The sequence below is a fragment of the Pseudomonas sp. 21LCFQ02 genome (assembly GCF_024129895.2).
Lineage (GTDB): Bacteria > Pseudomonadota > Gammaproteobacteria > Pseudomonadales > Pseudomonadaceae > Aquipseudomonas.
Window position 1 is genome coordinate 5,773,357 of sequence record NZ_CM178749.1, and the last position, 229,727, is coordinate 6,003,083.

At 61.6% G+C, this 229,727-nt stretch carries 208 protein-coding genes, 7 tRNA genes, 6 pseudogenes and 1 riboswitch (2 of these 222 only partly in view); of the genes and pseudogenes, 98 read left to right on the top strand and 123 right to left on the bottom strand.

Annotation, left to right across the window (positions count from 1 at the left end):
- A protein-coding gene (locus NJC40_RS26045) for an NEL-type E3 ubiquitin ligase domain-containing protein (protein ID WP_253142777.1) crosses the window boundary here: on the top strand, positions 1–4,092 show its 3' portion. 1,551 nt of this gene lie to the left of the window's left edge; only the last 4,092 of its 5,643 coding nucleotides appear in the window; its start codon lies off the left edge, out of view; it ends in the stop codon at positions 4,090–4,092.
- Here NJC40_RS26045 and NJC40_RS26050 read toward each other — a convergent pair.
- Entirely contained in the window at positions 4,055–4,759 is a 705-nt protein-coding gene (locus NJC40_RS26050; RefSeq protein WP_045481307.1) for a tellurite resistance TerB family protein, read from the bottom strand. The genes NJC40_RS26045 and NJC40_RS26050 overlap by 38 nt on opposite strands.
- Before the next feature lie 505 nt (positions 4,760–5,264).
- Between NJC40_RS26050 and NJC40_RS26055 the strand changes: the two genes are divergently transcribed.
- Positions 5,265–6,329 (top strand): beta-ketoacyl synthase N-terminal-like domain-containing protein, encoded by a 1,065-nt coding sequence (locus NJC40_RS26055; RefSeq protein ID WP_045481310.1) that lies wholly within the window; start codon positions 5,265–5,267, stop codon positions 6,327–6,329.
- 32 nt (positions 6,330–6,361) lie between these two features.
- Here NJC40_RS26055 and NJC40_RS26060 read toward each other — a convergent pair whose 3' ends face one another.
- From NJC40_RS26060 to NJC40_RS26075, 4 genes are all read right to left on the bottom strand, one after another.
- Positions 6,362–6,706: a MerR family transcriptional regulator gene (locus NJC40_RS26060; RefSeq protein ID WP_045481314.1), complete on the bottom strand. Its 345-nt coding sequence runs from the start codon at positions 6,704–6,706 to the stop codon at positions 6,362–6,364.
- 142 nt (positions 6,707–6,848) lie between these two features.
- Entirely contained in the window at positions 6,849–7,955 is a 1,107-nt protein-coding gene (locus NJC40_RS26065; protein ID WP_045481318.1) for an NADH:flavin oxidoreductase/NADH oxidase, read from the bottom strand.
- Between the two features lie 289 nt (positions 7,956–8,244).
- Positions 8,245–9,954, bottom strand: a complete 1,710-nt coding sequence (gene recJ / locus NJC40_RS26070; protein ID WP_253142778.1) for a single-stranded-DNA-specific exonuclease RecJ — start codon at positions 9,952–9,954, stop codon at positions 8,245–8,247.
- Between the two features lie 37 nt (positions 9,955–9,991).
- Positions 9,992–10,534: a YaeQ family protein gene (locus NJC40_RS26075; RefSeq protein WP_045481325.1), complete on the bottom strand. Its 543-nt coding sequence runs from the start codon at positions 10,532–10,534 to the stop codon at positions 9,992–9,994.
- Between the two features lie 218 nt (positions 10,535–10,752).
- Here NJC40_RS26075 and NJC40_RS26080 point away from each other — a divergent pair, with 218 nt between their 5' ends.
- Positions 10,753–11,589: a TIGR02285 family protein gene (locus tag NJC40_RS26080; RefSeq protein WP_373568517.1), complete on the top strand. Its 837-nt coding sequence runs from the start codon at positions 10,753–10,755 to the stop codon at positions 11,587–11,589.
- A 154-nt stretch (positions 11,590–11,743) separates the two neighbouring features.
- Here the strand turns inward: NJC40_RS26080 and NJC40_RS26085 are convergent, their stop codons facing one another.
- The 6 genes and pseudogenes from NJC40_RS26085 to xerD form a co-directional block, all read right to left on the bottom strand.
- Positions 11,744–12,040 carry a DUF3509 domain-containing protein gene (locus tag NJC40_RS26085; protein ID WP_253142780.1) on the bottom strand — a complete coding sequence of 99 codons (297 nt, stop codon included), beginning with the start codon at positions 12,038–12,040 and terminating at the stop codon, positions 11,744–11,746.
- 239 nt (positions 12,041–12,279) lie between these two features.
- A pseudogene (locus tag NJC40_RS26090) lies at positions 12,280–14,352 on the bottom strand (transporter substrate-binding domain-containing protein); the annotation flags it as partial.
- Between the two features lie 173 nt (positions 14,353–14,525).
- Entirely contained in the window at positions 14,526–15,935 is a 1,410-nt protein-coding gene (thrC, locus tag NJC40_RS26095; protein ID WP_045481328.1) for a threonine synthase, read from the bottom strand.
- Between the two features lie 105 nt (positions 15,936–16,040).
- Positions 16,041–17,345 (bottom strand): homoserine dehydrogenase, encoded by a 1,305-nt coding sequence (locus tag NJC40_RS26100; protein WP_045481331.1) that lies wholly within the window; start codon positions 17,343–17,345, stop codon positions 16,041–16,043.
- A gap of 80 nt (positions 17,346–17,425) precedes the next feature.
- Entirely contained in the window at positions 17,426–18,166 is a 741-nt protein-coding gene (gene dsbC / locus NJC40_RS26105; RefSeq protein ID WP_045481334.1) for a bifunctional protein-disulfide isomerase/oxidoreductase DsbC, read from the bottom strand.
- Between the two features lie 123 nt (positions 18,167–18,289).
- On the bottom strand, positions 18,290–19,186 hold the full coding sequence (gene xerD, locus NJC40_RS26110; protein ID WP_253115485.1) for a site-specific tyrosine recombinase XerD: 897 nt from the start codon (positions 19,184–19,186) through the stop codon (positions 18,290–18,292).
- A 357-nt stretch (positions 19,187–19,543) separates the two neighbouring features.
- On the opposite strand from xerD, the gene NJC40_RS26115 reads away from it, so the two are divergent.
- On the top strand, positions 19,544–20,767 hold the full coding sequence (locus NJC40_RS26115; protein WP_492180425.1) for an RNA-guided endonuclease InsQ/TnpB family protein: 1,224 nt from the start codon (positions 19,544–19,546) through the stop codon (positions 20,765–20,767).
- A gap of 159 nt (positions 20,768–20,926) precedes the next feature.
- Here NJC40_RS26115 and rplS read toward each other — a convergent pair whose 3' ends face one another.
- From rplS to ffh, 5 genes are all read right to left on the bottom strand, one after another.
- Positions 20,927–21,277 (bottom strand): 50S ribosomal protein L19, encoded by a 351-nt coding sequence (rplS, locus tag NJC40_RS26120; RefSeq protein ID WP_045481342.1) that lies wholly within the window; start codon positions 21,275–21,277, stop codon positions 20,927–20,929.
- Between the two features lie 30 nt (positions 21,278–21,307).
- A complete protein-coding gene (gene trmD / locus NJC40_RS26125) occupies positions 21,308–22,075 on the bottom strand; it encodes a tRNA (guanosine(37)-N1)-methyltransferase TrmD (protein WP_045481346.1) in 768 nt (255 codons plus the stop codon).
- 5 nt (positions 22,076–22,080) lie between these two features.
- Positions 22,081–22,620, bottom strand: coding sequence for a ribosome maturation factor RimM (gene rimM / locus NJC40_RS26130; RefSeq protein WP_045481349.1), 540 nt, complete (start codon positions 22,618–22,620; stop codon positions 22,081–22,083).
- Positions 22,621–22,625: 5 nt separating this feature from the next.
- The gene (rpsP, locus tag NJC40_RS26135) at positions 22,626–22,883 is read right to left on the bottom strand and encodes a 30S ribosomal protein S16 (protein WP_045481354.1); all 258 of its coding nucleotides are present in this window, start codon (positions 22,881–22,883) and stop codon (positions 22,626–22,628) included.
- A gap of 256 nt (positions 22,884–23,139) precedes the next feature.
- Positions 23,140–24,519: a signal recognition particle protein gene (gene ffh / locus NJC40_RS26140; RefSeq protein ID WP_045481357.1), complete on the bottom strand. Its 1,380-nt coding sequence runs from the start codon at positions 24,517–24,519 to the stop codon at positions 23,140–23,142.
- Between the two features lie 248 nt (positions 24,520–24,767).
- On the opposite strand from ffh, the gene NJC40_RS26145 reads away from it, so the two are divergent.
- From NJC40_RS26145 to NJC40_RS26155, 3 genes are all read left to right on the top strand, one after another.
- Positions 24,768–25,580 (top strand): cytochrome C assembly family protein, encoded by an 813-nt coding sequence (locus NJC40_RS26145; protein ID WP_045481361.1) that lies wholly within the window; start codon positions 24,768–24,770, stop codon positions 25,578–25,580.
- A gap of 26 nt (positions 25,581–25,606) precedes the next feature.
- A complete protein-coding gene (locus NJC40_RS26150; protein ID WP_253142748.1) occupies positions 25,607–26,809 on the top strand; it encodes a transporter associated domain-containing protein in 1,203 nt (400 codons plus the stop codon).
- A gap of 287 nt (positions 26,810–27,096) precedes the next feature.
- Positions 27,097–28,404: an MFS transporter gene (locus NJC40_RS26155; RefSeq protein WP_045481368.1), complete on the top strand. Its 1,308-nt coding sequence runs from the start codon at positions 27,097–27,099 to the stop codon at positions 28,402–28,404.
- 74 nt (positions 28,405–28,478) lie between these two features.
- On the opposite strand, the gene purT is transcribed toward NJC40_RS26155, so the two are convergent.
- The 8 genes from purT to ppc form a co-directional block, all read right to left on the bottom strand.
- Positions 28,479–29,660, bottom strand: coding sequence for a formate-dependent phosphoribosylglycinamide formyltransferase (gene purT, locus NJC40_RS26160; protein WP_045481372.1), 1,182 nt, complete (start codon positions 29,658–29,660; stop codon positions 28,479–28,481).
- A gap of 104 nt (positions 29,661–29,764) precedes the next feature.
- Positions 29,765–30,232, bottom strand: a complete 468-nt coding sequence (locus NJC40_RS26165) for a VUT family protein (protein WP_045481376.1) — start codon at positions 30,230–30,232, stop codon at positions 29,765–29,767.
- A 97-nt stretch (positions 30,233–30,329) separates the two neighbouring features.
- The gene (locus tag NJC40_RS26170; protein WP_045481379.1) at positions 30,330–31,019 is read right to left on the bottom strand and encodes an extensin-like domain-containing protein; all 690 of its coding nucleotides are present in this window, start codon (positions 31,017–31,019) and stop codon (positions 30,330–30,332) included.
- A 39-nt stretch (positions 31,020–31,058) separates the two neighbouring features.
- Entirely contained in the window at positions 31,059–31,922 is an 864-nt protein-coding gene (locus tag NJC40_RS26175; RefSeq protein ID WP_253142749.1) for a DUF72 domain-containing protein, read from the bottom strand.
- 2 nt (positions 31,923–31,924) lie between these two features.
- On the bottom strand, positions 31,925–32,236 hold the full coding sequence (locus NJC40_RS26180; protein WP_045481385.1) for a hypothetical protein: 312 nt from the start codon (positions 32,234–32,236) through the stop codon (positions 31,925–31,927).
- A 406-nt stretch (positions 32,237–32,642) separates the two neighbouring features.
- A complete protein-coding gene (gene tsaB, locus NJC40_RS26185; protein ID WP_253142750.1) occupies positions 32,643–33,317 on the bottom strand; it encodes a tRNA (adenosine(37)-N6)-threonylcarbamoyltransferase complex dimerization subunit type 1 TsaB in 675 nt (224 codons plus the stop codon).
- Between the two features lie 120 nt (positions 33,318–33,437).
- Complete coding sequence (gene adk, locus NJC40_RS26190) at positions 33,438–34,085, bottom strand: adenylate kinase (protein ID WP_045481392.1); 648 nt, start codon at positions 34,083–34,085, stop codon at positions 33,438–33,440.
- A gap of 241 nt (positions 34,086–34,326) precedes the next feature.
- Positions 34,327–36,963 (bottom strand): phosphoenolpyruvate carboxylase, encoded by a 2,637-nt coding sequence (gene ppc / locus NJC40_RS26195; RefSeq protein ID WP_253142751.1) that lies wholly within the window; start codon positions 36,961–36,963, stop codon positions 34,327–34,329.
- A gap of 130 nt (positions 36,964–37,093) precedes the next feature.
- On the opposite strand from ppc, the gene NJC40_RS26200 reads away from it, so the two are divergent.
- From NJC40_RS26200 to NJC40_RS26215, 4 genes are all read left to right on the top strand, one after another.
- Positions 37,094–37,402 (top strand): hypothetical protein, encoded by a 309-nt coding sequence (locus NJC40_RS26200; RefSeq protein WP_045481399.1) that lies wholly within the window; start codon positions 37,094–37,096, stop codon positions 37,400–37,402.
- A 249-nt stretch (positions 37,403–37,651) separates the two neighbouring features.
- A complete protein-coding gene (locus NJC40_RS26205) occupies positions 37,652–38,065 on the top strand; it encodes a DUF4398 domain-containing protein (protein ID WP_045481402.1) in 414 nt (137 codons plus the stop codon).
- A gap of 55 nt (positions 38,066–38,120) precedes the next feature.
- Positions 38,121–38,903, top strand: coding sequence for a lipotoxin F family OmpA-related lipoprotein LptF (gene lptF / locus NJC40_RS26210; protein WP_045481406.1), 783 nt, complete (start codon positions 38,121–38,123; stop codon positions 38,901–38,903).
- A gap of 186 nt (positions 38,904–39,089) precedes the next feature.
- Positions 39,090–41,060 carry a BCCT family transporter gene (locus NJC40_RS26215; RefSeq protein WP_253142752.1) on the top strand — a complete coding sequence of 657 codons (1,971 nt, stop codon included), beginning with the start codon at positions 39,090–39,092 and terminating at the stop codon, positions 41,058–41,060.
- 41 nt (positions 41,061–41,101) lie between these two features.
- Here the strand turns inward: NJC40_RS26215 and NJC40_RS26220 are convergent, their stop codons facing one another.
- On the bottom strand, positions 41,102–42,007 hold the full coding sequence (locus NJC40_RS26220) for a LysR family transcriptional regulator (RefSeq protein WP_045481413.1): 906 nt from the start codon (positions 42,005–42,007) through the stop codon (positions 41,102–41,104).
- Between the two features lie 136 nt (positions 42,008–42,143).
- On the opposite strand from NJC40_RS26220, the gene NJC40_RS26225 reads away from it, so the two are divergent.
- The 3 genes from NJC40_RS26225 to NJC40_RS26235 all read left to right on the top strand — a co-directional run bounded on the left by NJC40_RS26225 (position 42,144) and on the right by NJC40_RS26235 (position 45,356).
- The gene (locus NJC40_RS26225) at positions 42,144–42,818 is read left to right on the top strand and encodes an RraA family protein (protein WP_045481417.1); all 675 of its coding nucleotides are present in this window, start codon (positions 42,144–42,146) and stop codon (positions 42,816–42,818) included.
- On the top strand, positions 42,815–44,023 hold the full coding sequence (locus NJC40_RS26230; RefSeq protein WP_253142753.1) for an aminotransferase class I/II-fold pyridoxal phosphate-dependent enzyme: 1,209 nt from the start codon (positions 42,815–42,817) through the stop codon (positions 44,021–44,023). The genes NJC40_RS26225 and NJC40_RS26230 overlap by 4 nt, the downstream gene beginning before the upstream one ends.
- A 67-nt stretch (positions 44,024–44,090) precedes the next feature.
- On the top strand, positions 44,091–45,356 hold the full coding sequence (locus NJC40_RS26235; protein ID WP_253142754.1) for a cation:dicarboxylate symporter family transporter: 1,266 nt from the start codon (positions 44,091–44,093) through the stop codon (positions 45,354–45,356).
- Between the two features lie 62 nt (positions 45,357–45,418).
- On the opposite strand, the gene NJC40_RS26240 is transcribed toward NJC40_RS26235, so the two are convergent.
- From NJC40_RS26240 to NJC40_RS26250, 3 genes are all read right to left on the bottom strand, one after another.
- On the bottom strand, positions 45,419–47,872 hold the full coding sequence (locus NJC40_RS26240) for a PEP-utilizing enzyme (RefSeq protein WP_253142766.1): 2,454 nt from the start codon (positions 47,870–47,872) through the stop codon (positions 45,419–45,421).
- Positions 47,873–47,883: 11 nt separating this feature from the next.
- Positions 47,884–48,333: a cell division protein gene (locus NJC40_RS26245; RefSeq protein ID WP_253142755.1), complete on the bottom strand. Its 450-nt coding sequence runs from the start codon at positions 48,331–48,333 to the stop codon at positions 47,884–47,886.
- 119 nt (positions 48,334–48,452) lie between these two features.
- A complete protein-coding gene (locus NJC40_RS26250; protein ID WP_253142756.1) occupies positions 48,453–49,400 on the bottom strand; it encodes an aldo/keto reductase in 948 nt (315 codons plus the stop codon).
- Between the two features lie 177 nt (positions 49,401–49,577).
- On the opposite strand from NJC40_RS26250, the gene NJC40_RS26255 reads away from it, so the two are divergent.
- Positions 49,578–52,022 (top strand): TonB-dependent siderophore receptor, encoded by a 2,445-nt coding sequence (locus NJC40_RS26255; RefSeq protein ID WP_492180426.1) that lies wholly within the window; start codon positions 49,578–49,580, stop codon positions 52,020–52,022.
- A 117-nt stretch (positions 52,023–52,139) separates the two neighbouring features.
- On the opposite strand, the gene NJC40_RS26260 is transcribed toward NJC40_RS26255, so the two are convergent.
- Both NJC40_RS26260 and NJC40_RS26265 read right to left on the bottom strand, forming a co-directional pair.
- Positions 52,140–53,315, bottom strand: coding sequence for a patatin-like phospholipase family protein (locus NJC40_RS26260; protein ID WP_253142757.1), 1,176 nt, complete (start codon positions 53,313–53,315; stop codon positions 52,140–52,142).
- A 26-nt stretch (positions 53,316–53,341) separates the two neighbouring features.
- Positions 53,342–54,271, bottom strand: a complete 930-nt coding sequence (locus NJC40_RS26265; RefSeq protein ID WP_253116839.1) for a lipid A biosynthesis lauroyl acyltransferase — start codon at positions 54,269–54,271, stop codon at positions 53,342–53,344.
- A 121-nt stretch (positions 54,272–54,392) separates the two neighbouring features.
- Between NJC40_RS26265 and minC the strand changes: the two genes are divergently transcribed.
- From minC to NJC40_RS26290, 5 genes are all read left to right on the top strand, one after another.
- The gene (gene minC / locus NJC40_RS26270) at positions 54,393–55,136 is read left to right on the top strand and encodes a septum site-determining protein MinC (RefSeq protein WP_045493656.1); all 744 of its coding nucleotides are present in this window, start codon (positions 54,393–54,395) and stop codon (positions 55,134–55,136) included.
- 221 nt (positions 55,137–55,357) lie between these two features.
- On the top strand, positions 55,358–56,167 hold the full coding sequence (minD, locus tag NJC40_RS26275; protein WP_045481444.1) for a septum site-determining protein MinD: 810 nt from the start codon (positions 55,358–55,360) through the stop codon (positions 56,165–56,167).
- Between the two features lie 3 nt (positions 56,168–56,170).
- A complete protein-coding gene (minE, locus tag NJC40_RS26280; protein ID WP_045481448.1) occupies positions 56,171–56,431 on the top strand; it encodes a cell division topological specificity factor MinE in 261 nt (86 codons plus the stop codon).
- Between the two features lie 100 nt (positions 56,432–56,531).
- Entirely contained in the window at positions 56,532–57,167 is a 636-nt protein-coding gene (locus tag NJC40_RS26285) for an RluA family pseudouridine synthase (protein ID WP_045481451.1), read from the top strand.
- Between the two features lie 131 nt (positions 57,168–57,298).
- Positions 57,299–58,588, top strand: a complete 1,290-nt coding sequence (locus tag NJC40_RS26290) for a M18 family aminopeptidase (protein ID WP_045481454.1) — start codon at positions 57,299–57,301, stop codon at positions 58,586–58,588.
- A gap of 267 nt (positions 58,589–58,855) precedes the next feature.
- Here NJC40_RS26290 and NJC40_RS26295 read toward each other — a convergent pair whose 3' ends face one another.
- Complete coding sequence (locus NJC40_RS26295; protein ID WP_045481456.1) at positions 58,856–59,575, bottom strand: UTRA domain-containing protein; 720 nt, start codon at positions 59,573–59,575, stop codon at positions 58,856–58,858.
- 332 nt (positions 59,576–59,907) lie between these two features.
- Between NJC40_RS26295 and NJC40_RS26300 the strand changes: the two genes are divergently transcribed.
- From NJC40_RS26300 to NJC40_RS26320, 5 genes are all read left to right on the top strand, one after another.
- A complete protein-coding gene (locus tag NJC40_RS26300; RefSeq protein WP_253142758.1) occupies positions 59,908–60,972 on the top strand; it encodes an ABC transporter substrate-binding protein in 1,065 nt (354 codons plus the stop codon).
- Positions 60,973–61,115: 143 nt separating this feature from the next.
- Entirely contained in the window at positions 61,116–61,958 is an 843-nt protein-coding gene (locus NJC40_RS26305; protein ID WP_253142759.1) for an ABC transporter permease, read from the top strand.
- Positions 61,945–62,754, top strand: coding sequence for an ABC transporter permease (locus NJC40_RS26310; RefSeq protein WP_253142760.1), 810 nt, complete (start codon positions 61,945–61,947; stop codon positions 62,752–62,754). Before NJC40_RS26305 ends, NJC40_RS26310 begins: the two co-directional genes overlap by 14 nt.
- Before the next feature lies 1 nt (position 62,755).
- Entirely contained in the window at positions 62,756–63,745 is a 990-nt protein-coding gene (locus NJC40_RS26315; RefSeq protein ID WP_253142761.1) for an ABC transporter ATP-binding protein, read from the top strand.
- A gap of 129 nt (positions 63,746–63,874) precedes the next feature.
- Positions 63,875–64,528: an HAD family hydrolase gene (locus NJC40_RS26320; protein WP_253142762.1), complete on the top strand. Its 654-nt coding sequence runs from the start codon at positions 63,875–63,877 to the stop codon at positions 64,526–64,528.
- A 17-nt stretch (positions 64,529–64,545) separates the two neighbouring features.
- Here NJC40_RS26320 and NJC40_RS26325 read toward each other — a convergent pair whose 3' ends face one another.
- Positions 64,546–65,511, bottom strand: a complete 966-nt coding sequence (locus NJC40_RS26325; RefSeq protein ID WP_253142763.1) for an NAD(P)H-quinone oxidoreductase — start codon at positions 65,509–65,511, stop codon at positions 64,546–64,548.
- A gap of 136 nt (positions 65,512–65,647) precedes the next feature.
- Here NJC40_RS26325 and NJC40_RS26330 point away from each other — a divergent pair, with 136 nt between their 5' ends.
- Complete coding sequence (locus NJC40_RS26330; RefSeq protein WP_253142764.1) at positions 65,648–67,744, top strand: carboxy terminal-processing peptidase; 2,097 nt, start codon at positions 65,648–65,650, stop codon at positions 67,742–67,744.
- A 128-nt stretch (positions 67,745–67,872) separates the two neighbouring features.
- Positions 67,873–69,645, top strand: a complete 1,773-nt coding sequence (locus NJC40_RS26335; RefSeq protein WP_045481479.1) for a bifunctional diguanylate cyclase/phosphodiesterase — start codon at positions 67,873–67,875, stop codon at positions 69,643–69,645.
- 132 nt (positions 69,646–69,777) lie between these two features.
- On the opposite strand, the gene NJC40_RS26340 is transcribed toward NJC40_RS26335, so the two are convergent.
- On the bottom strand, positions 69,778–70,698 hold the full coding sequence (locus NJC40_RS26340; RefSeq protein ID WP_045481482.1) for a LysR substrate-binding domain-containing protein: 921 nt from the start codon (positions 70,696–70,698) through the stop codon (positions 69,778–69,780).
- A 122-nt stretch (positions 70,699–70,820) separates the two neighbouring features.
- On the opposite strand from NJC40_RS26340, the gene NJC40_RS26345 reads away from it, so the two are divergent.
- The gene (locus NJC40_RS26345; RefSeq protein WP_253142765.1) at positions 70,821–72,197 is read left to right on the top strand and encodes an L-serine ammonia-lyase; all 1,377 of its coding nucleotides are present in this window, start codon (positions 70,821–70,823) and stop codon (positions 72,195–72,197) included.
- A 144-nt stretch (positions 72,198–72,341) separates the two neighbouring features.
- Here NJC40_RS26345 and NJC40_RS26350 read toward each other — a convergent pair whose 3' ends face one another.
- The 7 genes from NJC40_RS26350 to NJC40_RS26380 form a co-directional block, all read right to left on the bottom strand.
- Complete coding sequence (locus NJC40_RS26350; RefSeq protein ID WP_045481488.1) at positions 72,342–72,602, bottom strand: DUF1652 domain-containing protein; 261 nt, start codon at positions 72,600–72,602, stop codon at positions 72,342–72,344.
- Positions 72,603–72,721: 119 nt separating this feature from the next.
- Positions 72,722–73,417: a tRNA (adenine(22)-N(1))-methyltransferase gene (locus NJC40_RS26355; protein WP_363321700.1), complete on the bottom strand. Its 696-nt coding sequence runs from the start codon at positions 73,415–73,417 to the stop codon at positions 72,722–72,724.
- A 114-nt stretch (positions 73,418–73,531) separates the two neighbouring features.
- On the bottom strand, positions 73,532–73,792 hold the full coding sequence (locus NJC40_RS26360; protein ID WP_045481494.1) for a DUF1652 domain-containing protein: 261 nt from the start codon (positions 73,790–73,792) through the stop codon (positions 73,532–73,534).
- Positions 73,793–73,947: 155 nt separating this feature from the next.
- Entirely contained in the window at positions 73,948–75,171 is a 1,224-nt protein-coding gene (locus NJC40_RS26365; RefSeq protein ID WP_492180427.1) for an RNA-guided endonuclease InsQ/TnpB family protein, read from the bottom strand.
- Positions 75,172–75,429: 258 nt separating this feature from the next.
- Positions 75,430–75,870 carry a hypothetical protein gene (locus NJC40_RS26370; RefSeq protein WP_253141213.1) on the bottom strand — a complete coding sequence of 147 codons (441 nt, stop codon included), beginning with the start codon at positions 75,868–75,870 and terminating at the stop codon, positions 75,430–75,432.
- A gap of 378 nt (positions 75,871–76,248) precedes the next feature.
- Positions 76,249–76,860, bottom strand: a complete 612-nt coding sequence (locus NJC40_RS26375) for a hypothetical protein (protein ID WP_253141212.1) — start codon at positions 76,858–76,860, stop codon at positions 76,249–76,251.
- Between the two features lie 224 nt (positions 76,861–77,084).
- Positions 77,085–77,156 (bottom strand) — tRNA-Arg (locus NJC40_RS26380).
- Between the two features lie 359 nt (positions 77,157–77,515).
- Between NJC40_RS26380 and NJC40_RS26385 the strand changes: the two genes are divergently transcribed.
- From NJC40_RS26385 to NJC40_RS26395, 3 genes are all read left to right on the top strand, one after another.
- Positions 77,516–77,752: a hypothetical protein gene (locus tag NJC40_RS26385; protein WP_045481503.1), complete on the top strand. Its 237-nt coding sequence runs from the start codon at positions 77,516–77,518 to the stop codon at positions 77,750–77,752.
- A gap of 52 nt (positions 77,753–77,804) precedes the next feature.
- A complete protein-coding gene (locus NJC40_RS26390; RefSeq protein ID WP_045481506.1) occupies positions 77,805–77,990 on the top strand; it encodes a PA3371 family protein in 186 nt (61 codons plus the stop codon).
- A 478-nt stretch (positions 77,991–78,468) separates the two neighbouring features.
- Positions 78,469–78,795 carry an Arc family DNA-binding protein gene (locus NJC40_RS26395; protein ID WP_045481509.1) on the top strand — a complete coding sequence of 109 codons (327 nt, stop codon included), beginning with the start codon at positions 78,469–78,471 and terminating at the stop codon, positions 78,793–78,795.
- Between the two features lie 134 nt (positions 78,796–78,929).
- Here NJC40_RS26395 and mgtE read toward each other — a convergent pair whose 3' ends face one another.
- The gene (gene mgtE, locus NJC40_RS26400; RefSeq protein WP_045481513.1) at positions 78,930–80,372 is read right to left on the bottom strand and encodes a magnesium transporter; all 1,443 of its coding nucleotides are present in this window, start codon (positions 80,370–80,372) and stop codon (positions 78,930–78,932) included.
- A 324-nt stretch (positions 80,373–80,696) separates the two neighbouring features.
- Between mgtE and NJC40_RS26405 the strand changes: the two genes are divergently transcribed.
- Positions 80,697–81,182 (top strand): outer membrane protein assembly factor BamE, encoded by a 486-nt coding sequence (locus NJC40_RS26405; protein ID WP_253141211.1) that lies wholly within the window; start codon positions 80,697–80,699, stop codon positions 81,180–81,182.
- A gap of 64 nt (positions 81,183–81,246) precedes the next feature.
- Here NJC40_RS26405 and NJC40_RS26410 read toward each other — a convergent pair.
- The 9 genes from NJC40_RS26410 to alaS form a co-directional block, all read right to left on the bottom strand.
- Positions 81,247–81,323: transfer RNA gene (locus tag NJC40_RS26410), tRNA-Arg, on the bottom strand.
- Between the two features lie 149 nt (positions 81,324–81,472).
- Positions 81,473–81,549 (bottom strand) — tRNA-Arg (locus NJC40_RS26415).
- Positions 81,550–81,555: 6 nt separating this feature from the next.
- Positions 81,556–81,646, bottom strand: a tRNA-Ser gene (locus NJC40_RS26420).
- 142 nt (positions 81,647–81,788) lie between these two features.
- Positions 81,789–81,865: transfer RNA gene (locus tag NJC40_RS26425), tRNA-Arg, on the bottom strand.
- A gap of 94 nt (positions 81,866–81,959) precedes the next feature.
- Positions 81,960–82,036 (bottom strand) — tRNA-Arg (locus tag NJC40_RS26430).
- A gap of 88 nt (positions 82,037–82,124) precedes the next feature.
- Positions 82,125–82,215: transfer RNA gene (locus NJC40_RS26435), tRNA-Ser, on the bottom strand.
- A 61-nt stretch (positions 82,216–82,276) separates the two neighbouring features.
- On the bottom strand, positions 82,277–82,465 hold the full coding sequence (gene csrA, locus NJC40_RS26440) for a carbon storage regulator CsrA (RefSeq protein WP_045481518.1): 189 nt from the start codon (positions 82,463–82,465) through the stop codon (positions 82,277–82,279).
- A gap of 177 nt (positions 82,466–82,642) precedes the next feature.
- Complete coding sequence (locus NJC40_RS26445) at positions 82,643–83,875, bottom strand: aspartate kinase (protein ID WP_045481521.1); 1,233 nt, start codon at positions 83,873–83,875, stop codon at positions 82,643–82,645.
- Between the two features lie 90 nt (positions 83,876–83,965).
- Positions 83,966–86,590 (bottom strand): alanine--tRNA ligase, encoded by a 2,625-nt coding sequence (alaS, locus tag NJC40_RS26450; protein ID WP_253116808.1) that lies wholly within the window; start codon positions 86,588–86,590, stop codon positions 83,966–83,968.
- 437 nt (positions 86,591–87,027) lie between these two features.
- A riboswitch (FMN riboswitch) is annotated at positions 87,028–87,176 on the top strand.
- A gap of 122 nt (positions 87,177–87,298) precedes the next feature.
- Between alaS and NJC40_RS26455 the strand changes: the two genes are divergently transcribed.
- Positions 87,299–87,805, top strand: coding sequence for a 6,7-dimethyl-8-ribityllumazine synthase (locus tag NJC40_RS26455; RefSeq protein ID WP_253141210.1), 507 nt, complete (start codon positions 87,299–87,301; stop codon positions 87,803–87,805).
- Positions 87,806–88,203: 398 nt separating this feature from the next.
- On the opposite strand, the gene astE is transcribed toward NJC40_RS26455, so the two are convergent.
- From astE to acs, 14 genes are all read right to left on the bottom strand, one after another.
- The gene (astE, locus tag NJC40_RS26460) at positions 88,204–89,214 is read right to left on the bottom strand and encodes a succinylglutamate desuccinylase (RefSeq protein ID WP_045481529.1); all 1,011 of its coding nucleotides are present in this window, start codon (positions 89,212–89,214) and stop codon (positions 88,204–88,206) included.
- Between the two features lie 15 nt (positions 89,215–89,229).
- On the bottom strand, positions 89,230–89,514 hold the full coding sequence (locus tag NJC40_RS26465; protein ID WP_045481533.1) for a topoisomerase II: 285 nt from the start codon (positions 89,512–89,514) through the stop codon (positions 89,230–89,232).
- Positions 89,515–89,548: 34 nt separating this feature from the next.
- Positions 89,549–90,895 (bottom strand): N-succinylarginine dihydrolase, encoded by a 1,347-nt coding sequence (gene astB / locus NJC40_RS26470; protein ID WP_253141209.1) that lies wholly within the window; start codon positions 90,893–90,895, stop codon positions 89,549–89,551.
- A gap of 46 nt (positions 90,896–90,941) precedes the next feature.
- Complete coding sequence (gene astD / locus NJC40_RS26475; RefSeq protein ID WP_253141216.1) at positions 90,942–92,411, bottom strand: succinylglutamate-semialdehyde dehydrogenase; 1,470 nt, start codon at positions 92,409–92,411, stop codon at positions 90,942–90,944.
- Entirely contained in the window at positions 92,408–93,424 is a 1,017-nt protein-coding gene (gene astA, locus NJC40_RS26480; protein WP_045481541.1) for an arginine N-succinyltransferase, read from the bottom strand. The genes astD and astA overlap by 4 nt, the downstream gene beginning before the upstream one ends.
- Positions 93,425–93,476: 52 nt before the next feature.
- On the bottom strand, positions 93,477–94,508 hold the full coding sequence (aruF, locus tag NJC40_RS26485) for an arginine/ornithine succinyltransferase subunit alpha (protein ID WP_045481544.1): 1,032 nt from the start codon (positions 94,506–94,508) through the stop codon (positions 93,477–93,479).
- Positions 94,509–94,611: 103 nt separating this feature from the next.
- Complete coding sequence (locus NJC40_RS26490; protein ID WP_253116799.1) at positions 94,612–95,829, bottom strand: aspartate aminotransferase family protein; 1,218 nt, start codon at positions 95,827–95,829, stop codon at positions 94,612–94,614.
- Between the two features lie 420 nt (positions 95,830–96,249).
- On the bottom strand, positions 96,250–97,257 hold the full coding sequence (locus NJC40_RS26495) for a GlxA family transcriptional regulator (RefSeq protein WP_045481550.1): 1,008 nt from the start codon (positions 97,255–97,257) through the stop codon (positions 96,250–96,252).
- 140 nt (positions 97,258–97,397) lie between these two features.
- A complete protein-coding gene (locus NJC40_RS26500) occupies positions 97,398–98,162 on the bottom strand; it encodes an ABC transporter ATP-binding protein (protein ID WP_045481554.1) in 765 nt (254 codons plus the stop codon).
- Positions 98,163–98,186: 24 nt separating this feature from the next.
- Positions 98,187–99,299 carry a M14 family metallopeptidase gene (locus tag NJC40_RS26505; RefSeq protein WP_045481557.1) on the bottom strand — a complete coding sequence of 371 codons (1,113 nt, stop codon included), beginning with the start codon at positions 99,297–99,299 and terminating at the stop codon, positions 98,187–98,189.
- A gap of 1 nt (position 99,300) precedes the next feature.
- The gene (locus NJC40_RS26510) at positions 99,301–99,999 is read right to left on the bottom strand and encodes an ABC transporter permease (protein ID WP_045481562.1); all 699 of its coding nucleotides are present in this window, start codon (positions 99,997–99,999) and stop codon (positions 99,301–99,303) included.
- Entirely contained in the window at positions 99,996–100,685 is a 690-nt protein-coding gene (locus NJC40_RS26515) for an ABC transporter permease (protein ID WP_045481566.1), read from the bottom strand. The genes NJC40_RS26510 and NJC40_RS26515 overlap by 4 nt, the downstream gene beginning before the upstream one ends.
- Before the next feature lie 75 nt (positions 100,686–100,760).
- A complete protein-coding gene (locus tag NJC40_RS26520; protein WP_045481569.1) occupies positions 100,761–101,537 on the bottom strand; it encodes an ABC transporter substrate-binding protein in 777 nt (258 codons plus the stop codon).
- Positions 101,538–101,966: 429 nt separating this feature from the next.
- On the bottom strand, positions 101,967–103,922 hold the full coding sequence (gene acs, locus NJC40_RS26525) for an acetate--CoA ligase (RefSeq protein WP_045481573.1): 1,956 nt from the start codon (positions 103,920–103,922) through the stop codon (positions 101,967–101,969).
- A gap of 323 nt (positions 103,923–104,245) precedes the next feature.
- Between acs and NJC40_RS26530 the strand changes: the two genes are divergently transcribed.
- The 5 genes from NJC40_RS26530 (at position 104,246) to NJC40_RS26550 (ending at position 106,960) form a co-directional block, all read left to right on the top strand.
- Positions 104,246–104,524: a DUF2790 domain-containing protein gene (locus NJC40_RS26530; RefSeq protein ID WP_253141208.1), complete on the top strand. Its 279-nt coding sequence runs from the start codon at positions 104,246–104,248 to the stop codon at positions 104,522–104,524.
- A gap of 165 nt (positions 104,525–104,689) precedes the next feature.
- On the top strand, positions 104,690–105,046 hold the full coding sequence (locus NJC40_RS26535) for a 4a-hydroxytetrahydrobiopterin dehydratase (protein ID WP_045481579.1): 357 nt from the start codon (positions 104,690–104,692) through the stop codon (positions 105,044–105,046).
- A 153-nt stretch (positions 105,047–105,199) separates the two neighbouring features.
- Entirely contained in the window at positions 105,200–105,337 is a 138-nt protein-coding gene (locus NJC40_RS26540; protein WP_158497578.1) for a hypothetical protein, read from the top strand.
- A gap of 88 nt (positions 105,338–105,425) precedes the next feature.
- Positions 105,426–105,605, top strand: a complete 180-nt coding sequence (locus tag NJC40_RS26545; RefSeq protein WP_253141207.1) for a hypothetical protein — start codon at positions 105,426–105,428, stop codon at positions 105,603–105,605.
- Positions 105,606–105,766: 161 nt separating this feature from the next.
- Positions 105,767–106,960 (top strand): MFS transporter, encoded by a 1,194-nt coding sequence (locus NJC40_RS26550; RefSeq protein ID WP_253141206.1) that lies wholly within the window; start codon positions 105,767–105,769, stop codon positions 106,958–106,960.
- Here the strand turns inward: NJC40_RS26550 and arfB are convergent.
- The 8 genes from arfB to NJC40_RS26590 form a co-directional block, all read right to left on the bottom strand.
- The gene (gene arfB / locus NJC40_RS26555; RefSeq protein ID WP_253141205.1) at positions 106,954–107,367 is read right to left on the bottom strand and encodes an alternative ribosome rescue aminoacyl-tRNA hydrolase ArfB; all 414 of its coding nucleotides are present in this window, start codon (positions 107,365–107,367) and stop codon (positions 106,954–106,956) included. The genes NJC40_RS26550 and arfB overlap by 7 nt on opposite strands.
- Before the next feature lie 43 nt (positions 107,368–107,410).
- On the bottom strand, positions 107,411–108,805 hold the full coding sequence (locus NJC40_RS26560) for an amino acid permease (RefSeq protein ID WP_045481589.1): 1,395 nt from the start codon (positions 108,803–108,805) through the stop codon (positions 107,411–107,413).
- A gap of 221 nt (positions 108,806–109,026) precedes the next feature.
- The gene (gene rluB / locus NJC40_RS26565) at positions 109,027–110,157 is read right to left on the bottom strand and encodes a 23S rRNA pseudouridine(2605) synthase RluB (protein WP_045481592.1); all 1,131 of its coding nucleotides are present in this window, start codon (positions 110,155–110,157) and stop codon (positions 109,027–109,029) included.
- Positions 110,158–110,354: 197 nt separating this feature from the next.
- The gene (locus tag NJC40_RS26570; RefSeq protein ID WP_045481595.1) at positions 110,355–110,546 is read right to left on the bottom strand and encodes a DUF1289 domain-containing protein; all 192 of its coding nucleotides are present in this window, start codon (positions 110,544–110,546) and stop codon (positions 110,355–110,357) included.
- 117 nt (positions 110,547–110,663) lie between these two features.
- Positions 110,664–111,461 (bottom strand): SMC-Scp complex subunit ScpB, encoded by a 798-nt coding sequence (gene scpB, locus NJC40_RS26575; protein ID WP_045481598.1) that lies wholly within the window; start codon positions 111,459–111,461, stop codon positions 110,664–110,666.
- Between the two features lie 12 nt (positions 111,462–111,473).
- A complete protein-coding gene (locus NJC40_RS26580; RefSeq protein WP_492180428.1) occupies positions 111,474–112,277 on the bottom strand; it encodes a segregation and condensation protein A in 804 nt (267 codons plus the stop codon).
- Positions 112,277–112,906, bottom strand: coding sequence for an L-threonylcarbamoyladenylate synthase (locus NJC40_RS26585; RefSeq protein WP_253116773.1), 630 nt, complete (start codon positions 112,904–112,906; stop codon positions 112,277–112,279). Before NJC40_RS26585 ends, NJC40_RS26580 begins: the two co-directional genes overlap by 1 nt.
- Positions 112,907–112,920: 14 nt before the next feature.
- Entirely contained in the window at positions 112,921–113,784 is an 864-nt protein-coding gene (locus NJC40_RS26590; RefSeq protein ID WP_253116771.1) for a PHP domain-containing protein, read from the bottom strand.
- Between the two features lie 65 nt (positions 113,785–113,849).
- Between NJC40_RS26590 and NJC40_RS26595 the strand changes: the two genes are divergently transcribed.
- From NJC40_RS26595 to NJC40_RS26615, 5 genes are all read left to right on the top strand, one after another.
- Positions 113,850–114,449, top strand: a complete 600-nt coding sequence (locus NJC40_RS26595) for a septation protein A (protein ID WP_045481607.1) — start codon at positions 113,850–113,852, stop codon at positions 114,447–114,449.
- 1 nt (position 114,450) lies between these two features.
- Positions 114,451–114,750 carry a YciI family protein gene (locus tag NJC40_RS26600; RefSeq protein ID WP_045481609.1) on the top strand — a complete coding sequence of 100 codons (300 nt, stop codon included), beginning with the start codon at positions 114,451–114,453 and terminating at the stop codon, positions 114,748–114,750.
- A 35-nt stretch (positions 114,751–114,785) separates the two neighbouring features.
- A complete protein-coding gene (locus NJC40_RS26605; protein WP_045481611.1) occupies positions 114,786–115,463 on the top strand; it encodes a response regulator transcription factor in 678 nt (225 codons plus the stop codon).
- A 206-nt stretch (positions 115,464–115,669) separates the two neighbouring features.
- The gene (locus NJC40_RS26610; RefSeq protein WP_045481613.1) at positions 115,670–116,116 is read left to right on the top strand and encodes a Spy/CpxP family protein refolding chaperone; all 447 of its coding nucleotides are present in this window, start codon (positions 115,670–115,672) and stop codon (positions 116,114–116,116) included.
- A 75-nt stretch (positions 116,117–116,191) separates the two neighbouring features.
- The gene (locus NJC40_RS26615) at positions 116,192–117,532 is read left to right on the top strand and encodes a sensor histidine kinase (RefSeq protein WP_253141204.1); all 1,341 of its coding nucleotides are present in this window, start codon (positions 116,192–116,194) and stop codon (positions 117,530–117,532) included.
- Between the two features lie 229 nt (positions 117,533–117,761).
- Here NJC40_RS26615 and NJC40_RS26620 read toward each other — a convergent pair whose 3' ends face one another.
- Positions 117,762–118,322: a nitroreductase family protein gene (locus NJC40_RS26620; RefSeq protein ID WP_253141203.1), complete on the bottom strand. Its 561-nt coding sequence runs from the start codon at positions 118,320–118,322 to the stop codon at positions 117,762–117,764.
- A 157-nt stretch (positions 118,323–118,479) separates the two neighbouring features.
- On the opposite strand from NJC40_RS26620, the gene NJC40_RS26625 reads away from it, so the two are divergent.
- Together NJC40_RS26625 and NJC40_RS26630 are read left to right on the top strand one after the other, a co-directional pair.
- Positions 118,480–119,934 (top strand): TrkH family potassium uptake protein, encoded by a 1,455-nt coding sequence (locus NJC40_RS26625; RefSeq protein WP_045481621.1) that lies wholly within the window; start codon positions 118,480–118,482, stop codon positions 119,932–119,934.
- 58 nt (positions 119,935–119,992) lie between these two features.
- Complete coding sequence (locus NJC40_RS26630; RefSeq protein ID WP_045481624.1) at positions 119,993–120,304, top strand: Mpo1-like protein; 312 nt, start codon at positions 119,993–119,995, stop codon at positions 120,302–120,304.
- Positions 120,305–120,427: 123 nt separating this feature from the next.
- Here the strand turns inward: NJC40_RS26630 and NJC40_RS26635 are convergent, their stop codons facing one another.
- The gene (locus NJC40_RS26635; protein ID WP_253116762.1) at positions 120,428–121,240 is read right to left on the bottom strand and encodes a UDP-2,3-diacylglucosamine diphosphatase; all 813 of its coding nucleotides are present in this window, start codon (positions 121,238–121,240) and stop codon (positions 120,428–120,430) included.
- A 105-nt stretch (positions 121,241–121,345) separates the two neighbouring features.
- Positions 121,346–121,636: an Rdx family protein gene (locus NJC40_RS26640; protein WP_045481630.1), complete on the bottom strand. Its 291-nt coding sequence runs from the start codon at positions 121,634–121,636 to the stop codon at positions 121,346–121,348.
- Between the two features lie 160 nt (positions 121,637–121,796).
- On the opposite strand from NJC40_RS26640, the gene NJC40_RS26645 reads away from it, so the two are divergent.
- Genes NJC40_RS26645 through NJC40_RS26655 form a run of 3 tightly spaced genes read left to right on the top strand, consistent with a single transcriptional unit; the run spans position 121,797 to position 124,878 of the window.
- A complete protein-coding gene (locus tag NJC40_RS26645) occupies positions 121,797–121,940 on the top strand; it encodes a hypothetical protein (RefSeq protein ID WP_253141202.1) in 144 nt (47 codons plus the stop codon).
- A gap of 53 nt (positions 121,941–121,993) precedes the next feature.
- Entirely contained in the window at positions 121,994–124,021 is a 2,028-nt protein-coding gene (locus NJC40_RS26650; RefSeq protein ID WP_253116760.1) for a type VI secretion system Vgr family protein, read from the top strand.
- On the top strand, positions 124,018–124,878 hold the full coding sequence (locus tag NJC40_RS26655) for a DUF4123 domain-containing protein (RefSeq protein ID WP_253141201.1): 861 nt from the start codon (positions 124,018–124,020) through the stop codon (positions 124,876–124,878). Before NJC40_RS26650 ends, NJC40_RS26655 begins: the two co-directional genes overlap by 4 nt.
- Here the strand turns inward: NJC40_RS26655 and NJC40_RS26660 are convergent.
- From NJC40_RS26660 to NJC40_RS26670, 3 genes are all read right to left on the bottom strand, one after another.
- Complete coding sequence (locus NJC40_RS26660) at positions 124,865–125,680, bottom strand: ABC transporter ATP-binding protein (protein WP_253116756.1); 816 nt, start codon at positions 125,678–125,680, stop codon at positions 124,865–124,867. The genes NJC40_RS26655 and NJC40_RS26660 overlap by 14 nt on opposite strands.
- Positions 125,681–125,682: 2 nt before the next feature.
- Complete coding sequence (locus NJC40_RS26665; RefSeq protein WP_045481641.1) at positions 125,683–126,543, bottom strand: ABC transporter permease; 861 nt, start codon at positions 126,541–126,543, stop codon at positions 125,683–125,685.
- A gap of 165 nt (positions 126,544–126,708) precedes the next feature.
- Positions 126,709–127,614: a LysR family transcriptional regulator gene (locus NJC40_RS26670; protein ID WP_253141200.1), complete on the bottom strand. Its 906-nt coding sequence runs from the start codon at positions 127,612–127,614 to the stop codon at positions 126,709–126,711.
- A 251-nt stretch (positions 127,615–127,865) separates the two neighbouring features.
- Here NJC40_RS26670 and NJC40_RS26675 point away from each other — a divergent pair, with 251 nt between their 5' ends.
- From NJC40_RS26675 to NJC40_RS26750, 16 genes are all read left to right on the top strand, one after another.
- Complete coding sequence (locus tag NJC40_RS26675) at positions 127,866–128,477, top strand: cysteine dioxygenase family protein (protein ID WP_045481648.1); 612 nt, start codon at positions 127,866–127,868, stop codon at positions 128,475–128,477.
- Positions 128,474–130,057 carry a rhodanese homology domain-containing protein gene (locus NJC40_RS26680; RefSeq protein WP_253141199.1) on the top strand — a complete coding sequence of 528 codons (1,584 nt, stop codon included), beginning with the start codon at positions 128,474–128,476 and terminating at the stop codon, positions 130,055–130,057. Before NJC40_RS26675 ends, NJC40_RS26680 begins: the two co-directional genes overlap by 4 nt.
- 79 nt (positions 130,058–130,136) lie before the next feature.
- Entirely contained in the window at positions 130,137–131,492 is a 1,356-nt protein-coding gene (locus NJC40_RS26685; RefSeq protein ID WP_253141198.1) for an LLM class flavin-dependent oxidoreductase, read from the top strand.
- Positions 131,489–132,160, top strand: a complete 672-nt coding sequence (locus tag NJC40_RS26690; protein ID WP_045481658.1) for a peroxiredoxin-like family protein — start codon at positions 131,489–131,491, stop codon at positions 132,158–132,160. Before NJC40_RS26685 ends, NJC40_RS26690 begins: the two co-directional genes overlap by 4 nt.
- Positions 132,161–132,202: 42 nt before the next feature.
- Positions 132,203–133,381, top strand: coding sequence for an acyl-CoA dehydrogenase family protein (locus NJC40_RS26695; protein WP_253141197.1), 1,179 nt, complete (start codon positions 132,203–132,205; stop codon positions 133,379–133,381).
- Positions 133,382–134,213: 832 nt separating this feature from the next.
- Positions 134,214–134,897: a methyl-accepting chemotaxis protein gene (locus NJC40_RS26700; RefSeq protein WP_373568456.1), complete on the top strand. Its 684-nt coding sequence runs from the start codon at positions 134,214–134,216 to the stop codon at positions 134,895–134,897.
- A 73-nt stretch (positions 134,898–134,970) separates the two neighbouring features.
- The gene (locus NJC40_RS26705; protein ID WP_045481668.1) at positions 134,971–135,336 is read left to right on the top strand and encodes a response regulator; all 366 of its coding nucleotides are present in this window, start codon (positions 134,971–134,973) and stop codon (positions 135,334–135,336) included.
- 4 nt (positions 135,337–135,340) lie between these two features.
- Positions 135,341–135,661, top strand: a complete 321-nt coding sequence (locus NJC40_RS26710) for an STAS domain-containing protein (protein WP_045481672.1) — start codon at positions 135,341–135,343, stop codon at positions 135,659–135,661.
- Between the two features lie 3 nt (positions 135,662–135,664).
- Positions 135,665–137,782 (top strand): chemotaxis protein CheA, encoded by a 2,118-nt coding sequence (locus NJC40_RS26715; protein ID WP_253141195.1) that lies wholly within the window; start codon positions 135,665–135,667, stop codon positions 137,780–137,782.
- A 27-nt stretch (positions 137,783–137,809) separates the two neighbouring features.
- A complete protein-coding gene (locus tag NJC40_RS26720; RefSeq protein WP_045481677.1) occupies positions 137,810–139,441 on the top strand; it encodes a methyl-accepting chemotaxis protein in 1,632 nt (543 codons plus the stop codon).
- A 27-nt stretch (positions 139,442–139,468) separates the two neighbouring features.
- On the top strand, positions 139,469–139,990 hold the full coding sequence (locus tag NJC40_RS26725) for a chemotaxis protein CheW (protein WP_045481679.1): 522 nt from the start codon (positions 139,469–139,471) through the stop codon (positions 139,988–139,990).
- A gap of 1 nt (position 139,991) precedes the next feature.
- Positions 139,992–140,804, top strand: coding sequence for a CheR family methyltransferase (locus NJC40_RS26730; protein ID WP_045481682.1), 813 nt, complete (start codon positions 139,992–139,994; stop codon positions 140,802–140,804).
- Entirely contained in the window at positions 140,795–141,304 is a 510-nt protein-coding gene (locus NJC40_RS26735) for a chemotaxis protein CheD (RefSeq protein ID WP_045481685.1), read from the top strand. The genes NJC40_RS26730 and NJC40_RS26735 overlap by 10 nt, the downstream gene beginning before the upstream one ends.
- Entirely contained in the window at positions 141,301–142,377 is a 1,077-nt protein-coding gene (locus NJC40_RS26740; protein ID WP_253141194.1) for a protein-glutamate methylesterase/protein-glutamine glutaminase, read from the top strand. The genes NJC40_RS26735 and NJC40_RS26740 overlap by 4 nt, the downstream gene beginning before the upstream one ends.
- Positions 142,378–142,553: 176 nt before the next feature.
- A complete protein-coding gene (locus NJC40_RS26745) occupies positions 142,554–143,210 on the top strand; it encodes a response regulator (RefSeq protein WP_045481691.1) in 657 nt (218 codons plus the stop codon).
- A gap of 100 nt (positions 143,211–143,310) precedes the next feature.
- On the top strand, positions 143,311–144,621 hold the full coding sequence (locus NJC40_RS26750; RefSeq protein WP_253141193.1) for an OprD family outer membrane porin: 1,311 nt from the start codon (positions 143,311–143,313) through the stop codon (positions 144,619–144,621).
- Positions 144,622–144,964: 343 nt separating this feature from the next.
- Here NJC40_RS26750 and NJC40_RS26755 read toward each other — a convergent pair whose 3' ends face one another.
- Complete coding sequence (locus NJC40_RS26755; protein ID WP_253116738.1) at positions 144,965–145,870, bottom strand: LysR family transcriptional regulator; 906 nt, start codon at positions 145,868–145,870, stop codon at positions 144,965–144,967.
- Between the two features lie 159 nt (positions 145,871–146,029).
- On the opposite strand from NJC40_RS26755, the gene NJC40_RS26760 reads away from it, so the two are divergent.
- From NJC40_RS26760 to NJC40_RS26775, 4 genes are all read left to right on the top strand, one after another.
- Positions 146,030–147,049 (top strand): alpha/beta hydrolase, encoded by a 1,020-nt coding sequence (locus tag NJC40_RS26760; protein WP_045481698.1) that lies wholly within the window; start codon positions 146,030–146,032, stop codon positions 147,047–147,049.
- A gap of 60 nt (positions 147,050–147,109) precedes the next feature.
- Positions 147,110–148,540 carry a mechanosensitive ion channel family protein gene (locus NJC40_RS26765; protein ID WP_045481701.1) on the top strand — a complete coding sequence of 477 codons (1,431 nt, stop codon included), beginning with the start codon at positions 147,110–147,112 and terminating at the stop codon, positions 148,538–148,540.
- Between the two features lie 205 nt (positions 148,541–148,745).
- Positions 148,746–149,201, top strand: coding sequence for a helix-turn-helix domain-containing protein (locus NJC40_RS26770; RefSeq protein WP_253141192.1), 456 nt, complete (start codon positions 148,746–148,748; stop codon positions 149,199–149,201).
- 30 nt (positions 149,202–149,231) lie between these two features.
- Entirely contained in the window at positions 149,232–151,997 is a 2,766-nt protein-coding gene (locus NJC40_RS26775) for an ATP-binding protein (RefSeq protein ID WP_253141191.1), read from the top strand.
- A gap of 65 nt (positions 151,998–152,062) precedes the next feature.
- Here NJC40_RS26775 and NJC40_RS26780 read toward each other — a convergent pair whose 3' ends face one another.
- Both NJC40_RS26780 and NJC40_RS26785 read right to left on the bottom strand, forming a co-directional pair.
- The gene (locus NJC40_RS26780) at positions 152,063–153,535 is read right to left on the bottom strand and encodes an ATP-binding protein (protein WP_253141190.1); all 1,473 of its coding nucleotides are present in this window, start codon (positions 153,533–153,535) and stop codon (positions 152,063–152,065) included.
- Between the two features lie 203 nt (positions 153,536–153,738).
- A complete protein-coding gene (locus NJC40_RS26785; protein WP_253141189.1) occupies positions 153,739–154,689 on the bottom strand; it encodes a GlxA family transcriptional regulator in 951 nt (316 codons plus the stop codon).
- Positions 154,690–154,936: 247 nt separating this feature from the next.
- On the opposite strand from NJC40_RS26785, the gene NJC40_RS26790 reads away from it, so the two are divergent.
- Both NJC40_RS26790 and NJC40_RS26795 read left to right on the top strand, forming a co-directional pair.
- Entirely contained in the window at positions 154,937–155,659 is a 723-nt protein-coding gene (locus tag NJC40_RS26790; RefSeq protein ID WP_045481716.1) for a pirin family protein, read from the top strand.
- A gap of 181 nt (positions 155,660–155,840) precedes the next feature.
- Positions 155,841–156,698, top strand: a complete 858-nt coding sequence (locus NJC40_RS26795; protein ID WP_253141188.1) for a sensor domain-containing diguanylate cyclase — start codon at positions 155,841–155,843, stop codon at positions 156,696–156,698.
- A gap of 19 nt (positions 156,699–156,717) precedes the next feature.
- Here the strand turns inward: NJC40_RS26795 and NJC40_RS26800 are convergent, their stop codons facing one another.
- Positions 156,718–157,482 carry a hypothetical protein gene (locus tag NJC40_RS26800; RefSeq protein ID WP_045481722.1) on the bottom strand — a complete coding sequence of 255 codons (765 nt, stop codon included), beginning with the start codon at positions 157,480–157,482 and terminating at the stop codon, positions 156,718–156,720.
- A gap of 236 nt (positions 157,483–157,718) precedes the next feature.
- Entirely contained in the window at positions 157,719–158,030 is a 312-nt protein-coding gene (locus NJC40_RS26805; protein ID WP_253141187.1) for a hypothetical protein, read from the bottom strand.
- A 237-nt stretch (positions 158,031–158,267) separates the two neighbouring features.
- Here NJC40_RS26805 and NJC40_RS26810 point away from each other — a divergent pair, with 237 nt between their 5' ends.
- From NJC40_RS26810 to NJC40_RS26820, 3 genes and pseudogenes are all read left to right on the top strand, one after another.
- Positions 158,268–160,442, top strand: a complete 2,175-nt coding sequence (locus NJC40_RS26810) for a TonB-dependent siderophore receptor (RefSeq protein WP_253141186.1) — start codon at positions 158,268–158,270, stop codon at positions 160,440–160,442.
- A gap of 96 nt (positions 160,443–160,538) precedes the next feature.
- Positions 160,539–162,299: a S8/S53 family peptidase gene (locus NJC40_RS26815; RefSeq protein WP_253141185.1), complete on the top strand. Its 1,761-nt coding sequence runs from the start codon at positions 160,539–160,541 to the stop codon at positions 162,297–162,299.
- Between the two features lie 267 nt (positions 162,300–162,566).
- Positions 162,567–163,079, top strand: a pseudogene (locus NJC40_RS26820) (RNA-guided endonuclease InsQ/TnpB family protein); the annotation flags it as partial.
- A 301-nt stretch (positions 163,080–163,380) separates the two neighbouring features.
- Here NJC40_RS26820 and NJC40_RS26825 read toward each other — a convergent pair.
- Entirely contained in the window at positions 163,381–165,129 is a 1,749-nt protein-coding gene (locus NJC40_RS26825; protein ID WP_045481731.1) for a BCCT family transporter, read from the bottom strand.
- Between the two features lie 416 nt (positions 165,130–165,545).
- On the opposite strand from NJC40_RS26825, the gene NJC40_RS26830 reads away from it, so the two are divergent.
- From NJC40_RS26830 to NJC40_RS26840, 3 genes are all read left to right on the top strand, one after another.
- Entirely contained in the window at positions 165,546–166,859 is a 1,314-nt protein-coding gene (locus NJC40_RS26830) for a hypothetical protein (RefSeq protein WP_253141183.1), read from the top strand.
- A 111-nt stretch (positions 166,860–166,970) separates the two neighbouring features.
- Entirely contained in the window at positions 166,971–168,221 is a 1,251-nt protein-coding gene (locus tag NJC40_RS26835; RefSeq protein WP_045481736.1) for an MFS transporter, read from the top strand.
- 9 nt (positions 168,222–168,230) lie between these two features.
- Positions 168,231–169,484, top strand: a complete 1,254-nt coding sequence (locus NJC40_RS26840) for an arsenic transporter (RefSeq protein ID WP_253141182.1) — start codon at positions 168,231–168,233, stop codon at positions 169,482–169,484.
- A gap of 98 nt (positions 169,485–169,582) precedes the next feature.
- Here NJC40_RS26840 and NJC40_RS26845 read toward each other — a convergent pair whose 3' ends face one another.
- Positions 169,583–169,870 carry a hypothetical protein gene (locus NJC40_RS26845; protein WP_253141181.1) on the bottom strand — a complete coding sequence of 96 codons (288 nt, stop codon included), beginning with the start codon at positions 169,868–169,870 and terminating at the stop codon, positions 169,583–169,585.
- A 37-nt stretch (positions 169,871–169,907) separates the two neighbouring features.
- Positions 169,908–170,204: a transposase gene (locus tag NJC40_RS26850; RefSeq protein ID WP_253141180.1), complete on the bottom strand. Its 297-nt coding sequence runs from the start codon at positions 170,202–170,204 to the stop codon at positions 169,908–169,910.
- 539 nt (positions 170,205–170,743) lie between these two features.
- Between NJC40_RS26850 and NJC40_RS26855 the strand changes: the two genes are divergently transcribed.
- The gene (locus NJC40_RS26855; protein WP_253141179.1) at positions 170,744–171,274 is read left to right on the top strand and encodes a BRO-N domain-containing protein; all 531 of its coding nucleotides are present in this window, start codon (positions 170,744–170,746) and stop codon (positions 171,272–171,274) included.
- 119 nt (positions 171,275–171,393) lie between these two features.
- Positions 171,394–171,522, top strand: a complete 129-nt coding sequence (locus NJC40_RS26860; RefSeq protein WP_257106168.1) for a hypothetical protein — start codon at positions 171,394–171,396, stop codon at positions 171,520–171,522.
- Between the two features lie 28 nt (positions 171,523–171,550).
- On the opposite strand, the gene NJC40_RS26865 is transcribed toward NJC40_RS26860, so the two are convergent.
- Positions 171,551–171,940, bottom strand: a complete 390-nt coding sequence (locus NJC40_RS26865) for a winged helix-turn-helix transcriptional regulator (RefSeq protein WP_084709812.1) — start codon at positions 171,938–171,940, stop codon at positions 171,551–171,553.
- An 81-nt stretch (positions 171,941–172,021) separates the two neighbouring features.
- Between NJC40_RS26865 and NJC40_RS26870 the strand changes: the two genes are divergently transcribed.
- From NJC40_RS26870 to NJC40_RS26885, 4 genes are all read left to right on the top strand, one after another.
- The gene (locus NJC40_RS26870; protein WP_045481749.1) at positions 172,022–172,429 is read left to right on the top strand and encodes a DoxX family protein; all 408 of its coding nucleotides are present in this window, start codon (positions 172,022–172,024) and stop codon (positions 172,427–172,429) included.
- A gap of 14 nt (positions 172,430–172,443) precedes the next feature.
- Complete coding sequence (locus NJC40_RS26875) at positions 172,444–173,184, top strand: SDR family NAD(P)-dependent oxidoreductase (RefSeq protein ID WP_253141178.1); 741 nt, start codon at positions 172,444–172,446, stop codon at positions 173,182–173,184.
- Between the two features lie 128 nt (positions 173,185–173,312).
- A complete protein-coding gene (locus NJC40_RS26880; RefSeq protein WP_253141177.1) occupies positions 173,313–173,993 on the top strand; it encodes a phytanoyl-CoA dioxygenase family protein in 681 nt (226 codons plus the stop codon).
- 34 nt (positions 173,994–174,027) lie between these two features.
- Positions 174,028–174,195 (top strand): DUF2986 domain-containing protein, encoded by a 168-nt coding sequence (locus NJC40_RS26885; protein ID WP_253141176.1) that lies wholly within the window; start codon positions 174,028–174,030, stop codon positions 174,193–174,195.
- Positions 174,196–174,209: 14 nt separating this feature from the next.
- On the opposite strand, the gene NJC40_RS26890 is transcribed toward NJC40_RS26885, so the two are convergent.
- Positions 174,210–175,109: a LysR family transcriptional regulator gene (locus NJC40_RS26890; RefSeq protein ID WP_045481759.1), complete on the bottom strand. Its 900-nt coding sequence runs from the start codon at positions 175,107–175,109 to the stop codon at positions 174,210–174,212.
- A 96-nt stretch (positions 175,110–175,205) separates the two neighbouring features.
- On the opposite strand from NJC40_RS26890, the gene NJC40_RS26895 reads away from it, so the two are divergent.
- Positions 175,206–176,387, top strand: a complete 1,182-nt coding sequence (locus tag NJC40_RS26895) for an MFS transporter (protein WP_253141175.1) — start codon at positions 175,206–175,208, stop codon at positions 176,385–176,387.
- A gap of 5 nt (positions 176,388–176,392) precedes the next feature.
- Here NJC40_RS26895 and NJC40_RS26900 read toward each other — a convergent pair whose 3' ends face one another.
- Together NJC40_RS26900 and NJC40_RS26905 are read right to left on the bottom strand one after the other, a co-directional pair.
- Positions 176,393–177,562: a DUF2252 family protein gene (locus NJC40_RS26900; protein WP_253141174.1), complete on the bottom strand. Its 1,170-nt coding sequence runs from the start codon at positions 177,560–177,562 to the stop codon at positions 176,393–176,395.
- A pseudogene (locus tag NJC40_RS26905) lies at positions 177,519–177,710 on the bottom strand (IS200/IS605 family transposase); the annotation flags it as partial. The gene NJC40_RS26900 and the pseudogene NJC40_RS26905, both read right to left, overlap by 44 nt.
- On the opposite strand from NJC40_RS26905, the gene NJC40_RS26910 reads away from it, so the two are divergent.
- Entirely contained in the window at positions 177,679–178,815 is a 1,137-nt protein-coding gene (locus tag NJC40_RS26910) for an RNA-guided endonuclease InsQ/TnpB family protein (RefSeq protein ID WP_290447682.1), read from the top strand. The pseudogene NJC40_RS26905 and the gene NJC40_RS26910 sit on opposite strands and share 32 nt — an antisense overlap.
- A 13-nt stretch (positions 178,816–178,828) precedes the next feature.
- On the opposite strand, the gene NJC40_RS26915 is transcribed toward NJC40_RS26910, so the two are convergent.
- From NJC40_RS26915 to NJC40_RS26935, 5 genes are all read right to left on the bottom strand, one after another.
- On the bottom strand, positions 178,829–180,043 hold the full coding sequence (locus NJC40_RS26915; protein ID WP_253141173.1) for a multidrug effflux MFS transporter: 1,215 nt from the start codon (positions 180,041–180,043) through the stop codon (positions 178,829–178,831).
- Complete coding sequence (gene fabF / locus NJC40_RS26920; protein ID WP_253141172.1) at positions 180,040–181,332, bottom strand: beta-ketoacyl-ACP synthase II; 1,293 nt, start codon at positions 181,330–181,332, stop codon at positions 180,040–180,042. Before fabF ends, NJC40_RS26915 begins: the two co-directional genes overlap by 4 nt.
- A 40-nt stretch (positions 181,333–181,372) precedes the next feature.
- Positions 181,373–184,453 (bottom strand): efflux RND transporter permease subunit, encoded by a 3,081-nt coding sequence (locus tag NJC40_RS26925; RefSeq protein WP_253141171.1) that lies wholly within the window; start codon positions 184,451–184,453, stop codon positions 181,373–181,375.
- Positions 184,450–185,556 (bottom strand): efflux RND transporter periplasmic adaptor subunit, encoded by a 1,107-nt coding sequence (locus NJC40_RS26930; protein ID WP_253141170.1) that lies wholly within the window; start codon positions 185,554–185,556, stop codon positions 184,450–184,452. The genes NJC40_RS26925 and NJC40_RS26930 overlap by 4 nt, the downstream gene beginning before the upstream one ends.
- 77 nt (positions 185,557–185,633) lie before the next feature.
- The gene (locus NJC40_RS26935) at positions 185,634–186,248 is read right to left on the bottom strand and encodes a TetR/AcrR family transcriptional regulator (RefSeq protein WP_045481779.1); all 615 of its coding nucleotides are present in this window, start codon (positions 186,246–186,248) and stop codon (positions 185,634–185,636) included.
- Positions 186,249–186,660: 412 nt separating this feature from the next.
- Between NJC40_RS26935 and NJC40_RS26940 the strand changes: the two genes are divergently transcribed.
- Together NJC40_RS26940 and NJC40_RS26945 are read left to right on the top strand one after the other, a co-directional pair.
- Positions 186,661–187,701 (top strand): GGDEF domain-containing protein, encoded by a 1,041-nt coding sequence (locus NJC40_RS26940; protein WP_253141169.1) that lies wholly within the window; start codon positions 186,661–186,663, stop codon positions 187,699–187,701.
- A gap of 148 nt (positions 187,702–187,849) precedes the next feature.
- Complete coding sequence (locus NJC40_RS26945) at positions 187,850–188,308, top strand: hypothetical protein (RefSeq protein WP_253141168.1); 459 nt, start codon at positions 187,850–187,852, stop codon at positions 188,306–188,308.
- Positions 188,309–188,494: 186 nt separating this feature from the next.
- On the opposite strand, the gene NJC40_RS26950 is transcribed toward NJC40_RS26945, so the two are convergent.
- The gene (locus tag NJC40_RS26950) at positions 188,495–189,952 is read right to left on the bottom strand and encodes a HAMP domain-containing sensor histidine kinase (protein WP_253141167.1); all 1,458 of its coding nucleotides are present in this window, start codon (positions 189,950–189,952) and stop codon (positions 188,495–188,497) included.
- Positions 189,952–190,665, bottom strand: a complete 714-nt coding sequence (locus NJC40_RS26955; RefSeq protein WP_045481788.1) for a response regulator transcription factor — start codon at positions 190,663–190,665, stop codon at positions 189,952–189,954. Before NJC40_RS26955 ends, NJC40_RS26950 begins: the two co-directional genes overlap by 1 nt.
- A gap of 157 nt (positions 190,666–190,822) precedes the next feature.
- Between NJC40_RS26955 and msrB the strand changes: the two genes are divergently transcribed.
- The 8 genes from msrB to NJC40_RS26995 all read left to right on the top strand — a co-directional run bounded on the left by msrB (position 190,823) and on the right by NJC40_RS26995 (position 201,263).
- Complete coding sequence (msrB, locus tag NJC40_RS26960; protein WP_253141166.1) at positions 190,823–191,335, top strand: peptide-methionine (R)-S-oxide reductase MsrB; 513 nt, start codon at positions 190,823–190,825, stop codon at positions 191,333–191,335.
- A 10-nt stretch (positions 191,336–191,345) separates the two neighbouring features.
- Complete coding sequence (locus tag NJC40_RS26965; RefSeq protein WP_253141165.1) at positions 191,346–193,085, top strand: cytochrome c biogenesis protein DipZ; 1,740 nt, start codon at positions 191,346–191,348, stop codon at positions 193,083–193,085.
- Between the two features lie 10 nt (positions 193,086–193,095).
- The gene (msrA, locus tag NJC40_RS26970; RefSeq protein WP_253141164.1) at positions 193,096–193,788 is read left to right on the top strand and encodes a peptide-methionine (S)-S-oxide reductase MsrA; all 693 of its coding nucleotides are present in this window, start codon (positions 193,096–193,098) and stop codon (positions 193,786–193,788) included.
- Between the two features lie 175 nt (positions 193,789–193,963).
- Positions 193,964–194,488 (top strand): sigma-70 family RNA polymerase sigma factor, encoded by a 525-nt coding sequence (locus NJC40_RS26975; RefSeq protein ID WP_253141163.1) that lies wholly within the window; start codon positions 193,964–193,966, stop codon positions 194,486–194,488.
- Positions 194,485–195,432 (top strand): FecR domain-containing protein, encoded by a 948-nt coding sequence (locus NJC40_RS26980; RefSeq protein ID WP_253141162.1) that lies wholly within the window; start codon positions 194,485–194,487, stop codon positions 195,430–195,432. The genes NJC40_RS26975 and NJC40_RS26980 overlap by 4 nt, the downstream gene beginning before the upstream one ends.
- Positions 195,433–195,592: 160 nt before the next feature.
- A complete protein-coding gene (locus NJC40_RS26985) occupies positions 195,593–197,932 on the top strand; it encodes a TonB-dependent siderophore receptor (RefSeq protein ID WP_253141161.1) in 2,340 nt (779 codons plus the stop codon).
- Positions 197,933–198,231: 299 nt separating this feature from the next.
- Positions 198,232–199,956 carry an ABC transporter permease gene (locus NJC40_RS26990; RefSeq protein WP_253141160.1) on the top strand — a complete coding sequence of 575 codons (1,725 nt, stop codon included), beginning with the start codon at positions 198,232–198,234 and terminating at the stop codon, positions 199,954–199,956.
- Between the two features lie 11 nt (positions 199,957–199,967).
- Complete coding sequence (locus NJC40_RS26995; protein ID WP_253141159.1) at positions 199,968–201,263, top strand: ABC transporter ATP-binding protein; 1,296 nt, start codon at positions 199,968–199,970, stop codon at positions 201,261–201,263.
- A gap of 8 nt (positions 201,264–201,271) precedes the next feature.
- Here NJC40_RS26995 and NJC40_RS27000 read toward each other — a convergent pair whose 3' ends face one another.
- On the bottom strand, positions 201,272–202,072 hold the full coding sequence (locus NJC40_RS27000) for a substrate-binding periplasmic protein (protein ID WP_253141158.1): 801 nt from the start codon (positions 202,070–202,072) through the stop codon (positions 201,272–201,274).
- 227 nt (positions 202,073–202,299) lie between these two features.
- Here NJC40_RS27000 and NJC40_RS27005 point away from each other — a divergent pair, with 227 nt between their 5' ends.
- Positions 202,300–202,560: a hypothetical protein gene (locus tag NJC40_RS27005; RefSeq protein WP_045481810.1), complete on the top strand. Its 261-nt coding sequence runs from the start codon at positions 202,300–202,302 to the stop codon at positions 202,558–202,560.
- A gap of 19 nt (positions 202,561–202,579) precedes the next feature.
- Here NJC40_RS27005 and NJC40_RS27010 read toward each other — a convergent pair whose 3' ends face one another.
- The 14 genes from NJC40_RS27010 to NJC40_RS27075 form a co-directional block, all read right to left on the bottom strand.
- Positions 202,580–203,572, bottom strand: a complete 993-nt coding sequence (locus NJC40_RS27010; RefSeq protein ID WP_253141157.1) for a Bug family tripartite tricarboxylate transporter substrate binding protein — start codon at positions 203,570–203,572, stop codon at positions 202,580–202,582.
- Positions 203,573–203,611: 39 nt separating this feature from the next.
- A complete protein-coding gene (locus NJC40_RS27015) occupies positions 203,612–205,114 on the bottom strand; it encodes a tripartite tricarboxylate transporter permease (RefSeq protein WP_045481814.1) in 1,503 nt (500 codons plus the stop codon).
- A 9-nt stretch (positions 205,115–205,123) separates the two neighbouring features.
- The gene (locus tag NJC40_RS27020; RefSeq protein ID WP_253141156.1) at positions 205,124–205,591 is read right to left on the bottom strand and encodes a tripartite tricarboxylate transporter TctB family protein; all 468 of its coding nucleotides are present in this window, start codon (positions 205,589–205,591) and stop codon (positions 205,124–205,126) included.
- On the bottom strand, positions 205,588–206,562 hold the full coding sequence (locus NJC40_RS27025) for an ABC transporter substrate-binding protein (RefSeq protein WP_253141155.1): 975 nt from the start codon (positions 206,560–206,562) through the stop codon (positions 205,588–205,590). The genes NJC40_RS27020 and NJC40_RS27025 overlap by 4 nt, the downstream gene beginning before the upstream one ends.
- Positions 206,563–206,667: 105 nt before the next feature.
- Positions 206,668–207,738 carry an LLM class flavin-dependent oxidoreductase gene (locus tag NJC40_RS27030; protein ID WP_253141154.1) on the bottom strand — a complete coding sequence of 357 codons (1,071 nt, stop codon included), beginning with the start codon at positions 207,736–207,738 and terminating at the stop codon, positions 206,668–206,670.
- 363 nt (positions 207,739–208,101) lie between these two features.
- Positions 208,102–210,798: a cystathionine beta-lyase gene (metC, locus tag NJC40_RS27035; RefSeq protein ID WP_253141153.1), complete on the bottom strand. Its 2,697-nt coding sequence runs from the start codon at positions 210,796–210,798 to the stop codon at positions 208,102–208,104.
- Positions 210,799–210,975: 177 nt separating this feature from the next.
- Positions 210,976–211,566, bottom strand: a complete 591-nt coding sequence (locus NJC40_RS27040) for a cysteine dioxygenase family protein (protein WP_253141152.1) — start codon at positions 211,564–211,566, stop codon at positions 210,976–210,978.
- Positions 211,567–211,598: 32 nt separating this feature from the next.
- Positions 211,599–212,417, bottom strand: coding sequence for an amino acid ABC transporter ATP-binding protein (locus NJC40_RS27045; protein ID WP_253141151.1), 819 nt, complete (start codon positions 212,415–212,417; stop codon positions 211,599–211,601).
- A complete protein-coding gene (locus NJC40_RS27050) occupies positions 212,407–213,105 on the bottom strand; it encodes an amino acid ABC transporter permease (protein WP_253141150.1) in 699 nt (232 codons plus the stop codon). The genes NJC40_RS27045 and NJC40_RS27050 overlap by 11 nt, the downstream gene beginning before the upstream one ends.
- A complete protein-coding gene (locus tag NJC40_RS27055; RefSeq protein ID WP_253141149.1) occupies positions 213,095–213,820 on the bottom strand; it encodes an amino acid ABC transporter permease in 726 nt (241 codons plus the stop codon). The genes NJC40_RS27050 and NJC40_RS27055 overlap by 11 nt, the downstream gene beginning before the upstream one ends.
- Complete coding sequence (locus tag NJC40_RS27060; RefSeq protein ID WP_253141148.1) at positions 213,817–215,031, bottom strand: aminotransferase class I/II-fold pyridoxal phosphate-dependent enzyme; 1,215 nt, start codon at positions 215,029–215,031, stop codon at positions 213,817–213,819. Before NJC40_RS27060 ends, NJC40_RS27055 begins: the two co-directional genes overlap by 4 nt.
- Positions 215,028–216,455: an FAD-binding oxidoreductase gene (locus tag NJC40_RS27065; RefSeq protein WP_253141147.1), complete on the bottom strand. Its 1,428-nt coding sequence runs from the start codon at positions 216,453–216,455 to the stop codon at positions 215,028–215,030. The genes NJC40_RS27060 and NJC40_RS27065 overlap by 4 nt, the downstream gene beginning before the upstream one ends.
- A complete protein-coding gene (locus NJC40_RS27070) occupies positions 216,452–217,300 on the bottom strand; it encodes a transporter substrate-binding domain-containing protein (protein ID WP_253141146.1) in 849 nt (282 codons plus the stop codon). The genes NJC40_RS27065 and NJC40_RS27070 overlap by 4 nt, the downstream gene beginning before the upstream one ends.
- Before the next feature lie 27 nt (positions 217,301–217,327).
- A complete protein-coding gene (locus NJC40_RS27075) occupies positions 217,328–218,167 on the bottom strand; it encodes a transporter substrate-binding domain-containing protein (protein ID WP_253141145.1) in 840 nt (279 codons plus the stop codon).
- A gap of 242 nt (positions 218,168–218,409) precedes the next feature.
- On the opposite strand from NJC40_RS27075, the gene NJC40_RS27080 reads away from it, so the two are divergent.
- Positions 218,410–219,267, top strand: a complete 858-nt coding sequence (locus NJC40_RS27080; protein WP_253141144.1) for a LysR substrate-binding domain-containing protein — start codon at positions 218,410–218,412, stop codon at positions 219,265–219,267.
- 16 nt (positions 219,268–219,283) lie between these two features.
- Here NJC40_RS27080 and NJC40_RS27085 read toward each other — a convergent pair whose 3' ends face one another.
- The 4 genes and pseudogenes from NJC40_RS27085 to NJC40_RS27100 all read right to left on the bottom strand — a co-directional run bounded on the left by NJC40_RS27085 (position 219,284) and on the right by NJC40_RS27100 (position 221,946).
- The gene (locus NJC40_RS27085) at positions 219,284–219,781 is read right to left on the bottom strand and encodes an RES family NAD+ phosphorylase (RefSeq protein ID WP_253115124.1); all 498 of its coding nucleotides are present in this window, start codon (positions 219,779–219,781) and stop codon (positions 219,284–219,286) included.
- Positions 219,781–220,254: an Xre family toxin-antitoxin system antitoxin gene (locus NJC40_RS27090; RefSeq protein WP_253141143.1), complete on the bottom strand. Its 474-nt coding sequence runs from the start codon at positions 220,252–220,254 to the stop codon at positions 219,781–219,783. The genes NJC40_RS27085 and NJC40_RS27090 overlap by 1 nt, the downstream gene beginning before the upstream one ends.
- A 205-nt stretch (positions 220,255–220,459) precedes the next feature.
- Positions 220,460–220,684: pseudogene (locus tag NJC40_RS27095) on the bottom strand (OprD family outer membrane porin); the annotation flags it as partial.
- Between the two features lie 38 nt (positions 220,685–220,722).
- Positions 220,723–221,946, bottom strand: a complete 1,224-nt coding sequence (locus tag NJC40_RS27100; RefSeq protein WP_492180429.1) for an RNA-guided endonuclease InsQ/TnpB family protein — start codon at positions 221,944–221,946, stop codon at positions 220,723–220,725.
- A gap of 14 nt (positions 221,947–221,960) precedes the next feature.
- Between NJC40_RS27100 and NJC40_RS27105 the strand changes: the two are divergent.
- Positions 221,961–222,047 (top strand): annotated as a pseudogene (locus NJC40_RS27105) (IS200/IS605 family transposase); the annotation flags it as partial.
- A 107-nt stretch (positions 222,048–222,154) separates the two neighbouring features.
- Here the strand turns inward: NJC40_RS27105 and NJC40_RS27110 are convergent.
- The 6 genes and pseudogenes from NJC40_RS27110 to kynB form a co-directional block, all read right to left on the bottom strand.
- On the bottom strand, positions 222,155–222,361 hold the full coding sequence (locus NJC40_RS27110) for a hypothetical protein (protein ID WP_253140722.1): 207 nt from the start codon (positions 222,359–222,361) through the stop codon (positions 222,155–222,157).
- A 112-nt stretch (positions 222,362–222,473) separates the two neighbouring features.
- Positions 222,474–222,926, bottom strand: a pseudogene (locus NJC40_RS27115) (OprD family outer membrane porin); the annotation flags it as partial.
- Between the two features lie 70 nt (positions 222,927–222,996).
- Complete coding sequence (locus NJC40_RS27120) at positions 222,997–224,412, bottom strand: amino acid permease (protein ID WP_253140721.1); 1,416 nt, start codon at positions 224,410–224,412, stop codon at positions 222,997–222,999.
- 245 nt (positions 224,413–224,657) lie between these two features.
- Complete coding sequence (gene kynA, locus NJC40_RS27125) at positions 224,658–225,512, bottom strand: tryptophan 2,3-dioxygenase (RefSeq protein WP_253140720.1); 855 nt, start codon at positions 225,510–225,512, stop codon at positions 224,658–224,660.
- 10 nt (positions 225,513–225,522) lie between these two features.
- Positions 225,523–226,773 carry a kynureninase gene (kynU, locus tag NJC40_RS27130; protein WP_253140719.1) on the bottom strand — a complete coding sequence of 417 codons (1,251 nt, stop codon included), beginning with the start codon at positions 226,771–226,773 and terminating at the stop codon, positions 225,523–225,525.
- A 4-nt stretch (positions 226,774–226,777) separates the two neighbouring features.
- Positions 226,778–227,419, bottom strand: a complete 642-nt coding sequence (kynB, locus tag NJC40_RS27135) for an arylformamidase (RefSeq protein ID WP_253115120.1) — start codon at positions 227,417–227,419, stop codon at positions 226,778–226,780.
- A 137-nt stretch (positions 227,420–227,556) separates the two neighbouring features.
- On the opposite strand from kynB, the gene NJC40_RS27140 reads away from it, so the two are divergent.
- The gene (locus NJC40_RS27140) at positions 227,557–228,036 is read left to right on the top strand and encodes an Lrp/AsnC family transcriptional regulator (protein WP_045481844.1); all 480 of its coding nucleotides are present in this window, start codon (positions 227,557–227,559) and stop codon (positions 228,034–228,036) included.
- Between the two features lie 171 nt (positions 228,037–228,207).
- Here NJC40_RS27140 and NJC40_RS27145 read toward each other — a convergent pair whose 3' ends face one another.
- On the bottom strand, positions 228,208–229,727 hold the 3' portion of the coding sequence (locus NJC40_RS27145; RefSeq protein ID WP_253140718.1) for a glycosyl hydrolase family 28 protein. Its footprint extends 298 nt past the window's final position; the window shows 1,520 of its 1,818 coding nt (coding positions 299–1,818); the start codon falls outside the window, past its right edge; the stop codon is at positions 228,208–228,210.

Genomic DNA, 229,727 nt, shown 5'->3' on the forward strand with positions numbered 1-229,727 from the left:
GCCATCGAAGCTCCGGGGTTTGTCGAGACATTGGCGCCGGTGCGGCTGCCCAGTGGCCAGCAACGTCTATGGAAGCCGGACCTTGCACCGTTTACCCACGACATTCTGCTGCCAGCTGACCTCAAGCCCAATGCGCTGGGCCTGTACGAGCATCAAGGCAAGCAATGGCTGGTACTCGATGAGGGCACCTACTCAGTCAAGGCCGACAGCCACGGCGACTTTGTCATCGAGCATCCCGATACCGGCCAGCACTTCGAGCCGCCGTTGCGTCACAATGGCGCGGGCGCCTGGCTGCACCCGCTGGATAACCCGCGCCAGATGCACGGCCTGAAACTCCTGCGCCGCTTGGGTTATGACACCGCCAGCCTGCCCGATGCCATGGCCCGGCAAGCCCTGCAAGCCAGCAATACCTCTGAAGCGGTGCTGCGCCACGCCCTGACCGAACTGGGGCGCCCCCCGGCGCTGTTGGTCGACACCATACAGCGCCTGCAACTGGATCGGGAGCTGAGCCAGGCCGGCCAGCCCGAGCTGTTCGACACTCGCTATCAGGCCCGCCAAGCGTCGCCGGTCGCAGGCGTAGAAGCCTTGCAGCAGGCCTTGCCGTCACGCCTGCCCGCCAGCGTCGCGCAGGAGCTGTGGAGTCATGCGTCCACTGCGCAACAACAGCAGTTGCTCAACGAGCACAAACTGCCGATCCAGTTGGCCGAAGAAGCCCGTCACTATCGTCAGCAGCTACGCCTGACACGTGCCTATGAAGGTCTGTACCGGCAATCGTCGCACAACCCTGATACCGACCAGTTGATCCTGCACAGCCTGGAGTCACTGGTCGGCTGGTCCAGCGAACTGCGCCTTGAAATTCGCGATGGGTCATTCAACGGTGCACTGCTCGACAGCGTCGGCCCCGTCGATGCGCCCAAGCGCAAGGTGCTGATCAAGGAGCAAGGCGGCTATAGCGCTCGCGATGCCCAGGACCGTCACCTCAATGACCGTGCTGACCTGTATGCCTCGATCCTGCATGCCTTGCCCGACGCCGAGCGCCAGGCATTGGGCATACCGCATACCGGCCAACGCGCGGTGCTGCAACGCCTGATTCAATACCAGCCACTGGCGCGTCATCAATTGCGCCGGGTGTTGGCAATGCCTGAGATCCGGCCTGGGTTTCGCTCGCCGATGCGCCTGGCCGACGGGCGAATCGGTTATCTGCTCAGCGGCCGGCCAGGCACACACTGGACAGTCAGCCGCCACTATCTGCTCGACCGGTTGAGCCTGCTGGAGTTCGACATGCTCTGGCCGGATGAAATGCTCCAGCGCCTGCAAGACTTTGGCATGAGCCTGGAAAGAATTGATGCACGGCTTGACGCGGTGCTCGAAGAGCAACGCCTGTTGCGCGAAAGCCTCGAAACCTGGCGCGGCCTTGAGCCGCTGCAGATGGAGGAGGCACAGTCAGTCAACGCTCGCCTGAGCACCGCCATCTGGAGGCACTGGACGCGGCACAGCCTGCCCGAGCTGGGCCTGGCACCCGAGCCACTGCACCTGGAAAATTTTGCCCTGCAAGACTTTGCGCCGCAGTTGCCGGCGTTCTTTGAGCAGCGTGTCACCGCTCTGCAACTCGATGACCTGCGCCCTTCTGCCGCGCATGGGCGGCCCGCTGACCTGCTGTCTGTCGACAACCAGACCCTGCACCAGTTTCTGTCGCGCTGGGGCAATGCCCGCTCGCTGGGCCTGCGCAACAATCCCGGGTCCGGCCTGCTTACCCGCTATTACCCCGGCGTACTGGGTACGGTGTCCAGCAGCCTGCCGAACCTGACCGACTTGCGCCTGATCAATCTGCAACTGTTGCTCAACCAGGCGGAAATGGACGGTTTGCTGCCGCTGCTGCAGTTGCGCAACCTGGAGTTGTCCGGCAACCGCTTCAGCCAGCACCAGCCACTGTCGCTGGAGTGGCTGCGGCCCCAACGGCTGGTGCTGGAGCACACCGAGCTGCGGCATTGGCCGACCTGGCTCGACAGCCGGGTGCCTGGCCCCATTGGCGAGTTGTCACTGGCCGGTAACCACCTCACCGAATTGCCTGGCTACATTCTCGATAACCCGCACAACCCGGACAACCATAGCGTGATCGACGTGCGGGGCAATCCGTTATCAATGGGCACCATCTTGCGTGCACGCCTGGACGACGCACTGGCCGATCGCTCATTCAGCTACCGGATCGATACCCCGGCCGCCATGGAAATCAATCTGGGGGTCCTGATCAGCGAGCGTAACGCACTCACGCAAGCCATCGAAGGCTGGAACGAAGCCAGCACCTCCAGTGTAACCCTGTCGCCGCAGACCATCGCCCAGCGCCGCCGGATCGGCGTGGCCCTGATGGATCACTGGCGCGCTTATGCCCGTGGTGAATCGCAGACGGCCCTGCATCTGGAAGATATGGATCTGGCGCAGTTTCCAAGACGCCTGCCGGGTTTCTTTTATTTACGAGTGCGCTCAATGCGCTTGCACCGGATCACAACCACAGATGAGCAATTGGGCAACCTGCTCAGGTTCATGATCAACCTCGGCAGCTTGCGCATAAGTGGCGAGATGACCCCGCTGCTTTCGCCACCTCAGGCGCTGCTGGGGCTTTCGAGTTTCAGCAACCTGAGCCTGATTGACACAAACTTGCGCATCGACCGGCGCTGGACCGATTTTTTCGCTCGTATGGTGCGATTGGAAAGCCTGGAGCTCGACGGCAACTTTCTCGGCGACGTGCAGGAAGTATCCAGCCTGGGGCACCTGAGTCTGCGCTGGCTGTCGCTGCGCAATACCGGACTTCAAAGCTGGCCTGCCTGGATGACCGACAGGTTGCCCCCTACTCTGGAGACACTGATTCTGGATAACAACCAGTTGCAGGACATTCCCGAACAACTGCTGGCCAACCCGCGCCGCCAGTGGGGGCACACTGAGATAAGCCTGCGCGGTAATCCGTTGTCCCACGAAGCGATGCTGCGCGCCCATACCTCACAACGTTACGGGCGCTCGTACAGCTTTGAAATGGACTTGCCGCCGCAAATCCGCGAAATCGCCTGGTACGAGTCCCACGACTCCGACTCGACCATGACCGAGTCAGACTACTCAATGCACACCCATAGCCCGGCCACCTCGTCGACCCTGGAGCTATCGGGCATCGAACCCTGGCTGGACAATAACACTGAGCGTCCTGAAATCTGGCGACAACTGGAACAGGATGGCGATGCCAGTCACTTGCTGGCGCTGATCGACTACCTGCAACAAAGCGCCGACTACCGCAATCAGTCCAGCCGTGCGCAACTGGTCGAGCGAGTCTGGCAGGTTCTGGAGGCTGCGGCGCGATCGCCAGAGTTGCGGGCCACCCTGGACGGCATCGCCGAGCAACCGCTGCAAATGATCAGAGAACAGGACACCTGCCCCGACGGGGTCATGGTGGAATTCAACCAGATGGAAGTCATGGTTTTCACTCAGCAGTCGTTGCAGGACCTGCCTGCCACCAGCAGGGGCGCGGCATTATTGAACCTGACCCGACGCCTGTATCGCCTGCATGAGCTTGATCGCATTGCCCGCGAGCAGGCCAATGGTCGGGATGAAGCGGAGGTGCGCCTGGCCTACCGGTTGCGTTGGGCACAAGAGCTGGACCTGCCGGTCCCGCCGCAGCGCATGCTTTATGAAGCCCACGCCCGCTTGCAGCCTGACGAGCTGAACGCGGCGCTGGCGCGGGTGCAGGCCGGTGAACGGGGTGATTCATTCCTGGCGTTTGCGATTACCCAGATGCCGTGGGTCACTTACCTGCGCGAAGAGTACGCGACAGGCTTCAACGGCTTGCAAAGAATCTATCGCGACAATCTCAATCGCCTGACCGATCGTTACGAGCAGCTTGGCCTGAGCCTGAGCAGTGCACAATTCGAGGCCGAGGCTCGCACGCTGGACCAGCAGTATCAGGACGACCAACTGACCTTGCTGAGGGCGCTGACCGTAGATGCGGTCGTTTCAGGACCCTCGCCGGATCAGCCAGCGGCGCTGGCTGAACCACCGGCGTCTGGAGCGCTTATGCCTGACGCACCTGAGCCTCCAGCTCAGCCTTGAGCGTCGGTGCCAGGTTGAGCTGACGGGCCAGTTCGTCAAGGTAGGCACGCTCCATGAAGTGCTCCTCATCGACGAGAATCAGGCTGGCAATGTACATTTCGGCGGCAATTTCCGGGGTGCGTGCGGCGCGCGCCACGTCTGCCGGGTCCAGCGGCTTGTCCAGTTCGGCATGCAGCCACTGGCGGAACTGCCGGTCGTCATGAAGCTTGACGAACTCGCCCTCGATCAACTCACGCTCGCGCTGGTCCACATGCCCATCGGCCTTGGCAGCGGCCACCAGCGCACGCAGGATCGCCTGGCTGTGTTCCTCGGCCTGATCGGCGGGCAGCCGGTCAATGGTCTGCGGTTCACGCAGACCGGCCTGGCCCTGGCTGGCCTGCCAGTTGTTGTAAGCCTTGTAGGCAATCACGCCCAGCGCCGCCAGGCCGCCGTAGGTCAGCACCTTGCCGCCCATGCCGCGGCCTTTCTTGCCTTTGAGCAGGCTCATGGCCCCGGCGGCCAGCGCACCACCGCCAGCACCTGACAACAAACCGCCCAGCCCGCCAGCCGCAGCGCCGGGCAACAGGCCGCCCGCCTTGGGACGCTTGCCCGATGTGCCGCTGACCTTGTCCTGCAGCATCTGCTGACCGGAGCGCAGCAGTTGATCGAGCAGACCTCGAGTATTCATGAATGTGTTCCTCGACCTTGATGGGATGTTCAATTGACCCACACAGTAAGGCGAAGTCACCCATGTACGGTTGTTACTAATAATTCCAGATATTTCATCGACCACTGATGCCCGACTCATCGGCAACTAAGGGGGCCGCCGTATCAGCAGGTACAAAAGTTGATATTCATTTGAATAAACTCCACTCATACGAATCGCCCTATTGATCCCGATGCAGGCGCTGCTGAGCCCCTTGTAAAATCGTTGATCGGCCGCCGCCTGGCGGATTTATTTCAACTACCACTGCCTAGGCTATGTGCCCTACAACCTCCCCATAAAAGTTGCGCACTTGCACGGGCAGAATCATTGACTCTCCCCTTTACGGGAGAGTTTAGACTGCGCGCCGTATCTGCCGGGGCCAGAGCCTTCAACAGGCCTTGCCCAACGCTTGCAGAACGCAGCATCTGCCTGGTCTCTGATCATCCCCGGATGCCCTCTGTTTATGGAAAAGCTCTGGAGTAACACCATGGAAAAAGCCGACGTACTGGTAACCGGCTACGGTCTGGTCGCACCGACGGTCATGGATGCCAGAGGTTTATTTGCCCTGCTGGGCCAACATGGCTCGTGCCTGCGCGAACATCCAGACCAGCCCAGCGGCCCGGCAGGCTTTATCGACGAGCAGCAGTGGCAACTGATCGACGAGGCGATTACCGATGAGTCTGCCAACCAGTCGCGCCACACCCTGCTTAGTCGCTATGTTGCCGAACAGGCACTCGGCCAGGCAGCCTTGCGCGCCGAAGACTTCAGTGCCGCCCGCAGCGGATTGTTTCTCGGGTGCCAACCGGGGCAGTATCGGCAGACCCGCTGCCTGGCTCAGTGGCTGGGGGTGCATGAGTATGTGTCGAGCCATTCGGACGCCTGTGCCGCCGGCACCGTTGCCATCGGTAACGCGTATCGCGCGGTTGCCAACGGCGAGCTGGAACTGGCGCTGTGCGGCGGTATTGAACTGCTGCCTGAGGGCAGCTTCGCCTCCAGTGCCCAGGCACCCAGCCCGTTCATCCCCAGCGAAGGGGCAGCGCTGATCGTGCTGGAATCGGCCAGCCACGCGCAACGCCGTGGCGCGCGGGCCTTGGGCCGGGTACTGGGCTACGCCGATCGGTATCAAGACACTGCCGAGCCCGGTGCACTTTATGTGCAGTGCATGCAGGCCGCGTTACATGACGCGGGGCTGGCGCCGCGCCAGGTTCAGCATGTCAATGTCCACAGCCCCTCGCCGCTGAGCATGGACAACCACGAAGCCCAGGCTGTCAAACAGGTATTCGGCACCGCCCTGCCCGACACGACATTCGCCGCCAACAAGTTCGCCGTCGGACACGCCCTGGCCGGTAGCGGCGCCATCGAAGCCGTCCTGTCATTGATGTCGCTGCAATTGGGCGTGCTGCTGCCGACGCCAGACGACGGCGCAGCCAGGTCGCCACATACCACCATGAACTTCCCTGATTCGCTACAGCAACAGACCATCGATGCGGTGCTGTCCAACTCGTTCAGCCGTAACGGCACCAGCAGTTCTCTGGTACTTGGTCGTGGCTGAGTGATCATGCCGGGATGGTCGTGCAATCAGACTCAGGCGCTGGTCAGTCGGCGCTCGAAAGCCAGCAAGCCATCGAGCATCTGCTGCAAGTGAGCCATCTGGTTAGTGAGTTCGAGCTTTTTCGCAATAATGGCATCAAGCATCAATTGCCGTGGCAGTTCTCCGACCTGCTGGCCCTGCAGGATGGCCTGCATTTCCTTGAGCTTGAAGCCCAACTGTTGAGCGCCTTTGATAAAACTCAGGCGCTCAACCGTTTCATGGGTATAAATCCGATACTTTCCTTCGCGCAGTGGCTCGGGTAGCAGGCCAATCGCCTCGTAATGGCGAATGCATTTGACCGTAGTGCCCGCCAGGCGGGCGACTTTGCCGATAAACATGAGCAACTGAACTCCATGGCCTTTTGACACACTCGCGCCAGCATAAGCGCCAATTGTGACATGCCGGAGTGCCTCGGAAACCGCTCAAGGTCAATGAAAGCACCGCAATAGAGCCTTGCGCGTATTGCGGTGCGGATGGCTGTCAATCGCGCAGGTCAGATTCGTGGATGGGCTGGTCGCGATGGGTTGCCCGTTGATACTGAGCGGGCCATACCGCCTGCCGGCTGCCCAGGTCGTCATCGGCATGCAGCGCCCAGTAGGGGTCGCGCAGCAGCTCACGGGCCAGCAGAATGATATCGGCCTGGCCGGTGCGCAGAATGTGTTCGGCCTGGGCCGGTTCGGTAATCATGCCGACAGTGCCGGTGGCAATGTCTGCCTCCTTGCGGATGCGCTCGGCAAAGCGGGTCTGGTAACCCGGCCCGACCGGTATTTCGGCATGCACTGAAGTCCCCCCGGACGATACATCGATCAGGTCAGCCCCCAGTGTCTTCAACCGCCGCGCCAGCTCGACGGTTTCATCAGGGTTCCAGCCATCCTCTACCCAATCGGTGGCCGACACTCGCACGAACAGCGGCAACTCGGCGGGCCAGACTTCGCGCACCGCTTCAGTGACCTGGCAGACCAGCCGGATGCGATTTTCAAACGAACCACCGTAGCGGTCATTGCGCCGGTTGCTCAGCGGCGACAGGAACTGATGCAACAGATAACCATGTGCTGCATGGACTTCGACAACCTTGAAGCCTGCGGCCAGCGCCCGTCGGGTCGAGGCCACAAAGGCATCAATGACCTCGTTGATCTGGTCCGGGCTCAAGGGCTGCGGGGCGACATGTTCAGGGTCAAAGGCAACCGCCGATGGCCCCCATGGCTGCCAGCCGCCCTCTTCGAGCGGTACGTTGCCATGCTTGCCCAACCAGGGCCGCCAGGTACTGGCCTTGCGGCCGGCGTGGGCCAGCTGGATGGCCGGGACGGCGCCCTGGGCTGTAATGAAACGGGTGATGCGCTGCAGCGGGGCAATTTGCTCGTCGTTCCAGAGACCCAGGTCCTGAGGGGTGATACGACCATCAGCGGTGACGGCGGTGGCCTCGGTAAAGATCAACCCGGCGCCGCCGACTGCGCGACTGCCGAGGTGGACCAGATGCCAGTCGTTGGCCAGCCCGTCGACACTTGAGTACTGACACATCGGCGACACCGCGATGCGGTTCGGCAGTTGCAGTTGGCGCAGGGTATAGGGTTCTAGCAGCAGACTCATGGCGACCTCTCTTGTGACAGTCAGGCGTGCAGCACTTCGCAGGAAGGAGCAGTGCCGGCCGCGCAGGTCGTGACCAATCCAGGCCGTTATCGACGATGCGTGGCGGCTTCTCCTTTTTCTATATAGGAGCCTAGTCGACAATTGCCATGGGCACAGGGTTCATCGCTTTGCACGTCGTAGGAGCGGCTTGAGCCGCGAAAGCCATTCGCGTGGTGTAAGAGTCTTTGCTGCGGTTGGCTATTCGTCAGGTTTCGCCCTGCTGGGCGAAACCTGTCTCAACCGACTCTTTTCAACACGGGGCGATATGGGTCACCAGCAGTTGGACGGTTTCATTACCACGAAACTCGTTGAGGTCCAGCCGGTAGGCCAGTTCTACCCAGCGGATGTTCGGGTTGGGCCAGATGTCGCGATCTACGCCGAAGGCGATGCCGTCCAGGCGCACACTGCCGCATTCGGTCTTGAGTACCATTTTCAGGTGCCGTTCACCGACCACCCGTTGCTCGGCCAACTGGAAGATGCCGTGAAACAGCGGCTCGGGGAAGTGTTGTCCCCATGGGCCGGCGTTACGCAGGGCGCGGGCCAGTTCCAGATGAAACTCTTCGACGGCCAGGGTGCCGTCGGATAACAACCGGCCAGTGAGGTCGTCTTCGTTCAGCTGGCGGCGTACTTCGTCGTCGAATGCGGCGCAGAATGCCGGGAAGTTTTGCTCTGGCAGCGACAGGCCTGCGGCCATGGCGTGGCCGCCAAATTTGCTGATCAGCTCGGGATATCGGGCCGCTACCGCATCGAGCGCGTCGCGGATATGAAAACCTGGCACCGAACGCGCCGAACCTTTTAGCACCCCGTCACCGGCGCTGGCAAAGGCGATGGTGGGCCGGTGGTAACGCTCCTTGAGCCGTGAAGCGAGGATGCCGATCACCCCTTGATGCCAGTCCGGCTCGAACAGACACAGCCCGAATGGCATGGACTCTTGCGGCAAGTCCTTGAGCTGCGCCAAGGCTTCGCGCTGCATGCCCTGCTCAATGCTCTTGCGGTCCTGGTTCAGCTCATCGAGCTGCACCGCCATTTCCCGGGCCCGATCCGGGTCATCACACAGCAGGCATTCGATCCCCAGGCTCATATCGTCCAGCCGCCCGGCAGCATTCAGACGCGGCCCCAGGATAAACCCCAGGTCGGTAGAGGTGATGCGTGAAGGATCACGCCGAGCGACCTCAAGAATGGCACGCAGGCCCGGACGGGCGCGACCGGCGCGAATCCGCATCAGGCCCTGATGGACCAGAATGCGGTTATTGGCATCCAGCGGCACCACGTCAGCGACGCTGCCCAGCGCCACCAGGTCGAGCAACTCACCAAGGTTCGGCTGGGCCCGCTGGTCGAACCAGCCGATCTCACGCAGGCGGGCGCGCAGGGCCATCAGTACGTAGAACATCACCCCGACGCCGGCCAGCGATTTGCTCGGAAAGCTGCAGCCTGGCTGGTTGGGATTGACGATCGCATCGGCGGCCGGCAATTGATGGCCAGGCAAGTGGTGGTCGGTGACCAGCACTCTGAGCCCGGCGGCCTTGGCAGCGGCCACGCCGTCGACACTGGAGATACCGTTATCGACGGTCATCAACAAGTCTGGTGAGCGCTGCAGCGCCACGTCGACAATTTCCGGGGTCAGGCCATAGCCGTACTCGAAACGGTTGGGCACCAGATAGTCGACATGCGCAGCGCCCATCAGGCGCAGCCCGAGCACGCCCACGGTGCTGGCAGTCGCACCGTCAGCATCGAAGTCACCAACGATCAGGATGCGCTGACGTTGCTGCAAGGCCTCGACCAGCAGGTCCACCGCCGCATCGATGCCCTTGAGCTGTTGATACGCAATCAGCCGCGCCAGGCTCTTGTCCAGTTCCTCGGCCGAGACCACGCCACGCGACGCATACAGGCGGGTCAGCAGCGGCGGCAGATCGCCAAGAACCGGCAAGGGGCTGGGCATGGGACGGTGTTCGATACGCATGGGTACTGATGTCTCTTTTCAAAGTGATACGGGGTGATCAACCGCGCTCGCCGGCCAGCCATTGCAATTTCACTTCATGCTGGCCCCGGTCGTCGGTCACAAACACCTCGCCATCAGAGATCATGACGTCCCACTTGATGACCCGCGGCATGTCTTTGGCCAGAACTTCCAGAACGTCCTGCGGAACCGCAGCGATGCTGACGTTCTTGAGGCTTTTCGCTCCAGCGACTACTTTTGTTTCCCAGACACGCAAGCTGCCATAGGCCAACAGGCTGGTGCGCTCGGTACGCCGTGAACACCAAGTCAGGCGCTCCAGATCAGGCTGGCCGACTTCGATCCAGTGCAGGACGCGGTCATCCAGGCTTTTTTCCCACAGCGCGGGTTCGTCTACTTCAGACAGGCCACGACCAAAGGCCAGTTGTTCGTTGTACCACAGGGCGTAGGCCAGCAAGCGGACGGCCATGCGCTCTTCGGTCTCGGACGGATGACGGGCGATGGTCTGTTTGACGCTCTGGTAAATATTGCGATCGATGTCGGTGAGGTTGAGTTCGAATTTATAGGTGGTCGACGGCTGGGCCATGGACGGGCTTCCGGAGCAGGAGAAAGCCGACAAGTCTACCCGATGCGCAGGCGGTGAACGACCACATCCGGGCGGACTCAAAGTTGTCAGACAAAAACTGCAAAATCCACTGGCTTAATCCGCATGGTTGATGCAATTTGAATTACTTTCCTGGAGGTTGAGTTTCACGCATGTGTCTTGGCGCCGCACCCTTTGCACGCTTGCGTCTGGCTGTCTGCCTGTTGCTGTTGGGTCTTGGCACACTGCCTGGAACCAGCCAGGCCAAAGACACGCTGATCTGGCTGATGCGCGATATGCCTCCGGTGACCATTTTTAGCGGCCCTGATCAGGGTCAGGGCGCTATCGACAAGCTCATGCCGCTGCTGATCGCGCGTATGCCCCAGTACGATCATCTGTTAATGCGCGTCAACCGCGCGCGCGGCCTGCAGATGCTCAACGAACCCAGCTTCACCTGCGACCCCACCTTGCTGTGGACCGCTGAGCGGGCGAAGAAAATCATCTATTCCATCCCCACCTATGCCGTATTTGCCAATGGCCTGACCGTGCGCAAGGACGATCTGGCGCGTTTCACGCCCTTCATTGCCAACCGGCAAATTGATCTGAAGGCCCTGCTGGCCAGCAAGACCGCCAAAATCGGGGTGGTCGCAGGCCGCAGCTACGGTCCGGTGATCGATCAGATCCTGAGTCAAGTGCCCGAAGAAGAGCTCTCGTCGCACTATGGTAATGATGCAATTGGCAGCATGCTGCAGATGCAGCGCCTGAGCCGGATCCAGGCGATGATCAGTTATTGGCCGGAAGCTCGCTATCAGGCGCTGCAACAAGGGATTCGCGAAACCGAACTGGTGTTTCTACCGGTCAAGGATGCTCCCAAGTATCAGTTCACTCACATTGGCTGCTCTGATACCGAGCAAGGGCGCGAAGCCATGGCGATCATCAACCGGGAAATGCGCGTATTGCGCGAAGAAAAGCTGATCGAGCTGTATGCAGAGTGGCTGGACCCGAAACGGCGTGAAGAATACCTGCAGGACGCCAAGACGTTCTTCATCGATAAATAGTCAAAAAGAAACCCCGAGCAGCGGGGATGACTGGTCGGGGTAAACCTTGGACCTGTAAAGGGCCAGACGGCAGGTAGCAATCACCGGAGCACAATGATCGTTCCTGCCATACCTGATCAGAACCCGATCCGGGCAGAAGGTTCCTGCCGGCCGATCAGGCAAAAACCGGTGCACCGACCAGTGGACGGTTTGCATTGGCATTGCGCATGGCAGCAATCACACACGGCTCGATACGCCCCTCGGCCACCAGCAAATCACGATGCAGGCCATCGACCACGTCAGTCAGCAACAGTCTGTCACGTAACTGGTCGGCGCTGAAACTGCGCTCGATTACCACGGTGCCGCAGACATCCTTGAGGGTCACCAGCCGCTCGCCCCGCAGGCCAGCCGTGCCGATGCTGACCTGATAAGGGGCCAGCGCTTCGCTTAGCAGCAAACTGATATTTTCCATCTTGATCACCCCTCGATTATTTGAATGCAAAAGATGCTTATCAATGACCAGCGTTCATTACAGAAAGTTCTAATGCCAAGCAGGACTCCATCCCCCGTCAATCGAGCATGCCTGTGAAATGTGACAGGGAAAAAACCGCGGCCGCCGATCAACATTGATCAGCATTGCCCCGCCACCGGGTCACACGCGCACGCCTGGCCCGGTCGCTGCTGGGCGTGACCTGTGTGCTGCTCATACTGCCGGCGCAGTTGTTCAAGCTCACGCTCCAGGTGTTTACGGTCGCTGATGTCCACCCAGCCACCCAACAGCCCCTGCAAGCGACCGTCTGCTGCGTAGAACGGCACGCTCCATTGCCAGGCATCCACGCGGCGGCCATTGAGTTCGAAGGTCCGTTCGACGAACACCGGCTGGCGACTCTCAAGCAACTGCAGGTAGTCGGCGTGCATTCGTTCAGCGAGCTGGCGCGGCAACAGCTCGATATCAATCAGCCGTCGTCCCTGCATATGCTCGACGCTGATCTCGAAAAACTGCTCGTAGCTGCGATTGCACGATACCAGGCGGCCCTGCAGGTCACGCACATAGACCGGCATGGGCATGGCATCGAACAACGCTTGCTTGAACGCCAGTTGGTCATTGAGTTGCGCCTCAACCTGGCGACGCTGAGCGGCCTGAATGCGCAAACGGCTATTACAGGCCAGCAAAACCAGACCCAGCAGCAGGGTCAGGACAACGCTCCAGACCAGCCATTGAGGAATGCGACTCCAGAGTGACGGCTGCGGCAGGCTGGCACTCAGCCATTTCATGCGGATCGTCCGCATCTCGGTCACCGGAAAAGCCTCCAGAGCCTTATTGAGGATGCTCAACAGCTCAGGATGCGATTTGACCACCGCGAAGCGATCCGGCGACCACTTGCCATCGACGCTGCGGCCAACCTTGAGCTTCTCGGAACTGAACAGATACGCCCCGGCCTCGTTCTGAATCGTGGCATGGGCCTGGCCCTTCTCGACCAGCTCCCGGGCCTGGGCGTAGGTCTCTACCAGGCGTAGCTGGATATTGGGGTAGTTTTGCCGAATCTCGCTTTCCAGCGCATGCCGGGCGGGCAAGGCCAGAATGCGGTTACCCAACTGCGCGAGGCCGGCAGGTGAAGCATCGCCGCGCCGGACCACAAATACCCAATTGTTCCCACCAAATGAGTAGGTAAAGTTGAGAAACACTTTACGCTCCGGGTTCTCCGCCAAAGTGGTGTTCAACTCGGCCTCGCCACGATTCAGGGCTTCCAGGCTGGCCAGGGTAGACGGCATGCTCTGGTGAACGAACTGCAAGCCGGTCATCCGCGAGATCCGCGCCAGAACATCAGCATTGAGCCCCACCCAGCGGCCCTGTTCGTCACGATAGATATAGGGCGGGTGTTCGGTGGTCGCCACGGTGATGCGCGGGTGCCTGGCCAACCAACTGCGCTCAAGGCTGCTCAGGGCGATACGCTGCTCACCGAGGTACGCATTCAGCCCGGCAGTCCAGCGCGCCTGCACCTCACGCTCAAGATGTACATCCAGGCTCGCCAGCGCCTGGTCCACAAGCCCCTTCAGACGTCGCTCATCAGCGCGCAACGCAAAAGCAAAGCCATGGGGTGCCAACGCGCTTTCAAAATGCACCTGCAACGCCAGATAGGGACGCATGCTCAGGTAGGAACGAACCACGACGTCATTGCCGATAAGTACATCCACCTCTTGCTGCCTCAGTGCCTCCATGGCGCTATACAGGCCGGGAGCCAGAATGATCTGGCTGTCCGGGTAGAGCCTCTGGAGTGCTTGCGGATCGGCATAATCGTCCAGCACCACGATCTTTTGGCCGGCTAACCCTCGGGCGGGCGGTAGCGCGCTGCGATGCCCGACCACCACCGCGCGGTCAGGCATGTAAGCACGTGAAAAGGCTAGCCCGGCCTGCCCACGCTCAAAGGAGCTGGCGCTGCTGAGCAGGTCGATGCTGCCATCACGCAGGGCATCAATGGCATCGTCACGCTGGCTGAAACCCTTGAGCTGAACAGGCATATTCAGCTTGCCACCGAGCAGGCTCAGGTAGTCTGCGCTGACGCCCTGATAGCGGTTGCCATCCGTGGTGATATCGATCGGTTCGTTATCAGCAATGACGATGCCGACCCGTAGCGTCTTACGCAGGTCAAGCCACTGTCGGTCACTGGCGTTGAGCACCAGCGGCTGAACGGGTTCAAACGGCGCGGCCAGGGTGAACGGTAAACTCTGCCCGGCACCCGCTACCGTGCTGAACAGCAGCAGCGCCAGCAGCACCAGTAACATGGCTGGCCACCTGTGGCGCTGCGCTTCGCTGACCGTCACAACGACCGGTCCTTGTCTGCTCACCTGCTTCACTGCCGCTCACTCTTGCCGGATCACTCGAAAGGCAGAGTTTGGCATGCGCAAACAAGAAGGCCCGCCAGATGGCGGGCCCCAAGTGTTACACAACGATACCGTCAGAGTGGCTTGCCACGGTTGCCGTGCTGGCTGACAAACGCTTGTACCGCTTTCAGGTCGTTGGGCAACACTGTGCAGCGCTCTTCACGCTGGAACAGGTCAGACAGGTGGGCAGGCAACTCAAGCGCCTTGCCGACACCGGCCTTCTCTACCGCTTCAGGGAATTTCACCGGGTGTGCTGTACCCAGCACGACCATTGGGATGTCCAGGCTGCGACGGCACTCGCGGGCCGCACGAACACCGATGGCAGTGTGCGGATCAAGGACTTCACCGGTACGGGCGAAGACCTCAGCGATGGTCTCACAGGTCTGCTCGTCGCTGACCGCCAGCGAGTCGAACAGCTTGCGGGTTTCAGTCCAGCGATCCTGTTCGACGCTGAACCCGCCACCTTGCTTGAAGGTGTCCATCAGTTCGGCAATGGCGGCACCATTGCGGCCGTGCATGTCGAACAGCAGACGCTCGAAGTTCGACGAGACCATGATGTCCATCGACGGCGACAGGGTCGGATGCAAGGCATCCTTGACGTACTGATTGCCGCTCATGAAGCGGTGCAGGATATCGTTGCGGTTGGTGGCGACGATCAACTGGTTGACCGGCAGACCCATGTTGCGCGCCAGGTAGCCGGCGAAGATATCGCCGAAGTTACCGGTTGGCACCGAGAACGACACCGAACGCGCCGGGCCGCCCAATTGCAGTGCTGCATGGAAGTAGTAGACGATCTGGGCCATGATCCGCGCCCAGTTGATCGAGTTGACCGCGACCAGCCGCGTACCTTTGAGGAAGTCCTGGTCAGCGAAGCTGGCCTTGACCATTTCCTGGCAGTCGTCGAAGTTGCCGTCGATAGCGATGTTGTGGATGTTATCGCCCAGGATGGTGGTCATCTGCCGGCGCTGCACGTCCGACACCCGGTTATTGGGGTGCAGGATGAAGATGTCGACGTTGTCGCAACGGCGGCAACCTTCAATGGCCGCAGAACCGGTATCACCGCTGGTCGCACCGACAATCACCACGCGCTCGCCACGCTTGACCAGCACGTGATCGAGCAGGCGGCCGAGCAACTGCAGGGCGAAATCCTTGAACGCCAGGGTCGGGCCATGGAACAGCTCCAACACCCATTCGTTGCTGTCGAGCTGACGCAGCGGTGCCACCGCGCTGTGCGCGAACACACCGTAGGTTTCTTCGAGAATTTTTTTGAAGTCGGCATCGGCGATGCTGCCTTCGACGAACGGGCGCATCACCCGGAACGCCAGTTCGTGGTACGGCAGGCCGGCCCAGGAGGCAATTTCTTCCTGAGTGAAGCGTGGCAGGTTTTCCGGGACATACAGACCGCCATCACTGGCCAGACCGGCCAACAATACGTCTTCGAAATTCAACGCCGGGGCTTTGCCGCGAGTACTGATATAACGCATGGGTGCAAACCTTTGGTTTGAGCTGCAAGCTCCAAGCCTCAAGCTGCAAGCCGAAACGTGACCGGCTTCATCTTGCAGCTTGCAGCTTACGGCTTGAAGCTGCTCTTAGTTAAGGTGTTCGACGCGGATGCGGACCACAGGGCCGACGACATCCTGCAAGGCTTCCAGGGCTTCGATGGCATCGTTGATACGCTGCTCCACGACTTCGTGGGTCAGCAGGATCATCGGCACCAGGCCATCCTGTTCCTCGACCTCTTTTTGCATGATCGATTCGATATTGATACCGCGCTCGGACAGGATGCTCGCCACCTGAGCCAGTACGCCCGGATGGTCCTTGGCCTGGATCCGCAGGTAGTAGGCGCTTTCACAGGCCTCGATCGGCAGGATCGGATGGGTCGACAACGAGTCAGGCTGGAAGGCCAGGTGCGGCACGCGATTGGTCGGATCGGAAGTCATGGCACGCACCACGTCCACCAGGTCGGCTACCACCGACGATGCAGTCGGTTCCATGCCGGCGCCGGCGCCGTAGAACAGGGTAGAGCCCGACGCGTCGCCGTTGACCATTACGGCATTCATCACGCCATTGACGTTGGCCAGCAGACGGTCAGCCGGAATCAGGGTCGGGTGCACGCGCAGTTCAATGCCCTGCTCGGTGCTACGCGCCACGCCCAGGTGCTTGATCCGGTAGCCCAGCGCTTCGGCGTAGTTGACGTCAGCGGTGGTCAGTTTGGTGATGCCTTCGGTGTAGGCCTTGTCGAACTGCAGCGGAATGCCAAAGGCGATGGACGCCAGAATGGTCAGCTTGTGCGCCGCATCGATGCCTTCGACGTCGAAGGTCGGGTCGGCTTCGGCATAACCTAGGGCCTGGGCTTCAGCCAGAACGTCCGGGAAGGTACGGCCTTTTTCACGCATTTCGGTGAGGATGAAGTTACCGGTGCCGTTGATGATACCGGCCACCCAGTTGATGCGGTTGGCCGACAGGCCTTCACGGATCGCCTTGATCACCGGAATACCACCGGCGACAGCAGCTTCAAAGGCCACGATCACACCCTTCTCGCGGGCGCGGGCGAAGATCTCGTTGCCGTGTACAGCAATCAGTGCCTTGTTGGCGGTGACGACGTGCTTGCCATTGTCGATGGCCTTGAGCACCAGTTCACGGGCAACGGTGTAGCCGCCGATCAGTTCGACAACCACGTCGATCTCAGGGTTGCTGACCACCTCGAACACGTCGCTGGTGGTCGGGGTACCGGCAAGCTGGCAATTGGGGTTGGGTGTACGAACCGCAATCTGCGCGACCTCAATACCACGCCCGGCACGGCGGGCGATCTCCTCGGCGTTGCGCTGAAGTACGTTAAAGGTACCGCCACCGACGGTACCCAGCCCACAAATGCCTACTTTGACCGGTTTCACTGATGAACTCCCCGTAAAGCGGTCGCCCCCTCGGGCAACCGCACAGAACAACTGCATGCACTGCAGCTGAAAAATTTGAATTATTTGGCGCCCAGCGCCAGCTTGGCCACCTGGGCCGCCGGCTGGTAACCCGGAATCACCTGGCCGTCAGCCAGAACGATGGCCGGGGTACCGTTCACACCAATCGACTGACCGATCTGGAACTGTTTGCCGACCGGATTATCGCACTTGGCTGCCTTGATATTCTTGCCTTCGACCATCTGGTCCATGGCCAGCTTGCGGTCCTTGGAGCACCAGACCGCCTGCAATTGCTGGTCACCCGGCGAACCCAGCCCCTGACGCGGGAAGGCCACGTAGCGGACTTCGACACCCAGCTTGTTCAACTGGCCGACCTCTTCATGAAGCTTGTGGCAGTACGGGCACGTGGTGTCGGTAAAGACAGTGATGTGCGACTTGGCTTCACCCACGGCCGGATAGACCACCATGTCGGCTGCCGGAATACCGTTGATGGTCTGGGCAATGGCCTTGCGCTCGGTCTTCTCGGTCAGGTTGACCGGTTTACCGTCCTGGATCTGGAACAGGTAACCCTGCACCACGAACTGGCCGTCGCCACTGGCATACAGCACACGTCCGCCCTTGAGCTTGACTTCATAGAGGCCATTGAAAGGGCTGCTGGCAATGCTTTCGACCGGCAGTTCAAGTTCGAGGGAGTCCAGGGTCTTGCGAATGGCCTTTTCAGCGCCAGCGTCTGCCTGGGCGAAAAAGCTGAAAGTACTGAGCAGTACTGCGGCGGCGACAGCAAAAAAGGAAGGCAAACGCATGAAAACTCCTATAACGGCGGACAGAATCGAGGGCATCCGACACTGCGGATCGTGCCTCGTTCCGCGGAACCGCCAAAGCCTACCACATTACCCCGGCAAGACGGACCCGGACTGTCGGGCAAATTATCCACGCGGATGATGGGTCGCATGCAGCTCCTGCAGGCGTGCCCGGGCGATATGGGTATAGATCTGGGTGGTGGACAAGTCACTATGGCCCAGCAGCATCTGCACCACCCGCAGGTCGGCACCGTGATTGAGCAGATGAGTCGCAAAAGCATGCCGCAAGGTGTGCGGCGACAATGATTTGTTGATGCCTGCCACCAGCGCATGCTGCTTGATCCGGTGCCAGAACGTCTGGCGGGTCATCTGCTCGCCGCGCAGGCTGGGAAACAGCACGTCGCTGGGACGCCCGTTGAGCAACTCGACACGGGCACCGCGCAAATAACGCTCTACCCAGACGATGGCTTCTTCGCCCATCGGCACCAGCCGCTCTTTACTGCCCTTGCCCATGACCCGCAGCACGCCCTGACGCAGATTGACCTGCTCCAGAGTCAGGCCGATCAGCTCACTGACTCGCAACCCGCAGGCGTACAGCACTTCGAGCATCGCCCGGTCGCGCTCACCAATCGGCTCGCCCAGGTCCGGCGCGGCCAGCAAGGCTTCGACGTCGGCTTCGGACAGCGACTTGGGCAATGGCTTGCCCAACTGCGGCATCTCGACTTGCAGGGTCGGGTCGACGGCGATCAGCTTTTCGCGCAACAGGTAGCGATAAAAACCACGCAATCCTGAAAGCAGACGCGCCGTGGAACGCGGCTTGTAGCCGTTATCCACGCGCCAGGCCAGATGATCGAGAATCACCTCGCGGCCAGCCTCGGACAACTGCACATTGCGCTCGCTCAACCAGCCATTGAACAGCGTCAAATCACTGCGATAGGACTCGCGGGTGTTATCAGAGAGGCCTTTCTCCAGCCACAGGGCATCGAGAAAGCGGTCAATCAGAGGGTGATCCAGGGCAGGCATTGCGGTTCGAGGCACACAGAAGAGGATGACAGACCCTACTACAAGACTTTCGGCAGATAAACGCAAGTCACCAAAAAGATCCCGCAGCCATGGGACTGCCTGACCATCGGGGCGCGACAAGCCCCGCCGTTCAGGGCGGGGAAGGATAGCGCGGACGGCGTAGCCGTCCCTGGTTGCCGTGGGGTGTCTGCTGCTGTTCGATGGATGCACCGCCACAGGATGATGCGACGTAATACGGCGACACAGATGCCCTTATACGGCGGTATTTCGTTACAAAGACCCCATGGTCATGCACCTTGAAAACACCGTGCCGTCCGCGCCTAATGGCGTCTTCATTGCTCATGGCTCAAGAGCAGCATGCAACGACTTCAAGCCTTCAAGTACGAACTCATGCCAGACGGCCAGCAGGAGCGGCAAATGCGCCGCTTTGCGGGCTCCTGTCGCTTCGTCTTCAACAAGGCGCTGGCGTTGCAGAAAGAACGCCACGAGCAAGGCGAGAAGAAGCTCGGCTATGCGGGCCTGTGCAAGTTGCTGACCGGGTGGCGCAATAGCCCGCAAACCGCATGGCTGGCCGATGCGCCTGTTCACCCGTTGCAACAGAGCCTCAAGGATCTGGAACGGGCCTACACCAATTTCTTCGCCAAGCGAGCCGACTTTCCCCGGTTCAAGAAGAAGGGGCAGAACAACAGCTTGCGCTATCCCGACCCGAAACAGATCAAGCTCGACCAGACCAACAGCCGCCTGTTTCTGCCCAAGCTGGGCTGGCTGCGCTACCGCAACAGCCGCGAGACGCTGGGTACTGTGAAGAACATCACCGTGAGCCAGTCGTGTGGCAAGTGGTTCGTGAGCATCCAGACCGAACGCGAGATTGATGAGCAGCCCACGGCACAGGGTGCGGCAATCGGCATCGACATGGGCATTGCCCGGTTCGCCACGCTTTCGGATGGCTCGTTCTACGCACCCCTGAACAGCTTCAAACGCCATGAAACCGCGCTGTGCAAAGCGCAGCAGGCGATGAGCCGCAAGGTCAGATTCAGCCGCAACTGGAAGAAGGCGAAAGCTTGCGTCCAGCGCATTCATTCCCGAATCGGCAATGCCCGCCGCGACTACCTGCACAAGTGCTCCACCACGATCAGCCAAAACCACGCGATGGTGTGTATCGAGGACTTGCAGGTACGCAATATGTCCAGGTCGGCGGCAGGCACGGCCGAGGCACCGGGAAGAAACGTTCGGGCCAAATCTGGCCTGAACAGGGCCATCCTCGATCAGGGCTGGTTCGAGTTCCGCCGCCAACTGGACTACAAGCTGGCGTGGCGCGGCGGCTGGCTGATTGCCGTGCCGCCGCAAAATACCAGCCGCAGGTGCCCGTGTTGCGAACATGTGTCGGCGGCCAACCGCCAGACGCAAGCGCTGTTCAGGTGTGTGGGATGTGGTTTTGAAGGCAACGCCGATGTGGTCGGGGCGATCAATGTACTAAGGGCGGGACACGCCCGGTTAGCCTGTGAAGTGAGCGCAGAGGTCATGGCGCCAGCAGCAGGAACCCACCGAAGCGACTTGGGGGCAGCTCGATGCCGCGCCTGAGCGCCGCAGGAATCTCCGGCCTTCAGGCCGGGGAGGATGTCAACGAACTCGCAGACTCCAGCTCAGAAAAAAGCTTCGCGACCCAGGTCGCTGCCACCGTACAGCAGACGAAAAAAAAGCAGCCCGAAGGCTGCTTTTTTCATGCATCGAAAAACTGTATCAGGACAGTTTTTCCTTGATGCGTGCTGCTTTACCGGACAGGTCGCGCAGGTAGTACAGCTTGGCCTTGCGAACGTCGCCGCGACGCTTGACAGCCAGGCTGTCGATTTGCGGGCTGTAGGTCTGGAAAGTACGCTCAACGCCAACGCCGCTGGAGATCTTGCGAACAGTGAAAGCACTGTTCACGCCACGGTTACGCTTGGCGATGACAACGCCTTCGAACGCCTGCAGACGGCTACGATCGCCTTCCTTCACTTTCACCTGAACGACAACAGTGTCGCCCGGGGCGAAGGCCGGGATTTCTTTCTGCATCTGCTCGGCTTCGAGGGCCAGAATGATTTTGTTGGTCATGCTTGTGCTCCTAAGGGTGATCCTCCCGGATCAGCCATCGATACGTTTACTATCGTCCCGCTCACGGATGTATTCCGTCAGCAGCTTCTGCTCTTCTCCAGAAAGTGAGCGACTTTCCAGAAGATCAGCGCGTCGCTCGAAAGTCCGCCCAAGGGACTGCTTCAAACGCCAACGCCGGATATGTGCATGATTGCCACTTAGCAATACGTCGGGAACACGCTGATCCGCATACACCTCAGGTCGGGTGTAGTGCGGGCAATCAAGCAGACCGTCCGTGAAGGAGTCTTCCTCCGCGGAGTCTACATGCCCTAAAGCTCCAGGCAGCAGTCGTGTAACCGCATCGATCAGTACCATCGCCGGCAGCTCACCGCCAGACAGGACATAGTCGCCAATCGACCACTCTTCATCCACGTGCGCTTCAATGAAACGCTCATCGATGCCTTCATAACGACCGGCGATGAGAATGAGAGCACTCTCTTGCGCCAGTTCGCGCACCGCTGGCTGACTCAGCCTGCGGCCTTGCGGCGAAAGGTAAATCACCTTTGCCTTGTCTCCGGCTGCCAGCCTGGCCTCGGCCAGCGCATCTTCCAGAGGCTTGATCTTCATCACCATGCCGGGGCCGCCACCGAAGGGGCGATCGTCCACAGTGTGATGGCGATCCGTGGTGTAGTCCCGCGGATTCCAACAGGTCAGCTGCAACAGCTCCTGTTTCACCGCACGGCTGGTTATGCCGTATTCGCTGATGGCGGAAAACATCTCGGGAAACAGCGTGATAACGTCTATGCGCAGGCTAGCCATGGCACTTAGAAATCCGCATCCCAATCCACCTTCATCTCGCCGGCTTCCAGGTCGACAGCCAACACGCAATGCTCCGTATAGGGCAACAGGCGTTCGCGATCATCCAGGCTACCCGCGCAGGGCTTTACCACCATTACATCGTTCGAGCCGGTTTCAAGCAGGTGATCGATCTTGCCGAGCAATTGCCCGAGCGTGTCGATAACCTTGAGTCCTTCCAGTTGATACCAGTAGTACTCGCCATCATCCAGATCAGGGAACAGGCTACGCGGCACACAGACTTCGCAACCGGCCAGAAGCTGGGCTTCATCACGATCATCGAGGCCTTTGAGCTTTGTGACCAGGAACTTGCTCTGCAAGCGTCCACTGACCAGCTCGACCTGTTTTTCCACACGCCCTTCGCGCCGCAGCGTCCAGGTCTTGTAGTCCAGCAGGTTGTCAATCGGATCCGTGAAGGAGTACACCTTCACTTCGCCGCGAACGCCATGAACCGAGAAAATCTTGCCAATGACGATCAGATCGTCGGCAGATGCAGGCGTCGCGTTCATAAGACTCAGGCCGCAGCCTTGGTCTTGTTGCTCTCTTTGATCAACTGGGCAACGCGCTCGGAAGTCTGAGCGCCAACGCTCAGCCAGTAGTTCAGGCGTTCTTCGTTGATGGACAGGCGAACTTCCTGACCACGAGCGATCGGGTTGAAGAAACCGATCTGCTCTTTGTGAGAGCCGTCACGGGCGTTGCGGCTGTCAGTGACAGTCACGTGGTAGAACGGGCGCTTTTTGGAGCCGCCAAGGGCAAGACGAATGGTTAGCATTGAACATCGTTCCTGTTTAGTCGGTGCTGCAAATCTTTGTTGCACAAATGGGCACGGGTGCCCAAAAGGCCGCATATTCTCAAGGAATATACGGACATTTGCAAACGACTTTTTCCGACGACTGAGCGCCTGCCGTAAAGACCTGCATGGGTCGGCCACCGCGGCGACCGGGTAAATCCCCTCCTTATTGAGGGGCGCACAGGGTCAGCCCCTGTACGACGAGCGGGCACGGCCTGCGCCGCACCCGGTTGTCTGGTTACATCTTGGGCATGCCGCCGCCGCCCGGGAACATGCCGCCCAGGCCGCGCATCATTTTCGACATGCCACCTTTGGTGGAGAATTTCTTCATCATCTTCTGCATCTGCTTGTGCTGCTTGATCAGCCGCCCGATGTCCTGCACCTGGGTACCGGAACCCAGCGCGATGCGGCGCTTGCGCGAGCCGCTGATCAGGTCAGGGTCGCGGCGCTCGGCCGGCGTCATCGAGTTGATGATCGCTTCCATCTGCTTGAACTGCTTCTCGGCCGCGCCCTGGGCGTTGCCCATCTGCGACAGGTTCATGCCGCCGATGCTCGGCAGCTTGTCCATCAGCCCGCCCAGGCCGCCCATGTTTTTCATTTGTTGCAATTGGTCGCGGAAATCTTCGAGATCGAAGCCCTTGCCCTTCTTGAGCTTTTTGGTGAGCTTCTCGGCCTTCTCGCGGTCCAGCGTCTGCTCGGCCTGCTCGATGAGGCTGAGCACGTCACCCATGCCCAGGATCCGCGAAGCGATACGATCCGGATGGAATGGCTCAAGGGCGTCGCTCTTCTCGCCCATACCGATGAACTTGATCGGTTTGCCGGTGATCGAGCGCACCGACAGTGCAGCACCACCACGTGCGTCGCCGTCGACCTTGGTCAGGATCACACCGGTCAACGGCAGCGCATCACCAAAGGCCTTGGCGGTGTTGGCCGCGTCCTGACCGGTCATGGCGTCGACCACGAACAGGGTTTCGACCGGCTTGACCGCCGCGTGCAGCGCCTGGATCTCGGCCATCATCTCGGAATCGATATGCAGACGACCGGCGGTGTCGACGATCACCACATCGATGAATTTGAGCTTTGCTTCGCGGATCGCCGCCTGGGCAATGTCCACCGGCTTCTGGCTGGTATCGGACGGGAAGAAGGTGACCCCCAGATCGTTGGCCAGGGTTTCGAGCTGCTTGATCGCCGCCGGACGGTAGATGTCGGCCGACACCACCATCACGCTCTTCTTCTTGCGCTCTTTGAGGAACTTGGCCAGCTTGCCGGCGGTGGTGGTCTTGCCCGCACCCTGCAGACCGGCCATCAGCACCACGGCAGGTGGCGCAGCATTGAGCGCCAGGTCTTCGTTGGCCGCCCCCATGATGCTTTCGAGTTCGGCCTGGACGATCTTCACGAACGCCTGGCCCGGCGTCAGGCTGCGCGACACCTCGGTGCCGACCGCCCGCTCTTTGATATTGTTGACGAAGTCCTTGACCACTGGCAGCGCGACGTCAGCTTCGAGCAACGCCATGCGCACTTCGCGCAAGGTGTCCTTGATGTTCTCTTCGGTCAGCTTGGCCTTGCCGGTGACATGGCGCAGCGTCTGGGAAAGGCGTTCCGTTAGATTTTCAAACATGCGCGTTCCTAGTAAGGCTCCGGTCGCCCCTGATGGGTGCGGCACGGCCCGCAATGGAGATAAATGGCGCGCGGCGAGTCGGCGGCCTGAACAGGGCGCAGATTATAGCCGAGAGTCCGGCACACGGACAGAGAGCGTCCAGCCACACGACATGCATCAAGGCCAATGGCGTTCACAACGCCTCGCACTTTCTTGCAGAGCCGGGGTATGCCAAACTCAGCCCCTTTCAGGGCCCGCCCGTCAGGATCATGTTCCCTTTGCCAGCCAGCCTGTTCCCCAGCCTCATCGCCGCCAGCCTGTATGCCGCCGCGACCGTCTATCAAGGCATCCGCCTGCGCCGCGCCACCAGACCCGACAAGCGTCTGCTGTGGCTGCTCGGCTCCCTGGCGATCATCGCCCATGCCATCGGCCTGTGCTCGCAACTGATTCGCCCGGCAGGCCTGGGCCTGGATTTTTTCAACGCCGCCAGCCTCATCGCCCTCGCGGTCATCTTCCTGATTCTGCTCGGGACCGTGCGCATTCCAGTGGAAAACCTGCTGGCGCTGCTGTTTCCGCTCGGCATGATAACCGTCTTGCTCGCGCAGTTCGTGCCCAGCGGGACGGCGCAACCGATCGTCGAGTCGCCTGGCATCCTCAGCCATGTACTGCTGTCGATATTGTCGTACGGCATGTTCACGATCGCCGTGTTCCAGGCGCTGCTCCTGCTCTTGCAGGACTACCAGCTCAAGCACAAACACCCGTCCGGGCTGATTCGCAATTTTCCGCCACTGCAAACCATGGAAAGCCTGCTGTTCGGCTTCTTGTGGGCTGGCTGGACCCTGTTGTCGCTGTCGCTGATCTCAGGCTGGATCTTCGTCGAGAATCTGTTCGCCCAGCATCTGGTCCACAAGACCCTACTGTCTTGCCTGGCCTGGGTGGTGTTCGGGGTCCTGCTCTGGGGTCGCACGCGGCTGGGCTGGCGTGGCCACAAGGCAATCCGCTGGACACTGGGCGGCTTCTGCCTGCTGATGCTGGCCTACTTCGGCAGCAAGCTGGTACGCGAATTCATCCTGCATATCTGACTACACCCATCTAAAGAGCCGCACTCATGAATAGTCTGCCCATCGCTCCCCTGCTCGGTGTGCTGGCCCTGCTGACGCTCTGGTCAGGACTGTTTACGGCGGCCGAAGCGGTGTATTACCTGGCAGGCCCGCGGGCCAGAAACGAGGCCGATCTGCACAGCCTGATACTGGGCAATACCCTGCTCAAGACCCTGCTGGTGGTCATCACGCTGCTGGTCTGCTTGCGTTACTGGGTTTATCAGGGGCCATTACTGGCCTGGCTGGGCAGCTCAGCCGCGCTGCTACTGCTCACCGAATACCTGCCGCGGCGTCTGGCCAGTCGCTATCCACAGCCCACCCTGAAACTGGTCAACAGCCTGCTGCGCGGGCCTTTACGCCTGCTGCAGCCACTGGCCTGGCTGCTTGAGCGTACCGCGGGCCTGCTGCTACAGCCGCTTGCCCGGCGCCCAGGTCCCGGCGGCGAGCTGCAGCATGACCAAGTGCAGCCATACCACGCACACCAAGCGCAAGCCGACAGCAGCCCAAGCAGCGTACTGGCCGGCATTCGCGCCCTGGACCGCATGACGGTCAACGACATCCTGATTCCGCGCAGCGAAGTGGACGGGATCAATCTGGATGAACCGATCGGCCAGATCATCGAGAACCTGATCATCTCGCGCCACACCCGCCTGCCGGTCTATCACAACGACATCAATCAGGTACAGGGGGTTCTCAACACCCGCCAGATCAGCCATCTGCTGCCCAAGGCCGAACTGACCAAGGACCACCTGCTGAGCGCCTGCTACGAGCCTTACTTCGTCCCGGAAAGCACGCCATTGCAGCTGCAGTTGCTGAATTTTCACAAGCAGCAACGCCGCCTGGGCGTGGTGGTTGATGAATACGGCGAGGTGCTGGGCATCATCAGCCTGGAAGATATTCTCGAAGAGATTGTCGGCGAGTTCGAAAACGAGCACCTGGATAACCCGCACATCACTCAACTGCCTGACGGCCAGATGGCAGTCGACGGCGCGGCGTCGATTCGCGAACTGAACAAGAGCCTGGGCTGGCATCTGCCGTCCGATGGCCCCAAGACCCTTAACGGCCTGGTCACCGAAGCGCTGGAAACCATTCCCGAAGGCCCGGTTTGCCTGAAGGTTGGTCCCTACCGGCTGGAAATCCTCGAAACCGAGGATAACCGCGTGACCCGGGTACTGATGTGGCGGCATGCACCGTTGCGCCCCCGTCTCTGACCGAGCGCGCCCGCGCCTGTTACCACTTGTTTCAAAAGCCGCAGCATTCCTATAATCGGTCAGCTTATCCAGCCCGGCCGGTCGACGTGCTACCCGCACGCGGTACGATCCGCCCAACAACAGCCTGAACGACCCGCATACCCTCAGGCCTGGCTCACCATCCCTCGGGCCATTCCCCTGCCTTGCCGCCCAACCGGGCCGACCAGCTCAGCGCTGCCCGCACCTATAACAAATGAATGCCTGCCGCCACTTTGGTCGCCGCAGCTGACATGACAGGGATAATCCGCATGACCACAACGACCCTCGCTGATACCGAGAGCACCCAACCGCCGCCGGCCAACTCTGCCACGCGGGTGGCCACCGCCAGCTTTATCGGCACCGCCATTGAGTTCTACGATTTTTATGTATACGCCACCGCTGCTGCGCTGGTGATCGGCCCGGTGTTCTTCCCGCAAACCTCAGGCACCGCGCAGATGCTCGGCGCTTTTCTGAGCTTCGGCATTGCGTTTCTCGCCCGCCCACTGGGCTCGGCGCTGTTCGGCCACTTTGGTGACCGGATCGGCCGCAAATCGACACTGGTGGCTTCGCTGCTGCTGATGGGCGTCTGCACCACCCTGATTGGCGTGCTGCCCGGTTATGCCAGTATCGGCGTTTGGGCACCGATCCTGCTGTGCCTGCTGCGCTTTGGCCAGGGCCTGGGACTGGGTGGTGAATGGGGCGGCGCTGCGCTGCTGGCCACCGAAAACGCACCCAAAGGCAAACGTGCCTGGTTCGGCATGTTTCCGCAACTGGGCCCCTCCATTGGCTTTCTGGCCGCCAACGGCCTGTTTCTGACCCTGGCCGTGGTCCTTGATGACCAGCAGTTTCGCGAATGGGGCTGGCGCATTCCGTTTCTGCTCAGCGCAGCGCTGGTGATTGTCGGCCTGTATGTGCGCCTGAAACTGGAAGAAACCCCGGCGTTCGCCAAGGTCGTGGCCAAGCACGAACAACTGCGCCTGCCGATCGTCGAAACCTTCAGCAAACACTGGCAGCCCATGCTGCTCGGGGCTGCAGCAATGGTGGTGTGCTACGCACTGTTCTACATCTCGACTGTATTTTCGCTGAGCTACGGCGTCTCGACCCTGGGCTACACCCGTGAGACCTTCCTGGGCCTGCTGTGTTTTGCCGTGCTGTTCATGGCCCTGGCAACGCCGATATCAGCCTGGGCCAGCGACCGGTTTGGCCGTAAACCGGTGCTGTTGACCGGTGGCGTGCTGGCGATTGCTTCGGGCTTTGCCATGGAGCCGCTACTGACTCACGGTTCGACCTGGAGCGTGGCGCTGTTTTTGAGCATCGAGCTGTTTTTGATGGGCGTGACCTTCGCGCCGATGGGCGCGCTGCTGCCCGAGCTGTTTCCGACCAAGGTGCGTTACACCGGAGCCTCGGCGGCCTACAACCTGGGTGGCATCGTCGGCGCCTCGATGGCACCGTTCTTTGCCCAGAAGCTGGTGACCATGGGCGGTTTGAGCTGGGTCGGCGGCTATGTATCGGCCGCCGCCCTGCTCAGTGTCCTGGCCGTACTGGCCCTTAAAGAGACCCGCGATACAGAACTGTAGGACATGTCGCAGGAGCCGCTTTAGCGGCGAAGACCATTCGCCGCTAAAGCGGCTCCTACGGCTTGCATCTGCCGTTACAGCTTGACGTCAACCGCCTGCGAGGCGCGGTTGGCCTTGGCGCGGGCGGCTTCGATCGACTCGTCACGTGCCAGGGCCACGCCCAAGCGGCGCTGGCCGTTGACCTCTGGCTTGCCGAACAGGCGCAGGGCGGTGTCAGGCTCAGCCAGTGCTGCGCCGAGGTTGGCGAACGCAGTCTGAGTCGACTGGCCTTCAACCAGAATCACCGACGATGCCGACGGACCGAACTGACGAATCAGTGGCACTGGCAGGCCGAGAATGGCCCGGGCGTGCAGGGCGAACTGCGACAGGTCCTGGGAAATCAGGGTCACCAGACCGGTGTCGTGCGGGCGCGGCGACACTTCGCTGAACCACACCTGATCCCCCTTGATGAATAGCTCCACGCCGAACATGCCACGACCGCCCAACGCCTCGGTAACCGCCCTGGCCACACGCTCGGACTCGGCCAGCGCCACCGGACTCATTGCCTGCGGCTGCCAGGATTCCTGGTAATCGCCCTTCTCCTGACGATGGCCAACCGGCGCACAGAACGTGGTACCGCCAGCATGGCGCACGGTCAGCAGGGTGATTTCATAATCGAAGTCGATAAAGCCTTCAATGATCACCCGGCCCTTGCCAGCGCGACCGCCCTCCTGAGCGTAGTCCCAGGCTTTCTGGATGTCGGCAGTGCTCTTGAGCAGGCTCTGGCCTTTACCCGAAGAACTCATCACCGGCTTGACCACACACGGGAAGCCCAGACTTTCGACAGCCTTGCTGTAGTCTTCGAACGTGTCGGCAAAAAAGTACGGCGAAGTCGGCAGGCCCAGCTCTTCAGCGGCCAGACGGCGGATCCCTTCGCGGTTCATGGTCAACTGCGCAGCGCGAGCGGTCGGCACCACGGTAAAGCCTTCGGCCTCCAGCTCCACCAGGGTCGCGGTGGCGATGGCTTCGATTTCCGGCACGATGTAGTGCGGCTTCTCGGCCTCGATCACGGCGCGCAGGGCGGCGCCGTCGAGCATGTTGATCACGTGGCTGCGATGGGCAACTTGCATGGCCGGAGCGTTGGCGTAGCGATCGACAGCGATCACTTCGACACCCAGGCGTTGCAGTTCGATGACCACTTCTTTACCCAGTTCGCCGCTGCCGCACAGCAAAACACGGGTCGCGGTGGGCGACAGTGGAGTTCCGATTTGAGTCATCTCAGGTCCTCGAAGAGCAGATGTCGAGGGCAGCCCGCCAGTAAACGGGCAACCACGGTGGAGAAAGGCGCGCAATTTACCATGAAGCCCTGTGCGATGCAGGGTTATCCCGGACAGGCGTGTCGACGCTGCCGCCAGGCCATGATCAGCCACACCGCCGTGACCCCGGCGAATTTCGAGGCCAGGGCAGTAATAAGTACCGGTGCGCTGAGTGCGTCGATCATGCCGAAGAAGATAAAGGTGTCCAGCGGAATACTCAGCGCCGAGCTGATCCACAGGCGATCATGCAGCGGGCGTTTGGTAATGGTGAACACCAGCCAGTCGATCAGTTCAGAGACGGCAAAGGCCGTGGCGCTGGCCAGGGCAATGGTCGGATCGCTGGTGATGTAAGACAACAGCAGCGCGGCCAGCATGGCGATAATCGCGCCATGGCCAAAGCGGGTCTGGACCATGTCGCGCAGTACAAACACCAGGCCGCCCCAGCATGACCAGATGATGTCCAGATGCGGAGCCGCCGAAAAAGCGAAGTTGATCAATACGACGCTGGCGATGTAGGCGATAAGAAAGAGCATGGCAACTGGCGGGTAAACAAGGACAGGCGCGCATGGTAGCAGATTCACTTTTTACCCGAGTGCCTTTGTATGGCATTGCCCGCAGGCAAACCCGGGCTTATCGGCAGACCCGCCACATGCCCATATCCAGGTGAAAGTGATTGCGATGCGCGGCGTTGTAGTCAGGCCCCAGCACCGTGTTGAAGTGCTCACAGGCCGCTTGCTGGACGCTGCGCAGAAACTGCCCCTTGGCGCCGCTGTCGTTCCAGTCACGCAGCAGGTCGATGCGCTCGCCGTTGGCCAGACGAAACCCGGCAATGTCCAGCGCGTTGGCGCTGGCGTGCTGGCTGAGCCGGCCTTCGCTGCGGTTGTAGATGTTGCGGCAGGCAAAGCTGCCCAAGTGGTCGATACGCGCAACCCGCTGGCCCAATGTGGCTTGAGCAACAGGCTGCAGGCTGTGGTGCTCGAACAGCGCATAAGCCACCGCCAGCGGGCAACTGGCCAAAAAGCTGCTACTGAGCGCCACCTCGCCGCCCTGAATCCGCAGGGTATTGCTCAACGGGCAATTGGCCGAAGGCGGGCTGTCAGCCTGGCGGCTGAAGCGCAGGGTCGATGATGCCAATGCCTGATCGCACAACTGCGCATTATCCTGCAAGCGCCAGAGCTTGAATGAAGTCAGCAGATTGGGTTCGGCACGAATGTCCAGCGGTGCCCAAGGGTTCCAGCGCGGCGGCACCTCAACCCAGCTACGCCACACCGCCAGTGAGGCCAGGGCACACAACAGCAATACCACGATAACCAAGCGCATGGTGGGACTCTTAAACCAATGGGTTCACCCTCATGGACCTCAAAGAAGCCCCAACTGCTCCACCTCGGGCCCACGATCAATCTGCACCAGCGGCGCCAGGCCCGGCAAACGCGCCATCAATTGCTCATGAAAGCGCTGCGCCAAGGCGGGTGCACGATGGTTGTCGGGGGTATGCAGGTACACGTAAGGCGTGCGCCCTTCTTCGATCCAGGCGGCGACTTTCTCGACCCAAGGCGCCATGTACGGATCATTGGCAGCCAGTTCCGGGCGACCAATAAACCGCACCTGCGGTGCCTGGGTCAGCGCGGCAGGCCGCACGGGGACCTTGGGCTTTTTCGACTGGGCGTGCAGAACGGCCGGATCGCTGGAGATGCAGCTGAACAGTGCCCGCGAATCCAGGCATATCCGCTCGATGCCGTTATCGAGCAGCAGCCGGTTGAGCGCACGCTCTTCGTCGCCCTTGAGAAAAAATGCCTGGTTACGGACTTCAACGGCCAACGGCACCTTGATCTCGGCGATGAACATTGCCAGTTCAGCGAGGCGTTGTGGGCCGAAGCTGGCCGGCAACTGCAGCCAGAACGGCGTGACCCGCTCACCCAACGGCGCCAGCATGGCAACGAACGCCTGGGCCGCGTCGAGCTGCAGGCGCAGATCGCCCTCATGGCTGATATCGCGATGAAACTTGGCGGTAAAGCGAAAGTGCGCCGGCATGGTCTGCGCCCAGCGCTGCACCGTAGCGGCGTTAGGCCGGGCGTAAAGCGTGGTGTTACCTTCAACCGTGTTGAAGACCTGACAGTAAAGGCCAAGAAAATCAGTGCTGCGGGCGTCTTGCGGATAGAAGAATTCGCGCCAGGTATTGTCGGCCCAGGACGGGCAACCAAGGAAGTAAGGCAGGCTGGTCACAATCAGACGTGCAGATCGAGCTCCGCCACTTCCATCTCCCAATCGCCGAAGCTGGCGGTGGTCAGGTAGCTGGCCAAGGCAGTGGCCACTCGCGAACTCATGGAGCGCGGGAAGATCATGTCTTGCGGACGTGCCGGAACGTTGGGGGTGGGGACGTGTACGTCAGCAGACTCACGACGCGCACTGCGGGCTGGCTGCGCAGGTTGTTCGATATCGCTGTCGACTTCCTCGAAGGCACCCTCAATCGTCGCAGGGCCTTTGCGGGGCTTGCGCTTGATGGGGTACGAGCGTTGTGAGGGACCGTCTATGCGCATCGATGATTACTCGGCGTCTGTAGTGGCAATTTAACGTCACGGATAGGCGCTTTGGCAAACATCCGAATGATAACTAGACCACACAAATTGCACGTTATTCGGGCCGCAGGGCATTTCCATAGACTGAGGCGATGAGCGGTAGATGGCCGATTGATGCCATTCATGATGAATGGCGGTGTCTGCCAATATCGTTTTCAGTCGTAATGGGTATCGTCTGGGACGGGGTTTTCTTGAGGGGCTCGGGGTCTTGCGCGGGGCGATGACTCCTACTTTCGGCGTAGGAGCGGCTTTAGCCGCGAAGGCTTTGCCATTGTCCAAAGGTCATTGCCGCGGTTGCCTGAACTGCCGGTTCTGCTCCGATGGGCGGGTTCCTTTGAAACACCAAAGGAACCAAAGCGCCTGTTCTTCAAGCGCCTTTTGGCGTCGCCACCTTGTCGCGCAGGTAGACCGGTTGGGCTTGATCGGCTGGCATGGCGGCACCGCGCTGCCAGGCGAAGGTGGCGAGGCTGAGCAGGTCTTCGGCATGGGGCAGCATGCCGGCGTCGCAGCCACTCAGTTGCACGGGCAGGCGTGGGGCGTAGCCCCAGCCGGTGCCGGCGCCAAACCAGTCGCCGCTGGCGTCGGCTGGCAGACTGACCTGTTCGGGCGGCAGCACGGCCTCCTCACCGATCAGGCACATTTCACCGGCGCTGGCGCGGTAGCAGCCCCAGTAGACTTCATCCATGCGCGCATCGATGGCCGCCGCGACCTGGCTGGCGCCATGTTCGCGCAAGGCGCGCTGGGCCAGCACCGCGAGGTTCGAAACGGGTAATACCGGGCGATCCAGGGCAAAAGCCAGGCCCTGAACCACGCCAATGGCAATCCGCACGCCGGTGAAGGCACCCGGGCCACGGCCAAAGGCGATGGCGTCCACCGCCGACTTGGGCAAGCCCGCCTGAGCAAGCAGGTCCTGAATCATCGGCAACAGCTTCTGGGCATGCAGACGTGGCGCCACCTCATAGTGGCTCAGCACCTTGCCATCGTGCAGCAAGGCGACCGAGCAGGCTTCAGTGGCAGTGTCCAGGGCCAGCAGGGTGGTCATCGAGGTATCCGTCGCAAATGAAAAGTGGCGCAGTATAAATGACAAATGGCCCGCAAGCGGGCCATTTGTCATTGTCGGGTGGTGCGGATCAGCTCAACGCTGCCAACACCTTGGCAGTGATCAGCTCAGCGCTGCCAACACCTTGGCAGTGATCTGCTCGACACTGCCAACACCCGGGATGTGGCTGCACTTGGGCGTGCCCTTCTCGGCGCCCAGCTTGCTGTAGAACTCAACCAGCGGCTTGGTCTGCGAATGATAGACCGACAGGCGATGACGCACGGTCTCTTCAGTGTCGTCCTTGCGCTGTACCAGCGGCTCGCCGGTCACATCGTCCTGACCCTCGACCTTCGGCGGGTTGTGCTCAACGTGGTAAACGCGGCCAGAGGCCTCGTGTACGCGGCGCCCGGCAATACGCTTGACGATTTCTTCGTCGTCCACGGCGATTTCAACCACATGGTCGATGCCTACGTTAGCCTCGACCAGGGCTTCGGCCTGGGCGATGGTACGTGGGAAACCGTCGAACAGCACGCCATTGGCGCAGTCTGGCTGAGCCAGACGATCTTTGATCAAGCCGATGATCAGGTCATCGGATACCAGGCCGCCGGCGTCCATGACGCTCTTGGCTTTAAGGCCCAGCTCGGTGCCAGCCTTGACTGCAGCGCGCAGCATGTCACCGGTCGAAACCTGGGGAATGCCGAACTTTTCAGTGATGAACTTTGCCTGAGTACCTTTTCCGGCGCCCGGAGCTCCCAGCAGAATCACGCGCATCGTCATGCTCCTCAAAATTTTTATATGCAATCGTCGGATTCGCCTCTTGGGCCAATCGAAAAACTCAAATACGGCCAAAGGCCAAAAGGTTGATCAAGATACACAGCCGACTCTGGCCGCACAAGCCGCCCAAGGTCGCAGCCACAGCCGCATCGCCAGGCCTTACAGTAGTCGGCTAAATAGCCTGGCGGTGCCAGCGGCGCACACCGCGCCACTGACCTGCCAAGCCCGGGTCAATCCGTTAACCGGTGTTGCGCAGCCCAGCCGCAATACCCGCCACTGAAACCAGCAGGGCCAGCTCCAGCGGGCTGTCCAGACGCGCTTCGCGGTTGCGCGAGCGGGCCAGCAGTTCGGCCTGCAACAGGTGCAACGGGTCCAGATAGGTATTGCGCAGGCTGATGAATTCCAGCGTCTCGGGGCTGTGCGCCAGCAGCCGCTGTTGGCCGGTCAGGCCCAGCACCACCGCGCACGCCTGCGACAATAGGTCGCGTAAATGCGCCCCAAGGTGCTGCAGTGGCGCAGCGACCAGACGCTCATCGTAGAGCTGGGCGATATCACTGTCGGCCTTGGCCAGGACCATTTCCAGCATGTCGATCCGGGTACGGAAGAACGGCCAGTGCTCGCGCATCTGCGCCAGCAGCTCGCCTTCACCGCGCTGCAGTGCATTGCCCAGCGCCGCCTCCCAGCCCAGCCAGGCCGGCAGCATCAGGCGGGTCTGGGTCCAGGCGAAGATCCATGGGATCGCCCGCAAGCTCTCCACCCCGCCTTCACGTCGCTTGGCCGGACGGCTGCCCAATGGCAGGCGCCCCAACTCCTGCTCCGGCGTAGCCTGACGGAAATACTCGACAAATTCAGGATGCTCCCGCACCACCGCGCGGTAGGCCTTAACGCCGTCATCGGCCAGGCGATCCATCAGGGCCCGCCAACCAGGCTCGGGCAGTGGTGGCGGCAACAACGTCGCCTCCAGCACCGCTGCAAGATACAGATTGAGGTTCTGCTCGGCGATGCCCGGCAGGCCAAACTTGAAGCGGATCATTTCGCCCTGTTCGGTGGTCCGGAACCGCCCCGCCACCGAGCCCGGCGGTTGCGACAGGATCGCCGCATGAGCCGGACCGCCGCCACGTCCGACCGTACCGCCGCGGCCATGGAACAACAGCAACTCGACCTGTTGTTGGCGGCAGATATTCACCAGGGTTTCCTGGGCCCGGTACTGCGCCCAGGCCGCCGCTGTGGTGCCGGCGTCCTTGGCCGAATCGGAATAGCCGATCATCACTTCCTGCGGGCCGTGCAAGCGTGCGCGGTAACCCGGCAGCCCCAGCAGCCGCTCGAGCACAGGTCCTGCGTTATCCAGGTCGGCCAGGGTCTCGAACAGCGGCACCACGCGCATTGGCCGCAGCACGCCGGCCTCTTTGAGTAGCAGTTGTACCGCCAGCACGTCCGAAGCCGCACCGGCCATGGAGATCACATAGGAGCCCAGCGATGCGGCCGGCGCTGCCGCCACTTCCCGGCAGGTGGCCAACACCTCGGCGGTGTCGGCAGCCGGCTTGAAATGGGCGGGCAACAACGGACGCCGGCTGCTCAGTTCCTGAGTGAGAAATTCAATGCGGGCGTCTTCGCTCCAGTCTTCATAACGGCCCAGCCCCAGGTAATCAGTGATCTCACTCATCGCCGCGCTATGCCGGCTGGAGTCCTGGCGCACGTCGAGCCTGACCAGGAACAAGCCGAAGGTCACCGCCCGACGCAGGCAATCAAGCAGCGGGCCATCGGCAATCACGCCCATGCCGCAGTCATGCAGCGACTGATAACACCGTTGCAGGGGTTCGAGCAGGTCGCGGTTGTCATGCAGCACCGCCTCTGGCGCGGGCTGGGGGACACTCAAGCAAGCATGCGCCCAATTGCGCGTGGCCCGCAGTCGCTCACGCAAGTGTTTGAGTTCGGCGCGGTAGGGTTCGGCGCTGTCGCCGACTCTGGCGCGCAGTTCGGCGCTGGCCTCTTGCATCGACAGGTCGGCGGCCAGGCTGTCGACGTCGCGCAGGTACAGATCGGCCGCCATCCAGCGCGCCAGCAGCAACACCTCCCGGGTCACACTGGCGGTGACGTTGGGGTTACCGTCACGGTCGCCGCCCATCCACGACGCAAAGCGGATCGGCGCGGCGTCCAGCGGCAGCCGAAACCCGGTGGCGGCGTGCAGCGCCTGATCAGCCTTGCGCAGGTAACTGGGGATGGCTTGCCACAACGAATGCTCGATGACTGCGAAGCCCCATTTGGCTTCATCCACTGGCGTGGGCCGGGTACGGCGGATTTCTTCGGTGTGCCAGGCCTCAGCGATCAGCCGCTGCAGGCGGGTGACAATCTGTTCGTATTCCTGACTATTAAGGTCGCGGTGATCGAGCGCGGCCAGTTGATCGGCAATCGCATCATACTTCTGGATCAGGGTGCGCCGCGCCACCTCTGTAGGGTGGGCGGTGAGGACCAGTTCGATGTCCAGCTTGCCCAACTGGCGGGCCAGCGCCTCGCTACTGTGCCCGGCCTGGGTGAGGCGCTCGAGCAACTCAGGCAATACCGTGCTTTCGAACGGCGCAGCCTGGCTGTCGTCGCGGCGGCGCAACAGCTGGTACTGCTCGGCGATATTGGCCAGGTTGAGAAACTGGTTGAAAGCCCTCGCCATCGGCAGCAGCTCATCTTCGTCCAGACTGGCGACACTGGCAGTGAGCTGTTCGGCACCCTGTGCTGAACCACGACGGCCGGCCTTGGCGGCCTTGCGAATGCGCTCGATGGTGTCGAGAAAGTCCGCGCCGCGCTGCTCGCGGATCGTGTTGCCCAACAGCTCGCCCAGCAAGTGGACGTCTTCGCGCAAACGGGCATCTATATCGGCCATCCTCAGTCCTCCTTACTGTTGTTGTGAGACCGACAGTGCCGCAAAAAACCGCTGCTGCCAAACCCTTTGCGAACCCCCGGCACATCGCAAGGGTCCAAAGGCAGTACCCGACACTCGTGGAGGCATCTTGATGAACAGTTTTCAGACCCTGCTCAGCGAATGGGAAGCCAAGGCCCGGCAACAGCACGAACGCAGTGAAGTGACCCTGAGCCTGTACCGTCACGACCTGGTGAAAATCAAGGCGCTGGCCGAAGCCTACGGCCTGGATGAAGCGACCATCACCGAGGGCCTGCTGCATGCGGCGCTTCAAGAAGCCGAAGCGGCCATTCCTTACGTGCAAGGTTCAGAGGTGATCCGCGTCGAAGAAGGCGAGCCGGTGTACGCCGATGCCGGCAAAACCCCGGCGTTCGTAGCCGCCGAGCAACGAATTCTCAGGTAACCCCCCGCGTCTTTCCCGAGCCCTCTGCCTGGAGGGCTTTTGGCGTTCACGGCACGCCACGCCGGTGATTTCCTGCCCCGAAAAAGCTGACCGGGCAGCCTGGAAAAATCTCTGAACTATTTAAAAAAGCCACAGGTCCGACCCATTAGCCATTACAGGAACAGACCGCAGGTAACAGGCGCCCAAGCGTCGCTTGCCTCACTTCCCGGCCGCCACTGTCATGGATAACCAAGCACTTGGAGTTAAACAATGGAGTTGATGACCATGAACAACCTCACTGCCAAAACCCCGTTCGCACGTCTGCGTGGGCTGAAACTGGCTGCGTTGGCCCTGGGTAGCTCTCTGGTACTGGCCGGCTGTGCCGGCAACCCGCCGTCGGAACAGTACGCAGTCACCCAGTCTGCGGTGAACAGCGCAGTCAGCGCCGGTGGCACCGAGTTCGCTGCAGTGGAAATGAAATCCGCGCAAGACAAGCTGCGCCAGGCCGATGTGGCCATGCAGGATCACAAGTATGACGAAGCACGCCGTCTGGCCGAGCAGGCCGAGTGGGACGCGCGCGTTGCCGAACGCAAAGCCCAGGCCGCCAAGGCCCAGAAAGCCGTGCAGGACGCTCGCCAAGGTGTGAACGAACTGCGTGAAGAAAGCCAGCGTCAGATCCAGTAAGCCGCTCCCTTTCGCATTTTCACGTATTCGCCATTGATTTAAGGACGACCAAACCATGCGCAAACAACTGATGATCCCTGCCCTGCTGGCCGTGAGCGTTGCCCTGGGGGCCTGCGCTACCAAGCCGAACCCAAGCCTGGAGCAAGCGCGTACCAACTTCTCTGCGCTGCAAAGCAACCCTGAAGCGACCAAGGTTGCGGCCCTGGAAACCAAGGACGCCAACGACTGGCTGACCAAGGCCGACAAAGCCTTCCGTGACGGCGAAGACGCCAAGAAGGTCGATCAGCTCTCGTACCTGACCATTCAGCGTATCGAAGTGGCCAAGCAGACCATCGCCTTGCGTACCGCTGAAGCCGACCTGCAGAAAGCCGGCGCCGAACGCGCCAAGGCTCGTCTGGATGCGCGCGACGCGCAGATCGCCAAACTCAAGGAAAGCCTCAACGCCAAGCAGACCGAGCGCGGTACGCTGGTGACCTTCGGTGACGTGTTGTTCGACTACAACAAGGCCGAACTCAAGCCGGGCGCACAGGGTAACATTGCCAAGCTGGCCGGCTTCCTGCAGGAAAACCCTGACCGCAAAGTGATCGTCGAAGGCTACACCGACAGCACCGGCTCCGCTGGCTACAACCAGGAACTGTCCGAGCGCCGTGCCAATTCGGTGCGCGCAGCACTGGTGCGTGCCGGTGTAGACCCGCTGCGCATCGTCGCTCAGGGCTATGGCAAGGAATATCCGGTGGCCGACAACACCAGCAATTCCGGCCGCGCCATGAACCGTCGTGTGGAAGTCACCATCTCCAACGACAACCAGCCAGTCGCGCCACGTTCGACCCTGCGCTGATCGTTTGAGGTGAGTTAACCAAAGCCCCGCCAGCCCTGGCTTGCGGGGCTTTTTTGTGGATGTCATGTCGAGCACAGGTACGCGACGGTCGCAATCGCGCTGGACTTCATGGCCCCTGCTTAAGCACCGTGTTTCAACCCGCGCCACGGCGTGTGCAATTCGCTTGATCGGAGATCGCAATCAGCTATGGCCCAGAAGAACGAGCCAACCCCCAAATCCGCCCTCAACCCACCGGTGTTCTGGATTTCGGCAGTCCTGCTTCTGCTGCTGGTGCTGTTCACCAGCGCCTTTCAGAGCACCGCGCAGACCATGTTCAGCCTGATCCAGAACTGGATCATCACCAATGTCAGCTGGTTCTACATCCTCGCGGTCGCAATCATCCTCTGTACCGTGGTGTTTCTCGGCATCAGCCGCTATGGCGACATCAAGCTCGGTCCGGACCACAGCACCCCCGACTACAGCAGCACCACCTGGTTTGCCATGCTGTTCTCGGCCGGCATGGGCATCGGTCTGATGTTTTTCGGCGTGGCCGAGCCGGTGATGCACTTCATCAACCCTCCCTACGGTGACGGCTACAGCGTGGCGGCGGCGCGCGAGTCGATGGAGATCACGTTCTTCCACTGGGGTCTGCACGCCTGGGCGATCTACGCCATCGTGGCGCTGATTCTGGCCTACTTCAGTTACCGTCATGGCCTGCCGTTGACCCTGCGCTCAGCGCTTTACCCGCTGATCGGCGAACGCATCAACGGCCCGATCGGCCATGCCGTGGATATCTTCGCGATCATCGGTACGGTGCTGGGGGTGGCCACTTCGCTGGGCTTCGGCGTCGCGCAGATCAATACCGGTCTGAACGCCATGTTCGGCTTACCGGTGAGTACCGGTGTGCAGATTGTGCTGATCATCGGTACGACGGCACTGGCCACCCTGTCGGTGGTTTCAGGCCTGGACAAGGGCATCCGCCGCCTCTCGGAACTGAATCTGGGGCTGGCCGTGTTGCTGTTGCTGATGGTGGTGCTGCTAGGCCCCACGGTGTTGATCCTGCAAACCTTCGTACAGAACACCGGCGGTTACCTCAGCGACATCGTCAGCCGCACCCTGAACCTGTATGCCTATGAGCCGTCCGACTGGATCGGCGGCTGGACCCTGTTCTACTGGGGCTGGTGGCTGGCCTGGTCGCCGTTTGTGGGCCTGTTCATCGCGCGCATTTCCCGCGGCCGGACGATCCGCGAGTTCGTCACCGGCGTGCTGCTGGTGCCGACCGCCTTCACCCTGTTGTGGATGACCGTGTTTGGCAACACCGCGATTCACCTGATCCTCGATGAGGGCATGGCCGACCTGGCCGCTGCCATCGACAAAGACACCGCGCTGGCGTTGTTTGCCTTCTTGCAGCACTTCCCGTTCGCCAGCTTCATTTCGGTATTGGCGATCATCATGGTGGTGGTGTTCTTCGTCACCTCGGCTGACTCCGGGGCCATGGTGGTCGATATGCTGGCCTCGGGCGGCAATGACCACACCCCGGTGTGGCAACGGATCTTCTGGGCGGCGAGCATGGGCCTGGTGGCCATCGCCCTGTTGCTGGCCGATGGCTTGAAGGCGTTGCAGACAGCGACTATCGCCAGTGCCTTGCCTTTCACCATTGCCCTGCTGTTCAGCATGCGCGGCCTGCTCAAAGCGCTGAAGCTCGACGCGACCAAACGCGGCCTGCGCCACTACAGTATCTCGGCGTCCACCGCCCGTACCCCCGGCAGTTGGCAGCGGCGCTTGCGCAACATGGCGATGTTCCCGCGTCGCGCCCACGTGGTGCGCTTTATCAGCGAAGTGGCCAAACCGGCCTGTGTATCGGTGGCCGAAGAGTGGCGTCGCCAGGGCTATGCCTGCCAGGTGGACGACGGTGAGGATGGCAGTGTAAGGCTGACCGTCGGCCCGCTGGACAACCCTGAATACCTGTATGCGGTGATCCCCAAGGCCTATGCGATGCCCAGTTTCGTGATGGGTGATACCCAGAACGAAGAGCGCAAGTACTTCCGCGCCGAAGTGCACCTGCGCGAAGGCGGCCAGGACCATGATGTGATGGGCTGGTCACGCGAAGACGTGATCGGCGACATCCTCGACCAGTACGAGCGGCACATGCACTTCTTGCATCTGGTCGGTGACTGAACCGAATCAGGGCGCGGCCTGGGCCTGGTAAATAACCTCGCTCAGCCCATCGCCATCAACAACCGCGCAAAATCACAATGCTGGCTGGCCAGTTCGACGATGTGCGGGTTGATGCCATGGCGGCGATCTGCACGGTAGATCGCGGCGTATTGAATGGGAGGCAGTTCAGGCAGGGTGCGCACCACTTGCAGCACCCCGCGCCCGGTCAGGTGTGACAAGCAGTTCTGCGGCAGATAACTCACACCGATACCAGAGATGGTCAGGCCGACCTGCACCAGCAGATTGTGGCTGGTCAGCGTACGTGGCAACTGAATGTCGTGCAGGGCCAGCCAGCGCTCATAGATCAGCCCGGTGCCGGAACTCGCCCCCTGGGTCAGCACGGTCACCTGTGCCAGCTCGGTCAGGTCCACCGTGCGGTCAGCCGGCAGCATGCCCGGTGCGCACATCCAGGTGTTGTCGACGCTCTGCAGCGGGACCGAGACAAAGCGTACATCGTCGAGCACATCTGGCATCACGATCACGTCCAGTTGATCGCCCTCCAGCTTGCGCAACAGCTCGCTGCTCAGTTCGACAGTAGGCTCGATCTGCACCTTGGGATAAGCCTGGCGAATCGCGTCGATGAACGCCGGCAGCCAGGTCAATGCAGTCAGCTCAGTCACCCCCAGGCGCAGGCGGCGCACCAGCACGTTCTGCGAGCTGATGCGCTCAAGCAGCACGTCGCGGCGCTCCAGCAACTCGCGGGTACAGTCGAGCAGTTCGGCACCCTTTTCTGTCAGCCGGGCGTTGCGTTTGCTACGGTCGAACAGTTGAACCTCAAAGGTGTCTTCCAGCTCCTGAATGCGTTTGGAAATGGCTGACTGCGACATGTTCAGATGATTGGCGGCAGCTTCGAAACTGCCGGTTTCGGCAATCCAGAACAGCGCTTCCATCTGCTTGAAAGTGACCACCCGGTGCGCTCCTGGACGTGTTTACATTCATTTTAGTGATGGTTAATCAGCGAAAAATATCGCTAAAAGTATTTATACGCCAGCCCTACCATCCGGACCACAGCCTTGATCGGCGCTCACCCAACCGGAGGTTCTCATGTCATTACCCGGCACCCGCATCCTGCCTTCGCCACCGCTGGCCTCCAGCGCGGTGGTTCAAGCCCTGCACAATGTGGTCACCCCGCACATCAGCGACAATCTGGGCCGGCACATTGGTGCCCGTGGCCTGACCCGCTACAACCGCTCCGGCAAGCTGGTGGGTACCGCACTGACGGTCAAGACCCGCCCCGGCGACAACCTGTACATCTACAAGGCGCTGACCCTGCTGCAGCCCGGCCATGTGCTGGTGGTGGACGGCCAGGCCGATACCACCAACGCCATGATCGGCGAGCTGATCAAGCTGTATGCGCTGCAGCGCGGCTGCGTGGGCTTCGTGATCGACGGTGCGATCCGCGATGTCGCCAGCTTCGAAGACGTGCCCTGCTATGCCCGTGACGTGGTGCACTGCGGCCCGTACAAGACCGGCCCTGGCGAAATCAACGTACCGGTGTCGATTGGCGGCATGATCATCGAACCGGGCGACCTGATCGTCGGCGACGAAGACGGCCTGGTGGCCTTCCCGCAGGCACTGGCCGACGACGTCCTGCGCGCAGCGGCCCGGCATGCCGAGTTCGAAGAAGCAGTTAAAGCCGAGATCGCCACCGGCAACCCCAGTCAATCGTGGATCGAAGCCCCACTGAAGAAATTCGGCCTGCTGGAGAACGACCTGTGAGCCACGCTTTTCTCTCCCAGCGCCTGCTGGACATCCAGCCCTCGCCGAGCATCGCCGCCAACGCGCTGGTCAGCCAGTTGCGCGCCGAAGGTCGCGATATCGTCAATTTAACCGTAGGCGAACCAGACCTCGACACCCCGGAGCACATCCTCATAGCGGCCGAAGCGGCCCTGCGCGGCGGAGACACTCACTACACCGCCACCACCGGCACCCTGGCGCTGCGCCAGGCCATCGTCACCAAACTGGCACGCGACAACGACCTGCCTTATACGGTTGATGAAGTGGTCGCCGGCTGCGGCGGCAAGCACATCATCTACCACGCCCTGGCCGCGACCCTGAACCCCGGCGATGAAGTGATCGTGCACACGCCGTATTGGGTCTCATACCCGGACATTGCCCGCCTTAACGGCGCCAACCCGGTGATCATCCCCGGCAGCGAGGCCCAGGGCTTCAAGCTCAGCCCGCAGGAGCTGGCACAAGCCATCACTCCACGCACCAAGTGGGTGATCCTCAACAGCCCCAACAACCCCAGCGGTGCGGTGTACAGCGAGGCCGAGCTGTCGGGGCTGGCCAACGTCTTGCGTCGCCACCCACAGGTGCTGGTGATGTCCGACGAAATCTACGAGCACTTCGTGTTCGGCGAGGCGCGGCATGTATCACTGCTCAATGTCGCCCCAGACCTGAAGCAGCGCACCCTGATCATCAACGGTGCGTCCAAGGGCTACGCCATGACTGGCTGGCGCCTGGGGTTCGGTGCCGGCCCCGCGTTTCTGATCGCGGCGGTTGCCAAGCTGCTGTCGCAGACCACCACCTGCCCCAGCTCGATCAGCCAGGCCGCAGCCGTCGCAGCATTTGCCGGTGACCAGCAGCCCATCGCGGCGATGCGCGAGGTCTACCAGCAGCGTCGGGCACGGATGCTGGATCTGCTGGCAGAGATTCCCGGCCTGAGCTGCACGCCGCCGGCGGGTGCGTTCTATGCCTTCGTCAATGTCTCGGGCCTGCTCGGCAAACGTACGCCGGAAGGTGCCGTGCTGCACAGCGACACCGACGTGGTGACCTGGTTGCTCAACGAGGCCGGTGTGGCCACGGTAGGCGGCGCGGCTTACGGCATGTCGCCGTATATTCGCCTGTCGTTTGCCAGTGCCATTGAGGTCATCGAACAAGGATGCCGCCGCTTCAAGGACGCCGCAGAGCGCCTGAGCTGATTAATGGATACTGCGGCCAGGGATGGCCAGACGCTGCCTATAACAACAACGCATTTAGGGTGTCTCTATGCAACCTCGTATCCCCCTGGTCTGGCAAATCCTCATCGGTCTGGTGGCCGGCATCGCCCTTGGCGCGCTGCTGCATGAATTCCCGGACTCGAAACAATGGCTGGTGGCCAACGTCCTGCAACCGGCCGGCGACATCTTCATCAAGCTGATGAAAATGATCGTGGTGCCCATCGTCTTCTCGTGCATGGTGGTCGGCATCGCCGGTCATGGTGACGGCAAGGCACTGGGGCGCATCGGCGTGCGGGCGCTGCTGTATTTCTTCGCAGTGACCACTACGGCGATCATCATCGGCCTGCTGATCGGCAACCTGCTGCAACCTGGTGCGGGCACTGAACTGGGCAGTCTCAAAGCCGCTGCCATCACAGTACCGGGCGCCGATACCCATCGCGGCCTGGGCCAGATCATCGTCGGCATCATCCCGGACAACATCATCAACGCCATGGCCCAGGGCAGCCTGCTGTCGGTGCTGTTTTTCGCGGTGATGTTCGGTCTGGCAGTCGGGCAACTCGATGAAGCCCGCAAGGCACCGCTGATCGACACCCTGCGCGCAGTCTCGGATGCGATGTTTCGGGTGACCTCAATGATCATGGCCTACTCACCAATCGGGGTGTTTGGCATGATCGCCGTCACGGTATCGAACTTCGGCTTCAGCTCCTTGCTGCCGCTGGGCAAGCTGATTCTGGTCAGTTACGTGGCGATCCTGTTCTTTACACTGGTAGTGCTGGGCAGTATTGCGCGTTACAACGGCATCAGCCTGTTCGGACTGATGCGCCACATCAAGGATGAACTGTTGCTGGCCTTCTCCAGCGCCAGCTCCGCCGCGGTGATGCCACAACTGATGAAGAAGCTGGAGAGCTACGGCGCGCCACGTTCGCTGGTGAGCTTCGTGGTGCCGGTGGGCTATTCGTTCAACCTGGACGGTGCTTCGCTGTTTCTCGGTATCGGCACCCTGTTTGTCGCGCAGCTATACGGTATCGAGCTGTCGCTCACCCAGCAGGCACTGCTGGTGGTGACCATGGTGCTGACCTCCAAGGGCGCAGCAGGCGTGCCGGGGTTCATGTTTGTGATCCTGTCCGCCACCCTGGCCAGTGCCGGTCTGCCGCTCGAAGGCGTGGCTTTCATCGCCGGCGTCTACCGCCTGATGGAGATGCCCACCACCGCCCTCAATGTGCTGGGCAATGCTCTTGCGCCGCTGGTGATAGCACGATGGGAACAGCGCGATGGTGTACAACTACAGCAAGCAGAAGATCTGAACGCACGCTAAGACAGGGTTGTCGGCAGAACTGCCTCGGTAAACGTGAAGGCAGTTCTGCTGGCGACAATCTTTCAAGACAGCGGCTGTTCTGGACCCGGCGGATTTTGCTCCGCCCGCCGCAAGACCCCATCGCAGTAAATCACTTCCTGACCCAGCCAGGCCGGGTCAACCTGCGGCAGCACGGCCGATGGCTTGCGCAGTTCACGCAACAGCGTCGAGCCGTGCGACAACCGTCCGCCCATTCGCGCAATCACCGCTTTGGCGGCCTGGTAATGCGCATGACGGCCAGGATCGAGGGTGTCTTCCAGCAAAATGTCCTGGCCCAGAATGCCGCGCACCTGCCCCGGATAAATCATGAACCCGGCCGCCTGCTCGCGACCTTCACGGCCGTCCTGCCAGAAGCTGCCATCGCGGTTGCGCACGTCAGGATGCGGCGCGAACCAATGCCCGCGCTCGGCCTCGGGCATGGCGTGATGCAGACGAAAGAAAATGCGCATCAGGTTGTCGCGATACCACTCGCGCACTTGCAGGTAGTAGCCACGCAGTCCTGGCAAGCCGGCTTTGTGCGCCAGGCCGATTGCCAGCGGCCATTGCGGGAAAGCCTGTAGCGGCAAGGCGGTCAGTGCCGGTCGTGGCGTGCCAGGGTCAGTTTCCCAGGGCAGCCGGTGCGGGCAGTTTTGCAGGTTGTCGTATGCCGTCGGTGGCCGGCCCAGCGCCGCCCCACCACTGCTGGCCAACGCAGTGGCAATGCACAGGTTGCCCTGCACCACGAACACGTAGAAGCGGCTGAACCAGTCGGCCAGTTGCTGGCCGTTGGCGCCCTGCTCGACCTGTTGCGCAAGTTCGGCGTCGAAGCGCTGAAACTGTTGCTCAAGGGTCAACAGGTGCCTACGCGCAATACGCTGCATGCGCAGCAACACCGGCAATGAGCGCAACAGCCGCCAGGGTCGCATCGGCAGGTGCGGCGTGGCGCCGCCGACTTCACCGGCATAGTGGCTGGAGGGAATGCCCCAATCGGCCAGACGCGCCAGGAACAGGTCATTGTTGATATACGACGCGCCGCCAAACACGGCGGTGAAGGGTTCGTTATCCTGCAACACCCGCGCATCCCAACCCGCCATGATCGCCGGAATACTCGCGGCAGCACGGCGCTGGCCATACTCGACAAACCGGCTCGGCTGCGGCGGCAGGATCTCGGCGATGTTCGCCGCCGTCAAATGCCGACGCCAGCCGTAATCGCTGATCGGCCGGTACTGCAACAGCCATAACTGCTGGCCGTCCCAGGCCCATTCCACATCGCCGGGCACATAGTGAAAAACCCGCAGTACACCCTGTAAAAAGTCCCAGAGCATCGTTTGCGTCAGCCCGCGACAAGGCTTGAATGATCCGCTGCTCCACGCCTGGCCCAACCGGGAAATCGTCGCCCGCTGTGGGCTGACCTGGCCGTCGGCCAGCGACTCCAGGTGCCCCTCGACCCACTCCAGCTCGACCGCCAGATGGCGCACGAAACCAATACCGGAAATCACTGGTTTGATGAAGCGCTGCACCACCACTTGCTCGACTCCCGCGCCAAGCAGCTCATCAACCCGTGCGCTCACCTCTTGGGGCGTAACACGAAGGAAGGTGGTGCTCAACCCGGCATTGGCAGCATCGGCCTGATCCTCGCTAAAACTGGATGAACGCACCGCCCAAAGGGTATCGGCTGCCGCGCCCAGTAACTCTGGCAGGCGCGAGTCGCTGCTGCTCTGCACTACCAGCGCCGCCGGCACCGGTTGCCCGGCCATTTGCGCCAACTGCAGGCGGCCGCCCTTGGTGTGGGCGACAAAGCCCTGCTCGCCCGACTCCAGCCAGCCAACGAAACCGGCCGGATCATCGATCCATGGGTAATGCCCCCAGCCCGCTTTGAGGCTGATGCGCAAATCGGCCCGCGCCAGAATCGCCGACCAGGCCGCCGCCTGTTCGATGCCGAGCACGCCATCCTGATCGCCCCATACCAGCTCGACCGGGTCCTGGACCCATTCCAGCAATGGCAGCGCGGTGCTGGCGCGCAGCAGATCCCAATACGGCACAAACGCCCGGCAACGCGCATACCCCTCGCCCATGCGCTGGTACTGCGCCGGGGTCCAGCTGCGACGGGAAAACTTGCTGGCGAACAAAGTCGGTCGATTGGCCAGCAGCCAATGGATGGTCTTGCGAATCGGCAGCGGCGACATCAGCGCCGGAAGCCGCCGCTGCCAAAGAAAGGCGCCCACCGGCGCCAGCAATACACTGCGAGAAAAGTGCCCCGGCTGACGCTGCAAGGCATGCAACACCAGCAAGGCATTGACACCCAGGGCCATGATCGCATTGCCGGGCCGGGTGGCAGCGATCAGCGCACTGACATAACCATCAAGGTCACTGCAGGGTGGCTCGGGGTTGTCCCCAAAGCCCGGCAACTCCAGCGCCTGAACCCGGTAGTGGTGAAAGTGTGGCAGCGCATCATCCCACCAGCGGGCGGTGCTGCCGTTGCCGGCCAACAGGTACATCAAGGGCTTGCTCACGCTGCACTCCGGTCATGACGGTACAGCCACAGCAACGGCGGCACCAGCGCGAGCAGCGCCAGGCTGTCGATCAGCAGATGCGACCAGACGCCGGCCTGCAAGGAAATCACAATATCCTGCGGCGCCCACAGCAGCAGCCCGGCCATCAGCCAGCCCCAGACCATCGGCTGGCGCACGCGGCTGCCGATATGAATCAACGCCAGCATGTAAAGCGAATAACTCTGCAAGGTCGCACCAAACAGCGCCAGCCACCAGGTCTGCTGCTCACGCGCCGCGAGCGGTGCAACGGCTCCCCAGAACGCCTGTTCCAGCGACGCCAGATACTGATCGAACAGCCCGCTGGGCGCCGCCCAACTGAGCAGCAACCCGCCCAGCAGGTGCCCACCGGCAACCAGATAAAGCCAGCGGATCAGGTGTTTGCGCTGCAGCGAGGATGAAGGCGGCATTCCAGGTCCCGGGAAAATCCTTGAAAGCTGGCGAGTGTAGCGAGTTGTGCACAAGCGGGTAAGCATCCCGCTATACCCTTTGACTTGACGCTCGGGTCGACCTATTCAGTAGCGATCAATCAAAGCCTGCTCAAGCGCAGCACCTCTTCATCACTCAATTGCAAGGTCGCCGCACGGGCCAGGCTTTCGACCTGGGCCACGCTGGTTGCGCTGACAATCGGCGCCGTGACGCCGGGCTGGCGTAGCAGCCAGGCCAGTGCCACCTCCGAGGGGCTGGCACTGTGGGTCATCGCCACGTCGTCCAGCGCATCGAGAATCGCCAGGCCACGGCGATTGAGGTATTTGCCGATGCCGCCGCCGCGCTGGCTCTTGTGCAGGTCAGCCTCGGAGCGGTATTTGCCGGACAGAAAGCCCGACGCCAGGCTGTAGTAGGTCACCACACCGATATCGGCATGGATGCACAGTTGCTGCAGGTCGCCGGCAAAGCCTTCACGGTCGTACAGGTTGAACTCCGGTTGCAGCACCTGATAGGACGGCAGGCCCGGTTGCTGGGCGACAGTCAGGGCCTCGACCAGTTGCTCATAATTGAGATTGGACGCGCCGATGCTGCGGATTTTGCCTTCTCCGAGCAGCTTGCCGTAAGCCGCCAGGGTTTCCTGATAAGCGACCTCAGGATCGGGCCAGTGAGAGAAGTACAGGTCGATGTAATCGGTCTGCAGCCGCGCCAGCGACGCTTCCACGGCCTGATCGATCCAGCGCTGCGACAAGCCTTTGCACTCTTCGCTGCCCATCTGCGAACCGACCTTGGTAAACAACCGGATCTTGTCGCGCAGCCCCGGCCGGGCCTGCAGCCAGTTGCCGATGATGGTTTCCGACTCTCCGCCCTGATTGCCTTCAGCCCAGGCCGAGTAGACGTCAGCGGTGTCGATGGCATCGAAACCGTGGTCGATAAAGGCGTCCAGCACCGCAAAGCTGGTTTTCTCATCGATGGTCCAGCCCAATACATTGCCGCCGAATACCAGCGGCGAAATGTCGAAACCGGTCGCGCCCAGAGTGCGTCGTTGCATGATGGTCTCCCCCCTCGATTGCATTAAATAGCTGAGTATCGGAACCCCGCAGAGCCCCGTCGGTTCGATGACATCGGGATTAAATCGCTCTGCGGGCAGATTTTTTTGGCAGGCCTGTCCCCTTTTCCTGTCTCGCGTGTCATGAGTCTTATCAGTACTCAAAAAGAGAGCACCTCAATGCCCGCACTGCCACGCCGCCGTTCGCTTCTGGCGTCCTCGATTTCCCGCTCAACGTTGTGCCTGAACCTGGGCATGGGCCTGGCTTTGGGCGTACCCGCGCTGCTGCCGCAAATGGCCGTTGCGCAGACCCAGCAGCAAAGCTATGACATCCCGGCCGGCGATCTCGGCTCGGCGCTGACCCGTTTCGCCGGGCTGGCCGGGGTCAGCCTTTCGGTAGAGCCAGGACTGGTCCAGGGTCGGCAAAGCACCGGCCTGTCGGGCAGCTACAGTGTCGAAGACGGCTTTGCCCGGCTGCTGCAAGGCAGCGGCCTGCAACTGCAAAGCGTGGGCAACAGCAGCTACACCCTGGTTCCGGCCCCTCAGGCGTCCGGCGCAGGCACGCTGGAACTGGGCAGCACCGCGATCGTCAGCACCAGTATTCTGTCGTTCAACGGTGACGGTGAGCGCTACGCCGGTAATCAGGTGGCGCGGCGCGGTTCGCTGGGCCTGCTCGGCTCGCGGGACTTCATGGACACGCCGCTGAGCAGTACCACCTATACCAGCGAAACCGCCAAGAACCTGCAGGCCCGGACCCTCAGTGATCTGGTGGCCAGTGACCCGTCGGTGCGCGCCACCAACCCGGCCGGCGGGCGCTTCGAGCAGTTCACCATTCGTGGCTTCAGCCTGTTCAACACCGATGTGTCGTACAACGGCCTGTACGGCGTGTTGCCGACCTACTCTATCGACATGGAAATGGCCGACCGGGTTGACGTGTTCAAAGGCACCAACCAATTGCTCAACGGTATTTCGCCACGCGGCAGCATCGGCGGCGGCGTCAACGTGGTCGCCAAGCGCGCCACCGATAAACCCATTACCGAGTTCACCGGCAGCGTCGCCTCCGACAGCCAGGTTGGCGGTGCCGTGGATCTGGGCCGGCGTTTTGGTGACAACAATGAATACGGCATCCGCTTCAACAGCGTGAAGCAGTCCGGTGATACTGAGTGGGATCACCAGCACGTTGACCGCGAACTGTCGGTGCTGGGCCTGGATTTCCGTGGCGAGCGGCTGCGCGTCTCGGCGGATATCGGCCGCACCGAACGCGATACCGATGCGCCACAGGAGCGTATCCAGGTCGGCGCCAACGCCCGGGTCCCCAGTGCCGGTGCCATCGACAAGAACTACGCCCAGGCCTGGAGCTGGGCCAGTACCAACGACACCTTCGGCGATCTGAACGCCGAATACGACATCAGCGACTCGTTCATGGTCTACGGCGCGGTCGGCGCCCGCGAGAGCAACCACGAGTTCATGCGTCATGCAGTGTCGGTCAGCAACAACGCCGGCGACTTCACTGTCTCGCCACGCTTCTTCACCCGTGACGAGAGCGTACGCACCGCCACCGTGGGGGCGCGCAAATGGCTGCAGACCGGCCCGGTCAGCCACGAGCTGAACATCTCGGCCACGCACTTTTACATGGACTTCACCAACGGCGGCGCGCGTTATGCCACCGCAGCGGGCAATATCTACAACCCGGTGCAACGCGCTCTGCCGAACACCCCGACCCGCCTGGACTCAAAGGACTACACCGAGAACCGCTTCGACAGTATCGGCCTGGCCGACACCCTGGGGTTCTTTGATGACCGTCTGCTGGTCACCCTGGGCGGACGCTTCCAGCGGGTGCAGGTCGAAGACTGGAGCGATGGTGTGCGTGGCGAGACGGCCTACGACGAGAAGAAGTTCTCGCCCTCCGGCGGCGTGGTGTACAAGGTCACCGATCAGTGGTCGCTGTACGCCAACTACATGGAAGGCCTGAGTCTGGGCAAAATCGCCCCGTCGACCTCGATCAACGAAAACCAGATCTTCGCGCCGTTCATCAGCCGTCAGGTCGAGATCGGCAGCAAATACGACCTGGGGTCGATGGCCTTCACCGCCAGCGTGTTCCGGGTCAAGCAGCCGGCCTACGAGACCAACGCCACCACACGGGTATTCGGCCCCAGCGGCAAGCGTGAAAACACCGGCCTGGAGTTGAACGTGTTCGGTGAACCGCTGCAAGGCGTGCGCCTGCTGGGCGGGGTGATGTACATCCACAGCGAACTGACCGACACGGTCAATGGTGTCTATGACGGCAACCGCGCACCGGCCACGCCCAAGTACAACGTCAATCTCGGCGCCGAATGGGATGTGCCAGGCGTACAGGGCGTGACCCTGACCGCCCGCGGCATCCACTCCAGCTCGCAATATCTGGACCAGGCCAACAGCAAGTCCATCGATAGCTGGCAACGGGTGGACCTCGGCGCGCGCTACGCCTTCAAGGTCAACAGCACCGACGTCACCCTGCGCGCCAATGTCGAGAACGTTCTGGACAAAGCCTACTGGGCCTCGGCCGGTGCCTCCGACGACAGCGAACCAGGCCTGACCCTGTCGACCCCGCGTACCTACCTGCTGTCGGCGACTGTCGGGTTCTGATATCGGCGCTATGAGTAGGAGCGGCTTCAGCCGCGAAGGCTCCGCCGCTAGCCTTCGCCGCTGAAGCGGCTCCTACGGGGTCATGTGTTTGCTGCGCGATAGGCCCCACAGGTTCAATCAGGCAATACGCAGAAACCGCTTTAGCTCTTCACCCTGCACCTTGGCGTCGTGCCGGCCCAGTTCGATCAGTTCGCTGCAATAGCCTGCTTCGAACAACAGGTAGCTCAAAACACTGGCGCCGCTGGTCTTGGTCGCGCCCGGGCCGCGCAGGAAGGTGCGCAAGGCTGGCGGCAGCTCGTGGCGATGGCGTGCGGCGATTTCGTCCAGCGGGCGACTCGGCGAGATCACCAGCACCTCGACTGGCGCCATGCCCGGCTGGCGGCGCGCCTGTTCGTCGGGCAGCAGTGCACTGAGCGTATTGAGCCGCTCCAGCAACTCGATGTCGCCTTCCAGACTGTCAATAAACGTACTGTTGAGCAGGTGACCGCTGATCTGCGCCATGCTCGGCTGATTACCCGTGGTAACCCGGTGCACCTGAGGCTGGGCTTGCACCCCGCGCGGGTTGCCGCTGACCCCGATGACCAACACCCGGTTGGCCCCCAAATGCAGCGCCGGGCTGATCGGCGCCGACTGACGCACCGCGCCGTCACCGAAATATTCCTGCTCGACCTTGACCGGCGCAAACAACAACGGGATCGCCGAGCTGGCCAGCAGGTGATCCACGGTCAAGCGCGAAGGCAGGCCCACACGTCGATGACGCAACCAGGGTTCGATACTGCCTTTGCCCTGGTAAAAGGTCACCGCCTGACCAGACTCATAACCAAACGCCGTCACCGCCACCGCGCGCAAGTGTTGCGCCTCGATGGCCTGCTCGATGCCTGACAGGTCCATGCGTTCGGTGAGCAGATCACGTAGTGGCGAGCTGTTGAGCAGCGCCACGGGGGCTTGGGAACCAAGGCCCAGCAGGCTCTTGCCGACGAAGCGGCTGGCCTGGTGAATCACCCCCGGCCAGTCGCTGCGTAGCACTTGATGGCTGCGAAAGTTTTGCCAGAACAGGGTCAGTTGATGGACCGCCACGCGAAAGCGCATGGCGTCGCTGGCCAGTTTCACCGCATTGATCGCGCCGGCCGAGGTGCCGACGATCACCGGAAACGGATTCATTGCGCCATACGGCAGCAGGTCGGCGATACCGGCCAGAACCCCGACCTGATAGGCGGCACGCGCACCGCCACCGGAAAGAATCAGGCCTGTCACGGCCTGATCTGAAGATCCAACTACTGCGGGTTCAACCATCAAAACGAACCTCAGTCATCCATTTTTTATTTTTTTGCGTACAGCCTCGGCTCACCTTCTGGCCGACTTTTGAAGCGCCGGTGCGCCCACAGGTATTGCGTAGGGCACTCGGTAATGGCCTTTTCTACCCATTGATTGATACGCAGGCAATCGGCTTCGTCGTTTTCACCGGGAAAGTGCTCCAGCGGCGGATGAATCACCAGCCGATAACCACGGCCATCGGCCAGACGCTGCTGGGTAAACGGCACCACGCGAGCCTTGCCCAGCTTGGCAAATTTGCTGGTTGCGGTCACGGTCGCGGCCTGGATGCCGAACAGCGGCACAAAGACACTCTGTTTGGCGCCATAGTCCTGATCCGGGGCATACCAGATAGCCCGGCCCTTGCGCAGCAGTTTAAGCATGCCACGCACGTCCTCGCGCTCGACCGCCAGCGAGTCGAGGTTGTGCCGCTCACGGCCCCGGCGCTGGATGAAGTCAAACAGCGGGTTCTTGTGCTCGCGGTACATGCCATCGATGGTGTGTTGCTGGCCGAGCAGCGCCGCGCCGACCTCCAGCGTGGTGAAATGCAGGGCCATGAGGATCACGCCCTCGCCAGCCTGCTGCGCCTCACGCAGGTGTTGCAAACCCTCGATGTGCGCCAGTCTGGCCAGTCGCTGTCGTGGCCACCACCAGCTCATGGCCATTTCGAAGAAGGCAATGCCGGTGGAGGCGAAGTTTTCCTTGAGCAGGCGTTTGCGCTCGGCCGCCGACAACTGAGGGAAACACAGCTCCAGGTTGCGTGCGGCAATGTATTTTCGATCAGCGGCAAACCCGTACATCACCAACCCCAGCCAGCGGCCAAGCACCAGCAGCAGCCGGTACGGCAACTGCACGATCAGCCACAGCAGCCCCAGGCCCAGCCACAGGGCCCAGAAACGCGGGTGCAAAAAATACGGTCGAAAATGCGGGCGGTCCATTTAGGCTTCCGTCAGGACAATGGCCGCGCATTCTACATCGGTTCGCCATGGCTTGCGGCTGACGGATGTTCTCGTTATAAGTCTCGGCACTTTTAGCGACAAGCTGTTGTCTATGCCGACCATGAGTCAGACCGAATCGCAAAACCTCGACCCCGTGTTTCAGCTCAAGGGCAGCATGCTGGCCATCACCGTTATGGAACTGGCACGCACTGACCTTGAGGCTCTGGACAGACAACTGGCAGCCAAGGTCGCCCTGGCCCCGAATTTCTTCAGCAATACGCCGCTGATTCTGGCTCTGGACAAGATTGCGCCCCAGCAAGGCACGGTCGACCTGCCGGGTCTGGTGCGTATCTGCCGTCAGCATGGCCTGCGGACCCTGGCGATCCGCGCCAGCCGCATCGAAGACATCGCCGCAGCGATTGCCATCGACTTGCCGGTGCTGCCGCCCTCCGGTGCCCGCGAGCGGCCGCTGGAGCCGATAGAAGCCGCGCCGCCAGCGCCGAAAGCCCCGGAAAAGCCACCCGAGCCGACCGTCCGGCCAACCCGCGTCATTACCTCGCCGGTGCGCGGTGGGCAACAGATCTATGCTCAGGGCGGCGACCTGGTCGTGGTAGCGCCAGTGAGCCCCGGTGCGGAACTTCTGGCCGATGGCAACATCCATGTGTATGGCCCGTTGCGCGGCAGGGCACTGGCCGGCATCAAAGGAGACACCAAGGCCCGGATCTTTTGCCAGCAGATGGGCGCCGAACTGGTCTCGATCGCCGGTCAGTACAAGGTTTCGGAAGACCTGCGCAGGGACCCGTTATGGGGCACCGGCGTGCAGGTCAGCCTGTCCGGGGACGTGTTGAACATCATTCGGCTTTAACGGATACTGCCGCTATTTACCTAAGCATCTCTGACTCGTCGCGAAAACGTAGCAAAGGTTGTAGGAAATTCAGAAACACGTGTGTTTTATCCAGCGCCACCCGACGGGACGCTATAAAAGGCCGATGATTTGATGATTTCCGGCATTGCTCTACTGACGCCGCTTCAAGGGACGCTCTTCAGGGACTTTCAATAGTCCGTATCCTCTAGGGGTGAAACACCTTGGCCAAGATTCTCGTAGTTACATCCGGCAAGGGTGGTGTGGGCAAGACCACCACCAGCGCCGCCATCGGTACCGGCCTCGCACTGCGCGGCCACAAGACCGTGATCGTCGACTTCGACGTCGGTCTGCGTAACCTCGACCTGATCATGGGCTGCGAACGCCGCGTGGTTTACGACTTCGTCAACGTCGTCAACAACGAAGCCAACCTGCAGCAGGCGCTGATCAAGGACAAGAAGATCGAAAACCTGTACGTGCTGGCAGCCAGCCAGACCCGCGACAAGGAAGCCCTGACCAAAGACGGCGTCGAACGCGTGCTCAACGAGTTGCGCCAGTCCTTCGAATACATCGTCTGCGACTCTCCGGCCGGCATCGAAACCGGTGCCCACCTGGCCATGTACTTCGCCGACGAAGCCATTGTGGTCACCAACCCTGAAGTGTCTTCGGTCCGTGACTCCGACCGCATGCTGGGCCTGCTGGCCAGCAAATCGCGCCGCGCCGAAAACGGCGAAGACCCGATCAAGGAACACCTGCTGCTGACCCGCTACAATCCGGAGCGCGTCAGCAAGGGCGAAATGCTCGGCGTGGATGACGTCAAGGAAATTCTGGCAGTGACCCTGCTGGGCGTGATTCCTGAATCCCAGGCCGTGCTCAAAGCGTCCAACCAGGGTGTTCCCGTGATCCTCGATGAACAGAGCGACGCCGGCCAGGCTTACAGTGATGCCGTCGACCGCCTGCTTGGCAAGGACCGGGAACATCGCTTCCTGGATGAGAAAAAGAAAGGATTCTTTGAACGTCTGTTCGGGGGTTAACGCATGAATATTTTTGACTTCTTTCGTGACCGCAAGAAAGCCAGCAGCGCTTCGGTTGCGAAGGAGCGTCTGCAGATCATCGTGGCGCACGAGCGCGGCCAACGCGGTAACAGCACCCCCGACTACCTGCCTGCGTTGCAGAAGGAACTCGTGGAAGTGATCCGCAAATACGTCAACATCGAGTCCGATCAAGTGCAGGTCGCTCTGGAAAACCAGGGTAGCTGCTCGATTCTGGAACTCAACGTCACCCTGCCCGATCGCTGATCCGGCAGTCGCCAGCGGCGCAACCGGCAACCCTCATCCGTCGAGGGTCGCTGCTTGCGCCGCTGGCGTTTTTCATAGCGTACCGAGGCCGTCTACCCGCATGCCGTTGTCGAATATCCGCATCCTCCATCAGGACAGTGCCGTCCTGGTAATCGATAAGCCCACGCTTCTGTTGTCGGTTCCTGGCCGCGCCGAAGACAACAAGGACTGCCTGATTACCCGCCTGCAGGAAAACGGTTACCCCGAGGCCCGCATCGTGCATCGCCTGGACTGGGAAACCTCCGGCATCATCCTGCTGGCCCGTGATGCCGACAGCCACCGCGAACTGTCGCGGCAGTTTCACGACCGCGAGACCGAGAAAGCCTACACCGCGCTGTGCTGGGGCCAGCCGACGCTGGACAGCGGCAGCATTGACCTGCCGCTGCGCTACGACCCGCCGACCAAACCGCGCCATGTGGTGGACCACGAGCATGGCAAGCACGCCCTGACGTTCTGGAAAGTCCTCGAACGGGCCGCTGACCATTGCCGCGTCGAACTGACCCCGATCACCGGACGCTCGCACCAGTTGCGTGTGCACATGCTGTCGATCGGTCACCCACTGCTGGGTGACGGCCTTTATGCCCACCCGCAAGCACTGGCGGCGTATCCGCGCCTGTGCCTGCATGCCAGCATGCTGAGCTTCACCCACCCGGTCAGCGGCGAGCGGTTACGCTTCGAGTGCCCGGCACCGTTCTGAGATTTTGTCACGTACCCGTAGGAGCCGCTTTAGCGGCGAAGGCTACCGCCTTCGCGAGCACACTCGTTCCTACAAGCGCCATATTGCCAGCCAATGCGTTAAACTCGCGCCATTGCTGTCTGGAGTGACTTATGCGTGAAGAGTTGAACAAGGGCCTGATCGACTTCCTCAAGGCCTCGCCTACCCCGTTCCATGCCACCGCGACCCTGGTGCAACATCTGGAGGCCGGTGGCTTCCAACGCCTGGACGAGCGTGACACCTGGGCCGTCGAGGCTGGCGGCCGCTATTACGTGACCCGCAATGACTCATCCGTCGTCGCCTGGCGCATGGGCCGCCACTCACCGCTGATCAGCGGCATCCGCATGGTCGGCGCGCACACCGACAGCCCGTGCCTGCGGGTCAAGCCACAGCCGGAGCTGCAACGCCAAGGCTTCTGGCAACTGGGTGTGGAAGTCTACGGCGGCGCGTTGCTTGCCCCCTGGTTCGACCGCGACCTGTCGCTGGCAGGGCGTGTGACCTTCCGCCGTGACGGCAAGGTCGAGAGTCAGCTGGTCAATTTCAAACAGCCGATTGCGGTGATCCCCAACCTGGCGATTCACCTCAACCGTACCGCCAACGAAGGCTGGCAGATCAACCCGCAGATCGAGCTGCCACCGATTCTCGCCCAGGTGGCCGGTGATGAACGCCCGGACTTCCGCGCCTTGCTCACCGATCAACTGGCCCGTGAGCACGATCTCAATGCCGACGTGGTGCTCGACTACGAGCTGAGCTTCTACGACACCCAGAGCGCCGCGGTGATTGGCCTCAATGGCGACTTCATCGCCGGTGCGCGGCTGGACAACCTGCTGTCGTGCTACGCCGGCCTGCAGGCGCTGCTGGGCAGCGACAGCGAGGAAACCTGCCTGTTGGTCTGTACCGATCACGAGGAAATCGGTTCGGCTTCAGCCTGTGGCGCCGACGGGCCGATGCTGGAGCAGATCGTTCAGCGGCTGGTCAGTGATCATGAAGATTACGTGCGCACGATCCAGCGCTCGTTGTTGATCTCTGCCGACAATGCCCATGGCGTGCACCCTAACTATGCCGACAAGCATGATGGCAATCATGGTCCCAAGCTCAATGCCGGCCCGGTAATCAAGGTCAACAATAACCAGCGCTACGCGACCAATAGTGAAACAGCCGGTTTTTTCCGTCATCTGTGCATGGCGGTGGAAGTGCCGGTGCAGAGTTTCGTGGTACGCAGTGATATGGGCTGTGGTTCGACCATTGGGCCGATCACTGCCAGTCATCTGGGTATTCGCACGGTAGATATTGGCTTGCCGACCTTTGCGATGCATTCGATTCGCGAGCTGGCGGGCAGTCATGATCTGGCGCACCTGGTCAAAGTCCTGGGCGCGTTCTACACCAGTAACGAATTGCCTTGACCATTGACGGCCTTCGCCCGCAGGAGCGGCTAGCCGCGAAAAGGCGTGATCTGCGCAGCGATAGAAAATCCTTTTTCGCGGTTTCTGGACTGCAGGTTTCGCCCTGCTGGGCGAGTTACTTTGGGGGTCAGTTCAGCGCTTGCCACGGCTAGTCCCGCTTCAAGCGGGATTCCCTCACTCCGGCGCCGACTTGGCGGTCGGCGTCGTCTATGCCATCCCGGTTCGAAGAGCAAAAGCAGAAGCTTAACGCCAGTGGCAGCAGTTCCTTCAGTCCCCACCCATCACGGCACTGACCCGTATCGCATCATGCCGCCAGTATTCCAGGTCGCAGTCGATCAGTCGTCCGTTGCGGTCATGATTGACTCTGGCGATGCACAGCCCAGGCGTGCCGATCGAGACTTTCAGTGCAGCGGCGGCTTCAGCGTGCAGGGCGGTGGGTGACAGTTCGAAGTTGACCCGCCCGTACTGCAACCCATAGCGCTCGGTATAAAGCTCGGTCAGTGATTGGCTCAGGTCACAGTCGAGGATGCCGGGGAAGCACTCGGGGCGCAGGTAGTGCTCCACATACAGCACCAGACGTTGATCGATGCGCCGGGCGCGGCAGATCTGAATCACACTGGACAACGCCGGCAGTTGCAGCCGCTGGCAGATGACAGCCGAAGCCGGTTGCAGGCGGGCCGAGAGCAGTTGGGTATGCGCCTGCCGTCCCTGGGCGCTGACCATGGCATGAAAGTGGCTGCGGCTGTTGAGGTCATAGGCCAGGCGTGGTGGCGAGATGAACCAGCCGCGGCGTTCTTCCCGGTAGATCAATCCTTGAGCTTCCAGTTGCAACAAGGCCTCGCGCAGGGTAATGCGCGTGGTGGCGAATACTTCGCTGAGTCGTCGCTCTGCCGGCAGCTTGCTGCCCGGCGGCAGCAGGCCGCTCTCAATCTGCTCCTGCAAGGCTTTGCCGATAGTGACAACGGCTCGTGGTTCATCGTCGCGCATTGAGCGTCCTGAATGGTCTAGTCCAGCGCCATAAGTGAGCACCAGAGCCTTCTGGCATCTGGCTCGATAGCCTAGTTCGCACAGATGACTGTCCTGTGACAATTGCTCGTCGAGGTCAGCCAAGACTAGATCACAATCTGTTGCAACACCTTGCCGATCAAGGGTTCAAGCTTGGTCTACGCTGTACACCCAGAGCGACCTGAGCAACGGATTTTTCCATTGCACACCCCATGCCGACACGAAAATGTCATGCAAGGCGCCTAATTTGGCTCAGGTATTGCTGATCTAGACCAAGACCACCCTCTTGCCGCATGTGCATCAAGGAGCTTCGAATGAAACACCTTTTGTTGGCATCACTGCTGGGTTCGGCCATTGCCCTGAGCAACACGGCCTTCGCGAACACTGATCTGAAATCCCTGGAAGACGCCGCCCGTGCCGAAGGCGCGGTCAACAGCGTCGGCATGCCTGATGACTGGGCCAACTGGAAAGGCACCTGGGCTGACCTGACCGCCAAGTACGGCCTCAAGCACAGCGATACCGACATGAGTTCGGCCCAGGAAGTGGCCAAGTTCGATGCCGAGAAAGACAACGCCAGCGCCGACATCGGTGACGTGGGCGCCGCCTTCGGCCCGATCGCCACGGCCAAGGGCGTGACCCAGCCTTACAAGCCGAGCACCTGGGAGCAGGTACCGGACTGGGCCAAGGACAAGGACGGCCACTGGGCGCTGGCCTACACCGGCACCATCGCGTTTATCGTCAACAAGAACCTGCTGCACGGATCGGAAATTCCAAAAAGCTGGGTCGATCTGAAAACCGGCAAGTACAAGGTCTCCATCGGTGACGTCAGCACCGCCGCGCAAGCCGCCAATGGTGTGCTGGCCGCCTCGTTTGCCTTCAAGGGCGACGAAACCAACATCGAGCCGGGCCTGCAACTGTTCACCGAACTGGCGAAGCAGAAGCGCCTGTCGCTGGCCAACCCGACCATCCAGACCATCGAGAAAGGTGAAATCGAAGTCGGAGTGGTCTGGGACTTCAACGGCCTGAGCTACAAGGCCAAGATGGCCAAACCCGATGACTACGTGGTGCTGATTCCGTCCGATGGCTCGGTGATTTCCGGTTACACCACGATCATCAACAAATACGCCAAGCACCCCAATGCAGCCAAGCTGACCCGTGAGTACATCTTCAGTGATGCCGGGCAGATCAACCTGGCCAAGGGCAACGCCCGGCCAATCCGCGCCGAGCACATCACCCTGCCGGACGAGGTCAAGGCCAAGCTGCTGCCCAACGAGCAGTACAAGCACGTGACACCGATCAAGAACCCCGATGCCTGGGAAAAAACCTCCAAGGCCTTGCCGCAAAAGTGGAACGAGCAAGTCATCATCGAGATGAATTGACCGACCCACGGTAGGAGCGGCCGGGCGGCGATCCGCTTTAGCCGCGAATGGGCCGAGACAGACGCTGCATCTTAAGCGCCTGGAATATTGCCTTCGCGAGCAAGCTCGCTCCTACCCTATTTCACCCTCTGGGAGCGTCTGACTTGAAGTCTCTTTCCCGCGGGCAATGGCTGGCGCTGTTATGCCTGCTACCCTTCGCCCTGTTTTTCATCGTGTTCCAGATCGCGCCGCTGGCCTGGGTTGCGATCCATAGCCTGCAGTCGGACAACGGCTGGGGGCTGGATAATTTCGCCAAGGTGTTCAACTCACGGTTTTACCGTCAGGCGATCCAGTTCAGCCTGGAGATCAGCTTCTGGTCGAGCCTGTTCGGCATCGTCATTGCGCTGATTGGCGCCTGGTCGCTGCGTCAGGTCGACTCAAGGCTGCGCGACTTCGTCAGCGCCTTTGCCAACATGACCAGCAACTTCACCGGCGTGCCGCTGGCCTTCGCGTTCATTATCCTGCTGGGTTTCAACGGTGCCGCGACCCTGATGCTCAAACAGGCCGGGATCATCGATGACTTCAGCCTGTACTCCAAGACCGGGCTGATCATTGTCTACACCTATTTCCAGATTCCTCTGGGCGTGCTGCTGCTCTACCCGGCCTTCGATGCGCTGCGCGAAGACTGGGCCGAGTCGGCGGCGCTGCTCGGTGCCAGCCCCTGGCAGTTCTGGCGGCATATCGGCCTGCCGGTGCTGACCCCGGCGCTGCTGGGCACCTTCGTGATTCTGCTGGCCAACGCGCTGGGCGCCTACGCCACGGTGTATGCCCTGACCACGGGCAACTTCAACGTGCTGCCGATCCGCATCGCCGCGCTGGTGGCCGGTGACATCACCCTCGACCCCAATACCGCCAGCGCCCTGGCGATGATCCTGGTCGGGCTCATGACCCTGGTGACCGTGGTGCATCAATGGCTGCTGAGAAGGAGCTACCATGTCGCTCGCTGAGAAAGGCTCTTCACAACAACAGGCCAGCCTGTATCACCGTGCGGTGGTGTGGTTGCTGTTTTTGATCCTGCTGCTGCCGCTGGCCGGCACGTTCCTGTACTCCATCTCAACCAGCTGGTCGGCCACCGTGCTGCCCAGCGGCCTGACCTTCAAGTGGTACCTGGCGTTGTGGAGCGACGCGCGGTTTCTGACCGCCTTCGCCCAGTCGCTGCTGGTCTGCGTCGGCGCCCTGCTGCTGTCGGTGCTGTTGATTCTGCCGCTGCTGTTCGTGGTGCATTACCACTTCCCGCGGCTGGACGGGCTGATGAACATCCTGATCCTGCTGCCCTTTGCCGTGCCACCGGTGGTGTCGTCGGTGGGGCTGCTACAGCTGTATGGCTCCGGGCCAATGGCTATGGTCGGTACGCCGTGGATTCTGATCGGTTGTTACTTCACCATCGCCCTGCCGTTCATGTACCGGGCCATCACCAACAACCTGCAGGCGATCAACCTCATCGACCTGATGGACGCCGCCCGGCTGTTGGGCGCCAATACCTGGCAGGCGGCGTTTCTGGTGGTGTTGCCCAACCTGCGCAAGGGCCTGATGGTCGCCCTGCTGCTGTCGTTCTCTTTTCTGTTCGGCGAATTCGTGTTTGCCAACCTGCTGGTCGGCACCCGCTATGAAACCTTGCAGGTGTACCTGAACAACATGCGCAACAGCAGCGGCCACTTCAACAGTGCCTTGGTGGTTTCCTATTTTGTCTTCGTGCTGGCACTGACCTGGGTCGCCAACCGACTGAACAAGGACAAGAGCTGACATGAGTTTTATCAGTATCGAAAAGCTGCAAAAGAGTTACACCGGCACGCCTGTGTTCAGCGACATCAACCTGCACATCGACAAAGGGGAGTTCATTACCCTGCTCGGCCCGTCCGGGTGTGGCAAGTCGACGCTGCTGCGCTGCATTGCCGGGCTGACACCGGTGAACAGCGGGCGCATCCTGCTCGACGGCCAGGACCTGGTGCCGCAAACCCCGCAAAAGCGCAACATCGGCATGGTGTTCCAGAGCTACGCGCTGTTCCCCAACATGAGCGTGGAGCAGAACGTCGCCTTCGGCCTGCGCATGCAGAAGGTCAGCGCTGACGACAGCCAACGCCGGGTCAGTGAAATTTTGCAGTTGGTCGAACTGCAGGATTTTGCCAAACGCTACCCACACCAGTTGTCCGGCGGCCAATGCCAGCGGGTGGCCCTGGCCCGTTCGCTGGTGACCCGCCCGCGCCTGCTGCTGCTCGACGAACCGCTGTCGGCACTGGATGCGCGGATTCGCAAACACCTGCGTGAACAGATCCGCGCCATCCAGCGTGAGCTGGGCCTGACCACGATCTTCGTCACCCATGACCAGGAAGAAGCCCTGACCATGTCGGACCGCATCATGCTGATGAATCAGGGGCAGATCGTCCAGAGCGGCGACGCCGAAACGCTCTACACCGCACCGGTGGATGCCTTCGCTGCGGGCTTTATCGGCAACTACAACCTGCTCGACGCCCAGACCGCCAGCCGCCTGCTGCAACGCCCGGTCGACAGCCGCATTGCCATTCGCCCGGAGGCCATCGAACTGAGCAGCAGCGGCGAGCTGGCCGGCGAAATCGTCAGCCACAGCCTGCTGGGCAACGTGATCCGTTACCGCGTGCAGGTCAACGGCGTGGCGCTGGTAGTCGACGTGCTCAACCGCTCGGCAGCGGACCTGCAGCCCGACGGGCAGGCAGTGGGGCTGAACATCGAACCCGCCGCGATTCGCCATCTGCAGTAGGAGCGAGGTTGCTGGCGAAAAAAAATCAGCCCTGACGCAACATCTCTGGCGTCTGGACGACAGCTTTCGCGACCAAGCTCGCTCCCACAAGGTACAGTGTCGCCATCACGCTCATAAAGGACCCTATCAATGCCCGTAGCGATTTTCGATCTGGACGAAACCCTCATCGATGGTGACTGCTCCACCTTATGGTGCGAGCAGATGGGCCGCCTGGGCTGGGTCGACCCGGCCTCGTTCATGCGCCGCAACGACGAGATGATGGAGGCCTACAAAGCCGGTGAACTGGCCATGGAGGACTACATGGCGTTCAGCCTGGAGCCTATGGCTGGCCGTACTCCTGAAGAGATCGAGCATTTGGTCGGCCCCTGGGTCGAGGACTTCATTGAGCCGATCATCTTTTCCGATGCCTGCAAGGCCATCGCCGAACACCGCGCAAAAGGCGACCGGATTCTGGTGATCTCTGCCTCCGGCGTGCATCTGGTGGCGCCGATCGCCGAGCGCCTGGGTATCGATGAAGTGCTGGCCATTGATCTGGACATACAACATGGTCATTACAGCGGCGCCACAACCGGCGTGCTGACCTACCAGCAAGGCAAAGTCACCCGCCTGCTGGAATGGCTCGACGCCGAAGGCGAGAACCTTGAAGGCGCCAGTTTCTATTCCGATTCACGCAACGACCTGCCCTTGCTGCAGACCGTTGACCACCCGCAGGTGGTCAACCCTGACCCGGTGCTGCTGGAGCATGCGTTGCAGGCCGGCTGGCCGGTACATGTCTGGAAATAGACTGGCGCCTTGGCGGGTCAGTTCAGGCTGCCATCAATGATCAGCACCAGCTTGCCCGACACCTGGTTGCCGGCAAGCTCTTCGAAAGCCGCCTGGGCCTGTTCGATCGGGTAAGTCCGCGCCAGTTGCGGGCTGAGCCGGCCTTCGGCGAACAGCGGCCAGACCTGCTGGCCGAGGTCGCTGAGCAAGTCGGCCTTGAACTGATCATCGCGGCTGCGCAGGGTCGAGCCCAGCAACTGAATACGCTTGCCCAGCACGTGGGCCAGGTCGAGCTGGGCATGGCGCCCGCCCATCATGCCGATCAGCACCCAGCGACCGTCCTGGGCCAGCAGTTTGAGGTTGGCATTGGAATAATCTTCGCCACCGACCGGATCGAGGATCGCGTCAAACGGGCCAAGCGCTTTCAGCCCATCCAGACCTTCGCTGCGTAGCACACCGCCCTGGGCACCGAGCTGAACACAATAGTCCAGCCGCTCAGCGGAGCCGACACTGACCCAGACCGGGCTGCCAAAAGCCTTGCAGAGCTGAATCGCGGCTGAACCAACGCCACTTGCACCGGCGTGCAGCAAGACCTTTTCGCCAGGCTTGATGGCTGCCAGCTGGAACAGGTTCAGCCAGGCCGTGGCGTACACCTCCGGCAACGCTGCCGCTTCGGCCAGGCCCAGGTTTTCCGGGACCGGCAGAACATGGCGGGCATCGACCACCACCTCTTCAGCCATGCCGCCCCCGGCCAGCAGGGCGCAGACCCGGTCACCGACCTGCCAACTGCTGCCCGGCCCTACCTCGGCGATCACCCCGGCGCACTCCAGACCAAGTATTTCGCTGGCTCCAGGCGGTGGCGGGTACTTGCCTTCGCACTGCAGCAGGTCGGCGCGGTTGAGACCGGCAGCCGCCACCTTGATTCGTACTTGTCCTACATCGAGGGCTGGACTTGTGCTGTCAGCCCATTCCACATGTCCGTTAACGCCTTGCAATGCCTTCACAGTGCCTCCATAGTGAGTCAGGACTGAGCCCGCGGCCTATGCCGGGGGCTTTTGCATTATGCGACCGGGTCCATGGAACCGGCGATCTCTAAGACGGCCTAATATGCGTTATCAATTGTCTCCGCGTCGAATCAGCATGAAGCATTTTATTCCCAGTACGTTTCTATCAAGAAGCGCCCTCGCCCTGCTCATCGGCCTGGCCACCCTGCCGATGTCAGCCAGCACCTTTGCCGCCAACAGCTGGGACAAGCTTCAGCCTGATCGCGACGAAGTGATTGCCAGCCTGAATGTCGTGGAGCTGCTCAAGCGCCACCACTACAGCAAGCCGCCACTGGACGACAAGCGTTCGGTCATCATCTACAACAGCTACCTCAAGCTGCTCGACCCCTCGCGCAGCTACTTTCTGGCCAGCGACGTCGCCGAGTTCGACAAGTGGCAGACCCAGTTCGACGATTTTCTCAAAAGCGGCGACCTGAACGCCGGCTTCACCATCTACAAGCGCTACCTCGACCGCAGCAAGTCGCGCATGGACTTTGCCCTGGCTGAACTGAACAAGGGCGTCGACAAGCTCGACTTCAACGCCAAGGAAACCCTGCTGGTCGACCGCAAGGACGCGCCATGGCCGAAAACCGACGCCGAGATGGACGACTTGTGGCGCAAGCGCCTCAAGGATGAAGTCCTGCGCCTGAGGATCGCGGGCAAAGAACCGGCCAAGATTCAGGAGACCCTGACCAAGCGCTACAAGAACCAGCTGTCGCGCCTGAACCAGACCCGCGCCGAAGACATCTTCCAGGCGTACCTGAACTCCTTCGCGATGTCTTACGACCCGCACACCAACTACCTGTCACCTGACAGCGCAGAGAACTTCGACATCAACATGAGCCTGTCGCTCGAAGGCATCGGTGCGGTGCTGCAGAGCGACAGCGACAACGTCAAGATCGTGCGCCTGGTGCCGGCCGGTCCTGCGGCCAAGACCAAGCAGGTCTCGACCGCCGACAAGATCATCGGCGTCGCCCAGGGCGACAAGGAAATGGTCGACGTGATCGGCTGGCGTCTCGATGAGGTGGTCAAACTGATTCGCGGCCCGAAAGGCTCGGTGGTGCGCCTGGAAATCATCCCGGCCAGCAATGCGCCGAACGACCAGACCAGCAAGGTGGTGTCGATCACCCGCGAAGCGGTCAAGCTTGAAGAGCAGGCGGCCAAGAAGTCGATCCTCAACCTCAAGCAGGACGGTCGCGACTACAAGCTCGGCGTCATCGAAATCCCGGCCTTCTACCTGGACTTCAAGGCCTACCGCGCTGGCGATCCGGAGTACAAGAGCACCACCCGTGACGTGAAGAAACTGCTCACCGAGCTGCAGGCCGAGAAGGTCGACGGCCTGGTACTGGACCTGCGCAACAACGGCGGTGGCTCGCTGCAGGAAGCCACTGAGCTGACCAGCCTGTTTATCGAGAAAGGCCCGACCGTGCTGGTGCGTAACGCCGACGGCAAGGTCGATGTGCTCGAAGACGAAGCCAAAGGCGCCTTCTATAAAGGCCCGATGGCGGTACTGGTCAACCGGCTCTCGGCTTCGGCTTCGGAGATCTTCGCCGGCGCCATGCAGGACTATCATCGCGCACTGATCATCGGTGGCCAGACCTTCGGCAAAGGCACCGTGCAGACCATCCAGCCGCTCAACCACGGCGAACTGAAGCTGACCCTGGCCAAGTTCTACCGGGTGTCCGGGCAAAGCACCCAGCACCAGGGTGTGGTGCCGGACATTACCTACCCGTCCTTGATCGACACCAAGGAAATCGGTGAAAGCGCTCTGCCTGAAGCCATGCCATGGGACAGCATCCCGCCGCGCATCCGCCCGGCAAGCGACCCGTTCAAGCCGTTCCTGGCGCAGTTGCAGGCGCGCCATGACCAGCGCAAGGTCAAGGACGCCGAGTTCGTGTTCATCGAAGACCGTCTGGCCCTGGCCCGCAAGCTGATGAGCGAGAAGAGCGTCAGCCTCAACGAGATCGATCGTCGCGCCGAACACACCGCCATCGAGAATCAGCAACTGGCGCTGGAAAACACCCGGCGCAAGGCCAAAGGCGAAGAACCGCTCAAGGAGCTGAAAAAGGAAGACGAAGAGGCGCTGCCAGTGGAAGACGAGAAGACCAAACCCGAGGATGACGCCTACTTGGCCGAAACCGGGCGCATCCTTATCGACTACCTGGGCCTGAGTGCCACGGTGGCGAAAAAGTGATAGAGGTCAGATGGCGATAGCATAGTGCCAATCTGTCATCATACAGTCATGAAACTGTCGTGAAATAAGGGTCTGCTGACAGCGTCAAGCAGACCCTTATTTTTTGCAGTCTTGCAGTAGAGATCGCCATGACCGTGACTGAACAACTGAGCGCCCTGGGTTCCATCCTGGCACAGGGTGATTTGCACAGCTTGTTCCAGCCCATCGTCATGCTTTCAGAGCGTCGCGTGCTGGGCTATGAAGCCCTGACCCGCGGCCCGTCCAACAGCCCCTTGCACTCGCCCATCAGCCTGTTCGCCGTGGCTCGCCAGGCCGGCCGTCTGAGCGAACTGGAACTGGCCTGCCGCGAGAGCGCATGCCGGCGCTTCAGCCAGCAACAACTGCCGGGCAAACTGTTTCTCAACGTCTCCCCCGAGTCGCTGCTCGAAGCCTCGCATCCGCCGGGACGCACCCTGAAGATGCTGCAGCGCTACAACATCGAGCCGCAGAACGTGGTCATCGAGCTGACCGAGCAGACCCCCACTGACGACTTCGACCTGCTCTACAAGGCTTTACACCACTACCGCGACATGGGCTTTTCGATTGCCCTGGACGATTTGGGCGCCGGCTATTCCAGCCTGCGGCTGTGGTCGGAGTTGCGCCCGGACTACGTGAAGATCGACAGGCACTTTATCGACGGCATTCATCAGGATGCCGTGAAGCGCGAATTCGTCGGTTCCATGCTGCAGATGGCCAAGGCATCGCGGGCGACGGTGATCGCCGAAGGCATCGAACTGGCGGATGAACTGGCGGTACTCACCGAAATGGGCATCGATCTGGTTCAAGGTTATCTGCTGGCCCGTCCTCAGGAATGCCCGCCGCGTGATGCCGGGCGCATGCTGCCCAAGGCCGAAGCCGCGCTGGTGCCGCTCAACGAAGACAACGCCGACCTCAGCGTGCTGCTGATCGCCCAGGCGGCGGTCAGCAGTGACACGCCCACGGCAAAAGTGCTCGATGCCTTCCGCCAGCAAGCCAATCTCAACTCGGTGGCGGTGCTGGATGCCAATTCCCGGCCTTGCGGCATCGTGCATCGACACTCGCTTTCAGAAGCTCTGCTCAAGCCCTTTGCCACCGAGCTGTTCGCCCGCAAGCCGATCAGCCGGTTGATGAGCGATGATTTTCTTGCCGTCGAGCTGAGCCAATCGCTGCAACAGGTCAGCCGCCTGCTGACCAGCCGCGCCCGCCAGCGCATCGAAGAAGACTTTATCATCACCAGCAACGGTGCCTATCTGGGGCTGGGCCGGCTGATCGACGTGCTCAAACTGATCACCGAGCAGAAGATCCAGCAAGCCCGTTACGCCAACCCGCTGACCTTGCTGCCCGGCAACGTGCCGATCCAGCAATGCCTGACGCGGGTGCTGCAACAACAGCGCGAGGCGGTGATCTGCTACGTCGATATCGATAGCTTCAAGCCGTTCAACGATATCTACGGCTACGCGCGCGGTGACGAAGTGTTGCTCTGCCTGGCGCACTGCCTGAACGAACGTATCGACCCCAGCCGCGACTTCGTCGGGCATATCGGCGGTGACGACTTTCTGATGGTGCTGGGGGTGGAAGACTGGGAGAAACGCCTGCAGGTGCTGCTGGAGGACTTCCAGAATCAGTGCCGGCGCTTTTACCGCGCCGAGCACCTGCAAGCCGGCTGCTTCAACGCCTTGAACCGCCAGGGCGTGCGCCAGGAGTTTGCCCTGCTGTCGCTGTCGATCGGGGTGGTGTACCTGCGCGTGGAGGCCTGCGCGCAGATCGATGCCAGCCAGTTGGCGGACCTGGCGTCACAGGCCAAGCACTACGCCAAGGATGTGATCGGCGCCAGTATCCATTGCATCGATACCGCGCGGGTTGAGGAGTTGAGTGGCATCTGAGCCGGATAATCGCTTAACTGATCGGTATTACCCAACAGGAGGGGCTTTAGCCGCGAAGGCTTCGCCGCTGAAGCGGCTCCTACAGGGCCCTACGCGATGGCAAGACGGCGGCCTGGCCAAACAACCTCAAGCCTACGGCAGATGCTGCCCGGCCTCATGCACCAGCCAGTCATGCACCGCGCGCCGTGATGGCGTGCTCAATGCGCCTTCGCGGTACACCAGCACGTACTTTTTACGCGCCTTGATCGGCTGGCCAAACGGCACGATCAGCGAGCCTTCCACCAGTTCGTTGGTGATCAGGGTCTTGCGCGCGATGGCCACGCCCATGCCCATGCGCGCCGCCTCGATGGTCAGGTGGTTGCGGTTGAACGTGTGGCCACGGCGCACATCCACCCCCTCGGCGCCAATCGCCGTCAGGTAAAACTCCCACTCGGCGTATTCGTAGCTGCCGCGCCAGGCGGTGATGTCGTGCAGCAGCGGGTAATGCACCAACTGGCTGGGGCCGTCCAGCGGCGGCCGGCCTTCCAGCAGTTTCGGCGAGCACACCGGGTACAACTCTTCTTCCAGCAACGGCGTGGTCTGCAACCCTGGGTAGCTGCCGTCGTTAAGGTCAATGGCCAGATCGAAATCATCGTCGCGCAGCGAGCCGCTGCTGTCCTCGGCGATCACCCGCAACTGGATGTCGGGAAACGCCTGTTGCAGACGCGGCAGGCGCGGCATCAGCCACTTGTGCAAAAAGGACGGGATCGAGCGCAGCTTGAACACCCCACCGATCTGCCCGGAATACAACAGGCGCAACTCATCGCTGATGCGCCCCTGCACCTCGTTGGCGACCAGCGCCAGGCGCTGGCCTTCGGCGGTCAGTTCCAGACCGCGCCCGACCCGGTGAAACAGGGCAAAGCCCAGGCGCTCTTCGAGCTGGCGCATTTGCTGGCTGATCGCGCCAGGGGTGACGTGCAGCTCATCGGCGCAGCGGGTAAAGGACAGATGTCGTGCGGCACAGGCAAACACCTGTAGCCAGGCATGCATCTGGGCATTGACGATTCGGCTCATTGAACAGTTCCGCTAAAGCGTTGCATAGGAACAATCGTTTGTCGTTTCAGGACCGCCAGCCAAAGATAAAGCCATCAGATGGGGCCTGTTGCCTCAGGCTATTTATCCGAGGGTTACACGACATGGCTATCAGCGTCTTCGACATGTTCAAAATCGGCATCGGGCCGTCCAGTTCGCATACCGTCGGGCCGATGCGTGCCGGTGCAACCTTCGTGACCGACCTGCGCAAGCACAATCTGCTGCCGAGCGTGGAACGAATTGAAGTGCGATTGTACGGGTCTCTGTCGGCCACGGGTATCGGCCATGCCAGCGACCGCGCCACCGTGATGGGGCTGATGGGCGAATGGCCCGACCGCGTCGACATCGTCGATGTCAATCAGCGCGTCGAAAACCTGCTCAAGGACCAGCGCCTGAACGTCGCAGGCGAGCAGGACATCGAGTTTATCTGGGCACGCGACATGCTGCTGCTCGACGAAAGCCTGCCCTTCCACCCCAACGGCATGACGATTTGCGCCTATGGCGCGACCGGCGAGTTGTACGAGCAAACCTACTACTCGATCGGCGGCGGCTTCATCATCAATGCCGAGCAGGCCGCCAGCGGTCAGCTGGACGGTGACAGTACCGAACTGCCTTATGACTTCTCCAGTGCCAAGGAGCTGCTGCGCCTGTGCAAGACGCACAACCTGAGCATTTCGACGTTGATGATGGAGAACGAAAAGTGCTGGCGCAGTGAAGCAGAAATCCGCGCCAAGATCCTCGATATCTGGGCTGCCATGCAGGCTTGCGTCAACAAAGGCCTGAGCGAACAAGGCATTCTGCCCGGCGGCCTGAATGTGCGTCGTCGCGCCTGGCGCTTGCACCAGAGCCTGCTGGAGGTGGGCAAGGCCAACGTGATCGGCTCGACCCTCAGCGCCATGGAGTGGGTCAACCTGTTCGCCCTGGCGGTCAACGAAGAAAACGCCGCCGGCGGGCGCATGGTCACCGCGCCCACCAACGGTGCGGCGGGTATTGTCCCGGCGGTACTGCATTACTTCATGAAATTCAACCCGGCGGCCAATGACGACGATGTGGTGCGCTTTTTCCTCAGCGCCTCGGCAGTGGGCATCCTGTGCAAGAAAAACGCTTCGATCTCCGGCGCCGAAGTGGGCTGTCAGGGTGAAGTCGGCTCAGCCTGCGCCATGGCGGCGGCCGGCATCGCAGAGATTCTCGGCGCCACCCCACAGCAGGTGGAAAACGCCGCAGAAATCGGCCTGGAACACAATCTAGGTCTGACCTGCGACCCGGTCGGCGGGCTGGTGCAAGTGCCGTGCATCGAGCGCAACGCGATTGCCGCAGTGAAAGCCATCAACGCAGCACAAATGGCCTTGCGCGGCGACGGTGAGCACTTCATTTCCCTCGACCAGGCGATCCGCACCATGCGCGACACCGGCGCGGACATGCACGATAAATACAAGGAAACCTCGCGCGGTGGCCTGGCGGTCAGCCTGGTAGAGTGCTGAGGCCGGGCGTCTCGTGGTTGTTGTAGGAGCAGCTTTAGCTGCGAAGGCGTTTCGTAGATTGCCTTTCCCGGCTAATCTTCCCTGCTAAAGCAGGTCCTACAAACTAAAGCAGGTCCTACAAACTAACGCCGAGCAAGCGATCGATTACCCCTGACGTTTGACCGGATCGGCTGCGGCGGCATGCCGACGACTGGCGCGCTCTTTGACATCACGCACCAGCGCGGCAAGATCCCGGCCGCCGGTCAGGCTGGCGACCGGTATGCCGGGCACGAGCAGTTCGCGGGCGTGGCTCTCGGGGTTGAGCAACTCCAGAGTGATAGTGCCTTCTTGGGAAATCGTGCAGCGGCAAGGCGTGGGGGCAAACGCTTTTTCCAGAATATGGCGCAGCTCGTTGTGCGAAAACATCAGAACATCCCTTCATCCGTATCGTTGGTTAGCGAGTGAGTCAGGTTCAAAACCTTAGTCTAGACCGCTCAGTGCAACGTTCAGCGATTTCGCCCGGAATACGACCAAAGTCTCAAAGCTCAGCCCAGCATGTCGCTGATCCAGCGCACCTGCTGACTGATGTCCTGGACCTTGTCCTGCGCCACCGCCTGACGGGCCTTGGCGAAGCCTTTGAGGGTCTGCTGCTTCTGCCGCAGGACCCGTTGCCACTTGTTCAAAAATGCCGGGCTGCGAACCTGCAATTGCACCGGGCCGAAGTACAGTTGCTCGGCGCTGTAGCTCACCGGCCCGCTACGTTCAGCGACAATGATTTCATAATCAAAGCGGTTCTCCCGCAACGCCTCCTCAGCCAGGATGCAATAGCCGTTATCCATCAGCCACTGGCGCAGTTCCCGCTCGCCGCCATTGGGCTGCATGATCAGCCGTTCGGCGCCGCTCAATCGCGCCCTGCCCGCCTGAAGAATGTCACGGATGGTTTCGCCGCCCATACCACACAGGCTGATCGCGGTGATTGCATCATGAGCTTCGATTGCCGCCAGACCGTCAGCCAGACGCACGCTGATCTGCGCCTGCAGGCCATATTCACGTACCGTGCGGGTTGCTGCATGAAAGGGCGTCAACGCCACCTCGCCGGCCACCGCCGAAGCAATCACCCCGCGCTGCACCAAGGCGACCGGCAGGTAGCCGTGGTCCGAGCCGATATCGATAAACCGGGCACCTGCGGGCACGTGAGTGGCAACGCGCTCCAGGCGCATGGACAAAGTCTGTTGGTTCACCGGCAGCCCCTTCAAGCACGCGCATCTGGCCCGGATGGCCAGAACGGGGCGCGACTTTATCGGGCAATGCCGGGGTTTTCAAATCGGCGTTCAGGATAAACAGCCTGCCGGTCATCACGCCCGGCGCTGCTCTTGCTCCCGGGTGATTTGCTCCTGGCGGGAAAACGCTTGGCGCACCTGCTGGACCAGACCGGAAATCGCTCGGGCCGAGTTCAGTTCCCTGGCATTGAGATTATTGGCGACAAACGCCGGATGACCGTATTCGGGACGATAGAGGCTGATGGTCATCAAGTGATCGGGGCTGATCGTGCACAGGCATTTGGTTGGCAGAAAGCCGGATTCGATAATCTGACGTAATTCGAGGGACGACATCATGCTTGATCTCCACGGCCAGACAGTGGCCTATGGCTAATGGATGAAGCACGGGAGAAATCGTTCCGGGAATTAGCTGAGCGGTTGCTTGTGCCTGGCATACAACCGCCCAGCGTTGACATCCTCCCCGGCCTGAAGGCCGGAGATTCCTACGGCGCTCAGGCGCGGCATCGAGCCGCCCCCGAGTCGCTTCGGTGGGTTCCTGCTGCTGGCGCCATGACCTCTGCGCTCACTTCACAGGCTAACCGGGCGTGTCCCGCCCTTAGTACATTGATCGCCGCGACCACATCGGCGTTGCCTTCAAAACCACATCCCACACACCTGAACAGCGCCTGCGTCTGGCGGTTGGCCGCCGACACATGGCCGCAACACGGGCACCTGCGGCTGGTATTTTGCGGCGGCACGGCAATCAGCCAGCCGCCGCGCCATGCCAGCTTGTAGTCCAGCTGGCGACGGAACTCGAACCAGCCCTGATCGAGGATGGCCCTGTTCAGGCCTGACTTGGTCCGAACGTTTCTTCCCGGTGCCTCGGCCGTGCCTGCCGCCGACCTGGACATATTCCGTACCTGCAAGTCCTCGATACACACCATCGCGTGGTTTTGGCTGATCGTGGTGGAGCACTTGTGCAGATAGTCGCGGCGGGCATTGCCGATGCGCGAGTGAATGCGCTGGACGCGGGCTTTCGCTTTCTTCCAGTTGCGGCTGAATCTGACCTTGCGGCTCATCGCCTGCTGCGCTTTGCACAGCGCGGTCTCATGGCGTTTGAAGCTGTTGAGGGGTGCGTAGAACGAACCATCCGAAAGCGTGGCGAACCGGGCAATGCCCATGTCGATGCCGACTGCCGCACCCTGCGCCGTGGGCTGCTCATCGATCTCGCGTTCGGTCTGGATGCTCACGAACCACTTGCCACACGACTGGCTCACGGTGATGTTCTTCACCGTGCCAGGCACCTCGCGGCTGTTGCGGTAGCGCAGCCAGCCCAGCTTGGGCAAGAACAGGCGGCTGTTGGTCTGGTCGAGCTTGATCTGTTTCGGGTCGGGATAGCGGAAACTGTCGCGCTGCCCCTTCTTCTTGAGTCGGGGAAAGTCGGCTCGTCTGGCGAAGAAGTTGGTGTAGGCCCGTTCCAGATCCTTGAGGCTCTGTTGCAACGGGTGAACAGGCGCATCGGCCAGCCATGCGGTTTGCGGGCTATTGCGCCACCCGGTCAGCAACTTGCACAGGCCCGCATAGCCGAGCTTGTTCTCGCCTTGCTCGTGGCGTTCCTTCTGCAATGCCAGCGCCTTGTTGAAGACGAAGCGACAGGAGCCGGCAAAGCGGCGCATTTGCCGCTCCTGCCGGCCGTCTGGCATGAGTTCGTACTTGAAGGCTTGAAGTCGTTGCATGCTGCTCTTGAGCCATGAGCAATGAAGACGCCATTAGGCGCGGACGGCACGGTGTTTTCAAGATGCATGCCCATGGGGTCTTTGTAACGAAATACCGCCGTAGAAGGGCATCTGTGTCGCCATGTTACTTCGCATCATCCTGTGGTGGTGCGTCCATCGAACAGCAGCAGCCACCCCACAGCAACCAGGGACGGCTACGCCGTCCGCGCTATCCTCCCCCGCCCTGAACGGCGGGGCTTGTCGCGCCCCGATGGTCAGCTAGATGCCGATGCGGGCCAATTGCTCGCGGATCTGCTCAAGCGTCTGGCCTCGGGTGTCCACGTTCGCACCGATGGCACGAATCTGGCCGATTTCCTCATCGCTCAAGCCGAGGCAGCGAAGCTTGTCTGTCCATTGTTGCAAACGTGCCGGGGCGGTATCACTGGCATTAGGGCCCTGCGCATTGCGCTGGCACACTTGGCACTGGTCATCAGGAAACCGCTTGGTCCCCCAGGTCCCCGGTCGGCGGTACTCGTACAGGCCACAGTCGCAGCGGCACAGCCATAGCGTGCCCTTGCCCGAACGGCTGGCGCGATACCAGGCAATGGCGGTCATCGTGCCGCGCCGTTTGCCGGTATGGTCGGCGGCGTTCAGCGGTCGGGGTGAGAGGTTGGGTAAAGCGTCGGTACAAAAGGTGCGGTGGCGTATGGGGCTATGCATAGGTCTGGCTCCTTGGGTAATGGAGCTGCCACGAATCGCCGCGACGCAATTGGGGTGGCAGCCGTGCGCGGGTTCGCGGACCGGTACCCAAGGAAACCGGCAGGCACGAGTGCCTCCCACACACGACCGCCATAACAAAACGTGCAGGCCAAAAACCTGCAGTCGTTACGAGGGTACTTGTGCACCTTAGGTATTGCGGGCCGCGACGCCCGTTGTCAGCAATGTGACGGGGCGCAAGATACGCGCCGAGGCGCGAGGGTGCAAGCCTCGCACAGCACCACAGCCTTGACGCGAACCTGGCCCATCCAGGTACAAACCCAGGGGCGGCAATGGCTGGCGAAGACGGCGGCACATCCGCGCATGCCAGCACTCGCGTGCTTATTCCACAATCGTAGGTGTATCCCCGTCACCCAAACAGACCGTCAACTGCTGGCCTTGCTTGTTGAAGGCGCAATGGGGCAGTGCTTGCTGCTTCAAGGCGGCCAGTGGCACGGCTACAAAAAATCCACTCAGCGCTGTCGCTACCACTATTTTTCCGAATATTTTTAACCCGGAAAGTGAGGCTCTTTTGGTCGCCGTTTTTGCCCTTCGATAGGCATAAAAACCACTGACGAGAATCGCTGCACCAATCAGCATGGCAACCGTGATGTCTGACCGTCCGGGGCTGTACAGCAGATTACCGTTGGCATCGTCCGGGTAATTCAGTTGCCACCAGCCGCCGATGCACAGTGGCAAAAGCCCGGCAGCGATCCAGGCCAGGATCGCCCCCGGTAGTCGCAGCAGGATCACCACTGTCAAGCCGAGTGTGGCAACGCCCAGGCCACCAAGGTACAGCTGGGTGCCCATGGCGCCGCCGAACAGAGTGCCGCTGACGTCCTTGGGTGTGAGAAGGGCCCAACTGAAGAACGTGATGTGCACAAGCACAGCACATACGGTAATCCAGCTCACTGGGAAGTAAAGCCATAGCCATCGGCTGTTGGAGTGAAGCATGTTCATGCTCGCGCAGTGACAGGAAAGCACGTCAAAGAAATAGGCGTGAAACGGGCGGGTGTCAGCTGAACATGCCGAGCGCCTGATTCGGCTGCCAGTGTGCAATGTGCTTTTTTGGATTGCATGGTTTTTTTCGGCGAGGTGCTTGCCACTCAATTTCAGTGAGGCTCGCCTCGAGCGACGGGGCAGGAAGCGCTACCAAGAGTGTGCGATACAGCGGGATGTGTCCCCTGCAGGAATCGAACCTGCATCTAGCCCTTAGGAGGGGCTCGTTCTATCCGTTGAACTAAGAGGACCCGATAGATGATCTGACGGGCGTTGCCTGAGCGCCCTGTATCAGTGCTGGGCATTTTACGCAAAAACAAGGATTTAGCAAAAAATTCAGCCCGCTTCAGCGCGTAGGGTCATTCACCGGCCGATGCAGACCGCCAGGACGCGCTGACTCGTGCGTCCGGATTTGGTTCCCGTGACCGTCGTGCATTTTGCAACCCTGCAAATAGCCATCATTGCAAAACGCAACGCAAAAGCCGTTACAGACAAATATAAATACTTGATTTAAAAGGATTATTTATTGAATTGAGCTTGGCATGCAGACTGCAATATTACCCGTGGCAGGCAGAACCTCTCTTCCATCTCCGGGCACAGGTACACGACTATGAACATGATCCTCACCGCGTTGAACGCAGTCGCTCTGGTAGCGCTGGTGACCTTTCATCTTCAAGGCACTGCCACCCCTGTCGAGCAGGTGAATATCGAGATTCAGAGTGGCCTGCAAAAACCTGCGCAACTGGCAGTGATGACTGACAAACGTGCCAACCCGGCTATGCTGACCAATGACACACAACAGATGCCCCGCGCCACCGGCAGTGCGACACAGCGCTGGGTGTTCTGAACCATTGCCTAGAACCGTGCCTCACACGCTTAAAGAGAAAGAGAGAGCCGCCATGTCCAAGTCCGCACTGTCGTTTCTGATCCTTACGTTGATGAGTGTTGCTGTAGACCTGTTGCTGCCCGAGCAAGCGCTGGCCTTGAATCTGGCTGCCAGGATCGCTGGCGGTGTGTTTGTCAGCCTGTTCCTCGGCGCGCTGGTCGTCGGCCGCCGCTTCAAGTTTGATCCCGTTCTGCGCTGAGCCCTTCGCACCTCTGCTACTGCTGATGGTTGTACTGGTCACCTGGCCTGCTGGCTGCGACCGGATCATCAGCTCGGGTCACGTACCCGCCCCGCCTGCAACGTCTTTTTACGCCTTATTCACCTCCCGTTCAGCACGTTGGTCGGAGCGCATTCGTATTCGCGGCCAGAAACAACTACGCTCTGAGTACAGATAGCCATGATGGCAAAAAGCAGTCAGGCGATCAGGGAGATCGTTGGAAGGGTGAACGGGGACACGCTATGCAAATTCGTTCGCAATTCTGATAATCGGTGCTGGCCATACGCCTTTATCTGAGTCAATATTTGTCACAGAATTGACGCCAAGGTTCCGACGTAATGGGGCATGATGCTGACCCCTTGATAGCGCGGTTGAACATTTAGCCAAAAGTGCTGTCACACAAGGACAAACTTGCGGCCACTTGCTAGAACCGCTTCCCCTGAACTAACCGGTTAAATATATGAGCCCTATGAAACAGGCTACTTATTCCAGCCGTACGGCTGACAAGTTCGTCGTCCGCTTACCCGATGGCATGCGTAATCGTGTGCAAGAGGTAGCTAAAAACCACCACCGCAGCATGAACTCGGAAATCATCGCACGGCTCGAGCAGAGCCTCATTCAGGAAGGCGCTTTTGGCGACGAGCCAGCTGTGCGCCTTGATAGCCCTGAGCTGACGCTGAGCGAGCGTGAACTGCTGCAACGTTTCCGCCAGCTCTCTCATCGGCAACAGAACGCCCTGGTGTCTCTGATTGCCCATGACACTGAACTGGCGGCTGAAGAGTCGTAAGTATCAAGTAAAACCTCAAGCCAGCTCACCAAGCTGGCTTTTTTTCACTGTAGTACCGCTCCCGTTTAGTTGTAGGAAGCTTCTTCAAAGTACAAAAAAACCGCCACTAAGGGCGGTTTTTTTGTGAGCCTGATTCAGAGCAGGAATATCGTCGCCAACCCCAGAAAGATGAAGAAACCACCACTGTCGGTCATGGCCGTAATCATCACACTGGCGCCCATGGCCGGATCCTTGCCGACCTTGACCAGGGTCATGGGAATGATCACCCCCATGAACGCCGCCAGCAGCAGGTTGAGGGTCATGGCCGCGGTCATCACCACGCCCAGCGACCAACTGTCGTATAGCACATAGGCCACCACGCCGATCACCCCACCCCAGACCAGGCCATTGATCAGCGACACCGCCAGCTCTTTACGCAGTAAACGGGCAGTGTTGCCGGTGCTGACCTGGTCGAGCGCCATGGCCCGTACGATCATGGTGATGGTCTGGTTACCCGAGTTACCGCCAATGCCCGCCACGATCGGCATCAGCGCAGCCAGCGCCACAAGCTTCTCGATCGAGCCTTCGAACAGGCCGATCACTCGCGACGCCAGGAACGCGGTGATCAGGTTGATCGCCAGCCACGACCAGCGGTTGCGCAGCGAGCGCCAGACCGAAGCGAAGATGTCTTCGTCTTCACGCAGACCCGCCATGCTACGGACTTCACTTTCACTCTCTTCACGAATCAGATCGACCATTTCGTCGATAGTCAGACGACCGATCAGCTTGCCGCCCTTGTCCACCACCGGTGACGAAATCAGGTCATAACGCTCAAACGCCTGAGCCGCCTCATAGGCATCGCCGTCCGGGTGGAAGGTCACCGGGTCGTCAGCCATGACCTCGGCGACCTGTTTGTCCGGGTCATTGACCAGCAGGCGCTTGATCGGCAGCACCCCTTTGAGCACCCCGTCGTAATCGACCACGAACAGTTTGTCAGTGTGGCTGGGCAACTCCTTGAGACGACGCAGGTAGCGCAGCACCACCTCCAGGCTGACATCCTCGCGGATGGTCACCATCTGGAAGTCCATCAACGCACCGACCTGCTCTTCTTCGTAGGACAGCGCCGAACGCACACGCTCACGCTGCTGGACGTCCAGCGCTTCCATCAACTCATGGACAACATCACGCGGCAGTTCCGGCGCCAGGTCGGCCAGTTCGTCGGCGTCCATTTCTTTGGCAGCGGCAAGCAACTCGTGATCGTCCATGTCGGCGATCAGGGTTTCCCGAACAGCGTCGGACACCTCAAGAAGGATGTCACCGTCACGCTCGGCCTTGACCAGCTGCCATACGGTCAGACGGTCTTCCAGCGGCAGGGCTTCAAGGATGTAGGCGACGTCGGCAGAGTGCAGGTCGTCGAGCTTGCGCTGCAATTCGACGAGATTCTGCCGGTGGACGAGGTTCTCGACCCGGTCCTGGTGCTGACCTTCCTGGCGGTGGGTCAGGTCTTCAACAATACGCTGGCGCTGCAACAGATCGATAACCTGAGCCAGGCGATCCTGCAGACTTTCCTGCGTTTTCTTTACTTCTCTTTCAGTCATAGGCGTACTCCACTCCCAGCAGGGAGCACGCCGGGAGATCAATCAGGTAGAGCTTGATTGTCAAAATCTGAGGTCAAATAACTACTGGGTAAGTCCATGGAGGTATTCCACAAGCCCCGGCGGGGCTGACGGGCGCAATCATACACCGCTTTGACCGTTTGGCACGCGTGAAAATTCGGGCAAGAACAAATGCTTGCGTCACAAACTTAACAAACTTGAGAGTCAGTATTGCTACGACGTCACATTCAGCCAACAAAACACGCTCGTCAGCACATTCAGCCATCGCTACGCTGAGCGGCATTGTCTGTCATGGAGGACTCGACGATGCGCAACATCGCGCTTTGCGTCGCCTTAGGCGCCCTGCTCCACCCCGTGCTCAATGTCCAGGCCAAAAGCATTCAGCGCTGCGAAGACGCTCAGGGCCAGGTCACCTTCACCCACCAAGGCTGTACAATCGAGCAACACGGCCAACAGGTTGAAGCCTATAACCGGCCGCCCGGCAGCGTACTGCCGGCGATACTGCCAAGCCTGCGCAATGATCGTCCCAAACCGCCGGCCAAAGAGATCGTGGTGGTCGGGCAACGCGATGATGGTTGCGGCAACAGCCTGAGCCCCGAGCAACGGCGCAGTGCGATCATCAACCAGCGCACACCGCCGGGCATGACCCTCAGGGACGTAGAGAGCCTGCTGGGCCGACCAGACCGGGTTTCACAGCGCAATGGCGAGCTGCGTTACCACTACACGAGCAAAGAGGGCCGCACCCATCAGGTGAGTTTCGATCAGCATGGCTGCGTGAAGGGCAAGCGTTGAGACCGACATGATTTTCGAGCACAAACAAAAAGCCCGTATCTTTCGATACGGGCTTTTTGATGTATGGTGCACTCGACAGGATTCGAACCTGTGACCGCTCGGTTCGTAGCCGAGTACTCTATCCAGCTGAGCTACGAGTGCATTTGATGGTGCGCATTATAGGGCCTTCAATAATTCTGTAAAGCCTTTTCTGAAATAAATTCAAAGACTTACACAAAACCTGCGGGCAACGCTTTGCAGCCCCTGGAAAAACACAAAGCCCGTACCTTTCGATACGGGCTTTGCTTGTATGGTGCACTCGACAGGATTCGAACCTGTGACCGCTCGGTTCGTAGCCGAGTACTCTATCCAGCTGAGCTACGAGTGCATGTTATGGCGGAGAACGGGGGATTCGAACCCCCGACACCCTTTTGAGGTGTACTCCCTTAGCAGGGGAGCGCCTTCGGCCACTCGGCCAGCTCTCCGCAACAAGGGGCGTATGATAATCATCTCGTCGCCTCTTGCAAAGGTCTTTTTTGAATAAATTCAACAGCCTGCCATGGCAAGAAGCCGCTTTTTCAAACACAAAGAAAAAAGCCCGTATCTTTCGATACGGGCTTTTCAATATGGTGCACTCGACAGGATTCGAACCTGTGACCGCTCGGTTCGTAGCCGAGTACTCTATCCAGCTGAGCTACGAGTGCATGTGGTGGTTTTATACCAGACCGCCGCTGGTTGAAGCAGATTATCTGTCTAATCGAGCGGCTTAACCACCCCAACTGACAAACAACCTTTAAATGGTGCACTCGACAGGATTCGAACCTGTGACCGCTCGGTTCGTAGCCGAGTACTCTATCCAGCTGAGCTACGAGTGCATATTTGGGTGCTGCGCATTTTAGGTTGCTGAACTCTTTTGTAAAGCGCTTTCTTGCTTCGAAAGCCAGGTTCAACACACTGAAATAATGGCGGAGAACGGGGGATTCGAACCCCCGACACCCTTTTGAGGTGTACTCCCTTAGCAGGGGAGCGCCTTCGGCCACTCGGCCAGCTCTCCGCAACACGGGGCGTATATTAACTACGCATTTCCCCGTTTGCAAACAAAAAATTCAAATAAATTAATGGGTTGGTTCCTGATCCTTCTCTTTCTTGATCCGCAGGTAGATTTCTTCACGATGGACCGCAACTTCCTTGGGGGCATTGACGCCGATGCGCACTTGATTACCCTTGACGCCAAGCACAGTCACGGTGATTTCTCCATCACCAATGATCAGGCTCTCTGCGCACCGACGAGTCAGAATCAGCATACCTTTCTCCTCACGCAATACATTCAGGAACAACAGTCTGAAAAACCACGAGGCAAGTCTGTGACCAAAAAGCCACTAGCCAAGCCTGAGTATTGACTAACGCAACGAAAAGAACAGTCTTTGTGCGCAGATCAAAAAACGAAAGGCGCGGATCTACCGCGCCTTTCGCTTCAACGATCACTCACCCTGGCGGGGAGCGTCCAGTTCGAAGGCCGTGTGCAGAGCACGTACGGCCAGCTCGAGGTACTTCTCTTCGATCACCACCGAAACCTTGATTTCCGAGGTCGAGATCATCTGGATATTGATGCTCTCTTTGGCCAGCGCTTCGAACATGCGGCTGGCTACACCGGCGTGCGAACGCATGCCAACGCCAACGATGGAAACCTTGGCGATCTTGGTGTCGCCACCGGCTTCACGGGCACCGATTTCACGCGCAGTGCTTTCCAGGATCTGCAGCGCAGCCTGGTAGTCATTGCGGTGCACGGTGAAGGTGAAATCCGTGGTGTTATCGTGCGAAACATTTTGCACGATCATGTCGACTTCGATGTTCGCGGCACTGATCGGGCCGAGAATCTTGAACGCCACGCCCGGGGTGTCTGGCACACCACGGATGGTCAGCTTGGCTTCGTCGCGGTTGAAGGCGATGCCGGAAATGATCGGCTGTTCCATGGATTCCTCTTCATCAATGGTAATGAGGGTACCCGGACCCTCCTTGAAGCTGTGCAGGACGCGCAGCGGGACGTTGTATTTGCCGGCGAATTCGACCGAACGGATCTGCAACACCTTGGAGCCGAGGCTGGCCATTTCCAGCATCTCTTCGAAGGTGATCTTCTCCAGGCGCTGTGCCTGGGCCACCACCCGCGGGTCGGTGGTGTAAACACCGTCGACGTCGGTATAGATCTGGCACTCGTCAGCCTTCAAGGCTGCGGCCAGGGCCACACCGGTGGTGTCCGAACCGCCACGCCCCAGGGTCGTGATATTGCCGCTTTCGTCGACCCCCTGGAAACCTGCGACCACTACCACGCGGCCGGCCTTGAGGTCGGTGCGGATCTTCTGGTCGTCGATATCCAGGATGCGCGCCTTGGTGTGCGCGCTGTCGGTCAGAATACGAACCTGGTTGCCGGTGTAGGACACTGCTGGCACACCGCGCTTGATCAGCGCCATGGTCAGCAGGCCGATGGTCACCTGCTCGCCGGTGGAAACGATCACGTCCAGCTCACGCGGCGTCGGCTGATCAGTGATCTGTTTGGCCAGATCGATCAGACGGTTGGTTTCACCACTCATGGCCGACAGGACGACCACCAGGTCATCACCGGACTCGCGGAATTTTTTTACCTTTTCGGCCACCTGCTCGATACGCTCGATGGAACCGACGGAGGTGCCGCCAAATTTCTGTACGATCAAAGCCATGTCAAAGCCGCCTCAGAACCCTTTAAAGGGCACCCGTTAAACATTCAGACCGGTTCTGGCCTGCCGGACTTCCGACAGGCCAGAGCCCGATCAGACACCCTGCTCCACGAACGGAACGGTCAGCGCCAGCGCCGCATCCAGGGCGCTTGCATCGACACCGCCACCCTGGGCCATGTCGGGACGACCACCACCTTTACCACCCACGGCGGCAGCCGCCTGTTTCATCAGATCACCGGCTTTGAGTTGGCCAGTCAGGTCCTTGGTCACGCCGGCAACCAGCACGACCTTGTCATCCTGCACCCCGCCGAGCAGGATCACTGCGCGGCCGAGCTTGTTCTTCAACTGATCGACCAGCGCCAGCAGCGCTTTGCCGTCCTGACCATCCAGACGTGCGGTCAGAACCTTCACACCCTTGACGTCCTGCGCCTGGGCCGACAGATCGTCGCCCGCTGCGCTGGCCGCCTTGGCCTGCAATTGTTCCAGTTGTTTTTCCAGTTGACGGTTGCGCTCAAGCACCGCCGTCAGCTTGTCCAGCAGGTTGTCGCGATTACCCTTGATCAGGCTCGCGGCTTCCTTGAGTTGATCTTCGGCCGAGTTGACCCAGTTCAGCGCCGCCGCACCGGTCACCGCTTCGATACGGCGTACGCCAGCAGCCACGCCGCCTTCACTGATGATCTTGAACAGCGCGATGTCGCCGGTGCGCTTGGCGTGGATACCGCCACACAGCTCGACGGAGAAATCGCCGCCCATGCTCAGCACGCGCACGGTGTCGCCGTATTTTTCGCCGAACAGCGCCATGGCGCCTTTGGCCTTGGCGGTCTCGATGTCGGTGATCTCGGTCAGCACCTCGGTGTTCTTGCGCACTTCGGCGTTGACGATGTCTTCAAGCTCACGCAATTGCTCAGGCTTGATCGACTCGAAATGGCTGAAGTCAAAACGCAGGCGCTGACTGTCGACCAGCGAGCCTTTCTGCTGCACGTGCTCACCCAGCACGCGGCGCAGGGCTTCATGCAGCAAGTGCGTGGCCGAGTGGTTGAGCGAGGTGGCCTGGCGCACTTCACCCGCAACCTGAGCCTGTACGTCGGCGCCGACGGTCAAACTGCCGCTGGCAATCACACCGTGGTGCAGGAACGCGCCGCCGGTCTTGGTGGTGTCACGCACGTCAAAACGCACGTCGCCGGCCTGCAGATAACCGCTGTCACCGATCTGGCCACCGGATTCGGCGTAAAACGGCGTGGTGTCGAGGACCACAACGCCCTCTTCGCCTTCGTTGAGCTGACCGATCGACTGACCATCCTTGTAGATGGCCACGACCTTGGCAGCGCCTGCGGTTTCGGCATAGCCGGTGAACTCGGTCGCGGTGTCGACCTTGACCAGGCTGTTGTAGTCCAGGCCGAAGGCGCTGGCCGAACGGGCGCGCTCGCGCTGGGCGTCCATCTCACGCTCGAAACCGGCCTCGTCGAGGGTAAGCTCGCGCTCACGGGCGATGTCACCGGTCAGGTCCATCGGGAAGCCGTAGGTGTCGTACAGCTTGAAGATGACTTCGCCAGGCACCACAGAGCCCTTGAGCTCGGCCAGGTCCTGTTCAAGAATCTTCAGACCCTGCTCCAGGGTCTTGGCGAACTGCTCTTCTTCAGCCTTGAGCACGCGCTCGATGTGCGCCTGCTGGGCGACCAGCTCTGGGTAAGCTGCGCCCATCTCGGCCACCAGCGCCGCGACGATCTTGTGGAAGAAGCTGCCCTTGGCGCCGAGCTTGTTGCCATGACGGCAGGCGCGGCGAATGATGCGTCGCAGCACGTAGCCACGGCCTTCATTGGACGGCAGTACGCCGTCGGCAATCAGGAAGCCGCAAGAACGGATGTGGTCAGCCACGACTTTCAGCGAGGCCTGTGCATCATTGCTGCAACCGATGGCCTGTGCGCAAGCGGCCAGCAGGCTCTGGAACAGGTCGATCTCGTAGTTCGAATGCACATGCTGCAACACCGCACTGACCCGCTCCAGGCCCATGCCGGTGTCTACCGACGGCGCTGGCAGCGGGTGCAGCACGCCATCAGCGGTGCGGTTGAACTGCATGAACACGTTGTTCCAGATCTCGATGTAGCGGTCACCGTCTTCTTCCGGCGAGCCGGGCGGGCCGCCCCAGATGTCTGCGCCGTGGTCAAAGAAGATCTCGGTGCACGGACCGCACGGGCCGGTATCGCCCATGGTCCAGAAGTTGTCCGAAGCGTAAGGTGCGCCCTTGTTGTCGCCAATGCGCACCATGCGCTCGGCCGGCACGCCGACTTCCTTGGTCCAGATGTCGTAGGCTTCGTCGTCGGTGGCGTAGACGGTGACCCAGAGTTTTTCCTTGGGCAGGTTCAGCCACTTCTCGGAAGTCAGGAAGGTCCAGGCAAAGGTGATCGCGTCGCGCTTGAAATAGTCACCGAAGCTGAAGTTACCCAGCATTTCGAAGAACGTGTGGTGACGGGCGGTATAGCCGACGTTTTCCAGGTCATTGTGCTTGCCGCCGGCACGCACGCATTTCTGGCTGGTCACGGCACGCGTGTAGGCGCGCTTTTCCTGCCCCAGAAAGCAGTCCTTGAACTGGTTCATGCCTGCGTTGGTGAACAGCAGGGTCGGGTCGTTGCCCGGAATCAGGGAGCTGGAGGCTACACGAGTGTGACCCTGTTCTTCGAAGAAGCTCAGGAAGGCTTCACGGATTTCTGCGCTTTTCATTAGGTTCTTCCACGGAGACTGCTGCCAAGCCCGTACACAACGCCACACTGGACGTAACGACGGCAAAGGGCCGCATTATATAGGCGTTGCGGCCACGGTACAGTGTGTTTGTATGATAGAGACGCTCAATTGGATTATCGGTCGCCTTCAGAGGCTACCGTAACACGACTGGTTGCAACGCCACGGGCGGCGACCCATGCCAGCAAACCGAGGTTCTCTCATCCAGTTTATTGTGCGATCGCGCTGACAGGTCTGGACCTTTCTCTTAATGGACGAACGAGCCGGATCAATATTCTCACCTGAACGTAAACCGGCATCGGCACAGATGCACGCGGGCCAGTGCTTATAAGCAAATGGCAGGGTCACTCGACTAAAGTGTCCAAGCATATTGATGGCAACTGTGTTACAAATCTTTCGCCGTCACCTTAAGGGTGTCGGCACGTTCTCAGGGCGGGGTGCAAGTCCCCACCGGCGGTAATGGCGTACAACGCCTAGCCCGCGAGCGCTTCAGGCCCTTCCTGAAGGTCAGCAGACCCGGTGTGATTCCGGGGCCGACGGTCATAGTCCGGATGAAGAGAGAACGGGATGAGTGTCGATCGTATACGGAAAACCTCGTCGAGACCGTGCCGGTGTCGATGTTTTCATACGCTGCCAGTATCCCCTTCGATCCAAACGCCCTGTTTTTTTCATAAACAGGAGTCAGAACACGTGCAACCTACCGCAATTAACAGCAAAGCCCACGCTAACGAGCGTATTGCGTTCATTCAGGCCTGCTGGCACAAGGATATTGTCGATCAGAGCCTCAAGGGTTTTGTCGAAACGCTGATTGAGCTGGGTTACAGCGAGAGTGATATCGACTTTTACGAGGTGGGTGGGGCTTTCGAGATTCCGCTGCATGCCAAGCTATTGGCTGAAAGTGGCCGTTATGCCGGGATTGTGGCGGCCGGGCTGGTGGTCGATGGCGGCATCTATCGCCATGAGTTCGTGGCGCAGTCGGTGATCAGTGGCTTGATGCAGGTGCAACTGGAGACCCGTGTGCCGGTGTTCTCGGTGGTGCTGACACCGCATCATTTCCATGCCGGTGAAGAGCATCAGAAGTTTTTCTTCGAGCACTTCGTGCATAAAGGTCAGGAAGCGGCGCGCACCTGCGCCGATACGCTGGCCAAGGTTCGGCAGTTGCAGCATCCGGCGGCGCCGCAGAAGGTCGCTAGCTAAACCGACTGCGCTGTAGGAGCGGTTTTAACCGCGAAGACCTTTCGCCTTCGGTAAGGGTTATTGCCACAGTTGCCTGTTCGTAAGGTTCCGCTCTTTACGAGCGGGTTACTTTGGGGCGCCAAAGTAACCAAAGCGCTTGCGACGGTCTTGGCCCCCTGCGGGGGTCCCCTCACTCCGGTGCCGATTTGGCGGTCGGCGCGATGGGCGTCCTGCCCAGCGCACCTAAAGCCGGCTTCCCTGCCGGCTTTACCACCAAATCGACACCTACGCTCGGCCAGCGCCAATCGTCGCGTTCGGCGGCATCTGTGCCATCTCGTCTCAAAGATCAAAAGCAACGGCAACGGCAACGGCAACGGCAACGGCAACGGCAAGATCACAAACGATCACATGCTATTGCCTTACCCCTGCAATGCCTCCTCGCCCACCGGTACGATCAATATCCCCGCCCTGAGTCCATTGGCCACTTTGGGGTTGGGGAAGATGATTCGGGTGCCTGGCTGCTCTATGACCCAGCGAGTATTGCCGTCCTGAGCCAGCAGGTAGCCTTTGTCGAGTTCGGTGAAGTTTTCGACTTCGCAGGCCAGGTGCAGGATGAAGGCGTCGCTGTGTTTGATGATTTCCTGCGCCACGCTGAACAGTTGCAGGCCGTCAAGATGGTCTTCTTCGGTTTGCGGCTCGTTACCTTCGATGATCTGGATCAGTCGCTGGCGCAAGGCCGCCAGGTCGACGTGCTGGTTGTGGCCGAACGGGCGCGCCTTGCCCAGCTCCAGGGTGAAGGCCTGTGCATCGAGTTTGTCGCGGGTGTAGGCACTGAACACGTTGGAGGGTTTGTGCTGCAGCAGCGCCGCGCGAATGCCGGCGGCGCGCAGGCAAGCCAGTTCGTGGCGCGAAACAGGGCGATCTTGTTTCCATGGGCACAGGGCAAACTGTTCGATTGCCGAGCCACGGATCGCGGTGTGCAGGTCGTAGTGCAGACGGTAGCGATCGGCCAGGCTGAAGAAACTGCTGGCCAGTCGTTCAAGCTCACAGGCGCGCAGCGCTTCGAGGCCGCCGCTATGTTCGTGCTGGCCGTTGAACAGCCGGTTGAGGTCATGCTCGATATAACGCACCCCACGGCGCATGGCCTCAGGGTTGCCGAGCAGAAACAGAATACGTGCCCGTGGCACAAGCTGGCCTCGGGCAATACCGCGAATCAGCTCGTCGAGCAGCTCGATCGGCGCGGTTTCGTTGCCATGGATACCCGCCGACAGCAGCAGGTCCAGACCATTGTCGCGGCTCTGGGCGGGCCGCACTTCAAGCGCGCCCTCGCCCAGCCAGCGCATGCGCACGCCGCCGACGGTCAGTTGAGTCTTCTCCGCCGGTTCACGGCCGGCCAGGGTCAGGTCAAGCAGTTTACCGAGGGCGAGCATAGACGACTCCCTGTCTTAGTGGTTGCAGTCCGGACCGTGGACGTGACCGTCTTGCTCATCCAGATCGGCCGGCTCCATTTCAAGTTGCAGGCTGACCAGGTTGGTCGCCAATGGACGCAGCAACAGGTTGGCGTATTCAGTATCGCCCTCTTCCACATCGACACCGATCAGCAACTGGCCACGGCCGTCATGCTGGATCCATATTTCCTTGCCTTGCCAGACCACCGCCAGGCGGGTGCTGGACACGCTACTGGTATTGCCATCGGCATCTTCAAGGATCAACTGCAGGGCGTCGCTCATGTTCGGGTGCTCCAGGCTTGAGTTAAAAAGCGCGTCAGATTTGTTGAAACGGATAAACGGCGCCCAGTTTAAGGATTTGCGTCAGCTCATCCAATGCCGTGCGACATTCAATCAGCAATTGCGGGTCGGCCAGATCGCGTTCGTGCATTCGGTCGCGGTAGTGCTTCGCGACCCAGTCGGTCAGCACGCTATACAAGCTGTCACTGAGGATAACCGCTGGATTGATCGCCGCCAGTTCCTGCGCGGTCAACACCACCCGCAGGCGCAGGCAGGCCGGCCCACCACCATTGCGCATGCTCTGCTTGAGGTCGAAGGCGCGCACCTGGCGGATCGGGCCACCCTGGCTCAACAGCGCCTGCAAGTAATTCCACACCCGTGGGTTGGCCTGGCACTCCTGGGGGACGATCAGCAACATGCTGCCGTCGTCACACGTGAGCAACTGGCTGTTGAACAGGTAAGAGCGTACCGCATCCTCGACACCGACTTCAGCACGCGGCACGCAGATCGCCTGCAGGTGACCGTCGACCCGAGCGAGCTTGTCCTGCAACTCGCGCAGCACGGTCTTGCTGTGTAAAAAGGCATCTTCATGGTGGAACAGGACTTCGCCATTGCCCACCGCAATCACGTCGTTATGAAACACGCCCTGATCGATCACCGCCGGGTTCTGTTGGCCAAAAACCACCTGGCTGGCGTTCAGGCCATGCAGGCGCGCCACGGCGCTGGAGGCTTCGAGGGTCTGGCGGGCCGGGTACTTTTGCGGTGCCGGGTAGCGGGTGTCGAAGGCGCTGCGGCCATACACGAAAAACTCAACGCCAGGCTGGCCATGGTCACGGCACAGGCGAGTATGGTTGGCCGCGCCTTCATCGCCGAACTGCGCCACCGCTGGCAATGCCGCATGGTGGGCGAAATACCGGGGGTCAGCGAACATCGCTTGCAGCACCCGGCTGGTGGTCGGGTGTTCAATGCTGCGATGGTATTTGCAGTTGAGGTTGGCTACGGTGAAATGCACCCGGCCATCATGGGTGTCAGCACTGGGGCTGACGGTGGCGGCGTTGGCCACCCACATGCTCGACGCCGAACAGCTGGCCGCCAGCAGCGGCATGTCCTGGCGCGCCGCCTTCTCGATCACCTGCGCATCGCTGCCGCTAAACCCCAGCCGTCGCAGGCTATCGACGTCCGGGCGCTCCTGGGGCGCAATCAGGCCCTGGGTGAAGCCCAGATCCATCAGCGCTTTCATTTTGGCCAGTCCCTGCAAGGCCGCTTCACGAGGGTTGGAGTTGAGTTGGCTGTTGCTCTGGGAGGCCACGTTGCCGTAGGACAGCCCCCCGTAATTGTGGGTCGGGCCCACCAGACCGTCGAAATTGACTTCACGGGTTTTCATCAGGACGGCTCCATGGATCTATTTTTTATGCTGCAGCGCGCAAGGCTCAGTCGAAGCGAATACCCGGCGTGAGGTTGGCCGGCAGACTCAAGGCCTGGGCCTCAAGGGACGCTACCGGGTATGCACAGTAATCTGCCGCGTAATAAGCACTGGCGCGATGATTGCCCGAGGCACCGACCCCACCGAACGGCGCGGTGCTGGCGGCACCGGTCAATGGTTTGTTCCAGTTGACGATACCGGCGCGGCTTTGCAGCCAGAAGTCACGGTAACGCGCTTCGCTGTCGGACAATAGCCCGGCGGCCAGACCATAACGGGTGGCATTGGCCTCATTGATGGCAGCCGCAAAGTCGCTGTAGCGGATCACTTGCAGCAATGGGCCGAACAGTTCCTCGTCAGGGCGCTGCGCCACATCGGTTACATCGACAATACCGGGGCTGAGCAGCGCGCTGCCCGCTTGCAGACGGGTCATTTCCAGCAACGCCTGAGCGCCATTGGCCAGCAACCGGCTCTGTGCCTGCAACAGTGCATCGGCGGCCCGCAGTGAAATCACCGCGCCCATGAACGGCGCCGGCTGGCTGTCGAACGCACCGACCTGCAAGGTGCGGCTCACCGCCACCAGGCGCTGCAAGAAGGCATCGCCCCAGCCGCCTTGCGGCACCAGCAGGCGCCGGGCGCAGGTGCAGCGCTGGCCGGCAGAGATGAATGCCGACTGAATCACGGTGTATACCGCCGCATCGAAATCCTGCACCTGATCGACCAGCAACGGGTTATTGCCGCCCATTTCCAGGGCGAGAATCTTGTGCGGCTGCCCGGCGAACTGGCGATGCAGCGCTTGCCCGGTCTGGCTGGAACCGGTGAAGAACAAGCCGTCGATATCGGCATGCGCGGCCAGCGCGACACCGGTGTCTCGGCCACCTTGCAACAGGTTGAGCACCCCGGCTGGCAAGCCCGCTTCGATCCAGCACTGCAGGGTCAGCTCAGCCACCCCCGGAGTCAGTTCGCTGGGCTTGAACACCACGCAATTGCCGGCCAGCAGCGCCGGTACGATATGCCCGTTGGGCAAGTGGCCGGGAAAGTTGTAAGGTCCGAACACCGCCACCACGCCATGCGGTTTGTGACGCAATACGGCATTGGCATCGCCCAGCGGGCCGCCCTTCTCGCCGGTACGCTCACGGTAACTCTGGATCGAGATGGCAACCTTGTTGGCCATGCTGGTGACTTCCGTGGCGGCCTCCCAGAGCGGCTTGCCGGTCTCTTGACCGATGCGTCGGGCCAGCTCATTAGCACGGGCCTTCAAGCGCGCCGCAAAGGCTTCGAGCAGGTCGATGCGCTCCTGCAACGGTCGCAATGCCCAGCCGCTGAACGCCTGGCGCGCGGCCTGCACGGCCTGATCGACCTGGGCGGCGCTGGCCGCCTGGCCAGACCAGACCCGCTGCTGGCTGACCGGGTTGTGCGCAGCGAAGGCCTCGCCCTGCCCCGCCTGCCACTGGCCCGCGATGAACAGGCTGCTCATCAGCCACCCGCCGACAGCGGCACGGCGCGGACATTATCACCAGGGCTCATGCGCAGGCGCCGCGCCGTGGCCGGATCGACCACCAGGGTGCCGGCCACCGAACGCGCACGGCCGACGGTGATACGGCAGTCCTCACGCTTGCGGTTGTGGATCAGGAACAGCGGCGCCTCATCACCGGCGGTGCCGATCGACAACACCAGGGTCTGGCTGTCGCGCACTGCACGGATCTTGCCGGTCTCGCACTCGATGGCCGGGCCGGCATCGAAGATATCGACGTAGCCCTGATAGGTGAAGCCTTCACTCTTGAGCATGGTCAGCGCCGGTTCGGTTTCGGCATGCACCCGGCCGATCACGCTGCGGGCGTCATCAGACAGGAAGCAGGTGTACAGCGGAAACTTGGGCATCAGTTCAGCGATAAACGCCTTGTTACCGACCCCGGTCAGGTAGTCAGCCTGGCTGAACTCCATTTTGAAGAAGTGCCGGCCCAGGCTTTCCCAGAACGGCGCCCGGCCCTGACCATCCGAGATACCGCGCATCTCGGCGATGATCTTGGGGCCGAACAGTTCGGGAAACTCGGCAATGAACAGCATGCGCGCCTTGGACAGCAAGCGGCCATTGAGCCCGTTGCGCGAGTTGGCGTGCAGGAACAGCGAGCACAGCTCCGAGTTGCCGGTCAGGTCATTGGCCAGGAACAGGGTCGGAATCTCGCGATAGATGTTCAACTCTTGCGAGGCGTTGACCGTCAGGCCGACCCGGTAGTTGTACCAGGGCTCGCGCAACCCCACCGCACCGGCAATGGCCGAGATGCCGATGACCTGGCCGTTCTCGTCTTCAAGCACGAACAGGTAGTCGGAGTCGGCGCGCTCGGCTTCACCGCGAAAGCTTTTTTCCGCCCAGCCCACGCGGTGGGTCAGGCGCTGCTCGTTGGCAGGCAGGGTGGTCAGACCGGCACCGGTGCTGCGCGCCAGGTCGATCAGCGCGGGCAGATCACTGCTGCGGACGGAACGAACGATCATGTCTTCTCCTCAAGGCCCCGTGCGGGGCCGCGAACCGGTCAGGCTTGCGCCGTCAGACCGAAACAATACGCACACTGGCGCCTTCACCGACGCCCAGTGCCTCGGCGGCCTGGCGATTCAGGGTCACCGGGCGGCCTGGCGCCCAGTCCAGCTCCAGCAACACGGCGCGGTAGTCCTGCAGCAGATCGTTGGCCACCAGATACGGACGCCCCCCACGGACGACATCGGCATCGGCATCGCCCTGAACCCTGACCGGCACCAGGCGGCTCTGGGCAATCGAACGAATACTGGACACCCGCGCATGCAAGGTAGGGCCGCCATCGAAAATGTCGATGTAGTGGTCGGTCTCGAAGCCTTCGCGCATCAGGATATCGAAGGTGATCTGCGCCCGTGGATGCACCTGGCCCATGGCCTCCTGGGCATCATCGGACAACAGCGGCACGTAGATCGGGTAATGCGGCATCAGCTCGGCCAGAAAGGTCCGGCTCTTGAGTCCGCAAAGACGCTCGGCATCGGCGTAGTTGAGGTTGAAGAAATGCCGGCCGATCGAGTCCCAGAACGGTGAGTCGCCGTTCTCATCACTGTAACCGACGATCTCGGTCACCACTGATTCGGCAAAGCGCTCAGGATGGCTGGCAATGAACAGCAGCCGGGCACGGGAGTTGAGTTCCGACCAGGCGCTGCCGACCAGCTCCGGGATCACATAAAAGCTGGTCAGCAAGCTGTTGCCTGTAAGGTCGTGACACAGCGACAACACGTGAGTCTTGTTGTGAATCTTCAACTCGCGGGAGGCGTGGACGAAGGTCTCGTTACGAAAGCTGTAGAACGGCTCAGAATAACCCGCCGATGCGACGATCCCGGAGCAGCCGACCAGACGCCCGGTCTGACTGTCTTCGAGCACAAAGAAATAGGTCTCTTCACCGTTGAAACTGACCTCGGCGGCGAACGAAGACTCGGACGCAGCGATCTTGTCACCCAACCGGCCGGCATCGTCGGGCAGGGAGGTGACACCGATCGGGCTATCGGCAGCGAGGCGCTGGACCTCGGCCAGGTCGGCCATTTGCGCGGGGCGCATCACCAGCATGGCGTCACTCCTTAGCGTGTGTGATCAATCACTGAGGCGCGCAGGCGTTACCTGCGCGCCACGAATTCTGGCCGCTGCCGCACCCGGCGACAGCAGCGCGACATCAGGCCGTAAGCTTGGCCACGGCACGTTCGAAGCGGTTCAGGCCCTCTTCGATATCAGCATCGAGGATCACCAGGCTGGGCGCAAAACGAACTACGTCAGGGCCGGCCTGCAGGATCATCAGGTCTTCGGTCTCGGCAGCGGCGAAGAAGTCCTTGGCCTTACCCTTCCAGGCATCGCTGAGCACCGCACCGATCAGCAGGCCCTGACCACGCACCTCGCTGAACACGCCGTATTTCTGGCCGATGTCCAGCAGACGGGTCTTGAACAGTTCATGCTTGGCTTGCACACCTTCAAGCACCTGCGGGGTGTTGACGATGTCGATCACCGCTTCGCCCACGGCACAGGCCAACGGGTTGCCGCCGTAAGTGGTGCCGTGAACGCCAACCGAGAAGTGGCTGGCCAGTTTCTCGGTGGTCAGCATCGCCGCCAGCGGGAAGCCGCCACCAATGCTCTTGGCGCTGGACAGGATGTCTGGGGTCACGCCGTAGTGCTGATAAGCGAACAGCTTGCCGGTCCGGCCCATGCCGCTCTGCACTTCGTCGAAGATCAGCAGCGCGTTGTGCTGGTCGCACAGCTCACGGGCGCCTTGCAGATAAGCCAGATCAGCCGGCAGCACACCGCCCTCGCCCTGGATCGGCTCCAGGACCACGGCGCAAGTCTTGTCGCTGATCGCGGCCTTGAGCGCATCCAGGTCGTTGTACGGCACATGGCTGATGCCAGTGATCTTCGGCCCGAAACCGTCGGAATACTTTGGCTGACCGCCGACGCTGACGGTAAACAGGGTGCGGCCGTGGAAGCTGTTCAGCGCCGCGATGATCTCGTGTTTTTCCGGGCCGTGCAGGTCATGAGCGACACGCCGGGCCAGCTTGAAAGCCGCTTCGTTGGCTTCAGCGCCGGAGTTGCAGAAGAACACCCGCTCGGCAAAGGTGGCGTCCACCAGTTTGTGCGCCAGACGCAGGGTCGGCTCGTTGGTGAATACGTTGGACACGTGCCACAGGCTGTTGGCCTGGGCCGTCAGTGCGCCCACCAGCGCCGGGTGGCAATGACCCAGCACGTTGACCGCGATGCCGCCGGAGAAATCCACCAGCTCACGGCCCGCCTGGTCCCAGACTCGGGAGCCCGCGCCACGCACGGGAATGAACCCGGCCGGTGCGTAGTTGGGGACCATCACCTGGTCGAAATCGGCGCGTTGCACCGCAGCATGCTCAACGGACATCAGAATCTCCTGGAGAGAAACGCCTGCCTGGAACTGGCGAGCGATAGATAAAGGATTGTAAGGACTGCATTTTGTCTGGCCTTGCTAGCAGGCGACAAGTTATTACAGCCCAAGAGCGGACATGGACGTCAAGTTTCAACCAAGCGACACATTAAGTCACCCATGCACCTTGCGAATGATCGCAACCGTCGCAGGAACCGCTTCAGCGGTGAATGGCTTTCGACCGTCGAAACCGCCTTCCCGGCTAAAGCCGGTCCTACAACGGTGAATGGCTTTCGACCGTCGAAACCGTCTTCCCGGCTAAAGCCGGTCCTACAGCGGTGAATAGCTTTCGACCGTCGAAACCGCCTTCCCGGCTAAAGCCGGTCCTACAGCGGTGAATGGCCTTCCCGGCTAAAACGGATCGCCGCCCGGCCGGTCCTACCCCCGCTCTGCCGGCACCGAGGACAGTTCGAACGGGCTGTTGCTGCGGCGCTGGTTGCGATCTTCGCGCGGGGTGGCGCCGAAAAAGTTGCGGTAGGCGCTGGAGAAATGCGGCCCTGACGAGAAGCCGCACGACAGACCGATCTGAATGATCGACTTGCTGGTCTGCATCAGCATTTGACGGGCCTTGTTCAGGCGCAGCTCCAGGTAGTACTGGCTGGGTACGCGGTTGAGGTATTGCTTGAAGATCCGCTCCAGTTGCCGGCGTGAAACACAGACATGCTGGGCGATTTCGTCGGTGGTCAGCGGCTCTTCGATATTGGCTTCCATCAGCAAGACCGCCTGGGTCAGCTTGGGGTGGCTGGAGCCAAGACGGTTCTGCAATGGAATGCGCTGGCGCTCGCCGCCTTCACGAATGCGCTCGACCACCAGTTCTTCGGACACCGCACCGGCCAGTTCAGCGCCATGATCGCGGGCCAGCACCGCCAGCAGCAGGTCGAGCACCGACAGGCCGCCACAAGCGGTCATCCGGTCACGGTCCCAGTCGAACAGATGGCTGGTGGCGATGGCTTTGGGAAATCGCTCGCTGAAGTCGTCCTGCCAGCGCCAGTGCACCGCTGCGCGGTAGCCATCGAGCAGACCCAATTGGGCCAGCGGGTAAACCCCGGCCGACAGGCCGCCGATCATGCAGCCGCTACGCACCAGTTGCTTGAGCGCACTGCCCAAGCCAGCCGAGATCGGCCCCGGCGGCTCGTCCGCCAGCAGAAACAGCTTGTGCAGGCCCTCAAGCCCGGCAGCCGACCACGGCTCGCCCGGCAAACGCCAGTCACCCGCGCTGGCCGGCGTATCCGCTGCGGCGTCGGCCGTTTCGGCATGCAACACCACCCGTTCGTAGCTCACCTCGGGGTGGACCTGCCGGGCAACGCTCAAGGCTTCCTCAGCCAGTGCCAGGGTCAAGGCCTTGGTACCGGGCCAGACTAGAAAACCTATTCGATGAGCAGTCATTAGACATCCACTACATGTCGCCGTTAGGCGGAACCACACCGCTGGCCATCAGGCTGTCGGTGCTTGCACAGCCTCTATCGGGCGCATGCGCCGACGCAGGATGCCTTGTTCCACATCAGAAAGCACCAACTTGGTGCAAGTCACTTCAAGCTTCCCGCCAGGAACTGCTGCAAACGCTCCGATTGCGGATTGCTCAACACCTCGCGAGGATCGCCCCGCTCCTGAACCAGCCCCTGATGGAGAAACACCAATTGGTTGGACACTTCTCGGGCAAAGCCCATCTCGTGGGTCACCACTACCATGGTCCGGCCTTCCTGAGCCAGGCTTTGCATGACCTTGAGCACATCGCCGACCAGTTCCGGGTCCAGCGCCGAGGTTGGCTCGTCGAACAGCATCACTTCAGGCTCCATGGCCAGCGCCCGGGCAATCGCCACGCGCTGCTGCTCGCCACCGGACATGTGGCCGGGATAAGCGTCCTTACGGTGCGCCACCCCGACCCGCGCCAGATAGTGCTCAGCCTTTTCCAGCGCCTCCTGGCGTGGCACGCCAAGCACCTGCACCGGCGCTTCGATGACATTTTCCAGCGCGGTCATGTGTGCCCACAGGTTGAAATGCTGGAACACCATCGACAGCCGCGAGCGCAGGCGCTGCAACTGCCTGGGGTCAGCAGCGCGCAGGCTGCCGTCCTTGCCCGGCACCAGGCGCAGCTCTTCGCCATTAAGGATGATCTTGCCGGCGTGGGGCTGTTCAAGCAGGTTAATGCAACGCAGGAAGGTACTCTTGCCCGAGCCGCTGGAGCCGATGATGCTGATGACATCGCCGGCCTGGGCGGTCAGTGACACACCCTTGAGCACCTCGTGGGTGCCGTAGCGCTTGTGCAGATCCTGGACTTGCAGTTTGTTCATCGTAGAAGGTTCTCGAAAAATCGGTCAGTCACTGAGTAACCGTCCGTGACGTCGCGCGGTGCGCCCCGCCACTTTGGCCAGCCAGAAACCAGGTTGAGCGTAACGCAGCCGCTCGACGGCAAACAGCACGCCGGCGCTGGATGAACACAAGGTGCTGACCTGATCGGACAGCGGATCGATAACTTCGAACAACGGCTCGCCGGCCTCGACCCAGGCACCAGGCTCACGCAGGAACGTCACCACACCGGGGTGTGGCGCATACAGCAGTTCAGTGCCTTCGAAAGGCATGCCTTCGCAGGCCTCAAATGCAGCCTGCGGCCATTCACCCTCGATAAAGCCCTGCTCGGCGAGAAACGCAAGGATACCGGCCGCATGCGCCTGTGCTGCGGCAGCGCCGGTGTCGGCCTGGCCGCCCAGCTCCAGCGTGGTGGCCAGGCAGGCCAGCGGGATCTGCGCGTCGGGGAAGATCCGCGACAGGCGCAACCAGGGCAACGAGCAGGCTTCGTCGAACGAGCTGCCGCCGGAGTCTTCGGCCAGCAGCGCGACCTTCATGCCCATGTGCGCGGCCAGCGAACGCCATTGCGGCCAGTGCTGCGGCAAGGCGTACATATGCAGCGCTGCTTCGGCATCGCAGTGCAGGTCAAGCACCACATCGGCATCACAGGCATGGCTGAGCAACAAGCGCTGCAAGCCGTCCAGCTCGCTGCTCGCCGGTGGCAGACCGGCCAGCGCATCGCGCATGGCCTGACGCACCAGTTGCACGTTGGCACGCGGATCATCGCCCAGGCGACCCTCAAGGCTGGCCGCCACCGGCTCGCTCAGCTCGAAGAAATCCCGATTGAAATTGCGCCCGCTGCCGAACTCGAAGCGGCCCTGATGCGCGCCCTGGAACAATTGCCCCAGGCCCAGCGGATTGGCCACCGGCACCAGTTCGACAGTGCCTTTGAGCGCGCCTTGGACCTCAAGCTCGGCCAGGCGCTTTTTCAGCTCCCAGGCGGTGCGCATGCCGGGTAGCTCATCGGCATGCAAACTGGCCTGGATATAGGCCTTGCGCTCGCCGACACCGAAGCGAAAGACACTGAGTTGGCGACTGCTGCCGAGGCTGCTCCACGGCAATGGGTGATCGATTCGTTGCATGTCAGACCTTCCTTGGGGCCAGGTAACCCAGCCAGCGACGCTCGGCGATCCGGAACAGCCGCACGAGAACGAAAGTCAGGCACAGATAGAAAACGCCTGCGGTGATATATGCCTCGAAAGGCAGGTAATACTGGGCATTGACGGTACGCGCCGCACCGGTCAGATCAATCAGGGTGACAATCGACGCCAGACTGGTGGTCTGCAGCATCATGATCACTTCGTTGCTGTACTGCGGCAATGCACGGCGCATTGCCGAGGGTAGCAGGATACGCCGGTACAGGGTCACCTCGGACATGCCCATCGCCCGCGCCGCTTCGATTTCTCCCGCCGGGGTGGCCTTGAGGCTGCCAGCGATGATCTCGGCGGTGTAGGCGCTGGTGTTGATGGCAAACGCCAGGCAGGCGCAGAAGGTCGCGCTCGACAGCCACGGCCACAGCAAGCTTTCACGCACCGCCTCGAACTGCGCCAGCCCGTAGTAGATCAGAAACAGCTGCACCAGCATCGGCGTGCCGCGAATCACATAGGTGTACAGCCACGCAGGAAAGTTGACCCAGCGTTTTTTCGAAACCCGCATGATGCCCAGCGGCAACGCCGCCAAAAGGCCGAAAAACAGCGAAATGAGCAGCAACTTGATGGTGGTCAGCATCCCGTCCAGGTACAGCGGCAGGCTGTCCCAGACCACGTTGTAGTCGAACATCATAGGTCCACCGCCTTCACGCCTACGGTGTAGCGTTTTTCCAGGTAGCGCAGCGCCAGCAGCGAAACGCTGGTGATCAGCAGATACAACGCCGCCACGGCCAGAAAGAACGTGAACGGCTCGCGGGTGGCATCGGCTGCCTGCTTGGCCTTGAACATCATGTCCTGCAAGCCGACCACGGAGATCAGCGCGGTGGCTTTGACCAGCACCAGCCAGTTATTGGTGAAACCGGGGATCGCCAGGCGGATCATCTGCGGCACCTGAATGCGCCAGAACACCTTGAAAGCACTCATGCCGTAAGCCATGCCGGCCTCGGTCTGGCCCTTGGGGATGCCCAGAAAGGCACCGCGAAAGGTTTCCGACAGGTAGGCGCCGAAGATGACACCCAGCGTGAAGATGCCCGACACGAAAGGATCGAGGTCGATGTACTCATCGAAGCCGAGCAGCGGCGCGACACGGTTGAGCAGGTCCTGACCGCCGTAGAAGATCAGCAGGATCAGCACCAGATCGGGAATGCCGCGCATCACCGTGCTGTACAGGTCGCCCAGCCGCGCCAGCCAGCGCACCGGCGACAGACGAATCGCCACGCCGAGCAACCCCAGGACGATTGCCAGGGCCATCGAGGACAGGGCCAACTGCAAGGTCAGCCAAGTGCCTTCGAGGATAACGGCCCCGTAGCCATTCAACATGTTATGTGGTCCTCAAGCCTGAAAATAAAAATGGCGCAACACGCGTGCGCCATTTTGACAGCGGTTGCCCCGCCTTTACTTGCCGTAGATATCAAAATCGAAATACTTATCCTGAATGGCCTTGTATTTGCCATTGGCGCGGATGGCCGCGATGGCAGCGTTCAGACGCTCCAGGTTCTGCTTGTCGCCCTTGCGCACCGCAATGCCGATGCCTTCACCGAAGTATTTCGGGTCAGTGAAAGACGGACCGGTGAACGCATAGCCTTTGCCTGCGTCGGTTTTCAGGAAGCCGTCCTGCAGCAGGGTTGCGTCAGCCACGGTGCCGTCCAGCCGACCGGCGCCGATGTCCAGATAGATTTCGTTCTGCGAGCTGTACGGGGTCACGGCCACGCCTTTGGGCGCCAGCACTTCACGGGCGAAACGCTCGTGGATCGAGCCGCGCTGCACGCCAATGCGCTTGCCTTTGAGCTCTTCGAGGCTGTCGCTGACAGCAGTGCCGTCTTTCATGACCAGACGCGCAGGCGAGTTGTAGTACTTGCCGGTGAAGTCCACCGACTTCTTGCGGTCGTCAGTGATCGACATCGACGACAGGATGGCGTCGATCTTGCGCACTTTCAGCGCCGGGATCAGGCCGTCGAACTCTTGCTCGACCCAGGTGCACTTGACCTTCATCTCTTCGCACAGGGCGTTGCCGATGTCATAGTCGAAGCCAACGATGTTGCCGTCGGCGGCCTTGGAAGCGAACGGAGGGTAAGCCGCTTCAATACCGATTTTCAGTGGTTTCTCATCGGCCAGAACCGGCTGGGCAAGCATGGACAACGCCAATGCGCCGAAAAGCACAAGCTTTTTCATTCCTGAAACTCCATCGGTAAAACAATTAGGTGGCAGATTGAGCATAGAACCCAATGCACTGAGAAGCAGCAAATCTGCGACGCGCAGGCTTGAGGCCGAACAGCCGGCCTGGGCGAATGGCCGGGCATTTTAACGGCAGGTGAAAAGTCGATATTTCTCTGAGGCGACAACTAATTACAGAATCTTCAAAGGCGCAGAATGAGTGCATTGACAAAGCGCAGGATGATTGATCCAGATGATTTTCTGTGACTCACAGAAGTCTCGACCTAACCGTAGGAGGGGCTTGAGCCCCGAAGCTCTCTATCCCCGAAGATTTAGCACAAAGCCTTCGCGGCTGAAGCCGCTCCTACGGGGTAATGCCGATCAGTGACCCGCAAAAAAACGCCCCGCCCGGTAATTCCGGGCGGGGCGTTGTTTATATCGCGCGAATCAGGCGGCGCTCATGGTCTTGTGGGTGTCGACCAGATGCTGCACCACGCCTGGATCGGCCAGGGTGGAGATATCGCCCAGCGAGTCATATTCGCCGGTCGCAATCTTGCGCAGGATACGGCGCATGATCTTGCCCGAGCGGGTTTTCGGCAGGCCCGGCGCCCACTGGATCACATCCGGCGAAGCAATCGGGCCGATTTCCTTGCGCACCCAGTTGCGCAACTCCAGACGCAGCGCCTCATCCGGCACTTCGCCCGAGTTGAGGGTCACGTAGACATAAATGCCCTGGCCCTTGAGGTCATGCGGCACACCAACCACTGCCGCTTCGGCGACTTTCGGGTGAGCCACCATGGCGCTCTCGATCTCGGCGGTGCCCATGCGGTGGCCGGAAACGTTGAGCACGTCATCCACCCGGCCAGTGATCCAGTAGTAGCCATCTTCGTCGCGACGCGCACCGTCGCCGGTGAAGTACATGCCGCGGAAGGTCTTGAAGTAGGTGTCGACGAAGCGGTCGTGGTCGCCGTACAGCGAACGCGACTGGCCCGGCCAGGAATCGAGGATCACCAGGTTGCCCTCGGCCGCACCTTCGATCAGGTTACCGAGGTTATCCACCAGCGCCGGGATCACACCAAAGAACGGACGGGTTGCCGAACCTGGCTTGAGCGCCGTGGCCCCTGGCAACGGGCTGATCAGGATGCCGCCGGTCTCGGTCTGCCACCAGGTATCAACGATCGGGCAGTTCTGTTTGCCCACCGTGTTGTAGTACCAGCCCCAGGCTTCAGGGTTGATCGGTTCGCCCACAGACCCCAGCAGGCGCAGGCTGGAACCGTCGGCACCTTCTACCGACTTGGTGCCTTCGGCCATCATGGCGCGGATCGCGGTCGGGGCGGTATAGAGGATATTGACCTTGTGCTTGTCGACGATTTTCGACACCCGGGTGATGTCCGGATAGTTAGGCACGCCTTCGAACAACAGGGTGGTTGCGCCATTGGCCAACGGGCCGTAGACAATGTAGCTGTGGCCGGTGACCCAGCCCACGTCGGCGGTGCACCAGTAGACCTCGCCCGGACGGTAGTCGAACACCCGCTCGTGGGTCAGCGAGGCGTACAGCAGGTAACCGGCGGTGGTGTGCAGCACGCCTTTAGGCTTGCCGGTGGAGCCGGAGGTGTAGAGGATGAACAGCGACTCTTCGGCGCCCATTTCTTTCGGCGCGCAGGTGCTCGATGCCACTTCCAGCAACGCGTGATACCAGATGTCACGATGGCGGTTCCACTCGATGTCGCCACCGGTGCGCTTGCAGACGATAACCTTCTGCACGCTGCTGGTTTCCGGGTTGGTCAGGGCGCGGTCGACGTTGGCCTTGAGCGGAGTTTTCTTGCCGCCACGCAGGCCTTCGTCGGCGGTGATCACCACCTTGGAACTGCAGTCGATGATGCGCCCGGCCAGGGCTTCGGGAGAGAAGCCGCCGAATACCACCGAGTGGATGGCGCCGATCCGCGCACAAGCCAGCATGGCGACCACCGCCTCCGGGATCATCGGCATGTAGATGGTGACCACATCACCGCGGTGCACGTCCTGGCCGCGCAGAGCGTTGGCGAACTTGCAGACTTCAGCGTGCAGTTCACGATAGGTGATTTCACGGTGCTCGGACGGGTCGTCGCCTTCCCAGATGATCGCGATGCTGTCGCCGCGCTCTTCAAGGTGACGATCCAGGCAGTTGTAAGCCACGTTGAGGGTGCCGTCAGCGAACCACTTGATGTCGACCCGATGGTCGTCGAAGGACGTCTGCTTGACGTGGGTAAAGGGTTTGATCCAGTCGAGGCGCTTGGCCTGTTCACGCCAGAAGCCGTCGGGGTTGACCACCGACTGCTGGTACATGGCCTTGTAGGTCGCCTCATCGGTCAACGTATTGGCCGCAACTTCTGGGCGCACGGGGTACAGGGAAGCTGCACTCATCTTGGTTACCTCGGTGGATAGTTGTTGTTGTATGGAACTGTTTTATCCCGCCACCGATTGTAGGGCCATTCGACGATGGTCTTACCGAAGCGGCCACCCCCGCCCAGACGCCCGGCCCTGAGGGCGACCCGCTGATTGTTGCAGTTTTGCCAAAAATGCTTAGCCGCCTGGCGCGTTTATTCCGGCGCACAGCACTTCTAGAATGGCCCCCGCCAACCGGCAAACAGCAGACAAATCCACACGCAGACGGCTTGCCCATCGACCTGAAAACGGTCGATGCGCCCTCTCTCGCACTGGATTTCATTCTTACAGAAGGTTCACCAATGAAACGCTCAATCTGGATTCTGGCACTTTGCGGTCTCAGCACACTCGCCCTGGCTGATGATTCCGGAGCCCGAACAGCCAGCCAGACCGATTCGGCCACACCGGTGGTTGAAACCTACACCTACGACATGCATCCGGATATCGCCCGGGTGATCTCGATCAGCCCGATGCCCAACGTTTGCGGTGTAGTGCCGGTGCGCATGACTTACCAAGACTCCCATGGCCAGCAGCACATCATGCGCTACCAAGTGCTGGCCTCCGGTTGCGGCAACAGCTGACCCGGTTGCTTCGGACAACAACAACAACAACAACAACAACAACAACAACAACAACAACAACAAGCGCCTTGCGCAACTGCCCGGCAAGGCGCGCTCGACCGCGCTGCAGGCAAGACCCGCCGAGGGCTATGCTATGGTTCTGGTTTGCACAACAGGAGCACCTCTATGACCGCCCTGCACGAACGCTCATGCCAGCCCTGTCACGGCAATGCCAGCCCGGTCAGTGATGACGACCTGAAAATCCTGCTGCCACAGCTGCCCGGCTGGCGCCTGGAAACCCGCGACGGGGTCCGCCAACTGGAAAAAACCTACGACTTCAAGAATTTCGCCAGTGCCCTGGCCTTTACCAACGCCATCGGTGCGCTGGCCGAAGCCGAGGATCATCACCCGGCATTGCTGACTGAATGGGGCAAGGTCACCGTCACCTGGTGGACCCACGCAATTGGCGGGCTGCACGCCAATGACTTCATTCTGGCGGCCCGCACCGAAGGCGCGGCGCAGCAGGCGGAAGGGCGCAAATAGCGGCTGTCTGCCAGCTTTTTTACCGACAGTGAAATCGGCTATTTGTTTCCAGGAGTAAACAAAAAAGTCTGTTTGTCATCTTCACTGCGCTATCCTGTCAGCGCTTTGTTAAGCACGGTTCTATCTGCAAACCCCTTGCGAGGAGCAATGACTATGCATGAAATCCCGAACTTCCCCTTCACAAGCACTCAGGAATCGGCTCAGTCGATCCTGGCCCAGCAGGAACTTGGCGTCATCGTCGAGCTGCCAACCACCCAGTCTGAAGACAGCCAACAGCCTGTCGAAGACTGAAAGGTGACCACAGGCGTATCGAAAACAGCGTTTGTTGTTTTCCATACGCCTGTCATGATTTCCCTCCCGCTGCTCAAAAGAAGTTCCCATGACTGAATTCTCGCCAGCCCAGGCCGACGCACTGATCGGCACCGCCGAAAAAATGATCGAAATCTGGACGCGCCTGAGTCCGGAAAAGCAAAGCGTGTTGCTCAGCCGCTTCGGCACCAAAGAAAATGCCCTGGCCGCACTGGTCACCACTCGTTTGCTGTCGCCTGCCAATAGCTGACCTCTCTTTTCATCAGAACGGTGTCATCACTGCGCGCCCGTCGTTATGATGGAGGCCGATTGTAAGCTTGCTAAGGTTTTGCCCGGTTTTCTCAATCGGGCGCCATAACAACACCGGCTGGCGACAATCTTCATATTTCGTCCCCAGCCTTGCGACCTCTGATGACCACGCTCAAGCAAACACCCCCACCAACACAACTGCAGGTCACCCGGCAGGTTGTGTCAATCGTGATGTTCACCTTCATCGGCTACCTGTACATCGGCATTCCGCTGGCCGTGCTGCCCGGCTTTGTACATAACGACCTGGGCTTTGGCACGGTGACTGCCGGGCTGGTGATCAGTGTGCAGTATCTGGCCACCCTGCTCAGCCGCCCCTGGGCCGGGCGGGTCATTGATAACCTGGGCTGCAAAAAGGCCGTGCAGTATGGCCTGCTTGGCTGCGGCGTCAGCGGGGTGTTCATGCTGCTGGCGGTTGGCCTGCAAGACTGGCCATGGCTGAGCCTGGTCTGCCTGTTGGTGGGCCGGCTGATTCTAGGCAGCGCAGAGAGCCTGGTCGGCTCGGGGGCAATCGGCTGGGGAATTGGCCGGGTCGGTGCACAGCATACGGCCAAGGTGATTTCCTGGAACGGCATCGCCAGTTACGGCTCGCTGGCCATCGGCGCCCCGCTGGGGGTATGGATGGTCAACAGCTACGGGCTGGCCAGCATGGGCCTGAGCCTGATTGTGCTGGGGTTCGTCAGCCAGCTGTTGGCCTGGAAAAAGCCTCCGGTGCCGATCGTCAGCGGCGAGCGCCTGCCGTTCATCCATGTCCTGGGCCGGGTATTTCCGCACGGTATGGGCCTGGCACTGGGGTCGATCGGTTTTGGCACCATCGCCACCTTCATCACCTTGTATTACGCCAGCAACCAGTGGCCCAACGCAGCGTTGTGCCTGAGCCTGTTCGGCGCCTGCTTTATCATCGCGCGGCTGATCTTCGGCAACCTCATCAACCGCCTGGGCGGCTTTCGTGTGGCCATCGTCTGCCTGAGCGTCGAGACCTGCGGATTGCTACTGCTATGGCTGGCCCAATCGCCGGAACTGGCCCTGACAGGCGCGGCGTTGACCGGTTTTGGCTTCTCGCTGGTATTCCCGGCGCTGGGCGTCGAAGCGGTGAATCTGGTACCGGCCTCCAGCCGCGGCGCAGCGGTGGGTGCCTATTCGCTGTTCATCGACCTGTCGCTGGGCATCACCGGGCCGCTGGCCGGCGCCATTGCCGCCGGGTTCGGCTTTGTATCAATCTTTCTGTTCGCCGCCCTGGCTGCACTGGCGGGGTTGTTGCTCAGTATCTGGCTGTATAGACGCAGCCGGGTTCAATAGTCGACCTTGCCCCGCCCCGACTTGATCGAACTGCGCTTGGTCTTGGACTCCAGGCGGCGCTTTTGCGAACCGAGGGTCGGCTTGGTGGGGCGGCGTTTCTTCTCGACCTTGCTGGCGCTGACGATCAGCTCAGTCAGGCGCAACAGCGCGTCGCTGCGGTTCTGCTCCTGAGTGCGATACTGCTGGGCCTTGATGATGATCACTCCGTCAGCCGTGATGCGGCTGTCGCGCAGGGCCAGCAGGCGCTCCTTATAGAACTCGGGCAGTGACGAAGCCTTGATATCGAAGCGCAGGTGGATCGCGCTGGAGACCTTGTTGACGTTCTGCCCACCGGCGCCCTGGGCGCGAATCGCCGACCATTCGATTTCGCAATCAGGCAGGTGAACGTTGCTGGAGATAATCAACATAGCGCCTCCGTGGGCCTGCCATGAGCCAGGCCCGAATCGCCGCTCAGGCCTTGATAGCCGCCTTGAGCGACTTGAGCAAGTAGAACAGCCACATCGCCGCCAGCCACAACGGAATGGCGAACACCGAATTACGGATGCCGGGAATCAACAGCATGATGCCCAGGATCAGCACCACGAAACCCAGGCACAGGTAGTTGCCCAGCGGATACCAGAGCGCCTTGAATGCCGGAACCTGGCCGGTGCGTTGCAGATGCTGGCGGAATTTCAGGTGCGAGTAACTGATCATCGCCCAGTTGATCACCAGGGTCGCGACCACCAGTGACATCAACAGCTCCAGCGCCTCGCCGGGCATGAAATAGTTGATCAATACCGCCATGACCGTCACCGCTGCCGAGAGCAGGATGGCCCGTACCGGCACACCGCGGCGGTCGACCTGCGCCAGGCTGCGCGGCGCGTCACCCTGCTCAGCCATGCCCACCAACATTCGGCTGTTGCAGTAGGTGCCACTGTTGTACACCGACAGCGCTGCCGTCAGGACCACGAAGTTGAGCAGGTGCGCGGCGGTGTCGCTGCCGAGCATGGAGAACACCTGAACGAACGGGCTGCCACTGTAGGAATCGCCCGAAGCATTGAGGCTGCCTAGCAGGGTGTCCCACGGGGTCAGCGACAACAGCACTACCAACGCACCGATATAGAAAATCAGGATGCGGTAGATGACTTGGTTGATGGCCTTGGGAATCACGGTTTTCGGCTGGTCCGCCTCGGCGGCGGTGAAACCGAGCATTTCCAGCCCGCCAAAGGAAAACATAATGAACGCCAGGGCCATCACCAGACCGCCCAGCCCGTTGGGGAAGAAGCCGCCATGCTCCCACAGGTTGCTGACCGAGGCCTGCGGGCCGCCCTTGCCGCTGACCAACAGGTAGCTGCCCAGCGCAATCATGGCGATGATCGCCAGCACCTTGATGATCGCGAACCAGAACTCGGTTTCGCCGAACACTTTGACGTTGGTCAGATTGATGGCGTTGATCAGCACAAAGAACACTGCGGCCGTGACCCAGCTCGGGATCTCCGGCCACCAGTAATGCACGTACTTGCCGACCGCGGTCAGCTCCGACATGCCGACCAGGATATACAGCAACCAGCAGTTCCAGCCCGACAGAAAGCCGGCAAAACCGCCCCAGTAGTTATGCGCAAAATGGCTGAACGAGCCGGCCACCGGCTCCTCGACAATCATCTCGCCCAATTGGCGCATGATCAGAAAGGCAATGAACCCACACAGGGCGTAGCCGAGAATCATCGACGGACCGGCGGACTTCAGGACCCCGGCCGAGCCGAGGAACAAGCCGGTGCCCACCGCGCCGCCCAGGGCGATCAACTGGATATGCCGATTCTTGAGCTTGCGTTGCAGCCCGCTCGGCTGTACGTCAGTTGCACTCATTGAAAACTACCCGATCTTTAGCGGATGTCTACAAAATGGCTGCACTTGGCAATACTGCGTTGAAACCGCCCTCAAAATGCTCATGTACTTTATGTACACTGCGCTTTTTCAGCCGGTTTCGCCTTGTCTTGCCTTCGCTCGCCTGTTTTGTAAACACCCTCTTTTTTGACTGAAATGACAAACGCCGGTCGAAACCGGCGTTTGCTTGAGGCTCAAGAGCCTTACTGGGGCTTGCGGCCCGGACCACGACGCGGCGCATCGTCACCCGACGGGCGCTTGCCGGCCGGCTTGCCCGGACGCTGACGCACGTCCGATGGCCGCTCGGCCACCGGCGTGGCACGACCACGACCGCCGCTGCGCGAATCGCCCGGCTTGCCGGACAGGTTCGGCCGCGCACGCTCTTCGGTCTTCGGCGCACGTGGCGCACGCTCGCTGCTGGCCGGGGCATCGGCCGCAGCCGCCGGACGCAGGTTGCGCACCCGCTCGCCCTTACCCAATGGACGCGAAGACTGGCGCTGCAGGCGCTCCATTTTCTCGCGGCTCTTGCCACTCATAACCGGCATGGCGACCGGTTTGAGGCCGACTTCTGCCGCCAGGATGTCGACTTCCTGCTGGCTCATTTCGCGCCAGCGGCCCATCGGCAGGTCGGAATTGAGGAACACCGGTCCGTAACGCACCCGCTTCAGACGGCTGACCACCAGACCTTGGGATTCCCACAGGCGACGCACTTCACGGTTACGACCTTCCATCACCACGCAGTGATACCAGTGGTTGAAGCCTTCGCCGCCCGGAGCTTTCTGCACGTCGGTGAAACGCGCCGGGCCGTCTTCGAGGATCACCCCGTTCTTCAGGCGCAGCAGCATGTCATCGTCCACTTCGCCACGTACACGTACCGCGTATTCGCGGTCCATCTCGTAGGAGGGGTGCATAAGCCGGTTGGCCAGCTCACCGTCAGTGGTGAACATCAGCAGCCCGGTGGTATTGATGTCGAGACGGCCGATGTTGACCCAGCGGCCTTCTTTGGGACGCGGCAGGCGGTCGAATACGGTCGGCCGGCCTTCAGGGTCGTCGCGGGTGCAGATTTCACCGTCCGGCTTGTTGTACATGATGACCCGGCGCACGTTCTCGCGGGACTCTTCGCGCTTGACCAGTTGCCCGTCGACACTGATCGCATCATGCAGGTCAACACGCTGGCCGAGGCTGGCGACAACGCCATTGACCTTGATCCGGCCCTGGCCGATCCAGGCTTCGACGTCGCGGCGCGAGCCCACGCCAATACGCGCCAGAACCTTCTGCAGTTTTTCGCCTGCGGGTTTTTCGGCCTGTTCGTCTTGCAGTTCTTTTTCACTCATCTGGGCACCTCCCGGTGTGTCGAATCAGGGTTCACCGAGGACCGGCAAAGCCTGTTGCCCGGCGGGCAGTGTGTGCCGCGCCCTGGCGAAATTCAAGAATCGTCTGGCCCTGGGTCGGTTGCCATCGGGCAATCACCGCGTTGCCGGGTCAGAGGGGCGCGAATCATACGCGCTTGTGGCTGGTTACGCACCCATGGTTATTTCTTTTTCCGCCGACCGGCGCCTTTGAGGGTACTCATGCGCTTTTTGGCCAGGCTCAGAATCTCGCTGCGCTGATCCTTGTCGAGCTTCTTCCAGGCCTTGATTTCTTTCTTGCTGCGGCCACAGCCGAGGCAGATATCAGCATCGAACTTGCACAGGCTGATGCACGGATTCTTGCTTGAACTCATTGATACCTCCGCTAGGGGAATGTCTGTAGCAGGGGCCGGGCGGCGATCCGCTTCAGCCCGAAGCCAAGCCCACCTTTCGCAACTAAAGCGGCTCCTACAAGCGATCGCGGTGGGGTATCAAGCCGGTTTTTCCAGCTCGGCCTCGTCGTCTTCCTGATCCTCGATCGCCGCCTGGGGTTGCTCGCGCAGCAGGTCATCGAAGTCGGTTTTGAGCCCCTGCTCCATATCGTCGAGTTCCAGCAGCAGGGTGCGAAAGCTGGTTTCCTCTTTCGGCGCGGTGTCGCCGTCGCCGACCTCTTCGCCTTCAAAGCTGGCATCGGCCAATGCCTGAAGGTGCGCCGGCACCGGTGCGTCGTCGATGTCCAGCAGCGGCTCGGGCTCCATTTCGCGCAAGTCGGCCAGCGGTGGCAGGTCTTCCAGGCTTTTAAGGTTGAAGTAATCGAGAAACGCTTTGGTGGTGGCCAGCATCGCCGGGCGACCCGGCACGTCGCGGTAGCCGACGATGCGTATCCACTCGCGCTCCAGCAAGGTCTTGATGATCTGGCTGTTGACCGTCACGCCGCGTACATCTTCGATCTCGCCACGGGTGATCGGCTGGCGATAGGCAATCAGCGCCAGGGTTTCCAGCATCGCCCGCGAGTAACGCTGAGGGCGCTCCTCCCACAGCCGACCGACCCACGGCGCATAGCGCTCGCGGATCTGCAAGCGGTAACCGGAGGCCACTTCTTTAAGTTCGAAAGCACGGCCTTCGCACGACTTGCCCAGCAGTTGCAGGGCCTTCTTGAAGACCGGCGGCTCCGGACGCTCAGCCTCTTCGAACAGCTCGTACAGACGCTCCAGAGGCTGCGGCTTGCCAGAGGCCAGCAGAAAAGCTTCCAGCAAGGGCGCCAGGTCGCGGGGTTCATTGAGGTTCATGGCAGGTTTGCTCTATTCGGCTCGGGCGCGCACGTGGATGGCGGTAAAGGGTTCATTCTGCACCAGTTCGACCAGCGACTCCTTGACCAGCTCCAGCACGGCCATGAAGGTCACCACCACGCCCAACCGCCCTTCTTCGGCGCTGAACAGCTCGATAAAGGGCACAAACCCGCCGCCTTTAAGGCGTTCAAGCACGTCGCTCATGCGCTCGCGGGTCGACAGGGTTTCGCGACTGATCTGGTGGCTTTCGAACATGTCGGCACGGCGCAGCACCTCGGCCATCGACATCAGCACCTCTTCGATACTGACCTCCGCCAGCAGCTTGCGCGCCCGGGCCTCGGGTGCCTCAAGGCGCGGCACAATGATGTCGCGACCGACCCGGCTCAATTGATCGATGCCCTCGGCGGCATTTTTAAAGCGTTCATACTCTTGCAGACGACGGATCAGTTCGGCACGCGGGTCGTCTTCTTCGGCCTCGACGGCCTCGGAACGCGGCAGCAGCATGCGCGACTTGATCTCGGCAAGCATGGCGGCCATGACCAGATACTCGGCGGCAAGCTCCAGGCGCACGCTTTTCATCAACTCGACATAGCCCATGTACTGCTTGGTGATTTCCGCCACCGGGATATCGAGAATGTCGACGTTCTGCTTGCGGATCAGGTACAGCAACAGGTCGAGCGGCCCTTCGAACGCTTCGAGGAAAACCTCCAGCGCATCCGGCGGAATGTACAGGTCCAGCGGCAACTGGGTGAACGGCTGGCCATAGACCCGCGCCAGCTGTTGATCAAGTTGCGCCGGGCCGTCGAGTTCGATCATCAGGCGGGCTCGGCAAACGGCGTCGGGTCACCACAGCCAACCCGTACGATCTGCGGCTCGCCATCGGAGAGGTTGATTACCGTGGAGGCCGAGACGCCGCCGATACCGCCGTCGATAATCAGGTCGACGTGGTGTTCAAGGCGGTCGCGCATATCCTCGGGGTCGCTCAGCGGCAAGCTGTCGCCGGGCAGGATCAGGCTGACGCTCATCATCGCCTCGCCCAGTTGCGCCAGCAACGCCTGGGCAATCGGATGCCCCGGCACCCGCAGGCCGATGGTGCGGCGCTTGGGATGCAGCACCAGACGCGGCACTTCACGGGTGGCGTTGAGGATGAAGGTATAAGGGCCGGGGGTATGGGCCTTGAGGGCGCGGAAAGCCCCGGTGTCGACCTTGGCAAACAGCCCCAGCTGCGACAGGTCGCAGCACATCAGGGTGAAATTGTGCTTGTCGTCCAGTTGGCGCAGGCGGCGGATACGCTCGATGGCGCTCTTGTCGCCGATCTGGCAGCCCAGGGCATAGGACGAGTCGGTCGGGTACACCACCAGCCCGCCGGCCTTGATGATCTCCACCGCCTGTTTGATCAGGCGTGGTTGCGGGTTCTCCGGGTGGACCTGAAAGAATTGGCTCACGGTAACTTCCTGTGTCATACAGCAGCAATCACGGGTTCTTGTTTGAAACGGTTCCATAGCGGCGGCAGGTCTTCGGGCAGCGGCCGGTAAATACCGATTTCCGACCAGTGTCCCGGCCCGTGGAAATCGCTGCCGGCACTGACCAGCATGCCAAACTCCCGGGCCAGGATGGCCAGCGTACCGACCTGCTCGGCGGGCTGCATGCCGTTGACCGCTTCGATGGCATGGCCACCGGCCTGGAGAAAGTCGCCGACCAGGCGGCGTCGCTTGCTACGGGTGAAATCATAGTGCATCGGGTGTGCCAGGCTGACCCACGCGCCGGAAGCACGCAGGGTCGCGACCGTTTCTTCAAGGGTCGGCCAGTGTTGCTTGACGTCCCCAAGCTTGCCGGCGCCCAGCCACTTGCGAAACGCCTCGCCACGATCCTTGACGTATCCGGCATTGACCAAATAGTCGGCAAAGTGCGGCCTGGCCGGGGCATTGCCACTGTCGCCCAACGCCTGTTGCACGGCCCTTGCTCCCTGAAGAGCGCCGGGCATGCCCTTTAGTTCAAGTTTTCGGCTGATTTCCTCGGCGCGCAGCCAGCGCCCGTGGTGCAGGCGGTCGATGGCCTCTTTGAGCGCTGGGGCGTCGAGGGCAAAACCGTAACCCAATACATGGATGGTCGCCCCGCCCCAGGTGCACGACAACTCGACGCCGTTGATCAGTTGCATGCCCAGCTCGCGGGCCGCCGTGTGGGCTTCAGGCAGCCCTTCAATGGTGTCGTGGTCGGTCAGCGCCAGCACCCGCACGCCATTTTCATGAGCCCGGGCAACCACCCGCGCAGGGGCAAGGGCGCCATCGGAGGCCGTACTGTGGCAGTGCAGATCAACAATCATGGGAGAGCTTTCGCGGTCTTGGATGTTTGTTATTATGCCGCCACATCCCGCTTCTGGCTGCCATTGTGAAACAATTCATCGATTTCATCCCGCTGCTGCTGTTCTTCATCGTTTATAAAACCGACCCGCGTACTGTCGAGCTGCTCGGCCATCAAGTGTCGGTCGGCGGCATCTTCAGCGCCACTGCGGTGCTGATCATCAGCTCCGTGGTGGTCTACGGCGTGCTGTATTTCAAGCAGCGCATGCTCGAAAAAAGCCAGTGGCTGACCCTGGGGGCGTGCCTGGTGTTCGGTAGCCTGACCCTGGCGTTCCACAGCGAAACCTTCCTCAAATGGAAAGCCCCGGTGGTCAACTGGCTGTTCGCCCTGGCTTTTCTCGGCAGCCATTTCATTGGTGACAAGCCGCTGGTCCAGCGGGTCATGGGCCACGCGCTGACCCTGCCGCAAGCGGTCTGGGTACGCCTGAACATCGCCTGGATCATCTTCTTCGTATTCAGCGGCGCCGCCAACTTGTACGTAGCCTTTACCTATCAAGACTTCTGGGTCGACTTCAAGGTCTTCGGCAGCCTGGCCATGACCCTGGTATTCCTGGTCGGCCAGGGCCTGTACCTGGCCCGCTACCTGAGCGACTCCGCACCTGATTCTGCGACCAAACCCAAGGACTGACATGCTCTACGCCATCATTGCCACTGATACTGCGGACTCCCTGGAAAAACGCCTGAGCGTGCGCCCCGCTCACCTGGAGCGCCTCAACGCTCTGAAAGACGCCGGTCGTCTGGTGCTGGCTGGCCCTCACCCGGCCATCGACAGCAACGACCCAGGCCCGGCCGGCTTCAGCGGCAGCCTGATCGTCGCCGAATTCGAGTCGCTGGCTGCCGCGCAGAGCTGGGCCGAGGCCGATCCGTTCGTCGCCGCCGGTGTCTATGCCCAGGTTGTGGTCAAGCCGTTCCGTCAGGTTCTGCCCTGAGCCGCGCACCTGTCATTGGCCCGATAGAGTAAGTCATGAGCGAACTGTTATTGATTGACGATGACCAGGAGCTGTGTGAGCTGCTGGGCAGCTGGTTATCCCAGGAAGGCTTTCAGGTGCGGGCCTGTCACGACGGTCAAAGTGCGCGCAAGGCCTTGAACGAGGCCGCCCCGGCGGCCGTGGTGCTGGATGTGATGCTGCCCGATGGCAGCGGCCTGGAGTTGCTCAAGCAATTGCGCAATGAACACCCCGACCTGCCGGTGCTGATGCTCTCGGCCCGTGGCGAGCCGCTGGACCGCATTCTGGGTCTGGAACTGGGCGCTGACGATTACCTGGCCAAGCCTTGCGACCCGCGTGAACTGACCGCACGGCTGCGCGCCGTGTTGCGCCGCAGCCACCCGGTCAGCACTTCAAGCCAGCTTGAGTTGGGTGACCTGAGCTTCAGCCCGCTACGTGGCGTGGTCAGCATCGACGAAAAAGAGATGACCCTGACCGTCTCGGAAAGTCGCCTGCTTGAAGCGCTGCTCAGCCAGCCCGGCGAGCCACTGGACAAACAGGAACTGGCGCAACTGGCGCTGGGCCGCAAGCTGACATTGTATGACCGCAGCCTGGACATGCATGTCAGCAACCTGCGCAAGAAGATCGGCCCGCACCCGGATGGCCGGCCACGCATCGTGGCGTTGCGCAGTCGTGGCTATTACTACAGCGTGTAGAGGCGGCCGGGCGGCAATCCGTCTCGCTCGCGAAGGGGGTGAGACATTCGCAGCAGATACTGTGGTTTCAACGGCCTCTTCGCGAGCAAGCTCGCTCCTACAATCTCTTTACCCAAGCTTTACGCAGGGTTGACCGCGCTTGACCTTGATCTCCCTAAACTGGGCTCCAACGGCAACGAGCCGGACTGGAAATCAGGAGACACACCATGCGCAAGACCCTTACCGCTCTGATGTTTGCCGCTGCCCTGCCAACCGTGGCCATGGCTGCACCCGTAGCCCCGGCAGACGGCCACGACGGCGGCCCGCGCTTTCACCAGGACCACGGCCCAGGCAAACACCGTGGCGGCCCATTCGGTGACCTGGACCTGAGCCGCGAGCAGCGCCAGCAGATCGGCAAACTGATGGGTGAACAGGCCCACGCCCGCAAGGAAATCAACGAGCGCTTCCTGGCCAAGCTGCCCGCGGCAGACCAGAAGGCCATGAAGGATGAGCTTGAAGCCAGCCGCACCAAGACTGACACCGCGATCCGTGGCTTGCTGACCCCTGAGCAGCAGAAGGAATTCGACGCCGACAAGAAAAAGCGCGAGGAACGTCGCGCCGAGTGGGCTGAATTCCAGGCCTGGAAAGCTGAAAAGGCCAAAAAGGCGCAATAATCCCCCTCGTGATGTCATCATCGCGACCCGGCATGCCCCGCATGCCGGGTTTTCCCGTTGCAGAGAGGTTGCTCCGTGCGTTCATTGTTCTGGCGAATCCTGGCCAGTTTCTGGCTGGCCATAGCCCTGGTGGCAGGGCTGTCGATTCTGGTCGGGCACATGCTCAACCAGGATGCCTGGGTGCTCAACCGCCACCCGGTGCTCAACGAGCTGCCGCAGAAGTGGACCAAGCGCTTTGAGGAACAGGGGCCCGATGCCGCCCAGGATTACCTGGAAAAACTCAAGCATCGCCACCGCATTGATGTACAGGTGCTCAACAGCAACGGTGAAGCGGTAATCCCCGGTACTTTCCCGCCCCGCGCCGCAGCCTTCGAAGCCCGCCAGAAAAACGACCCCAAGCAATTGCCGTGGCGGCGGCTGACCACCGAATACACCAGCGAGACCAGCGGCGAAACCTACCTGCTGATTTATCGCATTCCGCACCCTGAGCTTGAGCAGTGGCATCGCCAGAGCCTGGTCTGGCCGCTCAGCGCGCTGTTCATTGCCCTGGTGGTGCTGACCCTGTTCAGCCTGATGGTGACCCTGTCGATCACCCGCCCGCTGAGCCGCTTGCGCAGCGCGGTCTATGACCTCGGCCAGACCAGCTATCAACAGCACAGCCTGGCGCAACTGGCCAACCGGCGTGACGAATTCGGCGTGCTGGCCAATGACTTCAACCGCATGGGCGCACGTCTGCAAAGCCTGATCGGCAGCCAGCGTCAGTTACTGCGCGATGTGTCCCACGAATTGCGCTCGCCGCTGGCCCGGCTGCGTATCGCCCTGGCCCTGGCCGGCCGGGCCACCCCGCAAGAGCGGGAAAAACTCTGGCCACGGCTGGATCGCGAGTGCGACCGCCTCGAAGCGCTGATCAGCGAGATTCTGGCGTTGGCGCGGCTGGATGCTGACCTGGCCAAGGCCGAACCGGTGGACCTCAATGAACTGCTGCACCGGTTGCGCAACGATGCGTTGCTCGATGGCCTGCCACCGGACATCGAGCTGCAGGTCGCCAAACCGCTGAGCGTTGAAGGCTGGCCGGACATGATCGAACGCGCCGTCGACAACCTGCTGCGCAACGCCCGACGCTTCAGCCCGCCGGAGCGCCCCGTACAACTGAGCGCCCAGCGCAGCGGCGAGCAGATCCGCATCAGCGTACGCGATCACGGCCCCGGCGCACCGGCAGAGCATCTGGCACAGCTGGGCGAGCCGTTCTTTCGTGCACCGGGTCAAACGGCTGCCGGTCATGGTTTGGGCCTGGCGATTGCCAAACGCGCCGCCGAACGGCACGGCGGCAGCCTGAGCCTGAGCAACCATCCCGACGGAGGCTTTGTGGCAATACTCGAACTGCCGCTGGTGCCAGTGAGTGGGCCTCCCGCTTAGCCGCTCATGCCCGCACAGCAAACACGGCCCCTCTGTGGGAGCGACCTTGGTCGCGAAAGGGCCAGTAAAATCGGCACATCTGCTGTGAATGTAAAGTCGTCTTCACGAGCAAGCTCGTTCCCACAGAGAACCGCGCCGACCTTAACCGATCGGCATTAGTCCTACATTGCGGCTCGCGGCTAAAGCAGATCGCCGGCCGACGAATCGCCGCCCGGCCGCCCCTACCGCTTCAGCCCTGCCAGGCGCTGACGAACGCTGCTGGATCTTCCTTGGCGGCCACACGGGGCGGGTTCTGCGGGGTGCCAAGGTATAGAAAACCCAGCACTTCTTCGTCATCACTCAGGCCAAAACCCTTGGCTACATGGGCCGAAAACGACAGCTCGCCGGTGCGCCAGACGCCGCCCAGGCCCAGCGCATAAGCCGCCAGCAACACCCCGTGGGCGGCGCAGCCGGCGGTCAGACGCTGTTCGCTGCGGGGCACCTTGGGGTGATCCTGCAAACGGGCGACCACCACCACGACCAACGGCGCACGCAACGGCCCCAGGCGCGCCTTGTCCACTTGTTGCGCGCTGGCCTCGGGGTCTTGCAGCAGCAGTGCTTCGGCCAGCAGGTCACCCATGCGCTCACGGGCCGGGCCTTCGACGTTCAGGAAACGGTACGGCTTGAGCAGACCATGATCAGGCGCACGCAACGCCGCGCCGAACAGGATTTCACGCTGCGCAGCATCCGGGGCCGGCTCGACCAGACGCGGGACCGAAACACGGTTGAGCAATACATCGAGCGCCTGCATGGGCGAATCTCCTTGAAAGGTGGTCGGGCATTCTAGGCCACAGCGGCTATCAATAACGAGTGCAAACGCGATAAACAGCTACTCTTGGGCTAGCGGTTTACATGGCCTCAAGCGCAGGTAGAATGGCGCCTCCTTCCCCACCCGTCCGAGCAGTTTCATGGCGTTGCCGACCCTTCGCATCATCGGTTTTATCATCGGCATCTTCCTGATCACCCTGGCGATCTCGATGATCGTGCCGATGCTGACCCTGGTGATCTACGACCGTTTCGAAGACCTGCGCTCGTTCCTGTGGGCCAGCGCCATCACCTTTATCGCAGGTCTTGCGCTGGTGATGCCCGGGCGCCCGGAACATGTGCACCTGCGCCCGCGGGACATGTACATGCTGACCGTGTCGAGCTGGATCGTGGTGTGCATCTTCGCCGCCCTGCCGTTCTTGCTGACCACCCATATCAGCTATACCGACTCGTTCTTTGAAAGCATGTCGGGTATCACGGCCACCGGTTCAACCGTGCTTAACCACCTGGACAGCATGTCGCCGGGCATCCTGATCTGGCGCTCGATGCTGCACTGGCTGGGCGGTATCGGCTTTATCGGCATGGCGGTAGCGATCCTGCCGTTGCTGCGCATTGGCGGCATGCGGCTGTTCCAGACCGAGTCCTCGGACCGCTCGGAAAAGGTCATGCCCCGTTCGCACATGGTGGCCAAGTACATCATCCTCGCCTATGTCGGCTTTACCGTGTTCGGCAGCCTGGCGTTCTGGTGGGCGGGCATGGGCATTTTCGATGCGATCAACCATGCGATGTCGGCGATCTCCACCGGCGGCTTCTCCACCTCGGACCTGTCGCTGGCCAAATGGCCGCAACCGGCGGTGCATTGGGTCGCAGTGGTGGTGATGATCCTCGGCAGCCTGCCCTTCACCCTGTATGTGGCGACCCTGCGCGGCAACCGCAAGGCGCTGTTCAGGGATGAACAGGTGCAGGGGCTGCTGGGCCTGCTGCTGGTCACCTGGGCGCTGATGACCCTGTGGTACGGCCTGACCACTGACCTGCCATGGCTTGACGCCCTGCGCCACGTCGCGCTGAACGTCACCTCAGTGATCACCACCACCGGCTTTGCCCTGGGCGACTACAGCCTGTGGGGCAATTTCTCGCTGATGCTGTTTTTCTACCTGGGCTTCATCGGCGGTTGCTCCGGCTCGACGGCCGGCGGCGTGAAGGTGTTCCGCTTCCAGGTCGCCTATATCCTGCTCAAAGCCAACCTTAACCAGTTGATCCACCCGCGGGCGGTGATCAAGCAGAAGTACAACGGCCACCGCCTGGACGACGAGATCGTGCGCTCGATCCTGACCTTTTCGTTCTTTTTCACCATCACCATCTGCGTGATCGCCCTGCTGCTGTCGCTGCTCGGCCTGGACTGGATGACCGCCCTGACCGGCGCGGCCAGCACCGTGTCCGGGGTCGGTCCGGGGCTGGGTGAAGTGATCGGCCCGGCCGGCAACTTCGCCAGCCTGCCGGATGCCGCCAAATGGATTCTGTCGGCCGGCATGCTGCTGGGCCGGCTGGAGATCATCACCATCCTGGTGCTGTGCGTACCCGCATTCTGGCGTCACTGATGACGCGGCTTGTCGATCAGGGCTAGACTCAGACCTGATCGACAAGAGGACGTCATGCATGGAAAACGTCAGATCTTTCGCCAGTTTCGCGCAGTTCTATCCGTTCTATTTGCAGGAACACCGCAACAGCACCTGCCGGCGCCTGCACTTTGTCGGCACCAGCCTGGTGATCTTCCTGCTGGCGTTCGGTATCGGCAGTGGCCGCTGGTGGTTGCTGTGGTGGGTGCCATTGGCCGGTTATGGTTTCGCCTGGCTCGGGCACTACGTGTTCGAGAAAAACCGCCCGGCGACCTTCAAGCATCCGTTCTATAGCCTGCTGGCGGATTTTGTGATGTTCCGCGACATGCTGCTGGGCAAGGTGCCGTTCTAAGACGGCTTGCCTTAAGGGGTCGGCCGGCGATGCGCTGTAGGACCGGCCGGGCGGCGATCCGCTTTAGCCGGGAAAAGCATTCACCGCTGTACGCGGGAAGCCCGTTCGCGGCTGAAGCCGCTCCTACGAGGCCGTCACCGCCTGTTCTTCGCGCTGTTTCGCCGTGCCCTGCGCATCGGCCAGTCGATACAGTTCGATGGTGCCGTCCAGGTGTTCGATCAGCGCCGTGCAGGACTCGACCCAGTCACCGCAGTTGAGGTACTGCACATCCCCCACGTCGCGAATTTCCGCATGGTGGATATGCCCGCAGACCACGCCATCCAGTCCTCGGCGCACGCATTCGTGGGCAATCGCCTGCTCGAAGTCGCTGATGAAGCTCACTGCGGTCTTGACCTTATGCTTGAGGTACGCCGACAGCGACCAGTAGCCATAACCGTAGCGAGCGCGCCAGTGGTTGAGCCAGCGGTTGAGGGTCAGGGTGAATTCGTAGGCCGAGTCGCCCAGAAAAGCCAGCCAGCGGTGGTAGCGGGTAATCACGTCGAACTGGTCGCCATGGATCACCAGCAGGCGACGGCCATCGACGGTGACGTGCTCGGCCTCATCCACCAACTGGATATTGCCAAGGATCAGCTTCGAGTAACGGCGCAGGAACTCGTCGTGGTTGCCGGTGATGTAGATCACCTCGGTGCCACGCTTGCTCATGGTCAGCAGGCGGCGGATCACGTTGGTGTGCGCCTGGGGCCAGTACATGCCGCCGCGCATCTTCCAGCCATCGATGATGTCACCGACCAGGTAGATCGTGTCGGCCTGATAGCCTTTGAGGAAGGTCGACAGATGCTCGGCCTGGCAATCACGAGTGCCCAGGTGCACGTCGGAGATCCACAGGGTCCGTACCCGTTGCTTGCGGCTGGGTTTGGCGAATTCGGCGCTGGTCATACTGAACCTCCGGCAGGTTTTGGCGTAGCGTGCGCCTGACCGGTGAATTGAATATGACGTCAAGATGGCGTTAACGTGACAGCCGCCGGATTGCCGACCTGTCTGTTACTCAGCCACGCGGTCGTTGTGCCCCAGGTCGCGTTGCGGATCGATCTGGTCACGCACCCGTTGCTTGAGTACCTTGGCTTCCGGGAAGCCTCCATCGGCCTTGCGCTCCCAGATTTGTACATCGGCGCAGGTGATGCGAAATATCCCGCCCGTACCCGGTTCCAGACAGACCCGGCCAAGATCATCGCCAAAGGTACTGAGCAACTCCTGCGCCAGCCAGGCTGCACGCAACAGCCATTGGCACTGACTGCAATAGGTGATGACGATTTCGGCTTTAACGGTGCTCATCGAGGCAAGTCCCTGGCGATGGATTGGAGAGCATCATGATACGCCGTCTGGTTGTTTGTAACCGGCCCAACAACCTTCAACTGCGCAATCAATGACCCGGGATTTGCGCCCCACAGCCCATTGCTGTGCTCCACACCCTTTAACTTCGAGGCTTTCAGTGATGCGCAACACCCTGCGCAGCAAGATGCAATGGCTTGCCCGAAGCTTGTTCATTTTCTGTCCAGCCACTCACCACGAAAAACCACAACCCATTGATAAAAAACAAGATTCTGTATTCGGCACAGTTCTTGGTTTGTCCGCCTGACGCCGCCGAACCGGCGCACATCTGCGACCCCGGTCAGCGCAAGGAGATCTGCCATGTCCGCCGCCCCCCAACAGCACGTTTTTACCCTCACCCTGCCCGGCCAGCATGATTTTCAGGTGCTGGCCTTTCAGGGCCGCGAAGCGCTGAACGAGCCGTTTCGCTTCGATATCCAGCTGGTCAGCGAACGCCAGGATCTGGATCTGCAAGCCTTTCTGCATCGCCCGGCGTTCCTGCAACTGAGCGCCGAGGGCGGTGGTATTCATGGTCAGGTCGAGCGCATCGCCCAGGGTGATCGCGGTCAGCGGCTCAGCCACTACCAATTGAGCCTGCGCCCGCGCCTGGCCAATCTCGCTTACCGCAGCAACCAGCGAATATTCCAGAACAAGAGCGTGCAGGAGATCATCATCCTGCTGCTCAAGGAGCACGGCATCCTTGCCGATGCCTGGCGCTTTCATGTGCACAAGCCGTACCCGCCCCGCGAGTACTGCGTGCAGTATCAGGAGTCGGACCTGCAGTTCATCCAGCGCCTGTGCGAAGAAGAAGGCTTGCACTATCACTTTGAACATAGCCGGCAAGGCCACGTGCTGGTGTTTGGCGACGACCAGACGTTCTTCCCGCGGCTGGCGCCCCAGCGCTACAACCCCAACACCTCGATGGTCGCCACGACGCCGGTGGTCAAGCGCTTCAAACTGCGCCTGGAAACCCGCAGCAACCGTACCGCCCGGCGTGACTGGAGTTTCACAATCCCACGGGTGCATTTGCACAGCGAGGCCAGCAGTGACGCCCCGCTCGACCTTGAAGACTATGTCTACCCGGCACGCTTCAGCCACCGCGAGCACGGCCAGTTGCTTGCTACCCGCGCTCTGGAACGCCATCGCCATGACCATCAGCTGGCCGAGGGTCACAGTGACCAGCCGCAACTGGTCAGCGGCCATTTTCTGCCCCTGACCGAACACCCGCGTGAGGTCTGGAATGAGTTGTGGTTGCTGACCGAGATCCAGCACGAAGGCCATCAGCCGCAAGTGCTTGAAGAAGCCGGTGAACCGGCGGCGCTGTCCCATGGCGAATTCAGCCAGGGCTACCGCAACCGCTTTCTGGCCACCCCGTCGCAGGCGCTGTACCGTCCGCCGTTGCGCCATCGCAAACCACGGGTACTGGGCAGTCAGACCGCTATTGTCACCGGGCCCGCCGGGCAGGAGATTCACTGTGACCCGCATGGCCGGGTCAAGGTGCGCTTTCATTGGGACCGCGAGCGTCAAAACGACGAGCACTCCAGTTGCTGGATGCGCGTGGCCAGTGGCTGGGCCGGCAGCCACTACGGTGCGGTCAGTTTGCCCAGGGTCGGTACCGAAGTGCTGGTGACCTTTATTGAAGGCGACCCGGACCAACCCTTGGTCAGCGGCTGTCTGTACCACACCGACCAGCCACATCCCTATCCACTGCCCGAACACAAGACCCGCAGTGTGTTCAAGAGCATGAGCAGCCCAGGCGGTGGCGGCTTCAATGAAGTGCGCATCGACGACCGCCAGGGTCAGGAGCAGATCTTCGTCCATGCCCAACGTGACTGGGACCAGCGCATCGGCCACGACCAGAGAGTTCATGTTGGCAACGAACGCCACGAGCGGGTCGAAGCCACCAGCTACTCACACCTGTTGGCCGATGAGCACACCACTATCGATGCCGACCGACGCACGCAGGTCCAGGCCAATGATCACTTGAGCGTCGGCATGACCCAGCATGTGCGGCTGGGCGTCGCGCAACTGGTCGAGGCCGGTCGGGAAATTCATCTCAAGGCCGGCAGCAGGCTGGTTCTCGACGGCGGTCAGCAAATCACCCTCAAGGCCGGCGGACACTTCATCAGCATCAATGCCGCTGGCATCACCATGAGCACCCTGCCCCTGCCTGACCCGCTGGGGATGGCCGCCGACGGCAGCCCCGCCCAACCTCTGCTGCCTGGCCCCCTGGACGCTGCCGCGAGCAGTGAACCACCGCCGTTGCGGGTAGCAGCCCAGCAGTTGACGTTCAAGCGCAGCGCCCGTTGCGAGCCATGCGAGCAAGCCGCGCGCAAGGCCAAGCCATGAACCTGACGCACTACCTGCTGGTCGACGGCCTGCTCATGCCTGACGCGCTCAGGCAGCTACACGGCCGCCAGGAAAACCTCGACATCGAACCGCTGTACCTCGGCACCCGCTGGGCCGACTTCCAGGCCCAAGGCCCGATCCTGGTACAGGCCAGTGCATCACTCAGAGACGCATGGCCGAGCGATCCACACTGGCAGTCCTGTGCGAGCCTGCTGGCCAGTGGCGCAACGCTGCTGAAGATTGCCAACCACCTGCGCCACTTCATCTGCCCGCCGGACGCGTTGGGCAATGCCAGCTTGCTGCGCTTCTCTGATCCGGTGGTGATGCATCACTGGCTGAGCAGTTTCGCTGCCGGGCAACTGGACCTTACGCTGGGTCCGATTGATGAGCTGCGGGTCGCAGCGCCCCGGCAACCCTGGCAGGCCGCCAAAGGTATCGCCGCATTCCGTGTAACCGGCGAGCGCCAGCCCTGGGCAGTCGGTTTCGCCCTGCAAGGTGCGCAGCAGCTCGAAGCCTTCGAACAGGCAACCGTGTTTGTCTTTCAACAACGCCTGTACAACTGGCTGCTTGGCGAGTATCCCACCGCCTTTGCCGGGCAAAGCCCCAACCAGATCGATCAATGGCTGGAGCAGTCACTGAGCAGTGGCCGTGAATGGGGGCTGATCACCGAGTTTGGTTTTGCGACCTGGGCCAGATACCGCCTGGCGCTGGGTGAAGACTTCGTCACCGCGCCCGATGGCGCCTGGCAGCAGTGGCTCCGGCAACAGACCGCACCCCGTTGTACCTCACCTGAACAACAGCTGGACGACTTCGATCTGCATCACAACAGCCTGACAGCCAGCCTCAGCGGGCATTAGCCACCCGCCGCAACGCGGTCAAGGTCTGATCTACTGCGGCACCGTGCTCGCCGGCCTTGACTCCCAGCAAACCCAGCAACCGGGCCCGGATTGCCTGGAAGCCAGGCTGACCGCTGTCACGCTGGCGCGGCAGGTCGATATGGATCTGGTCGGCGATTTTGCCGTGAGCCAGCACAATGACCCGGTCGGCCAGCAAGATGGCTTCATCCACGTCATGCGTCACCAGCAGCACCGCCGGGGTGTGTTTGCGCCATAGATCAATGATCAATTGGTGCATGCGGATGCGGGTCAGTGCATCAAGGGCGGCGAAGGGTTCATCGAGCAATAGCAGTTGCGGTTCGCGCACCAGGGCACGGGCCAGAGCAACCCGCTGGGCTTCACCACCGGACAGCGTCGCCGGAAAGGCATTGATGCGATGCGCCAGGCCAACCTCGGTCAGCGCTGCCTCGGCGCGGGCCTTGGCATCAATGCTGCGCAGGCCAAGGGTGACGTTTTTCCAGGCGCGTTTCCAAGGCATCAGCCGCGGTTCCTGAAACACCGCAGCGCGGGCCTTGGGCACCCGCAACTCGCCACCCTCGATACTGTCGAGCCCGGCCAGGCTGCGCAGCAAGGTGGTCTTGCCCGAACCACTGGCACCCAGCAAGGCGACGAATTCGCCGGGGGCAATGTCCAGTTGCAGATTGTCGATCACCCGCTGTTCGCCGAACTGGCGCACCACCTTACGCAGTTGGACGGCGGCAGGCGGCTGGTGCTCGGCACTGGAGCGGGCAGCGACGGGTTCCTGCAGGTCGAGAGCGTTCATGTTCAGGTCCTCAAGAAGGTCGGACGCCAGGCCAGTGCATAGCGTTCCAGAGTGCGGATGATGCCGTCGATCAACAGGCCCAGAACGCTGTAGATCAACAGGCAGATGACAATCACATCAGTGCGCATGAAATCGCGGGCATCACTGGCCAGGTAACCGATGCCGGCGGTGGTGTTGATCTGCTCGACAAACACCAGGGCCAACCACGAGATGCCCAGCGAGTATCGCAGGCCGACAAAGAACGAAGGCAGCGCGCCCGGCAGAATCACATGCCAGATCAGTTCGCGGCGGCTCAGGCCCAAGGTATTGGCCGCCTCGATCAGTTTGGGGTCGATATTGCGGATACCGGAAAACAGATTCAGATACACCGGAAACGTGGTGCCGGTGACGATCAGCGCCACCTTGGTGAATTCGCCAATCCCGAACCAGAGAATGAACAACGGCACCAGCGCCAGGGATGGAATGGTGCGCAGCATCTGCATGGGTGAGTCGAGAATCACTTCACCCTGTTTCGACAACCCGGTGAACAGCGCCGCCGCCACGCCAATTGCCACACCGATGCCCAAGCCGAGCAAGGCACGTTGCAAAGATACCCATAAGTGCCCGGCCAGTTCGCCGGAACTGATCATCTCCCACAGCGTGCCACCTATCTGCGAAGGCGCAGCGATTACCCGGCCAGGCAACAGGCCCGTCTGGGAGGCCAGTTCCCAGAGCAGCAATAACGCCAGCGGGCTGAGCAGGCGCACCACGAATGCCGGAACCGTCCAACGGCGCGCATCCGGTTTGCCAGCCGTGTGGGCCGGGTCAGGCTTGCTGATGGTTAGATAGCCGGCGGCGGCAGGCTCAAAGGCTTTTTCAGGCATGGGCAGCTTCCTTGGTAGTCACTCGGACGACACACATCCGAGTGGAGCAAGGCCCATGCTAGGCGCATAAGAAACGTCGGTGAAATTCTATTTAGCGATAACCTAATGTTTAAATTTTCTGATCATCGCCATTCATATAATGCAGATTTTTTATACAAAGCAGGTTCAGGCTGCGGCTGACACCTGCTTGAGCGAATGGGCTACCAGATTGCCAAACGCGTCGACCGGCGCTTGCAGATTGCCCAGAAAGCGCGGGTAAACCAGCCACAGGTCCATCACCGGCTTGAAGTCCTTGAGGTTGACCACCGCCAGTTGCTCACGGTGGGCACTGCGCTCCAGCAACGGCCGTGGCACCAGACCCAGCCCCATGCCATCGGCAACCAGCCCCAGTTGCAACTCAGTGCCGAAGGTTTCCAGGTTGACCTTCAGGCCCAGCCCCTGGTCAGACAAGGTGCGTTGCAAGCCGGCACGAAAACCGCAGCCGTCAGGGTTGAGCACCCAGCCCTGCTGGTAACAGTCAGCCAGTTTGACGATCTTTTTCGGCGCCGATTCGCGAGCGCAGACCACCACCAGCTCGACCTTGCCGATCGACTGGCCAAGGATGTTGTCCGGAAAAATCTTGCCGGCCGGAAACAGTGCAGCTGCGGCATCCAGCTCGCCGTTCTCGATCTTGCCGATCAGGTGGCTGCCCCAACCGGTCACCACCTGGGCACGCAGCTCGGGAAACTCGCCGCGCAATTGCTTGAGAGCGTCGAGCAACACCACATCGCCGATGGTCTGCGGCACGCCGAGACGCAACTGGCCGCTGGGCGGTGTATCGCTGGCCACCAGCTCGCGCAGGGCGTCCATCTCACGCAGGATCGCCAGGCACTTCTGATAGACCTGATGCCCCATGGGGGTGGGTTTGAGCGGTTTGGTATTGCGGTCGAACAGCTCGACCCCCAGCGCCTGCTCGAAATTCTGCACGCGCCGGGTAATGGCCGGCTGGGTCAGTTGCAAGGACTCAGCCGCGTGGCTGATCGACTGACAGCGGATCACTGCAACGAAAGCATCGATATCATCAATTTTCATTCGAACCGCACATAAAGGCATAAAAGGAACATAGGCAAAAAGCATAGTGCCATTCGCGCTTTCTGGAAAGTCCGATAACGTGCGAACGCGGGGCGTGGCGGGTCCCGGACGAACCGATGCATATGCAAGGTCGCAACGACAAAACAGCTTATAAAGAGCTTTTGGTTATATTCTAATCATAAAAAAATAGCATATTAAGTACAGCTATTATGTTTATATCCAGCCATGCCTCACCACCGCCTGGAATGGATATGTCACACACGCCTCATCCCGAAAGACTCCGTGCCTTTATCGGTGCGCTGGCCGAACTGATCGACGGCAACCCGCACGAGAGCGACCTGCTGCATCGCGGTGGCCAATTGTTGTCGCAACTGGTCAGCTTCGATGACTGGCTGCCCGACGAATTTGCCATCCCGGACCCGACCCGCTACCAGCAGTTTCTGCTGCACGCCGATTCAAGGCAGCGCTTTTCCATCGTCAGTTTTGTCTGGGGACCGGGCCAGAGCACACCGATCCACGACCACCGGGTCTGGGGTCTGATCGGCATGTTGCGTGGCGCCGAGTACTCGCAAGGCTTCGTGCGCAGCGCCGATGGCCGGCTGGAACGTGAAGGCCCGGCCATCCGCCTGGAGCCAGGTCAGGTCGAAGCCCTGTCGCCACGCAGCAACGATGTGCATCAGGTCAGCAATGCCTTTGCTGACCAGGTGTCGATCAGCATTCACGTCTACGGCGCCAACATCGGTGCGGTGCGGCGTGCGGTGTACCTCGACGACGGCACCGAGAAGCCGTTCATTTCCGGGTATTCAAACGCCTTTCTACCCAACATCTGGGATCTGTCAAAAGAAGCGAGCCAAGCACGATGACTACACAAGCAACCCGTTCCTATACCGATATTCGCCAGGCGCTGCTGGACCGGCAAGAACTGGCCCTGGTCGACGTGCGTGAAGAAGCTCCGTTCGCCGAGTCGCATCCGCTGTTCGCGGTCAACATCCCGCTGTCCAAGCTGGAGCTGGAAGTGCTGGCGCGGATTCCGCGCAAGGACACCCCGGTGACCGTCTACGACAACGGCGAAGGCCTGGCGCAGCGTGCCGTGCAGCGCTTTGTCGAGCTGGGCTACAGTGATGTGAAACTGCTCGAAGGCGGCCTGGCCGGCTGGGGCGCGGCGGGCGGTGAGTTGTTCATCGACGTCAACGTGCCAAGCAAGGCGTTTGGCGAACTGGTCGAGCACCATCGCGGCACACCGTCGCTGGCCGCCGAAGAGGTCAAGGCGCTGCTCGATGCCAAGGCCGACGTGGTGGTGCTCGATGCCCGCCGCTTCGACGAATACCAGACCATGAGCATCCCGACCGGGATCAGTGTGCCCGGCGCCGAGCTGGTGCTGCGCGCCCGCGAACTGGCACCCGACCCGAGCACCCGGATCATCGTCAACTGTGCCGGTCGTACCCGCAGCATCATCGGCACCCAATCGCTGGTCAACGCTGGCCTGCCCAACCCGATCAGCGCCCTGCGCAACGGCACCATCGGCTGGCTGCTGGCCGGCCAGACCCTGGACCATGGTCAGGCCCGGCGCTTTGCCCAGGTCAGTGAACAAACCCGCCAGAGCGCCAGCGCCGACGCCCGCCAGGTCGCCGACAAGGCCCGGGTCCAGCGGGCCAGCCTGGCTGACCTGCAGCGTTTCCAGGCAGAGGCCGCGCGCACCACTTACCTGTTCGACGTGCGCACCCCGGAAGAATTCGCCAAGGGCCACGTACCTGGCGCACGTTCGACACCGGGCGGGCAACTGGTGCAGGAAACCGATCACTTCGCCAGCGTGCGCGGCGCGCGCATTGTGCTGGCCGATGACGACGGCGTGCGCGCCAACATGTCAGCGTCCTGGCTCGCGCAACTGGGCTGGGAAGTCTACGTGCTGGACGACTTGCAGCCGGCTGATTTCAGTGCCAGCGGCGAGTGGGACGCCCCCTCCCCGCCAACCCCGCAGGTCGAGCAGATCAGCCCCGAGACCCTGGCCCAGTGGCAGGCTCAGGACAACGTCGCGGTCCTGGATTTCACCGCCAGCGCCAACTATGTCAGACAGCATATCCCCGGCGCCTGGTGGACATTGCGCGCCGATCTGGCCAACGCCCTGGCAAAGATCCCGAGTGCCGAACGCTATGTGCTGACCTGTGGCAGCAGCAAGCTGGCGCGCCTGGCCGTGGCCCAGGTCGAGGCGCTGACCGGCAAGCCGGTGTTCCTGCTCGAGGGCGGCACCGCCAGCTGGATCAAGGCCGGCCAGCCGCTGGAACACGGCGAAACCCGGCTGGCTTCAGCGCGCACCGACCGCTATCGCCGCCCGTATGAAGGCACCGACGCCCCCCGTGAGGCGATGCAGGCCTACCTGGACTGGGAATATGGCCTGGTGGCGCAACTGGGTCGTGACGGCACCCATGGGTTTTATGTGATCTGAACCGAAGACAGCCGCTCCTACGGCGCCCGGCCGGTCCATGCAGGTCCAGCCGGCCCTCTCATTTTCAGGAGAATTTTTCATGAGCAAGCAAGGTCATCTCAAGCAGCGTCATCTGAAACTGGGCGCCATGGTTCATGGTGTCGGTCACGGTTGGGGCGAGTGGCGCCATCCTGATGCGCTGGCTGATGCCAGCGTCAACTTCGGTTTTTACAAGCAGCAGACCCGCCTGGCTGAAGCCGCCAAATTCGACTTCGTGTTCATTGCCGACAGCCTGCACATTCACGAAAAGTCCAGCCCGCATTACCTCAACCGTTTCGAGCCGTTGACCGTCTTGTCGGCACTGGCGGCCACCACCGAGCATATCGGTCTGGTGGCGACGGTGACAGTGAGCTACACCGAGCCCTTCCAGGTCGCCCGGCAATTTGCTTCTCTGGATCACATCAGCGGCGGTCGCGCCGGCTGGAACATCGTGACCTCCTGGCTGAGCGGCACCGCCGATAACTTCGGCAAAAGCGAACACCCGCCGCATGCCGTGCGCTATCGCATCGCCAAGGAGCACGTTTCGGTGGTGCGTGGCCTGTGGGACTCCTGGGAAGACGACGCCTTTACCCGCAACAAACAGAGCGGCGAATTCTTTGCCCCCGACAAGCTGCATGCGCTCAATCACCAGGGCGAGTTTTTCAAGGTCAAAGGCCCGCTGAACATTGCCCGCTCGCGTCAAGGCCAGCCGGTGCTGTTCCAGGCCGGCACCAGCGAAGACGGGCGTAACTTCGCCGCCGAGTATTCCGACGCGATCTTCGTCCATGTCGAGTCGCTGCAGGACGGCATTGCCTATTCGGCAGACCTGAAAAAGCGCGCTGCCAGCTTTGGCCGTGACCCGCAGACACTGTCGATTTTGCCGGGCATCCGCCCGATCGTCGGCCGTGACCAGGCCGAAGTGGAGGCGCGTTTCCAGCAGGCCGTGGAACTGGTCAGCATCGAGGATGCCATCGTGGCTTTGGGCCGCCCGTTCAACGACCACGACTTTACTCAGTACCCCCTCGACGAGCCGTTCCCGGAACTCGGCGACCTGGGCGCCAACAGCCAGAAAGGCGGTTCCGACCGGATCAAGCGACTGGCCAGAGAACAGCAGTTGAGCCTGCGCGAAGTGGCGTTGTGGTTCTCCCGGCCGAACCGGGATTTCGTCGGCACCCCGGAGCACGTCGCCGACGCCCTGCAGACCTGGTTCGAACAGGGCGCGGCCGACGGTTTCATCATCAATTCGCTGCTGCCCGATGGCCTGCAGTATTTCACTGAACTGGTGGTGCCGATCCTGCAACAGCGTGGCCTGTTGCGCACCGAGTACAGCGGCGCCACCCTGCGCGAGCATTTCGGCCTGGCCAAACCGGCCAACCGTTACAGCGCAGCAAGCCGCCCCGAGGACGCCGTCGCATGAGCCAGTCACTCAACCAACAACTGGCCGACCTGCACGCCGAGCGGGTCGCCAGCTGGGCGCCTGAAGCCCTGCAAATCAACATCAACCAGCGCCAGTTGCTGGTCGATACCGCCGACACCGAACGCTTCGTCAAAGCCGGTGATCACATCGGGCCGTTCGAACTGCTCAAGGTTGAAGGCGGTGTGCTGAGCCGCGACCAGTTGCTGGCCGAAGGCCCGGCGGTGCTGGTGTTCTTCCGCTTTGCCGGCTGCCCGGCCTGCAATCTGGCCATCCCGCATTACGATCGCCAACTGGCGGCGGCGCTCAAGGCCAGGGGCGTACCGTTGGTGGCGGTCAGCCCACAGGTGCCTGAGCGTCTGATCGAGATCAAGCACCGACATAACCTGACCCTGCAAGTCGCCAGCGACAAGGACAACGTCCTGGCCAGGCGGCTGGGGATTCTCTACAGCTTCGACGAGGCTTCGCGGCAGGCGGCATTAAGCAAGGGCTCCTCGATTGGCGAGGTCACCGGCACCGGCACCTGGGAGCTGCCACAGCCCACCGTGGTGGTGCTCGACCGCGAAGCGCGGGTGGTGTTTGCCCAGGTCAGCCCCGACTGGCTGGTGCGTGCCGAAGCCGAACCCATCCTGCAAGCCGTCGAGCTGGCCCTGACCGCAGCGACGGTCTGAGCGGCCTGATAGCCGGCGGCCGCCACTGAAAAGGAATCACACATGAGCCTCACAAGTCTTCGTCAGCCTGTTGACGAACCAGAGTCGGCGGCAGCGTTCAGCGCCAGGCTGGCCGATATCAGCGCCCTGCTGGCCAGCACCGCCGAGCACTATGACCAAAGCGGCGAGTTTCCGCACGAGAACTTCCGCGTGCTGCACGAGCACGACCTGCTGGGTCTGACCGTGCCTGTTGAACTGGGCGGCGGCGGTGCCGACCTGCCCAAGGCGCTGGAGGTGATCAAGGCGGTGGCCAAAGGCGAGCCGTCCACGGCGCTGATTCTGGTCATGCAGTACATCCAGCACGCACGCCTGCAAGACAGCCTGCAGTGGCCGGAACACCTGCGCAAAAAAGTCGCCCTGGATGCCGTGCACAACGGTGCGTTGATCAACGCCCTGCGCGTCGAGCCCGACCTTGGCACGCCGGCGCGTGGCGGCCTGCCGGCAACCATCGCCCGGCGTACGGCGCAAGGCTGGCGCATCAGCGGGCGCAAGATCTATTCCACCGGCAGCCACGGCCTGACCTGGTTCGGCGTCTGGGGCCGCAGTGACGATCAAGACCCGCTGGTCGGTACTTATCTGGTGCACAAGGACACCCCGGGCATTCGCATCGTCGAAGACTGGGACCACTTGGGCATGCGCGCCACCAGCAGCCATGAGGTGATCTTTGAAGATGTGCTGATTCCGCTGGAACAAGCGGTCAGCGTCAGCCCCTGGAGCAACATCCGCGCCGAACTGGACCCGGCCGGGATGCTGTGGATGTCGGTGCTGCTCTCGGCGGTCTACGACGGTGTCGCGCACGCTGCGCGTGACTGGCTGGTGGCGTGGCTGGAGCAGCGCAAGCCATCCAACCTCGGCGCCTCACTGGCCACCCTGCCGCGCTTTCAGGAGGCGGTCGGGCACATCGATACGCTGCTGTTCGCCAACCACAATCTGCTGCATTCGGCCGCCCACGGCCAGGTGCCCAGCCAGCATGCCGCACAGATCAAATACCTGGTCACCAACAATGCCCAGCGTGCCGTGGAAATCGCCCTGGAGGCCAGCGGCAATCCTGGGCTGTCACGCAGTAACCCATTGCAACGCCACTACCGTAACGTGCTGTGCGCCAGGGTCCACACGCCGCAAAACGACACCGTGCTGCAAGGCATCGGCAAGGCCGTGTTCAGTGCCCGCAGCGCCCCTTAAGGGCAGCTCTGAGCGCCTGCAAGCCCTTAATAGAACCTCTGATAGCAACGGGGCATCTGCCATGAAGCAGGTGCTCCGTTTTCGCATATGGCACCTTGAAATCATGCACCGAATCACCTGTCAACCGGGGCAGAAGTACTCCAATGCAACACTTTCTTTCCAAATAGCGCCACCTGACCAGAGTCCCGGACCACGACCCTTAAGCCAATTTCCTAGACACAGCCAATGCAAATGACTAAACGCGGATTCGACCGTCCCTGCCAAGTCGTTGCGGCAGAAGGCATTAGGCTGACTGCTCAGTCAAGTCTTCCGGTGACCGAGGCTAATAAGTCCCCCCATGACCCGCTGGTCGGATTAGGGGTTGCCCCGATATTGACGTCAAATTGCCATCGCTATGATCCCCGGACTTTCAGGTAATCGAATGGATGCGAGGATGTTGATTTATCTTGCTTTCTGGGTAGGCCTCGCACTCGGTGCCACTGGACTCGCATTGAGCCAGAGCCTGGTCATCATCGCCGGCCTGCTGATCATTGCCTGCGCCACCGTGGTGGTGCAACTGCGCAAACCCGCCCCGGCTGCAGACCCGGTTGTCCCCACAGAACCCGGCACCCCCTCGCCAGCGCCTGACGTGCCGGCCCTGCTGCACACCGTGGTGCCCAGCTGGAGCGACAGCATCGCCCAGAGCCGCGACCTGCTGCAAAGCAACATCGGCGACCTGTTCGAGCGCTTCAGCAACATTGCCAGCCGCCTTGAAAGCAGCCTGGGTAATTCGGAAAACATCCTGGCCAACGGCGGCGTCGGCACCAGCCTGCGCGATGCCAACCAGCGCCTGATGGAAGTCACCCACGCCTTCGAAGCCAGCAGCAAGCGTCAACAGGCGCTGATCGACACCATCAGCCAGCTCGACAGCTATGCCAGCCAGTTGCAGCAGATGGCCAAGCGGGTGCAGGAAATCGCCAGCCAGACCAACCTGCTGGCCCTCAATGCCGCCATCGAGGCTGCTCGTGCCGGTGAACATGGCCGGGGCTTTTCGGTGGTTGCCGACGAAGTGCGCAAGCTTTCTTCACTGTCGGCCGAGACCGGCCAGGGCATGGACATCAAGGTCGAAGAGATCAACCACGCGATCCAGTCGACCATCAGCGCCGCCGCCGAGCTGGGTGAAAGCGAACGCAGCAACCTGGCGTTCCTGGATGCGTCGGTCAAGACCGTGATGAGCCACCTTGAAGACAACCTCAATGAGCTGTCCGGCGCCTCTCACACCCTGCAGCGTGATGCCCGCGATACCCAGCAGGACATTCAGGCGATCATGATCAGCCTGCAATTCCAGGACCGCGCCGACCAGATGCTCGACCACGTCCAGAGCGACCAGCAGCAGTTGCTCGACGCCTTGCAGCAACAGGACGCCAGCTTGCACGACCCGCGTGCCTGGCTCGACCGCCTGCGCCAGCGCTTCACCACCGAAGAGGAACGCCACGGGCGAACCCAGACCACTGCCAGTGAAGTCACGTTCTTCTAGAACCCTGGCGAGCGAATTCGTTGTAGCTGTTTTTTCTGTGTTTATTGCCTTTTCCTTTGCGAGGAACTCCAACATGGCCAAGACCGTAATGATCGTCGATGACTCTTCTTCGATGCGCCAACTGGTGAAGATGAGCCTGACCAGCGCCGGCCATCAAGTGATCGAAGCCAGCGATGGCCGTGACGCACTGAACAAACTGACCGGGCAGAAAATCAACCTGATCATCAGTGACGTGAACATGCCCAATCTGGACGGCATCGGCCTGGTCAAGGCGGTCAAGGCCCGCCCCGAGTACCGCTTCACACCGATCATGATGCTCACCACCGAAAGCGAACAGTCGAAGAAAGCCGAAGGCCAGGCCGCTGGCGCCAAAGCCTGGATCGTCAAGCCGTTCCAGCCCCAACAGTTGCTGGCGGCAGTCGAAAAGCTGATGGGCTGAGCCCATGTTCACCCTCAGCCACCCGACCCCGGACGCACCGGCGCTGCTACACGCCGCCGGTGACCTGACGATCTACGAAGTCCAGCAGGCCCTTGAGCAACTCAAGGCGCTGCTGCCCGCCGCCAGTGATGCAGCCTGGCAACTGGACCTTTCCGGTATCGCTGAACTCGACAGTGCCGGTGCGCAATTGCTGCTGGCGCTGCACCAGAGCCTGGCGGCTTATGGGCAGCAGCCCGAAATCATTGCGGCCTCGCCCAGCGTGATCGAACTGGCCGGGTTGCTGGCCCTGGATGTACTTCACCCCACCGCCCCGGCCGAGGATTGACCCATGTTCAGTGGCGATCAGTGGAACCAACTGCTGCAAGGCTTTCTGGATGAAGGCCGTGACTTGCTCAAGGACGCTGAAGACAGCCTGCTACGCCTGGAAATCAGTCCCGAGGATGACGAAGCAGTCAATCAACTGTTCCGCGCCGTGCACACCCTCAAAGGCTCGGCGGGTATTTTCTCGCTGACCGCGCTGGTCAACCTCACCCATCATCTGGAAAGCCTGTTGATGATGGTGCGTGACGGTCAGTTGACCCTGACCTCGCAAATGACCTCGCTGATGCTGACCTGCATGGACGAGCTGAGCACCCTGCTTGAAAGCGTCGACGACAACGGCCAGTTGAACGTCGATGAAAGCCGTCACGCGCCGCTGATTGCCGCGCTGTCGGCGGCCCAGGGACATGCCCCGCAAGCGCAGGACAGCCCGCCACACCCGGTGGCGGGCACCCCGGACGAGCTCGACGTACATGACTGGCAGATCAATATCGGTTTCGCCCGCGAGCTGTTCGAAAATGGCTTCGACCCGGCCGCCTTTGTCCGTTACCTGAAAAAGCTCGGGGCCATCACCGAGCTGCAGACCGACACTGCCGGCCTGCCGACATTGCACGAGCTGGACCCGCATCAGTGCTACCTGAGCCTGGCAATCACCCTGCGCAGTGCTGCCGGACGGGAGCAGATCGTCGACGTGTTCAGCTTTATCGAAGACTTCTGCACGCTTGAAATCGAGCGGCTGGATGGCGGGTTTGCCGATTACCGGCACCCGGACGATCAGGCGCCAACCCAGGCCGACAACGCCGCGTTGCCGATGCAGGTTATTGGCGATTCGTCGCAAACGATTGCGCCAGCGGCCGCGCAACCGCCCGCCAGACACACCGCTCAAGCAGGCGCCGCAGCCGCCGAGCGCACCGCACCCCGAGAAAAGCGCAGCAGCGAAAACACCCTGGTCAAAGTTTCGGCCCATAAGCTCGATGAGTTGATCAATCTGGTCGGCGAACTGGTGATCAGTACCGCCGGCGCGCAGATGCAGGCCAAACTGTCTGGCGACACCCGCTGCATCGAAAGCACCCAGGCGGTGTTCCAGCATGTCGAGCAGATCCGCGAGAGCGCCCTGAAGCTGCGCATGGTCGAGGTCGGCGAAACCTTCAACCGCTTCCACCGCGTGGTGCGCGACGTGAGCCAGGAGCTGGACAAGAAGATCCAGTTGACCATCCGTGGCGGCGAGACCGAACTGGACAAATCGGTGATCGACAAGATCGCCGACCCGCTCACCCATCTGGTGCGCAACGCCATCGACCACGGCATCGAACCGGGCGCCGAGCGGCTGGCCGCCGGCAAGCCCGAAGAAGGCAACCTGAGCCTTAACGCCTATCACGACTCTGGCATGATCGTGCTGGAAATCAGTGACGACGGCCGCGGCCTGAACACCGCACGGATTCTGCAAAAGGCCATCGACAAGGGCATGGTCGAAGCCGACGCGCAACTCAGCGACCGGGACATTCATGCACTGATCTTCGAACCCGGCTTTTCCACTGCCGAGCAGGTCTCCAACCTGTCTGGCCGTGGCGTGGGCATGGATGTGGTGCGCAGCGCCATCGACCAGTTACGCGGCCTGATCGAGATCGATTCGGTGGCCGGCTTTGGCTGCACCTTCCGTATCCGCCTGCCGCTGACCCTGGCGATCATCGACGGTTTTCTGGTCAGTGTCGGCAACGACAGCTTCGTCATCCCGCTGGACATGGTCACCGAATGCATGGAGGCCAGCGAACAGACGCTGGACAAAGGCTACGGCTACCTCAACCTGCGCGGCAACCCGCTGCCGTGCATCACCCTGGACAGCCATTTCGGCCTCGACAGCGAGCCGGTGCGCCGGCGCAACATCGTGGTGGTCAGCCAGGGCCGCCAGCAGGCCGGGCTGATCGTCGATCAGTTACACGGCGAGCTGCAAACCGTGATCAAACCGCTGGGCAAGATGTTCCAGCACCTGCGCGGGATCAGTGGCTCGACCATTCTCGGTTCCGGGCAGGTCGCGCTGATTCTCGACATCCCCAGTCTGTTCCGTCATTTGCAGGCCCTGGTCGATACCCCCGCCCCGAGCCAGGCCAACGTCGCCAACGCCCACTAGTTCATTGCCGCTTTCAGGAGATTCAGCATGCAGTTCATTCGAAACATGAAGATAGGCTTGAGGTTGACCCTGGGCTTTCTGGTGGTGGTGGCACTGACCATCGTCATCGGCCTGATCGGTATCCGCAATCTGGACCAGGTCAACTCGCTGTCAGACCGTATGTATGAGGTCGATATCGAAGGCATGACCCAACTTCAGGAAGCCAACATTCAATTGGTTACCGTAGGCCGATCACTGCGTGGTGCCTTGTTGGCCACCAATCAGGCTGACCGCGAGAAAATGCTCAGCTCCACATTGACGGCGCTGGACCTGACCCGCCAGCAGATCGTCAAGGGTCGCGAGAATTTCCTGACCAAAGAAAGCCTGGAACGCTACGACCAGATGAATGCGCCGTTCACCGAATATGAAACGCTCGTCAAACAACTGGTCAACATCAGCCGCAGCTCCAGCCAGTTCCAGGAAGCTAATGAAATCACTGAATTGTTGCCCAAAGCCGTGGCCAGCGGTGACGTGATTGATCGTATGCTGGGTGAAATGGTCGCGCATAAAAAGAATCGTGCAGGCGAAGCCAACACTGAAATCACCAACATCTATCTGGACTCGCGCGTGCAGATGATTGGCCTGCTGGTCGCCGCGACCCTGTTGGGCATGCTGATCGGCGTGCTGGTCACCCGCAGCATTACCAAACCGCTCAACGATGCCGTGGTCGCTGCCAACCGCATGGCCGCCGGTGATCTGAGCCAGGACGTGCAGGTCAATAGCAAGGACGAAACCGGCCAGCTGCTGGCCTCGATGCAGAACATGGCGGTGCGCCTGCGCAGCATTCTCGGTGACGTGCGCAGCGCGGCCGATGCATTGTCTTCGGCCTCCGAGCAGGTCAGTTCCACCTCGCAGTCGCTGAGCCAGGCCGCCAACGAACAGGCCGCCAGTGTCGAGCAGACCAGCGCCTCGGTCGAGCAGATGTCAGCCTCCATCGCCCAGAACACCGAGAGCGCCAAGATCACTGACGGGATTGCCGGCAAAGCGGCCAACGATGCCGTACAGGGTGGCGGCGCCGTGGGTGACACGGTGCTGGCCATGAAGCAGATTGCCGACAAGATCAGCATCATCGACGACATCGCCTACCAGACCAACCTGCTGGCGCTTAACGCGGCCATTGAAGCGGCCCGTGCCGGCGACCACGGCAAAGGCTTTGCGGTCGTGGCTGCCGAAGTTCGCAAGCTGGCCGAACGCAGCCAGGTCGCCGCTCAGGAAATCGGTCAGGTCGCCTCCAGCAGCGTACAACTGGCCGAACAGGCCGGTCGCCTGCTCAACGAAATCGTGCCGAACATCCAGAAGACCTCCGACCTGGTTCAGGAAATCACCGCAGCCTCGCAGGAACAGAGTGGCGCAGCCGGGCAGATCAATATCGCCATGGGCCAGATGAACCAGATCACCCAGCAGAACGCCTCGGCCTCGGAAGAACTGGCCGCCACCGCCGAAGAGATGAACGCCCAGGCCGGCCAGTTGCAAGAGTTGATCGGCTTCTTCCGCTTCGACGAGAACGCTGCCAACCGGCCACTGCCACGGGTCAATGACACCTTCAGCGGCGGCACCCCACCGTCCTGGTCGCGTGGCAAGAGTCAGGTCGACGAAGGCCAGTTCGTCAGCTTCGGCTGACCGGACCTGTTCAGGAAGAGCACAGCCATGAACCTTGCCCAGAGTTCCGATTCATCGTTCGACGCAGCTCACGCGCTGAGCGTGCAGCACCTGTCGTTTCGGGTCCGTGACGCCGCCTATGCGTTGCCGATCGACCTGGTGCGGGAAATCATCGAGTACCACGACGTCACCTCGGTACCGATGATGCCCGCCTTCATTCACGGGGTGATCAACCTGCGCGGCAATGTGGTGCCGGTGCTGGACCTGGCAGCGCGGTTCGGCTTCGAGCTGACCCGCCCTGACAAGCGCACCTGCATCGTGATCATTGACCTGGCGATGGAAGAGCATCACCAGCGCATCGGCCTGGTGGTCGATGCGGTGGATGCGGTGCTGGACATCGACCCGCAACTGGTGGTGCCGCCACCGCCATTCGGTGCCGGGATCCGGACTGACTTCATCGCCGGCATGGCCCGTAACGAGCAGAGCTTTACGATCATCCTCAATGTTGCGCAGGTGCTATCGCTCGACGATATCCGCCAGCTCAGTCTTGCCGTGAGCAAGGGCAGCTGACATGGCCGATGCACTGAAGCTGCCGGGGCTCGGCGACAGCGAGTTCCGCCACCTGCAAAAGCTCATGGCCGAGGCCTCGGGGATCCAGATGGCCGACAACAAACGGCCACTGGTGGCGGGCCGGTTGATGAAACGCCTGCGTCATTACCGGCTCGACAGTTTCACCGCGTACCTGCGCATGATCGAGCAGCCGCTGTACCGTCAGGAGCGCCGGCTGGTGGTGGACTTGCTGACCACCAACGAGACCTACTTTTTTCGTGAACACCCGCACTTCGATTGCCTGGGCGAGTGGCTGACCCGTCAGCGCGGGCCGTTGCGGCTATGGAGCGCGGCCTGCTCGTCGGGCGAAGAGCCTTACAGTATGGCCATGGTGCTCAGCGAACACGCCACCACCAAAGACTGGTCGATCACCGCCAGCGACCTGAGCCTGAGCATGCTGCGCAAGGCCCAGGAAGGTATCTACGACATCAGCCAGGCCAAGTACTTTCCTGAAGGCTGGCTGCAGCGCTATTGCCTGAGCGGGGTTGGCGACATGAGCGGGCGCTTTCGGGTCCAGGCGGCGCTGCGTGAGCGCCTGAACCTGCGCGAAGTCAACCTGGTCCAGCCGCTGGTCGAGGACCTGGGCCTGTTCGATGCGATTTTTCTGCGCAATGTGCTGATCTACTTCGATGGCGAGGAAAAGCGCCGCATCGTGCAGCGCATCGTTGGTCAGTTGCGTCCCGGCGGACTTCTGTTCATCGGCCACGCCGAAAGCATCCATGGCCTGCAATTACCGCTCAGGCTGATTCAACCCTCGGTATACGAATGTCTGTAAGTTCTTCGCTGTTCTTGCGCCCCGGCGATTATTTCTTTGGTCGCCACAACGGTCCGGTCACGACGCTGCTGGGCAGTTGCGTGTCGATCATTCTCTGGCACCCGCGCTGGCGTCTGCTCTCGGTGTCCCATTACGTGCTTCCCCGCGAACCGGGTCAGCCGGGCTTGCGCAACGATCCGCTCGACACCCGTTACGGCGACGCGGTGTTCCGCCGCCTGCATGCCGACATGCTGCGTCATGGCACCCGCCCGTGTGAATACCGCAAGAGCATTTTTGGTGGCGGCACCCTGAGCAGCCCGCTCGGGCGCATCGCCTGCCGGGTCGGACATAGCAACAGCGAGTTCGCCCATCGGCAGTTCAGCCTGCGCAACTGGCCGGTGGATCACTGCGATACAAATGGCGACCATTACCGCCGCCTGCTCGTCGACGGCAGCAGTGGCCGCATCGACTGCGAGCGCAAACTGATGCGCCTGCCGGTCAGACCCAGGTGGGTATCATGATCAAGGTCTTTATCGTCGATGACTCGGCGCTGGTGCGTCAGGTGCTGACCAGTTGCCTGGACAATCACCCCGGCATTAAGGTCATCGGCCATGCCGGTGATCCGCTGTATGCCATCGACAAGATGCGCCGTGACTGGCCGGACGTGATCATTCTCGATATCGAGATGCCGCGCATGGACGGCCTGACCTTCCTGCGCCAGATCATGAGCGAACGCCCGACCCCGACGCTGATCTGCTCGACGCTGACCGAAAGCGGTGCGGGTGTCTCCGTGGAAGCCCTTTCTGCAGGCGCTGTGGGGGTCTTCACCAAGGCCCGGCTGGGCCTGCGCCAGAGCCTGGAGCAGATGTCCAGCGAGTTGATCCGCACCATTGAAGAGGCGGCGCGTACCCGCCCCGGCGCCTTCAGGCCTGTGGCAAGCGCCTTGCAACACCAGAAAAACAAAGCAACCCCAACGGCGCCGCCAAGCGCACCGACAGGCTTGTTGCACACCACCGATCGGGTGGTGGCACTGGGTTGCTCGACCGGCGGCACCCAGGCACTGGAATACGTGCTTCGTCAGTTGCCACGTGACTGCCCGGGCATTGTGATCGTTCAACACATGCCGGAAAAATTCACCGCTGATTTCGCCCGTCGGTTAAACAACCTGTGTCAGATTGAAGTGCGCGAGGCCAGGCATCTGGATCGCGTCCACAGCGGTCTGGCACTGGTCGCCCCCGGCGGATTCCATATGCAGCTCAAACGCAGTGGCGCGCATTACCAGGTCGAAGTCCTCGATGGTCCCCCCGTCAATCGCCACAAACCTTCGGTAGATGTGCTGTTTCGCTCCGTCGCCCGGCATGCCGGGGCCAATACCCTGGGCGTGATCATGACCGGCATGGGCGACGACGGGGCACGCGGGCTGCTGGCGATGCGCGAGAGCGGCGCCCAGACCGTGGCTCAGGACGAGACCAGTTGCGTGGTCTTTGGCATGCCCAAGGAAGCGATCCGGATGGGCGCTGCACAAACGATTGAACCGTTATCCAGAGTCCCGCTGCTGATCCAGCAATTCGGTGACCATGCTCGACACGGCTGAGGGAGGTTGCCGGAACAACGATATGGACGTCTCCCCCTGTGGGCGTCTGTAAAACACATTGTGGCCAGCAGGCATATTCAGACCGGTCTGGCCCCGTGCCACGCCCCACACGGGATACAACAACGCCGCCTGAACACAAGGACGGCATTTATTCCCACGCGACACAGGCCTGATCTATGCCTTGCCGAATTTTGCTCGCTGATGACTACCCACTGTTTCGGGCCGGTATCCGGGCGCTGCTGGAAAAACAACATGACTACGAGATCGTCGGTGAGACCGGCGATACGTTGAGCACTGTAGAACTGGCCGTGGTGCTGGCCCCGGAAATCGTCATGCTGGACATGTCCATAGAACGCACGGCCAGTGTGCACACACTCGAAGAACTGGCGCTGCATGCGCCGGCCTGCAAGGTTTTGATGCTGTCGATGCACACGGACTCGGAGTTCGTCATGAAGTGCCTGCAACTGGGCGCCCATGGTTATCTGCTCAAGAGTGCCAGTGTGCTGGAACTGGAGCTGGCGCTGCAGTCATTGCGCAGCGGCGGGCAGTATCTGTCGTCGGCAGTGGTGCCGATGGTGGTCAGCCAGGCGGTGAAAAAAACCCTGGTGCAGCCGACCCGCAGCAGTAATGTGGCGCTGACCGAACGCCAGCTGGAGATTCTGCGCCTGATCGCCCGTGGCGAGTCGACACGCTCGATTGCCGGCGGCCTGGGGTTGTCGGTCAAGACCGTCGAGGCCCATCGCTCGCAGGTCATGCATCGCCTGGGCATTCACGATATCGCCAGCCTGGTGTTGTTCGCGGTACGTGAAGGGATTATCGAGGTCAATGACTGAGCGTTTTCAGGCTCAGCTAAAAGCCGGACACGACACATCTGCTCAAGCCATGCCTGGTCAGCCGGGTCAAAGTTAGCGTTTTGGCTCAGAGGCGTCTGGCATGCGCAGTTTTGTTCTGTTCAACGGGCTACTACTTACCGCCCTGGCTCATGGCGCGCAGGCTCAGGACAACAGCTTTTGGCAGGACGCCCAGGCTGGCGTACTGGCACGTAATTACTTCCTGCACAACGACTACCGTAACGACCGGGTTCGCGAGCAGAACTACAGTCAGGAGTGGGCGCAGGGGTTTATCGGCCACTTCAATTCCGGCTTTACCTCAGGCAACGTGGGCCTGGGAATCGATGCGCATGGTTTTGTCGGCCTGCGCCTGGACAGTGGTCGCGGCACGGCGGGTACCGGCCTGCTGCCGCTGGACAGCGATGGCCGCGCCGAACCGGATTACTCCTCGGCAGGCGCGGCACTGAAGCTGCGCCTGGGCGCCACGCAGTTGCGCGTGGGCGAGATGGAGGTCGAGACACCGGTGTTCGACACCGCCGACAAGCGCCTGCAACCGGAGTACGCCACTGGCTGGTTGCTCGACAGCCTTGACGTGCCGGGCGTGCGCCTGGTGGCCGGGCGCTTTACCGCGTTCAAGAACCAGAACCAGTCCACCGGCCGTGGCGATTTCGATGGCTACGGCGCCAGCACCGCCGGACAGAGCATCAGCCTGGCCGGGATTGAAAGCCGCAGTGACCAAGCGCTGGGCGGTGCGTTGTATATCGGAGAGTTGAGCGACACCTGGCGGCAGTATTACGGCAACCTGCATGGCGGTCATCTGCTGGGTCCCCAGACGCGGTTTGACTGGGATGCCAACCTGTATCGCACACTGGACAGTGGTCAGGCGAGTGCCGGTGCGATTGCCAATACGGCGGCCAGCCTGCTGCTGAAACTGACCCATGCCCGGCAGGCTTTCAGTTTCGGTTACCAGAAGATCCATGGTGATACGCCGTTCGACTTTGTCGGCGGTGATTCGATCTATCTGGCCAACTCGATCAAGTACAACGACTTCAATGGCCCTGGCGAGCAGTCCTTTCAGGCGCGTTACGACCTGGATCTGGGTGATGTGTTTTCGGGTTTGAGTTTTATGGGCCGCTATGTGCGCGGCAGTGGTATCGATGGCACCGATGCGCCACGCGGTGGTGCGTACAACCGGTTTGCTGGCGCTAAGGATCGCTATGTGCCGTTGCAAGGCAAAGGTGGCAGGCATTGGGAACGCGACCTGACTCTGGCCTACAAGGCCCCGGCAGGCGCCTTGCAGGGGCTGTCGGTGGAGTTGTCGTATGTGACCCATCGGGGCAATGCGGCGCAGGGTAATAACGATCTGGATCGGCTGTATGTGGTTGTGCAGTATCCGTTGGATATCTTGCGTTGAGCAGGCGCGGCCGTGCAACGATCCGCTTTAGCCGCAAAACTGTTGATCGATTGTGGTTGCAGGAGATGGGCTGATCATACATTCACTTAGGCACTGTGTGCCCCCGGTGGGAGCGACCTTGGTCTGGGTGGCACTCCGACGAAGAGGCCAGTAAAAGCACTACATCTGCTGCGAATGTGCCGCCGTCTTCGCTAGCAACCGGAGCGCCGGCCGGCAGCTCCCACCGGTCTAATTGAGCAGGAGCAGCCGGGCCGGTAAAACCGGTCCATCTGCTCGTTATGCACGACTGCATTCGCCAGCAGAGCTGGCTCCCACAAAGACCGCATCGACCTTAAATGATCAGCTACGGTCGATCCCCGGTTTCAATACTGCCTTGCAAGCGCTCTTTGAGAAACTCGATAAACGCCTGCACCGGCCGGGAAGTCTGGCGGTGTTGCGGGTAGACCGCCGAGAGGGTCAGCGGTGGCGGGCGCAAGTCGTCGAGGACCCGCACCAGGCTGCCGCTGCGCAGTGCCGCGCCAACGATGAAGGTCGGCAGGTAGGTGATGCCCAGCCCGGCAATCGCCGCGTCGCGCAGCAGGTCACCGTTGTTGACCCGCATGCGGCCGGTGACGTTGATCAGCGTCGGTTTGCCCGGCCCGTCGAAGCGCCATTGCACCTGGCGGCTGTGGCCGTAAGGCAGGCAGTCGTGCTCGTGCAGTTGTTCCGGTGCGGTCGGGTGGCCGCGCTCGGCCAGGTACACGGGGCTGGCGCAATACACCCGTTCGATACTCGCGATACGTCGGGCCACCAGCGACGAATCTTCCAGGGTGCCGATACGCAGCACCAGATCGTAGCCTTCGCTGATCAGGTCCACCGGCCGGTCGCTGAGGTCCACTTCGATGCTCACGTCCTTGTAGCGTTGCAGGAACAACGGCACCAGGCAGCCAAGGTGGGCGATGGCGAACGACAGCGGTGCACTGACCCGGATAGTGCCGCGCGGTTCGTTGTTCTGGCCGGCGATGCCCTGTTCGACCTGCTCCACTTCACTGAGCAGGCGCAGCGATGATTCGTAGTAACTCTGTCCCAGCGGCGTGACGTCCAGGCGCCGGGTCGAGCGGTTCAGCAAGCGGACCCCGAGGCGTTCTTCAAGCTGCATCAGGCGCCGGCTGACGAACTGCTTGGACAGGCCGAGTTTGTCGGACGCCGCCGTGAAACTGCCCGATTCCATGACCTGGCAAAAGATACGCATGTCTTCAAACGGGTTCATTGTCTCTTCCAGATTGACAGTTAAACGCCTTATACCCGCTTTTTCCGGTTTCGACAGCAAATTAATCTGTGTCCACGGTGCAGCTGAGGCAAGACGCCATCAGCCACACCGAATTCTTCTGCCTGAATAACCCAACTCTGAATACCCAAGGACACTTTCATGAAATCGATCAAGATCAGCCTTGTTGCCAGCCTGCTCGCCCTGTCGGTCAACAGCGCTTTTGCCGCTGGCAGCCCAGGCGTTGAACACGATACCCAGGCGTTTCTCGAAGCCCTCGCCGCCGGCGGTGGCAAGCCGCTTGAGCAACTGAGCCCCAAGGATGCCCGTGCGGTGCTGACCGGCGCCCAGGCCTCGGTGAAGGTTGATCTGTCGGGCGTTGAAGTGACGCCGCGGACCATCACGGTGGACGGTCAGGCGATCAACCTGCAGATCGTCCGCCCGGCCAAGGTCAAGGGTGACTTGCCAGTGTTCATGTTCTTCCACGGCGGCGGCTGGGTGCTGGGCGACTTCCCGACCCACCAGCGGCTGATCCGCGACCTGGTGGTCGGCTCCGGTGCGGTGGCGGTGTATGTCGACTACACCCCGTCGCCTGAGGCTCAGTACCCGACCGCGATCAACCAGGCTTACGCCGCGACCCGCTGGGTGGCCGAGCATGGCAAGCAAATCGGCGTCGATGGCAAGCGCCTGGCAGTGGCTGGCAACAGTGTCGGCGGCAACATGGCCGCGGTGGTGGCGCTGATGGCCAAAGAACAGAAAGCCCCCGCACTGCGCTTCCAGTTGCTGCTGTGGCCGGTGACCGATGCCAACTTCGATAACGGCTCGTACAACCAGTTTGCCGAGGGCCACTTCCTGACCAAGGGCATGATGAAGTGGTTCTGGGACAACTACACCACCAACGCTGCCGAGCGCGCCCAGGTGCATGCCTCGCCGTTGCAGGCCAGCCCCGAGCAACTGCGCGGCCTGCCGCCAGCGCTGGTGCAGACCGCCGAGTTCGACGTGCTGCGTGACGAAGGCGAGGCTTACGCTCGCAAGCTTGATGCCGCCGGGGTACCGGTCACCGCAGTGCGCTACAACGGCATGATCCATGACTACGGCCTGCTCAACCCGTTGACCCACATCCCTGAAGTGCGCTCGGCCATGCGTCAGGCCGCCGGCGAACTGAAAGCTCACCTGAACTGACCACTACCAGACCAGGCGCTGCCCTCACAGCGCCTGGTCTCTTTTTTCGGAGTCGCCACCATGTCCTTCGTACTCAGCCATCCCCTGCTGTGGGGCGCCGTTATCCTGCTGGCCGATGTCTCGCTCTGGTATCTGGTGCCGCTGCATCTGCGGGCCGCCCGGGTGGCCATGCGTCTGGCGCTGTTCGTGCTTTACACCAGCCTGTTGATCAACAGCGGCATCAGCCCGCTACTGGCGCCCAGCTGGCCTGACGACAGCGTGATGCAACTGGGCGCGACGGCACTGGCGATTCTGTGGTGGCTGTTTGCGGCGCGGACCATGACCGTGCTGATCGGTCTGGCGCTGATGCGCCGGATCGGCCAGAGCGGCCGCTTGCTGCAGGACGTGTTCGGTGCGCTGATCTTCCTGGCCTGTGTGGTGGCCGCTGCCGGTTATGTGCTGGAGCTGCCGGTCAAGGGGCTGCTGGCGACTTCCGGGGCGATGGCGATCATCGTCGGTCTGGCCTTGCAGAGCACCCTGAGCGACGTCTTCAGCGGCATCGTGCTCAACACCACCAAGCCCTATCAGGTGGATGACTGGGTGACCATCGACGGTGTGGAAGGCAAGGTGGTGGACGTCGACTGGCGCGCCACCCACTTGCAGACCAGCGCCGGTGCTACCGCCGTGGTCCCCAACTCGGTGGCGGCCAAGGCCAAAATCGTCAACCTCAGCCGGCCCAGCAACATGCACGGGGTGTCGATCAGCATTCAGGTGCCCAAGCATGTCCGCCCACGCCGGGTGCTCGACGCTCTGCAACGTGCCCTGCAAGGCAGCGACAGCCTGCTGCTGACTCCGGCGCCCAAAGCGGTGCTCAAGGAATCGGGCGAAACCATGGCCGAGTATGTGGCCAGCGGTTTCATCGCCGAACTGTCGCGCAAGGGTGAAGTACGCAACCAGTTGTTTGACCTGGCCCACCGGCACCTGGAAGCGGCCGGCATCATCCGCCAGAGCGAGGGCAATGCGGTACCGATTTCCCGGGCCAGGGCGCTGCTTGATGAGGTCAAGGTGTTCCGTTCACTGAGCGAGGAAGAACGCGATGCACTGGCCGAGGCCATGACCGCCGAGCAGTACGTCGCAGGCCAGGTGGTGCTGGATGTGAACGAGGTGTCCGAGTCGCTGTTTGTGATTGCCACAGGAGTGGTCAGTGCGGCGGTGCCCGATGGCGACAAACAGGTCGAGGCCGGGCGCATGGGGCCCAGCGAGATCATGGGTGAGCAGAGCGTGCTGGGCGATACCCCGTCCGAAGCCAGCTTCACCGCCATGACCTCAAGCATCATCTACCGCATCGACAAGGCCACCGCACGGGCCTGCCTGGAGAAATGCAAACAGGTCAACCGGGCCTTCAACAAGCTTCAGGCGGTGCGCCAGAACAACGCGCACAGTGTGTTACTGGCCCGCCCCGCACAAACCCGCAAAAACGGCTTCCTGAGTTGGTTGCAACGCCGCAACTGATCCCGCCAATGCTCTAGCCCGCAGCCTTGCGGGCCGATTTAAAAAGCAAAACGCCACCATCAGCGTTTGCAGAATTAACAACGATTAACTCGTCAGCCACGTGTGTACGACCAAGAATGGCGGCCTCTGTGCAGACTTTTGCCCATGCAAAGTGCGGGTCCTGTTCAAGGCTCAAATGCCTCCCCGAGACTTACGGACAATTGCCATGACTCAAGATTCCCGACCAACGCGCGTTCTTCCCTGTCAGATCTGTTTACGCCTGCACAGCCGCAAGCGCCCCGCGTCGGCAGACAGTGGTGGCTTGACACCCTGGCGCGAGAAGCTCGCCATGCAACTGATTCTGGACAACCTCAGTGAGAACATCGAAGTGACCGGGCTGGCCAAAGCCTGTGCGTTGTCACGCAGTTACTTCTCGCGGGCGTTCAAGGCCAGCACCGGCTTGTCACCTCAGGAATGGATCCGCGAACAGCGAATTCTGCGCGCCAAGTGCCTGATCGCCCATACCAGCATGAGCCTGACCCAGATCAGCCAGGAATGCGGGTTTTGCGATCAGTCACACTTTTCGCATATCTTCTCGCGCAGCGAAGGCATTACTCCGCTGACCTGGCGTGGCCATGCCTTGAAGAACCGTCATGATCACGGCTTGCGGATCGCCACCTGAGACCATTCGCCCATGCCAAGGAGTGCGCTGATGCCATCGACCCATGAGCAGCCCCTGCAGTTAGGGCCTTTGCGCATCTACCCCGAGCAACGCCTGGTGCTCGATGCCGACCAGCCGCTGCGCTTGTCTGGCCGGGCGCTGGACATTCTGCTGGTGCTGCTCGAACACCCCGGCGAAGTGGTCAGCCGTCAGACCCTGATGAGCCGGGTCTGGCCCACCAGCGTGGTCGAGGACAGCAACCTGCGCGTGCATATGGCAGCACTGCGCAAGGCACTTGGGGATGGCCAGGCCGGCCAGCGGTATATCGTCACCGTGGCCCAGCGCGGCTACAGCCTGGTCGCGCCGGTGGTGCGCCTGCAACAGCCCGCACCCGGCCCGGACAGCGACACGCCGATTCATCTGAACCACAACCTGCCGGCGCGCCAGGCACGGATGATCGGCCGCCAGCCACTGGTCCAGGCCCTGGCGGTGAAGTTACAAAGCCAACGCCTGATCACCCTCACCGGCCCCGGCGGCATCGGCAAGACCTCCGTGGCGTTGCACGTTGCACACTCGCTGGTCGGTGATTACCGCGACGGCATCCGCTGGCTGGACCTTGCCGCGCTCAGCGACCCATTGCTGGTCGCCGCACAACTGGCTGCGCTGCTCGATCAGGCCCCGGCCGACGGCGACGCACTGGGCCAGTTGTGCAACTGGTTACGCGACCGCCAACTGCTGCTGGTGATCGATAACTGCGAGCATCTGATCGATGCGATTGCCGTGCTTTGCGAGCGGCTTCTGCGCAGCGCACCTCAGGTTCATATTCTCACCACCAGCCGCGAGAGCCTGCGCGCCGAGGGCGAAGTCATTCAGCGCCTCGATGCCTTGGCCTGCCCGCCTACCGAATTGACCAGCCAGGTCGAAGCCATGGGCTTTGCCGCCTTGCAGTTGTTCGTCGAGCGCGCCATGCACAGCCAGGCGCATTTCGACCTGAGCCCGGCCAGCCTGGCGCTGGCCAGTGACATCTGTCGCCGCCTGGAGGGCATTCCGCTGGCCATCGAACTGGCCGCCGCGCAACTGGCCAGCCTGAGCCTGGAAGACCTGCAGACCCAACTGCAGGACAGTGTGGGATTGAGCATCACCGCTCACCCGGACAGCACTGGCCGTCATCAGACCCTGCTGGCGACCCTGGACTGGAGCTTTAACCTGCTCGAACCGGCCGAGCAGCTCTGCCTGTGCCGGCTGGCCGTATTCAAGAGCCGCTTCAGCCTGGAGTCGGCGCTGGCAGTGGCCGGCGACCCGGCGCTGTCGGCGGCGCTGCTGTGCAATACCATCAGCCAGTTGGCCAACAAATCGCTGTTGAGTGTCGAGGCCGGTGATGAAACGGTGTTCTACCGCCTGCTCGACACCACCCGGCATTACGCGCTGGCCAAGCTGCGCCAGCGCAACGAACTGCCCGAAACCCTCAAACGCCATGCCGAGCACTGCCTGGCGCTGATGCAGCAGGCGCGCCACGACTGGCACAACCTGCCCACCCGGCAATGGATGCAACGCTACACCCGCAGCCTGGAAGACATTCGCGAGGTGCTCGACTGGGGTTTGAATGGCGAGGGTCCGCAGGCCCTGGCGATTTCGCTGGTCGCGCACTCGGCGCCGCTGTGGCAGGAACTGTCGCTGCTCAAAGAACACGGTGTGTACGTGCGCAAGGCCTTGCAAGCGCTGCAACACAGTGACCAGCCATGCCCGCCACTGGAATTGCAACTGCGCCTGGCGCTGGGCAACTACAGCTACCACAGCCGCGGCGCCAGTCTTGAAACCGTCGACGCCTTCAATGAAGCAAGACGCCTGGCCGATCAGGCCGGTGACGCCGACGGCCGGTTACGTGCGGTGTCCGGGCTCACAGCGGTCAATCTGTGCGGCGGTGATTATCAGGCGGCGGTGTTGCAGAGCCAGCAGTTCGAGCAATTGGGTGACGCGCCGATCACCGACCTCAGCGCCCTGCGTCTGCAAGTATTGGCCCTGCACTACAGCGGTCAGCAGACCCAGGCACGCCAGTGCGCCGAGCAAGCCCTGCAGCGCCTGAGTCACAGCGGACACTTGAACCGCTTCAGCCATGGCTTTGGCATTCAGTACGATCAAAGTGTGGCGGCGCTGACGATTCTGGCGCGAATTCTCTGGCTGCAAGGCAGGCCCGCCGAAGCCCGGCGTACCGCAAACCAGGCACTGGAGATTGCTCTGCAGATCGACCACGGCCTGTCGATCTGCTACACCCTGGCCCTGGCCGGCTGCCCGATTGCCCTGGCCGAAGGACAAACTCAACTGGCCCACCAACGGGTCCGGCAACTGCATGCTCATGCCCACAAACATTCGGTGTTGTTGTTCTACACCTGGGCCCAGCATTACGCCCGCCTGCTCGACTTGCCCGTGCAACCGGCCAGCCCGGCCAGCGGCCTGTTGCGCGACATTCTGCTGAGCCTGCGCGGCGGCACGGTAGACGCCCGGCAACTGGAACGTGCGCGCAATGGCGAAGCGGGTTGGTGCGCCGCTGAAATACTGCGTTGTCATGCCCAGCAGCAACCGGATGAAATCGCTCAGGATCAACTGCAACAGGCGCTGGACCTCGCCCGCCAGCAAGGCGCTGTGCTTTGGGAGTTGCGCTGTGCGCTGAGCCTGGCACGGTTATGGTTGCGCCAGCACCGCCCTGCCAGGGCCAGAGAGTTGCTGCAACAGGTGCTCAATAGCAGCGAGGCCGATTGCGATCTGGCCGAACAGCGGCTGGTCACAAGCCTGCTGCACAGTTTGCAGGAGCCGCTTTAGCGGCAATACTGTTCAATTAGGCACTGCATACCTCGGTGGGAGCGACCTTGGTCTGGGCGGCGATCCTACGCGCTCGCCAGGCTGTATTGCGGGTATCCCATGTAACGCTCGTAGCAAACCTGCAACGCCGGATATTCGCCACAGGCCTGCAAGCGACGCAAGGCATGTACCCGTACGGTATTGAGCAAGCGATAACGCACGGTCTGGTGATCGACCCTCACCGTCAACAACGACTTTGCTTCAAGCAGCACCAGCACATTGCGCAATTGATCCGGCCCGAAATCCTCGCAACACACCACTGCGCTTGCTGCTTGCCAGGTGAAGTCCAGGGCGAAGATCGCCAGGCGGCGCAGCAGGGTTTGCTCTTGCTCGCTCAGGTGCGCATGACTCCAGTCCAGCGCGGCGCCCAGTGACTGATGGCGGGCTACGGCGGTGCGACGACCGAGGCTCAGCAGCCACTGGCCATTGCTCATTTGCGCACGCAGGCCCGACAGCGCGAATACATCAAGCTGCGAGGCAAGCAGTTCGATTGCCAATGGCAGGCCGTCGAGCTGTCGGCAGATCTCGGTCACTGCGCTCAGGTCCTGTTCACGCAGCCGGTAATCCGGCTGACACGCCTGCACCCGGCTCACCCATAACTGCACGGCCGAGCAGGCCAGCACCTGCTGCCGGTCGTGCATGGCGGCACGTGACGGCACCTCCAGTGCGGGCACCGGCAAACAGTATTCGCCACGCGCATACAACGGCTGCCTGCTGGTGGCCAGGATCGTCAGTTGCGGTGCCTGCGCCAGTAAGCCTTCACCCCACTGGCGGCAGACGTGGGGCAGGCATTCGGCGCTGTCGAAGATCAACAGGCATTGGCGCACGGCCAAGGCTTCGCCCAGCACATCCAGCGCGGGTCGACCCGCCGCGTCGAGTTGCAGCAAGGCCACCAGTTGCTCAAGCAGTTGCTCCGGCGCCGCGCTGGAACAGTCGAGCAGCCACACCCCATCCCGGTAATGCCCGACCAGTAGCTCAGCGGCCCGACACGCCAGCCGGCTCTTGCCGACGCCCGCCGGGCCGGTGAGGGTTATCAGGCGCCGGGCAGACAACTGCCGGGCCAGGCTGGCCACCTGTTCATTGCGGCCGATCAGCGGGGTCAGCATGGCCGGCAGGTTATGCTGCGCCACGACCTCACCGGTCGACCAGCCGGCATCTTCGCCTTGCGAAACCTGCGCGACAAAGCTGTAGCCGCGCTGCGCGATGGTTGCGATGTAGCGCTGGCCATCGCGCCCGCCGCCAAGGGCGCGGCGCAATGCAGCGATGTGCACCCGCAGGTTGACCTCCTCGACCACCGAGTCAGGCCAGACCTGTTCGATGATCTGCTGTTTGCTGAGCACTTGACCGGCCTGCTCGACCAGCACCTGAAGAATATCCAGGGCGCGCCCGCCCAGGGTCAACGCCACACCACCGCGCATGACTTGCCGCTGACGCACGTGCAAAGCATAGGGACCGAACAGCAGCACCGCGTCGCCGGAGGTATTGTTCAGATTGTTCATGCGCACTCCCGCGCGCTGCACGGGGAACCGCCCGGTCAGCACCTGACTTTGAAGAATTAACCAGTGTTAATCTTCGCAGCCACAGCGCGTGAGACAACCGCGCCGGGGGGCCCGATACGGTCAATCCGGTGCGCTATCCGGACACCGGGCTGGCTGAACGGCTGCTGAACGCATTGAGTTTGTATGGCGATAGTGTTCAACCGCTAGCTGAACTGCTCGCGATACTGATTAGGCGTCAGCCCCAACCGGGCGCTGAACAATGAACGCATGTGCCGCACGCTGCCAAAGCCGCTTTTATAAGCAATGGTCTTGAGCGGCAGGTCGGTGGTTTCCAGCAGGCTGCGGGCGCCATCGATGCGCGCACTCTGGAGGAACTCCATGGGTGTCATCTGTAGTTCGCGAACAAACAAACGAGAGAAGTGCCGGGCGCTCATGTTGGCCAGGGCCGCCATGCGCTCGACGGTAAACGGCTCGCCCAGTTGCTCCAGCACCTGGTTCTGCACCTTGGTGACCACACTTTCCTGAGGGGCCACGGCAGTCATCAGCGGGCTGAACTGCGCCTGGCCGCCCTGGCGCTTCATCAGCACCAGCAGCACCTTGGCCACGTCCTGGGCAACTTTTTTGCCATGATCCCGGGCGACCACTGCCAGGGCCAGGTCGATGCCTGCCGTCACGCCGCCAGAGGTCAGCAGGTTGCGGTCCTGAATGTAGATCTGATCGGTTTCCACCCGCGCCTTGGGCACCCGCTTGATCAGCCGCTCGGTATAGTGCCAGTGAGTGGTGACCCGATAGCCATCGAGCAGCCCGGCATCCCCCAGAATGAACGCCCCGGTGCAGATTGAGCCAAACCACTGCGCGCGTTGCACTGCCTCCGGCAGCCAGGCAAGCACTTGCGGCATCTGCCGGTCATAAGCCCCCGGCCCGCCCGGAATCAACAGCAGATCGCAGGCATCGTTGGCCTGTTCGATCGCCAGGTCAGCCTGCACCACGACCCCGTTAGAGGCCCGCAACGCACCGGGTTCGGAGCCGATGGTCACGATCCGGTAATGGTTTTCCGGCGCCAGGTAACGGTTGGCGATGGAAAACACCTCCAGCGGCCCGGACATATCGAGCAGCAGGAAATCGGGGAACAGCAGCATGGCCACGGTTTTCATGAGGGCTGGATCATGGCGGTAGCGGTGCTCATCAATGAATGTCTGGATCGCGTCAACTTGACCAAAAACGGACACAATTCTTAACGAGCGTTTTACCAGATAATTCAACGCGGGGAAAGAACTGTCAACTGCAAAGCGACAGTCATTCATGATTGAGCCACTTATTGCGACAGTCTGATCGCAGTAATCTTGTTCTCAACAGATCGGCACCTGAATCACCAGGGCCGACACCGATTGGAGAACCATCATGCTCACTCTTCGCAAAGCTTCTGACCGCGGCGCCGCCAATCACGGCTGGCTCAACTCGCAGCACACCTTCTCGTTCGCCAACTACTACAACCCGGACGAAATGGGCTTTTCCGATCTGCTGGTGATTAACGACGACCGCGTCGAAGCCGGCAAAGGCTTCGGTCAGCACCCACACCGCGACATGGAAATTTTCTCCTACGTGCTCGAAGGTGCGCTGGAGCACAAGGACACGCTGGGCACCGGCTCGGTGATCCGCCCAGGCGATGTGCAACTGATGAGCGCCGGCAGCGGTGTGGCGCACAGTGAGTTCAACCACTCGCATGAAGAGCGGGTGCACTTTCTGCAAATCTGGATCGTGCCCAACATCGCCGGCGCCACGCCGAACTACCAGCAGCAGCACTTCAGCGCCGAAGACAAGCGCGGCCGCCTGAAGCTGATCATCTCGCCGGACGGCCGGGAAGGTTCGTTGCAGGTTCGCCAGGATGCCAACGTGTATGCCGGCCTGTTCGACGGTGCCGAGTCTGCCGAGCTGAGCCTGGACGCCGACCGCTACGCCTACGTGCATGTTGCCCGTGGCAGCGTGGTCCTCAACGGCCAGGCCCTGGGCGAAGGTGATGGAGTAAAAGTGCGCAACGAACAGCGTCTGCAACTCAGCCAGGGCGTAGATGCAGAAGTGCTGGTCTTCGACCTGCGCGCCCAAGACCGTCCACAGCGTCCATAAGGTGGCCGATCCCTTGCAAATTGCATGGTGCAACAGGCACAACGCCGCGGCTGACGCGGCGTTGTCGTTTAATTTTTGTTACCCGCCTTGCGCAGATCTGCTGTAAGTCTGCAAGATGGCTCATCGCCTGTCCGACCGGTCAGATCGATGACCAGTGCCATGAACCGGACTTGCCTCTCCTATGCCCGTCGACTTGCAAACGCTCTATCCCAGGCTGATCCACCTGATGCTGGATACGGTCTTCGTAGTCGACAGCAGCGACCGGATCGTGTTCGTTAGCGATGCCTGCGAAGCATTGCTGGGATACCGGGCCGACGAGTTGATCGGCACCCTGATCACCGGCTACCTGCACCCTGACGACGTGCCCGCCACGCGCGGCTCGATTGAGCGGGTCATGAACGGCCTGCCGCACGTCGACTTTCGCAACCGCTACATCCGCAAGGACGGCGCCGTGGTGTCGATTCTGTGGGCAGCGTTCTGGTCTGAAGAGTTCGATGCGCGCATCGGCGTGGCCCGCAACGTCACCGCACTGGCCGAGGCCGAGCAACAGCTGCGTTTTCTCGCCCACCATGATCCGTTGACCGGGCTGACCAACCGGGCATTGTTCACTGACCGGCTGCAGACAGCCTTGAACGCAGCACAGCGTAATGAAAATACCGTGGCCTTGCTGTTTCTCGACGTCAACGGCTTCAAGGCCATCAACGATGTGCATGGGCATGCCGTCGGTGACCAGGTGCTCTGCGAGATTGCCAGGCGCCTGCAAGGCTGCGCGCGCAAGAGCGACACGGTGGCGCGCATGGGCGGCGATGAATTCACCGTGCTGCTGACCAACGTCCATTGCGGGGAGGGTATCGAAGCGAAAGTCGCGCAGCTCATCAGCGCCTTGGCCCAACCGCTGGGGCGAGAGTTCGGTGATCTGCAAATGCCGTCGTGCAGTATTGGCGTGGCGCGTTTTCCCGAGCATGGCACCGACGCCGATGCGCTGCTCAGTCATGCCGATGCAGAGATGTATCGGGTCAAGCGCCAGCGCGGCAGATGAATATCCAAGGCACGACTTGCTAACGCGTCCTGACCAACCGGGCCAACCCCACCGTGACCAGCACCGCCAACACCACCGCCACGCTCAGCGACGCCCCCACTCCCCATTGCACAATCGAGTGCTGCAGCGCCAGGTAAAAGCCCACCACGCCCACCGCGCCGATGGCGTTGCCACGCACGATGGCGCCCAGTTCATAGCGCCCGCCCTGCACATGGGCAAATACTGCCAATGGCCAGGCAATCACCGGGATCGGTGCCAGCAAGCCACTGATCACAGGACCCAGCCACTCGGCGCTGGCAGTAATTGCCAGCAACAACAGCGTTGCGGTGAGCATGCGCATCGGAATGACCCACCGCGGCAGCGCCACATAGTTGGCCTTGCGGGTCTGCGCCTCTTTACCCGTGAACACGATGTTCGCCGCGACCAACAATAAGGTGGCAATGATCGACACCAGCGGCGCGCCCACGCCACTGATTGCCAAGGCGGTCGCCGCATAAGCCATCAGTGCCGTGATGCAGCCGATAAAGGCCCCGACTTTACGGGTCACCAGAAAGTAAAACAGGTAAGTCGCCTGAATTGCCGCCAACCCGGCCAGCGCCCCCGGCACCGCCTGCAAGGCAAACCCGGCGCCTTGTTCAAGACTGAGAAACAGCATCACCAGCGCAGAAGTAATCGGCAGCCCGGACAGTAAACCGCCGATATGCGTACCCCAGCGTTTGGCCGCCAGAGAGATGACCAGCATCAGCGTGGGAGTGATGAGCAATTTGAGGTAGAAGGCGGTCATCAACAAGACATCGAACCAGACAGGGAAAGACCGCCATCTTAACCGCAACGAATTGGCCAGGTGCCGACAGTTAAAAAAGAGACCCGAGCTTATCGGGCGGAACGGGCACGCATCACTCGCCACGGGTACCCGCTTGCTGAGCCCTTGAACCGACCCGCTGCTGTCTGGAAATCAACATGAATCGGCATCAATTGCGGGGAATGCCTCTGCGATTTCTTTAAATGCTGTGTGGCATCCTAGCGAGACGTTTCAGACAGCGCTCTTGACGACAGCTCTGTATGGCCGTTGCAACTCACCATCGCATAGTACTTGTTGTCAGGCACATCAACAGAAACTGACCAGAGCCGATGGGCCGGGTTGTAAGTGGCATCTGAAAGAATCCTGACGCCCTCCCCTCCACCCTTGGGAGGAAATCTGTCGAAGTAGGCGCGAATCGATTTCTCAAGAAAATCCTGCCCGGCCTCAGGACAAGGCGCGCTTTGTTGTTGCCCACATCCCACCACCATAACCAGCAGCGCGGCTGTTGATAAAGGCTTTAAAAATCGCATGATGATCCTTGTCCGCCAGTCTGGCCTTGAGTACGGATGTTATCGCGCAACGGATAAAAATGCCCATCGCCGGAAGATAGCTGCCCCCCTGCCAGTCAATATTCCCCGCAGCTCCTGGCTCTCATCTACCAGCCCTGCCTGCAACGTTTTACAAACATTTACATTTGTGAAAATCCTGTAAAAATAAATGCTAATCATTCTCATAAGCATGATTTTCACTTTTACAGGACGCTCCCCATGTCGCGCTCTACCCCACATGCGTTTTTCCGCCCGACCCGTAATTTGCTGACCATGGCCATTTGCATGGCCTCCATAACGCCTGCATGGGCGGTCGAAACCGGTGAGAAGCAAGAAACCACCGCCCCCGCGGTGGTTGAACTGGGCGCGACCAAAATCGGTGATACCCAACTGGGCGGTACCACCGAGGGCAGCCAGTCGTACACCACCGGCTCCATGTCGACGGCCACCAAGCTGCCGCTGAGCCTGCGTGAAACGCCGCAAGCCGTGACGGTGATTACCCGTCAGCGCATGGACGACCAAGGCATGACCAGTATCAATGATGTAGTCAACGCCACCCCCGGGCTGTTTCTCAGCTACGCCAACGGCCCAGGCCGTCAGGCCTATACCTCACGCGGGTTCGACATCGACAACCTGATGTATGACGGTATTCCCAGTGGCTACAACGGCGTATCGGTCGGTGCCCAGCCAAACCTGGCGATGTTCGACCGCGTCGAGGTGGTGCGTGGCGCCACAGGCCTGGTGACCGGTTCCGGTAACCCGTCGGCGGCCATCAACCTGGTGCGCAAGCGCCCGCTGGCCGAGCAGAAAGTCACCCTGACCGGCGCGGCCGGCAGTTGGGACGACTACCGTGGCGAGATTGATGCCTCCAGCCCGCTAAACAGCAGCGGCACGTTGCGTGGCCGGGTGGTGGCCTCATACCGGGATGCCAACAGCTTCATTGATGACCGCGAAGAAGATCACGGCCTGTTCTATGCCGTCACCGAAGCCGACCTGAGCGAAGACAGCACCCTGACCCTGGGTTTCTCGCACCAGAAGGACAAGACCAACTACTTCTGGGGCTCGTCGATGGTTGGCCTGGACGGCCATCACCTGAACCTGCCGCGCTCGTATAACCCCGGCACCGACTGGGAAGACAAGGACCAGCAGATCAACACGCTATTCGCCGAGTTCCGTCAGCGCCTGGCCAACGACTGGAAGCTGCAAGTCAACGCCAACTACTCCGAGCAGGACGCGCTGTTTTCAGGCTCCTACCAATCGCGCTGGGCCGCCAACCGCGAGCTGCAGCGCACGGTTTACCAGGCTTCATACCATGAAAATCAAATGGGCCTGGATGGCTTTGTCAGCGGCCCGTTCGACGCCTTCGGCCGTACTCATGAGCTGGTGGTCGGCGCCAGCAAGCGTGTCTATGACCGGACCACTCACAACTACAGCCCGTACAACCTCTACTGGCCGCTCGATGGCGCCAAGCCGGATTTCGTGCGCACCAACGACAGCCATAACATCACCACCCAGGATGGCGTGTACCTGACCACTCGCCTGAACCTGGCCGACCCGCTGAAGCTGATTCTGGGCAGCCGCCTGGACTGGTACGACTACGACAACCGCAGCGGCGCCGGCGACTACAAGGTGACCCGCAACGTCACCCGCTACGCCGGCCTGATCTACGACCTGGACGCGCACCACTCGGTATACGCCAGCTTCAGCGATATCTTCACCCCGCAAAGCTCGCTGGATACCTCCGGCACCCCGGTACGGCCCATCGTCGGCAAGAACTACGAGATCGGCATCAAGGGCGAGTACTTCGACGGTGCGTTGAATGCCAGCCTGGCTCTGTTCCGTGTCGACCAGCAAAACCGCGCGGTGCAGGTGTTCGTGCCGAACTGCCCGCAATCGGCCTGCTATGAAGCCTCCGGCGAAGTACGCAGCCAGGGTATCGATCTGGAACTGCAAGGCGCACTGACCGAAAACTGGCAGGTCGGCGGCGGCTATACCTATGCCCGCGTGCACACCATCAAGGATGACGCCGCACCGCAGAACGTGAACCAGCGCTTTGATACCGACACGCCTGAGCACCTGTTCAAGCTGACCACCCGTTATCAGTTCCAGGGCCAACTGGAAAAACTGCGCGTGGGCGGCAACCTGTCCTGGCAGAGCCGCATGTACAACGACTTCGCCGTGCTCAACGGCAACTACCGTCTGGAACAAGGCAGCTACGTGCTGACCGACCTGATGGCCGGCTACAAGGTCAACCAGAACCTGGACCTGCAAGTGAACGCCAACAACATTTTCGACCGTAAATACTATGCGTCGATTTCCAACGCAGTGACCTACGGCGGCGACACCTATGGCGCACCGCGTAACCTGATGCTGACCGCCAAATACAGCTTCTGAGCCTCTTGCCCGGCGCAAGGAAGCGCCACTGGGCAGTGAACAAACCCGCCATGCCCGCAGTCCGAACAGCACCCCGCTGATCCAGGACCCTGCGCCATGCCTTTGCGCCCTGCCGCTCTGACCACTTTTCTTGCACTGTCCGGTATGGCTGTGGCCCAAGAACCCTTGCGCCTGGAGCAACTGGCGCGCTGCGGCGATCTGCTCGACAGCCAGCGCCAGACCTGGTGCCTGACGGTACGCGGTCTGTCGCCAGCAACGCCCACCTTGAAGCTTGGCGGCCAGAGCCTGCCGGCAAACGCGGTGCAACGCGACGGCCAGAACCTGCGCCTGACCCTCGACAGCCATGGCCGGCAGAGCGGCCCGCTGTGGCTGGAAGACGGCACGCGGGCCAGCAATGCGGCCTGGCTGACCCTGCGCAACAGTCATGTAGTGGCGGCCAAAGCGGATGAAGTGGCGAACAACATGGATGGCCTGACCACCTACGTGAATCTGGTCAGCGTGTTGATCGAAGAAAATCAGGATGGCCGCCTGGCCGCGCAGCAGTTGGCCGACAAATATGGCGCTACGGTGGTCGGCAGCATTGCGCCGCTCAACCTGTATCAACTGCGCCTGCCCGCCACCGATCTGGTGCAGCGCGATGCCTTGGTGCTGCGTCTGGGCAGTGAGATCAGTGTCGATGCGGTGGTGATTGAAGAGTCGGCTGCCGAGGAGGCTGAACAGCCGCCGGTACGCCGGCAAGAACCGCGTAAACCCGCGCCGGACTCGGACGAGTGGGCTGCCAATCGCTTTGTCGATGCCGTCAATTACTACCAGCGGCGCATCCCCGGCCGCCAGTCGCCCATCCAGCCGCAACCGGTGCGTATCGGCCTGATCGAGCGCAGTGTGGATTTCGACACCGCCGATTTTAGCGACTATATCGGCGCCTGCGCGCTGCCGCGCACCTGCGTCTATGCCCGTGACGCCAGCAAGCCGGACAGCCACGGCACCACCGTGGCGGGGATTCTCGCTGCCGGATGGGACAACGGCGGCAACACCGGCCTGTTGCGCGGGCTGGACAAGCATTCCGGCGGTTTCGAGGTGATCGTGGAGCGTAATTCTGATGCCGGGATCACCGCCAATATCGCCGCCTCGGTGAACCTGGTCGAAGACGGCGTGCGGGTGCTCAACTGGAGCTGGGGCATTCATCGGGTCGGGGCCAAGACCGTGGACGGCACCGAGGTGGATTCACTGTTGCGCTCGGGGCTGGCCATGAGTGGTTATGAAGAGATGCTCGAAGAGTTCTTCTTCTGGCTGCGCCGCGAACACCCGGACGTGCTGGTGGTGAACTCGGCGGGTAACGGCTCGTCGTTTTCCAGCACCGATGAATACCGCCTGCCCTCCTCGTTCGTCACCGAACAACTGCTGGTGGTCGGCGGCCATCAGCGCAACGAGCAGCCTGGCCTGGCCGTGCAAGACCCTGGCTATGCGGTCAAACGCAGTTCATCGAATATCGACAAGCGCGTCGACATCACCGCTGCCGCCTGCGCCCATGCCTCGACCCGCGACGCCGGGCAGACCGGTAGCGTGCATTGCGGCACCTCCTATGCCACGCCGATGGTCGCCGGCATTGTGGCGACCATGCTGTCGATCAATCCGCAGTTGCAACCGGCGCAACTGCGCATGCTGCTGCGCCGCAGCTCGATGACCATCGGTGACAACTACGACTTCGAGCCCACCGATGCCGAAGACCTCACCGCACCGATCCTGCCGTCCGAACGCAGCTACCAACTGGACAACCAGGACGTCGGCCGCTCGGCACGCCTGGACATGCAGCAGGCTCTGGATCTTACGGTGCAGAGCCGTGAGCGGGTGCGCTGACCATCGGCGCGCGACAAGCCCCGCCGTTCAGGGCGGGGAAGGATAGCGCGGACGGCGTAGCCGTCCCTGGTTGCAGTGGGGTGCCTGCTGCTGTTCGATGTACGCACCGCCACAGGATGATGCGAAGTAATATGGCGACACAGATACCCTTCTACGGCGGTATTTCGTTACAAAGACCCCATGGGCATGCACCTTGAAAACACCGTGCCGTCGGCGCCTAATGTCGTCTTCCTGGCTCATGGCTCAAGAGCAGCATGTAACGACTTCCAGCGCATTCACTCCCGCATCGGCAATGCCCGCTGAGACTATCTGCACAAGTGCTCGACCACGATCAGCCAAAACCACGCGATGGTGTGTATCGAGGACTTGCAGGTACGCAATATGTCCAGGTCGGCGGCAGGCACGGCAGAGACACCGGGAAGAAACGTTCGGGCCAAATCTGGCCTGAACAGGGCCATCCTCGATCAGGGCTGGTTCGAGCTCCGCCGGCAACTGGACTACAAGCTGGCGTGGCGCGGCGGCTGGCTCATTGCCGTGCCGCCGCACAATACCAGCCGCACGTGCCCGAGTTGCGGCCACGTGTCGGCGGCCAACCGCCAGACGCAAGCGCTGTTCAGGTGTGTGGGATGTGGTTTCGAAGGCAACGCTGATGTGGTCGGCGCAATCAATGTACTAAGGGCGGGACACGCCCGGTTAGCCTGTGAAGTGAGCGCAGAGGTCATGGCGCCAGCAGCAGGAACCCACCGAAGCGACTCAGGGGCGGCTCGATGCCGCGCCTGAGCGCCGTAGGAGTCTCCGGCCTTCAGGCCGGGGAGGATGTCAAAGACCGTCGAAAAACAAGCTGACTGGTACCGATGAGTTAAAGCGACTTGGCATGCTCCCACGCTTGCTGATTTGAAATACTGTGGGAACGAGCCAGCTCGTGAATAGGCCAATCCCGACACACCCCCTGTAGCGCTTGGAAAACAGCCTTCACGACCCAGGTCGTTCCCACCTCGACCCTGATCTGAAATACGGCCGCTCCCACCCGGATCCTGCCTTGAAATACTGTGGGAGCAAGCTTGCTCGCGAAAAAGCCGGGTCAGGCGCTGGTGCTCTCACTGTTTTCAGGCTGCGTCTGGGTGCTGGTCTTCTTCTCCTGGACCACGATGTAGAACTCTTCGCCGTGCTTGACCGCGCCGTACAGCACGGCTTTTTCGATCAGCTCGTTGCCGCGCAGGTGGCGCAGCATCATCGGGTCTTTGCGCAAGTCGCGGTACAGCGCCACACACAGCAGGACCATGACAATCACGAACGGCAAGGCCACCACGATGGTCAGGTTCTGCAACCCGGTCAGTGCCTCGCCCGGATTACGCGGGTCACCGATGGCCAGCATGATCGCCGCCACCGTACCGGTCAGTGCGCCCCAGAAAATCACGGTTCTGCGCGACGGTTCGGTGGTGCCGTGCTCTGACAGCGTGCCCATCACCAGCGATGCAGCATCGGCGCCGGAGACAAAGAAAATCGCCACCAGAATCATCACCAGCACCGAGGTGGCCGAGGCCCACGGATAACTGTCGAGCAACTGATACAGCGCGGTGTTGCTATTGACCGCGCCCTCGATCAGGGTGAAGGAGCCGTCGCGCAGTGCATCGATACCGGCACCGCCGAAGATGGTGAACCACACCAGGCTGACCAGGCTCGGCACCAGCAACACCCCGCTGACGAACTGGCGAATGGTCCGGCCACGGCTGATGCGGGCAATGAACATGCCTACGAAGGGTGTCCAGGATATCCACCAGGCCCAGTAGAACACGGTCCAGCCGGCCAGCCAGCTGTCCATCTGCTGACCGCCGCTGGCACTGGTGCGGGCCATCATTTCTGGCAGCAGCTTGATGTAGATGCCCAGCGAGGTCGGCAGCAGGTTGAGCATCAGCAGGGTCGGGCCGACGATAAACACAAACAGCGCCATGACCAGCGCCAGCACCATGTTGGTGTTGGACAGCCACTGGATCCCCTTGCCGATACCGGACACCGCCGAGGCGATGAAGGCGATGGTCAACAGGGTGATGATTGATACGTAGAACAGCTTGCCGGGATGCTCGATCCAGCCGTTGTACTCAAGGCCACCGGCGATCTGCAAGGCGCCCAGCCCCAGCGACGCGGCCGAGCCGAACAGCGTGGCGAAGATCGCCATCATGTCGATCAGCCGCCCCAGCGGGCCATTGGCATGGCGACCGATCAATGGCCGGAAGGCAGTGGAAATCAACTGCGAGCGGCCACGGCGAAAGGTGCCGTAGGCAATCACCAGGCCGATGATCGCGTACATTGCCCAGGGGTGCAGGGTCCAGTGGAACAGCGTGGTCGCCATGGCCACCTGCATCGCCTCGCTGGACTGCGCCACCGCCGAACCCGGCGGCGGGTTGACGTAGTGCGACAGCGGCTCGGCAACCCCGAAGAACATCAGGCCGATGCCCATGCCGGCGCTGAACATCATCGCCACCCACGACACGGTGCGAAACTCCGGCGCTTCACCATCGCGGCCCAGCGGCACCTTGCCGTAACGGCTGGCCGCCAGCCACAACACGAAAATCACGAACAGCGTCGAGGTCAGCACGAAGAACCAGCCGAAGTGCACGATGACCCACGATTGCGCCGTGGAGGCACTGGCCGCCAGACTCGCCTGGTTGATAAAGCCCCAGGCGATGAACGCGATGGCCAGCACACTGGTGACGCCAAACACGATCCAGTCGATGGTGCCTTCCAGATGCCGGTCACGGAAGGCTTCTTCGGTTTGCGAGGGATCGGTTACGCCGAGGGCCAGCGTATCCGGGTTGTATTCTTGTGCCATAAATGATGACGCCCCTGTGTGGGTTCCTGGACGCTGCAGGTTTTTTTGTTATTGGGTTCAGCAGCCTTGTGCCAAATCCTTGCGGGCGTAAAAGCCACTTGCATTCAGCGCGCATCGCGACGTCCGGGACCGACGTGTACGGGTTGCCGGAGGCGATTATGCGGCGCTGACGGACGCCGCCTGTTCCGATACCGGCGTGGGGCATTCATTGCGCGACTCGCCAGTGGATAAAATGAGATCCGACAGAGACACCGCTGCAAGCAATGGCATGGAAGTCCATGCTCATCAATAAAGTCGCATGCGCTGCATGCTGGTATGAGTTCGCCAAACTACGGCTGTCCGCCTGTCATCACACAGTGGTACCTTAAATTAACCTCCGCGTATCCCGCCCTGTAGACGATCAACAAGGATGAGCCATGAAGAAGCTGGCCTCGGTAGATGCCGATATCTACCATAAGCACTACGCTGACAACGCCTTTGGCAGGACGCATCAACAGGCGCGACTGGAAAATACCCACATCGTTACTTATGCCCACTATGAAAAGTTGCGCAACACCGGCTATTTTCTCAATCAGCATTTTTTCAAGAAATCCTGGCGACCCAAGGTCATCATCGGCATTGGTGGCCTAGGCCACAAACTCCAGCGAGATACGTTTGAAGAACAACTCAGGTTGCTCATTAAATTTCTGCCCGCTCATGTCGAACTTTACGTTCATGCTGCCTGCCATGTGAAGATGCTCAGTCACGACACTGACACGGTACTGGGTTCACAGAATATCTCAGGCACCTCGATGCCCTATCTTGAGTCCGGCTCAAGCTCTGGCACCCGTCACCATGAGGTACAGATCCAGTTTAAAGATGAGTCTTTGTCCTGCGCCAAAGCACTTTTTGAGGAAATACTCTGTGACCCGAGCCTGCACCTGAGGCTTTCCAGAAACAGTGACGCTACTGCCGTCGCGACCCATTTAATAGCCGGCTTCGCACTTGAGGGTCATCGACGCAAGATCGACTTCACCCGAAACTTGGGTGTACTTCTAGGCCAGAATATCGAACACCCCTCTCATATCGATTACGAACCGACGCTTGAAAAAAACCATTATCTGGTAACGGCAGCAGCAAAGATCTACGGCGCAGCAGCTGTCACAAAAATTCATCTGAATGAGTTATTCGATATCCTCTACGCCGACGGTGACGATTTTCCATTGAATGAAGCGTTCACTAACTATGTGTTCGAAGTATCAAGTTTGCTGGAAGCTGTCAGCGAGGGCACCGTACCGGACAAAGCGTCGCTACTGGATGTGTTAAGAGCGGTCTACTCTCGGGAAATGCCAGTGGTCGAAGGCGAACCGCTGGATGAGTTCGTCGATATGCTCAAAACCGTTATCGAGCGCCATCACGCCACGGAGCGAGGTGAGTTCGTCAATCGTCATCAACATCGGCTAACTCATCAGGTCATGGAAAATCCGGACTATGCGGAACGGGCTGTTTCCATGGCTCGGGATGCCGACGGAAACCTGGATGAGTATGAGGTGCGTAGCGCGCTGTTGAACGACGCTATTGATCCGCGACGCTACATGGATGTACTGGATCTGTCAGACTTTGTCGCCGACGTGCACAAGGAGATCGAAAAGGCTTATATCGCAGCGGTGGCCAGCACGTTCGCAGCACTTCATGAAAGACATGCAGCGTTGCTGCAAATCTATCAGCGTGAACTGATCAGCCAACCGTGAGGTGAGTCGATGATCAAGGCATGAAGCCCTCGCTTCACGAACTAAAGCCATTGGCCACAGTCAGCGTATCAAGATGTTTCACTGCTCCGCTGACCTGCCGAGATCATCCACTTGAACGACCAGACCAAGAACCGTCGCAATGAGCTGTCGCTGGATGGGCTGAACTTCTTTCTCGCCGACGTGCGCGACGGATTGGGGCCGTATCTGGCGATTTACCTGCTGGCCGTGCACAACTGGGAGCCAGCCAGTATCGGTCTGGTGATGACCGTTGCCGCAGTGGCAGCGCTGCTGACCCAGGCACCGGCGGGCGCGTTGATCGACCGCACCACGGCCAAGCGTGCCGTGGTGGTGCTTGCCGCGCTGCTGGTGACCGGCAGTTGCCTGCTGCTGCCGTGGCTGACATCGTTCGGCCTGGTGGCGCTGACCCAGGCTGTCAGCGCCATCGCCGGCTCGGTGTTCGCCCCGGCCATCGCGGCGATCACCTTGGGCATCACCGGCCCGCGGGCCTTTACCCGCCGTACCGGGCGCAACGAGACCTTCAACCATGCCGGTAATGCCTGTGCCGCGCTGCTGGCCGGCGGCTTTGCCTGGCTGTTCGGCCCGGTGGCGGTGTTTTACCTGATGGCGGTGATGACGCTGGGCAGCATTGTCGCGGTCAGCCTGGTATCGGCCAAGGCCATTGACCATGATCTCGCGCGGGGCTTCACCCCGGAGTCGGCGGGCAGTCACGGCCAGCCGTCCGGGCTGCGGATCTTGCTCAGCAACCGGCCGCTGCTGTGGTTCGCGGTGTGTTGCGCACTGTTTCACCTGGCCAATGCGGCGATGCTGCCACTGGTCAGCCAGAAGCTGGCGCAGGTCAATCTGCAACTGGCCACCCCACTGACCTCAGCGTGCATCGTCGCCGCACAACTGGTCATGGTGCCCATGGCGCTGCTGGCCGGTGCCCGTGCCGACCAGTGGGGGCGCAAGCCACTGCTGATGGCCGGTTTTTTGATTCTGCCGCTGCGCGGTGCGCTGTACGTGGTCTCTGATGAACCATTCTGGCTGCTGGCGGTGCAGTTGCTCGATGGCATCGGTGCCGGGCTGTTTGGCGCGTTGTTTCCGGTGGTGGTCAAAGACCTGACCCAAGGCACCGGGCGTTTCAACGTCAGCCTGGGCGCCTTGTCAGCGGCATTCGGCCTGGGCGCGGCACTCAGCCCTGGCCTGGCCGGCCTGGTGGTCCAGGCGGCAGGCTACAATGCCGCGTTCCTGACCCTGGCGGCGATTGCCGGGGTAGCCTTTGTGCTGCTGTGGCTGACCGTGCCGGAAACCTCCACGCGCACTTCCAACAGCGCCGCGGCCCAGCCTGCCGCCACCCTCTGAGTACCTGCCATGCCTGCATTAGACCCGACGACGGGGATCTGGACCGTTGCCGCCCTCGCAACCGCCGCAGTGATCCTGCGCCCCTGGCGGGTGCCGGAATTTGTCTGGGCGCTCGGCGGCGCGGTGCTGTTGATTCTGCTCGGCTGGCTGCCGCTGCCTGCCGCGCTCAAAGCCGTGGCCGAAGGCGGCGATGTGTATCTGTTTCTGATCGGCATGATGGTCCTGGCGGAACTGGCCCGCCAGCAGGGGCTGTTCGACTGGCTGGCGATGTATGCGGTACAGCACGCCAAAGGCTCTGGCCAGCGGCTGTTCAACCTCGTGTTTCTGGTTGGCACGCTGGTTACGGTGTTTCTGTCCAACGATGCCACCGCCGTGGTCCTGACCCCGGCGGTGTACGCCGCCTGCCGCGCCGCCAAGGCCGAGCCGCTGCCTTATCTGTTCATTTGCGCGTTTATCGCCAACGCGGCCAGCTTCATACTGCCGATTTCCAACCCGGCCAACCTGGTAGTGTTTGGCAGCCAGATGCCGCCACTGCTCGACTGGCTTCGGCAATTCAGCTTGCCGTCACTGGCCGCCATTGGCCTGACTTACCTGATGCTGCGCCTGGCCCAACGCAAACAGATTCGCCAGCCGCTGGCCACCTGCATCGACCTGCAGCCGCTGCCTGGCGGCGCGCGCCTGTGTGCGTTCGGCCTGGTCCTGACCGGCATCGTGCTGCTCAGTGCCTCGGCGCTGGACCGGCCACTGGGCCTGCCGACCTTTTGCGCGGGTCTGGCCACCGCCGGGCTGATCCACCTGCGTCAGCGGCGCAGCCCGCTGCCGGTGCTCAAGGGCGTGGCCTGGGGCGTGCTGCCGCTGGTGGCCGGGCTGTTCATGCTGGTCGAAGCGGTGGCACACACCGGCCTGACTCAACGTCTGGCCCACGGCCTCGCGGCACTGGCGCAACACTCCGAAGCCCAGGCCGGCTGGGCTGCCGGCATCGCTGCGGCACTGGCCGGCAATCTGATGAACAACCTGCCGGCCGGCTTGATCGCAGGCTCCATGGGCCAGATGGCCGAACTGCCCGGCAGCACGACCGCGGCGCTGTTGATCGGCATCGACCTGGGGCCGAACCTGTCGATCACCGGGTCACTGGCGACCTTGTTATGGCTGGCAGCGATTCGCCGCGAGGGCGAGCATGTCGGGGCGTGGGGGTTTCTGAAGCTGGGCGTGCTGGTGATGCCGCCGGCGTTGGTCGGGGCGTTGACGGCGTTGTTGGTTTAAAAGGGGCGGTGACTTTATAGACCTCTTCACGAACGAGACAGATCGCCGCCCGCTCGTTCCCCCAGAGCCTGGCGGCGTCTAACCAAACAGTATCGAGACTAACGCTGCTTGCAGGCGTCCAACTGTGCTTGGTCCTCCAGCCAGGTTTCGATGCCCAACCGATAAAAGCAGTAATCCCTGATCACATTGCGTTCGAGGGCGCTCAGCTTATCCAGCGGCTTATCATCCGCATCACTGGCGTACAGGTTGATGAACTCGGTTTGCCAGGTAGGTCGGTGCTTGATGAAAAATACCCGATGGTTATCTTCGGCCCAGAGGGTGTTGTAGTAGCCGATAAACAGGTGGGCGCCGATGAGTATTGTGGCGATGGCGATTAGTTTTTTCATACGTTGGGCGAGGCAAAGAGTGGCGTCTTTTGATTGATCATTTCAATTCTCGAGCAAAGAACGCCGTAGCCTTCTTCAGGATGTCGTTATCCATTTTCAGCTCGCGTACTTGCTGTTCAAGCTCGCGGATGCGTTTGCGTTCGGTGGTGAGCGACTTAGCCGTCCCGGCACTGCCTGAATGCTCAGTTCCGTATTGCTGGACCCAGCGCCGCACGGCGGTTGCACCCACCTTCCGTTCACGACAAACCTGACTGACACTCATGCCTTGATCTTTGACCATCCTGGCTACTTCCAGCTTGAAGCCGGCATCGAAAGCTCTGCTCGTTTTGCTCATGGGGACTCCTCTTGAATAGTGATTTCAGCTACTGAGGTGTCCAGAGCCACTAGACCAATGCACCTGATCATCAGCCTCGATCACGATTCCAGTGCACATTTCCTGCTCGCCCAGACGAATGAAAAATTCCTTGAACATTTGTATCTCTCCTTGAAATGGCTGAACGAGTACAAGCATGAGAAGAAAGACTGACATCCTGACCAGCGTACTGCTGAACGTTGATTGAGAAACGGGCTACATACTCGTAGGCAGCGTCGGTGGCCATCACCTGTTGCACTGTTTCCAGCCCGGCTAATCTGCGCAGCGCTCACTGCAAAATCAGTGAGTCGGGTTTGGCGACCTGAATTTCTAACCCCCAGCGACTTCCCCATAACGTTGCAGGTATCATCCTGCCCGTTAGTCCGTTATGGCTGTTGTACGTGGGAGACCTTCTGGTCTGCCGGGGTTGGGGTGTGACCTGGTTCGCCAACCCGCGTACAACTGCCACCCTTATCGTTTGGCGACGGTCCGTGGCAGTTTCACTCCCCGAGGAAACGCTTATGACTGCTATTAACCCAAACAATCCCTGTACCGAACACTTCGAAGCCATTCCCTTCATCCGCCACCACCGCCAGTTGCGCACCACCCTGAGCGACGGTCAGGCGTGGTTCTGCCTGAGCGATCTTGCCCGCCTGATGGGCCGGCGCCTCGACGAACGCTCCACGCTAAAACTCGACCCCGACCAGCGCCGCACGGCCTGGCTGGAAACCTTCGGCGACTTCGAACGCTGCACGCTGGTCAGCGAGTCCGGCGTCTTCGCCCTGCTGGTCCACCACTACGTGCCGGAAAACCGCACCCTGCGCCGTTGGCTGACCCACGAAGTGCTACCGGAACTGCACCGGCGTCATGACCGGTTCATCGAGTTGCCGAGCGTGAACAGCCTGGACTGGCTGGGCAACTCGTTGCAGTTGCTGCACTGGCGCAATGAAAGCTGGGTGCGCTGGAAGGACATGCCGGGGGTGCTGGTGGAGATGCCTGAGCGCAGACCCCTGAGCCTGTGGCGGCGTGTGCTGCGCTGGGTCCAAGGCTAGGGCTCGCCAGCCCTTCAATCAGACCTTGAAACTACGGCTACACAGATCGATAAACGCGCGCAGCTTGGGCTGGTTTCTGGCCGTTTTCGAGAAGTACAGGAACAGCCCGTCGCTGCCGGGTGAGCAAAGCACCACTGTTTGAAAACCGGGTGGTGGTCGATGGGCGATTGATTACCGGCCAGAATCCGGCTTCGGCGACGGCGCTGGGTGAGGCCGTGGTCAAGGCGTTGCAAGCCAGGGCCAAGTGAGGACAAACCATCGCCGGGGCTGGCGCTTCTAGGCTCTACCCGGCTTACGCCCCCGCGGGCTGGCCTTGGCCGGCACACTATTGCCGTAGGTCTGCCACCAGACGGTCAAAGCCTCCATGGTCGGCCCCAATGCCCGCGCTTTGTCGGTCATCGCGTACTCCACCCGTGGCGGGACTTCGGCATACACCGTGCGGGTGATCAATCCGTCGTTTTCCAGCTCGCGAAGTTGCGCAGTCAGCATGTGCTGGGTGATGCCGCCAATGGCCTTGCGCAGTTCGCCAAAACGATAAATGCGCTCGTTCAACAGCCACATGATTTCCAGTTTCCACTTGCCGGAAAGCAGCGCAAAGGCGCGGCGCATTTCCTCATGCATGTTGATGGCCGGGGCTTCAATAGTCTGGTTTTCCATACTAGGCATCACTATTTCATCCTACTTGTGGATATTCATCTTAGCCGACATTGTTGGTTAAAGACTCTGTTGAATACCGCGAGGAACACCATGTTTGAACTGTCTCTGTATTGGCTCAGTACGTTGTTGCTGGCACTGCTGTATCTGCTTTCGGCCACTCTGTATGTCGTGCGCCGCGACTGGGCGCGCCAGGGGCTGGTGGACCTGGGCTACCCGGACCATCTGATGAACGTTCTCACCGCCGTGAAGTTGCTGGCGGTGATTGCGATTCTGTCGCGCGTCAGTGTGGCGCTGAGTGATCTGGCGTATGCCGGGGTGCTCTACCACCTGCTGTTATCGGCGCAGGCTTACTTCGGCGTGCGCAATCCTCGGGGTGCGCTGCCGGCGTTGATCGGCCTGGTACTGCTGGCGGTTTCCTTTACCACCCAGAACAGCGCACGCGAAATCCCCTCGCCTTACCTGCCGGCCACAGCGGCCTATTCCCAGCCTTCACACTGAACGGAGAACTTGCCATGTCACGTCTTGACGGAAAAGTAGCGATTGTTACCGGTGCCGGTCGCGGTATTGGTCGGGCCACAGCCCTGTTGTTTGCCGCCGAAGGTGCCCGCGTCGCGGTGCTATCACGCACAGCGGAAAATGTGCAGCAGGTGGTCGCGCAGATTCAGGCCGCAGGCGGCAAGGCGCACGGCGTGGTGTGCGACCTGGCGGAGCCAGAACAGATCACTGCAGCGATCGCGCAAGTGGTCAGTATCTACGGGCAGATTGATATTCTGGTCAACAACGCTTTCGACCCGGCGCAGGTGTCTGCTTCGGTGCTTGAGCTGTCAGCGGAGCAACTGCAACGCAATTTCGAGCTGGGACCGGTGGCTTACCTGCGCACCATGCAGGCTTGCTATCCCTGGCTCAAAGCCAGTGGCGCAGGTCGGGTCATCAACTTTGCCTCACTGGCCGGGGTGGTCGGCCTGCCAGGCTATGCGCCGTACAACATGGCCAAGGAAGCGGTGCGCGCCCTGACCCGCTCGGCGGCGCGTGAGTGGGGGGCCGACGCGATTACCGTCAACAACGTGCTGCCAGTGGCTGAAACCTGGGGCGATGCCGTGGTACCACCACCCAGCAATGTACTGGGCCGTTATGGTTCACCGGAACACGACATCGCACCGGTGGTGCTGTTTCTGGCCAGCAAGGATGCCCAGTACCTCACCGGCTACAGCCTGACGCCCGATGGCGGGCAGATCATCGACAGCGCGCGCTAGCCTGCGCGCCCTGCCGCGCCACGCTTGGTAATGCAGCACCGCCAGCACGTTGAGGTCGCCGTTTATCTGTCTGAGCACTACCATGAGCCAACCGGTCCGCAGGACGCAAAAGCGCTATAAGGAAAGCCATGCCCTACCGCACCCAGCTTCACCACAACGGCTATGCCCTGCTGCGCCAGGCCATCCCCGACCAATGGCTGGCGCAGTTGCGTCACACCTTCGACAGTGGCTTGCGCCCTTCAGACCAGTGGCCTGTGCCACGCGGCGCTGACTGGCGGCATTCGATGCTCGATGACGATGCGCAAGTCCAGGCGCTTTGCCGGTTGCCACAGTTGCTGGCGGTGGTGGGCGAGTTGCTTGGCGAACGGTTCTTTCTGACTCAGGTCGAGGGTCGCGAGCCGGTTGCCGGGGGCGGTCATCAGCGCTTGCACCGCGACCTTTCAGCGCAGCGGCCGGGGGATACAGTGAGCGTGCTGGCCTATCTGGATGACTATGGCCCGGACAACGGCGCCACGCGTATTGTGCCTGCCAGCCATCGACCCGTACCGCAGGCGCCGCCGTTCGATTTCACCGATGAGTCAGGCGCCATACAGTTGAGCGGCTCGGCGGGGGACATGCTGGTGTTCGATGTCGACCTGGTCCACGCGGGCAGCCTGAACCACAACGGTGCCCGGCGGCGGACGCTGTTGATTGGCTATGCGGTAGAACAGCTGCGCGACGCGTACGCGCAGACCGCGAGCCTGCGCAATGTGCGCATGGACACCGGCGAGAGTTTTGCACCTGCGGATTTTGCCCTGCCGCGCACCTGATATCATGCCGGCCTGCCCACGCCGAGTAGCAACCATGAATCGCCAGAAAAAGATCAAGCAGCTGTTGAAGGCCCATGCCAAAAAGGCCAGTGCCAAGCTGGCACCGAAAAAGAAATGCACTTACGTCAGCAAGGCTGATCGCTTGAAACTGGCGGCTGAGGCTCAAGCCGATGTGCTGACGCCGGTGTCTGCGCCAGACTGAAGGCCCTGCCCTGATCAAGCATCCAACTGATGCTGCTCCAGCAAAAAGTCGACAAATACCCGAACCCGCGCCGGCATCGCCTGACCGCCGACGAACACGGCATGAATCGGCTCGACGTCGCCGGGGTTGTAGGCATCGAGCAATGGCACCAGTTCACCGCGCTTGAGGTCTTCAGCCACGCTGAAGGTGCCGATCCGGGCAATGCCGGCACCGACTCTGGCCAGTTGCGCCAGCGCCTCACCACTGCTGCATTCAATATTGCCGGTGATCTTCAGGGCAAACGGCTGCCCGTCACGCACAAATGGCCAATCGGGTTCGGCCCGGCGAAAGTTGAAGCGCAGGCAGTTGTGTTGCAGTAAATCTTCCGGTGCTGTCGGGGTGCCGTGGCGTTGCAGGTAATCGGGGGATGCGACCACTACCTGACCGGTTTCGCCAATTCTTCGAGCGGTCAGCGGGCTGTCGGGCAAGTTGCCGAAACGTATCGCCACATCCGCCTCACCGGCGAGGATATCGACCACTTCATCGCCCAGGGTCAGGTCGACGACGATCTGTGGATAGCGCGCACTGAACGCTGCTACCAGCGGCACGATGGCCAACCGGCCGTGCCCCAGGGCGGCGCTGACCCGCAAGCGGCCCTTCGGTACGCCCTGGGCGGCGATCGCTTCTTCGACCTCGGACATGTCGGCCAGAATCCGCCGGGCACCGCGCAGGTAGGCTTCGCCTTCGCAGGTCAGGGTCATCGCCCGGGTGGTGCGCAACAGCAAGCGGGTGCCGATGCGCTGCTCGGTACGGGCAATAATGCGGCTCACCGCTGAGGGCGTCAGCCCCAGGGTGCGTGCGGCTGCCGACAGGCTGCCTTCTTGTGCCACGGTGGCAAACACCTGCATTTCACCGGACCGGCCATTGACGTCCATTTGTGCCCCTCACGCAAAGGTGTTTGAACTCAAAGCGCTCTAGCGCACTTTAAAGGTGGATCGTAGCATTTAGCGCACAGATCCAGGAGCCTTCTCATGCGTATCAATCCCCCTCTTATCGCCCTCGCCATGGGTGCCTTTGGCATCGGCGTCACCGAGTTCGCCCCGATGGGCATGTTGCCTGACATCGCGACCGACCTGGGTGTGTCGATTCCGGCCGCCGGCCTGCTGGTCAGTGCCTACGCGCTCGGCGTGCTGATCGGCGCGCCGCTGATGACCCTGACCACCGGCAGGATCCCGCGTCGCTACCTGTTGATCGGCCTGATGGCGATCTTCACCTTGGGCAACCTGATGTCGGCGCTGGCCAGCGACTACCAGAGCCTGCTCATCGCCCGGGTGGTGACCTCCCTGAACCACGGCGCGTTCTTCGGCGTTGGCTCGATTGTCGCGGCCAGTGTGGTGCCGCCAGACAAACGTGCCGGGGCGGTTGCTGCGATGTTCATGGGCCTGACCCTGGCGACCATTGGGGGCGTGCCGCTGGCCAGTTGGTTTGGTGAATTGCTCGGCTGGCGCACCGCGTTCTGGGGCATTGCCGGCCTCGGTGTGCTGGCGATGGCGGCGCTGTGGTTCGCCCTGCCGGATCTGCCGCTGGCCAAAAGTGACGGCGTGCTGGCCGAGATCCGCGTGCTGGGCCGCGCGCCGGTGCTGGCCGCACTGGCCCTGACCGTCATCGGTTCGGGGGCGATGTTCACCGTGTTCACCTACATCGCGCCGATCCTGCACAGCGAAACCCAGGCCTCGACCGCCTTTATCACGGCCATGCTGGTGCTGTTCGGGGTGGGTCTGACGCTGGGCAATATCTGGGGCGGCAAGGCTGCTGACCGCTCAGTAGACCGCACGCTGATCGTGTCACTGAGTGTTCTGATCGCCATCTTGCTGGCCTTCACCGTGTTGATGCGCTGGCCGCTGCCGGCGGCGGTCGCCATTCTGATCTGGGGCGCCGCCAGCTTTGCGCTGGTGCCACCGTTGCAGATGCGCGTGATGGAAGCTGCCAAAGACGCGCCGAACCTTGCCTCGGCCGTAAACATCGGCGCGTTCAACCTCGGCAATGCCATCGGCGCCGCGTTGGGGGGTGCAGTGATCAATGCCGGACTGGGTTATCCGGCGATTTCCCTGGCCGGTGCGGTGATGGCCGCGCTGGGGCTGCTGATGGTGCTGGTTCTGGCCTGGCGCTCCAGATCCGCTGCGGCGGCGCAGCATGAGGCGAACGCGGCTTGAGCGCCTTAGTCATGCTCCAAAGCATAACGCCGACAATGCGCCAGATAGCCCATTTCATGCGTGCCGACCAGTTGCACCACGCTGCTCCATAACCATGACGGCGCATCCAGGCTGCGGGTACGGTTGCTTTGCAGCACGTCCATCCACTCCAGCCGGGTGGCGAGGTCCATCTGCCGGGCATGCGCCTGGCCGACCACCCGCGCCAGGTAACCGGCCGCCTCCATGGCCTGGCGCGAATCAAGTTGATCCAGTTCCAGTTTGAGGTCTTGGGGCAGCAGTTCACGGATGAAAAACGAATGCTCCAGCAACCGCACCGCCAACATCCGGTTACCCAGCCCCGGTGATAACTGCCGGGCACCCTCGACCACCCGTTTGCCGTTATCACGCGGCATCCCGACCCGGGCGGCACGCGGCGCAGCGGCCGCTACGGCTTGCTTGATGTCCAGCAGGCAATAATCCACGCCATCACCGTCGTCCACACTCAGCAGCACCGCATAACGGCGCAGCCCCAACGAGCTGCAACCCTTGACCCAATAGGCGCAGTCGAGCAGTTCAACTTCACTGGCATGGCTGCGGCCTTTAAGTGAGGTGACCAAGGCGTGGATTTCAGGGGTCACGCACAGCAGCTCAATGGCTTGACGCTCGGCTTTGCTGAGTTTCCAGAAATGCTTGCCTAATGGCAGGGTCAAGCGCGCGCCCTCGATGCGCTCTTTGGCCAGATGCTTCCAGGTACGCTGCACGGCGCTGCGCATACCGGCCTTGACCTGCGCCGGGCGTGGCGGCTCGCGCTCCAGGCTGGTTTCAAAGGCCAGTTCGTAGCCACGGACCATTTCTTCGAGCATCCGCGCGGTGGTCACCCCCGGCAGGTCGGAGCCACGTGCGGCGGTGGCAAGCGACAGTGCCAGACGCACCAGGTCATGCACAGGGTTGCCGACCACGGCCTGGTCCAGGTCGCGGATATGCACATCGATGCCACCCTTCAGATCACCAGTCGGCCCCAGATTACCGGCATGGCAATCCCCGCAGATCCATACCGCCGGGCCGCTGGGCAGACGCCGCCCCGGCTGGCTATGCAGCCACTCGTAAAAATGCACGGTGCTGCCCCGCACGAAGGACGCCGCAGGCGTCCTGGTTGGGAGTCTGCTGTTCTTCGATGTATTGGCGCAGGATTTCAATCGGCGCACCGCCGCAGCTAGAGGCGAGGTAGGATGGCGACCAGAGGACACCCCTTCACTTGAGCCAGGGGTGGAAATCCCCGAACTGCTCACGCAGCCGTCTGGATGATACCCTCTTGAGTGAAGCCACCCGATTCGACAACGCCACCCATAGCTTGAAAGACCAAACCATAATTCATGCCATGAACCACACCAGGACCCTCAAGCTCCGAATCAAAGACAAGCACGCGAAAACGCTGCTTGCGATGGCGCGCGAGGTCAATCTGGTGTGGAACTACTGCAATGAAACGAGTCATCGCGCCATCCGGGAACGCCACCAGTGGCTCTCCGGTTTTGACCTGCAAAAGCTGACCAATGGATTAAGCAAATGCGACGGCGTGCAGACCGGCTCGCCAACCGTGCAGCAGGTTTGCGAGGACTACGCCAAGTCCCGTAAGCAGTTCAAGCGTTCCAGGCTCAATTGGCGGGTGTCCAGCAGGAGCAGCCCCAAATACAGCCTGGGCTGGATTCCGTTCAAGGCGCGTGCCTTGCAATACAAGAACGGTCAGATTCAGTTCGCCGGGTTCAGGTTTGGCCTGTGGGACAGCTACGGTTTAAGTCAGTACGCCCTGCGGGCCGGAAGCTTCAGTGAAGATTCCAGGGGGCGCTGGTATCTCAATATCTGCGTGCAGGTTCAGAGCAAGCCGTGTATCGGCACTGCCACCATTGGCATCGACCTGGGCCTTAAAGCAGCGGCGACAACGTCTGAGGGCCAAGTGCTGGTCGGGCGTGAATATCGCACCCTGGAGCAGAAGCTGGGCATCGCTCAGCGTGCTGGCAAGAGGGCACGTGTTCGCGCCCTCCATGCCAGGATCAGGAACCGGCGCAAAGATGCGCAACACAAGTTCTCAACCGCCCTGGTTGAGCGCTGCGCCGCCATTTTCGTTGGCGATGTAGCCAGCGCAAAACTCGTAAAGACTCAAATGGCCAAATCCACGCTTGATGCAGGATGGGGCCAACTCAAGACAATGCTGGAGCAGAAATGCCAACGGGCAGGCGTTGTTTTTGAGGTTGTAGCCGAGCGCTATACCACCCAGACCTGCTCGTGCTGTGGAAGCATTTCCACCAGCAGTCCGAAAGGTAGAGCCGGTTTGCGAATAAGAGAATGGACTTGCGTGTGCTGCGGTACAGCCCACGACCGCGATGTAAACGCGGCCCGGAACATTCTTGCGGCGGGGCATCGCCGTCTAGCTGTAGGAATCCCCGCTCTTTAGGGCGGGGAGGATGTCAAGGCTCGACACAGCGCCTGTTCAACCCGAACAACAACAGCGCGATCAGGCAAGCGATGGCCTGGATCGCCCCCAAAGTAACCACCGGGGCAAATTCCAGCACCGACCCCAGCCAGGTCGTAAAGGCCGCCGCCGTCATGGTCAGAAAGCCCAACAGTGCAGAAGCCAGGCCGGCCTGTTTGCCAAACGGGCTCAGGGTAAGCGCGGTGCCCAATGGATTGGCCAGGCCCATGCCCCACAGGAAGATCACCATCGACAGTGAATACCAGCCCAGCCCCGGATCCCTCGGGCCAAGCCACAGCAGGCATCCGGCCAATAGCGCTGTGGCCAGCCCCGAGGCGGTAACGGTGCGGCTGCCAAAGCGCCCGGCCAGCCGTGGCGCAGCCAGGCCGGCGGCGAAGACGACAAATACCGTGGCAGCGAAATACAACCCGGTCTGTAGCGAGGACAAGCCCATGCCGTCCATCAAAATTGCCGGGGAGGCGCCGAAGCTGGCGAACAGGCCGCTCATCAACAGGCTCATCGCGGCCGCCGGCAAGATAAACGCAGGGTTACCAAGCAACCCGCCGTAGGCGCCCAGCACCTGGGCCGCTGGCAACGCCACACGGCGCTGCACCGGCAGTGTTTCGCCAAGACCGCGTGCATAGCTGAGCGCGATGATCAGCGCGGCGATGCCGACCATGATAAAGATCGTCCGCCAGCCCAGCGTGTTGCTCAGCAGGCTGCCGAGCAACGGCGAAAAACCGGGAGCGGTCGCGGTGGCGATCATGGTCAGCGACAACGCCCGAGCCAGGGTCTCGCCCTCGAACAGGTCGCGGGCGATGGCTCGTGCCAGCACTGCGGCGGCGCACGCTCCGAGGGCCTGAATCACCCGCCCGGCAATCAGCACGTCAAACGAGCCGGCCAGGCCGGCAACCAGCGTGCCGACCACAAACAACGCCAAACCACCGAGCACCAGAGGCAGGCGGCCAAACCGATCGGCCAGTGGCCCGACCAGCAACTGCGCCAGCGCAAAGGTGATGAAGAAGCTCGACAAGGTCAGGCCCAGCTCTCGTGCAGAGACGCCCAGCTCCTGGCCAATCTGCGCAAAGGCCGGGAGGATGATATTGGTCGACAGCACGCTGATGGCCGACAAGCCGGCCAGCAAGGCCACGACTTTACCGTTTAGCGCAGGCCCCTGCTGCACCGCCGCAACCTCGCTTTGCGTTTTCATGACTGAGCCTGCCAATGGCGAAACAGCACACTGGCATTGACCCCGCCAAAGCCAAAGCCATTTGACAATGCATGGGTCAACGCCATCGGCCGGGCGTGACAGGCGACCACATCAAGGCCGGTGGCGGCGTCATCAGGGTGGTCGAGGTTAAGGGTCGGCGGGACGATCTGGTCACGCAACGCCAGCACCGTGAAGATCGCCTCGATACCGCCGGCAGCGCCCAGCAAGTGGCCGGTGGCGGACTTGGTGGAACTGATCGCCACCTTGGAATCGGTGCCGAACAGCGCCCGAATCGCCGCCAGTTCGCCCTTGTCGCCGACCGGTGTCGAGGTCGCATGGGCATTGATGTGCTGCACCTCGTCGACGCTCACCCCGGCCTGTTGCAGCGCTTGCTGCATGGCGCGCCGCGCCCCGCTGCCATCTTCAGGGCCGGCGGTCAGATGCCAGGCGTCAGCGCTGGTGCCGTAACCCACCAGCTCGGCCAAGGGCGTAGCACCACGGGCCAGGGCATGTTCCAGCGACTCGATGACCAGCAACCCCGAGCCCTCGGCCATGACGAAACCGTCACGCGCCTGGTCGAACGGCCGTGATGCGCGCCGGGCATCTTCGGCAGGCGCGGTAGACAACGCCCGCGCCGCAGCAAAGCAGCCGAGGGTGACCCGATCAATCGCCGCCTCGGTGCCGCCACATATCGCGATATCAGCTTCGCCGCTGCGGATCAGCCGTGCCGCGTCACCGATGGCCTGCACCCCCGCCGCACAGGCGGTGACCGGCGCGCCCAGCGGTCCTTTGAAACCATGGCGGATAGACACATGCCCGGCGGCCATATTGGCGAGAAACGACGGCGCGGTGAACGGTGACAACCGTTTTGGCCCGCGGCCATCGGTGGTGCGCACCGCCTCGGCCATGGCCCCGAAGCCGCCTACGCCCGAGGCGATGATGGTGGCGGTGCGTTGCTGCTGCGCTTCGCTGACCGGGTGCCAGTCGGCCTGCTCCAGTGCCTCATGGGCCGCGATCAGGGCGAACTCGATAAAGCGGTCCATCTTCTTGCGTTCTTTGGCCGGGATCACCTGCTCGGGCTGATAGCCGCCCAGGGGGTCTTGCGCAAGGCTCGGCACCTGACCGCCAACCGCGACCCCGGTGCCGGCAGTAATCTCATCCGCCAGCTTGTCGATACCCGACTGGCCATCGAGCAGCCGTTGCCAGACCCGCTCTACCCCGCAGCCAAGCGGGCCGACGATGCCGGTGCCGGTGACCACGATACGTTTGCCACTCTGAGAATGGGTCATGGGTGTCGCTGCTGAATGTGTCATCTAGGTTGCCCCCGGTTCAGGTAGTGAGTTGAGTCTTGCTGCGAGGAGAGTGAATCTTGAAAGCGATCGCATACATCGCCGGGAGAAACACCAGGGTCATCAGCGTACCAACCAGCGTGCCGCCGATCAGGGTGTAGGCCAGCGTGCCCCAGAACACCGACTGGGTCAGTGGCACAAAAGCCAGGATCGCGGCCAGCGCTGTCAGCAACACCGGTCGGGCGCGCTGCACGGTGGCCTCGACCACCGAATTGAATGGGTCGAGACCTTCACGCTGGTTGTGATGGATCTGGCCGATCAGGATCAAGGTGTTGCGCATCAGGATGCCTGAGAGGGCGATCAGCCCGACCAGTGCGTTGATCCCGAATGGCTGCTGAAACAGCAGCAGGGTCGGCACCACACCGATCAGGCCCAGCGGCGCGGTAAGAAACACCATGACCATCGCCGCCATCGAGCGCACCTGAACAATGATGATCAGCAAGGTCAGGGCGAGCATGATCGGCAGCAGCGGCGCGATGGCCTTGCTGGCCTTGAGCGACTCTTCGATGGAACCGGCCATTTCGATCCGGTAGCCCGGCGGCAGAGTCGCGATGACCGGCTGCAGGTCGTTCCAGATCAGCGCCGAGACATCCGGCGGTTGCAGACCCTCGGCAATGTCGCCGCGCACGGTAATGGTCGGGGTGCGGTCACGGCGGCGCAGCACGGGCTCTTCCATGCGCACCTCGACCTCGCCGACCTGCGACAGCGCAATGCGCTGGCCGGCCGCACCGACCAGGGTGAAACCGGCGATCTTCGCAGGATCGAGGCGGATATCACCGGCGGCCCGCGCCAGCAACTGCACAGAACGAATGTCTTCGCGCACCGCGCTGACCGCCACCCCGGACAACAGAAACTGCAGTTGTTGGGCAACGCTACTGGAGGTCAGGCCGAATGCTTGCAGGCGATCCTGATCCAGCGCGAAATGCAGGGTCGGCACCCGCGCGCCCCAGTCGCTGTTGACGGTTCTCATCATCGGGCTGGCCTGCAGCACGCCCTGCACCTGAGTGGCGATCAGGCGCAGTTGCTGCGGGTCAGGCCCCATCACCCGATAAGCGACCGGGAACGGCGAGTACGGACCGAACACCAGTTGCGTGACACGCACCCGCGCCTGTGGCGCCAGACCGTCGGCCACTGCGGCACGCAGGCGCTGCTTGAGCGCATCACGCGCAGCCTGGCTGTCGGTCAGCACCACAAGCTTGGCAAAGGACGGGTCAGGCAGTTCCGGGGCCATCGCCAAATAGAAACGCGGCGGTCCCTGGCCGACATAGGTGGTGACGATCTGCGCCTCTTGCTGCTCGCGCAGCCACGACTCGACCTTGATCGCGGTGGCATGGGTCTGTTCGATGGAAGTGCCGTACGGCATCTGTACCTCAACCAGCACCTCGGGGCGGTCGGAGGTCGGGAAGAACTGCTTTTTCACCAGCCCCATACCCAGCAGCGCAACGATGAACGCAACGATCACCGCCCCCGCGACCGACCATTTACCTGCGATGACCCTGCTCAGCAGCCGACGAAAACGGTTGTAGTGGCGGGTGTCATAGATAGCCGCATGACCGCCGGCAACCTGTTTGATCTCCGGCAGCAGCTTGACACCCAGATACGGCGTGAAGGCCACCGCGACCAGCCAGGACGCGATCAGGCCGATGCCCACGATCCAGAACATGTTGCTGGTGTATTCACCGGCCGTGGAGTGAGCAAAACCGTTGGGCATGAAGCCGATGGCGGTGACCAGCGTGCCGGACAGCATCGGCGCTGCGGTATGGCTCCAGGCGTAGGCCGAGGCCTTGAGACGGTCATAGCCCTCCTCCATTTTCACGACCATCATCTCGATGGCGATGATCGCGTCGTCGACCAGCAAACCCAGCGCCAGAATCAGCGAGCCCAGAGTAATGCGGTCAAAGTTCTTGCCCGTGGCAGCCATGACCACGAACACCACCGCCAGGGTCAAAGGCACAGCTGCCGCGACCACCACGCCAACGCGCCAGCCCATGCTGATAAAGCAGACCAGCATGACCACCAGCAAGGCGACCACGAACTTGACCATGAACTCGTTGACCGACGAGCTGATGTTCACCGACTGATCAGTGACCTTGGCCAGGGTCATGCCCAGTGGCATAGCGGCGTTGATCTGCGCCGTTTCCGCGTCCAGCGCCTTGCCAAGGTCCAGCCCGTTCCAGCCATCACGCATCACGATACCGAGCAACAACGCCGGCTCGCCGCCGTTACGGACCAGCAATGTCGCGGGGTCTTCGTAACCCCGTTCAACCGTCGCCACATCGGACAACTTCAAGGTCCGCCCGTTGACCACCACTGGCGTGCTGCGAATGGTCTCCAGCTTGTCGAACGCCCCCTCCAGACGCACGATCACCTGCGGCCCGCCGGTTTCGATCGAGCCGGCGGGGGTCAGCGCATTCTGGTTATTGAGCGCCGCAAAGATCGCCTGCGGCGCAATACCCAGCGTGGCCAGCCGCTCATGGGAAAACGACACGAAAATGCGCTCGGCCTGCTCACCGATGATGTTGACCTTCTTCACGCCAGGGACGTGCAACAGCCGCTGGCGCAGTGCCTCGGCATCACGCACAAGCTGGCGCGGCGGCTCACCTTTGGCTTTCAGGGCGAACAACGCGAACGTCACGTCAGCAAACTCGTCGTTGATCATCGGACCGATGACACCTGCCGGCAGATTTCGCGCCTCGTCGCCCAGCTTCTTGCGCGCCTGATAAAACTCTTCCTGGACTTGCCCGGGAGGGGTGCTGTCGAGTAGCGAGACCATGGTGAACGCCAGCCCTGCACGGGTGTAGGTTTCACTGCGGTCGTACCACTTGAGCTCCTGCATGCGCTTTTCCAGCGGCTCGGCCACCAGATCCTGCATCTGCTGCGCCGTCGCGCCGGGCCAGGCACTGATGATGGTCAGTTGCTTTACGGTAAAGGGCGGATCCTCGGCACGCCCCAACTGCAAGAACGCGAGAATTCCGGCCCCGGCAATCAGCACGATGACGAACAGGGTGACCGCGCGCTCGCGCACCGCCAAAGCAGACAGATTGAAACGCCCTGAGCTCATGGCTGGCTCCCGGCAACCCGGTTGGCGTCGAGCGACTCACGCCGGACCGACTCACCGTCATGCAGCAGGTGCGCACCCAACGCCACGACCTGCTCTCCCACCGCGAGCTGGCCGACGACACGCGCCGTGTCGTCGCCAACAGCCAACACCTGCACGTTACGCCAGGCCACCTTGGTCGGCTCACCGGCAATCAGCCAAACGCCGGGACCACTGCCGGGATCGTAAAGGGCCGCAATCGGCACCTGCACTGCGCCGCTGCCGGGCGAGTCCTGGGCGATATCGAGTGTGACGGTCGCCCCGAGCGGCGCCTGGGCCAGCGCGCCCTGCAGCACATAGCGGGCTTCGAAGGTACGGGTGGTGGCATCGGCCGCCGCAGACAGCAGCCGCAGGGTTGCAGGCAGCGCCGGGTCACGGCTGCCGTACAGCGACGCCTGCGCCGTCGAGCCGGTGGCCGGGCGCAGCGTCTCGGGCAAATAGACAATCGCCTCACGCTGCCCGGCCCGTGCCAGCCGGACCACCGTTTGCCCGGCGCTGACCACCTGCCCCGGTTCGGCCAGAGTCTCGACCACCACGCCGTCAGCGTCAGCCAGCAGTACCGCGTAGCTGGTTGCATTACGCGCCACATCGGCCTGGGCTTGCGCGGCACTGAGCTGTGCCCGAGCCGCGTCGGCAGCCGCCTTGCTCTGGTCGTAAGTGGATGCCGAAACGGCGCCTGCGGCAACCAGCCGGCGATAGCGCACCTCGTCCTGGGCCGTCTGCCTGGCAAGTGCGCTGGCCGAGGCGACCGCTTCGAGCTGCGCTCGCGCCTGGAGCTGGAGATCCACAGGATCAAGGCGCAGCAGCGGCTGACCACGCTTGACCGTTTGCCCGGTATCGACCAGCCGCTCCAGCACCTTGCCTGACACACGAAAACCCAGGTCACTCTGGGTACGTGCGACCACCACACCGCTGAACGAGTGATTTGTCTCAACGGCGCGCGTCACCGTTGCAGCCCGGACCAGCGGCGGCTGGGTACGCGGATCGTCGCTGACCGCTGGATCGCCACACGCCGTCAACAGGACGGGCAGCACGCAACCGACAAGCAGGAGAGATTTGAGGCGCATGGGATCCCTTATTCAAGAGCAATACGAGACCCACATTCTTTTACTAGTGACCAATATTGTCAATGGTCACTTATTATTTACGGCGCCAGGCTACGCAAGATCATGGCCGGCAATTGCACGGTCGCTTCACCGGTAGCGTCGAGGTTGTATTGCAGTTGTGCAGGGTTGATGTAGGGACGCATGACCAGACAGATCGCGCTGACCACATCATCCAGCGGGGTCTTGCGCTCAAATTCGCCGGCTTCGCGGCCATCAACCACGATCTGCTGGATAATTGCGCGAATTCGCGCTTCATGTTCAAGCACCGACGGCCACTGCTCACGTGATGCAACAGCAGCAATGTCGTAAAGCTTGCGGTCATGGAAAAACAGGTCGCTGCCCGCTTCGCAAAGCGTCCGGAACAGGCACCTCAAGCGCTCCGAGGCAGACGAGGCACCGGCAGTCGCAGCCTCAATGGCCTGCATGATCATCGCCAGACGGTTGGCGCAGATCACCTGGCCGATGGCCTGCTTTGAGTCGAAAAACTTATAGATGTAGGCCTTGGAAAAACCGATGGCCTTGGCCAGATCCGACACCGTGGTCTTCTCATAGCCGTAATGCGCGAAATGGCGGCCTGCCGCCTCGATGACCTGATCGCGGACACTGTGATCAAGGGGGCCGCGGGTAGGCGCTGGGGGGGTATTTTCATTCATGTGCGCAGCTTGACTCCATGATGACTCGAAAGACCGTTAGGTGACCGATCAATAATATGGTCACAATCTATCTGTGTCCAAAAAGGGCGCGAAGTTCTGTTGACCGGCAAATACTGCCCTCAATGTGACGCCCTGCAATGGCCGCTATGGTAATGGCTATTCAGACAGGCCGGGCGCTGCGCCGGGCGATCAGAGGTTTTTCGCGCGAACGCAGGCATAATGCCTACACTTGGCTGCGGGCCAGAATCATCGACTGTTCTGGCCCGCAACTGCCATGAGCCGGTGCATCGGAATGGCTGCACTGACACGTTAATCCGTAGTTACGACTGACAAGGCAGTGATCGTCGCGACTTACCGCTCCAGATACGGGTGCACTTGAAAGCGTTTTAGCACCCGCTGAGGTCGTACCCAGATGCACGCTACCGAACAAAGCCTTGAGCAGAAGTCTTTTGCTCAGTTACGCCCGCTGAAAATCTCCAGCGAAATTCTCGCCGTGCTGGCATGCACCCTGGTCGTCGCACTGGCCCATGCCAGCCAGGGGATTTCCCTTTGGCTGTATGGCTACTGCCTGGTGGCCGGTGTGGCCTGTTTTCTCACCTGTAAGGCTCGCACCACCGGGCATCTATGGCTGACCGGCATGCTGCACCTGTGTGCCTGCACCGCCTGCCTGGGTTCGGTGGCGGTTGCCATCGGCACGCCGGTATTCTGGTTTTTGCCCATTGGTCTGGTGCTGAGCCTGCCGGTCTCGGCCATGCATGCCCATCCAGGCCACGCTCCGAGTACCGGGGCGGCGATCTGGGCCACGTTGTTTGCTGTGGTGCAGCCCGACTTCGGCCGGCAACTGGACCTGGTACTGGCGCTGGTGTTGATCACCGGCAGCCTGTTGGTCGCCACACTGGTGTGCAGCACCTTCTCCAGGACCCGCAAAGATGTATTCGACCTGCAATACCAACTGCATGACATGGCCTACCAGGACACCTTGACCGGGCTGCCCAACCGCCGGGCGTTCATGGACCGCCTCGGCACGACCCTGACAGACGCAACGAGCGCCGCACCGCTGTTTTTCCTGATGCTCGATATCGACGACTTCAAAAAGGTCAATGACGGCTTCGGCCATGACGTGGGCGATCAGGTGCTGATCGCGGTGGCCGCAATCCTGCGCGAGCATAGCCATGGCCATAACTACGCACGCATGGGCGGCGAAGAGTTTGCCGTGGCGGCGCAGGTCGCGAATGCCGCGCAGGCGCAGGAACTGGCCCGCACCATTGTCGCGGCGGTCAACTCGGCTCAGGTGTGTGGCCTGTCCCTCTCGATCAGCATCGGCCTGGCCGATCATCAACCGCAAGAATCGCTGCTCAGCCTGATGCATCGCGCCGACCAGGCACTGTATGACGCCAAGAGCGACGGCAAGAACCGCTATGCCATGGCCCGGCAGGTGGTGATGGTAGTCTGATTCATCTAATGCGGCGTGCATGAACCAACCTCGCCCTGGCAGGTCGAAGGCCGACGACGATGCCATGGAGGGCTCAGGTTCTGCACAGCGCCGCCCCCCCGGCACGGCAATCGTGCAACTTTCTGCGGGTGATAACAGGTTCTACACAATGAAAAAAATCGTTCTGCCAGTTCTGGCGCTGCTGCTTCTGCATGGCTGCGCGCAGATGCCCGACTACTCCAATGTCGAGGGTGACAAACCGGTCGACGAGTCGCGCTATACCGTGCTCGAAACCGAGACCTGGGCCAGCCGCGAGCAGCGTGGCTTTCTGGATGACCGGCCGGAGCTGAACCTGATCAGAATCAACGACAAGAAGGTCGGCAACATCCCCTTCTCCACCTACTACTACAAGAACGACTCTCCGCAACGTGCCGTGCTGCAACCTGGGACTTACACCATCCAGCTGGAATACCGGCTGCCGCTGCACTTCATGTTCACCGACCTGAAATTCAACGCCAAAGCCGGCCAGAAGGTCATTGCCCGCTCCAAATACGTGGGCGTGAGCCGGCTGGAAATCTGGCTGGAAGATGCCGCCACCGGTGAGGTGGTGAGTACCCGGATGCATTGATTGGGTTCGTCCGGCTGCCGGGGCTAGCCACATGCTGTTCGGTTATCTGAAGTGAACCTCTGTGGGAGCTACCTTGGTAGCGAAGGCGGCGGCACATTCACAGAAGATGTTGTGACTTTGCCGACCTCTTCGCGAGCAGAGCTCCCTCCCACCGAGTGCGCGCTGCCTATTCGAACAGTATTGGGGCTAGCCGCGCAGGCTCAAGCCGAAACGAAACACCGCGCCCTGCCCCGGCACGTCCAGCAGTTCGATCACTGCGCCATGCAGTTGCAGAATCTGATAGACGATGCGCAACCCCAAGCCGCCATCGCGCCGTGCGCCGCCGATGGTGAAGGGGCGCAGAAACAGCCCTTCGCGCAGCGCCGGCGCAATCCCTGGGCCGCTGTCGGCAACGATGATGTTCAGGTGCTCGGCAGCAGGCTCCAGTTGCAGGGTTACGCTGCCACCTTGCGGGGTATGGCGCAGGGCGTTGTCGAGCAGATTGGTCAGCACCCGCTCGATCAGGCCGAGATCGGCATACACGTCCGGCACACTGCGGGGCATCTTGGCCTCCAGGGTGATGCCCTTGGTCGCAGCAGTGAGTTCGAATTTCTGCAATACGTCCTGCAGCAAGTCCGCTGCCGAGAAGCGTTCGATCACCGGTTTGACGAAGCCGTGTTCCAGACGCACCAGTTCCAGCAACGCCTGGGCCAGGCCGCCGACCTTGTGGCTCTGGTCCAGGGCGATGCCCAGGTAGCGGCGGCGTTCTTGCGGGCTCAGGCGTTCACCTTTAACCGACAACACTTCCAGGTAGCCATGCAGTGAAGCCAGCGGGGTGCGCAGGTCGTGGGAGATATTGGCCACCAGTTCGCGGCGTTCCTGTTCCTGGCGATTGAGGGCACGCAGCTGTTCGGCCAGGCGCTGTTGCATCTGCGCAAAGGTGCGCTCCAGAGCGCCGATTTCATCGTTGCGCGGGCGCGCTTCGGGCACGGCTGGCGGCTCGGCGCTGGCGTCGATATCGAAGCGTTCCAGCGCAGTGGTCAGGCGGCGCAACGGCCGGGTGATCCAGGCGAATGCGGCAAGACCGGCCAGCAGGCACAGCGCGGCGATCAGGCCGATGGCCCACACCGCCGTGCTCAAGGCCTCGCTGGTGGCACCTCGGGCGGCAAACCGGTCATGCGCTTCACCGAGCAGCACCACGTAGAGAAAGCCGGCCCGCTGACCGGCGACCATCAGCGGCGCAACGCTGAACACCTTGCGGGCATCGAGGCTGCGCGGGTCATCACCAACGATCGGCAGCGGCTCACCGGCGATGAAGCGCTTGATCGGTGCCAGATCGACCTGGTCGCGCAGCAAACGGTCGCGGGGCGCGGCGTCGCCGATGATGCGCCCGTCGATGTCCAGCAGGTACACCTCAACGCTGGGGTTGACCAGCATCAATTGGCTGAACAGTTCGCGCACCGCGCCGGGCATCAGGCCGTTGGCGTCCATCAGTTGCGTATCGCTGGCGATATGGCGGGCCAGGTCGCGGGACAGCCCTTGCACCACTTCCAGCTCATGCATGCGGCTGGAGCGCACTTGCAGCCAGATCGAGGTGCCGCTGCACACCAGCAGCAGCACGGCGAACACCAGTGCCAGGCGGCGGGTCAGGCTAAGCGAAAACATCAGGCTTCACCGGCGGCTGCGAATTTATAACCGCGCCCCCAAACGGTGAGGATCCGCGCAGGGCTGGCGGGGTCGGCTTCGATCTTGGCGCGCAGGCGGTTGATGTGGGTATTGACCGTGTGCTCATAGCCGTCATGGCTGTAGCCCCACACAGCATCGAGCAGCTCCATGCGCGAGAACACCTTGCCCGGCTGACGGGCGAAAAAGTACAGCAAATCGAACTCCCGTGGCGTGAGGTCCAGGCTTCGAGCATCAAGGGTCGCTTCACGGGTAATCGGATCAATCCGTAAACCGGCGATCTCCAGGCCGCCGCTGTCCAGGCGCAGATTGTTCGCCAGCGCCTCGACCCGGCGCAGCAACGCCTTGACCCGCGCGACCAGTTCCATCATCGAGAACGGCTTGGCCAGATAGTCGTCGGCGCCCAGTTCCAGGCCGAGAATGCGGTGCATTTCACTGGAGCGCGCGCTGGTGATGATGATCGGTGTGTAGCGGGTCATGGCCCGGGCGCGGCGGCAGATTTCCAGGCCATCGACCCCAGGCAGCATCAGGTCGAGGATCAAGGCGTCCCAGCCGCCTTGCTCCAGCAGGCGCAGGCCCTGTTCGCCATCGGCGCTGTGCACCACCTCGAACCGCTCATCGCGCAGGTGCAGGCAGATCAGCTCGGCGATGTGTTCGTCGTCTTCCACCACCAGCACGCGTTTGACCTGCTCCATTGCGCTAGCCCCTCCGGTATCGATTCGCTGGTCATTCTCACACAGCGCCGCCCGTGCAGTTATCACGAATTGTTTAACTCTGCGTGAGGATTTGGCGAAGCGCCGGGGCGTAGCCTGAGTCCATCAAAAAATTGGCCGTAGCGCACAGGAGACCACCATGCTCTCAAGACGAAAACTACTGCTCAGCGCCGGCTCATTCGGGGTCGCCGCCACCGCCTTTGCCGTGCTGCCACGGCTGGCCGACAGTCAGGTTCTGAATGTCGCAGATGACGACATCGGCAGCTTCGAGGTCAGCCATAGCGACGCTGAGTGGCGCCAACGGCTGACCGCCGAGCAATACCGCATCCTGCGCCAGCAAGGCACCGAACGCTCTTACAGCAGCCCGCTCAATAACGAGCACCGCGCAGGCACTTTTGCCTGTGCCGGTTGCCAGTTACCGCTGTTTTCGTCCGCCACCAAGTTTGACAGTCACACCGGCTGGCCGAGTTTCTGGCAACCGCTGGACAACGCCGTGGGGCAACACACCGACCGCAGCTACGGCATGTTGCGCATTTCAGTGCATTGCCGGCGCTGCGGCGGCCACCTGGGTCATGTGTTCGATGACGGCCCGCGCCCCACCGGTCTGCGTTATTGCATCAATGGCGCCGCCATGACTTTCACGCCGGCTTGAGGACAACCCCATGCTATTGCTGACACTCGCCTACCTGGGCGGCCTGCTGACCATCCTCAGCCCGTGCATCCTGCCAGTGCTGCCCTTCGTGTTTGCCCGTGGCGGGCGGCCGTTGCTGCGCAATGGCCTGCCATTGCTGGCCGGCATGGCCCTGACCTTCGCTCTGGTCGCTACCCTGGCGGCGGTCGGCGGGGCCTGGGTGGTGCGTCTGAACCAATATGGTCGCTGGCTGGCGCTGGCGTTCATCACCCTGTTCGCCCTGACCCTGCTGCTGCCGCAACTGGCCGAACGCCTGACCCGGCCACTGGTGGCAGCAGGCAATCGTCTTAACGCAGCTGCAGGTCACGACCAGCAGCCACGCGCTGGCACCTCATTGCTGATCGGCATCGCCACCGGCCTGCTGTGGGCGCCCTGCGCCGGTCCTATTCTCGGTCTGGTACTCACCGGCGCCGCGCTGCAAGGCGCCAACATCGGCAGCAGCTTGCTGTTGCTGGCCTACGCCGCCGGTGCCGCCACCTCGCTGGGCCTGGCCCTGCTGGTGGGCGGCAAGCTGTTCGAGGCCATCAAGCGCGGCCTGGGTGCCGGTGAATGGCTGCGCCGTGGGCTTGGCGCAGTCATGCTGGTCGGGGTGGCGGCCATTGCTTCGGGGCTCGACACCGGCCTGCTGACCCGTTTGTCGACCGCGACCACGGCTGGGCTGGAACAACATCTGGTAGATCGCTTGACCGGCCAGCAAGACGACGGCGCAATGATGATGCGCGCCACCGACAGCCACAGCGGCGAACTGCCGGTGGAAGGTAACCTGCCCGCCCTCGAGGGCGCGGTGCAGTGGCTCAACTCACCGCCGCTGAGCGCCGAAGCACTGAAAGGCAAAGTGGTGCTGGTCGATTTCTGGACCTACTCGTGCATCAACTGCCTGCGCAGCCTGCCCTACGTCAAAGCCTGGGCCGAGAAATACCGCGACCAGGGTCTGGTGGTGATTGGCGTGCATGCCCCGGAGTTCGCCTTCGAACGTGACATCGACAACGTCAAAAAAGCCAGCCGTGACCTTGGCATCACCTACCCGGTGGCCATCGACAACGACTTCGCCATCTGGAAAGGCTTCAACAATCAATACTGGCCGGCGCATTACTTCATCGATGGCCAGGGCAAGATCCGTTACCACCACTTTGGCGAGGGCCGTTACGACGAGTCCGAGCGGGTCATCCAGCAGTTGCTGCGTGAAGCCGGGCAGCAAGACGTTGCCAGCGGCATGGTCAAGGTCGCTGCCAGCGGTGCCCAGCAGGCCGCCACCCAGGGCATCCGCTCGCCGGAAACCTACCTTGGGTATGACCGCACGCGGAACTTCATCTCTTCAGGTGGTGTGCAGAAAGATCGTATAGCCAGCTACAACCTGCCAGGCAGCCTCAAGCTCAACGACTGGGGCCTGAGCGGTGCATGGCAAGTCAATGAAGAACAAGCCGTGTTGGCCCAAGCCGGCGGACATATCGCCTACCGCTTCAAGGCCCGCGACCTGCACCTGGTGCTCGGCCCGTCTGCCGACGGCAAGCCGGTGCGCTTCAAGGTCAGCATCGACGGCAAAGCTCCGGGCGAGGCCCACGGAGTGGACATCGATGCCGATGGCAACGGCACGGTGAACGAACAGCGCCTCTACCAGTTATTGCGCGTGCCCGGCGACGCCGCCGAACACAGCTTCGATATCGAGTTCCTCGACCCCGGCGTGCATGCCTACGCCTTCACCTTCGGCTGAGACCACCACCATGCGAATGATCAAACGCTTTACCTTACAAGCCCTCGCCGGCCTGGCCTTTATCCAGATCAGCGCCTGCTCAATGGCCGCGGAAGATGCCGTAGTGATTCCCGCACCGGCCCATGACCTGAGCAGTACGGCTTCGACAGCCACTGCGGTGTTTGCCGGCGGCTGTTTCTGGGGTGTGCAGGGGGTGTTCCAGCACCTGCACGGCGTGACCCAGGCGGTGTCCGGCTATGCCGGCGGCAGCGCCAATACCGCGCACTATGAGCAAGTCGGCAGCGGCGACACCGGGCATGCCGAAGCGGTGCAGATCAGCTACGACCCGCAGCAAATCAGCTACGGCAAGCTGCTGCAGGTGTTCTTCTCCGTGGCCCACAACCCGACCCAGCTCGACCGCCAAGGCCCAGACCGGGGCACCCAGTACCGCTCGGCAATCTTTGTGCAGAACGACGAACAAAAGGCCGTGGCCCAGGACTACATCAAGCAGCTCGACGCCGCCCATGTCTACCCAAAACCCATCGTCACCCGCCTGGAACCGCTGGCTGCTTTTTACCCGGCAGAGGACTACCACCAGAACTACCTGACCAACCACCCGAACAACGGCTACATCGTGGTCAACGACCTGCCCAAGGTGATGAACCTCAAGCAGTTGTTTGGTGAGTTGTATATGCAGCAGCCGGTGTTGGTGAAGGTGCCCTGAGGTATCCGGCGTGAGCAGTTCCCTCCCACAGGGGCACACTTCATACCTCTGCGGGAGGCTCATCTGGCGACAAAGGGCTTCGCGGATAAATCCGCTCCTGCGCGCCGGGTGAGACAAGCTTCACCTTGCAATATCGCTACAACATCACCACCATTGCGAATAGTTGTCATTCGCTATGGTCATCTCCGCCGTGATTGCTCCTCCCGCCGATACGCGTCAGCAAGTCCTCCATCGCCTGTTCGGCGACCATCACAGCTGGTTGCTCGACCGTTTGCGCGTGCGTCTGCGCTGCCGCGAAGACGCTGCCGATCTGGCCGCCGAGACCTTCGCTCAGGTGGTGGAGATGCCCGACCCGCAGAGCATCCGCGAGCCACGGGCGCTGTTGAGCACCATCGGCAAGCGGCTGATCTTCGCCCGCTGGCGGCGCAACGATATCGAGCAGGCGTATCTGCAGGCCCTGGCCGAACAGCCAGAACCGCTCGCGCCATCGCCGCAGGAACACTGGCTGGTGATGGAGGCGCTGCTGGAGGTCGACCGGTTGCTGGACGGGTTGTCGTCCAAAGCGCGGGCAGCCTTTCTCTATAGCCAGCTCGACGGCCTGACCTATGCGCAGATCGCCGCTGAATTGGGTGTGTCGGTCACCCGCGTGCATCAGTACATGGTTCAGGGGCTGACCGCCTGTTATCGGGCGGCGCCGTGAGCGGGTTGCCGCCGGCGGTCAGCCAGGCAATTGAATGGTACGCAAGGCGGGCATCGGGCAGTTTCGATGAGGCCGCGCAACGTCAGTGGCAAAGCTGGCTGGACGCCGATGCCAGTCATCAGCAGGCCTGGCAGAGCTTGCAGCAGCAACTCAATCGCACCCTGACACCGCTGGCGCAACAGCCTGGCACGGCGCGGGCCTTGCGTGCTAGCGGTCACTCGCGGCGACGCTTGCTGCGCGGCGCGCTGGGGCTTGGCGGTCTGGCAGTGGCTGCGCATCTGCTGAGCTGGCGCGGCGGGCCGCTGCACGAGCGCTGGGGCAGTGACCTGCGCACCGGCACTGCCGAACGTCGCACGTTCCATCTCGACGACGGCTCGACCCTGCTGCTCAATGCCGAAAGCGCGGTGGACCTGAACTTCAATGCCAGCCAGCGGCGTGTGCAGTTGCTGCGCGGCGCGGTGCTGGCTGAGATCAGCAAGGAGGCGGCGCCAGCCCGACCGTTCGTACTCGCCTGCCCTTGGGGTGAAGCGTGGCTGGACGGCGGCAGTTGCCTGTTGTCGCGGCAGGGTAATCAAGCCCAGGTGTGGGCCATGAGCGGCGAGCTGGAATGGCGCACGCCGCAGCAACGTCAACACCTGAGTGCAGGCCAGGGCCTGGCCTTCGACGGTCAGCGCTGGCAGCCAATTGCGCCGCAACACATCCATCAGCGCAGCTGGATCAGCGGTTTGCTGGAGGTGCATAACCAGTCGCTGGGCGAGGTGATCGAACACCTCAAGCCTTATCACCATGGGCTGTTGCAGGTGTCTGATGGCGCTGCCGGACTAAGAATTTCCGGGGTATTTACCCTGGATGACAGCCATAGTGCGCTGGCGGCGCTCAAGGATGTGCTGCCACTGCGCATCGACAGTTATCTGGGGTTGTGGACGCGGATCGACCGGGCGTAGCGGTTGAGGCTGTCGCCAGCAGAGCTTGCCTCCCACAGGGTGCAGCCCTGCAAGCGAAAAGTTTTTTCACATCACCCCTGAAAATTTTCCAGGCTCGCGTCACATACCAGGCAGTCACGCGTTTTGCGCGTCCCGCACCGTCCTTTGCCGAGTCTCTTTCATGCATTTGAATACCCTCTTCCCGCTGGTACTCAGCGGTTGCCTGGCCAGTGCCAGCAGCTTCGCCAGTGACGCGCTGTACGACTTCAATATCGAGGCCGGGCCGTTGGCCAGAACGCTGATCAGCATCGGCCAGGTCAGTGGTCGTCAGGTGCTGTTCGTGCCTGCCGATGTCGAAGGTCGTCAGGCGCGGGCACTGCGTGGCCAGTTCAGCAGCCAGGAGGCGGTCCGCCAGAGCTTGCAGGGCAGCGGGCTGGCCTTGCTGGTAACTGCCAGCGGAGCACTGAGTGTGCAGCCGCTCAACCGTGACGGCCTGACCCTGGATGCGACAGTGATCGATGCCAACCGCCAGGGCGCCACAGCCGATGAAGTGATCGCCCGCCGCACCCCGGCGGCCAGCACCACGCGGCTGGGCCTGAGCAACCGCGAAACACCGCAGGCGATCAGTACCGTGACCCGCCAGCAGATCGATGACTTCAAGCTGACCAGCGTCAAGGATGCGCTGCGCAGTGCGCCGACCGTCACCGTGGAGCAATTTGAGACCGATCGTACGGCATTCACCTCGCGCGGCTTTATCATCGACAACTTCGAGTACGACGGCATGGGCATGCCCTTCTCGTCCGGTGTATTACTCGGTGACCAGGACCTGGCCGAGTTCGAGCAGATCGACGTGTTGCACGGCGCCAACGGCCTGATGAGCGGCGCGGGTAACCCGTCTGCCACGGTCAATGCGGTGCGCAAACGGCCGACCGAAACCTTCCAGGCGCAGATCAACAGCAGTGTCGGTTCGTGGGACAACCGCCGCCTGGACTTCGATGTCAGCGGCCCGCTCAGTGAAAACGGCAAGGTGCGCGGGCGCTTTATCTATGCCCACGACAAGGGCAACTCTTATCTGGACCGCTACAGCCATGAGATCAACCTGGCCGCCGGACTGCTGGCCTTCGACCTGTCGGCGGCCGATACCCTGACCGTGGGTTACTCGGACCAGAAGAGCAATTCCAATGGCAGCACCTGGGGCGCACTGCCGATTGCCGACTACGCCGGCAATCGCATTCACTACAGCAGCCGCAGCTCAAGCATCGGCCAACCCTGGAGCTACTGGAACATCCACACCCAGCGCGCCTTCGCCGAGTGGGTCCATGAGTTCGACGGGGGCTGGAAAAGTACCCTCACTGTCACCGGGGTGAACCAGCATCAGGACACCCAGATGCTCTATGTCATCCCCGCCACCGCCACTGACGTGTTCGCCTACGTCAACCGCACCACCAGTACCGAGCATCAGCTGACCGGCGAACTGCAACTGGCCGGGCCGTTCAATCTGTTCGGCCGCGAGCACGAACTGACCCTGGGCGCCAACTACGGCCGCAGCCGTCACGACGAAACCGGACACTACCAGGACGCCTCGGGCTACATCATGACCAGTTTGACCGACGCTCTGGCCGGCCGCGTGGTGAAGCCGCCGTTCACCTATACCGATAGCCTCAACACCCAGCTGTTCACCGACCGACAAAAGAGTGTGTATGCCGGGGCACGCTTCAGCCTGAGCGATGACCTGCACTGGATTGCCGGTGCACGAATGCTCAGCGCCGACGGTGACGGCATGGGCTACGGCTCGCCGCACGACACCCGGGTGCATGGCAAGGTCACGCCTTACACCGGGGTGGTCTACGACCTGACTGCGCAGTGGAGCCTGTACGCCAGCTGGACCGAAATCTTCAAGCCGCAGTACCTGCGCAGCACCGCCGGCGGCGTGATCGAGCCGCTTGAAGGCAAAAGCACTGAGCTGGGCATCAAAGGCAGCCTGTTCGACGACCGCCTGAGCCTGACTGGCGCAGTGTTCAAGACCGACCAGCAGAACGTCGCCGAGACCACCGGCGAAATCATCGGCGGCCAGTACGCCTATCGGGGCGTGGACTTCAAGAGCCATGGCGTGGAACTCGAAGCCCACGGCGAAGCACTGCCCGGCCTGGAGCTGGCTGGCGGCTATACCTGGGTGCGCATCGAAGACAACAATGGCGACAAGGCGCGCCGCTACGTGCCCAACCACACCCTGCGCGCCAGCCTGACCTGGCGTCTGCCGAACCTGCCACAAGCCAAAGTCGGCAGCCGCGTGCAATGGCAGAGCGCAACCGAGGCCGATTCCAACAGCCGCGTAAGCCAGGACGCCTACACCCTGGTCGACCTGATGGCCAGCTACGACTTCGGCGAACACTGGAGCACGTCGCTGAACCTCAACAACCTGTTCGATCAGAAGTACTTGTTGTCGCTGTACCAGACCGCCGGGTCCACCAACTATGGCGCGCCGCGCAATGTCATGGCTTCGGTGAGCTGGAAGTACTGAGCGTCACGGTTGGCGGCGCTGACGGTGAAACCCCCTTCACGTTCAGCGCCAGTTCATGGAGCGGCCTGCCAGAGCGGCGTATAAAGCGCAGGCCTTACCGAAACATCCTGTAACTACTTTGACGAGAGCCATGGACAGTTATCCCGGTAGTCGCGCCCCGGCCCTTTTGCGAAAGGCCGGGCGCGCGATCAACACAGACACACGACAGTGCCCGCAACGGGCCGGTCGGTTGAGCCGCATGCCGGGCTGAGCCTCGTACGCGACTTGCCTGCCGGCGCGGCCGGGCCGAGGTAAGTCGAATGCCATTTTCCATTCGCCAACAGGCCTTGCGCCTGGGTCACGTTGCACCCAATCGTTGGGACTGGCTTATGCTGCCATTGGTCCTGGCGCTGATTGTTCTGCTCGCCTGGGGCGCCATGCAGATGAGTCGACCGTTTGTAGTCGGTGAAGCCACACCGGTATCACTGGACCCGACCGAGCTGCCCTATTACCTGCTGCGCACGATGCTGCGTATGTTCATCGCGCTGGGGATTTCGCTGCTGTTCGCCTTTGCCTTCGCCGCGCTTGCCGCCCGCTATCGTGCAGCAGAAAAGATCATGATCCCGTTGCTGGATGTACTGCAGTCAGTGCCGATCCTGGGGGTTCAGGCCATCGCTATCGCACCTTTCATAGCCCTGTTTCCCGGCAACCTGCTGGGTGTGGAGTGCGCGGCGATCTTTGCCATCTTCACCTCCCAGGCCTGGAACATGGCGCTGAGTCTTTATCAGTCGCTGCGCAACATCCCCGGTGAGCTGGAAGAAGCCGCACGCGTTTTCCGGCTCTCACCCTGGCAGCGCTTCTGGCGGCTTGAACTGCCATTCGCCATGCCTGGGCTGCTGTGGAACATGATGATGTCGATGTCCGGTGGCTGGTTCTTTCTGGTGGCGGCCGAAGCCATCTCCGTCGCCGGGCAGCACATCAAGCTGCCGGGCATTGGCTCATACATTGCCGTAGCCATCGAACAAAGCAATCAGCAGGCGATCGGTTGGGCCATCGCCGCGATGCTGCTGGGCATCGTCATTTACGATCAGTTGTTCTTCCGTCCACTACTGGCTTGGGCTGATCGATTTCGTTTCGAAGAAACCGCTGGCGAAACCGCCCAGCGCTCCTGGCTGCTGGAGTGGGGCCGGCGCAGCCACTGGCTGCGAGCCGCCAGCCTGCGCCTGGCCGCGACCCTGCACGCGGTGACCGGCGGGTTTGCATTGCGCCACGACGGTTCGGTGCCACCGCATCGGCGCCTGTCAGTGCCACGCCTGTGGTCACAGGTGGGCAAGGCTGTGCTGGCCCTGATCAGCCTGGGCGCACTGGGGGGCCTCACCCTGTTTATCCATCAGGCCGTTGGCTGGGCCGAGGTATTGCACGTGCTCTGGCTGGGGCTGCTGACCCTCACCCGGGTCATCGTGCTGATCATTCTCGCCTCGCTGGTCTGGGTACCGCTGTCGATCTGGATCGGCTTGCGCCCGCGCTACTCGCAAAAGGTCCAGGCACTGGCGCAGTTCCTGGCCGCATTCCCGGTCAACCTTCTATTTGCGCTGGTGGTCGTTCTGCTGGTCAGGCTGGACCTGAACCCGAATATCTGGCTCAGCCCGCTGATGGTGTTTGGCACCCAGTGGTACATCCTGTTCAACGTGGTGGCCGGAGCGAACGGCATCCCCAATGAACTGCGCCTGGCCGCCGAGAACATGGGCCTGACAGGCTGGCTGAAATGCAAACGCCTGTATCTGCCGGCGGTGTTCCCCAGCTTTCTGACCGGTGCGATGACCGCCAGCGGCGGCTCGTGGAACGCCAGTATCGTGGCCGAATACGTGACCTGGGGCGACATCACCCTGCAAGCCCAGGGGCTGGGCAGCTACATCAAACAAATGACCGATGCCGGAGATTTTCATCGCATCGCCCTGGGCATCGGGGTGATGTGCCTCTACGTCATGGTGTTCAACCGTCTCGTCTGGCGCCGGCTGTTACTGCGCGCCGCAACCCGTCGTTGAAGGAGGCTGTGATGAAAGCCAAGGCATTGATCGAACTCAAAGCAGTCAACAAAGGCTTCAAGGCCGCCGACGGCACGTCGCGCACAGTGCTCCAGGGCGTGGACCTGGCATTGCATGACGATGAGATCGTCGCCCTGCTGGGCCGCTCCGGCTCAGGCAAATCCACCCTGCTACGGGTGATTGCCGGGCTGGTAAAGGCCGACCAGGGCCAGGTTCACTATCAGGGCCACCCCATCTACGGCCCGGTCAACGGCATCGCGATGGTGTTTCAGTCGTTCGCGCTGTTTCCCTGGCTGAGCGTGCAACAGAACGTCGAACTGGGCCTGGAAGCTCAGGGCGTCAAGCCGGCCGAGCGCGAACGGCTGGCCAGCGCCGCGCTGGAAATGATTGGCCTGGCCGGTTTCAGCGGTGCCCTGCCGCGCGAACTGTCTGGCGGCATGCGCCAGCGGGTAGGCATTGCTCGTGCACTGGTGACCAATCCGCAGGTGCTGCTGATGGACGAGGCATTCTCGGCGCTGGACGTGCTGACCGGGCAGAGCTTGCGCGACGACATACTCGAACTCTGGCAAGAACGGCGCATGGCTACACGCTGCATGCTGGTGGTGTCGCACAACATCGAAGAGACCGTAATGATGGCCGACCGTATTGTGGTCTTCGACAGCGACCCCGGTCGGGTGCGCTCTGAGTTGCACATCGACCTGCCCCGCCCGCGCAACGCCGACTCGCCACAGGTGCGCGCCCTGGTGGCGCAGGTTTATGCGCTGATGACTCAACCGTCAGCGGCGATTCACACAGCGGACAGCAGCGCACCGTTGGCGGCGCCATTGAGCTACAGGCTGCCTGAGGCTGATGTCGCACGGCTCGAAAGCGTGCTGGAGCGCCTGGCTGCCGAGCCGTTCAACGGCACTGCCAGCCTGCCGGCCCTGGCCGCCGAAACCGGGCTGCCCGACGAGGAATTGCTGCCGGTCTGCGAAGCCTTGGCGTTGCTGGGCCTGGCGCATATCGACCATGGTCATCTACGCCTGGACCGCCATGGGCGGCAATACTTGACCACACGCCAGGCACGCCGTCAGGATCTGTTCGCCCGTCAATGCCGGGGACGCATTGCACTGGTGAATTTCATTCTGGACCGTCTGCATCTTGAACCGGGTGCCAGCCTGGCCAGAACCGTGGTGCTTGGCAGGCTGGCAGAGTGGATGGATGAAGAACAGGCCGAGCGGGTCTTGAACGTTGCCATCGAATGGGGCCGCTACAGCGAGCTGTTCGAGTACAGCTTCCATAACCACTGCTTCACCCTGACCTCCTGATACGGCGGTCACGGCAGGCGGCTGGCTTGCGGACCCGGCAAGTCGTGCAGGTAGCTATCGATGATGCGCTCAATACTGCCGTCGTCGCGCAAGCGTTCGACGGCCTTTTTCAGCCGCTGGACCATCGGCTCGGCACAGGTTTTCGAGCAGGCCAGGTACAGGTCGGTCGGCATCATCGGCGGGCTCATCAGCAATGGCCGGCTGGACACGTCGCGCCAGATGTAGCGGGTTTCCGGCACCCCGTTGAACCAGGCATCGACCCGGCCCAGCAAGAGCATCTGCGCCGGGTTCTCGCCGATTTTCAACGGGTAGATCTGCTCATCGGCGAAGCCTTGTTCGCGCAGCATCTGCTCTTGAGCACTGCCCAGCCCCACAGCGATGCGCCGGTAGCTGCGGCGGGCCTCGTCGAAATTCTCCACCCGTTTATCGAGGCTGAAGAACGCCCGTTGCATGGTCATGATCGGCACGATCCAGGTGTAGCTGTTTTCCCGCGACGGGATGCGCGACAGGGGGATGATCAGCAGGTTCTCGCCCATCTGGACCGTACGCTGCGCGCGGTTCCAGGGCATGGATCGAACGTTCAGCTCATAGCCTGCCAGAGCGGCGGCCTTCTGCGAGACGTCGCCCAGAATGCCGCTGCGGCCAACCGGGCCAGACATGGTCAGCGGCGGCGCCTCAAGCAGGTAGATATCCGCCGGGGCCGCGAGCAGGGTCTGCCATGGGCAGAGCACGCCGACCGTCAAGGCTGCGCAAAACCGCTTCAAGGCTCGCAAGCCTGTGTAGCGCAGGGAATTGGTCGAGAAGTGCATCAGGGTAACCTGAGAGTGGACGACAAGCTGACATGGCAAGCATAGTTGCAAATACCTGATAGCGCATTGCCCTGCCCAATAAAGGAGCACTACCGCCCATGATCGGACAGCAGCGTTACGAAGCCGGCTTGCAGGCGCTGAGCGATGCAGGCGCGCATGTGCGCACCACCGTGGGGGTGTACCAGCTGAAGGTCGATCTGCTGGCGATTGCGCAGTAGGTCCTCGCCATGGCGCACTTGATCAGGATCAGCGATGTACCGCGCGCCCGGTGGATCGCCTTGCGCGATCAACTGGCCGCCGATGGCTGGACGTTGATCAGGGGTGGCGGGCTGGATCACTCATGGGCAACGTTGCACCGCGGTGAGCCGGTGATTGAAATGCAATGGGACAACTGGACCGAAGGTGAGATCACCTACGCGCAGGAGCAGGCCGGGTTGATCGAGGCCCAATTGCCAGAGGACATCAGGGCGTTGCCAAAGGCGCCCTGAATGCAGCCAGCAGGTTGCCTTACTCGATTTTCACCTTCGCCGCACGAATCACCTCGCCCCAGCGCTGATGGTCATCGGCAATCACCTTGGCAAAGCCGGCCGGGGTGCTTTTTTCAAGGCTGATGCCGTTCTGCGTGAAACGCTCGGCGGTTGCCGGGGTATTGGCGATCACTTCGATGGCCTTGCTCAGGCGCTCGACGATCGGTGCCGGGGCGTCCTTGGGCAGCACCACGCCGAACCAGCCGGAAGCCACGAAACCTGGCAAGCCGGCCTCGACGGCACCGGGCACGCCCGGCAGCAGCGGCGAACGCTCGGCACTGCTGAGCACCAGACCCTTGAGTTTGCCGGCCTTGATCTGCGGCGCCAGCACGGTCAGGGTGTCGACCGCGATGTCCACTTCCCCGCCCAGCAACCCGGTGACCGCCGGAGCACTGCCTTTGTAGGGCACATGCAGCAGGTCGATCTGCGCCTGGTTTTTCAGCAGTTCTCCGGACAGGTGGCACAGCGTGCCGTTGCCGCAGGAGGAATAACTCAATGCGCCGGGGCGGGCCTTGGCGTTGCTGATCAGCTCTTGCAGGTTGTTGATCTTGCTGCTGGCATTCACCGCCACCACGTTGGGCACCGAGGCGACTACGGCCACCGGGGTGAAATCCTTCTGATAGTCGTAGCGCAGGTCATTCTGCAGGTTGGGCAGAATGGTCAACTGGCCGGCGGTGGCCAGCGACAAGGTGTAGCCATCAGGTTTGGCCTTGGCCACATACTCGGCAGCAATGGCAGTGCCGGCACCGGGTTTGTTTTCGACCACCACTGGCTGGCCCAGTGAGGTGGACAATTGTTCGGCGTAGTAACGGCCGACGGTGTCTGCCGCGCCGCCCGGCGGAAACGGTACGATCAAGGTCAACGGACGGCTGGGCCAGTTCTGTTCAACAGCAGTATCGGCATGCACCAGGCTGCTCAGCACACCCAGGGTCAGGCCGGCCAGGGCGGCAGTGAAGGTACGGGTCTTGTTCATGGACATCTCGTTTTTCAGTGTTGGGCAAAAAGCGCAGGGTCAGTCTTCGTTGAACGCCACTTGGCGGGTGGCGCGAAAACGCGGCAACAGCAGCAAGGTCACGATCAACAGGGTCACAATCAGCAGGCTCAGGCTCAGCGGGCGCTGCACGAATACCAACGGGTCGCCGCGCGACAGCAACATGGCGCGGCGCAGGTTCTCTTCCATCATCGGCCCGAGGATGTAGCCCAGCAGCAGCGGTGCCGGTTCGCAGCGCAGCTTGATGAACAGGTAGCCAAGCAGGCCGAAGCCGACGGTGAGCAGCACATCGAACAGGCTGTTGTTGACGCTGTACACGCCAATGCAACAGAACAACAGAATCGCCGGGTACAGCAGGCGGTAAGGCACCGACAGCAGCTTCACCCAGATACCTACCAGCGGCAGGTTGAGCACCAGCAACAGCAAATTGCCGATCCACATGCTGACGATCAGCCCCCAGAACAACTCCGGGCGCTCGTCGAGCACCTGCGGCCCGGGCACGATGCCGTGGATCATCATCGCGCCGGCCATCAGCGCCATCACCGCGTTGGACGGCAAGCCCATGACCAGCATCGGGATGAATGAGGTCTGCGCCCCGGCGTTGTTGGCCGACTCCGGACCCGCGACACCTTCGATGGCGCCCTGGCCGAAGCGCGCAGGGTCCTTGGCCAGGCGTTTTTCGAGCATGTACGAGGCAAACGAGCCGAGCATCGCCCCGCCACCCGGCAGTACGCCCAACAGCGAACCCAGCCCGGTGCCGCGCAGAATCGGCTTCCAGGCGCGGCGGTAGTCATCGCGGCTGGGCAACAGGCGTCCGACCGGGGCGATCTGGCTTTTGCCGCTGTGGTCACGCTCCAGGTTGGCGATGATTTCGGCAATGCCGAAGATGCCCATGGAGATCACCACAAAGCTGATGCCGTCACTCAGTTGCGGCAGGCCGAAGGTGAAGCGCTCGGCCCCGGAGTTGACGTCAGTGCCCACCATGCCCAGCAACAGACCGAGCACGGTCATCGCCAGTGCCCGCAGCACGTCGCCCTGGGCCAGCACGATGGCCGCCACCAGGCCCAGCAGCATCAGCGAGAAGTAATCGGCCGGGCCGAATTTGAGCGCGAACTCCGCCAGCGGTGCCGCCGCGGCGGCCAGCAGCAGGATCGCCAGGCTGCCGGCAATGAACGAGCCGATCGCCGCGATGGCCAGCGCCGCCCCTGCCCGGCCCTTGCGCGCCATGGCATGACCGTCGATGCAGGTCACCACCGAGGACGACTCGCCCGGCAAGTTGACCAGAATCGCGGTGGTCGAACCGCCGTACTGCGCGCCGTAGTAGATGCCCGAGAGCATGATCAACGCCGCCGAAGGTGTCAGGCCATAAGTGATCGGCAACAGCATGGCGATGGTCGCCACCGGCCCCAGCCCTGGCAACACGCCAATCAGGGTGCCGAGGGTTACGCCCAGCAGGCAGTAGAGCAAATTGTTGACGGTAAAGGCTGCGTCCAGGCCGAGACTCAGGTGGGCGAGCAGTTCCATGGGGCTTCCTCAGACCGGCAGTACAGGCAGATTCAGGCCCAGTGCCCACGTGAACACCAGGGCACTGAAGCCGCCCAGCACACTGCCCAGCACGGTCAGTTCCTTGAAACTGGGTTTGCGCCGCGCCAGCCCGCTGAGCAGGGTCATGACCAACGTCGCCAGGGCCAGCCCCAGACTGGGCAGCAACAGCGCGAAAGCCACCACACTGCCGATGATCGATAACCCCGCACGCACGCTGAACAGCCCGCCCAGGCCGACCTGCTCACTGGAAAACGCCAGCCCGCGCAACAGGATCAACACCCCCAGCGCACTGAGCACAGTGCCAATCAGCAACGGAAAGTAGCCGGCGCCCATGCGCATTGTCGTACCCACGCTGTAGTCCCCGGCCAGGCTCAGGGCGACGCCGCCGAAGCCGAGAAACAACAGCCCGGCGCACACGTCACGGGCATCGCTGACCCGCGCCGGCCAGCGTTTCATGGCGTGGTCCTGGCACTGGCGGTCGCAGCCGCGACGCCCGGTTGCAGTGCCGCCGAGAACGACAGGTCGAACAGGCTGGCGGCCGGATAGGACTTGATCAGGCCCAGCCCGCTGAAAAACTCGATGGTCTGCTGCGCACCGGCAATCACCTGCTCGTTGAGCGGCCCAAGATCGGTTTTGGCCCGGACAAACCAGACCCGTGCAATGTCAGCGTCGGCGCGGGTACGCTTCGCCCAACTGTCGGCATACTGCTCACTGTGGGCCTGATCGCGCTGAGCCCAGTCACGGGCCTTTTTCAGGCGCTGCAGAAAATCTTCGATGGCCGCGCGCTTCTCGGCGATGGCCTTGTCGTTGGCCACCACGAAGCTTTGTGCCGGGATCAGGTCCTTGGCCGTGGCCAGTACCCGAGCACCCTGGCGCTCTTGCTGGGTGACATAGGGCTCCCAGGTGGCAATCACGTCCACCGAGCCGCCGTCCAGGGCATGGGAGGCATCCAGTGCGCTGAGGTAGCGCAGCTCCAGCGCATCACGCGGGACACCGGCCTTGTCCAGCGCCGTGAGCAACAACTGCTGGCTCCAGGAACCTTTCCAGATCGCGGCCCGCTTGCCGCGCAGGTCGCCCAGAGTCTTGATGGGCGAGTCCTTGCGGACCAGAATCGCCACCCCGTCAAGGTTCTGCCGGCTGACGGCAATCACCTTGATCGGCGCGCCCAGTGCCCCGAGAAACAAAGGCGGTGCGTCACCCAGCAAGCCGATGTCCAGGCTGCCGACGTTGAGCGCTTCGGCCACTGGCGAACCGGCAGTGAACTGCTTCCATTCCAAGGTGTAAGGCAAATCGTCGAGAACGTTGGCGGCTTCCATCACCGCCTGGGCGTTGTAACTCTGGTCACCGACGTTCAAGGTCAACGCCGAGGCGCTCAAACTCAGGGCCGCAGCCAGCAGGCCGACGGCCAGTTTCAGGGGTTTACGCACGGTAGTCTCCAGGACCGGTTGCACAGGCAACGGCCAGCAAGGTGAGGAGCCCGATCCGCACGTGCGGTCTCGTGACAGCCTGAGTCGATTCAGAATGAGGAGGGCTCAGCCCTGACGGTCAGCGATTTTGGCGCGGGTCAACGGGATCAACTCACGACCATAGTCTTTGGCGTCTTCGATGGGGTCGAAGCCGCGAATCAGAAAGGTGGTCACGCCCAGCTCGTAATAAGCCAGCAGCGCATCGGCCACTTGTTCGGGAGTGCCGACCAGTGCGGTGGAGTTATGCCCGCCACCCACCAGCCTGGCGATACCGGTCCACAGCCGCTCATCCACGCGCTCACCTTTGGCCACGGTATCAAGCAGGCGCTGGGCACCCACACTCTGCGGTTTGTTGGCGATCACTTGGCCTGCCTGTTCGATGCGCTGGCGGGCGGCAGTGAGAATCTGGTCGGCCTTGGCCCAGGCGGCGTCTTCGGTAGCCGCGATGATCGGCCTGAACGACACACTGAACTGCACCTCACGGCCATTGCGGGCGGCCTCGGCACGCACCTGCTCGATGGTCTCACGGGTCTGCTCCAGCGACTCGCCCCACAACGCGAAGACATCGGCGTGCTTGCCGGCCACTTGCAGGGCGGCCTGTGACGAACCACCGAAGTACACCGGCAAGTGCGGTTTCTGCAGCGGCTTGATGGCCGAGAAGGCGGCCTCGGCCTGATAGAACGTGCCCTGATGATCGAAGGGCTGCTCTTCGGTCCAGACCCGGCGTACCACCTCCAGAAACTCGTCGCTGCGCGCATAGCGCTGGTCGTGATCCTGATAGTCGCCATCCTTGCGCTGCTCGGCATCGCTGCCACCGCTGATGATATGCACGGCCAGACGACCATCAAGCAGATGATCCAGCGTGGCGAGCTTGCGGGCGGCCACTGTCGGCGCAACGAAACCGGGACGGTGAGCCAGCAGGAATTTGATCTTCGAAGTGACCTGGCCGGCCAGCGCAGTGACCAGAAAACCGTCAGGCTGATCGGACCAGTAGCCGACCAGAATCCGGTCGAAACCGGCCTCTTCGTGGGCACGGGCGAAGTCGGTGATCACGTGTTTATCGAAGATCGGCCCCGTCGGTGCCAGGGTCTCGGAAGTCAGGCGATGGCCGAGCATGCCGATGAATTGAACGCTCATAGGGGTCTCCTTGATAGCGAACCTTGATTTAGCGGTTATAAATTTAATCCCGCTAAAAACCTTTTCGCATAAGCTATCGAGAACCTTGCCCCTTGTGAAATGCATTTTTGTCATATCCTAATATGAAAAAGATGCAAAATAATTTTGATATAAGACAGCCCTTCACAGGTGTGTGTTGCATGAAGGCAGCCTCTTCACGACCAAGGTCGTGCCCACCGTATTTCAAGACAGAATTGGGGTGGGAACGACCTTGGTCGTGAAGAGGCCGGTAAAGTCACAGCATCTGCTGCGCCTGTGCAGCAATCTTCGTCGGCAACCGAAGCACCGGCCGGCCTCTCCCATCGGGTATACGGCGTGACTACATCAGCGCAAGGCGTCGAAGGCCTTGGCGAGGTCGGCCTTGAGCGAACGCACATCTTCCAGACCAATGTGCAGGCGCACGATCGCATCTTTAGGGTGCTGCTCAAACTGACGTTCGCTCAGTTCGGCCACGGTGACCAGGCTTTCGTAACCGCCCCATGAAGCACCCAGGCCAAACACCTTGAGGCTGTCGATGAAATTGGCCAGCCGCTGGGCACCCGGCTCGGCCAGTTCAAAAGACAACAGGCCGTTGCTGCCGCTGAAGTCGCGCAGCCACAGCTCATGGCCAGGATGCTCCGGCAAGGCCGGATGGAACACCCGCGCCACCTCCGGGCGCTGCTTGAGCCACAGGGCGATTTCCAGTGCCTGGCGCTCATGCACCTCCATGCGGCTGGCCAGGGTACGCGCACCGCGCAGCACCAGCCAGGCATCGTCGGGGCTGACGTTGTTGCCCACCGTGTCGCTCATCCGCGCCAGTGGCGCAAAGGCGGCTTGTGTGGTGCACACCCCGCCCATCACCACATCACTGTGGCCGGCCAGGTATTTGGTCAGTGCCGTGATGGAAATGTCCGCGCCCAACTCCAGCGGCCGGTACAGGTAACCGGCGCCCCAGGTGTTGTCCACCGCCAGCAGTGCGCCACGGGCCTTGCACAGCGCCGCGATGGCCGGCAGGTCGACCAGTTCATAAAGCAGCGAACTCGGGGTCTCGGCGTAGACCATGCGGGTATTGGCCTTGAACAGTTGCGCCAGGCCCTGGCCGTCGGCGCGGTAGTACTGCACCTCGATACCGAACGGCTCTAGCAGTTCACGGGCCAGACGCCGCACCGGGCCGTAAACGCCATCGGTGAGCAGCAGGTGATCGCCCGGCCGCAGGTAAGCCAGAAAGGTCTGTGCCACAGCGGCCAGGCCGGTGGCGTACAGCTTGCTGCGGTAACCGCCTTCCAGCTCGGTGAGCAGGTCTTCCAGGGCAAAGGCTGTGGGGTTGCCGCGCGCGCCATAGCTGAGCAGGCGTTCGTGATCGCGGCGCGAGCGGATGTCTTTCATCTGCGCCAGGTTATCGAACAGCACGGTGCTCATCCGGGTGACCGACGGGCTGACCACACTGACGTCACCGAACCGCCCCCCGGCAGCGCCATGGAGCAACCGGGTGCGCAGCGGCTCGCGAACCTGCAAGGGCCGCAGGCTGGCGATTTCCTGCTCGGTCATCTGCGCCATCAAGCCGGTTTCCCAGGCCAGGTACTGACGCGCCGCGTCTTTGTTGCCGTCGTGGCGGTCATGCACAAAAAACAGAAAATCAATGCACTGTGCGTTGCTCAACGAGTTGTCGTGCTCCACGCTTGGCAAGCTCTGCCAATCGAGCAGCAGCCTCAGCCCTTCACGCTGCTCGGCCGGCAGTTCACTGGCGGCCAGTTGCGCGACTTCAGGCTCATCGGCGAGCAGCACCAACGGCCGCCGCTCGCCGCGCACCTGCTCGGCCAGCAATGAACGAATCGACCACTCGGCGCCCTGGGCGTGGCGTTTGCGATAACTCATGCTCGGGCGCAGGTCGATCAGCCGCGCATCGGCCAGCTCAGCGACGCTGGCCAGCGGCAGATTCACGGCCAGCGACCGTGGCGCTTGCAAAGCCAGACCGCTGTGCAAACCGTCCTTGAGCACATAGACCTCATGACCCAGCTGGCGTAGCCAACTGGCGACAATCGGTGCGCGTACCCCTTCGCTGTCGAACACCACCACCCGCGCCTTGCGTACCCCGATGTACAGGTCGGTGCCCTGAATCAACTGGCCGCCCGGTGCATGCCGGGCGCCGGGCAGGCTGCCGGCGGCAAACTCTTCCGGGGTGCGTACATCACACAGGAACAGGCTGCGCTGCGGGTCATTGGCCCAGCTCAGTACCTGCCCGGCGTCCACTGTCCTGACCCCGGCCTGCTCGGCCAGGCGCACGGCGCGTTGCAGTTGCTCATCCAGCGGCGCACGGTCTGGCCGGGCCGGGTAGTGTTCCTGACGCCCATGTTCGAGCGGCTGATCGACCAGAAACCAGCCTTGGGTGCCGTTTTCCAGGGCATACACCGGGTTGCGGATGCCGAGGTTGATCAGCGTCTGTGCGCCGATGATGCTGCGGGTACGGCCGGCGCAGTTGATCACAATCGGGGTCTGGCTGTCGGGCACCAGGTCTTCCAGGCGCAGGCCCAGCTCCCCGTTGGGGCAACACACCGCACCGGGGATGCTCATCTTGCGAAATTCGCTGAGCGGCCGACCGTCGAGCACCACCAGCGGCTTGCCTTCGCGCTGCCAGCCGGCCAGTTGCTGGGCAGTAACTCGCGGTGTGTGGCAGGCATGTTCGACCAGTTCGCCAAATGCCTTGGATGGCAGATGCACGCCGGCAAACAGTTCGTTACCCGCCGCCTGCCAGGCCGTGCTGCCGCCCTCCAGCCAGTGGCTGTTGCGGTAGCCCAGCGCTTGCAGGCGCTGTAACGCCCGCTGCGCCAGCTCACCGCCGTCCAGGTCATAGACCACCAGGCGCACCGCCGGGTTGGGTGCCAGACGCGGGGCTTCGATTTCCAGCCGGCTATAGGGCAGGTTCACTGCATGAAACAGATGCGCCTCACCGTACTGGCCGTGTTCGCGAATATCGAACAGGGCGATTTCCTGGCCGTCGAACAGCCATTGCTTGAGTTGTGCGGGGGTAACGGGATGGCTCATGGGAGTGCTGCCGGTCCTGGAGTGGGGTTGCCGTGGTTGAACGGATGACTGAGCAGGAAGCGGCTTGCTGGCGAAGGCGGCAGTAGATTGGCAGCGGATGCTGCGACTTCACTGACCCCTTCGCGAGCAGAGCTCGCTGCCACAGGCTGCGCGGTGATTAGCTGAACGGTCTTGGGCTCAGAGCCCGTAGGCTTCGATCGAAGGCGACATCTGCGACTTGTTGTAGTTGATCACCGAGCCGTCTTCGCGCACGCCGTAGCGGTTTTCCAGCGACTCCAGCGGTCGGCCATAGAGGTGAAAGTGCAGGGTCGGTTGTTCACCTTCAACGCGGATGCCGTGCAGGTCTTCGCCGAGAAAACCGATGGAAGTCCCCGGCTGCACCACCACTTCGCGCTCCAGCTCCAGCACCGCGTTGGCCGGGTCGCTGCCATCGTCGCCGCGCTGGTAGACACGGTTGAGTTCCTGACCCTCGACCGCGACGATCACCGCCCAGGTTTCATGGTTGTGCGGCAGGGTGCTTTTACCCGGCAGCAGCGAGTTGAGGTACAGGGTCGGGCTTTCACCGTCGTCGTTCAGCCGATAACGGAACTGGGTATTACCCTCGCCTGGCGTCGGCGCCGGGAAGCGCTCGAAATTGAACAGCTCGCGGTGTGCGGTCAGGCCTTCGAGCAGGCTGATGATTTCATTCAGCGCCGCACGGTCGACGCCGCGCTCATGAATGGCGCGGATGGCTTGCAGGAATGGCTGGATAACGGATTCGGCGGACATGGCGGTCTCTCTTTGTGTAGTCAGGGTCACGGTCATACGGAAATGCTGAACCGGCTCAGGTTGCTAAAGACATCCGGAGCCGGTTTGCCGACCCGTTGGCCCCGGTCATGCAGGGCATGGCGCAGGAATTCGCGGGTACGGTCGTTATGCGGATGCTGGAAAATCTGCTCGGCGCTGCCGTGTTCGGCGATCAGGCCGTTCTCGGTGAAATACACCACGTCACTGATGTCTTCGGCGAAGCGCATCTCGTGGGTGACCAGCACGCAGGTCATGCCTTCTTCGGTCAGCTCGCGGATCACGGTCAGCACTTCGCCGACCGTTTCCGGGTCCAGCGCCGAGGTCACTTCATCGAACAGGATCAGCTCAGGACGCATGGCCAGCGCACGGGCGATGGCCACTCGTTGTTGCTGCCCCCCAGACAACTGGCCCGGATAGGCATGGGCCTTATGCTCCATGCGCACCTTGGCCAGCAGCTCCAGGGCCTGACGCTCGGCTTCGGCGCGCTCGCGGCGCATCACCTTGCGCGGCGCGATGACCAGGTTTTCCAGGACCGACAAATGCGGGAACAGGTTGAACTGCTGGAACACAAAGCCCACCCGCTTGCGCAGGCTGATCAGCTCGGCCTCGGTGTGCAGCGTGCTGACCTCGGTGCCACCGACCCGGATCGAGCCGCTTTGCGGCCTGAGCAGGCCGGTGATGCAGCGCAGGATGGTGGATTTGCCCGAGCCGGACGGACCGATGATCGACACCGCCTGGCCTTTGTGCACATCCAGGTTGATGCCTTTGAGCACACGGTTGTCGCCAAACGCCAGGTGCACGTCGCGCAGGCTGATCAAGGGTTCAGAAGGCATAACGGCGCTCCAGGCGTTGAGTGAGGCGGGAAATCGGGTAGCAATAGATAAAGAACAGTGCCAGCACGCTGAAATAGATCAGCACCGTAAAGCCGGTCAGGTTGACCGTGTTGCTGGCGATCTGCGCGGTGTCGATCAGGTCGTGCACGCCGACCAGCGAGGCCAGCGCGGTGCCCATGGTCACCACCGCATAGAGGTTCATCCACGGCGGCAACATACGTTTGAAGCACTGCGGCAGGATGATCGAGGTGAAGATCTGGCCACGGGTAAAGGCCAGCGACCGCGCCGCTTCCCACTGTGTGGTAGGGATCGAGCCGATGGCGCCCCGGAAGATCTCTGCGACGTTGGCACTGGCCGGCAGCGCCAGGCCCACGGTGACCTTGAGCCAGTCGGGAAATGGCAGGTAATGCCCGGCGAGCTTGATCTCGAACGGGAACACGTAGGTGGTGAAGTAGATCAGCACCAGCCAGGGCGCATTGCGAAACACCTGCACCCAGACCCGCGCCAGGCCACGCAGCGGCGCGACCGGCGACAACGCAAAGGCGCCGACCAGCAGGCCCAGCACGGTGCCCAGGGCAATCGCGGTAATGCTGATCAGGATGTTCTGCCACAGGCCCACGCCCAGTGCCGGCAGCCATTGCCAGAGGGCGCCGAACACTTGTGCGGCGATACTTTGTTCAGTGGCCATAGCCAGGCATCCTCAGGCGCGCTTCGAGGGCGCGGCCAGCCAGGTTGACGATAAAGCTGAGCAGCCCGAAGAAGCTCAGGAGCAGGATCATCAGCTCGATGACGTTATCGCTCTGGGTCCAGATCATGATCGACGCATAGGTGATGTCGTTGACCGCAATCGCCGATGCCACGGCCGTCATCTTGACCAGGTCAATCAGGTTGTTGACCAGCGCCGGCAGGGCAAAGCGCAGGGCCAGCGGCAGTTGCACGTTCCACAGCAACTGGCGACGGCTAAAGGCCAGAGAACTGGCGGCTTCGAGGGTCACCGCCGGTACGGCTTCAATGCCGGCGCGCAGCGACTCGGCATGAAACGCGCCCTTGTGCAGGGAGATGACAATCACCACCCAGGCAAACGGTGTCAGCGGGTTGCCGGTGCCGACGGCCTGGGTCAGCAGCATGTTCAGCACCAGGAAGGCGCAATACAGCTGCACCAGGGTCGGAGTGTTGCGGGTAACTTCCACAAACACCCGCGCCGGCAGCACCAACCAGCGGCGGCCGCTGGTCAGTGCGCCAGCCAGCAGCACGCCGACCAGCAGGCTGCCGACAATCCCCAGCAGGCACAGCAGCAGGGTGGTCAGCGCACCGTCGATCAGACTGCCGCGCTGGTAGGCGTCGAACAGAAATTGATAATCCAGGCCCAGATGCGCCATCCAGGTCACGAACTGCTGGATCATTGCCGCACCTCGCTCAAGCGCTCGCACGCCAGGGCCAGACGCCGACCGGCTTCACGCACGCTGTCGGTGGCGGCGGCAATCGACACGCGAAACCAGGGTGACGCGCCATAGGCGCTGCCAGCAATCACCGCGACACCCTGCTCCAGAAACCACTCCACAAGGTCGGCATCGCTGCCAATCTGCCGGCCATCAGGGCGCCAATGGCCGATCAGCCCGGCACACTGGACGAAGACGAAGAAACCGCCCTGCGGCACCAATACTTGAAGGCCCGACACCGGCGCCAATGCGGCGACCAATGCATCGCGCCGTTCACGGTAGGCCGCAACCTGCGGCTTGAGAAACTCCAGCCCGCCCTCGAACGCCGCCACTGCCGCCGCCTGCCCCACTGACGAAGCACCGGAGGCCGACTGCGACTGCACCACGGTCATGGCCTGGGTCAGTTCACGCGGGCCGGCGCCAAAACCGATACGCCAGCCGGTCATCGCATAGGTCTTGGACACCCCGCCGACCAGCAGGCAGCGATCACCCAAATCCGGCGCCACATTGAGCAGGTTCAACGGCGGTTGGCCGTCGAAGCGGATGTGCTCATAGAGCTCATCGAGCAGCACCCACACCTGCGGATGGGCACGCAGCACCTCGGCCAGCGCCAGCAGTTCGGCCTGGCTGTACAACGCGCCGCTGGGGTTGCCGGGGCTGTTGAGGATCAGCCAGCGGGTGCGCGGACCGATCGCGGCCTGCAACTGCTGCGCGGTGAGCTTGCAGCCCTGCTCCAGCGGGCAGTCGAGCAGCACCGGCAGGCCGCCGTTGAAGCGCACACTGTCGGGAAAGGTCGGCCAGTACGGCACCGGCACCAGCACCTCATCACCGTCATCCAGAGTCGCGGCAAAAGCATTGAAGATGATGCCCTTGGCACCGTTGCCGACCACGATGTGCGCCAGCTCGAAGCCCAGCCGGTTTTCCGCCAGCAGTTTGCGCTGGATGGCTTGGCGCAAAGCGCGGGTGCCGGGGGTGGCGGTGTATTTGGTCTCGCCACGTTCCAGCGCGGCCAGCGCCGCCTGTTTGATGGGTGCGGGGGTATCGAAATCCGGCTCGCCGGTGGTCAGGTCGAGGATATCGAGGCCCGCCTCACGCAGCTCGGTAACCCGTGATTTGGCCGCCGCATTGGCCGACAGCGTGACGCGCCGGACCCGTTGGGACAATTGCAGATTCATGGTGCCTCCAGCGGCAGGACTTTGCCGGGGTTGAGCAGGCCGCGCGGGTCGAGGGCCTGCTTGATACGGCGCATCAGGTCCAGTTCCACCGCGCTCTTGTAACGCGGCAGCAACTCGCGCTTGCGCTGGCCGATGCCGTGTTCGGCACTGATCGAGCCACCGTGGGCCTGCACGCTGTCGTGCACGCACTGGCTGAGCGCGGCGTAATTGGCCATATGCGCCTCAACGCTCTGGCCGATGGGATGGGCGACGTTGTAGTGCAGGTTGCCGTCGCCCAGATGACCGAAGGTGAAGTGCCGCACGCCGGGAAACTGCTGTTGCAGCAAGGCGCCGGTGTGATCAACAAATGCCGCGATGCGCGACACCGGCAGCGAGATGTCGTGCTTCATGTTGCGCCCGGCACGGCCCTGGGCTTCGCTCATGTTTTCGCGCAGCTGCCACATGGCCTCGCTCTGGGCCAGGCTCTGGGCAATGACGGCATCGCTGATCAGCTCTGTTTCCAGCGCGCCGGCCAGCACGTGTTCAAACTGCGCCTGGGCCAGGGGCTGAGCCTGATTCGACGACAGTTCGATCAGTGCATACCAGGGGTCATGCAATTCAGCGAAGGGCAATACGCTGTCGGCAAACTGCTCTTTGAGCAATGCCAGGCACTCGCGGGACAGCAGCTCGAAACCGGTCAACCCGGCCCCCAGCCCGTCACGGGCATGGGACAGCATGCGCACCGCATCGGTCAGCGATGCAAACGCGACATAGGCGGTGCAACGTGAACGCGGCAACGCAAACAGTTTGAGGGTGGCAGCGGTGATGATGCCCAACGTGCCTTCGCTGCCGATAAACAGGTCGCGCAGGTCGTAGCCGGTGTTGTCCTTGCGCAAGCCGCGCAGGCCATTCCAGATCTCGCCATCGGCGGTGACCACCTCAAGCCCCAGGGTCAGCTCGCGGACATTGCCGTAGCGCAGCACCGCAGTGCCGCCAGCGTTGGTGCCCAGATTGCCGCCAATGGTGCAGCTGCCTTCTGCGCCCAGGCTCAGCGGGAACAACCGCCCGGCTTGTCGAGCAACCTGCTGTACATGGGCGAGGATGCAACCGGCCTCGACGGTCAGGGTGTCATTGTCGGTGTCGACTTCCCGCACCTGGTTCAGGCGCTCAAGCAACACCAGCACCGAACGGCCGCTGGCATCAGGTGTAGCGCCGGCCATCAGCCCGGTGTTACCGCCCTGCACCACCAGCGGCGCATCATGCTCGCCGCACAGGCGCACCACGGCCGCCACCTCAGCGGTGCAGCCGGGACGCACGATGGCCTGGACCTGGCCGTGATACTGACGATGCTTGTCGCTGAGCACCGACAGCCCCGCTGCGCCGCGCTGGACGTAACGCTCGCCCAGTAGCTGGCACAGGCCATCGAACAGTGACGCCTGGGTCATCGGGCCGCCTGCAACGGTGCGGCATTCTTGTACTTCTGGTGCAATTCACGCAGCGCCGCCGACGGATGCATGCCGGTGCGCTCGCCCAGCTCAAGCAGCCAGCCGGAGCGGTGCCAGTCGCGGACGATGGCGTCGATACGCGCCTGGGTGTCCTGTTCGCCCTTGCGCAACCAGATCACCGAGTCCGACGGAATCAGGTCGCTGGCGAGTGGAATTTCATAACCGGACCACTCCGGTGCATCGAGCAGGCTGTGCATGGTCGGGCTGACGTGCACCGCTGCCACACAGCCATTGCCACGCAGTGACAGCAACGACTCGGACTGGCTGCGGAACGCCTTGATCTCGGCGCCGTAGGTCTGCTGCAAGGGCTCGATGAAGTTGCTGCCCTGGGACACGCAGACCGGTTTGCCGCGCAGGTCTTCCCAGCTCTTGATACCCGCGTCCTTGCGAATCAGCGCGGCACCGCCCACCTGCTCGTAGGGCGTGGGCACGTAGCTCAGTTGTTTGGCACGCTCGTCGGTGTACTGCATGTTGGCGATCAGCACATCGACCTTGCCTTGCTGGAGAAACTGCACCCGGTTGGGCGCCAGCACCGAGACGGTCTCGACTTCAACGCCCAGCGCAGCGGCCAGGGCCTTGGCCAGTTCGACGTTGTACCCCTGATGCTCGCGGGTTTGCGGGTCGATGGTGCCGAACGGCGCACCGGTCAGCATCACCCCGACACTGATCTTGTGCCGCTCCTGAATCTTGTCCAGGGTGGCGTCAGCCTGGGCCAGACCGGCGCAGGCGGCGAACAGCGGAGCCACCAGCAGCGCCAGCGTACGAATGGAAAAGCGCTTGCTCATCAACATATCCCTTGGTCAGACGGTGAGTCAGGCGCCAGTGGCCTGGTTTTCCTGTTGCAAACGCTTCAGCGCAGGCGAGGCCGGGGTGATGTTGTTGGCCTTCTCGCGCTCGATCAGCCAGCCGCTGCGGTGCCAGCCCTTGACGATGCTGTCCAGCCGGGCCTGGGTGTCGGTCTCGCCGGGGCGGGTCCAGATCACTGAAGGGGCCGGGTTGAGTTCCGGGCTGATCGCGCGGTAGCCGGACCACTCGCCGCCCTTGGCCAGCAACGGGTTGACCAGGGTGGCGTCATGCACCGCGGCGACGCAGTTATTGCCACGCAGGGCCAGCAAGGATTCGGACGAACTCTTGAAGGCTTTGAGGTCGACGCCGAGCTTGATCAGCGGCTGGGTGTAGCTGCTGCCCTGGGAGGTGCAGACCGGCTGGTCCTTGAGCTGCTCCCAGGTGGTGATAGGACTGTCCTTGCTGACCACTGCCGTGCCGCCGACCATGTAGAACGGCGTCGGCACATGACCGAGCAGTTTGTCGCGGTCGGTGTTCCACTCCATGTTGGCGATCAGCAGATCAACCTTGCCCTGCTGCAGAAACTGCACGCGGTTGGCCGGCAGTACCGACACCAATTCAACCTTGGCGCCCAACTGCCGGCCCAGATCGTTGGCCATGTCGACGTTCATGCCCACCGGTTGCTGGTTGGCCGGGTAGATGGCGCCGAACGGGCCGCCCGACAGCAGCACCCCGACGGTGACCTGTTTACGCTCCTGGATCTTGTCCAGCGTGGCATCGGCCATGGCGGCAGTGGCAACCACTGCCGCGAGAGGGGCCAACAGGGCACACAACAACGGCTTACGAGCCTTGAACAACAACGACATGGCAATTCCTCGTCCCCGGCCAGGATGTCCGGCCAATGAGGCGGCATCCTAGGCAGTCAATGAAGGGAACGGAAATTCAAATATCTAATATTGTTATAACTCGAAATCTTCAGCGCTTTTAAAAATGGGTTATAAGCCCGAAAATACTGGACTAAGCGAATTGAAGCTCAGGCCTTTACGAGCAAATACATAATGATATTTAATCGATTAGAATTTTCCGCTTATGTGAAACAACCCTGACCATGCCTGAATCGACCCTGGATCTGGAGCTGCTGCGCACCTTTGTGGCAGTGGTGGATCATCACAGTTTTGCCGAAGCCGGCCAGTCGCTGGCACGCACCCAGTCCTCGGTTACCCAGCACATGCAGCGCCTGGAGCAGCAGGTGGGGGTGACCTTGCTGCAGAAACAGGGCCGCCAGAAGACGCTTACCGAACCGGGTCGCCAGTTGTTGCGCCATGCCCGGCAGATGCTGGCGCTCAACGACGATGCGCTCAACGCCCTGCGCGATAACAGCCTCAGTGGCGTGCTACGCATCGGCTCGCCGCACGATATAGCCGATACCATCCTGCCGCCAATCCTCAGCCATATCGCCCGCTCGGCACCTAACCTGCGTCTGGAGATCGACGTGGGCCGCAGCCCGTTTCTGATGGAAGACCTGCATCGCGGCAAGGTCGACATGATCATCTCGACCCGCACCGACCCGAGCCTGCAAGGCTTTGCGCTGCGCACCTCACCGGTGTGGTGGATCTGCGCAGCGCAGTACCAGCACGACCCGTTGCAACCCTTGCCGCTGGTTCTGGTGGACGAACCGAGCATCTATCGGCGCATCGCCCTGCAAGCGCTGGAGCAGGCCGACATTGCCTGGCGTCAGGCGTACCTTGCCTCCAACCTGATCGGCATCAAGGCCGCGGTGCGGGCCGGGCTGGGCATTACGGCGCGGAGCATGGAAATGGTCGGCCCGGACATGCGCGTGCTGGGCGAAAGCGACGGCCTGCCACGCCTGCCGGACGTGACTTATCACCTGTGGGTACGGCCCAACGCGGTCAATCCGATCATTGCTCAGGCGTATGGCTTGATCAGAAGCAGCCTGGGGTTATAGATGCAGCCGCAGCCGGCTAGTTGACTGGCGGGTTGAGCCGCGTATCCAGGGCAAAGCGTTCCTGACTGAGCTCTTCGAACAGGCCGTCGGCGGTCAGCGGGTTGATCAGCACGTTCCAGCTGTAACGTGATACCGCCGAGGGGATGAGGATCAAGGGGTGCTGCGCCAGCAGACGGTCGCCGTACTGCTGCTGACCGCGACCGGGTGAACCGGGAACCAGCCAGTTGGGGTTGGGCACCTCATGGGGCAAGACCCGATGCACCCGCTCAGGCTCCAGCACCCGGGCGCAGGTCAGCACATGCGCCATTGTGTCGAGCGTCTGAAAGCCCTTGTGCACCGCGACTTCAAGAATTGCAGTGGCCGGGTCGGCACTGCAATACACCGTTTTGATCCCTCTGGAGTTCCAGCGCCCACCGGCCATTTCGGCACCGATCCCCGAGGCCCAACTGCTGGCATGCCTGGCCTGATCAAGACGCCACAGGTACAGCTCACGGCTGCCTGGCGCCACCAGCATCAGGAGTACACCCCGTAATCCATACGGGTGAGAAAGTCTTCAACCAGCTCAAAGCCCATCTGGGTGGTCAGCAGCTCCAGCGGCACCCTGCCCTCCAGCCCCATGGCCGGCGTGGTCATCCAGTTCAACGCGCGCTTGCGCTCACCCAGCACCTCTTCGGCGCGGCTCAGCACACTGGCCAACCGCCAGGCGCCGTTGGTCTGCTCAGCCGTCAAAGGTTCAGGATTCTTGATTCGCCGCTGCAGAGTGCGGTCAGACAGACCAATGATGCGTGAGAACACCTGATGATCACGAAACTCGCTGCACGATTGTACGAAGGCGATGACCCGCTCTGACGGAAAGCCCTTTTCCATCAGCGAATGCAGCTCGAAAGCGTCGTTGATCTGCGGCTTGGCGTTGTCGCCGAACAACAACAACAGCGGCCTTGCAGGATCGTGGGGCACACAATAGGTGGCGCGGCTTTCTGAAATCATGACGGTCACTCCTCTTGCCATATGGCAAAAATATAACGCCATATGACATAGAAAAGCCAATCCAGCTGATGACAGGTTGTTGCAACCCGGTTCTGCCTGGCCTGTTCGGCAGCGTAGAACTCATCAGACACGTCGTCCAACGCGAAACCAGGGCATCCAGCGCGGCCGGGCACCTGCCAGCGCTGGCAGGGCCTGGCCGCAAGGCTCAGAAGATATTGAGCGGGTATTCGATGAACGCACGCACCTCGTTGCCGTCATCCATGTAGCCGGCCGGGCGCATGTTATTGGAGGTGCGCAGGCGCACTTTCAGATCCTTAGCCGCGCCGTTCTGCACCACGTACTGGAACTGATTGAAGATCTCATGCTCACGCCCTTCGCCCTGGCCGGTGCGTATGTTGTCGCCACGCACATAAGCCACGCGCCAGTTGACATCCTCCCCGGTCTAAAGGCCGGAGATTCCTACGGCGCTCAGGCGCGGCATCGAGCCGCCCCCGAGTCGCTTCGGTGGGTTCCTGCTGCTGGCGCCATGACCTCTGCGCTCACTTCACAGGCTAACCGGGCGTGTCCCGCCCTTAGTACATTCATCGCGCCGACCACATCGGCGTTGCCTTCAAAACCACATCCCACACACCTGAACAGCGCTTGCGTCTGGCGGTTGGCCGCCGACACATGGCCGCAACACGGGCACGTGCGGCTGGTATCTCGCGGCGGCACGGCAATCAGCCAGCCACTGCGCCACGCCAGCTTGTAGTCCAGTTGGCGGCGGAACTCGAACCAGCCCTGATCGAGGATGGCCCTGTTCAGGCCAGACTTGGCCCGAACGTTTCTTCCCGGTGCCTCGGCCGTACCTGCCGCCGACCTGGACATATTGCGTACCTGCAAGTCCTCGATACACACCATCGCGTGGTTTTGGCTGATCGTGGTGGAGCACTTGTGCAGATAGTCGCGGCGGGCATTGCCGATGCGCGAGTGAATGCGCTGGACGCGGGCTTTCGCCTTGTTCCAGTTGCGGCTGAATCTGACCTTGCGGCTCATCGCCTGCTGCGCTTTGCACAGCGCGGTTTCATGGCGTTTGAAGCTGTTCAGGGGTGCGTAGAACGAGCCATCCGAAAGCGTGGCGAACCGGGCAATGCCCATGTCGATGCCGACTGCCGCACCCTGTGCCGTGGGCTGCTCATCGATCTCGCGTTCAGTCTGGATGCTCACGAACCACTTGCCACACGACTGGCTCACGGTGATGTTCTTCACCGTGCCAGGCACCTCGCGGCTGTTGCGGTAGCGCAGCCAGCCCAGCTTGGGCAAGAACAGGCGGCTGTTGGTCTGGTCGAGCTTGATCTGTTTCGGGTCGGGATAGCGGAAACTGTCGCGCTGCCCCTTCTTCTTGAACCGGGGAAAGTCGGCTCGCTTGGTGAAGAAATTGGTGTAGGCCCGTTCCAGATCCTTGAGGCTCTGTTGCAACGGGTGAGCAGGCGCATCGGCCAGCCATGCGGTTTGCGGGCTATTGCGCCATTCGGTCAACAACTTGCACAGGCCCGCATAGCCGAGCTTGTTCTCGCCTTGCTCGTGGCGCTCCTTCTGCAACGCCAGCGCCTTGTTGAAGACGAAGCGACAGGAGCCCGCAAAGCGGCGCATTTGCCGCTCCTGCCGGCCGTCTGGCATGAGTTCGTACTTGAAGGCTTGAAGTCGTTGCATGCTGCTCTTGAACCATGAGCGATCAAGACGACATTAGGCGCGGACGGCACGGTGTTTTCAAGCTGCACGCCCATGGGGTCTTTGTAACGAAATACCGCCGTAAAAGGGCATCTGTGTCGCCGTGTTACTGCGCATCATCCTGTGGCGGTGCGTACATCGAACAGCAGCAGACACCCCACTGCAACCAGGGACGGCTACGCCGTCCGCGCTATCCTTCCCCGCCCTGAACGGCGGGGCTTGTCGCGCCCCAATGGTGAATGTCGAACGCCGACAGAAAACGACCGTGCTCACGAATCGCGCGACTGCTCAACTCGTTTACGTAGTTCCACACAAAATTCACAGCACGAGAAGCTTCACGCAGCTGCGCTGCGTGCTTGTCTCGCACTCGAATCTTGAGGGTTTTGGTCGCTTTCATTTCAGTCATGAAATACAGAATAGGGGCGGTTTTATGGATGTTAACCCCTATGAGCGCTTCGCGGTGGCGCTTTCATCCCCCACCTTAAGGAAGGGGCTTTTCGCGCCAGCTTGGTAAAACTCTCCGGCAGCAGACGTGAGTCGTCGTGATTGAGCACTGGCAGGGTCGGCATCATGTCGCCGTATTTGAGCACGGTGTTGGACACCCGCAGTTTGATCGCACCGCCGGCGCGGGCCAGGTCGTCGGCAGCCGCGCCCGAGTCACCCCGCTTGAAGAACTCGATCCCCGGCGCACCGCTGCGGCCCTTGCCACCATCCAGACGCACGGCATACATGGCAAAGGCATCCACACCCACACCCACCGTGCCCTGGGTAAATCCGGAGCTGAACTTGCCGATGAAGCCCTGGCCCCATTCGGCTTTATCCTGCGCGCCGTGTTTGTAATCGCGGCTGATATAAGCATTGCGCATCAATACATTCAGATGAGCATCTTCGACAAAACCGGCTGACGCTGATTGTGCTGCGGCCCATACCGGAGCCGCGCCTAAAACACCCGCAGCCGCCATAAACAGACGAACGTACATATCATTCACTCCATGAAAAACAGGATTACAACCTGACTTGGTTACTTGCCAGTCATGGCTTCTGAGAGGTAAAAGCCGGGCTTTGAAGTTCGCTCATTGGCGGCTTTGCGAGTTTGAAGGCGACCCACAACAGCACGACCCACACCGGGATCATGAACACCGAAATACGGATGCCAGGAATCATCAGCAAGACCACCAGGATCATCGCCATGAAGGCCAGGCAGAGGATGTTGCCGAACGGAAACCACAGCGCCCGGAAATGCAGGGCTTCACCTTTAATCCGCATGGCCCGGCGAAAGCGCATGTGGGTCAGGGTAATCATTACCCAGTTGATCAACAGCGCCGCCACCGCCAGCGTCATCATCAACTCGAAGGCATTGCCCGGCACCAGGTAGTTAATCAACAGGCACACGCCGGTGACCGCCGCAGAGGCCAGTACCGCCGCCACAGGAATGCCGCGACGGTTGACGCGCAGGAAGACTTTCGGCGCGTTGCCTTGTTCGGCCAGGCCGAACAGCATGCGGCTCATGCAGTAGGCACCGCCGTTGTAAACCGACAACGCGGCGGTGAGGATCACGAAGTTCAGCACATGGGCCGCGACATCGCTGCCAATCAGGGAAAAGATCTTCACAAACGGGCTGGCACCGTAAGCGTCCTGACTGGATGACAGGCTGACCAGCAACTGATCCCACGGGTACAGCGCCAACAGCAGGGTCAGGGCACCGACATAGAAAATGATGATGCGCCACACCACCTGATTGATCGCCTTGGGGATCACCCGGCGCGGGTTGTCCGACTCGGCTGCGGTGATGCCGATCATTTCCATGCCGCCAAAAGCAAACAGGATAAAACCCATGGCCATCAGCATGCCGGTGAACCCATTGGGGAAGAACCCGCCGTGCTCCCACAGATTGCTCACCGACGCCTGCGGCCCGCCATTGCCGCTGACCAGCAGGTAACTGGCGAGCACAATCATGCCGATAATGGCGGCGACTTTGACGATCGCGAACCAGAATTCGGTCTCGCCAAAGGCTTTGACGCTACTCAGGTTAATCACATTGACCAGCACGAAGAACAGCGCAGCGCTGACCCAGATCGGCACTTCCGGCCACCAGAACTGCACGTACTTACCAACGGCGGTTAGTTCGGCCATGCACACCAGGGCGTACATGATCCAGTAGTTCCAGCCGGAGAGAAAACCGGCGAAGCGCCCCCAATAACGGGTGGCGAAATGGCCGAACGAGCCGGCTACCGGCTCTTGAACCACCATTTCACCCAATTGGCGCATGATCAGAAAGGCAATGAACCCGGCAATCGCGTAGCCAAGAATCATTGAGGGGCCTGCGGTTTTCAATACCCCGGCGGTGCCCAGAAACAGGCCCGTGCCAATCGCCCCGCCCAGGGCAATAAGCTGGATATGCCGACTGCTTAGACCACGCTGTAGGGTGGTCGTGTTTTCGATACTCATGTATGCAACCTCGATAAGGCCGGCATGCCACGTGCCCGCGCACGCAATAACGCCGCGCAAGGCCATACGGATGCAGGTCATGGAAGAGCAGCAATAAACTGTGCGTTTTTTGGTTTTATTACGGGCAGTCGGTACGTCGAGTACGATCAGAGAGGTTCATGGCTTACCTTATTATTATTGGATGTTTTTTTGTTCTAATGACACGCAGTACAACATGGCGCATCGCAGTCGATGCGCCAGATTCGTTACAAGGTGGAACGCAAACTCCAGAGTTCCGGGAACAGTTCGGTGTCGAGCATCTTGCGCAGGTAACCCACGCCCTCGGTGCCGCCCGAGCCTTTCTTGAAACCGATAATCCGCTCGACGGTGGTCACATGGCGGAAACGCCACTGACGGAAGGAGTCTTCCAGGTCGATGAACTTCTCGGCCAACTGGTACAAGTCCCAGTACTGGTGCGGGTGCTGATAGACCACCTTCCACGCCGCTTCCACCGACTCGTTATGGATCGTGCGGGTTGGCGCCACCTCTTGCAGGCGTTGCGCGTCGACGTCCAGGCCAGCCTTGGCCAGCAGGCGAATGGCTTCGTCATACAGCGACGGCTCGGCAAGGGTTTTCTGCAATTCGGCCAGCAACTCCGGGCGATGAGCATGAGGCTCCAGCAGTGGCACGCTTTTGTTGCCCAGAATGAATTCGATCTCGCGGTACTGGAACGACTGAAAGCCCGAAGACTGGCCCAGCGACGGGCGAAACGCCACGTATTCGCTGGGGGTCATGGTCGCCAGTACGGCCCAGGCATGCACCAACTGGTCGAAGATCCGCGAAACCCTGGCGAGCATCTTGAACGCCGGCGGCAGATCCCCTTGCTTGAGCTGTTCACGAGCCGCACGCAGCTCGTGGAGCATCAGCTTCATCCACAGCTCCGAGGTCTGGTGCTGAATGATGAACAGCAGCTCGTTGTGGTCGCTGGACAACGGATGCTGGGCGCTGAGAATACGCTTGAGATCCAGGTAGTCGCCGTAGGTCATGTCATTGCTGAAATCCAGCTTGGCGTCATGCCATTGCTGGGCGGCATTGCCATGGGAGAAAGGACATTGGCTCATGGAAATCTCCTCAGGTCACCGCGTGACGGGTCTGAAATTGTGGCGCACGCCACTCTTGGTTATCGAGCACTTCGACCAGCGCCTGCACGGCCAGCCCGACGTCCTGGAACGAGGTATACAGCGGGGTGAAACCAAAGCGCATGATGCGCGGCTCGCGGTAATCACCGATCACGCCCTTGGCAATCAGCGCCTGGACCACGGCGTAGCCTTCAGGGTGTTCGAAGCTCACATGGCTGCCGCGCTGTGCATGCTCACGCGGGGTCACCAGGGTCAGCGGATGATCCTTGCAGCGCTCCTCCACCAGCCGGATGAACAGGTCGGTCAGGGCCAGCGACTTGCGGCGCAGCGCCTGCATGTCGGTACGGGCGAAGAGGTCCAGGCCGCACTCGACCATACCCAGCGACACCAGCGGCTGAGTACCGCACAGGTAACGGGTGATGCCGGAGGCCGGTTGGTAGTGCGGCTCCATGGCGAACTGGCGGGCATGCCCCCACCAGCCAGACAGCGGCTGCCAGGTCAGGTCGCACAAATCTGGCGAGACCCAGACGAAGGCCGGTGAACCCGGTCCGCCGTTGAGGTATTTGTAGGTGCAACCGATCGCGTAATCGGCCTTGGCAGCGGTCAGATCAACCGGCACCGCACCTGCCGAGTGCGCCAGATCCCAGAGCGCCAGCGCACCGTGCCGGTGAATCAGCTCAGTGGTCGCGCTCATGTCGAACATGTGCCCGCTCTTGTAGTTGACGTGGGTCAGCAGCACCAGCGCGACTTTGTCATTGAGCAATGTGGGCAAGTCTTCGGGCTTGTCGATCAGTTGCAGCTCGTAGCCTTGCTGCAGCAGGTCAGCGAGGCCTTCGATGACATACAGGTCGGCCGGGAAGTTGTGCAGTTCCGAGAGAATGATCTTGCGCTGCGGCGCGCGCTCGGCCTGGACGCGCAAACCGGCGGCGAGGGTCTTGAACAGGTTGACGGTGGTGGTATCAGTGATCGCCACTTCACCAGGTCCGGCGCCGATCAGGCCGGCCAGCTTGTCGCCCAGACGGGTCGACAGGGTGCTCCACTGCGCAGTGTTCCAGCTGCGGATCAAGCCTTCGCCCCACTCCTGCTCGATCATCTGCGTGGCGCGGGCCAGTGCGGCTTTGGGCCGTGCGCCGAGCGAGTTGCCGTCCAGGTAGATCACCCCGTCCGGCAGGGCAAATTCATTGCGCAGCGCAGCCAGCGGATCGGCCTGGTCCAGTTCTCTGAGTTCTTGTTCAAGTGACATGGTTTTATCCTTTCAAAGGTCGCAGTACCGCACGCACAGGACTGGCGTCGAGATGGGAAAAGCGCAGGGGCAAGGCGATCAACTCGTAATCGCCTTCAGGCACCTCATCCAGGACGATGCCTTCCAGAATCGCCATGCGTGAGCGTTCCACGCAGCGATGAGCGTCCAGGGTCTTGGAGTCCTGCGGGTCCAGAGACGGCGTGTCGATGCCGATCAGGCGCACCCCGTGGCGCGCCAGCAATTCAATAGTGGCCGGGGCGACGGCCGTGAAGGCACTGTCCCAGTGGCTCAGCGGTGCCTGCTGGTAAGTGCGCAGCAGCACCCGCTCAGGCACCGCAGCCAGAGCCTGTTCGATATCGCCGGGTTCGACCAGGGCGCCGCTGCCCAGGCAGTGAATGACCCGGCACGGCCCCATGTACAGGTCCAGCGAGACCTCACCAATCGGCAAGCCATCGGGGCTGTAATGCAGCGGCGCATCGACGTGCGCGCCGGTGTGTGGCGAGAGCGTAATGCGCCCGACATTGACCGGGCACTGTGGCCCATAGGCCCAGACGCGCTCCTCCTGAAACGGCGTGTCGCCCGGCCAGGTAGGGGTCTGAGTGTTCAACGGCGGGCTGATGTCCCACCAGGCATTGTGCTGTTGCATTGTTATTTTGCTCCCGTGCAGCCTTTGAAGAATCTTATCCGCAGGGAAGCAGAATTATCTTGCCAAATGCTCGACCCAATGACATTTATTCGCAGATTATTCGAATCTTTAAACAAATATCGAAGGATTCTTCAATCGTGAAACTGGACAGCATTGATCTGCGCATCCTGGCCTTTCTCAATCAGGATGGCCGGATGAGCAATCAGGACCTGGCAGAGAAAGTCTCGCTGTCACCCTCGGCCTGTTTGCGCCGGCTGCGCAACCTGGAAAGCGAAGGCATCATTGCCGGCTACGGCGTGCGGCTGGACGCGGCGAAACTGGGAATCGAGGTGCAGGCGATGGTCAACATCAACGTGCGCCAAGACGTGGACGGCTGGCACGAGCGGTTTATCGAAGCCATTCAGCAATGGCCTGAGGTGGCCGATGCGTTCATCGTCACCGGGGCGAGCAATTACCTGCTGCGGGTACGCACCCGCAACCTGGCGCATTACACCGACTTCATCGTCAACCGCCTGCATGCCACACCCGGCGTGACGGACATCCGCTCAGACATCATTCTGCAGAGCCTCAAATCCAGGGATAACCTGCTGGATCTGGTCAGGCCGACCCATCCTTGAAAGGACGGGATTGAGGATTACTGCCGCAGACGTATGAGTTGCAAAAGCCAGGTTATCGGTAGGAGCGAGCTTGCTCGCGAAGGGGCCGGTAAAAGCACAACATTTGCTGTGAATGTCATGCAGCCTTCGCGACCAGGATCGCTCCTACAGGTCAGGCGTGCTTGTCGGGGCTTACTTCGGCACCGGCTCTACATTGCGGAACGTCAGGCCCTGGCTGTTGCTGACCTGCCATGGCTGAGCGTCGCCGGTTTCGCTGAAGGTCACGGTGTCGAAGCGTGAGTCTTTCAGGCCGTTGATTTTCGCCACTGCCGGGCCGCTGAAGCGTACCCGCTCGAACACCAGCTTCTCGTGGAAGGCGTCGTGTTCGCTGTCACCCTTGACCTCGATCGCGGCGCTGCGGGCGTTTTCGACGGTTACGTCGCTGACCCGGATATCACGGAACTGCCCAGGGATGGTCGAGCGCTGGTAGTCGAGCTTGGCGTTCGGGTCGTGGTAGTCGAGGGTAAAGATAAACGCCTGCTTGACCGTGTTGCGGATTGCCGAATCGCGGAAGATGACGTTGCGCGCGCCACCGCCCATGAAGTTGGTGCTCTTCATGCGCAGGCCGGCGTCGGTGCCGTCAGACACGTTGTCTTCGGCCAGAATATTCTGGATCCAGGCCCCGGTATGACTGCCGGCGACCACCATGCCGTGACCTTTGCGGAAGTAGTTATTGAAGATCCAGGCATCTTCCTGGGGCTTCTGCTTGACTGCCTCGGCGCCGGTACCGGAGGCGAAGTTGACGCAGTCATCGCCGGTGTCGAAGAAGTTGTTGAAGACCATGGCACCACGGCTGTTGGCGAACTCGATACCGTCACCGTTGTTGGCGTCGTAGGTCTTGTGCGTGGTGTTGGCCATCACCACGTTTTCGGTTTCCAGGTTCATGATGCCGTGAAAGGCCGGGTTGAGCACCGTGAAGCCGCCGTAGAACACGTTCTTGACATCGCGCACGGTAATCAGCGACGAACGCATCTGGCCGTAGGAGTCCTTGACGTTCAGGCCTTCGGCCACCGCGCGCTCGACCTGGGACTTGGCCAGGATGCCGTCCTGCATGTAGCGGGTATTGTCGCTGGGCAGGTAGAACGGCAATGGCTGGCCGCGCTCGTCCGTCTCATCGGCCTTGCGTTTCCAGCCGTTGCCATCGATGGTGCCCTTGCCGACGATGCGGATATTCTCGAATGTCTGATGCTTGCGCGGGTCACGCGGCAGCGCGTTGATCAGCGATGCCGGACGCACGGTGGTGGAATACGGATACTGGATATAGCCGTCACGCGGATAGTCTTCGGTACGCTCGGAACCGAGCAGGGTTGCGCCCTGGGCAATCTCCAGGGTCATGTTGCTCTTGAGGTACAGGGCGCCACTTTTATAGGTACCGGCTGGCAGCAATACCTTGCAGCCAACGGTGCAGGCATCAATGGCTTTCTGGATCGCCGCGGTGTCGAGCGTCGTCCCGTCGCCTTTGGCCCCGTACTGACGGACGTCGAACAGTGCCGGTACAGCTGTGGTGCGTTGTACCACCACCGGGCTGTCAGCCGACTCCTTGCCGTCACGATCCACCGAACGCACGGTAAAGCGGTACTCGGTGTCCGGCGTCAGGCCTTCGGCGGTAAAACTGTGAATCGAGATGCGGTGATGGAAGTTGCGCGTGTCTT

Coding starts and splice junctions, on each gene's coding strand:
- NJC40_RS26590 (WP_253116771.1), bottom strand. CDS start 113,784: ATGATTGTTGATCTGCACTGCCACAGTACGGCCTCCGATGGCGCCCTT.
- thrC (WP_045481328.1), bottom strand. CDS start 15,935: ATGCGTTATATCAGTACTCGCGGCAAAGCCCCGGCGTTGAATTTCGAA.
- NJC40_RS26165 (WP_045481376.1), bottom strand. CDS start 30,232: ATGCTCTTTCTTATCGCCTACATCGCCAGCGTCGTATTGATCAACTTC.
- NJC40_RS26730 (WP_045481682.1), top strand. CDS start 139,992: ATGGCCGATGCACTGAAGCTGCCGGGGCTCGGCGACAGCGAGTTCCGC.
- NJC40_RS26265 (WP_253116839.1), bottom strand. CDS start 54,271: ATGGACCGCCCGCATTTTCGACCGTATTTTTTGCACCCGCGTTTCTGG.
- NJC40_RS26965 (WP_253141165.1), top strand. CDS start 191,346: ATGCTATTGCTGACACTCGCCTACCTGGGCGGCCTGCTGACCATCCTC.
- NJC40_RS26640 (WP_045481630.1), bottom strand. CDS start 121,636: ATGAGCACCGTTAAAGCCGAAATCGTCATCACCTATTGCAGTCAGTGC.
- NJC40_RS26500 (WP_045481554.1), bottom strand. CDS start 98,162: ATGAACAAACTGCAAGTCCAGGATCTGCACAAGCGCTACGGCACCCAC.
- NJC40_RS26765 (WP_045481701.1), top strand. CDS start 147,110: ATGTCCTTCGTACTCAGCCATCCCCTGCTGTGGGGCGCCGTTATCCTG.
- NJC40_RS27030 (WP_253141154.1), bottom strand. CDS start 207,738: ATGAGCGTTCAATTCATCGGCATGCTCGGCCATCGCCTGACTTCCGAG.
- kynA (WP_253140720.1), bottom strand. CDS start 225,512: ATGAGCCAATGTCCTTTCTCCCATGGCAATGCCGCCCAGCAATGGCAT.
- NJC40_RS26370 (WP_253141213.1), bottom strand. CDS start 75,870: ATGCATAGCCCCATACGCCACCGCACCTTTTGTACCGACGCTTTACCC.
- NJC40_RS26925 (WP_253141171.1), bottom strand. CDS start 184,453: ATGAGCTCAGGGCGTTTCAATCTGTCTGCTTTGGCGGTGCGCGAGCGC.
- NJC40_RS26630 (WP_045481624.1), top strand. CDS start 119,993: ATGGAAAACGTCAGATCTTTCGCCAGTTTCGCGCAGTTCTATCCGTTC.
- NJC40_RS26995 (WP_253141159.1), top strand. CDS start 199,968: ATGAAAGCCAAGGCATTGATCGAACTCAAAGCAGTCAACAAAGGCTTC.
- NJC40_RS26880 (WP_253141177.1), top strand. CDS start 173,313: ATGCCCTACCGCACCCAGCTTCACCACAACGGCTATGCCCTGCTGCGC.
- xerD (WP_253115485.1), bottom strand. CDS start 19,186: ATGCCTGCCCTGGATCACCCTCTGATTGACCGCTTTCTCGATGCCCTG.
- recJ (WP_253142778.1), bottom strand. CDS start 9,954: ATGCGTATCGAACACCGTCCCATGCCCAGCCCCTTGCCGGTTCTTGGC.
- msrB (WP_253141166.1), top strand. CDS start 190,823: ATGCTCTCAAGACGAAAACTACTGCTCAGCGCCGGCTCATTCGGGGTC.
- NJC40_RS27015 (WP_045481814.1), bottom strand. CDS start 205,114: ATGGAACTGCTCGCCCACCTGAGTCTCGGCCTGGACGCAGCCTTTACC.
- NJC40_RS26300 (WP_253142758.1), top strand. CDS start 59,908: ATGAAACACCTTTTGTTGGCATCACTGCTGGGTTCGGCCATTGCCCTG.
- NJC40_RS27075 (WP_253141145.1), bottom strand. CDS start 218,167: ATGTCGTTGTTGTTCAAGGCTCGTAAGCCGTTGTTGTGTGCCCTGTTG.
- NJC40_RS26725 (WP_045481679.1), top strand. CDS start 139,469: ATGAACCTTGCCCAGAGTTCCGATTCATCGTTCGACGCAGCTCACGCG.
- astB (WP_253141209.1), bottom strand. CDS start 90,895: ATGAAAACCCGTGAAGTCAATTTCGACGGTCTGGTGGGCCCGACCCAC.
- NJC40_RS26215 (WP_253142752.1), top strand. CDS start 39,090: ATGGCCCAGAAGAACGAGCCAACCCCCAAATCCGCCCTCAACCCACCG.
- NJC40_RS27080 (WP_253141144.1), top strand. CDS start 218,410: ATGCCTGAATCGACCCTGGATCTGGAGCTGCTGCGCACCTTTGTGGCA.
- NJC40_RS26895 (WP_253141175.1), top strand. CDS start 175,206: ATGCGTATCAATCCCCCTCTTATCGCCCTCGCCATGGGTGCCTTTGGC.
- NJC40_RS26720 (WP_045481677.1), top strand. CDS start 137,810: ATGCAGTTCATTCGAAACATGAAGATAGGCTTGAGGTTGACCCTGGGC.
- NJC40_RS26635 (WP_253116762.1), bottom strand. CDS start 121,240: ATGACCAGCGCCGAATTCGCCAAACCCAGCCGCAAGCAACGGGTACGG.
- NJC40_RS26515 (WP_045481566.1), bottom strand. CDS start 100,685: ATGTTGAATGGCTACGGGGCCGTTATCCTCGAAGGCACTTGGCTGACC.
- rluB (WP_045481592.1), bottom strand. CDS start 110,157: ATGAGTGAAAAAGAACTGCAAGACGAACAGGCCGAAAAACCCGCAGGC.
- metC (WP_253141153.1), bottom strand. CDS start 210,798: ATGAGCCATCCCGTTACCCCCGCACAACTCAAGCAATGGCTGTTCGAC.
- NJC40_RS26510 (WP_045481562.1), bottom strand. CDS start 99,999: ATGATGTTCGACTACAACGTGGTCTGGGACAGCCTGCCGCTGTACCTG.
- NJC40_RS27120 (WP_253140721.1), bottom strand. CDS start 224,412: ATGAGTATCGAAAACACGACCACCCTACAGCGTGGTCTAAGCAGTCGG.
- NJC40_RS26375 (WP_253141212.1), bottom strand. CDS start 76,860: ATGCTTCACTCCAACAGCCGATGGCTATGGCTTTACTTCCCAGTGAGC.
- NJC40_RS26650 (WP_253116760.1), top strand. CDS start 121,994: ATGTCCGCCGCCCCCCAACAGCACGTTTTTACCCTCACCCTGCCCGGC.
- NJC40_RS27085 (WP_253115124.1), bottom strand. CDS start 219,781: ATGCTGGTGGCGCCAGGCAGCCGTGAGCTGTACCTGTGGCGTCTTGAT.
- NJC40_RS26945 (WP_253141168.1), top strand. CDS start 187,850: ATGAAAAAAATCGTTCTGCCAGTTCTGGCGCTGCTGCTTCTGCATGGC.
- NJC40_RS26605 (WP_045481611.1), top strand. CDS start 114,786: ATGAGCGAACTGTTATTGATTGACGATGACCAGGAGCTGTGTGAGCTG.
- NJC40_RS26200 (WP_045481399.1), top strand. CDS start 37,094: ATGAACAGTTTTCAGACCCTGCTCAGCGAATGGGAAGCCAAGGCCCGG.
- NJC40_RS26790 (WP_045481716.1), top strand. CDS start 154,937: ATGCTCACTCTTCGCAAAGCTTCTGACCGCGGCGCCGCCAATCACGGC.
- purT (WP_045481372.1), bottom strand. CDS start 29,660: ATGACTCAAATCGGAACTCCACTGTCGCCCACCGCGACCCGTGTTTTG.
- NJC40_RS26870 (WP_045481749.1), top strand. CDS start 172,022: ATGTTTGAACTGTCTCTGTATTGGCTCAGTACGTTGTTGCTGGCACTG.
- rpsP (WP_045481354.1), bottom strand. CDS start 22,883: ATGCTAACCATTCGTCTTGCCCTTGGCGGCTCCAAAAAGCGCCCGTTC.
- NJC40_RS26085 (WP_253142780.1), bottom strand. CDS start 12,040: ATGGAAAATATCAGTTTGCTGCTAAGCGAAGCGCTGGCCCCTTATCAG.
- msrA (WP_253141164.1), top strand. CDS start 193,096: ATGCGAATGATCAAACGCTTTACCTTACAAGCCCTCGCCGGCCTGGCC.
- NJC40_RS26775 (WP_253141191.1), top strand. CDS start 149,232: ATGCCATCGACCCATGAGCAGCCCCTGCAGTTAGGGCCTTTGCGCATC.
- NJC40_RS26390 (WP_045481506.1), top strand. CDS start 77,805: ATGTCCAAGTCCGCACTGTCGTTTCTGATCCTTACGTTGATGAGTGTT.
- NJC40_RS26445 (WP_045481521.1), bottom strand. CDS start 83,875: ATGGCTTTGATCGTACAGAAATTTGGCGGCACCTCCGTCGGTTCCATC.
- NJC40_RS26700 (WP_373568456.1), top strand. CDS start 134,214: ATGGAAGTCACCCACGCCTTCGAAGCCAGCAGCAAGCGTCAACAGGCG.
- NJC40_RS26540 (WP_158497578.1), top strand. CDS start 105,200: ATGCATGAAATCCCGAACTTCCCCTTCACAAGCACTCAGGAATCGGCT.
- NJC40_RS26955 (WP_045481788.1), bottom strand. CDS start 190,665: ATGGAGCAGGTCAAACGCGTGCTGGTGGTGGAAGACGACGAACACATC.
- NJC40_RS26670 (WP_253141200.1), bottom strand. CDS start 127,614: ATGAAAATTGATGATATCGATGCTTTCGTTGCAGTGATCCGCTGTCAG.
- tsaB (WP_253142750.1), bottom strand. CDS start 33,317: ATGACCACCCTGCTGGCCCTGGACACTGCCACTGAAGCCTGCTCGGTC.
- NJC40_RS26745 (WP_045481691.1), top strand. CDS start 142,554: ATGCCTTGCCGAATTTTGCTCGCTGATGACTACCCACTGTTTCGGGCC.
- NJC40_RS26060 (WP_045481314.1), bottom strand. CDS start 6,706: ATGTTTATCGGCAAAGTCGCCCGCCTGGCGGGCACTACGGTCAAATGC.
- NJC40_RS26225 (WP_045481417.1), top strand. CDS start 42,144: ATGTCATTACCCGGCACCCGCATCCTGCCTTCGCCACCGCTGGCCTCC.
- NJC40_RS27050 (WP_253141150.1), bottom strand. CDS start 213,105: ATGGCCACTGAACAAAGTATCGCCGCACAAGTGTTCGGCGCCCTCTGG.
- NJC40_RS26875 (WP_253141178.1), top strand. CDS start 172,444: ATGTCACGTCTTGACGGAAAAGTAGCGATTGTTACCGGTGCCGGTCGC.
- NJC40_RS27000 (WP_253141158.1), bottom strand. CDS start 202,072: ATGCACTTCTCGACCAATTCCCTGCGCTACACAGGCTTGCGAGCCTTG.
- NJC40_RS26295 (WP_045481456.1), bottom strand. CDS start 59,575: ATGCGCGACGATGAACCACGAGCCGTTGTCACTATCGGCAAAGCCTTG.
- NJC40_RS26050 (WP_045481307.1), bottom strand. CDS start 4,759: ATGAATACTCGAGGTCTGCTCGATCAACTGCTGCGCTCCGGTCAGCAG.
- NJC40_RS27065 (WP_253141147.1), bottom strand. CDS start 216,455: ATGACCCAGGCGTCACTGTTCGATGGCCTGTGCCAGCTACTGGGCGAG.
- minE (WP_045481448.1), top strand. CDS start 56,171: ATGAATATTTTTGACTTCTTTCGTGACCGCAAGAAAGCCAGCAGCGCT.
- NJC40_RS26975 (WP_253141163.1), top strand. CDS start 193,964: ATGGTCATCTCCGCCGTGATTGCTCCTCCCGCCGATACGCGTCAGCAA.
- NJC40_RS27055 (WP_253141149.1), bottom strand. CDS start 213,820: ATGATCCAGCAGTTCGTGACCTGGATGGCGCATCTGGGCCTGGATTAT.
- NJC40_RS27110 (WP_253140722.1), bottom strand. CDS start 222,361: ATGAAAGCGACCAAAACCCTCAAGATTCGAGTGCGAGACAAGCACGCA.
- acs (WP_045481573.1), bottom strand. CDS start 103,922: ATGAGTGCAGCTTCCCTGTACCCCGTGCGCCCAGAAGTTGCGGCCAAT.
- NJC40_RS26320 (WP_253142762.1), top strand. CDS start 63,875: ATGCCCGTAGCGATTTTCGATCTGGACGAAACCCTCATCGATGGTGAC.
- NJC40_RS26580 (WP_492180428.1), bottom strand. CDS start 112,277: ATGATCGAACTCGACGGCCCGGCGCAACTTGATCAACAGCTGGCGCGG.
- NJC40_RS26360 (WP_045481494.1), bottom strand. CDS start 73,792: ATGATGTCGTCCCTCGAATTACGTCAGATTATCGAATCCGGCTTTCTG.
- NJC40_RS26170 (WP_045481379.1), bottom strand. CDS start 31,019: ATGCGCTTGGTTATCGTGGTATTGCTGTTGTGTGCCCTGGCCTCACTG.
- NJC40_RS26285 (WP_045481451.1), top strand. CDS start 56,532: ATGCCGTTGTCGAATATCCGCATCCTCCATCAGGACAGTGCCGTCCTG.
- NJC40_RS27010 (WP_253141157.1), bottom strand. CDS start 203,572: ATGAACAAGACCCGTACCTTCACTGCCGCCCTGGCCGGCCTGACCCTG.
- csrA (WP_045481518.1), bottom strand. CDS start 82,465: ATGCTGATTCTGACTCGTCGGTGCGCAGAGAGCCTGATCATTGGTGAT.
- NJC40_RS26610 (WP_045481613.1), top strand. CDS start 115,670: ATGCGCAAGACCCTTACCGCTCTGATGTTTGCCGCTGCCCTGCCAACC.
- NJC40_RS26550 (WP_253141206.1), top strand. CDS start 105,767: ATGACCACGCTCAAGCAAACACCCCCACCAACACAACTGCAGGTCACC.
- NJC40_RS26465 (WP_045481533.1), bottom strand. CDS start 89,514: ATGAGCGACGCCCTGCAGTTGATCCTTGAAGATGCCGATGGCAATACC.
- NJC40_RS26495 (WP_045481550.1), bottom strand. CDS start 97,257: ATGACTGCTCATCGAATAGGTTTTCTAGTCTGGCCCGGTACCAAGGCC.
- NJC40_RS26825 (WP_045481731.1), bottom strand. CDS start 165,129: ATGGCACAAGAATACAACCCGGATACGCTGGCCCTCGGCGTAACCGAT.
- NJC40_RS26830 (WP_253141183.1), top strand. CDS start 165,546: ATGAAGAAGCTGGCCTCGGTAGATGCCGATATCTACCATAAGCACTAC.
- lptF (WP_045481406.1), top strand. CDS start 38,121: ATGCGCAAACAACTGATGATCCCTGCCCTGCTGGCCGTGAGCGTTGCC.
- NJC40_RS26340 (WP_045481482.1), bottom strand. CDS start 70,698: ATGAGCCGAATCGTCAATGCCCAGATGCATGCCTGGCTACAGGTGTTT.
- NJC40_RS26245 (WP_253142755.1), bottom strand. CDS start 48,333: ATGCCGCCTTCATCCTCGCTGCAGCGCAAACACCTGATCCGCTGGCTT.
- NJC40_RS26685 (WP_253141198.1), top strand. CDS start 130,137: ATGAGCAAGCAAGGTCATCTCAAGCAGCGTCATCTGAAACTGGGCGCC.
- NJC40_RS26665 (WP_045481641.1), bottom strand. CDS start 126,543: ATGCCTGAAAAAGCCTTTGAGCCTGCCGCCGCCGGCTATCTAACCATC.
- NJC40_RS27070 (WP_253141146.1), bottom strand. CDS start 217,300: ATGAGCAAGCGCTTTTCCATTCGTACGCTGGCGCTGCTGGTGGCTCCG.
- NJC40_RS26845 (WP_253141181.1), bottom strand. CDS start 169,870: ATGAAAAAACTAATCGCCATCGCCACAATACTCATCGGCGCCCACCTG.
- NJC40_RS26780 (WP_253141190.1), bottom strand. CDS start 153,535: ATGAACAATCTGAACAATACCTCCGGCGACGCGGTGCTGCTGTTCGGT.
- NJC40_RS26330 (WP_253142764.1), top strand. CDS start 65,648: ATGAAGCATTTTATTCCCAGTACGTTTCTATCAAGAAGCGCCCTCGCC.
- arfB (WP_253141205.1), bottom strand. CDS start 107,367: ATGTTGATTATCTCCAGCAACGTTCACCTGCCTGATTGCGAAATCGAA.
- NJC40_RS26235 (WP_253142754.1), top strand. CDS start 44,091: ATGCAACCTCGTATCCCCCTGGTCTGGCAAATCCTCATCGGTCTGGTG.
- dsbC (WP_045481334.1), bottom strand. CDS start 18,166: ATGCGTTTGCCTTCCTTTTTTGCTGTCGCCGCCGCAGTACTGCTCAGT.
- NJC40_RS26750 (WP_253141193.1), top strand. CDS start 143,311: ATGCGCAGTTTTGTTCTGTTCAACGGGCTACTACTTACCGCCCTGGCT.
- NJC40_RS26150 (WP_253142748.1), top strand. CDS start 25,607: ATGAATAGTCTGCCCATCGCTCCCCTGCTCGGTGTGCTGGCCCTGCTG.
- fabF (WP_253141172.1), bottom strand. CDS start 181,332: ATGACCCATTCTCAGAGTGGCAAACGTATCGTGGTCACCGGCACCGGC.
- NJC40_RS26645 (WP_253141202.1), top strand. CDS start 121,797: ATGCGCAACACCCTGCGCAGCAAGATGCAATGGCTTGCCCGAAGCTTG.
- ppc (WP_253142751.1), bottom strand. CDS start 36,963: ATGGCCGATATAGATGCCCGTTTGCGCGAAGACGTCCACTTGCTGGGC.
- NJC40_RS26505 (WP_045481557.1), bottom strand. CDS start 99,299: ATGCAACGAATCGATCACCCATTGCCGTGGAGCAGCCTCGGCAGCAGT.
- mgtE (WP_045481513.1), bottom strand. CDS start 80,372: ATGACTGAAAGAGAAGTAAAGAAAACGCAGGAAAGTCTGCAGGATCGC.
- NJC40_RS26255 (WP_492180426.1), top strand. CDS start 49,578: ATGCCCGCACTGCCACGCCGCCGTTCGCTTCTGGCGTCCTCGATTTCC.
- NJC40_RS26850 (WP_253141180.1), bottom strand. CDS start 170,204: ATGAGCAAAACGAGCAGAGCTTTCGATGCCGGCTTCAAGCTGGAAGTA.
- NJC40_RS26625 (WP_045481621.1), top strand. CDS start 118,480: ATGGCGTTGCCGACCCTTCGCATCATCGGTTTTATCATCGGCATCTTC.
- astE (WP_045481529.1), bottom strand. CDS start 89,214: ATGCTCGCCCTCGGTAAACTGCTTGACCTGACCCTGGCCGGCCGTGAA.
- NJC40_RS26535 (WP_045481579.1), top strand. CDS start 104,690: ATGACCGCCCTGCACGAACGCTCATGCCAGCCCTGTCACGGCAATGCC.
- NJC40_RS26935 (WP_045481779.1), bottom strand. CDS start 186,248: ATGAATGAAAATACCCCCCCAGCGCCTACCCGCGGCCCCCTTGATCAC.
- NJC40_RS26815 (WP_253141185.1), top strand. CDS start 160,539: ATGCCTTTGCGCCCTGCCGCTCTGACCACTTTTCTTGCACTGTCCGGT.
- NJC40_RS26545 (WP_253141207.1), top strand. CDS start 105,426: ATGACTGAATTCTCGCCAGCCCAGGCCGACGCACTGATCGGCACCGCC.
- rimM (WP_045481349.1), bottom strand. CDS start 22,620: ATGAACGCGACGCCTGCATCTGCCGACGATCTGATCGTCATTGGCAAG.
- astA (WP_045481541.1), bottom strand. CDS start 93,424: ATGATCGTTCGTTCCGTCCGCAGCAGTGATCTGCCCGCGCTGATCGAC.
- NJC40_RS26290 (WP_045481454.1), top strand. CDS start 57,299: ATGCGTGAAGAGTTGAACAAGGGCCTGATCGACTTCCTCAAGGCCTCG.
- NJC40_RS27090 (WP_253141143.1), bottom strand. CDS start 220,254: ATGATTTCAGAAAGCCGCGCCACCTATTGTGTGCCCCACGATCCTGCA.
- NJC40_RS27060 (WP_253141148.1), bottom strand. CDS start 215,031: ATGAATCTGCAATTGTCCCAACGGGTCCGGCGCGTCACGCTGTCGGCC.
- NJC40_RS26715 (WP_253141195.1), top strand. CDS start 135,665: ATGTTCAGTGGCGATCAGTGGAACCAACTGCTGCAAGGCTTTCTGGAT.
- NJC40_RS26530 (WP_253141208.1), top strand. CDS start 104,246: ATGAAACGCTCAATCTGGATTCTGGCACTTTGCGGTCTCAGCACACTC.
- NJC40_RS26810 (WP_253141186.1), top strand. CDS start 158,268: ATGTCGCGCTCTACCCCACATGCGTTTTTCCGCCCGACCCGTAATTTG.
- NJC40_RS26705 (WP_045481668.1), top strand. CDS start 134,971: ATGGCCAAGACCGTAATGATCGTCGATGACTCTTCTTCGATGCGCCAA.
- NJC40_RS26600 (WP_045481609.1), top strand. CDS start 114,451: ATGCTCTACGCCATCATTGCCACTGATACTGCGGACTCCCTGGAAAAA.
- NJC40_RS26710 (WP_045481672.1), top strand. CDS start 135,341: ATGTTCACCCTCAGCCACCCGACCCCGGACGCACCGGCGCTGCTACAC.
- NJC40_RS26695 (WP_253141197.1), top strand. CDS start 132,203: ATGAGCCTCACAAGTCTTCGTCAGCCTGTTGACGAACCAGAGTCGGCG.
- NJC40_RS26055 (WP_045481310.1), top strand. CDS start 5,265: ATGGAAAAAGCCGACGTACTGGTAACCGGCTACGGTCTGGTCGCACCG.
- NJC40_RS26365 (WP_492180427.1), bottom strand. CDS start 75,171: ATGCAACGACTTCAAGCCTTCAAGTACGAACTCATGCCAGACGGCCGG.
- NJC40_RS26795 (WP_253141188.1), top strand. CDS start 155,841: ATGCCCGTCGACTTGCAAACGCTCTATCCCAGGCTGATCCACCTGATG.
- adk (WP_045481392.1), bottom strand. CDS start 34,085: ATGCGCGTGATTCTGCTGGGAGCTCCGGGCGCCGGAAAAGGTACTCAG.
- NJC40_RS26840 (WP_253141182.1), top strand. CDS start 168,231: ATGCCTGCATTAGACCCGACGACGGGGATCTGGACCGTTGCCGCCCTC.
- NJC40_RS26395 (WP_045481509.1), top strand. CDS start 78,469: ATGAGCCCTATGAAACAGGCTACTTATTCCAGCCGTACGGCTGACAAG.
- trmD (WP_045481346.1), bottom strand. CDS start 22,075: ATGGCTAGCCTGCGCATAGACGTTATCACGCTGTTTCCCGAGATGTTT.
- NJC40_RS26660 (WP_253116756.1), bottom strand. CDS start 125,680: ATGAACGCTCTCGACCTGCAGGAACCCGTCGCTGCCCGCTCCAGTGCC.
- NJC40_RS26915 (WP_253141173.1), bottom strand. CDS start 180,043: ATGAAAACGCAAAGCGAGGTTGCGGCGGTGCAGCAGGGGCCTGCGCTA.
- NJC40_RS26385 (WP_045481503.1), top strand. CDS start 77,516: ATGAACATGATCCTCACCGCGTTGAACGCAGTCGCTCTGGTAGCGCTG.
- alaS (WP_253116808.1), bottom strand. CDS start 86,590: ATGAAAAGCGCAGAAATCCGTGAAGCCTTCCTGAGCTTCTTCGAAGAA.
- NJC40_RS27100 (WP_492180429.1), bottom strand. CDS start 221,946: ATGCAACGACTTCAAGCCTTCAAGTACGAACTCATGCCAGACGGCCGG.
- NJC40_RS26180 (WP_045481385.1), bottom strand. CDS start 32,236: ATGCGCATAGACGGTCCCTCACAACGCTCGTACCCCATCAAGCGCAAG.
- NJC40_RS26760 (WP_045481698.1), top strand. CDS start 146,030: ATGAAATCGATCAAGATCAGCCTTGTTGCCAGCCTGCTCGCCCTGTCG.
- NJC40_RS26620 (WP_253141203.1), bottom strand. CDS start 118,322: ATGCAGGCGCTCGATGTATTGCTCAACCGTGTTTCGGTCCCGCGTCTG.
- ffh (WP_045481357.1), bottom strand. CDS start 24,519: ATGTTTGAAAATCTAACGGAACGCCTTTCCCAGACGCTGCGCCATGTC.
- NJC40_RS26950 (WP_253141167.1), bottom strand. CDS start 189,952: ATGTTTTCGCTTAGCCTGACCCGCCGCCTGGCACTGGTGTTCGCCGTG.
- NJC40_RS26520 (WP_045481569.1), bottom strand. CDS start 101,537: ATGAAAAAGCTTGTGCTTTTCGGCGCATTGGCGTTGTCCATGCTTGCC.
- NJC40_RS26890 (WP_045481759.1), bottom strand. CDS start 175,109: ATGGACGTCAATGGCCGGTCCGGTGAAATGCAGGTGTTTGCCACCGTG.
- NJC40_RS26350 (WP_045481488.1), bottom strand. CDS start 72,602: ATGTTTTCGCACAACGAGCTGCGCCATATTCTGGAAAAAGCGTTTGCC.
- NJC40_RS26145 (WP_045481361.1), top strand. CDS start 24,768: ATGTTCCCTTTGCCAGCCAGCCTGTTCCCCAGCCTCATCGCCGCCAGC.
- NJC40_RS26885 (WP_253141176.1), top strand. CDS start 174,028: ATGAATCGCCAGAAAAAGATCAAGCAGCTGTTGAAGGCCCATGCCAAA.
- kynB (WP_253115120.1), bottom strand. CDS start 227,419: ATGCAACAGCACAATGCCTGGTGGGACATCAGCCCGCCGTTGAACACT.
- NJC40_RS26260 (WP_253142757.1), bottom strand. CDS start 53,315: ATGGTTGAACCCGCAGTAGTTGGATCTTCAGATCAGGCCGTGACAGGC.
- NJC40_RS26250 (WP_253142756.1), bottom strand. CDS start 49,400: ATGCAACGACGCACTCTGGGCGCGACCGGTTTCGACATTTCGCCGCTG.
- minC (WP_045493656.1), top strand. CDS start 54,393: ATGAGTCAGACCGAATCGCAAAACCTCGACCCCGTGTTTCAGCTCAAG.
- NJC40_RS26570 (WP_045481595.1), bottom strand. CDS start 110,546: ATGAGTTCAAGCAAGAATCCGTGCATCAGCCTGTGCAAGTTCGATGCT.
- NJC40_RS26690 (WP_045481658.1), top strand. CDS start 131,489: ATGAGCCAGTCACTCAACCAACAACTGGCCGACCTGCACGCCGAGCGG.
- NJC40_RS26560 (WP_045481589.1), bottom strand. CDS start 108,805: ATGAGTGCAACTGACGTACAGCCGAGCGGGCTGCAACGCAAGCTCAAG.
- NJC40_RS26240 (WP_253142766.1), bottom strand. CDS start 47,872: ATGTACCTGTTGGCCGGCAACGGCAGCACCGCCCGCTGGTGGGATGAT.
- NJC40_RS26675 (WP_045481648.1), top strand. CDS start 127,866: ATGTCACACACGCCTCATCCCGAAAGACTCCGTGCCTTTATCGGTGCG.
- NJC40_RS26345 (WP_253142765.1), top strand. CDS start 70,821: ATGGCTATCAGCGTCTTCGACATGTTCAAAATCGGCATCGGGCCGTCC.
- kynU (WP_253140719.1), bottom strand. CDS start 226,773: ATGTCACTTGAACAAGAACTCAGAGAACTGGACCAGGCCGATCCGCTG.
- NJC40_RS26655 (WP_253141201.1), top strand. CDS start 124,018: ATGAACCTGACGCACTACCTGCTGGTCGACGGCCTGCTCATGCCTGAC.
- NJC40_RS26805 (WP_253141187.1), bottom strand. CDS start 158,030: ATGCGATTTTTAAAGCCTTTATCAACAGCCGCGCTGCTGGTTATGGTG.
- NJC40_RS26490 (WP_253116799.1), bottom strand. CDS start 95,829: ATGTCCGTTGAGCATGCTGCGGTGCAACGCGCCGATTTCGACCAGGTG.
- NJC40_RS26075 (WP_045481325.1), bottom strand. CDS start 10,534: ATGGCCCAGCCGTCGACCACCTATAAATTCGAACTCAACCTCACCGAC.
- NJC40_RS26115 (WP_492180425.1), top strand. CDS start 19,544: ATGCAACGACTTCAAGCCTTCAAGTACGAACTCATGCCAGACGGCCAG.
- NJC40_RS26315 (WP_253142761.1), top strand. CDS start 62,756: ATGAGTTTTATCAGTATCGAAAAGCTGCAAAAGAGTTACACCGGCACG.
- NJC40_RS26865 (WP_084709812.1), bottom strand. CDS start 171,940: ATGCCTAGTATGGAAAACCAGACTATTGAAGCCCCGGCCATCAACATG.
- NJC40_RS26985 (WP_253141161.1), top strand. CDS start 195,593: ATGCATTTGAATACCCTCTTCCCGCTGGTACTCAGCGGTTGCCTGGCC.
- NJC40_RS26740 (WP_253141194.1), top strand. CDS start 141,301: ATGATCAAGGTCTTTATCGTCGATGACTCGGCGCTGGTGCGTCAGGTG.
- rplS (WP_045481342.1), bottom strand. CDS start 21,277: ATGACCAACAAAATCATTCTGGCCCTCGAAGCCGAGCAGATGCAGAAA.
- NJC40_RS26335 (WP_045481479.1), top strand. CDS start 67,873: ATGACCGTGACTGAACAACTGAGCGCCCTGGGTTCCATCCTGGCACAG.
- NJC40_RS26800 (WP_045481722.1), bottom strand. CDS start 157,482: ATGACCGCCTTCTACCTCAAATTGCTCATCACTCCCACGCTGATGCTG.
- NJC40_RS26940 (WP_253141169.1), top strand. CDS start 186,661: ATGCACGCTACCGAACAAAGCCTTGAGCAGAAGTCTTTTGCTCAGTTA.
- NJC40_RS26065 (WP_045481318.1), bottom strand. CDS start 7,955: ATGAGTCTGCTGCTAGAACCCTATACCCTGCGCCAACTGCAACTGCCG.
- NJC40_RS26990 (WP_253141160.1), top strand. CDS start 198,232: ATGCCATTTTCCATTCGCCAACAGGCCTTGCGCCTGGGTCACGTTGCA.
- NJC40_RS26310 (WP_253142760.1), top strand. CDS start 61,945: ATGTCGCTCGCTGAGAAAGGCTCTTCACAACAACAGGCCAGCCTGTAT.
- NJC40_RS26735 (WP_045481685.1), top strand. CDS start 140,795: ATGTCTGTAAGTTCTTCGCTGTTCTTGCGCCCCGGCGATTATTTCTTT.
- NJC40_RS26755 (WP_253116738.1), bottom strand. CDS start 145,870: ATGAACCCGTTTGAAGACATGCGTATCTTTTGCCAGGTCATGGAATCG.
- NJC40_RS26930 (WP_253141170.1), bottom strand. CDS start 185,556: ATGCGCCTCAAATCTCTCCTGCTTGTCGGTTGCGTGCTGCCCGTCCTG.
- NJC40_RS27040 (WP_253141152.1), bottom strand. CDS start 211,566: ATGTCCGCCGAATCCGTTATCCAGCCATTCCTGCAAGCCATCCGCGCC.
- aruF (WP_045481544.1), bottom strand. CDS start 94,508: ATGCTGGTGATGCGCCCCGCGCAAATGGCCGACCTGGCCGAGGTCCAG.
- NJC40_RS26785 (WP_253141189.1), bottom strand. CDS start 154,689: ATGAAAACCGTGGCCATGCTGCTGTTCCCCGATTTCCTGCTGCTCGAT.
- NJC40_RS26155 (WP_045481368.1), top strand. CDS start 27,097: ATGACCACAACGACCCTCGCTGATACCGAGAGCACCCAACCGCCGCCG.
- scpB (WP_045481598.1), bottom strand. CDS start 111,461: ATGAACCTCAATGAACCCCGCGACCTGGCGCCCTTGCTGGAAGCTTTT.
- NJC40_RS26770 (WP_253141192.1), top strand. CDS start 148,746: ATGACTCAAGATTCCCGACCAACGCGCGTTCTTCCCTGTCAGATCTGT.
- NJC40_RS26855 (WP_253141179.1), top strand. CDS start 170,744: ATGACTGCTATTAACCCAAACAATCCCTGTACCGAACACTTCGAAGCC.
- NJC40_RS27005 (WP_045481810.1), top strand. CDS start 202,300: ATGGCGCACTTGATCAGGATCAGCGATGTACCGCGCGCCCGGTGGATC.
- NJC40_RS26680 (WP_253141199.1), top strand. CDS start 128,474: ATGACTACACAAGCAACCCGTTCCTATACCGATATTCGCCAGGCGCTG.
- NJC40_RS27045 (WP_253141151.1), bottom strand. CDS start 212,417: ATGCCTTCTGAACCCTTGATCAGCCTGCGCGACGTGCACCTGGCGTTT.
- NJC40_RS27020 (WP_253141156.1), bottom strand. CDS start 205,591: ATGAAACGCTGGCCGGCGCGGGTCAGCGATGCCCGTGACGTGTGCGCC.
- NJC40_RS26405 (WP_253141211.1), top strand. CDS start 80,697: ATGCGCAACATCGCGCTTTGCGTCGCCTTAGGCGCCCTGCTCCACCCC.
- NJC40_RS26205 (WP_045481402.1), top strand. CDS start 37,652: ATGGAGTTGATGACCATGAACAACCTCACTGCCAAAACCCCGTTCGCA.